Source organism: Acinetobacter sp. GQ146 (assembly GCF_059758585.1).
Map to the genome: position 1 here is coordinate 1 of NZ_JCAXDV010000002.1, position 230686 is coordinate 230686.

Consider the following 230686-nt stretch of genomic DNA (forward strand, 5'->3'; position numbering starts at 1 on the left):
CACGTTTGCTGCCATGGCCATGATTGGGCCAAAGTTACGTGCCGATTTACGATAGACCAGATTGCCCCAGCGGTCGCCTTGCTGCGCTTTAATCAAAGCAAAGTCGGCTTTGATTGGATATTCCAAGACATAATCTTTACCGTCGATGTGACGGGTTTCTTTGCCTTCGGCCAATAAGGTGCCGTAGCCAGTTGGCGTGAAGACTGCGCCGAGTCCCATGCCTGCGGCTTGAATACGACAGGCCAAATTGCCTTGAGGCACCAGTTCTAATTCGATTTTGCCTGCACGATAGAGTTCATCGAAGACCCAAGAGTCGGACTGACGTGGGAATGAACAGATGACTTTTTTGACGGCACCGGCTTTCAATAACTTGGCTAAGCCATAGTCGCCATTGCCAGCGTTGTTGCTGACAATGGTCAGGTCTTTACGTCCAAGCTTGATCAGCCCGTCAATGAGTTCAGCGGGTTGGCCTGCTGTGCCAAAACCACCGATCATGATGGTTGAACCGTCTTGTATCTGGGAGAGCGCTTCCGTTAAGGTCGCTGCACTTTTATCTATCATTAGATAACTCCATTGTGCATCATGCAAATTTGAAAAGGCGCGGAAAACTAACTTATACTGGAGAGTAATACTGCTAAAACCACATTCCCTAGTCTTTTAGTTCGATTTCCTTATGTGTTCATTTTTTATCTTTTATTCAGATTAAACTAGATGCTTACACTTGGTTTTGTTCGATGATCGAACATTTTTGCTTACTATCGAACAAAACCTGATTTTTTCAGTCAGATTTCACGCTATAGTAAAAATTAAAAGCACAACAGCGATAAGGAAATCACCAAGATGGATCCGGAATTGCAGAAACCTGAAAAACTGCTCCAAAATAAGGACAATAAAAAAACCATTCGCCATGAAGATTTTGTGGCGGGTATTAGTAAAGGTATGGCCATTCTGGATTGCTTTGGTGCAGACCGTCATCGCTTAAATATTTCTATGGCTGCCGAACGAACGGGGATGACCCGCGCGGCTGCACGGCGCCACTTACTCACTCTGGAATATCTGGGCTATTTGGAGTCGGATGGACATTATTATTATCTCACCCCCAAAATTCTCAAATTTTCAGGTGCCTACCTGGGCGGCGCACAACTTCCTAAAATTTCTCAGCCCTTGCTCAACCTGCTCACCAACCAAACATCACTGATTTATTCGGTCATGGTGCTCGACGGTTATGAAGCGATTACCATTGCCCGCAGTGCTGCGCATCAACAAACCGATCGGGTTAACCCTTATGGTCTACACTTAGGAAATCGCTTACCTGCTCATGCAACCTCGGCAGGGAAAATTTTACTGGCCCATCTGGAACCCAATGAACAACTCGAATGGCTAGAAAAATATCCATTACAACGACTCACCAAATACACGCATACCGATAATGAAACTTTTTTAAACTTACTCCATGAAATTAAAGAGCAAGACTGGTGTTATTCCTGTGAAGAACATGAATTAGGGGTACATGCACTGGCCGTGCCGATTTATGAGCAAAAATCCAAAGTGATTGCCGCACTGAATATCGTGTCGCCTACCACCCGAACCACCAAGGAATATCTGATTCAGCATATTTTACCCTTGTTACAAGAAACGGCACGTGAGTTACGTAATATTTTATAAAAAGAAATTAAGAATAAAAAATGAAGGTTTTTATTTTGCAGGTTGAACCCTCGATCCGCCATTGATGCATTTTAAAAATGAGAGACCGCTACAAAATAGCGGTCTCTCATATATGGTGTTGATCATTCAAATGCCACGGCTTTTTGGCTATATCGGCTATAGAAAAAGATCAATAAGCCGAATAAGTATAAGCAACCAGACAATAGAAGTAATGAAACACCTGCTGCATACAATAACCACGCTGCATAGATCACAGCAACCACCGCAATCGCAATATGCTTACCGCGCTTATGTTTCAGCGATTCTTTTAAATAGAAGGCAGAAACCAAAAAGTACGGCAAAAGAATCATCACTGATGAAATCAGCAACAATTGCGTGTAGTTCTTATCAAAGAAACACACGGCGATGAGAGAACCTTGTACCACAATTGACGTGAGCCACAACGATGCAATCGGTACACCATTAGCGTTGGTTTTTAAAAACACAGCTGGAAAAGCTTTATTCTTAGCTGCTAAGAATGGAATTTCCGTGGCAAACAAGGTCCAACTTAAATACGAAGAACTCACTGAAATAATCAAACCGAGAGTAATGATAATCGTGCCGGGTAGCCCAATCAGTTGTGCCAGTATGGTAGCCATAGAGGGATTATGCATATTGGCTATTTCTGCACGCCCTGCCACACCATAAGCCAGTACTGTGACCATGACATAGAAACTTAAGGCCAGCAGCACACCCAATACGGTGGCACGACCAATGTCACTTCTGTTCTTGGCACGGGAGGATAAAACTACGGCTCCTTCAATCCCTGTAAACACCCATAGGGTAATCAGCATCAGATTACGCACTTGCTCCCAAACAGGAACTTGTAAGGAAAAATCAACAAGATTGAGCTTGAATAGGTCCAGTTTGAACGCGACAAAGCTACAGGAAATAAAGACTACCAAAGGCACAATTTTGGCAATGGTGGCAATTAAATTCACCAAAGCGGCTTCTTTAATGCCCTGACTCACCAGCCAATGCACAATCCAGACAAAGATGGAGGAACCAATTAAAGCATAAAGGGTATTGCCTTCGCCAAAATAGACATGTTCGGGGCTATCGGTAAATAAACCCACCCCTGAAAATGCAATGACCACATAACCAACAATACCAATAGTGGTACAGAGCCAGTATCCCCATGCAGAACAGAAGCCAATCAACTCTCCAAATCCTTCGCGGGCATAGTTATAAATGCCACCATCAAGGTCTGGGCGTTGTCGTGTTAAAAAAAGCAAAGCAAAGGCCAGAAACAAAATGCCCACACCAGTGATGAGCCAAGCCATCAGCAATGCCTGACCATTTGCCACTGCAGCCATATTTTGCGGGAGACTAAATACCCCTGAACCCACCATTGAACTAAAGACCAAGGCGGTTAAGGAGAGTAAGCCAATTTTAGCTGTAGACATAAGAAAGTATTACTGTTTAAAAAATTGAGAAAGTTCTGCGATATGTTCAGGACCAATGCCACAACAGCCCCCAATCAGCGTTGCCCCTGCAGCCTGCCATTGCTTGGCAAAACTCAAATACAACGCAGGATTGAGGTCAGCACGGATTTCATCTAAACCATCATTAGCTGTGGCTTCACTGTTTTGTGGTGGAAAGGCATTGGCATAAGCCCCAATTTGCACCGATTCAGGCAGTAGCTTTTTAATTTCTCCAATGGCTTGTAAGACCACTTCAGGCTGACAACAATTAAACAGTACGGCATTGGCATTCAGTCGAGTAATTAATTCAGCCGCTTGTTCAAGGTTTTCGCCTGAACGCAATAAAGGCTGCTCAAGCTGAATTTCATCCTGCAAGGTAAATGACACCCAGAACTCTCGTCCATCCTGAGGCAATAAAGCATGTACAGTTTCGACTTCTTCAAGGCAAGATTGAGTTTCGGCAAGCCAGAAATCCACATCCGGTGCAAGCGCAGCAATAATCGGTTCGGCTAGGGTTTTAGCTTCCGCTGCTTGAAAGAGATCGGCACGGTAAGAACCAAATAATGGCGGTAAACACCCAGCAATACGTACTTCTTTTCCGCTCTCTGCAACCGCTTTTTTGGCTTGCGTCACGGCAACTTTCACCAAGCTCATGACTTCATTGGCAAAGCGCTGCTCCCCAATATGAAAAGGAACCACCGCATAATTATTGGTCGTAATGACTTCTGCACCCGCTTGAATAAAGTCTAAATGCACTTGCTTCACAATGTCTGGTGCTTCGGTTAAAGCCAATGCAGACCATTCAGGTTGTCTAAACGGCGCACCACGACGAGCCAATTCACGACCAAAACCACCATCTAAAATTTTCATAAAGTTAAGTATTATTAAACAAAGATGCTGATTATAGAGAATATCTAATAGGATTTAATGCTCGAATCCGCCAAACAATATCTTTATTTCAGCTAATCAAAATTTATTTTACTCATAAAGTAATGGATTCATCAGGCCAATTTTAAAGTCGTTTTCAAGTCTGCCATCAGTCATTGATCAGCCCAAAATGCGTCACCCTAAATAAGTGATCCCTATTTTTTCACTCGCACTTTTTTGTATGTGAATTTCTTCGCTTTGAAAGATTACTTCAGCATAATGACACCTATCAATACAGCCAGCACGTGAAGCTTGGCATGATGACCAATCCATAACCGCATGATTTAGGGTTAAGCCTGCATGAAGCAACCACACAATACACCAGTCGCTAATGAACAAAGCGCTGTACCTTTTAAGCAAGCACTTAAGTTCTGGCTAAAATTAGGCTGGATCAGTTTTGGTGGTCCCGCAGGTCAAATTGCACTGATGCATGAAGAGTTAGTACAAAAGCAAAAATGGATTTCAGAAAAGCGTTTTTTACACGCGCTCAACTACTGCATGCTGCTCCCGGGTCCTGAAGCACAGCAATTAGCCACGTATATGGGCTGGCTCATGCATCGTAGCCTAGGGGGAATCATCGCGGGATTATTATTTATTCTTCCCTCCTTATTCATCATCATTTTACTTGCATGGGCCTATCTTCAATATGGTGATGTGCCGCTTGTTGCAGGACTGTTTTATGGTATTAAGCCAGCGGTAACAGCGATTGTCTTTCATGCCACCTATCGGATTGCGCAGCGTACCCTCAAAAGTATAGCCCTGTGGATGATTGCCCTTCTAGCCTTTGTCGCACTCTTTGTGTTTCAACTGCCCTTCCCCTTGATTATTTTCAGCGCAGGATGCTTAGGCTATTTTCTGGGTCAATACGCTCCCACATGCCTAGACTCGGCCCACACGGCTGGGACTAGTTCATCTGATGAAGATATGCAAACGCTAATCAATGACTCCAATCCTGCTCCAGCACATACTCAGTTTAAATGGCATCGGTTCATCATCATTCTTTTCAGTGCAGCACTGTTATGGATGGTTCCCGTGCTGGGCCTCAGTCTGAGCTTAGGCTGGGAGCATAGCTATACGCAAATGGCTTGGTTCTTTACCAAAGCGGCATTACTGACCTTTGGTGGCGCATATGCCGTGTTGCCTTATGTTTTTCAAGGGGCTGTTCACCAATATGGCTGGCTTAGTGCCAGCCAAATGATAGATGGTCTGGCTTTAGGAGAAAGTACCCCCGGTCCCTTAATTATGATTGTTGCCTATGTCGGTTTCTTGGGAGGATATACGCAGGCACTTTTAGGCGGTGAGCAATTATTCTTGGCTGGGGTCATCGGAGCATGTATTGCCACATGGTTTACCTTTCTATTTTCTTTTGTTTTTATCTTGGTTGGTGCACCGCTTATTGAAACCACCCAGCAACACATACGACTGCATGCTCCCTTAACCGCAATTACCGCCGCAGTGGTTGGTGTAATTCTCAATCTGGGATTATTTTTTGCCTATCATGTGTTATGGCCGCAAGGCTTTAGTGCGCAGTTTGATTGGGTTGCCCTGCTTTTAACTGGGCTTGCTGCAACATTGCTGTTCTATTTTAAATTAAGCATCATACGCGTCATTGTCATGACTGCTCTGCTCGGTCTGCCCGCGTATTTCATATAAGACCATAAATTTTGATCAGCCGCGCGAACCTGTGAAGCTTACAGTTTCAAGACTTGAAGAAGTTAGGCGATATTTAAAGCGTTGGCATCTATTTTGCTTAATCGTATTACGTTTTTCAAAATTCGTAATACTAGGTAGGCAAGCAATATGGGCTATGTTGCAACAGAACTTAACCACAAAAACAAGCTGATTCTGGGCTTTTGCTCGTTTCTGATTCCACTCTTAATTTGGTGTGCAGTCAGCTACTTACCTTTTGTGTGGCATCCGCAAGTGCAAATTACCGATTCAGGCAGTGTGTCTTATTTTCAGGTCGATAGCCGAGTCGATAAAGCCTTGTTCTATAATGAAGCACAAAATGCCGTCAATCATGGTGATGCGCCACCGCAAGGCAAACTGGTCAACCCAATTTATTTGCCAGCACCTGACCAAGTCGCCACTGCTTTAGTGACTGCTTTTACTACTCCTCCTGTTCAGGCTGATGCTCCGTGGTTTCATCAAAGTCTATGGCACAGTATTAAACTGGTGTTTAGTGCCTTTTTCTTGTCTTCACTGATTGGCATACCTTTGGGTATTCTGTGTGGTTTCTCTTTAAAAATTTCCACCTTAACCGAACCCTTTGTTGAATTTTTCCGCTATTTGCCTGCACCTGCTTTTGGCGCTTTGGCCGTGGCTATTTTAGGCATTAATGATGCACCGAAAATTGCCATTATTGTGATTGGGACACTGTTTCAACAGATTTTGATTATTGCCAATACCACCCGCATGGTCGATCGAGGCTTAATTGAAGCTGGCTACACGCTTGGCACCAGCAAAATGAAAAGCTTGTTTCATGTGGTCATCCCTGCGGCATTGCCAGATATTTATCGTGATTTAAGAGTACTGCTCGGTTGGGCTTGGACTTATTTAATCGTGTCTGAACTGATCGGCACCACCTCAGGGATTACATGGTTTATTACCCAACAAGCCCGCTACCAAAACTTTGACAACGTTTATGCCGCCATTCTGATTATTGGGGTGATTGGCTTGGTCTGTGACGTGATTTTAATGAAATTGGGCGAACGCCTGTTTAAATGGAAAGCAGGAGCAAAATAATGAATCCGACAGAAAACTATAACGCACAGCACTATTTTGATCAGATTTATCAACGTCCTGTCATTCTGGAAGCTAAGAAACTCACTCAAGTGTTTCAACATGGTAAAACCCAGCGTACGATCTTAAATCAACTGGATTTAAAAATTCATAAACGTGAATTTATCTGCGTGATTGGGCCTTCAGGCTGTGGTAAATCAACCTTGAGCCGTGTCGTGGCTGGGCTCGATCCTTATCACAGCGGTGAACTTCTGGTGGATGGTCAGCCCATTACAGGCCCAAGCCCAGAACGAGGTATGGTATTTCAGGGCTACACCTTGTTCCCTTGGAAAACCGTCAAAGAAAATGTGATGTTTGGACCGCTCATGAAAGGTGCCAGCCATGCCTCGGCAGAAGCGCATGCGCGAGAGTGGATCAATATTATCGGCTTAGAAAAATATGAAAATCAGTATCCGCATCAACTTTCAGGCGGCATGAAACAGCGGGTTGCCATTGCACGAGCCTTGGTGAATCAACCTAAAATTTTACTGATGGATGAACCTTTTGGTGCACTCGACCCACATACGCGTCAAAAAATGCAAAAGCACCTCATGGATTTATGGCAGAACATCGACATCACTATTATTTTTGTCACGCATGATATGGATGAAGCCATTTTACTGGCAGACCGTATTGTCGCGCTGAAAGCCAATCCGGGGGAAATTAAAGAAATTATTGAAGTGGATTTACCCCGCCCACGCAATGCAGAGCTGATGTTAAGCCCTGAATTCAAACAATTAAGAGAACGCGTGGATGCCTTGGTTCATGCCCAAGAAGATGAACTCGACCCTGCTTTAGCAGAGTTGCCAAAAATTCCACGTATGACCCAAATTAGTACGCAAAAGTAAAATGACACCGCATAGCCTTTGGGACGACCCAAAGTGTTTTCTTATAGGTTGGACGACCAACGCTTGGTGATCAACATGCAACAGGATTATGTATTACCACTGGTAGAAATTTCACAACTCAATAGCCCCAATTTGGAAGATCGCCTTGCTGTGGCACAAGCCCTCGATCAAGCCTGTAAAGATGTGGGATTTTTATATCTGTGTGGCGATCAGTTCCGCCCTGAACTGTTTCAAAATCTGTGCCGTATAGCCGAGCAATATTTTGCTCAGGATGAAAGCGAAAAAATGCGGCATTATATTGGTCAGTCTGAAAACCACAGTGGCTATGTGCCGATTGGGGAAGAACAGTTTGTCAGTCAGAGCTATGACTTAAAAGAATCCTATGATGTGAACTATGACTATTTACTCCCCAAAGGTCGACGTCCCCTACTCGGTCCGACGCAATGGCCCGATTTTCCTGATTTTAAATTACATGTAGCCAAATACTATCAGCATCTCAAACAGATTGGACATCAACTGTTTCGCTGCTTTGCCCTTGCATTAGGTTTAGACGAGCATTTTTTTGATGCACACATTGCCCAAGCACCGAGTCAGCTTCGACTCATTCACTATCCCTTTAACCCTGCGGCACAGGATCGTGAAGGCATTGGCACTCATACCGACTATGAATGTTTTACCTTGCTGTTACCGACGGCTCCGGGATTACAAGTCCTGAATAAACAAGGCGAATGGATTGACATTCCCTTACTCGAAAATACCTTGGTCATGAACATTGGCGACATGATGGAAATTTTGTCTAATGGGCGTTATTTGGCGACTAAACATCGAGTCAAAAAAGTTCAACAAGAACGTTACTCCTTTCCCTTATTCTTCTCTTGCGATTATGACTATTTGATTCAACCCGTCATCGACACCGCACAACCACGTTATGCCCCACTGATAGGCGGTGAACACCTGTTTAATCAAACCGCGCAAACCTTCAATTACCTCAAACAAAAAGTTACATCAGGGGAAATTGCGCTGAATAATGCCCGCCCACTGTATTCCTTTGGGCTAAATGAACACAAGGAGCTCTTATGAATCTGCTCGAACTTTGTGACCATTTAGCCCCAACAGATTTAACCAGTGTCACGCTGCCACAGGCTGTGTTGGGAGCCTTTCGACGCAAAAGCATTAGTTTTTTTAACGGATCAACCGATGAAAAAACCATTGTTTACTGGTTCCAGTCTGCATCCTTCACCATTGATTTACGCCTGAAAGATTCTAAGAATACGCCAATTTTGCAACGTCAAGGCTGGATTGGGGAAACCTTATGGGATTCCGAACAGCAATTACTGTCTTGGAAGGTAGAAGCGCATGCCAATTATCAAAACCATATTCAATGGCCTGAACCTGCCAAATTGCACTGCATTAGCAACTGCATTTTGGAGTTTTCACCCAGTAATGCCTATGTAGAAGATTGGCGTCAGCAAGCCAGTCAAGGCATGTATTTGGGACTGCGTTTAGACCAAGCGATCCATCTTGGGTCGAATACCCCCGTTCAGCTCGATGCCGGACTGATTATTTGTGGCGATTGGGTGGCTTATGCCCAATCGCGTCTGCCACAAAATCAGCAAGCTTTAGCATCCTTCAGCCATTTAGATCAGGCAAATCAGGCTGGGATTGATTTGGAACACATCAATCAATTTGAGGTTTCAGTGGGTTCATTATCTACAGGGGTTCGATTCAGCACAAAAAACCAGCGCGTACAGCAGCCTTTTATACTAGATGATTTTGAGGTCTTAGACTGCCAAACCCTTCTGCAAATCAAAGAAATTGCAAGAGAAAACTACGCCTTATATTTCAAGGTTGATATGTATCAACCGCACTTTGAGTTCCAAACCCAAACCGCTACATCATTAGATAGCCAAACTTGGCTCACACAAGAAGCAGAGCATCTGTTACATCATGCTCAAGCCACATATTAAGCAGGTGAAACATTGATAGCTTTTTTCTATTTAAGCATTGCGATTATTGCAGAAGTCATCGCCACCTCAGCGCTAAAAGCATCACAAGGTTTTAGTGTGTTACTCCCCTCGTGCATTACTGTACTGGGTTATGCGATTGCCTTGTATTTCCTGTCTTTAACGCTCAAAACCATCCCCATGGGAATTGCTTATGCCATCTGGTCAGGCGCAGGGATTATCCTCATTTCTCTCGTCGGCTGGTTCGGTTTTAAGCAGCAACTGGATATCCCCGCGCTGATTGGTTTGGCACTCATGATTTCAGGCATTTTAGTGATTAATATTTTTTCTCAAAGCACTCAGCTCTAGTTTTTTTCTAAACAAAAAAAATGCCCAGATTAAAAGACTGGGCATTTTAATATTCTGCTTCTAGTTATTGTGCGGCTTGCACCAATTCTGGATAAATTAAACCATCTACATCCAATTTGGCTTTATAAATACCATTGCTCACATTAAATTCATTCACGTGGTAGGTTGAACCATAAATCGAATCGAAGCCTGAACCTTTGGTAAATACTTTTTTATTGGCAGCTACATCTAACAAATGCGTTCCCCCAATAAACTGTTCATACTGCTGCGGATCAACCCCAACACGATTCGACATAATTTTGACCGCATCGGCATGGGTTGCAGGGTCATTAATATATTTTACGGTTTTATCCCAAACCTGAATCAGCTTTGCCCACTGCGCTTTATTGGCAGCTAAATGACTCATGTTTACCGTTAAAGTGTCATAAATCAGCCCTGGTTTATCTTTAGAAGTATAAATAATCTTAGAGCCCGCAACCGATTTGATTGCCTGATTCGCCACAGGTTGCCAAACGGCAATGGCATCTATCTCTTTACTGGCGAACACCTGTGGTAATTCATTGGTCATTGAATTGACCAACTTCACATCGTTGGGTGGAATGTTGGCATCGCTCAAAGCGGTAGAAAGTAAGAGGTGATCGACCAGACCTTTTTCAGTCGCAATCGATTTACCTTTTAAGTCTGCTATGCTGTTGATGCCTTCTTTGGCAATAATCACATCATTCCCCGCAGAATAATCGGTTGCCATAATCATGATGCCTTTGGTTCCACCCGAAGCGGTCACCAAATTATCGCCATTGGTCACTAAAACCGCATCGAGTTGGTTCGCTGCAAATGCCGACAATGACGCTGAATAATCAAACCATTTAAATTCGACATTTAAGCCTGCTTCTTTTAACCAGCCTTTTTCAATCGCCACTTGCCAAGCCACAAAGCCCGGCCAGTCACTATAACCAATGGTCATGGGCTGTGTCGCTGCTGCTGTTTCAGTCTTCTTTTCAGCTTCAGGCACTTTGGCGGTATTATCACACCCCGAAAGTAAAATACCCGCAACGACTGACATTGATAATACGGCTTTTTTCATCATTTTCAGGTTCCCCTTAGATTATTCAATATTTTGTGGAATGGGTGGCATCACCGCATCCATCAGTTCAAGATGTCCGTTAATAACCCCTTTCAAGGCAATAAATTGCTGGCTGATGAGCTTCAATTCGGCACTTTTGCCCTGCAAAAGCATGACTTCCATAATCTTTTGTTCATCTAGCTGGATATGCAGCGAGCTAATTACTTGTTCTAAATATTGCTGTTGTAAATCCATCAACTGCACTCGTAAGGGCATGGAACTGGCGTCATACAGCAAGGTTAAAGTTCCCACCATGACCGCATTTTGCTGTTCCTCGACTGCAATTAAGTGCTTGTGAATCATGTCGACAATGGCTTGCGAGCGACTTTCATAACCTTGCTCGACAATTTTCTGATCTAAAGCACTTAAGGTGCTTTCAGGAACAGTCACGCTAATTCGCGCAAGTTTGGGTTTAGCCACGATTTACTTCCGCAATGATTCAGGATGATGAGGATTTTGTTTGATATAAAAACCTGCCCTCACGCTCAGCAATTCCAGTAAAAACTGTTTAAAGAGCTGTGATGTTTTCTTGGCTGGGTTATGCGGCTTTTGCATCTCTGGCTCCTTATTGGTATTACCAAATTCGAATTTTGTATTACTCGAATAAATGCAGAAAGCGTGCCAGTTTGATGAAGAATATTTAGGGAGATAATGGCTAAAAAAGCTTAATATTTGTGCAGAAAAATTGACCCTGCTCTGTGATGGGGCTTTAAATGAAAACCAATTAAAGTTAAATATTTAAAAAATGAAATTTTTCGTTATATTATTCATGAAACTTACTTTATTAGAAAAAAACTATGCCTGAACCTTTAATTACAACCCTCGCTTTAGTTGCTCTTAGACCAGCTTTTAATGAAATCGCTAAAAACATTAATTCTTTTCTTCGTGATGAGTTTTTAAAACATTATCAATTAAGAAAGTTTTCAATCAATAATGAACAGCTTGTAGACTCAATTGAAAAAATAGGTTTAGTTAAAACCCTTTATACAGGTGCAAAAAATCCAGTAGAAATTAGTAGTTTCTTTTACTCGCCAACGATTACCACTAAAGATGGTATTACCAAAATTCATTCTTTAGATGAAATTCACACTAAACATAGCATTCTGATTGAAGCAACTGTAGGGCAAGGAAAATCCATTTTAATGCGATATTTGGCGCTTCAAGAGGCTGCTAAAAATTCAAGAATTCCTATTTTTATTGAATTAAAGAACATATCAAAAGATAAAAGTTTAAATAATTTAATTAAAGAAAAGATATTTTCTTGGACAAACAACATTACAGATGAACAAATCAAATTCATATTACAGTCAGGTAAAGTTTCCTTATTTCTTGATGCTTTTGATGAAATAAGTAAAGACTATATAGCTGATACCTTAAGCTCAATTGAAAGTCTAGCTAACAATTTTAAAAGTTTAAAACTTATTGTAAGTAGTCGACCCGAACATGAAATAAAATTTTCAAATTTTTTTGAAACAGTTAATGTCAACCCATATAACACTGATGACCAAAAAAACTTAATTAATATTCTTGTCACAGATCAAGATGCACGAAATACTTTACTTAAATCTATAGAAAATAGTAACCCTGAAATTCAAAAATTATTAACTACTCCTTTAATGATTGGCCTGTATGTTAAAAAGTTTAATGTAGACTTCTCTCCTCCTGAAAATATTACCAGTTTTTATAAAAATATTTTTGAAGTTGTCGCAACAACTCATGATCGTACTAAAGGTGGGTATAGTAGAAAAAGCATCTCAAATTTGCCACAAGATAAATTAGAGAAAATTTTTGAGCGTTTCTGTTTTGAATGCTATAAGCAAGATAAAACTTCTTTTGAGAGACCCGAGATTGTTAAGATTCTTGAAGATACATTAAATAGATTGATGATCGACAAATGTTCAGGTATTCAGATTTTAGAAGATTTCTGTAGTTATTTATGCCTGATTGTACGTGATGGCTTGAATTTCACTTTCATACATCGGAGTATTTTTGAATACTATGTTGCTTTATTTTTCAGCAAATTAAATAATGAAAATGCTAAAAAAACAATACCCAGAATATCACAATACAATATCTTAATATTTCTTAAGAACTTAAATAACTATTACTTTAACCTTTACCACCTAAAGCCAGAGTTAGAGTTTTTTATTGAAAAATTTAACAAAAATAATATCATTTACAACACCAAACAAAATATACCAATTGATTTTATTAAATTATTTATTGTTAATGAATCCATTTCATTAAATTCTAAATTATTCTTTGAAATCAAAGATCATACTTATTTATTCTTAGAATACATAGATCCAATATTTTCACATATTTCTGAAATATATAAATCAGGAGAATCCGGCTACAAGATAGTCACAATAGATGAATCCATGCTAATGGATCGTAAAAATATAAATTTCCACAATAGATTAAACAATGATATTGAATATAAAAAATTATTTCAAAGGGCATTTACAGATTATCAAGAAATTCTATTAGAAATCAGCTCTAAGGAAAATGAAATTAATCAAGAGGATTTTGCAGATTTATAAACTTTATTTAAAAAACCGCCTGCCGGCGGTTTTTTTAAATCTTTCAATCAAGCCACTGGCGCCAATGTAAACAATACCTGTCCTGTTTTCACCGTTTGCCCTTTTTCAATGGTAATGGCTTCAACTTTCATGCGTTCAGGTGCCAAAATTGGTATCTCAATTTTCATCGCTTCAATTACGGCCAAAGTTGCCCCTTCTTCCACTACATCACCCATTTGGCATTCAATTTTCCAAATTGAACCGGGCATGTGCGATTCCACCGCACAACCACCATCGGGAATGGCAACCGCCTCACCATCATCCACCGCATCTAAACTTTCTGACACATATTCCGCCAAGCCGGCTTCATGCCAACGGCGGCGCTCTGCTTCAAAGTTGCTTTGTTGGGTTTGCTTGAAAGCCTGAATAGTTTCAGCATTGTCCTGTAAGAATTGATTATATTCTTTTAGGTTCAACACGCCTTCTTCAACACGAAGATTTAAGCGACCAGCTTTAAAATCTTCACGCATCTGCATTAATTCGGCTTCAGACACTTCATAAAATTTAATCTGATCAAAGAAGCGCAGTAACCACGGCTTACCCTGTTCAAAATTGGCATTTTTACGGTAGCGACTCCACATTTGTGTGGTACGTCCAACAAATTGATAACCGCCCGGACCTTCCATCCCGTATACGCACATATATGCACCGCCAATACCAACCGCATTTTCAGGGGTCCATGTCCGCGCAGGATTATATTTGGTGGTCACTAAACGTTGCCGTGGGTCGAGTGGTGTTGCCACTGGTGCGCCTAAATACACATCGCCCAGTCCCATCACCAAATAACGGGCGTTATACACTACATCTTTTACGGCTTGTTTCGAATCTAAACCATTAATACGGCGAATAAATTCAATGTTATCTGGACACCACGGTGCATCCGCACGCACAATTTGGCTATAGCGTTCTGTTGCCAATTGCGTTTGCGAATCCTCCCAAGCCAAAGGCAAATACACAGTACGTGAAGGTACCTGCATTTCAGCAATATTCGGGAGTTGTTCTTCTGCGACTTCCAGCAAACGCAGCAAGTCGGTTTGATCCAGCACCAAACAATCATAATGAATTTGCAGCGAGCGAATGCCTGGAGTTAAATCAATAATGCCCTTGATGTTTTGCGCTTTCATCCATTGCATTAAGGCATGAATACGGAAGCGTAGGTTTAAATCCAGCACCAATTCTCCGTATTCTACCAACAAGTAATGGTTCCCCGCAGGACGATAAACCACATCTGGACGTATAGAATCTCCTTTAAAGGTATCTAAAATTAAATGGCTTAATGTAATTGGTTCAGCTTGAATCACTTGTTCATAGTGAATGCTTTCAGGGGATGCTGCATCCAACATGCTTTGATAATCCAGATTGAGCTGCTTGGCTTGATGGTAACTGACAGGAATAAATTTGACCTTATCGCCCGCTTTGAGCTGCCCCAATTTCCAAAGCTCAGAATGAATCACCACCGCAGGACACACAAAACCGCCTAGGCTTGGACCATCAGGCCCTAAAATAATTGGCATATCGCCAGTAAAGTCGATCGCACCAATGGCATAGGCATTATCGTGAATATTGGATGGATGTAAGCCTGCCTCACCACCATCTTCGCGTGCCCATTCAGGTTTAGGGCCAATCAGGCGAATACCTGTACGGCTGGAGTTAAAATGAATTTCAAATTCATGCTCAAAGAAAGTTTCAATATCTTGATTGGTAAAAAAGTCAGGTGCGCCATGCGGACCATACATCACCGCAATTTCCCAGTATGAATTAAAAGCAGGAATTTGTTCTGGGCTTAACGCATTTATAGCTTGGTCACTACATGCCGTAATGGGCAGCATATCCCCGACCAATAAATTACGTCCTGCATGCCCCCCAAATTGACCCAAGGTAAAAGTCGCCTGTGAGCCTAAATATTCAGGGACCTTAAATCCGCCTTTGACCCCAATATAGCTACGGCAACCCGTGGTAATTTTGCCACATTTCAGTACCTGCCCTTTTTTTACCTGCACGGTTTGCCACATCGGCACAACCACCCCATCAAGGGTTGCAGGCATTTCACCGCCAGTCAGCGCAATTTGGCTATCACAATGAAATTTCAGACTCGGACCTTGTAGGGTGCATTCCAATCCCGCAGTATTTTTTGCGTTGCCTAATAATTGATTCGCAATATTTAAAGACAATGGGTCGATTGCACCAGAGGGCGGTACACCCACATCCCAATAACCCAATCGTCCAGTCACATCCTGAATCGAGGTTTGAATACCGGCCTGTAGCACCTCAATCTTTTGAGTTTTCCACTCAAAACTATTTAAGAAACGCGTAGTCTGCGTACCTGCTTGAAATACGTCTCCCGCCACAATATTTTGTAAATACTCAAGATTGGTTTCAATCCCTGCAACTTGGGTATTGTCTAAACCCTGAATCATGGCTTGTATCGCCGCATTGCGATCTGCTGCGGTCACAATTATTTTGGCAATCATCGGGTCATAATAGGATGAAACATTTGAACCTGTTTCCACCCAAGTTTCCACCCGGCAATCTGGATCAAATGTAACTTCAGTGAGTAGCCCTGCACTGGGTTGGAAGTTTTTAATCGGGTCTTCTGCATATAAACGCACTTGAATGGAATGCCCATGTGACTGTAGAGCTTCCTTTGGCGCAGTCCAATCACCACTCGCCAACGTTACCATCCATTCCACCAAGTCGACCCCATAGACTTGTTCGGTTACGCCATGCTCTACTTGTAAACGCGTATTCACTTCCAAGAAATAGAAGTCTTGCGTATCCGTGTCCATGACAAACTCAACCGTCCCTGCTGAACGGTAATGCACCGATTGCATCAGTTGTATCGCGACTTGTTGCAGATAATCACGTTGTTCATCGGACAAATGCGGTGCAGGTGTTTCTTCAATCACTTTCTGGTTACGGCGCTGTACCGAACAATCGCGTTCACCCAAGGCCAAGACCTGACCTTGCCCATCCCCAAAAATTTGCACCTCAATATGACGGGCATGCTGCACAAATTTTTCTAAATATAAACCTGCATCTTTAAAGTTGGCTTGTGCCAGATAGGAAACCGTTTGGTAGGCCTCTTTTAGTTCAGCGGTGTTCCAGACCAAACGCATGCCAATGCCCCCACCACCTGCGGTGCTTTTTAGCATCACAGGATAGCCAATGCGTTCAGCTTCAAGCAATGCCTCGGCTTCATCTGCCAATAAAGCACTTCCGGGTAAAAGCGGGACTTGGTTCTGAATCGCCAATTCACGTGCCGTATGCTTTAAACCAAAATCGCGCATTTGTGCAGAGGTTGGACCAATAAAGGCAATGCCCGCAGTCTCACATAAGTCACAAAATTCAGCATTTTCCGATAAAAAACCATAACCCGGATGGATCGCTTCTGCCCCCGTTTGCTGTGCCACTTGCAGAATTTTTTCGATATTTAAATAGCTTTGACTGGCGGGTGCAGCGCCAATACAAACTGCTTCATCTGCCATGGTCACATGCAAAGAATCACGGTCGGCTTCAGAATAGACCGCGACCGATTGAATCCCCAATTTTTTCAGGGTGCGGATCACACGGCAAGCAATGGCACCACGGTTGGCAATTAAAACTTTTTTAAACATGGTACTTACTCCGCAGCTTCACGAACAATCAGTTGGATAGGCGTCGGGTTATAGGCATTGCATGGATTATTTAATTGTGGGCAATTGGAAATCAGCACAATCAAATCCATCTCGGCCTGAATTTCCACATATTTTCCGGCGGCTGAAATGCCATCCTCAAATTTCAAATGACCCTCCGCAGTCACGGGTACATTCATAAAGAAATTAATATTCGGACCAATGTGGCGCACATTTAGCCCATGTTTTAACGCGACAGGGTGCTTGGCTAAGGCATACATGAAATTATTGCGGCAGCTATGCATCGGATAAGTGTCATGTGCATAACGCACGGTGTTGCTTTCACATGAACATGCACCACCCAAGGTATCGTGTCGACCACAGTTATCATCATGAATCACGGCCATCGGACGTGCCAAGTTACTGTATAACGTGGTGCCCTTTTCCAAATAAATCTGACGATTGATAGCCAAAGTATCGGTAGCGCTATAGCGTTCTTCTAGATTTTCCGCACTGATAAATAAGGTATCCACCGCCTGATTGCCTTCTAAATCAACAATGCGGAAGTATTGTCCCTGTTTCACTTCGCACATCCATGCCTCACCCGCAGGACACACTTCACTTAATACTGTTTTTTCAAAATGTTGTAATACTGTCATGACTGTTCTCCCGTGTGCTTAGCAAACATCAGATAAAGCGAAATAACGTGCATTGTTTTGAAACGCACGTTGGTTTTGGGCACATGAATCACGACAGAGATCATGCTCATCTAAAGGATTGGCTTTAAATAGAGAAAGCTGAATGTCCGCAGGTTGATAAGTCGAATTCTGATCTAAAGCATGCGGTGCAGCAGACAAGAACAACAAACAGTCCATTTCAAAGCGCAATTCAATCACCTGATCGGTATTGTCCGCGGTCACATAAGAGAGTTCACCAGCATCATTCGGCGCAACTTTGGAAAATAAATTCAGGGTGGCACTTAAGTCGGTTTGTCCTAATGAACACTTCGCCATTTCAACCAACAAACCATCTACCCCGCTTTGATACATACTATTCCGCACATCTTGAAAGCTTTTACGACCATACTGGGCTGCAATCTGTTCGGCACGACTGGCACCACAAAGCACATCATTCCAGCCATGTTCATCAGTGACAATCGAAGCCATGACACGCCCAAGGTCTGAATACAGTACATGACCTGCACTTAAGTAAGCCGTATGTTGACCTTTTAAACTGTCCGGCATGTTAAAGCGTTCTAATTTATCGGCAGCATTGACACAGAACAGCGAGACATTGGCATGTGCAGAACGTGCTTTAAAACGAAGGACTGCACCTTTTTGAATGCGTCCCGACCAGTGATGCCCGCCGGGCAACACCTCCGTCCAGAGAGTTTGGTTATTATGATATTGCTGTAAGCCCATTGCTGTTACCTCTTCGGTGGATTCACATGACCTCCCGGGCTTTTATCCCTCCGTGTAGTTCTTTCGAACCGTGAACTCTCGGTCTCGGACATACGCGTGCGTATCGGAACCCTAGATCACTTTTTTCTAGTCATGATTAAGCAAAGGCTGTGCCAATTTAGTATTACGATTTTATCCATCTGTAATACTATTTTTGAGCGAAGATGAGGCAAACCAAAAATAAAGGCGCATTAATGCACCAGAAACAAAACAATTTTAAAAATAGAAAAAAATAGATCTGGAAAATATTCGGGATTAGCTCATTTCACAAATATACTGAACGCCATCACGACCCTGACGTTTGACTTCGTACAAAGCCTGATCTGCCATCTTGAGCCAATCTGTCGTAGAACCAGCCGCAGCGGCAGAAGAAACCCCAATACTAATACTCATGCGAAAATTTGGATTACTGGGTAAGCGAAAATCTCTGACTCTGTTTAAAATGATGTGTGATAATTGCAGAATTTCTTGTGAACTGCTGTCCATCACGATCACCGCCAGTTCATCTCCCCCAAATCGGGCAGGAATATCTTTGCTTTGAATGGATTCTCTTAGAATATTCGACAATTCAATCAAGACATAATCGCCCATCTCATGACCATAGGTATCATTAATATCCTTAAAATGATCCACATCAATCAACATCAAAAAAGCTGTCGTATGGCCTCGTTGAGTTTGTAAAAAGGTACTGGCCAGACGCTGTTCAAACAAACGGCGGTTGGGAATATGTAAGCGCGGGTCCATCAGGGCAATCCGCTCAAATTGACGGTTTTTTTGACTTAAATTGGTGGATAATTTTCGAGACAAGACACTTATAGCAATCAGATATAAAGTTGCAAGCGGAATCGTCAGCCAAACCGTATGCGGACTAAAGGTTAAGGTGAATGGCATACCCACAGCCACCCATACACCCAGCAAAGACACCGTAAAACCCAATATTGACGGTGCTAACAGTTTCCAGCCGCCAGCGGCATAACGATCTGCAATAAACACAGCTACAATAATAAAAGAAGGCATGGGACTCAAACCCATTACCGCGATCCAAGCACCACCAAATATGGTGTCTAAAATTAAACTGGTTTGCTCGGTCTTAACAGGATCATTGGATTTTTTACTAATGAAATAAGCCAAACTTGGCCAAATAAAAGCATTTGCCATTAAAACAATAAAATAAGCGCTCTGATAATTCAGGTCAGATAAAACTGAATAGATTGGTAAAAAGCATAAAAATGTCCCCAGTTGCCGCATGATAAAAATACGTTTTAGGAATTTTTTCGTTCGCGTTTGTAATAATTCTTCATCTGGAACGATGTAAGACATATTTAACCCAATGCTAAATGAGAGTATTTTTATATAATGTAGCAAATTTTATTCCGTAATTTACTCATTTATTTAAAAAAAAGACGGTTTATTCTCATTTCCCGAAATTATTTCAGGCTTGGTCTCAGACATCTTTCTTCGGCTTTATTTTATGTAAACTAGCATCATGAACCCTAAAAAAAGCACAGTTGCGTATGATCACCCCCTGTGCTCTTTGGCGTTAGTTTTTACTTCATTCAGCGCATTCCACGATGGTTTGCTCTTTACGTGCTTTAAATCGAGACAATGCCGTCACAGCTATGGCAGAGACAATCACCCCGGGGGCACTGACCATTAAAATACCGCTTGTACCCAAGCCGAGTGCTAAAATTTTGCCTGTTAATAAAGGTCCTGTCATTGCGCCCAATCGTCCTAAGGAAATGGCACTACCAACGCCTGTGACTTTACCCGAACCTGAGTAAAAGATTGGGGAAATTCCATAGAGGATTGATTGCCCTCCTGTAGAGAAAATCCCGCCCAATACCCCAGCCATAATTAATACCGCAACCACTTTACTGGTAAACAGTAAACACAGTGCAATCAATAACCCTGAGTAAATAATCATGGCCATTTGCCATAATTGAAGACGGTCTAGCAAATAACCAAAACCCAAAGTGCCAATCACTGCGCCCACTTGAAACACCAGCATGACTAAAAATGCTTGTTGTTTTTCTAGCCCTTGCTCCATCAGTAAATTCGGCAACCAGCTAATTAAAATATAATTCACCATTAAGGTAAAAAAGAAACTGATCCAAAGCGGAAGAGTTTGCTTGAATTTCTGTTGCTGAAATAATACTTCTGTCATTGCAGGTACAGGAGCAGTTTCCGAAGTTTCTGAAAACTCAGGTAGTTTTCGCTTGTCTTTTAAAATGATTGCCATGAACGGAATAAGAATCAAAGGAGTGATTCCACCAATCAGAAATAGGGTTTGCCACGCAATATCTTTAAAATAAATCGCCAGCCCCGCCACAAAGATGGCACCGACGGGTAATCCACAATACATCAAACTGTTTAATTTACCGCGGTTGGCTTCTGTTGCCTCATCCCCCACCACTGAAATCATAGTTGGCATGGCTGCACCTAAACCTAAGCCCGTAAAAAAGCGAGCGAGATATAAAACTTCGATATTCGGTGCAATTGCTGTAATACTAAAAAATATGCCAAAAATGGCAATAGACAGCATCAGGACTTTCTTTTGCCCCCAATAATCTGCAATACGCCCTCCAAAGAATGCACCAAACAGCATGCCAAACACACCAAGGCTGAATACATAGCCCATTTGTACTTGATCTAAACCAAAGGTTGCTGCGATTCCTTTTGCGGCAATACCAGGCGCTTGTAGGTCAAAACCTTCAAAAAAAGCCACCCAGAAACACAAAAATACGGTGAGGAATTTTTGCATTTTTCCCATGTTTGTTTGAGCCATAATTGATCTCCATCAATAGTTTGCAAGTTGGCTAAAACTTGTGGGGCTATTTTGAAAGGGATCATTGACTAGAAATAGCACGACAATGGTCGGGTTTAATTTGTGTTCTATTACAAAACTCTAAAAATTAAGATGTAAAAGCTTATATCTCAATAGCTTTGAGCGATTACAATTTATTAAAATTATTAATTTTCATATAGATATAAATAATAAAGTTATTCTCTATCATGCCATCACCAATAATGATGATCCCCAAATTTACATAAAAAAAACCCGCTCTAAAGCGGGTTTTTTCAAATCAAATGGACTTAAGCAGATTTTTTAGTTTGTGCATTCTTACGAATCGTAATCATCACCAACTGCACTGCTGCAGGTGTCACACCCGGAATACGACCTGCTTGCGCTAAGGTATCTGGGCGTACATCTTTCAGCTTTAAAGTAATTTCACGTGATAAACCTGAAACCGCGTCATAGTCAAAATCTGCTGGAATTTTAGTTTCTTCCAAACGCTTCATTTGCGCAACATCTTCATGCTGACGGTTAATATAGCCTTCATATTTCACTGCAATTTCAATTTGGTCACCCACTTGTTGTGACACTTCAGAACCTGTCAGTTCTGCAATTTGCGCAAATGAAATATTTGGACGTTTGAGCAAGTCGATGGCGCTACACTCTTTAGACAAGTCAGCACCTGTCATTTCCACAAACTTTTTACCCATTGGATTGTTGGGTGCAGCCCAAAGATGTTGCAAACGACCAGTTTCTTTCTCAACAGCTTCCATTTTTTCACAGTAAGCTGCCCAGCGTTCATCATCCACCAAGCCCATTTCACGACCAATTGTCGTTAAACGCTGATCCGCATTATCTTCACGTAACATCAAACGGTATTCCGCACGTGAGGTAAACATACGGTACGGTTCTTTAGTGCCTAAAGTAATTAAGTCGTCAACCAATACACCAATATACGCTTCGTCACGTTTTGGCGTCCATTGTTCTTGATCCCATGCACGACGCGCAGCATTTAAGCCTGCAAGTAAGCCTTGTGCACCTGCTTCTTCATAGCCCGTTGTACCATTAATCTGACCTGCAAAGTACAGGTTGTTAATCGCTTTGGTTTCCAAAGTAAATTTGAGGGCTTGTGGGTTAAAGTAATCATATTCAATCGCATAACCCGGACGTAAAATATGCGCATTTTCCATACCACGAATCGAACGTACTAATTCAAACTGTACGTCAAATGGTAAAGAGGTCGAAATACCATTTGGATAAAGTTCGTGTGTATCTAAACCTTCTGGCTCTAAGAAGACTTGATGCGAATCTTTATCCGAAAAACGGTGAATTTTATCTTCAATCGATGGGCAGTAACGTGGTCCAACCCCTTCAATCACACCCGTGTACATTGGTGAACGGTCTAAGCCGCCACGAATAATGTCATGGGTTTTTTCATTGGTATGGGTGATGTAGCAGTTGACTTGTTCTGGGTGCATAGATGCATCACCCATAAATGACATCACCGGAGATGGAAAATCCCCTGGTTGAGGTGTCATGACGGAGAAGTCTACAGAACGTGCATCAATACGTGGTGGTGTACCTGTTTTTAAACGACCCACTGGAAGCTTTAATTCACGTAAACGCGCTGCAAGTGCAATCGAAGGTGGATCACCAGCACGACCGCCACTCGATTTTTCTAGACCCACGTGAATCACGCCGCCCAAGAAAGTCCCTGTAGTCAATACCACCGTTTTCGCATCAAAACGAATCCCCATTTGCGTCACAACACCTTTCACGGTATCGCCATCCACAATCAGGTCATCTGCCGCTTGTTGGAAAATATCCAAATTCGCTTGATTTTCTAGGGTCTCACGAATCGCAGCTTTATAACGCACGCGGTCAGCCTGTGCACGCGTCGCGCGGACTGCTGCACCTTTACGTGAGTTTAAAATACGGAACTGAATACCACCTTTATCGGCAGCCAGCGCCATAGCACCGCCCAATGCATCAATTTCACGAACCAAATGCGATTTACCAATACCACCAATCGCAGGGTTACAGCTCATCTGCCCTAAAGTCTCAATGTTATGAGTCAGGAGTAAAGTCTGTCGACCCATACGCGCCGCAGCAAGGGCTGCTTCCGTACCTGCGTGACCGCCACCGATAACAATGACATCGTAAACTTTAGGATAATGCATAGTGGTATAGAGAGAAATAAAAAGAATGACAGAGTATTATATCAAATATTGACGAATAAGTTGACAAATCAAGTCGATTTTATTTTAGAACACTTCACATTGGCAGTTGCATATCACTACATAAAAGCTATTGAATCGTCCAATAATTAAGCAATTACACACAATTTCTCTGCACTGTTTACCTGATTTAAACTGTTTTATTTTGTCTATTTTTTATCCTATTAATTAACAACATTAGAAACAAAGGAACAAGGTACGCATCATGAATAAGAATTTACTTCTCTCTGCTGTTTTAGGTGGTTTCTGTCTAGCTCCATTAGCAACTCAAGCAAATGATAAAGTTGAAACAATATATAACGTTCAAAAATACATGCAGGTGTGTAAAGGCAAATCTCAAGGAACACCTGTTAGTTTTGCTTATCGAGGCATTATTTGGAATGGAACCTGCGAGCCGCAGTTCTTCAGTACCAATAAAGCAGTAAAAGGAAATGAATCCGAATTGATGACTGCATGTCAAACCGATATGATGACCAAATCTGTCATGATCAATGGTATGGAAGTCAAAGGGAAATGTGCGCTCGGCTTTACCCCTCCATATCCTAAATAATCGCCACGTTCTAAAGAGTTATCCTCCACAAAGTGGTCAAAGCATTGCGGTTTTGACCACTTTATTCATTGTCTATTTTTAAAATTTAACCAAACCCTAATTCGAATAATGATGATTGTGCTGGCGAGCATTAACCTGTTGATTCATCATCGTTTTACAACACACGGCCCATATCTCAAAAGCCGTAGCACAGGCTTTCCGCCATTTTCTGATCCAGCTTATTTCTGTATACCTTAAATCGAAAAAACCATTTACCAGATTACTTTGCGAGTTCGAAGCTTGCCACCGCCTTGTTCTGTTTTAGTCGCTTATTGATCCGCTATTTAATTCCCATTTATGCGGCATCAATGATACTCAAGCCCGCGACTGTACCTTTGAAATGGGTATACCTAACACGGCTATTTCCCTAATCATGGCTCTTGCAGCCCTCTCCAATTCAACAAGCGCCATTCCATCGGCCCTCTATTCAGTTTTCATGTATCTGTTTGCCTTAATGATGGGCTATTTACTGACCCACAAAGATAATTTCTCCGAACTTGTATATGAACCCAATTAAGAACTTCTAGAACCCTAAATCAAATGTGTCCTGCACAGTCACGCTTTAAATGCTTTTTGATAACAAAATGCCCTTGTTAATTTTAAAATACATCGCAGACCTATTGTTTTGGCCTCATTCTACTCCAAAGATAAAACTAATAAATATCATAATAAAACAGTTACTTACCAAAGATTATTCCTAATTAACTTGCCTATTCATTATCTCTTAGCGTGCAATGCATCACTTTTATCTCAAAAGAATGCTGATTACATTCAAAACCATGCGCTGTAATGAAGTGCACATAAATGTCATTTTCAATTGATATGAATTGGTTAAGATCAAACAGGATTGTGAATCGCAGATGCGAATACCCCTACACAAAAATATTCATCGCAATCTGAATATGAAACTCAGGATCGAGTTTCTGTATAAAAAATCGAAAAATTAACAAGGAATTAAGAATGGATACAGGATTGATTACTGTCGTTTTACCCTTGGCATTAGGAATTGTGATGATGGGTTTAGGTTTGGAGCTAACCCCTAAAGACTTTGCCCGTGTCACGCAACAACCCAAAGCTGTCCTGATTGCGCTTTTTAGCCAACTGATTTTACTGGTCGGTGTTGCCTTCTTACTGTGTAAACTTTTTGCATTACCCCCCTTACTGGCTGTGGGCTTAATGTTACTCGCTGCCTCACCGGGTGGAAGTACAGCCAATTTATTTAGCTACTTGTTTAAAGGTGATGTTGCTTTAAATATTACCCTAACTGCGATTAACTCAGTGCTCGCCGCTGTGACCTTGCCATTTATTGTCAATTTCTCCATTGGACATTTCATGAATGATGGTCAACAAATTAATTTACAGTTCAGTAAAATTATTCAGGTTTTTAGCATCATTATTGTGCCTGTTGGAATTGGCATGCTCATTCGCCACTTTGCCCCGAATTTTACCCGTAAAATGAACAAGCCAGTTCGAATTTTTGCTGTCGTGTTCTTAATCCTCATTATTGTGGCGGCATTCATGAAAGAACGCGCTAATATTATGGAATACTTCGCGCAAATTGGAGCAGCAACCATTCTTTTTTGTATCATCAGTCTGTCTGTGGGTTATTTTGTACCACGCATGCTGGGGATCCACACCACCCAAGCCCGAGCCTGTGCTTTTGAAATTGGAATCCATAATGGCACCTTAGCCATAACGATTGCACTGACAGTGCTTCAAAACTCCACCATTTCTATGCCTGCTGCGGTCTATTCCTTATTTATGTATATCATTGCCGCAGGTTTTGGCATGTTGCTGAATAAATTTGACCGTCAAGCCGAACCTACGCAGAGTCGTAATCCTTCCCTCGAACTTGAGTCTTAAAATCCAAAACCCAAAAGGATGCTGATGCATCCTTTTTTACAGTTGTAGGAAAGTGTAGCTGTATGAGTGGCTCTGGGCTACAATGTGCGCTTTAGAAAAGCAAAGTTTGGGTTATATCCGTGAAGTGGTTACAAATTCATATTACTGTTGATCAAGCACAAGTCGATTTTACAGAAACCTTATTAAGTTCATTGGGCGCAGTGAGCGTGACTTTGGACGATGCTGAAAATCAAGACTTACTTGAGCCACTTCCAGGCGAAACTCCGCTTTGGAATAAAGTTATTGTGACAGGTATTTATGCGCAAGAAGACCATGAAGAAATTGATGTTGCGGCATTAGAAACCTTCATTCGTACTCAAATGCCTGATGCACCATTACGTAGTGAATTCCTCGAAGATCAAGTATGGGAAAGATCTTGGATGGACTACTATGAGCCAATTCAAATTGGTGAAAAATTCTGGATCGTACCTGAATGGTTAGAACCGCCTGAAGCAGATGCCGTCAATATTAAACTTGATCCAGGTTTGGCTTTTGGTACAGGTAACCATGCGAGCACCTTCTTGTGCTTACAATGGTTAGGCAAAACAGACCTCAAAGACAAAGTCGTCATCGATTACGGTTGTGGTTCTGGTATTTTAGGTGTCGCGGCATTACTTTTAGGTGCAAAAAAAGTCTATGCAACGGATATTGACCCTCAAGCAGTGTTAGCCACACAACAAAATGCTGAATTAAATGGTGTGCTCGAGAATATTTTTGTGGGTCTACCAGACGAGTTCAATGAAACTTTTTGTAGCCAAAAAGCAGATGTATTGGTGGCCAATATTTTAGCGGGCCCACTGATGGCACTTGCTCCAGAGTTTGCAACTTTAACCAAATCTGAGGCAGAGTTCGCACTTGCGGGCGTTATTGAAGAGCAAGTTGCTGATGTTTCTAGCATTTACTCTGAATTCTTTGATATATTAGAAGTTGAAAAACGTGAAGAAAACTGGTGCCGAATTTCAGGCAAACGCCACAAATCCTAATTATCTAATTTAAAAATCATGAGTGAAAAACAAACCAGCTGTCCTGAGTGTCTGACAATTTACCGAGTCTCTGTGGCTCAACTGACTGTTGCTCAGGGCATGGTTTGTTGCCCAAAGTGTTCAACCACGTTTAATGCTTTGACCCACCTACTCACTCAACCCTTCAGTTCGCCATTAACTAGTTCATCCTCTACAGATCAAGCATTTAATACCGCTGAGCAAGATGAAGAATACCGACCTCAAATGACAAACATTGTTTTTGAGCATTCTTTGTCTAATCGCCACCAGTTACTTGAAATTTTTGATCGTAAAATTGAACACTCTAATATTGACTTAAAAACCTACCTCAACAATCTTAACTATTTCAGTACTGATCCAATTGGTAATTTCCCTGCATTGAATCTGGCTGAAAAAGATGTAGAAAGAAAACCTCGTAGTCCTGCTTATTATGTTATGTGGGGCATCATCAACGTCACGTTAATTCTATTATTGTTATTCCAGTTCTTCTGGTTTAATCCTCAATATCTCAGAAATAACCCCACACTGGCTATGGGCTTTAATCAAGTCTGTGCTGCATTTAAATGTGAAAGGCTACAAGAAAACTATAATTTAATCACAGCAACAAAATTAAAAGCCAAACGTGTTGCTAAAAATCGTACCCTTTTTACTGGCGAGTTGGTCAACTCTCACGATAAAAGCCTTCCCTTACCTATTATTAAAGTCATCCTGACTAATCAAGGGGTACAAACGGGTACTTATACACTCCATCCCCGCGAATACTTAGCCGACAGTTTAGTCGGTATTCAGCGTATCCCTCAAAAAAGACCTTTTAAAATTAATTTTGAGCTTCCAGTGGAAAGAAAAAGCTTTGATGAGTACCGTTTAGAAATCATTGGTCCTTAAAAAAGGAAAAAACTACAAAAAAAGTAAAAAAAAAGTAAAAAAAATGCAGTTTTCTTGCTCACTTTTTCTAAGACAATGGTATCATACGCGCCACGAAAGCTTTGTGCTGCAAACTCCTCGCTAAATTTCACAACAACTACTAGTTTTGCCAATGCGCTTTATTTCAGATAATGCGTAGGGTATCTATTTTTTGTTTTGAATTTGATCAGTAACAAATATTAAACTATTGTTACGTATGTTTTTTGATCAAAATAGCTGAATTGTGGCAAGCTAAATGTACGAGTTTTAGAACTCCTCGTTTTAGGATCTAAAACGGAGTTCATTTATTTTTATAGACAACATTAATATACCGCTTTACCCAAGTGGTATCTGATTTTTCGGATTAATTCGCATGAATAGCAAATCTCCTATTTTTACTGCACAATCTGATGTTGCTCTACGTATTCACGTAGATCGCGCAGTTCGCCATTACTTTGCTCAATTGCAAGGCGAGCAACCTTCTCAGGTATATGACATGGTGCTGGCAGAAATGGAGAAACCTCTTTTATCTGTAGTTCTTGAGTATACACGTGGCAACCAAACACGTGCTGCTGAGATCCTAGGACTGAACCGTGGTACTTTACGTAAAAAGTTGAAAGCTCACGGTTTAATGAGTGAATAAATGATAAAATGCTTGCGGCTTCCGCGGGCATTTTTTTTACCTGCTATTTTAGCTTTTTTGTTTTAATTCTTGAAAACTGTGACGAAGATCATGACCATTAAACGCGCGTTAATCTCTGTTTCCGATAAAACTGGCATTGTTGAGTTCGCTCAAAACCTTTCTGCTCTAGGGGTAGAAATTTTATCAACTGGTGGTACATATAAGTTGCTTAAAGACAACAATATCGCAGTTGTTGAAGTTTCAGAGCACACTGGTTTCCCAGAAATGATGGATGGTCGTGTAAAAACTTTACATCCGAAAATTCATGGCGGCATCTTGGCTCGTCGTGGTTTAGACGAAGCTGTTATGGCAGAACACAACATCGACGCGATTGACTTGGTGGTTGTGAACCTTTATCCATTTGCTGCAACAGTCGCTAAACCAAACTGTTCACTTGCCGATGCGATTGAGAACATTGACATTGGTGGCCCGACCATGGTTCGTGCTGCTGCGAAAAACCATGCGTCTGTTGGTATTGTTGTCAATGCCTCTGACTATGACACTGTTGTTGCTGAGCTTAAAGCCAATGGCGCGTTGTCTTATGAAACTCGTTTTGATTTAGCTGTAAAAGCTTTTGAACACACAGCACAATACGATGGCATGATTGCTTCTTACCTCGGTGCTCGCGTAGGCAAAGCTGAAGGTGAAGCGGACAAATTTGCACGTACCTTCAACACACAATTAAATAAAGCTCAAGATTTGCGTTATGGCGAAAACCCGCATCAAGCGGCTGCGTTCTATGTTGACTCTGCAGCAACTGAAGCATCTGTTTCAACCGCAAAACAGCTTCAAGGCAAAGAGCTTTCTTATAACAACATCGCAGATACCGATGCGGCACTTGAATGTGTTAAATCTTTCGCAAAACCAGCGTGTGTAATCGTTAAACATGCAAACCCATGTGGTGTTGCAGTTTCATTAGACGGCATTCAAGCTGCTTATGATCTTGCTTATGCAACAGATCCTGAATCTGCATTCGGCGGTATTATTGCATTCAACCGTGAGCTTGATGTGGCAACTGCGCAAGCGATTGTTGACCGCCAATTTGTTGAAGTGATCATTGCACCAAGTATTGCTGAAGGCGTACTTGAAGTAACTGGCGCGAAGAAAAATGTTCGCGTATTGGTTTGCGGTGAATTACCAGCCATTGATGAACGTGCTCCACAACTCGACTACAAACGTGTGAATGGCGGTTTATTGGTTCAAGACCAAGACTTAGGCATGATCACTAAAGATGATCTTAAAGTTGTGACTAAGCGCGCTCCGACTGAACAAGAAATTGATGACATGATCTTTGCTTGGAAAGTTGCAAAATACGTGAAATCAAACGCAATTGTTTATGCGAAAAACCGTCAAACGATTGGTGTAGGCGCAGGTCAAATGAGCCGCGTTAACTCTGCACGTATTGCGGCGATCAAAGCTGAACATGCTGGTTTAGTGGTTGAAGGTGCGGTAATGGCATCAGATGCTTTCTTCCCATTCCGTGATGGTATTGATAATGCAGCGAAAGCAGGCATTAAATGCATTATCCAACCAGGTGGTTCTATGCGTGATGAAGAAACCATCGCTGCTGCGGATGAAGCAGGTATCGCCATGGTATTTACAGGTATGCGTCATTTCCGTCACTAATTGCGGATTTCGACTGTAATGACTTTGTCATTCGTATCAATTAAAACAGATTTCTAAATCTTGCATAAAGTCTTCGGCATTTCTGCAGAAGACTTTATGTCATTTCGATTCATGGAGTATGAACCGATGAACATTTTAGTTTTGGGTAGTGGCGGTCGTGAACATGCATTGTCATGGAAAATCGCTCAGGACGAAAAAGTAGCAAAAGTCTTCGTTGCACCTGGTAATGCAGGCACTGCAACAGAAAATAAATGTGAAAATGTTGCTTTAGATATTCAAAACAATCCTGCAATTATTGAATTTGCCAAAAACAATGCGGTGGATTTAATTGTTGTCGGCCCAGAAGCGCCTTTGGTGAATGGTGTGGTTGATGCATGCCGTGAAGCAGGACTAAAAATTTGGGGTCCAACTCAGTTTGCTGCACAGCTAGAAGGTTCAAAAGCTTTTGCTAAACACTTCTTAAAGCGTCACAACATCCCAACAGCATTTTATGATGTTTTCACCGATGTTGAAGCAGCTAAAGCTTATGTGACTGAACATGGCGCACCAATCGTGATTAAGGCTGATGGTTTAGCAGCAGGTAAAGGCGTAATCGTGGCAATGAGCAACGATGAAGCTTTTGCAGCGATTGATGACATGTTGGCTGGCAACAAATTTGGTGATGCTGGTTCACGTGTTGTGATTGAGCAATTCCTTGCGGGTGAAGAAGCATCTTTCATTTGTATGATTGATGGCGACAACATTTTACCAATGGCAACATCGCAAGATCACAAACGTATTTTTGAAGGTGACCAAGGTCCAAATACAGGCGGTATGGGTGCTTATTCCCCTGCTCCAGTTGTGACCAGCGAAGTCTTTGATCGCGTGATGGCTGAAGTGATGCGTCCTACTGTAGAAGGCATGAAGAAAGATGGTCATGTTTATACTGGCTTCTTATATGCTGGCTTAATGATTGATGAACAAGGTCAACCACGTGTAATCGAGTTCAACTGTCGTTTCGGTGATCCTGAAACCCAACCAATTATGATGCGTTTAAAATCTTCATTGGTTGATCTGGTTGAAGCAGGCATTGCAGGTAATCTTCCAGCCGAAGCAGAATGGGATACACGTAAAACCGTGGGTATCGTGCTTGCGTCTAAAGGCTACCCTGAAACTTCAAGCAATGGTGATGTAATTTCTGGTTTAGATACAGCAATGACCGATGCCAAAGTTTTCCATGCAGGGACAAAAGTCAATGAAAATGGCGACATCGTGACTGCTGGTGGTCGAGTCCTTTGCGTGACTGCATTAGGCAACACCATTGGTGAAGCACAAGCGAAAGCCCTAGAACTTTGCCAAAAAGTTACTTTTGATGGTATGCAATATCGTAAAGACATTGGTTACCGTGCTATTGCTCGTGAAAATGCATAATCAGCATTGAACATGGCATAAAAAAACCCGCAAGTTTGCGGGTTTTTTACATCACAATCACGCACACCAGCTAAGGTTCGCCCAAATTTAAATCGGCCCTAAGTACTTAAACAACAGAACCTGCCCCTTGGGTTGAAGTTGCTCGCGCTTTTAATTCCCTTGGTGTCACACCAAACCACTTTTTACAGGCCCGACTTAATGCGGACTGTTCAGAAAATCCTAAAACTGAAGCAATTTGGTTCATAGATACCTGCGTTTCCGCCAAATATTGCAACAGCAACTGTTGGCGTAATTGATCTTTAACCTCTTCAAAACTCACCCCTGCTTCATTGAGTTTGCGTTGTAAACTTCTAGGATGCATCGCCAACATTTTAGCGATATCAACCTTATTGGCTTTAGGACCAGATAAATTAATACGAAGCGCATGCCGTACACGATCAACAATAGAATCTTTATGGTTGCGGAAACTTCGCTCCAAATAGCTATCTACAATTTCTCGCAAGCCTTGATCGGTACTATCTAACTGAACATTAAGCATATTTTTATGCAAGTACAAGGCGGCATTTTTCTGATTTGGAATCACCTCAGCATTAAAAAAGCGTTTATAAATATTGAGTGGTGCAATCGGGCTATGTGGCAAAGTAACTTTTAATAATTGATAATTTTCTGCGCTTAAATACCGAAGCACACTGTGGCATACAGCCAGCCCTAAATCCATCGTCTGCCGTTTACTTAAAATATTGGATGCATCACTGAGCTGAATGTCATAAATAATTTCAACCATGTCCTGACTACGCCCAGATAAATCTATGGTCACATGCTCATTCATATACAGCCGAAGTGCAGTACCATGCAAAAACAACAAATCAGAACTGTATTTAATCACCTCACGCAAGGTCGTCGCACTTTGTAAGATGACCCCCAACACCCCAAGAATACTAATGTCTTGATAGGTAGAGAGACGTAAACCCAAATCGGCACAGTTCGCTTGTTGAGAACTATCTTCCAAAAGTTGTATCAATGCACATTGCGAAATCCATTTTTTATCATCTTGCAATTCAGACAACTGTAGCCCATATTTTTTTAATAATGGCACTGGATCTACACCGAACTGCTGCATAATTTCAGGATAACCCCGTAAGCCTGAACTATGAACTTTATCGCTAAATACATGTTTCTGTGCTATATAATTCACAGAATCCGAATACTTCATGCCAACAATCCTTGTCTCAACATGTCAAAAAATAGTCTCGATTTGTCAAGTTAGCATAAAAAAATATCAGCACAATTGCAAACATGGACATTTAACCACGCATTACCTCAACAACAATTAAAGATGTCGAGATAGATGCAGTTGGTCAAGGATGATGTCCATTTTCATAAATGTGAAAACAAGGAAAATAGAATGAATTTCAAAAATGTTACTGTCGCAGGAAGCGGTGTACTCGGCTATCAAATCGCGTTTCAAACAGCATTCCATGGTTTTAAAGTTACGGTTTACGACATTAACGATGAGATTTTAGCCAAAGCCAAAGCTAAATTTTTCGAATTAAGCGAATGCTATAAACGAGATTTGAATGCGACTCAAGAACAGCTCGACAATACATTCAATAATCTAAGCTATCAATCCAACCTAGCTGAAGCAGTGAAAGATGCTGATTTAGTGATTGAAGCTGCTCCTGAAGATGTTGCCATCAAAACTGAGTTTTATAAGCAACTGAGCCAAGTTGCTCCAGCAAAAACCGTATTTGCAACCAATACATCAACCCTATTACCAAGTCAATTTGCAGAAACGACGGGACGTCCTGAAAAATTCTTGGCGTTACATTTTGCCAATTTAATTTGGGTGAACAACATGGCAGAAATCATGGGCCATGCTGGAACAGATAAAAAAGTGTTCGATGATTTGGTTGAGTTTGCCAAAGCGATTGGCATGGTTGCTTTACCAATTTACAAAGAACAACCAGGTCATATCCTGAACTCCATGTTAGTCCCATATTGTATTTCTGCTTTAGAACTTTGGGTTAAAGAAGTTTCTGACCCTCACACGATTGATAAAACATGGATGAAATCTTTTGGTTCACCAAAAGGTCCTTTTGCAATTCTGGATATTATCGGGATTACTACGGTATATAATGTTGCAAAATTGAATGTTGAAACCAATCCACTGATGGCAAGCATTTTAGAAAAATTAGAAAAAGAATTTATTCACCCAGGTTATTTAGGCATGGCGACAGGCAAAGGATTCTACAACTATCCAAACCCAGCTTATGAGTCGGCTCAATTCTTAAAATAATCCATCAGTGATTGTGGAAAAACCTGCGTTAAGCAGGTTTTTCTATTTTAAACCCAAAGCACTGATACCCGTAAAAATTAATCCAACCCTCAATGCAGTACAGCAACTTATTGATCCACGCTATACACACAGCAAAATATCCTATTCCGCCTTATTCCCAAAAGTTTGCATTTACATGTTCAGCATCACTGCAACTTTAAACTTGATTACGCATCAACAAAAAACCTTAAAATAAAAGTAGATATGCCATTTTTAATGTACATCTTCAGTCCAGCATGATTTCATCAAAATCTCCAACCGTACTAGACTTTAGTCTAGAAAAAGATTCACGAATTTTCGATGTCCTATACCAATCTTGTTTCCACTCAAATGAACTTAACCTAAATATTTCAAATTTATCATTATGTTAAAAATAGTCGATCTAAAGCCTAAAGCAAGGTTTATTCATTTTTCATATGTCTATTGGATAAAATCTTATAAAGATTAATTTTTCAGCAAAATTAAAAAATTAGTCAAATTAAGTTAAAACAATATATTGTTTTTATTATTATTTTAATTAAATCGAATATTTTTCTTTGCGTCTAAACAGATAAGCATTGAATTCTTATTCACTATATTGAATATAGTTTTATTGTTATCATAACGTAACTTTTTAAGACATCAAAAACTGTTGCGATGCAATACGGCATGATTTCAATATCATAACGTGATTTTTTTGATAGGCTTAATACGAAAATTATTTTGGTCTTGTTGGGATGAAGCGAATTTTCTGGCTTGTTTAGAGCTGAAAATCGCAAAGTACCGAATTTTAATTCAGACACTACCATTCATCGTGATCCTGCATATTTATTTAGCGCGTCTTTATAATGCAATTACGATTGAGTTCGTCTGCACTAGGAATTATTCATGAAAAAGCTATTTAGCGTTTTATTGAGTGCATCTGTATTAACACTCAGTGCCTGCAGCAAACAGGAAGCTCCTGCAACTGAAGCAAAAACCGATACCATAACCACCACTGAACAAACTGTGGTTATGGCATCTACGGGTTCTGACGCTGACATCTGGCGTTTCATTGCTACGCTTCCAGAAACCAAAGAAGCGGGCATCAAACTCGAAGTTAAAAACTTTACTGACTATGTTGCGATGAACACCGCAGTAGCCAATAAAGAAATCGACATTAACGCATTCCAATCTTACGCTTACTTGGTTGCATTTAATGCCAATAACAAAGACAAGATTGCACCGATTTCGACCACTTACCTTGAGCCTATGGGCATTTACTCAAGCAAAGTGAAAAAGCTTGATGAATTCCAAAATGGCGCAACCATTGCAATTCCTAACGATGGTGCAAACGAATCACGCGCATTGTTATTACTGCAATCTGCTGGTTTAGTGAAATTAAAAACTGGTTTTGATGATGTAAAAGGCACACCTGCAGACATCGTTGAAAACAACAAAAAATTAGTAATCAAACCAATTCAAATGGCAACAGCTGTTCGTGTTAAAGACGAAGTGGATGCTATTGTATTAGGCAATACCCTTGCAATGGAAGGTGGCTTAAACGTATTAAAAGATGCGGTTTTCTATGAGCCAATTGACCAAAGCACAAAAATGAACGTGAACATTTTAGCTGTGGCTGAATCTCGTAAAGATGATCCTATCTTGAAAAAAGTGGGCGAGCTTTACCACACTAAAGCGGTAGAACAATATGTTCAAGAACACTTTGGTGGCACTAAAATTGATGTAAACAAACCTGTTAGCTATCTTACAGAAAGCAAATAGTAATATAATGCTGCAAACAAAACAGGCAAAGTGACTTTTGCCTGTTTTTTCATTTTGTACAGTTTTTGACGCTATGATTGAATTTAAAGACATTTCAAAACACTACGAGCTCAAGGGTCAAACCATACGTGCTCTGGATAACATTAACCTGACTATTCCAGATGGCAGTATTTTTGGCATTATTGGCTATAGTGGTGCAGGTAAAAGTACCTTAATCCGTCTGATTAATTTGCTTGAACGTCCGACGCAAGGTCAGGTCATTATTCGTGATACCGACTTTACGGCTTTGGATGCACGTTCATTACGTCAAGAACGTGCAAATATCGGCATGATTTTCCAACACTTCAATTTGCTACAAACCAAAACAGTAGCTGCTAACATTGAAATGCCGCTGAAGCTTTTGGGCTTTTCCAAAGCGGAAAGAGAAAAGCGTTTAAATGAATTGCTTGATTTTATCGATCTGAAGCATAAAAAAGATGCCTTTCCAGACGAACTCTCAGGTGGACAAAAACAACGGGTTGGTATTGCCCGCGCCTTAGCCAATCATCCTAAAATTTTACTCTGTGATGAAGCCACTTCAGCGCTAGATCCGCAAACCACCAAATCTGTTCTGGCATTATTAAAAAAAATTAATCAAGAACAAGGGATTACCATTGTCATGGTGACCCATGAAATGGATGTGATTGAATCGGTTTGTGATTATGTCGCGGTGATGGAACAAGGCAAAGTGATTGAAACAGGTCCTACACTGGATATCTTCAGTCAACCGCAGCATCCAACCACCAAGAACTTCATTCAAACGGTATTACAGCAACAATTGCCGATTAATATTCTCAAGAATTTAGAAAATCAAAATCAGCACAGTATTTATAGCTTGCAATTCTTGGGTACTTCAGCCCAAGAAACCGTGGTTCAGGCAGCTATTAAGCAATTCGATATCAGTCTGAATATTTTGTTCGCCAACATGACCGAAATTAATGGTTCGGTCATTGGACAGATGTTTATCCAGCTCTTGGGCGATCCACTAATCATTCAAGACACGATTGCATTCTTTGAACAAAATGGTGTGAAAGTGGAACAATCTGGAGTCTGCGAATGAGAGATTTAATCGTACAATGGCTGACAGACCTTACCGCACCCTTTTGGCATAGCTCACTGAGCATTGACCAATTTGTGACTGCGATGCAGGAAACTTTCCACATGGTGTTTTTCGCCATGCTGTTTGGTTCGATTTGGGGCTTTATTCAGGCCATTACCTTATTGGTAACACGCCCAGACGGGATTTTACCTAATCGTGTGGTCTATCACCTCCTCAACCCGATTGTGAATGCTTTACGTTCCCTGCCTTTTATTATTTTATTGATTGCCGTAATTCCGCTAACCAAAGTTATTGTAGGCACTTCCATTGGTACTTGGGCAGCCATTGTGCCCCTCACCATTTATGTGGGTCCGTATATTGGTCGTCTGATTGAAACTTCGCTATTAGAAGTCAATGAAGGAATTATTGAGTCTGCACAAGCGATGGGGGCTAACCCTTGGCAAATCATTTTCAAGTTTATTGTACCTGAAGCGCGCAGCTCGCTGATTCTCAATCTGACTACAGCGACCATTAGCCTGATTGGTGCAACGGCAATGGCGGGTGCTGTCGGTGCAGGTGGTATTGGTGATCTGGCAATTTCGTACGGCTATCAACGTTTTGATACCAGCGTGGTGATCCTGACCGTAATTGTCTTATTGATTCTGGTACAGTTGGTGCAAAGTCTCGGTGACTGGTTATCCCGCTTAAGATAAACCGAATATTTTAAAGCTCCCTAGATGGGAGCTTTTTTATGTGGATATTTTTCTATAATGTACCTTAGATCAGACAAACAAGAACATCTGTATGAAACTCCTGCCCCTCGTAATGAGCCTTTCTGTGCTTTCAACTATCAGCCATGCAAATACAATGGCTTATGACTATGTCACCAGTGTGAAGGTTAATCAGATTGAACTGAATGCTGCCATTGCTGCCGATCAAGTCGAAAAACTACTACAACCAAAACTGATGAAGACGACTAAAGTCTTTGTCGAATGTACTGGAAATTATGAATATAGCGCCAAGCCAGCCGCAGATAAAACGCTCGTATTCGAAATCTTCACTGAAGATAATCCCCAAATTAAAAATGCACATTTTTTTCAAAATAAAAATAATTTCAGACAACTTGGACAAACTAAAGGTCGGATTAGATTCAATTGGAACAACACTCAGAGCATGACCGAATCGATTGTTGTGCAAAACATTCCGATTACAGCACAATATACCTTGCAGCAATTTAAACACGATTTTAAACACAGCGCGCAGGTAATGAGCGCATCAGGTGAAGCACAAGTCCTTATTTTAGAAAGGAACCAAGTCACAGAATTTCTGAAACAGCCACAAGCGTTCACCCCGCCCTACACCGCTTATCTCAACTTTCACTTTAAAAATGGAAAATTAACGCAATTTGCCATTCAGCAAGCTCTGGCCTGTTGAGTTCATCGCGTTTACAACCGTACATCTGATCAGGTTCTACAGAGAATCACTCCAAAACAAGAGGATTGAAAACAAAATCAGCCCAGTCCATGCGTCAGGCTATTAAAACTTAACCAATTCATTTCAATTAAACTCAGAATCAGCATAGAGCATGCTAAACTATCGAGTGGTTTTAGCAGGGACTCATTTATGCACTTTGTTCATCTTGGTATTCATACCGAATTTTCAATTACTGAATCTATCGTTCGGATACCTGATCTGATTAAAGCTGCAGTCAATGATGAAATGCCCGCACTGGCTTTGACGGATCTGTCAAACCTGCATGCAGCGGTTAAATTTTATGGTGCTTGCCAATCTAAAGGCATTAAACCAATCTTAGGCTCCGTCATTCGACTGAATGATGCCGAACATCGTGTGACCTTATTGGCGATGACCAATACGGGTTGGCGTGGGCTGACCGAAATTGTTTCCCGCGGTTTTATTGAAGGGCAACAACTTGATATTCCCTGCGTACAAAAAGACTGGGTGCTAGAACAACATCACGACATTATTGCCTTACTGGGCATGCACAGTGATGTGGGTAAAATGCTCTGCTCCTCCAATCCGCAAAAGGCCGAACCTTTACTCGAACAATGGATCGAAAAGTTTGGCAATCGTGTGTATTTAGCCCTGACCCGAACTGATCGCCCCTTTGAAGATGATTACATTGTAGAAGCGGTTAAGCTGGCAAAAAAATATAATATTGGTGTGGTTGCGCATAATGATGTGCACTTCATTACCCGTGAAGATTTTGAAGCACACGAAGCGCGCGTCTGTATTGCCGATGGTTACGTACTCGGGGATAACCGTCGTCCAAAACCTTATAGCCCTGAGCAATATTTCAAAACAGCTGCCGAAATGACCGAGCTGTTTTCTGATTTGCCAACTGCGATTGAAAATAGCTTTCATATTGCCCGACGTTGTAATGTCACGCTGCAACTGGGCAAATATTTCTTGCCGGATTACCCAATTCCTGAAGGCCATACGATTAACTCCTTCTTTGAGCATTTGTCTAAAGAAGGTCTAGAAGAACGCCTCAACCATTTATACCCAGTTGAACAACGTGGCGATGATTGGGCTGAAATTCGTAAGCCGTATGATGATCGTATTAACTACGAAGTCAACATCATTAACTCGATGGGATTCCCCGGCTACTTCCTTATCGTTATGGACTTCATTCAATGGTCCAAAAACAATGGCGTACCCGTAGGGCCTGGACGGGGTTCTGGTGCCGGTTCTTTGGTGGCCTATAGTTTAAAAATTACCGATCTTGACCCTTTACGCTACGATCTACTGTTCGAACGCTTTCTAAATCCAGAACGTGTCTCCATGCCCGACTTTGACGTCGACTTCTGTATTGCTGGCCGTGATAAAGTCATCGACTACGTGGCTCGTAACTATGGACGTGATGCAGTTTCCCAGATTGCGACCTTCGGCACCATGGCGGCCAAAGGTGCGATTCGAGATGTGGCCCGAGTCTTGGGTAAATCCTACGGTTTAGCCGATCGTATTTCTAAAATGATTCCAACCAAACCTTTAGGTTTGTCTCTGGAAGAGTCTATTGAAGCTGAACCACAACTCAAAGATATTGTGACCAACCCTTCGAACCCAGACAACGATGATGCTTCCGAAATTTGGGAAATGGCACTGAAGTTAGAAGGCATTACCCGTAATACAGGTAAACATGCGGGTGGTGTTGTCATTGCACCGACCAAAATTACCGACTTCTCTGCGGTACTCTGCGATGCTGATGGCACGGGTCGTGTTGCACAATATGATAAAGATGATGTCGAAGCGGCGGGACTGGTCAAATTCGACTTCTTGGGTCTACGTAACTTAACCGTCATTGAAGATGCGGTGCAGAACATCAACAAGCATTATCCCTCAGAGATAGCACTGGATATTGCCAATATTCCGCTGGATGATAAAGACGCTTATTTAGTCTTCGCCAATGCCAATACCACTGCGGTATTCCAGTTTGAATCCGTCGGCATGAAAAAAATGCTCAAAGAAGCTCGTCCGAGCAAATTTGAGGAAATTATTGCCTTCGTATCGTTATACCGACCTGGCCCGATGGATCTGATCCCTGACTTTATTCACCGTATGCATGGCGGAGAATTTGAGTACTTACATCCTTTGCTGGAAGGCGTACTCGAACCAACCTACGGCATTATGGTGTATCAAGAACAGGTTATGCAGGCAGCACAATACTGTGCTGGTTATACTCTGGGTGGCGCGGACTTACTGCGTCGTGCGATGGGTAAAAAGAAACCTGAAGAAATGGTCAAACAGCGCCAGATCTTTATTGAAGGTGCTGCGAAAAAAGATATTGATGAAGCCACAGCTAACCATATCTTCGACTATATGGAAAAATTCGCAGGCTATGGTTTTAACAAATCTCACGCTGCAGCTTATGCATTGGTTGCTTACCAAACTGCATGGTTAAAAGCCCACTATCCTGCCGAGTTTTTATCTGCGGTTATGTCTTCGGAAATGCAGAATACCGATAATGTGGTATTCCTGATTGATGACTGCCGTAGCAATGGTTTAGACGTACTCCCACCTTCGGTGAATATGTCACTGTACCATTTCCATGCGACCGATGAGAAAACCATCGTTTACGGCTTAGGGGCCATTAAAGGCGTCGGTGAACAGGCCATGCAGTCTGTGATCGACTCTCGACTGCAAGATGGTCCATATAAAGACTTGTTTGATTTCTGCCATCGTATTGATTTAAAGAAAATCAACAAACGTACCCTTGAAGCCTTAATCCGCGCGGGTGCATTGGACTGTTTAGGTATTGAACGTTCTAGCTTGATGGCGCAATTGCCTGAGGCCGTGCAAGCAGCGGAACAGGCACGAAGTAACCGTGAAACAGGCATTATGGATTTGTTTGGTGAGGTTGAAGAAGTTCAGCGTAAACCAGCCAAACCTGTCAAACCTTGGTCCGATGAAGTTCGTCTCAAAGGTGAAAAAGATACACTGGGGCTATATCTCACGGGTCACCCAATTGATGTCTATCGCCCTGAATTAAAATCTTTTATTCCAGCCAAAATAAATGAACTCACACCGACACGTCGCGGTGTAACCACCGTCTTTGCTGGCTTGGTGGTTGATGTGGCTAACTTCCCGAACCGTGTCATGATTACTCTCGATGACGGAACATCCCGTATTGAAGTCTCTGCCAATCACGAACGTTTCCAGCGTTTTAAAGACATTATCGTGAATGAGCGTGTGGTGGTGATTGAAGGCGAAATTTATGAGCGTGAAGGTTTTGACCGTCCAATGGGCCGTCTGACCAAAGCCTTTAACCTGAATGAAATTCGCCAAAAACGTGCCAACAGCATTCAGATTAAATTACATGCTGAGCATCTGAGTAAAACCTTAAGCCAAGATTTACAAAAGCTCTTGCTGCCTTACTGTAATGTCGATATGTGTAATCATATTCCGGTGATCTTGCAACTGGATTATGCCTACGCTACCGCAGACTTACATTTAGGGATGCAGTGGAAAGTTGCCCCGCTTGATGAGCTTTTAAGTAAATTACGCGATTATTTTGGCAAAGAAGCCATCTATATTGAATATCAGGTGAAATCAAAAGCCGCCAAAGCCGTGAATTATGAACAGGCGAAACCTGTGCAAGTCCCACCGCCACCAGAAAACCTAAGTATGGATGAAGCGATGGACTTATATCAGGCAGATGTGAACCAATATTCTTAAAGATCAAGAAATTAAAACATTAATGGACGTGTCATGAATCAATTTGACAATACAGCCGTTGCTGACCATCTCTCGCATATCCGAATTGTGATGGTAAATACCACTTTACCAGCCAATATTGGCAGTGCATTACGCGCCATGAAAACCATGGGACTGAGTCAGTTGGTCTTGGTTGCACCCAAAACCTACCCGCATCCCGACATTGAAGCTCTGGCTGCAGGTGCAGTTGACCTAATTCCGCAAATTAAGATTGTGGAAACTTTAGAACAAGCCATTCAAGACTGTCATATTGTATTTGGCACCAGTGCGCGTAGCCGAACTATTCCTTGGCCATTGCTAGATGCGCGTCCCGCAGCAGAAATGTCGCTCAAAGCCGTAACCACCGAGCAACAAAATATTGCCGTGATTTTTGGACGCGAAGATCGGGGGTTGACCAACGAAGAGCTGGCTCTGGCCAATTATCACGTCACCATTCCTGTCAACACAGAATATGGCGTATTAAATGTGGCGCAAGCCATTCAAATCATCTGTTATGAAATGCGGATGGCGGCTCTTGCCTGTGTCGAACACACCGAAGCCTCTGAAGCGATGATGCCTGTGACCGAGACGACCCAAATGCATTGGGATGAGCCGCTGGTCACGCATGAACAGATGCAACAGTTCTATCCGCATTTAGAGAAAATGCTTGAAGACATTGAATTTTTAGATCCAAATAATCCAAGATTACTGCCTTTACGCTTGCGTCGCTTATTTGGGCGTATACAATTAGATAAAATGGAATATCATTTACTACGCGGAATTTTCAGTCGTGTACAAGCCTTAAATAAAGGCACATGGAAACCATCTGCACCTAAAACTATAGATAAAGAGGATTCGTCTGATGCTTAAACAGCTCAAAGAGGATATACAAGCTGTATTCGCGCGAGATCCAGCAGCCCGAAATACTTTAGAAGTTTTAACAACCTATCCAGGCATTCATGCCTTAATCATGCATCGCGTAGCGCATGAACTTTGGAAAAAAGAATGTAAAGGCTCTGCACGACTCCTTTCCTCTTTTAGCCGTTTTGCAACAGGCATTGAAATTCATCCTGGAGCCAAAATTGGTCGTCGTTTCTTTATCGACCACGGTATGGGTGTAGTGATTGGTGAAACCGCAGAAATTGGTGATGATGTCACGCTTTATCACGGTGTAACCTTAGGTGGAACCACATGGAATAAAGGCAAACGCCATCCCACTTTAGAAGATGGAGTGATTGTCGGTGCAGGTGCAAAAATTTTAGGACCTTTTACCGTTGGTAAAGGGGCAAAAGTAGGCTCCAATGCGGTAGTCACCAAGGCTGTTCCTGCGGGTACAACGGCCGTCGGTAACCCTGCACGCTACATTAGCAAAGACCGTCCAAAAGATGAGGATGAAGCACGCCGTCGTGATTATGCCGAAAGTATTGGCTTCCAACCTTATGCAGCAACACAGGATCAATCGGATCCGATGCTGGAAGGTATGCGAGTTTTACTTGACCGGATTCAAAGCAATGAAAAACGTATGAATACCTTATGTCAGCGGTTATCGTTGCTAGATCCGAGCTTTAAAAAACAACAGTTGAACGAACAACCTTATAGTGAAGAAGAATTAAAAATTCTGGAAGATGTCCGCCGTGAATGTGAAGCACAAAGTGGCTCTTCCAAAGCATAAATACATCATTAAAAACCAACTGTAACACGTACGATATTGCATGTTCGTCAGAGTTTTCTTAGACTGACGAACATGCCGATTTATATCACTTTTAAAAGAAAGAATGGATGAATACTATGACGTTAAAGCCTCTGGCAATTGCATTAATTGCCGCATCATTTCTAACGGCTTGTAGCACAACCCCAAATAAGAACTCTAAAGAACCGATTATTTTTACCGAACCTGATACTACACCTCCATTTTATGCCCTCAATCCATTTGACTATGCTGCACCACCGCCATTTGAATTAGAGTTAAAACAAGCTGCTGCTCAGCCTGTAACAAAAATGGTCGTTTCTAGCTCGGCAAATCCGAATGAGAAAATTACTTTAGACACCAATCGCTTGATTATTCCTACCGTCAATAGCAATCAACGCAGCATGAAATATGCCGTGTTGGCAGGTGAAAATGAAATTGATATCACTGATATTGATGACTTTTTACAACTGGTCGAAGGTAAAGCCCGTCACTATCCACCACGTTTTAGCGAGCGTAAAGAACGTAAAGGATTTGAGGCCAAGTTAAAACAGGTGACACAAGAGCTGGACACTTTAGCCGTCCGTGACGACGCATCTTTTGATGTGCTGATTCGTGCATTTAAAGCCAGCGTTATGGCACGTAATCTAGACTTGGGTTCAGTATACACCACCAAATCACTCACTTATGCACAACGTATTTTAAAGATTAACCAAGATGATGCTGAAGCCAACTTCTGGTTCGGTTTTGGTTTGTCTGAAGGTGGTGGTCAACGTGAAGCGATTCCATATTTAGATAAGGCCATGAAAGCTGGAGTTCAAGAAGCTTATTTGTCTGCGGCCAATAACTATATTGCAATGGAACAAAAGAAAAGTGCGATTCAAATCTTGAAAAACTACAAACTCAAGTACCCGCAAGAAGCCGCAGTGGCTGACCGCTTAATTAGCGAAATTGAAACGCAAGGGCGCTGGAATGTGTGGCAAGTGTTAAATCCACCTAAAGCATCTTAATTCATCTCAATACAAAAATAGATCGTCTTGTACGGTCTATTTTTTTGCAATGATTGAAAAAGCTGACAATTACCGTATGATTTAAAAAAAATCAACAAAATGTGATTGTCAGAACACGATATGCCAAAAAAAATCAGCCGTATTGCCTTATTTGCTGTATTGACCACGTCCCTGCTCACAGGTTGCCAAGTCGTTACGGTTAAAAATCAAGCAGTCAAAGTCACGATTACCAATGAACGTGAAAGTATTCTGACACGAGATAAATTAAGTGAAGCCAGCCTCAATGTTCTTTCTATGACAGGACGTGAAGCCAAAGTTTGTACACTACAACCCACACCATGTGTGCAAGAATTACAACAAATCCCGCAAATTCAGGATGAACAACTTTTATCGACCGCCAGTGAACTTTATCTGGCACGTGCATTGGCACTTGAAGAATCATCTGAATGCAAGATGGGGATATTGGCCAATCATAAATCGGAAGAAAAGCAAAAAATTCAGCAAGAAACTTATCATAAATGTCTTGATGAAGAATTAGATATGCTTGATAAAAGCATCCGTTATAGCTACGCCTATATGTTCAAAACACAGCGTGGACCAGAAGACCGTATTTTTGATAACCGACAGGTACAAATTCGAGATTTCTATAACTTGGCGATTGCTAAACTATCGAATGCCTATACCCTTCGCCATCCACAAAAAGAAGTGGAGCGCCAAATTCAGATTGGTAAAAGCATCTATCAAATTGACTTCAGCAATTATCCCTTACTCAAAGAGCAAAAAATTGAACAATTAAAATCGAGCTATAATCTCAACTTTTCGGGATTACGTTCGATTAACCGCCGTGATGGCTTTGGCTCAGAGTTTGTGGTGGTGTTACCCGATGCCAATGCCGCAGACAATGAATTGAATCAATATATTATTGACCCCTTACATTATTCTTATAAAAGCGGAATCAATCCCAATATTCATCAAGCCCGCTACTTAGCAGCCACCTTTACGGCACAACCCAAATCGGCCACGTCTGTGCAGGATATTTTAACCCAGCCTGAATTTGTGATTCGAGCCTATGACCCTTATAAGTATGAAACCATTGAACTTGCTGGGAAAAAATATCCTTTAGCAGCCAACTTTTCGACGCCTTATGGTCTCTGGTTAGCCGAAAATAATTTGGGAAAAGCCGCTTATCTCACCTTGATTGACCGTGATAACCGCTTAACCATGCCGCATTTGTATATGCTCGAACCTTATAATCCCAACAAAAAAATTATTGTGCTCGTGCATGGCCTAGCCAGTAGTCCTGAAGCTTGGATTCGTTTGACCAACGACATTATGGGAGATCAGGTTTTACGTGAAAACTTTCAGGTTTGGCAGGTTTTTTATTCAACCAATATGCCGATTATTGAAAGTCGTTTCCAAATTTATGCCTTACTCAAACAGGGCTTCGCAGAGGTGAATGCCAATGCTGCTGCCAAAAAAGAGGCCGTTTTAATTGGGCACAGTATGGGAGGCATCATCGCGAGATTGTTAGTCAGTGATGCAGATGTGACCAAAAAGGCCATGTCCATGATGAGTAATCGTCAACTCAATAAATACAAAAACCTATCGATTGTTTCTGACCGTATGCATATGCAAGATATCCCGAATTTTAGCCGTGCAATCTTTATTTCTGCACCGCATCGAGGCACAGCCTATGCAGACCTGTGGTTTACTCGTGCAGCACGTAAAGTCATCAAGCTGCCCGGGGCGTTTTTAACGGCGGTCAGTGATACGCTGCAAAGTCAGGATCTCGATTTTAGTGATTTAGCCAAGCAAATTGATCAAGGGCTGATTCAGAATGGTCCAAGCGATTTGAGTCATAAATCCAAATTTATGGCTCTAACTTCGGACATTATGCCGCGTAAAGGCTTGTTATTTCATTCCATTATGGGCAATAACACCAAAAGCGACGACCTTAATCTTATTACAGATGGTATTGTTCCCTATAAAAGTGCTCATCTCGATGGAGCTGTCTCAGAGAAAATTATTAAAGGTGGACATTCTATACAAGAAACCCCTGAGGCCGTGCTGGAGTTGAGACGTATCCTACGCTTACATCTGGTACAACTCGGACTCTATAAGCCATAACAACCTGCGCTAGCCCATGTTCTAAATACTTAAACATGGGCTAATTTATTTGATTCTTCTCCTGATTTTTCATCCTCCCCATTCATTAGAATGGTTTTGAATTACTATTCTTTTCATTTGATTATATTAGCGCTAAGGTAAATGCCATCGGCTTAGACTGAAAATATAAAAATGTTTGAAAACCAAGTTACCGTTGTAAAGAGTGGTACTTCAGGTATTGAACATGCTTTTGCCGAAAAGGTACAAAAGTTTGAGTATTAAGCCTACAAGCTGATCAAACCGTTGATCATGCTGGTTGAGTTATAGAAACTGTGGAAGTAGGAAATCATACGGATTTTAAATCTCTATTTTGACAGACAGCATTTTTGCAAGTTAAAACTGAATGTGAGAAATTTTAAATATATTCAGTTGCTTAAATTAATAAAACCGAATATATCAGTTCCCTATCTTGCCCATGTCTTAGCGTTTAGACATGGGCATTTTTTTAAGCTTCGTTGCAGGTTCGCATTTAAGGAATCAGACCTTGTTTTTTAGCTTCGGTAACAGCTTCCAGTCTAGAACGTACGCCTAGCTTGTTATAGATATTACGTAAATGCCATTTCACCGTATTCACGGACAAGAAAACCTTATCGGCTAGCTCTATGTCGGTACAGCCTTCACTCACTTTAAGTAAGATTTGCAGTTCACGTTTAGACAAGAGTTCCGAGTGTATAGCATTGCTATCTTCCTTCTCTTCCCCAGATTCAACCGTAGCACCCCTCCCCATGGACGTCAGCATGTCTACAAATGCCAAAAGCGATGAATCTTTTTTCTGTTTGCCTTTCAATATAAATTTTTCAAACTCTGCTAATAACTCAAATAACAGAGGATGTTCATCCAAGACAACACGTACGGCTTTGGTTGGCTCTAACAGCACTAAAGCCTGTTCCAAGCAAATATACGCAGCCTCAAGCTGATTCAAACGATAATCAGCCAAAGCCAACAGCAGTAAAATCCGTACTCGTCTTAATGGATAAGACAGAATTCGGGCAAGTTCCAACTCCAGAAATTGTTTTGCTTGTTGTTCTCGATCAGTAAAAATCAACTGACGATACAGTGCCAAGTCATCTCCGGTAATAACATTCGAGATATTTAATGCCTTGCTCACATGCTGTTGGCAGAGGTCTTCTAAATGCAATGCATCTGTTTCTTGTAATTTTTGATTTTTATCAAACCATTGATATTGGTCATAGATCGTCTGTACGGTCTGACTCAGCCGTGCCATAGACCAGTCATTGGTACAAATTTGGGATTGGGTTAAACAGGCTTGTTCCGCCTGCACATTGCCTTGAATATGTGCCACACGTAATAACAACTCAAACCCGACAATCGCAAGGTCAGGAATAATCAGTTGTTCACCATTATGAAAATGCTGCAAAGCCTTGTCAGCCAGTGAAATCTCATTGAGATCATAATACAAACTTGCTTTCACACTGCTGGTAATCATATTAACGATTGGTCGTAAAAACTCTTCTGAGCTTAATTTCAAATAATCTTCACTTTTCCCAATCAACTCAAGTTTTAGCAAAGCCTTGTCTAAATGACCTTCCAGATAATCACACAACGCTTCAATACAATCTGTGATAATCAGACCAAATACATTTTGCCCTTGTATATAGGCTGCCCGTGTTTGAATAATAATTTTTCTGGCTTCAGCAATTTTACCTAAACAAATATGATAAAGCGCACCAATGCCAATTAGAGGAGCACGAACAAAATACGAGCTTTCAGACAATTGAGCAACATTTTGTTGTGCCAATTCATAAGCTTGTTCTATTTCATCACCCATCAATGCAATCATTGGTGCAAGTGCCAATTGATCATCCCCAACCACACAATCCTTGCTCTCAATTTTCAGCCACAGCTGTAAATAATGATTGGCGAGCAAATGTTGATGGGTAATGGTTAATGACCAGATTGCATCATAGAGTAAAGGAATTTTTTGTAGTAACAACTCATCGGGAATTATTCGCACCAATTCCAATAAAGTATAAAAACGCCCTTCTAGGATGAGTTCACGACTCACGGCACTCAGCAACTCTAAAACCAGATGCTGATCTTGAGCATGTTGTGCGTGATAAATCGCTTCCATGAGATAATGTTGCTGTTGATACCAATGCGCAGCACGAATATGTGCTGCTTGGCAAGCAGCCAAGTTGATATTTTTAAAACGGTTTTCCAAAAATTCGCGGAATAAATGATGAATACGATACCATGTTCGCTGTTCATCTAAAGCCTGTAAAAACAACCCTTTATGATTCATCAGCTCGAGCAACTTAGCCGATGCTGGATTCTGTGCCACTTCAGAAATATTCGCTAAACAGATTTTCCTTAATACACTGATGTTTAATAAGAAATCCTGCATTTCGTCTGAAAGCTGAATAAAAACCTGCTCACTCAAATAATCTACAATTTGATTATGCGCACCACTTAAACTTTGAATGACCGCTCCCGCATCATGGTGATGCTTCAAATACAAATTGGTCAGTTGGATGCCTGTGAGCCAGCCTTCGGTTTTCTCGATTAATTGTTCTGCCAATTCAGGCGTTAAGCTCACCTGATCAAAATTTTGTTGTTGAAGAAAGTGTATTAACTCTGCGCTATCTTCCGCTTTTACGCTGAGATGCCCTTCTGTGACCAGCTGTAAGCGCCCTGAAAGATATTCTTTGGTAAAACTCCAATTCGGCTTCACTCTGGATGCAATGACCATATGACAGTTAGAAGGTAAATACTGATACAGCCACCAGAGAATATTTAAACATTCTTGATTTTCAATGGTCTCGAATTCATCAATAAAGAACACAATTTCCGTCTTCATTTCTGAGATTTTTTGGCACAGTTCTATAATATTGGGTTTGTGCACCTGACCATCAGGCACCGAATTGAGCTGATCCAGCCCTAAAAGGGCTAGCCATAAATATTGGTAAAGGCGGATAGGATCATTATCATCATGATCTAAAGTCAACCAACGGACACTTTTTCCTTGGGCAATCAACGCTTCGCTGAGTTGATACATCAGAGTAGTTTTACCATAACCCGCCGCAGCATGGATAAAAACCAGAGAAGATTGACAATATTGCAGCATATGTCCTAATAGCTTAGGACGCTGCATAGCCGTGTCTCCGATAATACTTGGACGGCTGAGTTTAGTTTTTAACACTTGCATTTCAATACATCCAATCTTTCTTATTCAGTTCCATCAGTAAATTTCGACTCCTTGAAATTTAACATCGCATTAACATCACGGTTCAAACAATGAGGTTAGTGCCTTTAACGAAAGTATGTACAAGTTAAAGCAAGGCATAGCCTGCCTACAATATGAAATTAAACCAAAATCATGATTTCTAATACATCTTTCACAGAATTAAAGTGTCTAATTATCGAACAATTGCAAATCCATTCTTTTGAATGGTTTGCTAATTCTGAAACATTGCTATGCTCAAGTACATGGAAATAACAGATAAACGTAAAGTTTGGCGTTCTGATATCTCATTATCAAATAAAGACATACATGGAGTTTGTCATGAGTATTGCACAATCAATTAAGCATCAAGATGTACTTTTAACAGTGAACCTAAAACGTGAAGGCGAAGTCGTTAACGCTTTACCCGGTGTTCACGTAAGCCCATGTTTTTTAGATGCAGACAAAGGTATCTGGGTACTTTATGCGCGCTTTGATGCGGGTACACTTTTACCACGCCACTTCCACACAGGCTCGGTGCATTTCTTAACAACTAAAGGCTCTTGGCATTATGTAGAATATCCTGAAGATGTTCAAACTGAAGGCAGCTATTTATATGAACCGGCCGGTTCTATTCATACCTTCTATACTCAAGAAGGTACTGAAGGTTTCATGTACGTTGAAGGTGCAAACATCAACTTAAACGATGATGACTCACTGATGTTCATTATGGATGCAGGTTGGATTGAGCGTACGATTCACGCAGTTGCTCAACAAACTGGTCAAAAAATGCCACGTTACATTAAACCAGGCAATGGCGCAGACTTCAGCCAAAAATAAGTGTATAAGAACCTTTAGCACCCGCTACGGGTTCTTTTTCATTATTAAAATAACAGCTACCAAGGATGAATGAAATGTTTGGCAAAATGATGCATCAATCTTTGTTGATTAGTAACTTACTAGAACATGCAGCAAAGTATCACTCTGACACCCCTATTATTTCACGCGAAGTGAATGGTCAAATTACAACAACCAACTGGTTGCAAGTACAACAAAACAGTAAACGCTTAGCCAATGCATTTACGACGTTTGACCTAGACGCTGGTGACCGTCTCGCAACCATCGCATGGAACAACCATCGCCATTTAGAAACTTGGTATGCTGTTTCGGGTAGTGGTTATGTTTGCCATACCATTAACCCTCGTTTATTCCCAGAGCAACTGGTCTTCATCATTAATGATGCTCAAGACAAAGCGATTTTCTTTGATTCAACATTCTTACCGCTGATTCTTGCAATTCAAGGCAAAGTTCCAACGGTTGAACGCTTCATCTGCTATGGTTCACGCGATGATAAAATCGTAGAAGCCTTACCCGATGTACTTTTCTATGATGAATTGATTCAACATCAATCGACCGAATTTGATTGGCCACAATTTAGCGAAGAAACCCCAAGTTCACTTTGTTATACATCTGGTACAACAGGTAACCCGAAAGGCGTGCTTTACAGCCACCGCTCAACCTTATTGCATACCATGGCCATTAGCCTACCAGACTCATTAAATCTGTCTGCTAAAGACATCACCATGCCTGTGGTTCCAATGTTCCATGTAAATGCATGGGGCGTACCTTATGCTGCGGCAATGGTGGGTTGTACCATTGTACTTCCAGGCCCTAATTTAGATGGTGACAGCTTAGTTAGCCTCATTGATGATTACAAAGTAACTGTAGCACTTGGTGTACCTACGATTTGGCAAGGTCTACTCGCTGCTGCGAAAAAACGCGGTACCAAATTAGAAAGTATGACCCGCAATGTGGTTGGCGGCGCAGCTTGCCCACCTTCAATTATTCGTGACTTCAAAAACAACTACGATTGCGACACGATTCACGCTTGGGGAATGTCTGAAACCAGCCCATTGGGTACAGCGAATCAGCCTAAAGCCAAACACTCCGCTTTAAGTGCTGAAGAATTTGAAAAATTACGCTTAACCCAAGGTCGTCCACCATTTGGTGTTGAATTACGCATTGTCGATGGTCATAGCACCACTGCTCTTCCAAATGATGGTCACACTCAAGGTAATTTACAAATTCGTGGTCCATGGATTGTCGATCATTACTTCAACCAAGAAAAAAGCGCATTAACTGCGGATGGTTGGTTCGATACAGGTGACATCGCAACAATTGATGCCGATGGTTATATGAGTATTTGTGACCGTGCCAAAGATTTAATTAAATCTGGCGGTGAATGGATTTCATCTGTTGAACTAGAAAATATTGCGGTTGGTCATCCAGAAGTTCGTATGGCTGCGGCGATTGCAGCCCGTCATCCAAAATGGGATGAACGTCCAATTCTGATTGCGGTGAAACAAGAAAATTCAGGTATCACTGAAGAAGAAGTGCGTGCCTATTTCGAAGACAAAATTGCACGTTGGCAGATTCCTGATGTGGTGATCTTTGTTGATTCACTGCCTGTCAATGGTACAGGTAAAATTGTAAAAGCTGAGTTACGTAATCAGTTCGGTGATGTGCTGCTAAAAGATGAAGTTGCTTCATAACAACTTTAGCTTACGAGGATTTTAAAATGACAAAAAATTCAATGAAAACAGCTTGGGTCACTGGCGGTAGTAGTGGTATTGGACTCGAGTTGACCAAACGTCTCCTCAAAGACAAATACCAAGTTTGTATCTTTGCCCATGCTGGTATTGAACAAGCCGTAACAGCGCTACAAAAAATCGCACCTGCTGTGGCTGGCTTTGAAGTTGATGTGCAAAACGAAACAACCATGGAAACCAAGTTTGCAGAAGCAACTGCGACCTTTGGCACCCCAGACCTTGTGATTAACTCAGCAGGGATTAGTATTGCCAAGAATTTCGATGAAATGACTTCGCAAGAATTCGAAAGACAAATCAATATTAACCTTGTGGGTAGCCGTAATGTCGCACATGCCGCACTACCACACCTCAAACAAGCAGTACAGCAAGGCAAGCGTCCTAAATTTGTCTTTATTGCTTCTGCTGCTGGTTTAGTGGGCTGCTATGGTTACACTGGATACTGCTCATCTAAATTTGGTGTGGTCGGTTTAGCTGAAGTCCTTCGCATGGAATTGCGTAGCCAAAAAATTGATGTTGCCGTGGTTTGTCCACCAGAAGTGGAGACCCCATTGGTGGCTGAAGAGCGTAAGAATGGCTCACCAGTCACAGCAGCATTAAAACAACTGGGTGGTAGCATGCCCGTAGAAAAAGCCTGTAAAGAAATTTATGAGGGAATTTTCTCTTCTGAATTTATGATTATCCCGGGTACACAAGCGCGTATTCTCGCAAAACTTTCACGAGTATTGCCTGATCTTTATCGCAATCAAATCGATAAAAAATTAGACAAAATCATACAAAGATTTGCATCTTAATTGATGTATTGGTTCAGCTATGAAATGTAGCTGAACCAATCCCCTAACAATAATGAACTCAGTACTCGTCATGGGTATAAAGTCTGCGAAAATCTGCTCATATAACAACAGATACGCAAAATTCAGATGCATGTTTGAACGATGTACCGCTATAAAATTGACGTGCCCTTCAATTTTAAATGCCGATTTTTATAAAAATGTCAGAATAATACAGATGCTCAAATGAGCAACAGAAAAAAATGTTCTGAAAAACTGAATTTAAAACAACACTCATAAGGATAATGAGATGACAATCAACACGTCTAAAACCGCATGGATCACTGGTGGTAGCAGTGGTATTGGTCTTGAACTCACTAAACGGTTACTGAAAGATCAATATAAAGTCTGTATTTTTGCCCACGCAGGCATAGAACAGGCGGTCAAAGAATTAACAAAAATCTCGCCTTCAATCTCTGGCTATGAAGTTGACATACAAAATGAAAACACGCTGGACGAAAAGTTTGCAGAAGCCGCTGCAACCTTTGGCACACCAGATCTTCTGATCAATTCAGCGGGTATTGTGGTGGCTAAATCATTTGAAGAGATGACTTCCGAAGAATATCTGCGTCAAATTCGAATTAACCTGATTGGTAGTCGTAATGTGGCTCATGCGGCGTTGCCTTATTTAAAACAAACTGTTCAAAAAGGCAGACGCCCTAAGTTAGTTTTTATTGCTTCGGCAGCAGGCTTGGTCGGCTGTTATGGCTATACTGGTTATTGTTCCTCAAAATTTGGGGTGGTCGGTTTAGCCGAAGTCCTTCGCATGGAATTGCGTAGCCAAAAAATTGATGTTGCCGTGGTTTGCCCACCAGAAGTGGAAACCCCAATGGTGGCCGAGGAACGCCAAAATGGCTCACCAATTACAACGGCTTTCAAACAAATTGGTGGCAGCATGCCTGTAGAAAAAGCCTGTAAAGAAATTTATCTTGGTATTCATTCAAATGATTTTGTCATTATTCCGGGTACGCAAGCGCGCATTTTGGCCAGAATTTCACAACTCCTTCCTGCAACTTATCGCAGCCAGATTGACAAAAAACTCGACCAGATCTTGCAAAAATTAGCCTCTTAAAAGACTACTTTAGCGTGTGAATGCATGCCCTAAAATAAAAAAACCGAACACTTAGGTTCGGTTTTTTATCACTCTGAGATGGTGAAACTACATTTCCGCCATCACTCCCATAATGCCAGTAATAATCATATCAATCGCAATGGTTCCGATCAGCAGTGCAGACAAACGCCCGACAATATCGACATAGCGGTCAATGTACTTGGCATGTTTATACCTGAGATGATCATGTGAGAACTTCATAAGAATCATTAAACTACACGTTAGTGCCAGCGTGAAAAAAATCACCAATGCTGCACCACCCATCGGTAAGGACATACCCGTAACCACAGCCGCACTAATTGTTCCCGGTCCAATCATAAAAGGCATGGCAATGGTGCCCGCCAGATGCTCTGGCGCACCGCGCATTTCACCAATGGTATCGGCCCCTTGAAACACGTAGCGATAGCCAATCACCAAGAAAATAAGACCACCGAATATTTGAAAGGCTTCAAAACGCACATTCAAATATTTACTGAAGATGGTCTCACCTCCCCATGCAAACAACATAAACACCACATAAGCAATCAGACAACCCTGAATTAAAGCCTTGTTAAAAACTTTCGCCTCAGAATTCCGAATCATGCCAATCATATAAATGCTCATCAAAAACGGATTGAGCAGGGAAAAGAACAACGCAAAAGCATGTAAATATGATGTATACATAATTTCCCCCGATTAGCCTTGAGGATCTGGGAACAAAGGACGGTTTCCTGGACTGATGCGATTAATATGCAGGAAGGTCATATGTCGTTCATATCGATCCAGAATATCATTAATCACCTGCTCTTTGGTGTACCCTACCAAATCATTTCCTTGTGAGCCTTCATACAAGTAGGTTTCCAAACGGAAATAAAAGCGTTTACCCAGTTTGCCACGTTCACTAAAGGTTGGTGCAATGTAACGTACAGGCCAGATTTGATAGACAAAGTTCTGCTCTTCTTCCAGATGAATCATGACATCTAAATGGTAAAGATTTGGATCTTGCTCCAGAGCCGTTTGCTGCACATCAATATTGATACCGCGCTTTCGCATTTCATCCGCAACGGCCATCACGGCTGGCTGACAAATCTCATCGAGCATGCGTCTGGTATCTGTTGTTCCGGGGTGATGCATGACTCGAGATAAGCGTTTTTTCCAATTCAGAATATCCACATTACCGACCACGGGTGCAGCATTCAAACTGCTACTGGCTTGACGATAATCTTCCAGTCTTAAAGACTTATACAGTCCCGCCATCACCAAGAACATGACAAAACTAAAAGGAAGTCCCATGATAATAGTGGCATTCTGCAATGCCGTGATGCCATTGGTCATTAACATGGCCAAGGTTAGCAAACCAATTGCCACCGCCCAGAATACACTGAGCCAGCGCGGTGCATCATGATCGACATTGGTAAATTGCGTGGTGAAATTCCCAAGCACTAAGGCGCCTGAATCAGCAGAAGTCACATAAAACAAGAGCCCTGTAATGGTAGCCACACCTGCAATAAAGGGGAACCATGGATATTGTGCGAGTAGGTCATAAAATCCATGGGCAGGATTGGCAATCACGGTTTGTGCTAATGCAAAATTTCCATCAAAAATTACATTATGTAATGCACTATTTCCGAAGATAGACAACCAAGTTAAAGTGAAAAATAAAGGAATGATTAAGGTTCCACTGACAAATTCCCGAATAGTCCGCCCGCGAGAAATACGTGCCAAGAACAAGCCCACAAAAGGTGACCAAGCGACCCACCATGCCCAGAAAAATAGCGTCCAACTGTTCATCCATTCTTTGGGTTGCTGAAAAGCAAAACTTTCGAGCGTCATACTTGGGAAACGGCTGATATAGTCGCCAATATTTTGTACAAAGGTATTCAATAAAAATTCGGTATTGCCGAGGAACAAAATAAACAGCATTAAGCCCACAGAGACATAAATATTGATTTCCGAGAGAATACGCAAACCTTTATTAACCCCCGAGGTCACTGAAATAATGGTCATCACCACGGCAACGCCAATCAGAGCCGCCTGCATCCATAAATTTTCAGGTAAATCAAACAGCACATGCAGACCATAATTCAGCTGTACCACACCAATCCCGCAGGTGGTGGCAATCCCGAAAATAGTACCAATCACGGCGGCGGTATCTACACTATGTCCAATCGGACCATGAATTTTTTTACCAAAAATCGGGTAAAGTGCTGAACGAATCGTGAGGGGTAAATTGTAGCGATAACTGAAATATCCGAGTGCCATACCAATTAAGGCATACATGCACCACCCAGTCAGACCATAATGAAATAAGGTCCACACCATACTCTGACGGGCTGCTTCGAAGGTCTGCCCCTCACCCACAGGTGGATGCATATAATGCGATAAAGGCTCCGCCACCGAGAAGAACATTAAGTCGATGCCAATCCCTGCGGAGAACAGCATCGCAGACCAACTGAGCAAGCTAAATTCAGGCTTGGAATGTTTCGGTCCGAGCTTAATATCACCATAACGTGAACAGGCAATAAAAATTACAAAGACCATATACAGTGTTGCAGCCAGCAGATAATACCAACTGAAAGTCGAACTGACCCAAGCCAATACAGCATTTAGCGTTTGGTTGGCAAAGTCATTAAATAAAATGGTTGTAATTGAAAAAATTAAAATAATGAGAGCTGAAATATAAAAGACCACACCATTTAAACGGTCTTTTGGCGCCAATGTTTGATCATCAACTGCTCTTGGATTATCTGTTGCCATACAATCCTCAAGATAGTAAATACAAAGTTGAGTACCAATTTTTAAACTTCTCGCGGTCGAGAGCTTAAAAATCGATAAGTGAAATACGACAGTAATTTTATCTGCAATAAAACTGCTATCTTCATCAAACCTAAAGGTTTGCTGTTTTGGTTAGCTTGAAAAATATGTGCCGCAGTGTAACAAACCACTGTTCATGACTTGGTATTGATAACATATGGCTACATTCTGACTACAGGAACAAACGATCAATCTCCTTATCTCAGCTTTAGAAGCCCTATTGAGCACGGTGACTTGCTTGTACATAGCTTGAGAAAAATAATCTCCGCCTTTTTACTGAAGTCATTCCAACCCAAGCTTCTAAATCTATCCTTATGATAAATAAGCATTAAAAATTAAAATACTATTTCTAATTCAACATAAAATGCATCGAATTTAAACAACATGATACTTTTAATTGATTGAACGTTCAATCAATTAAAAGTATCATAAAAAAATGCTATGATGTTTTCTATGTCAATAATTGAATCTAACACCTTTAAATTAAAGGTAAATTTTCTGGATCATCATGAATAAACGTAGAGTAAAACCTGAGCATGAACGCCGTGAAGAAATTATCCGCGCTGCGTTTGAAGTGATTTATGAAGTGGGATTGTCGAATACCACCATTGCTCAGATTGCGAAAAAAGCCCAGCTTTCTACAGGAATTGTCAGCCATTACTTTGGCGATAAACAAGGTCTGATTGAAAGCTGCATGCGACAAATGCTCTTTGTGTTAAGGGAAACAGCGGCAGACTATAAAGCCAAAGTAACTGAACCTACGCCAGAAAATTTACTCAAAGCAATTATTGATGCCAACTTTGACATCAGTCAGGTCAATCGCACTGCAATGCGCGTTTGGTTAGATTTTTGGTCTGCCAGTATGCACATGCCCGATTTAGGTCGCTTGCAACGGATAAATGACCAGCGTCTTTATTCCAATTTGAAATTTCATTTCCTGCAATTGATGCCTAAAGACCAAGCCAGCCATGTCGCCAAAGGGCTTGCAGCACTGATTGATGGACTGTGGTTACGCGGCAGTTTAAGTGGACATCAGGCATTTGATCGTGATTTGGCACGTTCAATTGCATACGACTATGTCGATATGCAACTTCGCTTAATTCAACAAATACGGCAGGAACAGCAAAATGAATGATGCGCAATTACATCAATTGTATATCCATGGACAGTATGTCAATGCCACGAGTGGCAAAACGTTTGACAGTATTAATCCTGCGACAGGTCAAATTCTTGCAACCGTACAGCAAGCATCTCAAACCGATGTCGATGCTGCGGTAAAAAGCGCCCAACAAGGCCAAAAAATATGGGCAGCCATGACCGCTGTCGAACGGGCACGCATTTTACGTCGTGCCGTCGATATTTTACGTGAACGAAATGATGAACTCGCTCAGCTCGAAACACTCGACACAGGTAAGGCATATAGCGAAACTTCAACGGTCGACATTGTCACAGGTGCTGATGTACTTGAATATTATGCGGGGTTGGCCACTGCGATTCAGGGGGAACAAGTGCCCCTACGTGAGAGTAGCTTTTTCTATACTCGTCGCGAGCCGTTAGGGATTGTAGCCGGTATTGGCGCGTGGAATTACCCGATTCAAATTGCCTTATGGAAATCTGCACCTGCACTGGCAGCAGGCAATGCCATGATTTTTAAACCGAGTGAAATTACCCCGCTCACGGCTTATAAACTCGCGGAAATTTATACCGAAGCGGGTGTTCCTGCAGGTGTATTTAATGTCGTGCAAGGTCTGGGGCATGAAGTCGGACAATGGATCACAGACCATCCCGATATTGCCAAAATTTCTTTTACGGGGGGTGTTGCAACCGGTAAGAAAGTGATGGCGAGTGCGGCTGCTTCTAGCCTGAAAGAAGTCACCATGGAACTCGGCGGCAAATCTCCGCTAATTATTTGTGCTGATGCCAACCTTGATCGCGCTGCGGATATTGCCGTTATGGCAAATTTCTTTAGTTCAGGGCAAGTGTGCACCAATGGAACACGTGTCTTTATTCCACGTAACCTAAAAACTGCATTTGAACAGGCTGTGATTGCCCGTGTAAAACGCATTCGTGTCGGTGACCCAATGCAGGCAGAAACCAATTTCGGCCCGCTCGCCAGCTTCGCACACATGGAAAAAGTTTTGTCTTATATCGAATTGGGTAAACAGCAAGGTGCAACACTTTTAATTGGCGGTGAACGTGCGACTTCTGCTGAATTGGCTCACGGTGCTTATGTCATGCCAACCGTTTTCACAGATTGTCATGACGATATGCGTATCGTACAAGATGAAATTTTTGGACCTGTGATGAGCATTTTGACTTATGACAGCCTTGAAGAAGTCATTCAGCGTGCCAACAACAGCCTATATGGTCTAGCCGCTGGGGTCGTGACACAAGATATTACTCAAGCACACCGCATCATTCATCAACTCGAAGCGGGCATTTGCTGGATTAACACATGGGGAGAGTCCCCTGCCGAAATGCCAGTGGGTGGCTATAAGCAGTCTGGTATCGGGCGTGAAAATGGTATGACCACCTTGGCACATTACACCCGCATTAAATCCGTTCAAGTCGAACTCGGCGATTATCACAGTATTTTTTAACGGCTCAATACTGACCTTTCTCCTATCTTTTTCTGTTTTTTACATCCTCAACTCAACATGTCGCCACGCTCTATTCGGGCGTGGTACTGCCATAGAACAAGGATCATTATGCATTCTCAACACTACGATTATATTATTATTGGCGCAGGCTCTGCCGGCAATGTCCTCGCAGCACGCTTAACCGAAGATGCCGATGTCTCCGTTTTATTATTAGAAGCTGGTGGACCAGATTATCGACTCGATTTTCGCACCCAAATGCCTGCGGCTTTAGCTTTTCCCCTGCAAGGACGACGTTATAACTGGGCGTATCTTACTGATCCCGAACCGCATATGAACAACCGCCGCATGGAATGTGGCCGTGGCAAAGGTTTGGGCGGATCTTCACTGATTAATGGTATGTGCTATATCCGTGGCAATGCCATGGACTTAGAACAATGGTCGACATTTAAAGGCTTAGAAAACTGGAGCTATGCCGACTGTTTGCCTTATTACCGTAAAGCAGAAAGTCGTGACATTGGTGCCAATGACTATCATGGCGATGATGGCCCGGTAAGTGTGGCAACCCCGAAAGCCGACAACAATGAACTGTTTCATGCCATGGTCGAAGCTGGCATACAAGCTGGTTATCCGCGTACTGACGATTTAAATGGTTATCAGCAAGAAGGTTTTGGCCCCATGGATCGAACCGTCACGCCCAATGGTCGACGTGCCAGTACTGCCCGCGGTTATCTGGATATGGCCAAACAGCGCCCTAATTTAACGATTTTAACTCATGCCACCACCAATAAAATTTTGTTTAGTGGCAAACAGGCGATTGGGGTGGAATATCTTCAAGGGGCAAATTCTCATGATTTACATCGGGTCTATGCCAATAACGAAGTGCTGCTCTGTGCAGGTGCAATTGCTTCACCGCAAATTCTGCAACGTTCCGGTGTGGGATCTAGCCGTTTACTGCGAGATTTAGATGTTGAAGTCGTACATGACCTCCCAGGGGTGGGTGAAAATTTACAAGACCATCTGGAAATGTACCTTCAATATAAATGCACCCAACCTGTTTCACTCTACCCAGCTTTAAAATGGTATAACCAGCCAGCTATTGGCGCAGAATGGTTATTTAATGGCACTGGAATTGGCGCCAGCAACCAATTTGAAGCGGGAGGCTTTATCCGTTCTTCCGATGAATTTGCTTGGCCGAATATTCAATATCATTTCTTACCGGTAGCCATTAACTACAATGGCAGCAATGCAGTTAAAGAACACGGCTTCCAAGCCCATGTCGGTTCCATGCGCTCGCCATCCCGCGGTCGCATTCAACTCAAATCTAAAGACCCATTTGCACATCCAAGTATCTTGTTCAACTACATGTCGACCGAACAAGACTGGCGTGAATTCCGCGATGCCATTCGTATTACCCGTGAAATTATGCAGCAACCTGCATTAGATCCTTATCGGGGTGAGGAAATCAGTCCAGGCAAACATTTAAACACAGATGCAGAGCTCGACGACTTTGTGCGCAATCATGCTGAAACCGCCTACCACCCTTCATGTAGTTGTAAAATGGGGGAAGATGATATGGCTGTCGTCGATGGGCAAGGACGCGTACATGGTCTGCAAAATTTGCGGGTGGTTGATGCTTCGATTATGCCGCTGATTATCACGGGTAATTTAAATGCCACCACTATTATGATGGCAGAAAAAATTGCCGATCATATTCGTGAACGTCCCGCATTACCTCGTTCCACCGCAGCATTTTATCGCGCCAAATGCTCTGTTTAACTTTTATAGAATCAATATGCCTAAGACCACATTATTTTGCATAATAATGTGGTCTTATTCTAATCCAGACTTTATAAAAAATGATCAATAGATATATTTTGAATGTATTTTCATTATTTTAAGCTGCGGACACTTCTCGATTATATCTAGACTAAAATGATACTGTAATAATACTTAAAAAGTTCTATTCAATGGGTGTATATTTGGGTAAACCTGATTTTTAGTAGAAAATATTTTCTCATAAATATATGAAATTAATAATAAAAAAACAAAACATCACTCAGATTTATACATATTCATTCCACATTCATAATAAAAATTACTTAGTCAATACTTATTTCGTCTAAAATCACACCCGATTGGAAATGTGTGGTTGGTCTAAAAGGTACATTTTTTCTTATGCATAAGAATTCATGTATTTCACTCCCTCTCTTCTGAACTTTTAGATCACCACCATTTCCGTCACCCTCTTTTATATATTTTTGCTGTTGCCCTCTATTCGCTTAGAAGCGATATAAAACACCTACTCCCAAGGTTAAAATTTCATGAAAACGTATTTAAAATACCTCACGGTATTTGTGGTACTGCTTTTGCTTGCAGTATTGATTTTTTTATTTAGACCTGTTGTGTCAAAAAAAATTGAAACCTCAAACAACGAACCTGTTGTGGATGCCGTATTGGTCGGTGGCGGTATTATGAGTGCAACTTTAGGTACTTATCTCACTGAACTTGAGCCAAACTGGCAAATCCGTATGTATGAGCGTCTAGATCAAGTTGCTCAAGAAAGCTCAAATGGCTTCAACAATGCTGGTACAGGCCATTCTGGCTTTATGGAAATGAACTATACCTCTGAAAAAGACGGGAAAATGGACATTACCAAAGCGGTTAAAGTGGCTGAACAGTTTGAAGTTGCCAAACAGTTCTGGTCATACCAAGTCAAACAAGGGGTTTTAGGCGAACCACGCAGCTTTATTAATCCTGTGCCACACATTGCCTTTGTATGGGGCGATAACGTGAATTTCCTTGAGAAACGTTATGCTGCCATGATTCAAAACCCAATGTTTTATGGCATGAAGTTTTCGGAAAATCCTGCTGAAATTAAACAATGGGCACCTTTGGTCATGAACGGACGTGATGCTACGCAAAAAGTTGCTGCAACACGTATGGATGTGGGTTCGGATGTCAACTACGGTGCTATTACCACGCAATTGGTTCAGCACCTAAATAAACAATCTAACTTCAAATTAGAAACATCTACTGAAGTCACAGGCATTAGCCAGAATGATGACAAAACGTGGACCGTGTCTTTCAAAAATGTAAAAACCGGCGCAACAAACCATGTCAAAACACGTTTCGTGTTTATTGGTGCGGGTGGTGCGGCCATTAAATTATTACAAATGACAGGTCTACCTGAAGCGAAGCAATATGCTGGCTTCCCTGTGGGTGGCGTATTCCTAATGACCGACAACCCTAAAATCACGGCTGGTCACACGGCAAAAGTTTATGGTCGTGCCGAGTTGGGTGCACCACCCATGTCTGTTCCACATATTGATACACGTTATATTGACGGTAAAAAATATGTCTTATTTGGCCCCTTTGCCACCTACTCCAACAAGTTCCTGAAGCAAGGTTCTCAACTTGATTTATTAAAATCAACCACCAAGCACAATGTGCTGCCTATGACTGCTGTGGGTCTAGATAATCTTGATTTGGTCAAATATTTGGTAAGCCAAGTCATGATGACCGATGCCGACCGTTTAAATGAGCTGAAGAAATACTACCCAGATGCAAAAGCAGAAGATTGGCTTTTAAATCAAGGTGGTCAGCGCGTACAAATCATTAAAAAAGAAGATGGTAAACCTGCCAAACTTCAATTTGGTACAGAAATTTTTGCTTCGCAAGATGGTGCTGTAACCGCTTTACTGGGTGCTTCTCCTGGTGCTTCTACTTCTCCTTATATTATGTTGAGTTTGCTTGAAAAAGCGTTCCCGCAACAGGTGCAAGGTGAATGGAATCCTAAACTGCATGAGATTGTGAAATCGTACCAACAAGAACTCAGTAGCAACCCTGTGCTGCTTGATCAGGTCCGTCAATACACCAGCCAAACATTAGGGCTAAATTACACTCCAATGGCGAAAGCCGCAAATGATGCGTCTGTAATCACAGCCAAAGCACAATAATTTTTCTCCAATCCAAAAGGATGAACTCAGGTTCGTCCTTTTGATTCATCTCGCATGCTGTTTTTATATTTATGTCTTTTTTTCATTCCAATGCTTTTCTAGCCCTGCGATCTCGCGATTTTGCCTTAATCAGCATTAATCAGTTTTGCCTTGTTTTTGCCATCGTTATACAAGAAGTCAGCCTGAGTTTTGCACTGTACCAAATGACTCAAGATCCCTTAAGTTTAGGCTTAATTGCAGTTGTAGAATTAATCCCTTTTTTATGTCTGTCATTATTTGCAGGACATTGGGCTGACCGTTATAACCGACAAAAAATATTACAGTGGAGTTTTATGTGGAGCAGCAGCATCCCACTGCTGTTGGCCTTACTTTTTTATATCGATGAGCAACACAAGATCCCTCAACACATGCTCCTCTTCGGTATTTATACCCTGATCTTTGTCTTGGGAATATTGCGCGGCATATATAGCCCAGCGTTTAATTCATTTCGGGTATTTTTAATTCCAACACATGCACAGAATAATGCCGCCACGTGGACCGCCCTTATCTGGCAAATTGGAGCCATTACCGCACCGCTCTGCGCAGGTCTGCTGATCAGTCAAATCGGCATCATACAGACCTTTATTGGGGTTTTTATTTGTTGCGCTGTGGGTAATCTTGCTTTACTAAATATTTCGAAGCATAGCTTTCCGCAACTCGCCAACCTCAACATCAGCCACAGTGTCACTCAAGCCTGTCATTTTATGTTCAAACAACGCTTATTATTTTGGGGCATGTTGTTAGATCTTTGCACAGCTTTATTTTGCAGCATTCTGGTATTGCTGCCGATGGTTGCCCAAGAGCTTTTGCATACAGGTGTAGAAGGATTAAGTTTGCTGAGGGCTGCACCTGCTTTCGGCACGTGTCTGATGATGTGCGTTTTGCTGCGTTGCTCGCCCATGCAACATGCTTGGCGAAATATGCTCTTGAGCAGCATTGGGATTGCTTTACTGACGCTGTGTTTTGTCCTTTCTTCAACCATTTGGCTTTCTGCCCTGCTGCTTGCCCTCATCGGTGCGCTCGACAGCATCAGCATCGTAATTCGTCAAACCTTGCTGCAACGCATTCCGCCCAAAAACTTGTTAGGTCGAGTGGCAGCCATTAATGGGGTATTGGTCACTTCAGGAAACCAGCTCGGCAGTTTACAAAGCAGCCTAACAACACGTTACTTATCCATTATTCCAGCCGTGTTTCTTGGTGCAGGGCTAAGTTTAAGCTTATGTTTATTCAGCTACTTGCGTACACGCGATTTACTAAAAACCTCATCAAGTCATGAGAAATATACAATACTTACAACAGGAAAATAGATGCTTACAGCAAAAATGCCTATGCTTAATTTGTGCGTAATAGATTTGGATAAGGATTGATTTTTATGGCAAAACCAACCGAATTAAGCCCTAAAGTTTATACGCTCTTTTATATGCTGATTATTTTTCTTATATTGGCATACTGCGTGCTTAATGCGACCTATACCGTCATTATTGGGGGCACAACCTTCTATTTCTTTGCCAGCATGATTCTGATCTTGCAATCGATCTTTGCCTTACGCACTTCACTCGACAGCCGTATTTATGCCAGTTTAGGTTTAGTGCTTTTGATCATTGGACTACTTTATACCCATGGCTTAGATTTCTTAAGCCATTTAAAAGCAATCGTTTTAATTCCTTCATTGATACTGACGCTATTTGGACTGGATAATCTCTATAAACACCCAACCCGCTTACTTTTACTCAAAGTTGCTCTCATCATCAGTTTGCTATTAGTGGCGTATAGCCAATACTACGATTTGGTTGAACTGCAAAACTACTATAACTCACTCCATAACGGGGAAACTTGGCAACAGTTTGGCGCATTGTAAAAGAGATACTACGCTCACTTTGGCTGAGTACAACTCAGTTTTAGTCCAGCAGTGAATTCACTTTGAACTGCTTAAGCTAAAGCCCTCCAAGACACTCATCCACTTAAGCAACATTGCATTTTCACTAACCAAAAAAGTAATCCATCAATTCTTGCCATGTACATAGAAACAGAAATGGAGATCATCTAATCATATTGGATGAAGCAGATTCTGACTCAAATCAAATGTGATTCTCAGCTCAATAAAAAACCGCCTGTGAGGGCGGTTTTTTACTAGTCTAAAATAGCAGACCAGAGTGAATAAAAAGCTTGAATTTCTGATTCTAGAAATTCATCACCTTCTGCATCATAAACAAAAGATTTTTCTTCTAATAAGTATTCGCCATCTTGTTCAATAAGATATTTTTTTAAGAAAGTTTTAAAGTTATTTGCGCGATCAGGAAAAACTTGCTCTCCATCAAAAAAGATCATAACAACCTCAAACTGACTAAATTAGCTTATATTTTAATCATATGCATGACTTATATCAACATGTTGTCAACTTAATGATAAATACGTCACTGTTTTAAAAAGAAAAATAAATTGTAACTCGCCAACGTTTAATCATGAAACTTCAATGTAAATGTAATGTATTGCTGGATGCACCATAAAAATACAAATGTATCACATTATTTTATTTGTGTGATTTATTTTGCATTATTAGCATAAAAACCTAAAATAGAATTAAAAATACGAAGAGGGTTCAAAATGATGAATTTCGATGTATTCTTTTCCGACCAAGATCGACTTTTAGCGATTGATACTGCAAAACAAATGGTCTTTTTGCCTGAAAATTGTTATTTCTTAGAAAATGCGGCGCCCAATATAAGTTTTTATCAAAATCATGCCCATGAAATTTTTGCTAAAGTTATTGTTTCATATCAAAATTGTGTGACTGAAGACATTACGGAAAAACCTTTTATCTTAAAATTTCATGATCATGGCGCTCACCCATCTTGGGAATACACTGATAATGGACTCAAAGATAGCTGGATAGTTTAACAGCTGCTTACAATCCAACAGTTTGATTGAATCTCCATATTTCCCCGCCTTGAATAGGCGGTTATTTTTCTCTGCACAGCTCAGTACAAAAAATCTATTATAAAAACTCACCTAGCTTTGCTGAAGCTAGCTAAAAATCACAGCCAGCTATACGTCATTTTGATGCTTGAAATATCAATAAATCCTTCTTTTTTTGCTTATTGCTGGATAATTTCATGTTCTAGCCCCTCACGCTTAGCTGCTCACGCAAATTATTATGCGAGTTGGTCAATAAATGTCTTTGTAAGCTTTACTCTTTTTAATGACATCGCTAAAATCGCTAACGTTATAAATATTTAGCGCGATCACAAGTGTTTTGATGTCAACTTAATGACAACGCCAAAATGACTTGCTTAATGATTTAAATATCGCTAGTATTGCTGACGCTGCAAGTTATTGATTTAATATTATTAACTTGTTATAGGGCCTATAGCTCAGTCGGTTAGAGCAGCGGACTCATAATCCGTTGGTCCCCAGTTCGAGTCTGGGTGGGCCCACCAAATTCAACCTCGTAGCTTTTTAAGTTATGGGGTTTTTTAATGCCTATGGTTTTAGCTCATCGGATTCTTAAAGAGCGCGTTGATTGATATTGGTGAGTCATTTAAACAAAAGTATATAGAAAACTAAAAAACTTGAGTTTTGAATTAAGCTCATAGGAATGAAGTGTTTGATTTTGCTATTGAAACTGGGCTTCAACACCGCATCATGGAATTATTGGGCATTTTTTATGATGATAACATCGAGTAGCACCGCTTAATCGCACAGTCTGCTATGACGATTTACTGCTATTTATATTTTTGCAAAATAGCAATTTATAGGGTAGTTAAATTTTAAGCCAATAAGGTAGTGTTAAAGATCAAGATTGGTCTCAAATACCCCCATGTATTATCAATATCATCACACCAAACCCTGCTTCGAGCATGTATTAAAAACAATCATTACACTCAACAGAGTTTGGTGACAATTTAAGCGCTTACCAACCTAACTGCTTATTCAAATTGGCAGCATCATAGTAGTCGCCTTGATAAACAATTTTATCGTCTTTCACACGAATAAAGCTGACACCTTCAAAACTGATCGGCTTGTTGGTTGCAGGTGTATCTTTGCCCCACGCACCAGTATTGTTACCCGTGAATTTCCACTGAAATGAAATGCCATCTTTACTCTCAATTGGTTTACTGGTCATTTCCCACTTCAAGTTAGGCACAGCTGTCACAAATACATTAATGACATTATCCCGCGCAGCAACACGCCCTTTTTGCTCTTCACCTACGGTCACATCATAGTACACCGCATCATTTGCTAAATAAGTCGCTGCTTTATTCGCGTTATGCTCATTCCATGCTTTCATGTAGGATTCTACAACCTGCTTTGGTGGAACAGCAGCGTGTGCAACGGAAACACCTGCCAATACAGGAACTAAAATCAGTGTTTGTAAAATATTTTTCATGTGTCTTCCCTTTTAGAAAAAATATATAAACGGCATGATGATCCTAGAGACATCATGCTAAAAAATTAATCTTCGTAAGCACTCATCACGTGTTTAACACGGGTGTATTCTTCAAATCCGTAGCTAGATAAATCTTTGCCATAACCTGACTTTTTAAAGCCACCATGTGGCATTTCAGCAGTCAAAGGAATGTGGGCATTAATCCATACTGTGCCAAAATCTAAATCACGGCTAAAACGAACACTACGCCCATGCTGCTTTGTCCACACACTAGAAGCCAAACCAAACTCGACATCATTGGCTTTTTCTAAAGCATCTGCTTCATCTGTGAAGGTTTGAATGGTAATAATTGGTCCAAAAATTTCATTTTGAATGGCTTCATCCTGTTGTTCCAAACCGCAAATAATGGTCGGCTCAAAATAATAACCATCATATTTTGTCACAGCTTTTCCGCCCGTCACGATTTTGGCATGCGCAGGTAAACGATCTAAGAAGCCTTGAATGTGAACCAGTTGTCTTTGGTTATTTAAAGCACCATACAAGGCTGTTTCATCATCGGGTAAACCACAGTGGATGCTTTTGGTTTTTTCCACCATTTTTTCCACAAATTCATCAAAAATGCTTTCTTGCACCAAAACACGTGCTGCAGCTGTACAGTCTTGCCCTGCATTAAAGAAACCCGCTAGCGTAATTGCATCCGTGGCTTTTTCCAGATCTGCATCGTCAAAAACCACGACTGGAGCTTTACCACCAAGTTCCAAATGTGCTTTTGCTAAATTGCTCGCAGCAGATGCCGCAACTTGCAGACCTGCACGCACCGATCCGGTAATTGAGACCATTGCTGGCACTGTATGCGAAACCACTTTTGAACCTGCATCAGCCAAACCTAAAATGACATTAATCGCGCCTTTAGGGAAAAATGGAGCCGCAATTTCAGCTAAGCGCAAGGTACTATTCGGTGTTGTGTCACTTGGCTTTAACACCACGGTATTGCCTGCGGCTAAAGCCGGTGCAATTTTCCAAACCGCCATCATCAATGGATAGTTCCATGGTGCAACTTGTCCAACCACGCCAATTGGCTCACGTCGAATACTGGATGTAAAACCATCTAAATATTCACCCGTCGCTTTTCCCTCTAAACAACGCGCTGCACCTGCAAAAAAACGAATATGATCGACTGAAGTTTTAATTTCTTCAGCTGCAATCATGTGTTTCAGCTGACCAGTTTCTAGACTCTGAATTTCGACCAACTCATCCGCATGTTGTTCTAATGCATTAGCAAAATCCAATAATGCTTTTTGACGTGCAGATGGTGTTGAACGTCTCCACAGTTTAAAAGCAGCCTTGGCACAGTCATAGGCATGATCCACATCCTGCTGTGTTGCATTCGGTGATTGCGCATAAATTTGACCATTGACCGGGCTAATTAAGTCAAAGAACTCGATCCCTGATGTTTGAACATATTCACCATTAATAAAATGTTTTAATTGTTTAACCTGCATTTGAACAGATTCAATCGCCTGCCCTAAATTTTCACCAATATGAAGGTCTGTCATGCAATTTCCTTATCTCGCAATTAACTAAATAGCTTTTTTTTCACCACAATTGCTTATGTAGTATTTCTATTTTTTCTTGTCAAGGAAAAATATTTTCACATTTAACTTGAAACACAACATATATTTCCTTTATTATATGTACATATTTTAAATATTACTCTCGCTTTTTTGACGATAAAAACATAATTAAAATACTGAAAAATATAAATTTAATAAAAATAAATCTCAAACATTACATCTATACAAATATGTACAGTTATTTTTTAAAATATTTACAAAAATAGATATTTTTTCCCTAATTGGCTCCTTGTTAAATTGCCAAATTGGCTCTCGTTTGTATTTCAGAAAAAAGACAAATTTGCCTGTGTAACAACATCGCTGTTGGGAAGTTTTTTGTAGAAGTCGTCGTAATTTACCCAATGTGCGAACAAAAAATATTTTTAAGAAATTAAAGTAAATTTAATTAACTCAATATTTTCAGTTTATTAAATTTACCAAAATTAAAAACTTTTACATCTGAGTAACTCATATTCCCTGAGCAGGATTAGGGTTGTGTTAAGCGTTCTGTCTGGAACTTAATTGCTGAATAAGGAAATTGCATGAAAGACCTTCCTATAGGTGAAAATTTAGGACAAGAGACCAATTCAGAGTCTGTCCAATCTTCACAATTCGAACGATCTATTGGATTAATCTCAAATTTTTCACTTGGTTTTACCTATTTATCACCCCTCACTGCTGTTTATTCATTATTTGCTCTCGCGATCACACTTGCAGGCCCACCATCCATTTGGTGGATCATGATTGCAGCATTCGGACAATTATTGGTCGCGATCGTCTTTGGTGAAACTGCTTCACAATATCCAATTACAGGGGGGCTATATCCTTGGGCTAGACGTCTTTGGGGCAGGAAATATGCATGGATGGCCGCTTGGATTTACCTTTGGGCATTGGTCGTCACCGTGACTTCAATTGCTGAATATAGTGCTGGATTTGTTGCCTCACTGTTCCAATACGAAGCAACCGCAATGAACAGCTTATTGACCAGCATCATCTTGTTAATCTTATGTATGGTTGTCAATATGTCGGGCACCAAGAACCTTGCACGCGTTGCTCGAATTGGTTTCTGGTGTGAAATCGTGAGCGTTATCGCGTTGGGGATCTACTTATTGATTTTCCACCGTGCACAACCCTTCTCAATTGTGTTCGATACCATGGGTGTATTAGCTCAAAATGGTTCATATACCACGGCATTCTTCTCAGCATCCCTACTTGGCTTATTCATGTTCTTCGGATTCGAAGCTTGCGGTAACGTCGCTGAAGAAGTCAAAAATCCAAGTCGCCAAATCCCTGTTGCTATGATTTTGAGTATCGTGTTTGGTTGCATTTCTGCAATGGTGTCTGTATTAGGTTATTTACTTGCATCACCAAACCTACAAGCAATTGTAAATGGTCAAGTGATTGATCCTATTCCATTTATTTTGCGTGATGCATTAGGAACTCATGGTGCGAATCTTTTCATTGTGATTGCGATTATTGCCATGTTGTCGTGTATCTTATCTTTACAAGCGGCACTGAGCCGTCTGCTGTTCTCTTTTGCACGTGACAAAATGCTGCCTGGTAATCAATGGATTGCGAAATTATCGAAACAAAACGTGCCTGATAACGCCATGATTTTGAGCTGCTTATTGCCTTTAATTTTCTGTGTTGTGGTTTATTTTTCTCCAGACAATTTAGCGCGTATCACTGCCTTTGCAGTCATTGGTATTTATGTGTCTTTCCAAATGGTGGTGTTTGCTGCACTCAAAAATCGCTTAAAAGGCTGGAAGCCTGCAGGTGAATGGAGTGTGGGCGCATGGGGCTTACCAATTAATGCGCTAGCGTTGATTTACGGACTCGGTGCAATTTTCCTGCTCGCACAACCCGCAGATGCCGCTTCATTCTTTGACAGTTGGATTGTATTAATCGGTTTAGCCGTGGTGATTGGTAGTGGTCTGCTTTATATGTTCATTGCAAAGCCGTATGGCAAATCCCAAGCACCTGAAAATGATGCACTGGCTTATGCGGCTGAACTTCGTCAAAAACGTCATTCTATCTAAACCATAGTTCAGAGCATCCAGTTCATCCAAGCGTTCACCCTTAAAACGATATGTTCATTCGGCAGCAGCGCTTGAATGTACATATCGTTAAGAAAGGCTTAGCTGCCGAGCGTCTGAAGCGACTCGATAACACCATATTTTTTGTCATAAAAACACAAATGATATTTATGGTTTATTCACAGCATTTTTATGTCATGGATGACTATATCTGAAAACTCGTAAATGATTTACAGGTGAAACTTTATGGACAATCACAACGATAACCTGCGCACCCTCACTTTACCTCAAGTAATTATTGTGGGCATTGCCTATATGACTCCCATGACGGTGTTTGACACGTTTGGCATAGTCTCAGACGTCACGAATGGTCGAGTTCCCCTCACCTATTTTATTGCGCTTTTTGCCATGTTGCTCACGGCATTTAGCTATGCACGATTAAGTCAGCAATCTGGACGCCCAGGCTCAGCGTATACCTATACGGCAGAAAGCTGTGGCGCTTCGGCAGGTTTCTTTGTCGGTTGGTGTTCATTATTAGATTATATCTTGCTCCCACTGATCAATGCCTTACTGGCTGGCATCTATCTCAATGCGTTAATGCCATCGATCCCTTATGCCGCATGGGTATTTGTTGCGGCAGGTCTGGTCACTTTGGTTAATTGTTTTAGAATTCATATTCTTGCCAACCTGTCTTTACTCTTTGTGTTCTTACCTTTGCTATTACTCTTGGTCTTCATTTATTTGGTGATCAGTGGCATTAGCACGAATGGCTCTGAACATTTACTGACTTTAACGCCATTATTTAATGGTGATACCAGCATCATCCCTTTGATTACAGGGGCGTCAATTCTCTGTTTTTCATTTTTAGGTTTTGATGCGGTAACCACATTATCCAATGAAACCAAGAACCCGAAAAAAACCATTCCTCAAGCCGTTATGCTGACCACTTTATTGGGTGGGGTAATCTTTATTTCAGCCTCTTGGTTTATCCAGTTGTATTTTCCAGATAATTCAAGATTTAAGAATCCTGAAGCTGCGCTTCCAGAAATTGCCTTATATGTCGGCGGTGCATTTTTTCAGGCCTTGTTTTTAGTTGGACAAATCATGAATACGGTCGCATCTGGATTGGCTTCACATGCTAGTGCAGCACGCTTAATCCATATTATGGGGCGTGATGGTATTTTCCATAAAGGTATTTTTGGCTCGATCAATCCAAAGTTAGGCACACCTTTATATTCAGTCATGACCATCGGCATGATTTCAATGACTGCGATGTTCTTGGACTTATCGACAGTGTTGAACTTAATTAGCTTTGGTGCATTGATTGCCTTTACAGCCGTAAACTTTTCAGTTTTTGTAAATTTTTATCTTCAAAAGAAACAACGTAGTGGCATAAAAAATATTTTCTTAAATCTATGCCTACCTATTGTATCTGTACTCACCATTGTAGCCATGTGGGTGAATTTAGAACCGAGTGCTTTGCATTTTGGTTGTATTTGGCTGGCTGTGGGTGCGGTCATGTTTATCTATAAAAAAATCCGCAAACAAAATATCGCACTTAGTAATGCGTAATTTTTTTAAACCTATTTAAAGAGAGTATTGAAATGTCAACCAATGTGACTCAACCCATATTACTCAATGATGTTGAATTTAAAGCCAGTCAATATCAACAAACTGGCAAAGAATGGAACTGGATTGCAGCGTCACGTGGTCAGTTCGAACATCCCGCAAATTATTATGAAAGTTCATTAGAAAATTGGCATACCTTTGATGCCCTAAATGCAGATCTAGAATGTGATGTACTCGTAATTGGCGGAGGACTTTTAGGCACCTCTACCGCACTGCATCTCGCTGAACAAGGGGTTGATACGGTACTGGTTGAGAAAAACCGTATAGGCAGTGCAGCTTCAGGACGCAATGGCGGACAGCTGACTCCAGGCTTAGCGCGCTGGGAAGCTGAAACCATGGCACAGCAGTTCAGCTTTGCAGATGCAAAAAAATTATGGCATTTCACTTCAACCGAAGCCATGTCCGTGATTGATGGCATTATTGAAAAATATGAACTGGATTTACAGCGCAAGCGAGGCCATATTACCGCTGCGGTTCATCCGGGACATTTAGAGGCTTTACGTGAAGGAATGCAGGCACGGCAGTATTTAAAAGAAAATAACACCGTCATGCTGAGCCAAGATGAATTGCGTACACATATTGATTCTGACAATTATTTTGGAGGTTTGTTCGATCATTTAGGTGGACATGTTCATCCCTTGGCGTTGACCCGCGGTTTGGCATATGGTTTTTGCCTAAATGGCGGCAAAATTTATGAGCAAACAGAAGTCAAATCTGTTCAAGAATATGCCGATGGCATTTATGTCACCACAGCCAACGGCATAATTAAAGCCCGAAAAAGTGTGGTGATGGCGGTACATCATGCGTCATTCAAACTGCTGGAAGATCGCACACAAACCACCATTCCGTTTTATACCTATGTGTGTACGACAGCTCCTTTAGAACTTGATTTAAAAGCATTGCTCCCCACTGATATGCCGGTGTATGACACACAGTTCCAAATAGATTATTACCGTGGCGTATCTCAGAATCGCTTATTATTTGGTGGTGAGGGAACAGGTTCATGCTGGGATGCACAGCAAACTCATGACTATTTGTTAGGGCGGATTAAACACGTTTTCCCGCAACTGAAACAGGTCGAAATTGACTTTGTATGGAGTGGAACAACCGATCTTACAGTCAATGGCGCCACTGATAGCCGTAAATTTGGCGAGAAATATCCAATTTATGCGGTACAAGGCTGGAGTGGTCATGGTGTGGCGCAAACCGTGCGTATCGGAAAGGCCATTGCCGATGATTTTTGTGGTCAAAAAGATGACTTCAATATGTTGACCCGTATTCAGCACATGAATATCCCGATGGGACGTGCACTTGCCCCAATCGTCATTCCGATTGCCAAAAGCATGTATGGCATTGGTGCGATGATTAACCCCGGGAAAATGGTTTCTTTCTAATTTTTCTGAATATTAAAACAGGCTGCATAATTGCGGCCTGTTAATTTTCAAAGCAGCTTAAAATTTATAACAACATCTATTTGCTGGATGCTATAGGAGCATCAAAAATGCTGTAAATACTGCTTGTGCCCTAACTGAAGTGTTTGAGGAATCTGTAGAAATTCGCTTGAGTCAACACGGATACGATTTCACAGGAAAATGCGAAATCATTTCATGAGTTTTTGATTTGGATTGACTAAATAAAGCGAAATAACAAGAAGAGAAATTGGAAAAATATACAGATCTATTTATTGTTTCAAGGATTTCTTTTTCCGAGACTCAAGATAGAATTCAATACAAGACCAGATAATCACGAGTAGAAATAAAAACAATACCAAAAGAAAAGCTGTCAAAATCATGCTGTTCAACCCTAAACTTGCTGGCACAAAAACCGATATTCGATGAAATTCCGTATCATCTACGACAAAAGTCTAATACGGTTTAGCCCACATGAATAGTGATATTTCAAATAAATTAAGACTTTTTTCCAATCAGTTGATAGTAAAAATCAATATATCTCGTGATTGCTTTCGATTCGTTGAACCCAATCTCAAAATCAAAAATTAAAAAATATACATTTGTACTTTATGGTTCTCATAAAATTCATTCTAGCCATTGACCTTGGTCACATTTCGGCAGAAATTAGCAGGCTTGATTAATCGCATAACATTAAGATTTGCTATGTTAAAAAAAATGCTTGGTGAGTCCGCATTCAAACTTGCGGGTTGGCAATATCACGTAGAACCAAATACGCTAGAAAACAAGCAGGTCATTGTGGGTTTTGAACACACCTCCATGATGGATGCTGTTTTATCGATTGCGTTATTTCAAATCTACGATATAAAAATCCATACGCTCATCAAAAAGGAATTGTTTAAAGGTCCGATGAAGCCCTTGCTGGAAGCGCTGGGTGGGATTGCTGTAGATCGAAAATCCAATCAAGACATTGTTGGACAAATGGTTGACTTGTTTGCTTCACATGAAAAATTTAATTTGGTGATTGCACCCGAAGCAACACGCGCAAAAAATGGGGAAACACGCAAACCGATTCGTACCGGTTTTTGGCATATTGCCAAAGCAGCGAATGTGCCAATTGTGCTGATGTACGCCAATTCAGAGACTAAACAAGGGGGGATTTTCGGCAAAATTTATCCAACCGAGCTGTATCATGATCTTGCGTTAATGAAAAAGCTGTATAAGGAAAATGTCGGTTTAGACATCATCATTCCTGAACCGCAATAAGTCCATTCAATTGTTTAAAAACTCAAACCTAAGCCCTTCCTCATAAAAAAGGGCTTATGGTAGAATCTGCTCAATTTGATTTGGCATAAAGCCAATCTACAAGGAGCATATTTCGCATGGCGGGTCATTCCAAGTGGGCTAATACTAAGCATCGTAAAGCAAAACAAGATGCGAGCCGCGCTAAAGTATTCACAAAATTCATTCGTGAAATCGTTACAGCTGCACGTTTAGGCGGTGGTGATGTTGCATCTAATCCACGTTTACGTGCTGTCGTTGAGAAAGCATTAGTCGCAAATATGACGCGTGATACCATCAACCGTGCCATCCAGCGCGGTGTGGGTGGTGAAGAAAATGCTGATTTAAAAGAGGTCACTTACGAAGGTTATGGCGTTGGCGGCGTTGCGGTTATTGTTGAAACCATGACTGACAACTTAAACCGTACTGTACCTGATGTTCGTCACTGTTTTTCTAAAACTGATGGCAACCTTGGTACCAATGGTTCAGTAGCATTCTTGTTTACTAAGCGTGGCGAAATTACTTTTGAAGATGTTTCTTTAGAAGATAAAATCATGGACGTGGCTTTAGAAGCAGGTGCGGAAGATATTGAAGTGACTGAAGATGAAATTCTGGTCATTACCACACCAGAATCATTTGGTGACGTTCAAGATGCGCTAACAGCAGCAGGTTTAAAATCTGACAATGCTGAAGTAGTGATGAACCCTTCAACCAAAGCATTGATTTCTGACATTGATCAAGCGAAAAAAATCATTAAAATGATTGATATGTTTGAAGATTTGGATGACGTTCAAAACGTTTATACCAATGTTGAATTCACAGATGAAGTTTTAGCACAACTGGATGCTTAAACCCATCTAAACAAAAAACGCGCATTTTGCGCGTTTTTTATTGCCAGAATCATTGTGCCTGAAACTGTGTACAAAATTAAATTTAAACTTTATTTAACAAACCTCGGCAGTTAAACACATCATATTCTTTAATCACAAAGCTCGAATGTAGCGCGACTACATGCTCGATTTTACCAATCCGATTCAGCAAAATCTGACTGTAATTTTCCATATCACGTGCAATCACTTCGACAATAAAATCGGCAGATTGTCCAGTGACCAAAAAAGCATTAATCACTTCAGGAATATTTTCTAATTCTTCTAAAAATTTAGAAAAAGTATCGCTATCATGTTTACTCAACGACACTTGCAGCAACACATGCAAACTAAACCCAAGTTTTTGATAGTTAATATCACGACGAATATGGGTCATGACATTGGTATCGATCAAATGTTTAATACGACGATGTACCGAACTCACTGATAAATTAATGCGCTCAGACAGTTCATTCAGATTCACATCTTCATGGGTTAATATTTCCAGAATCTGTTTATCAAAACGATCTAATTCCATCACAAGCTCCAAAATTTTAAACAGTTATAAAACACATATTCGTTATTAATTTTCTGCTGAATACGTGACTGACTTCAGGTTTGATTATTTCGCTAATTGTTTTAAAAATAAAGCTATAACTGAGATTTATTTTTAAAAATTTAAAGATTTATAGAATTTTAATAGAATAAAAATCGTATTTTATAAAGTCTATTGCACTTTTTAGCTCAAGTTGCGATTATCTTTTCAAACTCACATACCACGCCAATCTACCCGAGCATTCCGTTCGGTTAAATAAACACGCTGAACATATTGTCCCAACGGCAAGTCTAAAAATTGTTGCTTGAAGCTATAAAATTCTTCTGAACTACCAGAAGTATAATCATCTTCACGCTCCCAAGGTGTGCCTGCAATTTCTAATAAGGGAGCAAGCATCGAACAAACTGAAATGTCTGCCAAGCCTAAGCGCTCCCCCACAAAATAACGCCCGCCATTTTCCAACAATTTCTGATTCAAAATGGCGATGAGTTGTTCCATTTGATGTTTGGAATATTGAACTTTTTCAGCATCGAGTTGATAACTTTTCGAAACGAGTGTTTTTAAAATCGGTTTCGAAAATTTTTCAAATTGGCGTAAGTACCCTTTTTCACCAATCATGATATCCAAGGTTTCATCACTTTCTGACAAGCTCTGAGCCAAGCCCCAACGGCGTACATGTAGACCTAGTTCGGATGCCAAGGCATTAATTTCAAGAGCCATTTCCCTTAAATGCGGATCTGCTCTTAATAGTGCATGTTCAGGGTAAGTCTGATCCAGATACAACGCAATTTGCGTAGAGTCCGCCACCCAATAATCTTGATCACGCAAAATAGGCAGCTTGTTCTGCCCTGTTTTAAGTTGTGCAAAAGCACGATGTACACCCGGAATAAGGTTCTGTGCCACAAAGTCGAGTTGTTTATGATCGAGCAACCAGCGAGCTTTCTCACAATAATGAGATAAAGGGAACTGGTATAAAATTCGCATAAACACTCCATAAAAATGATTAGAACGTTGATTTCCTAAGAAAACCTACGCTTTCAGTCTGATACTTTAGTCAGTCATCGGCATAAACACAATGTACTTTTTATCCCAAAATAATCTGTGACTCACCTTGTAAAGTTATACATTTTTATGTCTTGCATATCTCTAAATACGATATTCCATTTGACTATATGTCTTAGTACTGACATAAAGATAACTTTTCCATTTAAAATCAAATATTTAATATATCATTTTTTTTAGTATCTTTTGCATTTTAAATTTTTAATAGGCTTTTTCATAACGACATAGAAATCCTTGATTTAATTTTTGACTCGAGCCGAATACAGCTCAAACAACAATTACAAGCACATTTTGCAAACATAGAGGTACTAGGCTAAGCACGAACAACTCATTGAATTATTACTCACGGGTACAGTGAATACTCTGATTATGGTCGGTGTATCCGCACTTTTGGCATTTTTAATTGGCTTACCGATGGCGGTGGTTTTGGTCAATACCAGTGAACATGGTATTTATCCTTCAAAGTCCATTAACCAAGCATTAGGATGGGTAGTCAATATCACACGCTCAGTACCTTTCCTTATTTTAATGGTGGCACTGATTCCTTTAACACGTTTGATTGTCGGCACCAGTTATGGCGTATGGGCAGCGGTTGTCCCGCTAACCCTCGCTGCAACCCCTTTCTTTGCCCGTATTGCAGAAGTCAGTCTGCGCGAGGTTGATCAAGGTTTAATTGAAGCCGCTCAAGCCATTGGCTGTAACCGTAAACAAATTATCTGGCATGTATTACTGCCTGAAGCCTTACCCGGCATTGTGGCAGGTTTTACCGTCACTATCGTGACCATGATCAACTCCTCAGCTATTGCAGGCGCGATTGGCGCCGGTGGATTAGGCGATATTGCCTATCGCTACGGATATCAACGTTTCGATATGCAAATCATGTTGGCGGTGATTGTGGTGCTGGTGGTTTTGGTTATGTTGGTACAAGCCACTGGCGATGCACTAGCGCAACAACTGGACAAACGAAAAGTCTAACAATCATGCACTTGAAGCTGCCCCAAAGAAAGATGCGAGCCATGACCTGACTTTGTCATGGCTTTCATGTAAAATCAGCGCCAATTTTTAAATAATACGTTGTGAGTCATTTCATGGGTTTTAATTGCGGTATTGTCGGCTTGCCGAACGTTGGTAAATCTACCCTTTTCAATGCGTTAACTAAAGCAGCAATTGCGGCAGAAAACTTCCCGTTCTGTACCATTGAACCAAACACAGGCATTGTTCCTGTACCAGATCCACGTTTAGACAAATTAACTGCAATCGTAAAACCACAACGTGTGATTCCAACTACGATGGAATTTGTAGACATCGCAGGTTTGGTTGCTGGTGCATCTAAAGGTGAAGGCCTAGGCAACCAGTTCCTTGCCAACATCCGTGAAACGGATGCGATTGCACACGTTGTGCGTTGTTTTGAAGATGAAAATGTGATTCACGTGAATGGTAAAATTGACCCATTAGATGATATTGCTACCATCAATACGGAACTTGCACTGGCTGACTTAGAAACTGTAACCAAAGCCGTTACACGTTTAGCAAAATCAGCGAAAAGTGGCGACAAAGAAGCCATTGCAACGAAAGCTGTTTTGGACAAAATTCTGCCATTATTAGATGAAGGCAAACCAGCACGTGCTGCTACGCTAGATGATGATGAACGTAAATTGGTGCGTGGTTTTGGTTTAATGACTTTAAAACCAACCATGTACATTGCCAACGTGGCTGAAGATGGTTTCGAAAACAACCCGCATTTAGAAGCAGTGCAAAAACTTGCTGCTGAAGAAAATGCGATTGTAGTGCCGCTTTGCAACCAAATCGAAGCAGAAATTTCATTACTTGAAGATGAAGACCGTGCAGAATTCCTAGAAGCTTTGGGTATGGAAGAACCAGGTCTTAACGTGGTAATCCGTGCCGGTTACGCATTGCTTGGTTTACAAACTTACTTCACTGCGGGTGTGCAAGAAGTTCGTGCTTGGACAGTTAAAGTCGGTGCAACTGCACCACAAGCCGCGGGTGTGATTCACACTGACTTTGAAAAAGGCTTCATTCGTGCTGAATGTATTGCTTATGATGATTTCATTCAATACAACGGCGAAGCGGGTGCAAAAGAAGCGGGCAAATGGCGTCTAGAAGGTAAAACTTATGTCGTTCAAGACGGCGACGTTTTACACTTCCGTTTCAATGTTTAATCACATTTAAATATTCAAGAAAGCCAGTGTCATCACTGGCTTTTTTATACCTCGAAAATGCCCCAGCTTACTCAAAAAAGGCTCAGTTAAGTCCTTTAAAAAATCAGATCAATCCCAAAAAATCTACTCAACTTCCCTTCTTACCTACACTCAGAATTTTCAAATCATTCAAAAAATAACTTCTTAAAAGCGTGCAGTTATTTTAACTTAAATATAATGATAATAATTATCATTATATTTACAGAGATCTAAACTTCCTCTAGACTTTATGTCATATAGATAAATACTGATTAAGGGATACTTTTATGGCTTACATTCTTCCTGCACTGCCTTATGCCTATGATGCACTCGAACCACATATCGATGCCAAAACCATGGAAATTCACCACAGCAAGCATCATCAAACCTATATCAATAATATTAATGCCGCGATTCAAGGCAGCGTCTGGGAAAAACTCAGTGTTGAACAATTGGTATCTCAAGTGAGTGACGTCCCCGCAGAACTGAAAAATAATGTCATCAACAATGCCGGGGGGCATGCCAACCATAGTCTGTTTTGGACAGTGATGAGTGCTCACGGCGGCGGAGAACCTGTAGGGGCTATCGCTCAAGCGATTAAAGCGGAATTAGGCGGCTTTAATGCCTTTCAGGAAGCTTTCACCAAAGCGGCTCTGACTCGATTTGGCAGTGGTTGGGCATGGCTAACTGTCACCCCTGATAAGAAATTATTGGTGGAAAGCACTGCCAATCAAGATTCCCCGCTGATGCATGGACACATCCCGATTCTGGCTTTAGATGTTTGGGAACATGCGTATTATTTGCATTATCAAAACCGCCGCCCTGAATATATTGCTGCATTTTTTAATGTGGTGAACTGGCAAGCAGTGAATCAGCGTTATGAACAGGCGCTTGAAGCACATACTGTCAGTATTTGAAATGCCTATGTCCTCATTTCATCGCCTGCGTGTTAAATTCGGCTGGCTGATCTTGAGTGGTGGACTGTTACTCTGTCTGGTAAAACTCAGCGCGTACTTTCTTTAACATGAGCATGCACCAACCACCCTGTCCAATATGTTTACACACAACACATTGGACTGGTATTTATTTTAGTTTGAGGAAATATGTCGTGGCTTGGCGTCCATGGCTGATCTTTGCTTTCTTGCCTGCTCGAGTATGCGCTGTTGTAGTCCTTGTCGAAAACCAAGCAAGAACACGGCTTCTGCCAAAACAAATAACGGACCGATTATTAATCCCACCAAATCATCTACAAATGCCGGTTTTTTCTTTTCATAAAAATGCCCGACAAACTGGAACACCCAACCCACCACAAACAGACCGATACTCCATATCAGCCATGCACTTAAATTCAATGCCGCAATCTTCAAGGCCAAAGGATACACGGCAGAAAAGATTAGCAGCATGATGCCACCAAACCAAATATCTAATTTCAAATAATAGCTACAGCTCAGCACAATCAGCAGCAAGGCTAAGGTCAGTTGAAGTCCTGAAATATTCAATCCTGCACGTGCAGTCAAACACAGGATGGAAAATACAATCAGCGGAATACCAATAAAATGGGTAAAAATATTTTTATGATCAAGATGATAAGCTGCATATTGGCTTAGCAACTGTTCTAATTTGCTCATTCGGGTCATCCTTGCTAAATTCATGCCTTCACTATATAAAAAATTCATTTTTCCAGTTGTCAGCTACACGACATTTGTGCCTAGAAGGATGCAACAGATGCTCCACCCCAATGATATTCAGCATCTTGCCAATAACCGCTGGTATTCAGCCCTGCCCCCCATCTTTCAAGATTTTATATTGCAGCAGGCCCAAATTCAGCACTATGACAAAGAGCAAGCCATTTTTTATTCTGGTGAAGCATTTAATGGGATATATGCTGTTTTAGACGGTGCTGTACGCTTGGGCTATGTTGATATAGAGGGTACGGAATCAATCGCTGCGATTGTCGAGCCAATTATGTGGTTTGGGGAAATCTCGTTAATTGACCAACAGCCACGCTCACATGATGCGATTGCGGTTCAGAAAGTTCGCATCTTACATATTCCCAGTGCGGCCATATATCGCTTATTACAACAACAACCACAGTTTTGGTTTCATATTGCGCAACTCACCAGCCAAAAACTGCGCATGGCATTCTTAGAATTAATTTCCATTCAGACACAAACCATTCGTCAAAGGTTAGCATTACGTTTAATGCTGATTCTGCAAGGCTATGGAAATCATGTGCTGATTGAAAATAACGTCATTCAACTGAGTCAGGAACAGTTGGCGCTAATGTTGACCTGTTCAAGACAGACCGTAAATCAGGAATTACAAGCTTTAGAAAAACAAGGCATCTTAAAACTTGCCTTTAGAAAAATTGAAATTATTGATCAAGCACTGCTGCATCAACTGGCATATACAGCACAAAGCAGCACCCAATAATTTGAGTTTGTTCTTTTTGGTGCATTACTCTTCACTTAATTGGTGCATAGAAGTTCAGATGCACTAAAACATATCAGCTTAAGAATTTAGCTTGCACACATTTACGTCATCAAAACCATTGCTACATGGGGCCACTTCATGTGCAACAGCATAATGTAAAGCAAGATGTGATTTTGGCTGCATCATTCCAGCATTCACTGTAAGACTCAAGAGACATAACAGACTAAAACCGAGGAGTGATAATTGACGCATTGTACGATAACCTTGTAGCAATAAAATGTGATATTTCACATAAATTATACTCTTTTTGTCGCAATGGGATAATGCTTTAATTTTATCTTGTAATTCTTATTTTCTATTAATCATGCAGCGCATAAAAGTTGTATGGTAAGCCTTAGGCAGACCATACAACGGTTTACGGTTACTCCGTTAAGAGCCCGAGCTAAAGGCTTTTTTCTTTGGGTCGGTATTGCCGAGTTCTGGATGCTCAAGGGCATCTTTACACTGAGCCTTGTCTCGCTCGTAATCTGCTTTTTTCTGCGAAACTGTTGCCGAATTATCCATCGTTTCACGCGCCCAAACATCTAGGCTCGTCAGTGCTTTACGGCATAAGGCATATTTGCCTTCCGTTACAGAATCCGTCATTTTGACGTTAATGCGCCAGTCTGTACTCAGTTTACGCGCAGGTTTCCGGACATTATCTTCAATCAAATTGCGCTGCTTACGGTAAACATAAGGGTCTGCTTCATTCATAAAACGCCATGCTTCATGAGCATAACTGGTTGCATCATTGCTTAACTTTGGCGCAGCTTTAATTTCGGCTTTCTTTTCAGCATGATCTGAGGACTGACCACAGGCTTGTAATAGCAAACTGCTACACAATACTGAAACTACAAGAACAGGCGCGCTAAGTATTCGCATTTGGGCATCACCACAACAATCTATTAGGTACTATGCTAGTAAATTCAGATACAATACACAATCTTATTTGACCTATCGTTTAACTCTAACAAGGTGTGTCGTGTCACAACACAAATTAACACCCACGCATCAGGCAGGTTTTTGGCAAGGCGTCAAAGATAGCCAAGCGATTATTTTTACTTATCTTCCTGTTTCTTTTGCTTTTGGGGTATCTGCCACCCAGTTCGGTTTTAGTGCTTGGGAAGCGTTATTTCTGTCGTGTACCATGTATGCCGGTGCCAGCCAGTTTTTAGTGGTTGCCCTGCTGGGTAGTGGAACTTCCATTTGGATGACGGCTTTAACCGTAATTGCTTTAGATATTCGACATTTGCTCTATGGTCCCGCCCTGCAAAATTTAATTCAAGACCGCTTAAACCTGAAAAAAACAGCCATCTGGGCTTGGGGACTGACGGATGAAGTGTTTGCTTCAGGCATGATTAAACTGTCGCAGCGGCGTCAGGAATGGTCCGAATCTTGGATGCTGGGACTGAGCTTGTTTAGCTGGTTGTCGTGGGCAGCAGGGTCGTTCTTAGGTGGCCTATTTGCCGATCAAGTCAGCAATCTACCGCAATTTTTACAAGCAGCACTGGATTTCTTATTACCCGCGTTATTCCTCAGTTTCTTGCTCGCCGCCTTCGAGAAAAAACATACTTTTGTGGTCAGTGTGACCATTTTAGTATCCGCGGTCGCCTGTTATTTCATTGATTTATCTGCGGCAATTTTTATTGGGATTTCGTCTGGAATTTTTGCAGGTTTGTTCAAACATTATGTGTTAAAGCAACCAGATGCTGAACATGCAGGAGACATTCATGAATCTTGAAATTATTCTGGTTGGTATTGTGGTTGGAATTGCCAACTTTGCCTCACGTTTTGGGCCTTTTTTTGTCATTCAAAAATTCCAGCAAGGTTCACAGAAGCGCGGTGCGCTCTGGTTAAAAATTGCTTTGGGGTCAATCGGGATTTCAGCCATCAGTTCCATGCTGGTAGTCGCCACTCTGCCACCATTACTGGAAACACCGAATAAGAGTTTGGCAATGCTAATTGGCTTCTTGGTACTGACTGGCTTATATTTTAAATTTAAAAGAATTGTAGCAGCGACCTTAACGGCGGCATTGGTCTATGGCTTGATTTATACCTACGTCCCCGTTCATTTTTAATTAATTTTGAACGGACAATTCACAACCAAATTGATCACTGGCGGTCTCGCACCACAGTGATCAACTTTCAATATGAAATAAACTTACTTTATGAAAGTAAAGATTTTTTCCTTTCAATCACAGCCCCCTGCCAAACACTAGACTTAACAAAAATTGTTCGACAATCGTAGGATTTTGTGTGAATCCGACCTGAACACAACTCTGAGTTCTGCTATGCTTAAAGCCCATTTACGCAAGGATGAATCACATGAGCGTGACTATTGGTACTCCCCTTCAATCTTCTGCATTTAAAGTTCTACTTTTAGGGTCAGGTGAACTAGGAAAAGAAGTGGTGATTTCACTGCAACGTTTGGGTGTTGAAGTACACGCAGCTGACCGATATGACCATGCTCCTGCCATGCAAGTTGCTCATTATCAACATACTATCAACATGGCAAATCCTGAAGAATTAAAACAATTAATCGCACAAGTACAACCCCATCTGATTGTTCCTGAAATTGAAGCCATTGCAACTGAAGTTCTGGTCGAAATTGAAGTACAAAACACCGCCACTGTTATTCCTTCTGCAAAAGCCGTAAACCTCACCATGAACCGTGAAGGCATTCGTCGTCTAGCCGCGGAAGAACTCGGCTTGCCAACTTCGGCTTATCGCTTTGCTGATTCATTGGAATCGTTCCGCGCAGCGTGTGATGACATCGGTTATCCAAACTTTGTTAAACCAGTTATGTCTTCTTCAGGTAAGGGACAATCTCGTGTCAAAAGTTTCGCGGAAGTGGATGCGGCATGGGAATATGCGCAAACTGGCGGTCGTGTGAATCAGGGTAAAGTGATTGTTGAATCACAAATTGATTTTGATTTTGAAATTACGCTTTTAACTGTCCGTGCGAAAAATGCAGAAACGGGTGAAATTGAAACGCAATACTGCGACCCAATTGGTCACCGTCAAGACTCAGGCGATTATGTAGAAAGCTGGCAGCCACAAGCCATGACTGCCGTGGCTTTAGAAGAAGCAAAACGCATTTCGCACAAAGTCACCACAGCCTTGGGCGGATGCGGTATTTTTGGTGTGGAATTGTTTGTCAAAGGCGATAAAGTGTGGTTTAGTGAAGTTTCACCACGTCCACATGATACTGGCCTAGTGACTTTAGCCTCTCAATATCAAAGCGAATTCGAACTGCATGCCCGTGCAATTTTAGGCTTGCCGGTAAATACGGCGCGTCACAGTGTTGCTGCGAGTGCTGTCATTTATGCAGGCGTTGATGACACCAATCTTTCCTTCTCTGGCTTAAATCTTGCTTTGGCAAACCCGAACACTGATTTACGTCTGTTTGGAAAACCTGAAGGGTTTAAACGCCGCCGCATGGGTGTTGCAACAGCACGTGCTGAAACGACTGATCAAGCACGTGAACTGGCACAACAAGCCGCAGATCAAGTCACTGTGAACCAGAACTAACTTATACCTATTACGGACCACTGTTCATGATCAATACTTCTCCTTTGTTGAATTACGTCAAAAGTAACCATGATATCCAAGCGATTAACCAATGGCGTACCGATGTAGAAAAACAACTACAGGAAAGTTTTGAACATGGACAGCCAATTCGTGAAGTGATTTCAGCACGTTCAAATCTTATTGACGAAGCACTGCAGTTTCTTTGGCAACATGCTGAACTCGACCAAACCGGTCTCGGTCTATTTGCTGTCGGGGGGTATGGTCGCCGTGAGATGCTGCCTTATTCCGATGTCGATATTATGATCTTGTCGGAAGATGAGATTACTGAAGATCAAGAAAAACTGATTTCGACCTTTATTTCATCGTTATGGGATGTTGGTAATTTTAAACCAGGGATTAGTGTCCGCAGCATTCGCCAATGTGTCGAAGAAGCCACCAATGATTTAACCGTTGCGACCACCCTGATTGAAGCTCGCCTGATTATCGGCAATGAACATTTGGCTCGTTGGCCACGCCGTATTGTGTCGCAAACTTGGACCGATAAAACCTTCTATGATGCCAAAATGGAAGAACAACATCGACGCTACGCGCAACATAACAATACTGAAAGTAATTTAGAACCCGATATTAAAAATGCCCCAGGTGGCATCCGTGACATCAACCAAATTGGCTGGATAGCCAAACGTCATTTCCGTGTAAATCGTATTTATGACTTGGTACATTTAGGCTTTATTTCTGAATTTGAGTTGGGCGTACTTGAAGAAGCCGAAAGCTTCCTGTGGGAAATTCGCCATCATTTACACCGCCTCACCAAACGGGATGAAAACCGCCTGCTGTTTGACTATCAACGTGACATTGCGGCCATGTTTGGCTACGTTCGAGAAGAAGATAAATCCCCAAATTATCCAATTGAACAATTCATGAAGCGGTACTACCGCACTGCACAACAGGTGTCTACCCTAAATGAAATGTTACTGGCCTATTTTAATGAGTCAGTGATTACGCCTCGACTGCCGCAGTATGAGCGCCAAATTGTCGAAATTAACGACAACTTTAAATTGGTAGATGGCAAATTAGCCGTTCAACACCATAAGATTTTTTCAGAAAACCCGAGTGCGATTTTAGAATTATTTTATTTACTCGCAAATCGACCAGACATTGAAGGTATTCGTGCGCGAACTTTACGCTTACTGATTTTAGCGGCTAAACGTATTGACCAAGCCTATCGCGAAAATCCTGAGCATCAAGCGCTATTTATGGCAATTATTCGCTCGCCTTATCGCTTATATGACACAATGGTTGCCATGAAGCGTTATGGTGTTTTAGGCAACTACATTCCTGCATTCGGGCAAATTATGGGACTGATGCAATATGACTTGTTCCATATTTATACCGTCGATGCACACACCCTGTTATTGTTACGCAACTTAAACCGCTTTAAAGAGCCTGAATTTGCTAAAGACTTCCCTGTCGTCAGTTCAGTCTTCCAGCGTCTAGCACGACGTGACATCGTATTTTTAGCTGCATTATTCCATGACATTGCCAAAGGTCGTGGTGGTGACCACAGTGAACTCGGTGCGGAAGATGCGATTGAATTCTGTCGAGTACATGGCTTTACCGAACGTGAATGTAAACTGGTGGCATGGCTCATCCACAATCACTTACTCATGTCGCTCACCGCACAGAAAAAAGATATTTCTGATCCTGATGTGGTCAAAGATTTTGCGGAAAAACTCGGAGATATGGAGCATTTAGATTATCTCTATACCCTCACTGTTGCCGATATTAATGCCACCAATCCAAAACTCTGGAACTCTTGGCGCGCATCACTCATGCGCCAGCTCTACACCCACGCCCGCGACATTATTCGTACAGGTTTGGGACGTCCAGTCGATTATCAAATGCTGATTGAAGATACCAAATTTGCCGCCAGTGAAATGCTGGTGAATGACTTTGCTTTGGCTGAAGTGGAAAAAGTCTGGCAAGAGCTTGGTGATGAATACTTTATTAAAGAATCTGCCGATGAAATTGCTTGGCATACCCGTGCCATTTTAGAACATGGCGATAATCCTGATCCATTGGTGTTAATGCGTGCGCACCGTAAGTCCGCACAAGATGCCGTTCAAATCTTTATCTATACACGTGACCAGCCAAACTTATTTGCAACTACGGTGGCGATTTTAGACCGCATGAATCTGGATGTTCAGGATGCGCGCATTATCACTGCCAGTACGGCCTTTAGCTTAGACACCTATGTGGTCTTAGATCGCTTTGGAACATTGCTCACAGACCCTGAGCGTGAAGCCACAGTAATTCACGCATTAACGTCTGCCTTGCGTCAATCGGATAAATACCCAGGCTTAATGCAGCGCCGTATTCCGCGCCAACTGCGCCATTTTGATATTGAAAATACCGTTGATGTCACCCTAAACGAAGCTTTACAGCAGAATATGGTGGAAATTTCTACACTTGACCACCCCGGATTACTTGCCAAAATTGGTGGGCTGTTTATGATGCAGGGCTTAGACATTCATTCTGCTAAAATTGCGACCTTGGGTGAGCGTGCAGAAGATATTTTCTTTGTGACCAAAAAAGATGGGTCACCTATGACAGAAACCGAAGCAGCGCTTTTCTCCAACCAATTAAAACTGGCTTTGGATGAAGCATCGAATCAAGTGTGTAGTCATCATTAATTTTTAACGTTCGGGTATTTGTTTCATGAACTCTAGTTTGTCTTTATTACATCCTTATCCATTTGAAAAGTTAAATAAACTTTTTCAGGATGTACAACCAGCAGATTTACCTTTGATTCCCCTTTCAATTGGTGAGCCAAAACACCCTGCACCTGAGTTTGTGAAACAAGCCATCATTGATAATTTTCATCACTTATCAACTTATCCAAACAGCAAAGGTCTGCCAGAATTACGCCTCAGTATTGCTCACTGGCTCACGCGTCGTTTTCATCTCAATCAAATTAATCCTGAACAAGAAATTCTGCCTGTTTCAGGTACGCGTGAAGCGATTTTCTCATTCGTACAAGCCTTGATTAATCGTGAAGAAAAACCTTATGTGGTGATGCCAAACCCGTTCTATCAAATTTATGAAGGTGCGACCTTATTGGCGGGTGCAGAACCTTATTTCATTAACTGTACTGAAGAAAATAATTACCTCGGTGACTTTGATGCTGTACCTGCTGAAGTCTGGGAAAAAACGGCATTACTCTTTGTTTGCACACCGGGCAACCCAACAGGCGCAGTCCTATCGAAAGAACAATTTAAAAAACTAATTGCACTTTCTGACCAATATGGTTTCGTGATTGCATCAGATGAATGCTATTCAGAACTCTGGTTTGATGAAGCACCGACAGGTCTATTAGAAGTCTGTGCCGAGATTGGGCGTCATGATTATAAAAACTGTGTGGTGTTCCACTCTTTATCCAAACGCTCGAATTTACCAGGCATGCGCTCGGGTTTTGTCGCGGGTGATGCCGCTTTGTTAAAGCCATATTTGCAGTATCGCACCTATCACGGCGCAGCAATGCCTGTACAGCATCAACTAGCCTCTATCGCAGCATGGGATGATGAAGCCCATGTCGAAGAAAACCGTAAACAGTACCGTGCGAAATTTGACTTATTCCAGTCGGAATTGGGTCACCTATTGCCGCTTAAAAAACCAGATGCAGGCTTTTATTATTGGCTCAAAGTCGACAATGATGAAACTTTTGCCAAAATGCTGATGGAAAAAGCACATGTCAAAGTGCTTCCGGGACGTTATTTATCACGTGATACCGCAACAGGCAATCCGGGTGAAAACCATGTGCGTCTGGCATTGGTTGCAGACATTGCCCAATGTGAGCAAGTGATTGCACGTTTAAAAGCGATCTTATAAGTCTTCGACCGTTAGCGAGGGTGATTTTTCACCTTCGTTAACCCTCAAAGGGTTGCGCAAAAATAATCACCATTAAGCACAGCACAGCCACAATCAAAGAAAAAATAAACTTGAACCAGTGCTACTTCTATTGCACTAGCATTGAGCTGATACACTGTAAAAAATAATAAATTGCAAATCCCTTGGATGCCGAGTGCTATCAAGATCAAGGTAAAAAATGGCATTCGGACTCTCGTTAAAATCTTCTCTGTAATTTTTTTGTTATGAATCACACAAAATTTGAGCATTAGAATTTTAGTCGAGGAGTTCTAAATTTCAGTCACCCCTCCTCGCTTCACTTAAGCTGCAATACGCTAGGCTGTAATGACAATAATAATTAAGGCGTGAATAGCATTAACATTAAAGCAAATGCAATGAAGCAACAACCTGTGGCTCGATATAAAAGCCGAGAGCGTGTCTTTAAGAAGGAATGCCAGCCATTCCAAGCCAGAAGCTTGAGTAAAGCTAAATTCCAGAGTAAAACAACACTCACCATCCACAGACTAATCAAAGCCAACTGCTGCGGATTAAATTGAGCGTACACCAATAAAATCAGGCTGCTATAAAACATCACATTTTTGGGATTCAGCACACTGGACTGCAAGCCTTGAGCAAAACATAAAGTCCGTGACACTTTTATTCGCATCTCATGCTGAGCCGAAATCAGGCTATTTTCAGCATGCTCACGAAAACATTGCACCGCCAGATATAACAAGTAGAGGATGCCTAACCAGCGCAACAATTGTAAAATCAGGACATCGATTTGCCCCAACCACCACAACAAAATATAGATCAGTATTAAAATCAGTGCATTCCCAACTGCAATTCCATACACGGTATAGCGAGTCGATAGCGTTCCGTATTTCATTGAGTTGATGAATATGAGGAAGAAGTCCGGTCCGGGAGCAAGCAGAGCAATAAAATGGGTCAATGCGATAAATAAAAATAATTCCATAACTCATCTCAAATAAATCGTGAGACAAGCCTAGAGCGCGCTTAAATTAAATTCTTGTATAAAATTGCGCGACGGTGCTGCTTTTGATAAAGCTTTGGCGTCGTACCCGATAACTGTTTAAAAACACGCTGAAAATGACTCTGGTCGCTAAAACCCAACTGATAACTGAGTTCAGCAATATCAGCACCCTGCCTTAACAGGCTACGAGCCAGATTAATTTTTAAGTTAAGTTGATAGGCATGCGGTGTTAAGCCTAGCTTCGTCTTAAATAAGCGAATAATCGCATAGCGACTCAAGCCACACTGTTCCGACAACTGCTGTAAAGACAGCAATTCCTCACTAGTATTCACCCATGCGAGTAACTGTTGAAACTCCTGTTGTGCATAGCTATTTTCGTCAAGTAACTCTAAGTGCAGCTGTGGAAACAACAATGTGGTTAAGGTTTGAATCAGCAACTGTTCTTTGTGCCAATAAGATAAATCTGTATTGAATAAACTTTCATTTAAATTACAAAAACTGAGATAAAGCTGCTTATTTTTATAAAGTTGAGGCTTGTATTGGGGAATAGCATCACAACGAAAATCGTGTTGTGTTTCTTTTAACAATTGCGCCAACCAGCGCTGATCCAGATGCATCATCTGGTAACTCCAAGTCTGATTAGATTCAGGGTTACAAGCATGCTCAACATGGGCAGGAATTAAAACTAATGTTCCCGACTCAATAAGCTGAGTCCCCACAAAAGAACTGGAGAAAACACTTTGACCAATGTCTACCGCACCAATAGAAAATGTTGGATGACTGTGTGCTCGATAGCAGGCTCGGCTATGACATGCCTTACGTGTTTCCACATAAGGCATATTTGAATCACTCCAAAACTCAAGCTGAGCTTTGCAGACGTCTTGGGAATGCTGCAATCTATTCGACATTACCTTTACTGCTGTAAAGCCTTTTCGATTTCTTCTTCTAAGGCTTCTGGTTTTGTGGTGGGTGCAAAACGGTTTAAAACCGTTCCATCTTTACCCACTAAAAACTTGGTAAAGTTCCATTTAATACCGCTGCCTAAAATGCCTTTGCTGTTATTGGTTAAATAGCGAAAAATGGCGTGTGCTTCGGGGCCTTTCACATCCACCTTGGCAAACATTGGAAAAGTCACCCCATAATTTTTCTGGCAGAAAGCGCCAATTTGGTCGTTTGAACCTGGGTCCTGCCCACCAAATTGATTACATGGAAAGCCAAGCACCTCTAAACCCTGTGACTTATACTTCTCATATAGTTTTTCCAAACCAGCAAACTGCGGGGTAAAACCACACTTACTCGCTGTGTTTACGATTAATAAAACCTTCCCCTCATAATCGGCAAAAGATTTAGGTCTTCCATCTAACAACTCAGCTTCAAGCTGATATATGCTGGTCATGGATAGGTTTCCTCGTCATTTTTTTCTTGTGATTGTAATTCTAATGAAGCCGAATTCACGCAATAGCGTAATCCTGTCGGCTGTGGACCATCCTCAAAAACATGCCCTAAATGTGCGTCACAATGATGACAAACGATTTCCGTTCTTTCCATACCATGTGAGCTATCTGGCATTTCATCAATTGCCCCTCCAACAATGGGTTTAAAAAAGCTCGGCCAGCCGCAACCACTGTCATATTTCGTCGTCGACGAAAATAACGGTGTTCCGCAGCAACGACATACATACGTTCCTTCTTGCTTGGTATTCCAGTATTTCCCCGTAAAAGCTGGTTCTGTTCCTTTTTGTCGAGTTATACGAAATTCTTCTGGAGATAACTCTCTTTGCCATTCACGGTCTGTTTTATTGAGTTTTCCCATGATTACTTCCCTTTCTATCTTGCTGTTTAAAAATAGGATAATCTTATATTTACGTGATTCACTCTAAAATTTCTAGTCTTTACTTAACAATTTACAAAAGACTTATACTTTCATTAAAAGCAAAAAGTAAGCAAAGTAAAAATAAAAGTGAGCATTTTTATTTTAGAAATGCTTTTTTGTGAGCAACAGTGGTGCTATTCTTATGGACATTCTTGCTCAGGATTAAAGAATGTCGCAAAAAAAGAGCGTTATGTTTAAACATCTATTGCCTGTGATTAAACAATATCAACAGGCGGGATATACGCATGAAAAAATTGTTGCATTACTCAGAGATGAACATCATCTCGACCTTGTAACAACTGAAACATTCAAAAGCTATTTATATCGTTATGCAAAAGTGACCCCCACTCTTTCCGAGAACATCAAAATGCCAAACACTATTCAAACTCCACGCGAAATAAAAAAATCGTCTAAGCTCGAGCATGTATGCTACGACATTCGCGGACCAGTGTTACGAGCGGCCATCGAGATGGAAGAAGCAGGTCACAAGATTATCAAGCTGAATATTGGTAACCCCGCGCCCTTCGGCTTTGAAGCGCCACAAGAAATTATTAATGACGTTGCTTTAAACCTGCCAAATGCGGTCGGTTATACCGACTCAAAAGGGATTTTCCCTGCACGTAAAGCCATTTGCCAGTATTACCAGCAAAAAGGCATCTTTGATATGCATGTGAATGATGTGTATATCGGTAATGGTGTTTCTGAACTCATCGTGATGGCGATGCAAGGCTTATTGGATGATGGCGATGAAATGCTGGTGCCAATGCCTGACTACCCACTATGGACTGCGGCAGTCAACTTATCGGGTGGTACAGCAATTCATTACAAATGTGATGAAGAAAATTTCTGGTATCCAGATATTGCCGACATGGAAAGCAAAATCACGTCAAATACGCGTGGTATTGTAATTATTAACCCCAATAACCCAACTGGTGCAGTATATCCACGTCATGTACTCGAACAAATTGTTGCCTTAGCGAAAAAACATGATCTGATTTTATTCGCAGACGAAATTTACGACAAAATTGTTTATGACGGCATTGAACATGTTTCAGTTGCTGCTTTGGCTGGCGATCAGCTCTGTATCTCGTTCAATGGTTTGTCTAAAGCTTACCGTATTGCAGGCTATCGTTCAGGCTGGATGGCAATTACGGGCGATAAATCACGTGCACTCGACTATATCGAAGGTTTAGACATGCTGGCGTCTATGCGTTTGTGTGCCAACCATCAAGCACAGTACGCAATTCAGACCGCATTAGGGGGCTATCAATCGATTAACGATTTAATCCGCCCAGGTGGTCGTTTATATGAACAACGCAATATTGCGTGGGAAATGCTGAATGAAATTCCTGGTGTGTCTTGTGTTAAACCTGAAGGTGCAATGTACTGCTTCCCTAAACTTGATCCAGAAGTTTATCCAATTCAGGATGATGAAAAGCTCATGCTAGATTTACTGCGTGCTGAAAAAGTTTTGTTGGTTCAAGGCACAGGCTTTAACTGGCCAACTCCTGATCATTTCCGTGTGGTGTTCTTACCTGCCGAAAATGAATTGCGTGAAGCCTTAACCCGCGTCAGCCGTTTCTTGGCGAAATTACGAGCTTAAATCCAGCTTGTCATCTTTATCATAAAAGCCGTATCAAATGATGCGGCTTTTTTTATTAGCATTTCCAGTAAAGCCGTCAATTACCCTATACGCATAGAGAAAGCAGCATGAGCAATGCTACACTGCAACAAAAGATAGCAAGAGCGCAGAACATGTCGTATCAAGTCCATATCATTGATGTCAAAAACCAATTACAAAACTATATTTGGTTACTCGAACATAAAGATACACATGAGGTCATTGCGGTTGACCCGACCGAAGCTCAATTGGTGGAGGACTACTGCAAAGACCATCAACTTCATCTCACGCAAATCTGGCTCACCCATTGGCATAAAGATCATATTGGTGGGGTACAAGAACTTTTGGCCAATCGTAACATTGCCGTTTATGGACCACGCGAAGAACTCAGTAAAATTCCTTTTATTACTCATCCACTTAGCGATGGTGATCATTTCAATTTTCATCATTTAAAAATTGATGTGATTGCGGTACCGGGACACACCTTGGGTCATATTGTGTATTTTAGTGATGAACTGGATCTGGTCTTTTGCGGAGATACGCTGTTTGCGATGGGGTGTGGTCGAGTGTTTGAAGGCACTTATGAACAGATGTATCACTCGCTTAATCGCTTGGCTGCCCTACCACCCCGAACTCAAGTGTATTGCACCCATGAATATACCCTTTCAAACGCAAAGTTTGCGCTGCATGTTGAACCCGATAATCTTGAAATTCAGCAACGCTTTGAACATGTGGAAGCATTACGCATGCTGGGTCAGCCTACACTGCCGAGTACAATTGCACTGGAACTAGAAACCAATCCTTTTTTAAGAGCAGACAGTGTGGCGGAATTTCAACGCTTACGTGAGCTTAAGGATAATTTTTAATGTACGGCATAACAAAAATCACCATTTCTGGGGATAGAGCAAGATCCAAATTCACGGTTTAATACAGTCATAAAAGCAATAAAATACAACGATAAACCGAAAGATTTTGTTTATTTTCAATAAGAATAACAAAAACAGAAAATAAACATGACTCTCTAATTTTTTGCGCTAACCACAAGGGCAATGTGGGCAAAAAATTAGAGAGTCTTTCAATTCAAGCATCCCTATTTTTAAGCAACCAACACCACAACAATGACTTCAATTGATGTTTATAACGCAATAAAAAAAGCCCAGAGAAAGGTCACTCTAGGCATTGGAAACTTGTTGTATCTAAAGCAGAACAAGACACGATAAAATCCGAGAGTCATACTACAGTAGAAGTTTCGGATCGGCTAGTTACTTTTTAAAATTAACATGAAAAATAAACCTTCATGACCAAATAAAGTTCAAAAATAACATCATCTTATATCCACATGATCTAATTAATATTAATAGACAAATGTACTTTAATAAAATGAGCGATTAGCTTGGAATTTTATCTAGGGAACGAGACTTTAAGCTCAGGTTACCTCGCGCAATATCAGTTAGCATACGCCAGTCAGAAATAAAGCTGTATAAAGGCTGCTTAAATGACGCGGGTTTATTCTTTTCAAATAGAAAATGCCCCACCCAAGCACATGCATAGCCTGGAACTAAACCGTATAGCACATACTTCGGTTTACGCTGACGAATCGCTTTGGCAATCCAATATGCTCCAATGCTACTGCCCAAGACATGCAAACGACGACTGGTGATATTACGATGTTCAGTTAAATAAAAACGATAAAACTCCTGATAGTTTCGAATCGGTAATTGCGGCGTCTGCACCTGTTCTATACTGTGCTGTGGCTCTACGATGGCATTCATCTTTGTATCTTCCTGATAGTTATTCATTCTTAAATCGTATTTCGCTCAATTATCATTGGTTTTTCAGTGGAATTGATCAATTACATTTCTGCTCATGTTCAAGCATTTAAATTGGCAAAAAATGACTTTTCAAGATTGAGTTTTGGTCGGACTAAGCAACCAAAACATCCCTTTATGATTTTAATCACACATCTGAAGATTTTTTGTGAGCGCTGCACATTACCCTGTATTTGACGTAAAAATGTGTTAACTGCCGATAAAATCACTTCTGGCAGCGTACAGCTCAGGCTTTTTCCGCTAGAATTTACGCTTTAGGTTGTTCTACTGCTGCATCATCACAGACAACCCTTTTTCTCCATAACTGTCTAAGGCAAAATTATGATTGAAGTTGAATTAAAATTTCAAATTCCAGCACCAAGAAGAACAGCACTACTTAAAGCCTTAGACCCAAAGAAATCTAGTCAAATCCACCTTCAAGCCAAGTATTTTGATACGCCTGATAAATTATTGTCACAACATGGGGCTGCTTTGCGCCTTAGACGTGAAGGTGAGCAATGGGTTCAAACCTTAAAAGCGGCAGGTAAAAGCCATCTGCATCGCTTTGAACATAACCATGAATTTGCTGTAACAGATCCAGCCCCAGAGTTGGATTTGAGTATTTATCAAAACTCCCCTGAGGCGTTGGCAATCTTGCAACAAGCATTGGGTGATCAGCTTGATGGATTAAAATTACAATTTGAATCCGATATTCAGCGCACCTATCGCGTGATTAGTTTTGAAGATGCCGAAATTGAAGTCAGTCTAGATATTGGTCGTCTCGCAACAACAACTGAAGAACGTGAGGTACACGAAGTTGAATTTGAGCTAAAGCAAGGTTCAATTCAATCCTTACTCGCTTTTAGTTTCGAATGGGTAAAAAAATATCACTTGTGGTTAGATGTGCGCAGCAAAGCGGAAATGGGACATTTGCTCTCAACGCAACAGCTGGTCAGCCCTGCCCAATATGCCAAAGCATTCCAGTTGCAAAAGAAAGACAGCGCAGACTGTAATATTCGTTTACTGGTCGCTCAAGAGCTACAACATTTACTACCCAATATTGCTGCAATTTCAGCAGGCGTTGCAGAAGCAGAACATCAACAGCAAGCCTATATCGCACTCGATCATTTGTATTTAACTGTTGCACTGTTTAAAGACTGGAGCAAGGATGTTTCGGATAAATGGGCACATCAACTTGCTGCGTTCAAACATCACTTTGAGAACTTACAACAACTTGAGCACATGCAATCCACCTTGGGCGCATTACTCCAAAATCCGACCACGGCAGCCAGTCTGACCAAAGACATTTTGTATGCTCAAGAAAAGCTGAATAATTTGGTTCGCTCGACACAAAATGTACATCATTTTCTGGAATTGTTGATGTTTAGCCTAGCAACGGCAAAAGAAGGTCAGGAGCTGGATTTAAAAGCTTATGCACAAAATACCTTACAGCAACAATACAAACAGATTCATGAGCAGCTTGCACTGGCTGATGTCACGCAATTTGAAACGTTGGAACAGCTTTCGCAGCGTATTCGCGAATTAAAATTTAGCTTTCCGATTCTGACCTCAATCTATGATGTGAAAAACCTTCAAAAATACAGTAAGGCACTGAATGAAGCGCATCTCGCTGCTGAAGAGTACCTAACGCTCAGCTCATCTGCGGCCTATATTCAACAAACTGAACTCGAAGCCAGTGACTGGTTTGTCTTAGGTTGGCTCACCGCCAAGCAGGAAGTATATGCCCAAGCCTTGCTAGATGCGACCGAACAGTTTATGGTCAGCCGAAAATTCCTAAAATTTTAAATCCTGTAATCCATTACATGACTCCCCCACAAGATCATTTTAACAACTGGCTTGATGGGGGAAGAATTCTCAAAAAATAAGCTTAAAAAAGACACCATAATTTTTGCTGGACTTATAGCCCAACTTTAGCCAAGATAGAATTTTAGCGACCTTAAAATAATTTTAAAAATCAGCACGAGGGCTAGAGCATGTCAGAAATTGAACTTAAATTTCAGATCCCGACAGCATTTCAGGACATGATTTATCAAGACTTTTGCGCATCCAAAGTCTATAAGCAACGCTTACTCGCCCATTATTACGACACACCTGAATTTTTACTGGCACAAAAATCTATTGCCTTAAGACTACGTTTAGAACAAGGGCATTGGATTCAAACCCTGAAATGCAAAACCGAACAGCATATTGAGCGTTTTGAGTTCGAAACCGATTTAGGTAAAAAGAAACGCCCTCAACTTGATTTAACCGTCTATCAAGATCACATTGACGAACTTCCTGAATTTCTCACTTCTGCAGATGCGGCACAAAATTTTAAAATTAAGTTTTCTACCGATGTCAAACGCATGTCCAAAATTCTGCTGTTTAATCAGTCTGAAATTGAAGTCTGTCTAGACATTGGCCATCTCATTTTTGAGCAGGAAAAACTCCCCATATTCGAGATTGAATTTGAATTGGTACAAGGCTCCATCCACGATTTAATTCGCTGTATAGAACCTTGGATGAAAAAGTATCAGCTTTGGTTAGACACTCGCAGCAAATCGCAACGTGCAGATTTACATGTTCAACAGCAAGATCTATTGCCGCCACAAAATGCTGAGCCTATAGTGCTGGATAGCGCCATGTCTGCCAATGAAGCAATCCAGCAGATTGTGAATAACACCTTTAAGCAGCTGTTACCCAATGCCACCGCTTTAGCATGTGGGACATTCAGCAGTGAACATATTCATCAGGCACGTGTTGCAATACGACGCATGCGTAGTGCCTTAAAAAGCTATAGCGCGTTGACGCATGAAATTTCACCGCATTGGGCTGCGCAGTTACGCGTGATCTTTCAAGCCTTGGGTTATGCCCGTGATGCCGATGCAATCCGAGAAAGCCTGCTGCCGCAATTACAACAAGTGGGCTGCTCACATCTTAACTTTCCAGATGAAAGCGCCTATCACACTCAGGTCACGCAAATTTTTCAGTCAACCGAAACCAATTTGCTGATTTTAGATTTAATGAATTACGTCACGTCTCCGGTCAACCCGAAAAACAAGAAGAAAAAAACCTTTAAACATTATGCTGAAAAGCAATTAAAGAAAACCCATCAGCGCATTGCAGATGAAATCGGACATTTTTCTCAATTGGAGGATGAGGACAAGCATCAACTACGTAAACGCTTTAAACATTTACGCTATAACATTGAGTTTGTCCGTAGCTTATATAAGCCCAAAGCCGTTAAACACTATTTAAAAGCCATCAAACCAATTCAGGAACTGTTAGGTCAATATAACGATTTGCTGGTGGCTGAACAATTTATGCAGGAAATTCCACAAAATGAAGATGTGGCTTGTGCTATGCAGTGGCTCAACCAACAAGAAAAGCAACAACTCAAACATATAGACAAACAACTGAAAGCCTTTCGGAAAATTAAACCGTTCTGGAAATAGCCAGTCTTCAGCGATATTTGCCAAAAACTTTCCACACTTGGTTATCTGCCAAAGGATCACTATAGCTATCGCTCCGCTGTTTGCGTGGTTTTTCACGTGCATCGACCAATTTAAAATGTGCTTCGGTGCTTAACACAATGCCATTCACATAAAATCGAGTCCGCGTATATTCAGTTTGCCCGTGCTGGAATACATAAGTTCTTAAATCAATAAATTCACGATGCGCAACCAATGCGGCCTGTTCGTCACTATTCAGCCAAGCTTGCATCGCGGCGAGTTGCTCCGCAGGAAATTGTCCGCATTTGTCTAACAAACTGGCTATACCTCTAAAGGTTTTCGATTCTTTGGCGCGCGTTTTATTAATCCGAATCCGGTCCACATGAAAATAGAACAGCGGCAAATTTAAATGACTGGGTAAGTGAATGGCATCCACTGGCTCGTCCGTTAAAAACGGTTGGCTTAAAAGTTGTGCCCGCTCAATTAAATCTTGCCATTGTTGATAATAGTGCGCGACCTCTTGCTCCGACCCATAATAAATGGGTAAACCTTCAACATTGGCTAAATCTTGTGGTGGCCAAATTTGTTGACGCAACAGTGATATATCATGCTTAAGGTTTTGAATTGCAATAGCATCTGACATAAAGTGTTTCCGTTATTATAATGCTTAGGCTATTTTTAGATTAAGTCAAAGGTTTTGTTTCTGCAAGGCTTTGCCTATAATGCGGAATGAAATTTTTTGCTAGGAACAGTCATGGTTCAAAAGATTGACGCTACCGATGTCACCGAAGAAGAAGCTTTGAATGCTGCTTTTTTTGAACGTGCCGATGAGTTTATTAAACAAGCCAATGAATTTTGCCGTCCAGTCAAAGGACAACAAGTCAAGCCAAATGAAATTCGCGGGCAAGTGAGTGCATCGATGCTTTTTGCAACGGCTCGTTTTAATACTTGGGTCGCAGCAAATAATTTTAAAGATGGCAATGAAATGCGTGAGGCTAAAGACCAAGTCATGTCTTATGTCATGCAGCAATTTCAAATGATGCTCGAAGACAACTATGAAGAATACTGTGAACAGTTCGAGAACTATTTACGCTTCCGTCATAATGAAGAATTCCACGCCAATAAGCATGATCACGATCATTAATTGAGTCGTAACTAAAAACCCTTAGTCTTCACTAAGGGTTTTTTTATGCCTTAAATTTTACGATCCCAGACAATTTTCTTTACGGCATTGTCCACTACCGTCACGGTGTAATAGGTATTTTCCAGTAAATAAACATAGTCAGATGCGGTGAATTTCTTGTCCCCTTCTTCCCATTCATAATGACGAACCGAAACTGGTTGCTGCGCCATGTTTTGCAGCAACTGAATATAGCTATCTCCTAGATGAACCAACTGACCATTATCTGTACGGATGACACGGGTTTCGGTTGCTGCCACAGCATGAGAGATAGCACACCCAGAGAGAAGAAAAAGAACACTATAGGTTTTTAAAATTTGATTCATATTTAAATGCTGTCCGCTTCAGAATTGTATTATTTATAAAGTGTGATTTTGCTTATTTTTTACCATTTGTTCATTTTAACTTCAAGTTATAAAAAGAAAAGTCACATAAATGTGACTTTTCTTAAAGAGCTCAATACAGTAGTTTGTTCGGCAGATTTATTGTGATTGTCCATATTGATCGGCCATGACTTCCACCAATTGATCCAAATGGATGTACTTTTGAATCACACGATCAACATCGGCTTTGGTCAATTGCGCAATCGCCTGATCACGTTTTTTACGGAACAGGAGGTCACGACTGCGTTCCAACTGTGGGGTGAGCATTTGATGAATATTGCGCTCATCCTCCAAAGCGGTGACACGATTTTTCATAATGTCAGCTTTGGCAGCTTCCACCTCTTGCTCGGTGACCCCTTGTGTCAGTAATTGCTGCAAAACTTTATGAACTGACTGGGATACTTGATCGGCCTTGCCCGCAGTATAATTTGCGCTAATACTTAAAGCCCCCGAATCAATCCAGTCATCCAACTGAATTTCACTGCCAAAGCCATACACTAAAGCATTTTTCTCACGTAATTCTTGTGCCAAACGTGAAGACAATTGTGAGTCACCTAAAATATAGCTAAACACCCGCATGGCTGCGGCATCTGGATGTTCTTCACCCAATGGGAAAGTCAAAAGTGCCTGATAGCTTCCAAACTCACGCTGTTCAGATAAAACATGCTTTTTTTGAGCTTTATAAGCTGTATAAGTCGACGTTAATTGCTCATAAGGTTGCGTGCTATTCCAAGTACCGAATTGCTTTTTCACGTTTCGCAGCATTTTTTTCGTGTCAAACTCACCAGTAATAGCCAGTTGGGCATGATTCATGGCAAAGAACTGTTGATATAACTGCTTCACCTGTAGATTGCTGGCAGCTTGATATTGTTTTTTCGCAAACTCAGGCTCGAAATGATAACGTAAATCTCCCGGTGGATAGATCTCAATTAATCGTGCAATGTTGAGTGCCGCTACGGTTTCAGGTTCGGTATATGGTCGGTTTAAACTGGATAATGTTTGCGATTTAATTAAATCAAATTGTGATTGCTCGAATTTCGGATTTTTCATGACCTCAATAATGTAGTTGAAGAAATCTTCAAATTTTTCCTTTTTCGCCACAATCTGAACAGTCATGCCGTTGGCATTAGCACTCACCGATGCCGAGCCACCAGCATCAATTGATTTGTCTGCAATATCTTGCAAACTGTACTGATCCGATGCACGTAATAACAAATAGGCGGTGAAATCGATAATTTCACTTTTATTCATTAAAGCTTGCGCGGTACCAAAATCTACATTAATTGTGGCATAGGTTTTATTGTCTTTGGTTGCCACAGGGAAAAAGGCATATTTCAAGCCGTTCTTTAATGCACCGCGCTGAATTTTTTGCTCAGTTTTCTCTAAATTCTGCGCTGAAGTCGCCACATATTGGGCCACTTCCTGTTGATAGACACTGACATCTTTTAAAGGCTCAACAGCTTGTGTTTGCTGGTCCAACGTTTTGGTCGGTGCTTTGCTTTGTTGCTGCTGTAGGGCTTTTTTCTGGTCTTCAGGCGTCGGCTGAATATCGCCTGAAATACGATGATCTTTCACCAAAAACTGTTTCAAGGTTTGATTGACATCATTCACACTCAACTTTTGAATATTTTCTAGATCAACATAATACTGATCCCAACGTCCTTGGCTTGCGACAAAATAATCGGCAATACGGGAACCTAAAGCCGCAGAATTACTTTGAATACTGTCTGCCTGATTTTGAATCAGGCTTTTCACCCGTTTCAACTCGGTTTCGTTAAATGCCTTACTCTGCTCAATACCTTGATCCAGTGCCTGTTCAACTTGCTGTGCATCATGGTTCGGTGCATAAATTGCCCCCATAAACACCAAGTTGAAATCTCGATCTAACCAAGTTGTTGCCTGCACCATGGTGCTGGTTCCAGTTTCCACCATGTCTTGATATAAATGCCCGCTAGGCTGCATCGTATAGAGTAAAGGCGATAATGCTAAAGCCGGTTTAATCGGGTCATTTTTCCCATTTAAATAGATATTGAATTTGGCTAAATCACTGCCTTTTTGCACTTTAAACTGGCGCTGCTGAATTTTAGTTGCATCCAGTAAGGGTACTTTTACTTGCGTCGGAATTTGGCGTGCTGCAATCGGGCTAAATTTTTGCTCAATTTGATTTAATACTTGTGCTTTATCAAACTTACCCGCAATCACCATCGCTGCATTATTTGGCGCGTACCAAGCACGATAAAACTGATTGAGTTCGCTCATCTTGATCGACTGCAACTCTTTTAAATCGCCAATTGGTAAACGTCCCAAGTATTGATTACCGTAGGCTGATTTCCACATTTGATCCATCAACACCGAAAATGGCTGATCTAAACGGACTTCACGTTCACGTTTTACAATAGCAATTTCAGAAGGCACAAACTTTTCTTGCAACACCAATTTGTCCATGCGCTCGGCTTCTAAATGAATAATTTCATTTAAAGCCGTTTGATCGGGTCGCAAAACATTAATATAACGGGTGGAATAATAATCCGTACTGGCATTGGTCATTAAGGTATATTGATCGAGCCGACGCTGAAACTCTTCCCCCTTCACATTCTGAGTGCCTTTAAAGGCCAGATGTTCCAGTAAATGCGCCAGCCCGCCTTTGCCCTGCGGATCATTCAAAGAACCCGTCAGGTAAATGGTACTCATATAGACTTTGTTTTCTTTATCATTCGGTGCCAAGATGACCCGAAAACCATTATCTAATTTATATTCTTCAATCTGATGTTCAGATTTGACTAAAACAGGCTGTGCCCAAGCAGCCGAACTTAAACCAACAAAAAATAGAGAGAAAGTAAGTTTTTTCAACCGCATTAACATGTTAATTCCAATATATTCAGTCATATAAATATTGTATAAGCTGACTATCTTACGGAATCAAAATTGGGATTTATAGTGAAGTTTTGCAAAGCAACCCTCGGTTTTGAGTGTTGCTTTGTTCAAATATAATTAATCTAAGAATAACTCCGCCTGCATATAGAGTTTGCCATAACCTGAAATTTCTATACGGTCTTGCTCCAAAATACGACAGTACAAAGCCCCACCTCGTGCTGAAGCTTGATAAGCCGTGAGCTCATTTTTACCCAAACGTTCTGCCCACAACGGTGCTATTGCAGTGTGAATAGAACCTGTAACAGGGTCTTCATTGATGCCTATTGCAGGGGCAAAATAACGTGACACACAATCATACTCTGCATTTGAAGCAGTAATGGCAACATCGACACTTGAACACTGTGCCGTAATAGCGGTACGTAAAGAACCCAACTGCTTTAACAGTTCTAAGTTTGGTTGCTCATCCAGCACATCCTGAACATTTTCATATTCAACAATGTACGCCTGCTGGTTCAAATAGACATTTTTAAAAGGTTTGCTGAGGGCCTGAGTTAAAAGTTCAGGATAATCTTCTACTTTTTCTGCACGGCGAATCGGAAAATTCATACAAATTTTGCCATCATCCGCCTGACTTACAACAAAAACACCTAATTTTTTCACATGGAAATGGATCGTTTTGGCTGGAGTAAAATCTTTAAATAGCACAAAACTGCTAGCTAAAGTTGCATGCCCACAAAAATCAACTTCAGCCGTGGGGGCAAACCAGCGAATTTCATAATTTTCTGCATCAAGCATGCGCACAAATGCCGTTTCCGACAGGTTATTTTCCAAAGCAATATTTTGCATCAGAGTTTCATCTAGCCATTGTTCAGTCACAATTACTGCCGCAGGATTTCCCTTAAATAATGCCTGTGTAAAAGCATCGACTTGATACATCTTCATGTGGATTCTCCTTTGTTTGATTGCTATTTTGCCCGTTCAGCTCAAAAATAACAGATACAAATATATTTCAATTATGGGTACAGTTTGAGTCTTTTCGATATCGCATAAAAAGAAAGCCAATATTCAACATATTGGCTTTCAAGTTAAAAATAGCGAATTTAGTTCTCGGTTAAATCGACATTTTCTTGTTCAAACACAGCTTTATTGGTTTGTCCCAACACCTGACTGGTGACCATGCCTGCGGTCATTGAACCATTGACATTCAGTGCTGTACGTCCCATATCAATTAAAGGCTCAATTGAAATAAGCAAAGCAACCAGGGTTACCGGTAAACCCAACATCGGCAACACAATTAACGCAGCGAAGGTTGCTCCACCACCCACACCCGCAACACCCACAGAACTGAGCGTAACCACACAAACCAAAGTCAAAATCCAAATCGGATCCAGTGGATTAATACCCACGGTTGGTGCCACCATCACTGCCAACATGGCAGGATATAAGCCTGCACAACCATTTTGACCTATCGTGGTACCAAAAGATGCCGAAAAACTGGCAATTGATTCTGGTACACCAAGTCGACGGGTTTGCGCTTCAATATTTAAAGGAATACTGGCCGCACTAGAACGACTGGTAAATGCAAAGGTCAGCACTGGCCAAACCTTTTTAAAGAATTGAATTGGGTTAACACCCGTAAAGAGCAAAATCAAGGCATGCACGGCAAACATAATGCCGAGACCAATATAGGAAGCCACCAAGAATCCGCCTAAATTGAGAATATCTGCCAATTTAGAATTCGCGACAATATTGGTCATTAACGCAAACACACCATACGGTGTTAAGGTCATAATTAAACGAACCAACTTCATGACCCATGCTTGCAGAAGTTCAATGGCTGCAAGGAGTTTCTGCCCTTTTTCTGCATCTGCTTTAATCAGATTCAGTCCTGCAATTCCCAAGAATACCGCAAAAATCACCACGCTAATGATTGATGTCGGATGAGCCCCCGTCAGTTCTGCAAAAGGATTGGTTGGAATGAAGGTTAAAAATAAATCAGGCACTTTTAGGTCAGTCACTTGCCCGACATAATCGGTCTGAATGGCATTTAAGCGTTCCGTTTCCTGTGTCCCTTGTACCAACCCTGCTGCTGTTAAGCCAAACAGATTGGTCACCACAATACCCACAAATGCAGCAATCGCAGTGGTCGCCAGCAAAGTTCCAATGCTGATAAAACTAATTTTACCGAGCGAACCTGCATCATGCAGTTTAATAACCGCCCCTAAAATAGAGACAAAGACCAGTGGCATAACCACCATTTGCAACAGTTTGACGTAGCCTTTACCAACCAAGTTAAACCATTGCACTGACTGCTGAAGAATAGCGGAGCCTGAACCGTATACAAGGTGTAACAGCAAACCAAATACAACACCTAGACACAAGCCAGCAAGCACTTTTTTGGCAAGACTCCAGTTGGTATGCCGTGTCCGACTTAATAAGAACAGCAATGCGACAAAAATGATGACATTGATGATTAAGGGCATATTCATGTCTTTTCCCTAAATGATATAACCCTTATTATAAAACAAAATACTATTCGACTTTTGGCTTTACCTTTTCTTCTCTACCAAGTGTTCAAATTTAAACTACTCGGGCTGTGTTCAGCGTTATTATATTTACCTTGTCCACCAAGGATTCTGCACAACCATGCCCACAGCAATTTCTCCACATATTCAACCTGTAGAACTTTCTAAAGCCTATCGCCTGCTCAATCATGGTCCAACCGTACTGGTATCGGCGCGCCATCAAGATGAGATCAATGTCATGACGGCAGCTTGGGCGTGCGCCTTAGAGTTGGTTCCCGCCAAAGTTTCCGTTGTTTTAGACAAGAGTACCAAAACCCGCAAACTCATCGAACATTCCGGTTATTTCGCCCTGCAAGTCCCGACCTTAAAGCAACTTGAACTGGTACAAGCACTGGGTTCTATCAGCCAGTTCGATGACCCGAACAAGCTTGAGCATTGCAAAACACCACTGTTCACACTTGAGCCATTCGAGCTCCCGCTTGTGCAAGGTTGTGCCGCTTGGCTTATTTGTGAATTAATTCCCGAACCACACAATCAGCAAACGCATGATTTATTTATTGCTCACGTGGTTGCAGCTTATGCCGATGACCGTGTGTTCCACGATGGACATTGGTATTACCATGAAGCCGACCCATCATGGAAAAGTATTCATCATGTCGCTGGTGGTCATTACTACAGTATTGGCGATGCGGTTGTGGCTCAATCAGCACAACCCAAACCCTAATACTGAAGTGTTTGCTGACTTGAACTAAAGATGAAAAGTACAGCATTGTCTTTCTATATTTTTCACCTTATAGTTCAAGTATATTTTTTAAACAATAAGTCAAATAATATGAACAGGACGTTCTCTACCACACTACGACTGAGCATCTTTCTTTGTCTATGCATGTGTCTAGGCATTGGTCTGCTTCGTTTTTCCTATACAGCATTATTACCTTCCACGCGCGAAGCCTACGCATGGAGTCATAATTTTGCCAGCATTCTAGGCAGTGCCAACCTCCTCGGCTATTTGGTCGGAGCATTTTGGGCCATGAAAGTGCCACAAAATTCCCAAATGCCGTTTTACATTCTTGGGGCAGCCCTGTGCGGTTCAGCAAGTCTGTTGGCCTGTGCCTTTACGCATTTTTCTGAAACATGGTACTTGGTCTGGCGTTTTATTTCGGGCATAAGTGGTGGACTGTTGATGATTCTGTCCCCAAGTGTGGTGGCGCAGTGCAGCGAATTACAGCACCGTTTCAAAATTAACTTTATTGGTTTTAGTGGCATTGGCCTAGGGGTGTTGTGTGCCACACTGTTTATGCCTTATCTCGATCAAATTGAGACATCAACTGCTTGGCTGATCTTATGTGCTTTTGCTTTTAGCATGAGTGCTGTGTTGTGGATTCTGGTCCGCCCTTTTCAGGCACAGTTGCAGTCTATTGCTACCACCCAAAGCCATTCCAGTCAGGTCAATCCAATCTATTACAGTCTACTGATTGCATACGCTTGTAGTGCCTTTGCCTATATTCCGCACTCCTTATTTTGGATTGATTATTTAAGCCAAGTCTTGGAGTTGAATTTATTCTGGATTAATTTCAACTGGATACTCTATGGTTTAGGCAGTGCGCTCGGGGCATATAGTGCCTATATATTAGCGCGTAAATTCGGTAATTTTGCCGCACTGAAAGTCTTGTATAGCCTTTATATCGTTGCAGTGTTAATGGCGGTCTTGAGCTTTTCAGCTGTTTTTACCTTCTTATCATCATTCCTCACAGGTTTGCTCAATCCTGCTGTAGTTTTCCTGACGTCTTACACCATTTTGCAATTGTACGGTTTGGCTTATAAAAAACTCTGGAGTATGGCAACTTTAAGTTTTGCCGCCATTCAGTTGATTGGAGGGATTAGCTTTAGTAGCTTGCAGCATTTTGGAGTGTCCTACCCACAGCAGTTTATGATTGCATCAAGTGTACTGTTACTGGGTACGCTGCAATTATTTTGGTTTACCCGCCCACAGGCCAGTACTAAGCTCCACGGTAACCACATGACCGAGTAACACGGCACGCTCATTTAAATTTGATTGCGTGTTTGTTCCGGTGCAATACAATATCTCACTGTGATTCTTGCGCATGTAAAAAAGGATAAGGATTCACCGCCCCTTGCCCACTCCGATAAATACCATAATGCAAATGTGGCGGAGTATTTTGAGCATTACCGGTATTGCCCACATAACCCAGCACGGTGCCCTGCTCCACCCAGTCCCCAACTTCTATTTGCTGGGCATAAGCATCTAGGTGCGCATAATAATGTCGACTTAAATCTGGACCAACCACCCAAACAACTTTTCCACCTAAACTGTCTAACCCCACTTTTGCCACGATCCCTTGTGTTGTACTCAGTACCGCTGTTCCGCGTTGAGCAAAAATATCAATACCTTCATGTTTTCGCCCTTGGCCTCTGGCCGCACCCCAAGTATCACTGATTTGCTGAGGCGTCACGCCTTCTACAGGCATGGGAAGTTGCTGCGGCAAATCTTGACGAGCCAATTGCAACTGTAAAACAGGATATCGCCAACTGGTCGATTGCCCCGAGGCAGGTGGTTTACAGGCAGAGAGTAAAACACTGAGTACGAAGAACGCAGTTACACATTTTATTATTCGAGATTTGGAGGTCATTCTTATGATGCTAGTCTTTTCAAATTGGCTTCATTGTAACGATGTCCAGCACCGCTCCATAGGGTGTTTTGGTTATCTTATATTTGTGCCAGACCCACGATGAGCACTGAAAAATGCCTGTTTTAGTATTGGGTAAAAGATGGGTAGAATGCCGCAATCAATTTGAACATGAACTTTTTAAAAGCAAAAAAAAAGCCTACAAATGAGTCAAGTAGGCTTTAAAAAATTTAAAACAAGTCAGGGAACTATCAGCTTTAAATCTTGTGCTAATACTGCCAAAGACGAAGCTTATTTACAATACTTTGGTTAAAGATATATTTAAAATATTTGTTAAAAACACCTTTTTTTTGTAATACACGCAGAAAAATGCCGATAGATTCTGATGCATGTCCCCATCAACTGCTCAAACTATCTTTTTGCTTATTTAAATAGTGACGGTATTCCTTCAGATATTGTTGAGCCAAGGCTGTCTTTTGCGACTCGGCTAAAATTTTTCCCGCTTGCTGAAAAAAACCATGCTCCTCTTCTTTCAAGTGATGGTGCACTGTTTCAGATAATTTCTTGGCAATTGATAACCAACTCGGATGGCTAAAATCCATATCTGTCAGCTGCTCTAATAGCTCATCCATCGCGTGATGTTCTGCTAAAGCATGACGCGTAATATTCAGTCCTGAATCAGTCATCATGAGTGGAATATAAAAATATCGATCTTCTGCAACGGCATGTGCAAACAATTCATTCTTTAATGCATAAAACAATTCATGCCGTTCTTCACTATCCCCTGAGGTTTGAATTAACTGTTGCGACAAGATTCTCTGCTTATCATGACTTTGTCTTAATGCTTCAAAAATTGTGGTACTTGTCATTGCGATCAACCCTCTTGAACGTATGTATGCGTCTACTATGGACATACTCCATAAAATGATCAGTTTCCAAACTGTTTTATTTTTAAGCGTAATGCATTACCATTTTTTTCAAATTGTGTTTTTACTGCCGTTCATTGTTAATGTAAAAAAATCCAATAATCACAGCTGCAACCCCAGCTCAATTGGCGAAATGTTTAGGCGCTATTGAATAGAAAAAAGTAAAAAAGAATAACTCGCTCACCCTGTATTTAAAGCGATTGCACAAGAAGATTTCATCTTTGCTCAAAAAGGAACTGCATGATCTATCCCTAAAACTACAGTTTATAAAATGCCAGTTCTCTTAAACTCAATCAAAAAATGCCCATGACTCTAGAGCCAGCGCTTTAGATGAGTACAATAATCTTCACAGCCAAATGGAATGAATATCACCCAATTTTTAAGTGCATAATATTGAGATTTTCAAAAAAGAAGCGATAAATAAAAACCACAGATATTCTGATTATTCTATATATTGAATAAATCTAAATCATTTTTCATCATCAGACTAAAAATCTAAGAATTAAAAATAACAGCTTGAAGCAAGGAGGCAATCAATGCCTAATTTCAAAAGACCTGAGCTCTTAGGTTTACTTTTTCCCACAGTATTGCTCATAAGTGTTTCCACTATCGTATCTGCAAACACTGCACCAGTAGTGCCGAATACCACCAAAGCGCTTGTTTATCCAGATATAGATCCCAGTTTAAGTGAAAGTCTTTATCCAAATGAGGCTGCCACGGCTAAACAAATTGCAAACAGCATTGAAATGTCCATTCGTAAACAATATGCCACAGATCTCGCACTACGTGATGCACACCCTAAAGCTCATGGTTGCGTACGCGCAGAATTTCAAATAAATGACACATTACCTCCCACCCTAGCGCAAGGTGTTTTCATTCCAGGCAAAACCTATCCAGCATGGATTCGTTTTTCCAATGCATCGAGTAATGCTAAACAGGCGGATATTAAAAAAGATGCACGCGGCATGGCAATCAAGCTTTTAGGAGTATCTGGTAAAAATCTTTCAGATGAACCGTCTTCTACCCAAGATTTCATCATGATCAACCACCCAGTCTTTTTTGCTAATGACCCCGCTCGCTATTTATCATTCATACAAGATATCAATAGTGACAAATTTCTAAAAAAACTACATATTCCTTTTGCATTAGGGGCAAAAGGCACTTGGATTGCCTTAAATACTAGAAATAAAATTTCAAATCCATTACAAGCCAGATACTGGTCTATGGTGCCCTATCAATTGGGATTAGGTAAGCAACGTCAGGCGGTAAAATATTCTGTTCGAGCTTGTTCGACCGTGGTCAGCCCTTTGCCTGCTAGGCCTAATAAGGATTTCTTAAGGGAGGCACTCCGCACGAGTTTTCAGGAAAGCGATGCGTGCATGGAATTTTTAGTACAACCTCGAACATCCAGCGCCATGTCCGTCGAAGACTCTATGACTGAATGGAAAGAAGACCAAGCCCCTTTCTACAAGGTGGCAACGATTCGCATTCCTAAGCAAGTATTTGATACCCCGGAGCAAAATAATTTTTGTGAAAACCTCTCTTTTACACCATGGCATGCATTAGCTGAACACAAACCCCTTAGTGCGATAAACCGAATGCGTAAAGTTATCTATGAGCAGATTAGTCGCGTCCGACATGAAATGAATTCGACTGAAAGATTGGAGCCCTCATCCTAATAAAAATAAATTAAGAAAATATGGCTAAACCGTATGGTCAGTTCATAATTCAATGTCTAAAGAAGAAGTCCTTATCGGTATGGAACTTTCTCAACAATATATTGCCTTAAAGCATTAAGACAAAATGGATCAATGATGTGTTCAACTTAAGCATCTGCTGTAGGGCAACTGAAATCAAATATTTACTAAACATGTCCAAGCTTTGGAACAAAGAGGATTACCTATCCGATGTAAAGAATAAAATTGAGGAGCATCAGCCGAAATCTGATATAGTAGCCTACATCTCATGGGCTTTTTCCTTACCCTTCCCGACCTACTCCCACTTATACGGGTAACCAAACGGGTAACACAAGCAAGTCCAAACAAATTTTTTAAATTTTTTAGTAGGTTAAAGTGAAAATAGTCATTCTTAACAAGCCTTATGACGTTCTCTCTCAGTTTCGTAAAGACGAAGCGCATATGACAATGTCTGACTTTGTAGACGATTCAACTTTGCGTTTAGCAGGTCGTCTCGATATGGACTCTGAAGGCTTAGTTTTTTTAACTGACCACGGTGGTCTAAATCAATACATTACCAATCCTGCAAACAAAAAGTACAAAACCTATTTAGTTCAAGTTGATGGTGATGTGACTGAAGAAGCTTTAGAGCAACTTCGCAAGGGTATTGAATTAAAAGATGGCATGACCTTGCCAGCTAAAGCCATCAAAGTTCAACAGCCAGAATGGTTATGGGAGCGTGATCCTCCTGTACGTTTCCGCGCTTCTGTTCCGACTTCTTGGGTTGAAATTTCAATTTGTGAAGGTCGTAACCGCCAAGTACGTCGTATGACTGCTGCTGTCGGCTTCCCGACTTTACGTTTAATTCGTACTAAAATTGGCTCAATAGACTTGGTGCAATTAGGTTTACAACCGGGTGAAACTAAAGAAATTGAACCTTTACTGTACCCTGACTTTAAAGATGTACCAGCAGAAGAACCTTACCGTTCGCGTTCGTATGTGAAAAAACCAGGTGGTACGGGTGGTAAGCCAATCGTTCGTAAAAACAAAGATGGTTCTACCAAAAAATCGGGTACTAAGCGTATTTGGCAAATGGACGAAAGCGAGAAGCCAAAACGTAAAACCAATGGTACTACACGTCCGAATACCAAAGCTCCGCGTGGTCGTGGACGCGGTCGTTAAAAATTGATTGTTTTAAAGCCCACGTAAGTGGGCTTTTTATTTTATTGAACTCATCTATTACTCTACCTTCTAACACAATCTATTTTTACACTTATAGAAAATTCTAAAATATCTTCCAATTCTTTCCTTGTATTCAGCAATCGAACTATTTTATGTGATTTGGAATAGTTGACTTCAACATCAAATGATTCAAAATCAACTTATTTAACACTTGTTTCACAACTTACATGGCTATGAAATCGCAAATAAAAGCGACACCTAAAACTAAACCACAGGTTACTGATGCTACTCCTAAAAAGCCATCCTCTCGAGATAACTTCACTAAAGATACCATAGATAAGTTACGCCGTAGAGCAGGTAATCTATGCTCAAATCCTGACTGCCACAAACAGACATTAGAACCGCAAATTGCAAATGACGAGAAAACTACGGATACAGGTATTGCAGCACATATTTGTGCTGCAGCTTCAAATGGTCCCCGTTATGATGGTTCAATGACAGAAAAAGATAGGAAGCATATTAGCAATGCAATTTGGCTATGCTCTCATTGCGCTACAAAAATCGATCGAGAAGCTGCTGCATACCCTGTGCCCGTTCTTAAGCAATGGAAAAAAATTGCAGAAACCCGCCTTAGAGAAAATTCTAACAAAAAGCTTTACACCGAAGGTGAGGTAAATGCAAAAGTCACACAATCCATGTTTCAGAGCATGGGACTCAGCATTCCAGAGAAATTTAAAGGCTCTTTAACAGAAGTTGCAAAAGCAGTTAATGAATACATACAAAAACTTGACCCCCGTGTTGACGTAAAATATTCATACATCAATGGCTGTAATCACTTTGAGATACGAACAACAGAGTTAAGTAAAGATGATCCTATTTCTTTTAAAATTATTCCAAGCAATCCAGAGGAACATCGCCTAAAACTAGAGGATCTATTTAGACATGGGAAAACCGTAACTTTCGGTGTAAATGAGTTTACTTCTAATTCAGATGGGCTAAATCTTATACTTCCTCAAAAAGTCGCAAATGGTATGGTCACGCTTGACCCTTCAACAAAAATGGAAGCCATAGTAGAGATTCAGGACTCTAATGAGAATACACTCGTTTCGCTTGAAGATGATTTCTTTATTGGAGATTCCACCTTTTCTTTTGAATCACAAAAATATGATGGTTTAGTTAAATTCAAAATTGATAAAGCACCAATTCTTGTAAAAGATGATAGACGAGAAACCACCATGACGTTGGACTTCCAAGTCTGGCAGAATAAGGATTTATTAATGCTTAAATACTTTGATCAAGCATATAAATTATATAAAAATCTATCTGAATCTGACGGGTTCTTTGTCAAAATTTATGTGAATGGACATGAGATTTTTAAGTCAAAAAATAAAGTGAACGATGAACTATTTGAAGGGATTTTAACTATCTTGCACTACACACACCACTGTAGACAGTTATGTAAAATTTTAAGACTAAATATTTGTTTTGACAGCACAGTTTATTTCTCTGCGGAAGAACACCAACAAATTTATGAAACTATTCAAAAGTATGAGGATGTCATTTTAACTGATGGGTTCACTAGTGAGATTACTCTTCAAGCTGAAAAACTACAACCAATTGAAATTTTTAATGGAGAAGTATTCACGATTGAACGTGGTGAAGAAATTAAAATTGATAATATCTTTAATCAAAAAATATCAAAGACCGTCTTCGTACAACATATTTTTTCGAAAGTTAAAACTACTACTACGTATGAAGGAAAAGACATCTACTATTCATACAACTTAAAACTAGATAACTCTGATCAATCGGGAACCTATTCCCGAACAACCTCCCTTACACCTAAACACAAAATGTTGAATCAAGTATAAAAAAGCGTATATAAATGAAAAAGCCGACGCATTCGTTATTACTAGTACTTGTAAATATATAAAACATATCAAATAGGCTCTCAAGGGAGTCTATTTTTACTCAACTGTAGTGTTTTAAATTTGGTTATCTCTAGTTGGAATTATATAAGACATATAAATCTTTTTATGTTTCTTAACGCACCTTGAAATTCAAGATTCCCAACATAATCAATTGTGGGTGACAGACATTTCGTACTTCCGTACTCATGAAGGTTGGTTATATCTGGCTGTAGTTATCGACCTGTTTTCTCATTTGGTTGTAGGATGGTCGATGAAATCTAGAATCACTACAGATTTAGTTCTTGATGCATTATTGATGGTGTTATGGCGCAGAAAACTACAGAAGCAAGGTTTTAATTCATTCAGACCAAGGTAGCCAATATACTAGTCATGAATGGCAGACCTTTCTGAAGCATCATAATTTTGAAAGTAGTTCATGTTCATCATGATTGTTGCGTAAAGGCTATACGGACTTTAGCCATTTATAAATACTGTGCTGTGATACACCTAAACGTTCTGCAACATCACTGACAGAATATCCTCTTTCACTAATCAATTTTACAGCTTCATCTTTAAATTCTGGGGTATAACGTTGTCCACTCATAATGTTTTCTCCTATGCAAAAAGAATAGACCATATTTGTCTAGGAGAGTGGTGGCAGTCGATAATCGGGCTATGTGTGTCTAAATTTTCGGTGGCTATTCACCCAAGTTGTAACTTAAATTTGAGTTGCTTAGGAGAACTCTATCTTTAAGGACTTTATGCAACAAAGCCGTTTAAAGTTAAGCAATATAGACTTTATATTAAACTGCTTAATAGATATTAAAATTAAGAAGTTAATTTTTTTTAAAAATATAAATAGATTAAATTGTCATTTAGTAGAGTGTAAACTGTCTTTAACTTGAAACATAAATTAGCAATGATGTATATTAGCTAAAAATAAATACTTGAATTAAGATTTAAACGAGGAATTAAGTGAGTCAAGAAATAAATATTTTTGTTAGCTACTGCCATACAAACGATGAAGATAAAAAATTTTTAGATGATTTATTAATGTTTATCAAACCTGCGATTAACAATTTGAGTAACGCCAATCTGTGGGTTGATAAAAATATAAAGACAGGTCAAGACTTAAGACCCACTATTGAAGCGGCTCTTACTGAAATGAACCTCATGATTTGTATGGTTAGCCCAGAATATTTGAATTCAGACTACTGTATCAATAAAGAGCTGCAAGATGCACTGGAAAAGAGAAAAATTGGCACAGCTAATATTTTCCCTATTATCCTAAGAAAATGTCCATGGAAGCATACTTTTTTTGGAAAGGTTTTATGTCAACCCAAAGATGGTAAGCCTTTAAAAGATTGGGATGATCGGGACGAGGTATTCTCAGATATTACGGATGAATTGATGGATGTCATTCACCACATACGAAGTAATGCTATGGACGAAAAAAAAAAGTAATAATTAGTGAAAGTATTAGCCACGAACAAATGGTTCCTGAGACTAACCAATTATCTAATTACCTGAACAATTTAGGCATACATATCACCCATGCCAAGAAAGACTTTATTACACTAGAAGAATTATTCGTATACCCTGATATACGAATAATTAATGATATTTCCACTATTCAGAAACCTTCTTGGACACCACAAGAGGTCCTCGATAAGTTCAAGCTAGTTTATTTTCGTGGTACAGAAGAAACAGGGAAAACATCCCTTTTCAAAAAATTGGCACAGGATTCGATTAATACTAATGAAAAAGTAATAATTCTGAATGGTACAGATATTAACAATACTAATATTGTTGAGTTGGTTAAAAAGTACACTGATAAATATAATTTGAATCCAATAGCTGACTTTAGTCAGTACACTATCTTTATTGATGATTTCGAGAAGCAAAAGTTAAAGCCTCAATACTTAGACAATCTACTAAAGGTATTGTCGGAAGATTTCAAACAAGTCGTACTTTTCATTGATAAAAAATCTATCATCCATGAGCAAAATAAATATTTAAAACATGGCTTCTATGAGGTTGAAATTCAGCCGTTTGGATATAAAAAGCGATATGAACTAATTAAGAAATGGGTCCTTTTAGAATCTGAAAATGATGAAAATTTAATCAGCGATGAGGTGTATAATCGTATTGATATTTTTTCACGTCAGTTCGACTCCATAATGAAAAAGAATATTATGGATTCAAGACCCATTTATATTCTTAGTATTATGCAGACCTTAGAGAATCTGTCGCATACAAATGGCAACTATTCTCTAACATCTTATGGTCAATGCTATCACGTCTTGATAACAGCAATGCTCAGTAAAGCAAAAGTAGGAATGCAAGAATTAGATGGTGTTTTAAACTTCCTTTCCTACTTAGCTTACTATTTCTATAAATTGAAGATTGATAGTATATCTGATGAAGAATTCTCTGAGGTTTTAGCTGAATATAGTAAATTATATGTTCCACCTAGTAACCTGAAAGATGTATTAATAAAATCTGGGATTTTAGTTTCCCCAGATAAAGACTCTTTGAAGTTTTCTCAGAAGTATCTGTATTACTTCTCATGTGCGAAACACTTATCGGATAATTCAAAAACATTACAGGCAGATATAACTTATCTCTGTGAAAATATTCATAACGAACAGAATGCTAATATTTTAATTTTTCTAGTACATCATTTACGTGGTACAGATTTATTGGATGAAATTTTGCAACATGCGACAAAGTTATTATCACATGTGACGACATTTGATATGTCCTTAAATGCTACCTTAGGATATAAGCAAATTATTGGTGATCGACTCTTAAAAATAGCTCTGGACAATGATAAAAGTCCAGAAGAACAGCGTGCAGATTTATTAGAACGTAAGGATAAAATGGAGGAAGAACTTGGTGAGTTCTCCCCTATTGAATACTCATTAAACTCGAATGATATTAATGAAAGAACGCTTGATACCTCTCAAGAATTTGAGCTTATTCAACAAGCCACATCTGCTTTGAGAAGCATTGATGTATTAGGTCAAATTGCAAAGAACCGTCATTCTTCTATTCAAATTCAAGGTTTACAGCATATCCTCAGTTCTTCTTATGACACTGGTTTAAAGGTATTGAATTTCTATCTAAGTATTTTTAATGATAAAGAAGATGATTTAGAGGAACTTTTACTTAATGTCGTTCTGGAGAACAATGAAGATATAACAGAAAGTGAAGCTAAAGAATTAACCAAAGAAATGATTAACAATTTTATTTTTGGTATTTGTTTCTATATGATTCAGCTAATTTCACAGTCTACTGCTCATAGCAAGCTAATACATATTAGTAGTTCTATGTGTGCAACTGATGGCGATAAAAAGCCATCAGCAGCTTATCTTTTAATTAATTTGTACTCGCAGTTACTTGTTAGCCATAAACTACCAAAGCCATCAATTAAATTAATCAAAAAGGAACACTCCAATAATATTCTTGTTATGTCACTGCTTAAATCTATTGTAGCAAATCATGCATACCTACATAATTTGGACTTCCAAGATAAACAGTGGATTCAGGATTTTCTTGAAATTCCTGTAGCCAATCAAATTAAATCCAATACACATACTTTATTACCTATGCCCGAATAATTTATAAGGAGAAAACATGTCAATTCAAGAACAAGATGTACAACGAGGATCGTTATTTAGAACCCCAAATAATCAAGAGCGTATTGTTTTAGGCTTCAATAGTGAAAACAAAGTGGTTTATGCAAGTCGTGGTGGTAATGTTGGCGGACCATTTTCGGTTCGTGAAGCATCATCAATCGAGCGTTTTGTTGACAAATGTTCTGAACGATTAGAACAGTATTCAGATGAACAAATGGAACAGGTCAAGGCGCAATGTAATGCCCAAAACCTCACTTTGATCGACGCCCTGTAACGGATAAATAAGAACAGATGTCTAAGACATCTGTTCTTTGCATAGTATTACTGAGTAAACTGGAGTTGGAAATGAATTTTTATGAACGGCTCAAATGTATGATCTTTGATAGCTATGTCTGAACAATATAGTTGTTATCCTTGGGGTAACGGATTATCCCCTTAACCTTGATGAAAAATGTGACCAACACTATAGCTAAATTAGTAAGCCTTTATTTTTAAAGGTTTATATTTTATTTCCAATTAGTCATAAAATACAAAAAAATAGAGTAGAAGATGATCAAATAAGTCACTAAAAAAAGTGATTCCATTTTTCATATTGTTAAATCAATCGTTCAAATTAATAAAGCATTTAGTCCATTTCAATTATTAGATTGAAACAAGACTCATAGCGAACACCAAACTTTTAGGTCAGCTCTTGTCGTTTTCTTTATGTACGATTCAGTACATGCCAATAACTTTGATATCTCATCGGTAACAACTGATTTACTTAAGCCAGGCTGAACAATTGTTACCTCCAACTTAATTGGCATCGTATTTGCCATATTTCTATATTTTTCTAAGTCAGCTAATTCACCTTTTACAAATCTACTAAAACCTTCAGATAGCCATTTATTATTACGACCATTGATATGTTTAAATAAGTGTTTTAGACCAGCATGTTTCCAACGTATAGAGCGCTGGGCTTGTCCACAAACTTCATACAGATCGGCTAATCTGCGGCCAGCTTCAGGTGAACTTGAATATTTACAATGATATAAACTTAAAATTATTTCGTTATTCTCTTGCTTCAAAGCGACAAGATCAGCAATTTCACCACTGCCATCGTCATTAATTATTATTTCAAATTGATCTTTAATCATACTCAAAGTTTGATATTGGACAGTATCTCTAGTTTGAGCTTTCCCCATTGATTCTTTAGTTATATCTACAGTCCAGTTAATTTGATTCAAACCATCTACATCAAATGTATTGTCTATTAAATTTATTTGAATCAAATAACAGTTGTAACTCATTGAACCATCAACATAGTGGATCCTAACAGGATCTTTCACCATTTTTTCTTCAAAAGGAATAGTTGAACTATGAGTCTTAATAGATATTACACTTCCTTCAACATGCTCATACATGTAGCCTGAGGTAAATTGATCTGAGATATTTAAGCGATATATACCAAAGAGATCTTCTGTATAGACTTTTATATAAAGTTGCTTTGAGTCATCCTTAATAACTTCTAGATCAGCTAAAAATAAAGGAATTTCTGTCTGATCAAACAAAATATCTACTTTATCTTCGAATACATTCTGTAGGTTTTCACCCCATTCCGCAAATAAAGGGTAATATTCATATGCTTTGTTAATTCGTATAGGTTTTAGAAAGTCTTTAACTAGATTATTTACATCTAATTGATCTTCAGAATGAATTTTATCCCAAGCATTTTGGCTCCATTCCTGCCAATCAATAAGATTCCCTGCTTTAGGAGACCAAATCTTTCCTTTCTTTTGCGAGCATCCCCAAACCACTCTATCTCCATTCTCATAACCTAAAACAGCGATGTTATTAAGTTCAGAACTGCTTTTTTCAATTTGCGATAAACCATCCGTAACATTTGGGCCAAAAAACTGTGTAAAACTAATTGCTCCAACTTGTGATGATCCTAGATTTTTAACTAAAGGAAGCTGAACATTATCTAATACTTTAAAAATAGTCTCACCAGTAATTTGAATAGTATTCTCACCACAAATAACTTTGACTAGTTCTTCCGTTTTGAATGCATCATGATCATTCGAATAAACAAAAACTGCTTCTCTTGCCTCATCCCAATTTAGAATAAAAATATAGTGATTGGTGTCATCAATATCTTCAAACTTTCCCCAATTCACTGGAGTATTTCTAACTCCTAAAATAATTAAGATTTTGTCTTCATCCGATATGGCATGCCATGTTTGAGCAAATCTTAAATTCAAGTTTTCAAGCGAACTAACATTCCATTCCTGACATTCTGTTTTAAATAGCATAGCTGAACAAGATGGTCGTAAATTCCATAAAGAGATTTGTTTATCTAGCCCACCATTACCTCTTAAGGAATCAATAACATCTTGAAGTTTAATTTCATTATTAATTCTTTCTTCTGACAATCTTTTAAGAATTAAATCCCAATTTGCATCTTGTGCATATAGCTTTTGTAAACCTCCCTGAATCTCAACATCTGCAATGTTAGCAATCGCAGAAGCATCTCCAATTGGAGTATTACTTGAAGATCGTGTAAATCGACCAATAAATTGTAATGTAATAGCTAAACTTTTGTGTTGATCATGCAATGCCGCGATTTTTAAATTTGGAAGGTCATATCCTTCACCCAACATATCTACACAAATTACTATCCGTGACTGCCTACTTTTAAGCTGTTCTAACTTCTGATTGTTTTGTGATGATGTTAGACCTGAATGGACAACAATAGGGTTCAACTCAGGCGCTAGATATTCATAAATCGCTAATAATTCCTCAGCTCTAGATTTTTCATTAACTCTTGCCATAACCAAATGATCATAACTTTGTGAAATATCAAATCTAAGTTGTTCTATAGCTTTATTAGCTATAGAGATATCTGACTGTTTTAAATCATATTCTTTAATTGGATTTAAACTTATTTTTTTAAAATACCCATCTTCCTGTGCCTCGCCAAGACTGTAATTAAAAATTATTTTTCCACCTAAGTCTTTACCATCATTTCTGAAAGGAGTCGCAGTAAACTGTACAACTCTCTTTTCTTTAAAATTCTGCCGAATATTATTCCAAGTTGAAGCAGCAACATGATGTGCTTCATCAATAAATAAATGTGTACAAAGCTCAAATAATTTTAACTTAGCTGCTTGAGATGAATGGTTTAAAATTGAAGCTGTAGCAATAATGATGTTTGATGATTCAATAATTTCAATTGCTTCACTCTCAGTTTTTAAACCATGCTTAACCAAAAAAACAGCAGGATAATTTATAGTTTTGGGTATAACACCTAAATCAGTTAAACATCCAAAAGTAGCAAACTTTTTATAAATTTGTTGGCGTAGTGAATCTGACGGTACAACAATAAGCACTTTTGAACATTGTTGGGAAACAACTGTTGCTAACATGGTTTCCGTTTTACCTGTTCCTGTCGGAAGAATAACAGTTAGTGGGGTAAAATCTTTTTTAGAAGTAAATTTTGAAGCTATTGCATGTAAAGCCCCAATTTGAGGAGGCCTAAGACCTTTTAACCCTGAAGTTGGATCATCTTGCTTATACTGAAATAGGTTACCCCAGCTTGCTACTATTTCTGCTGGTGATAACGGGGAAAGAGGAACTTGTATCCATGAAAGCTTAGTATGCTCATTGATCGACTCTAAATTAATATCTGTCGATAATTTTAATATTGGAACATCATTAATTGGTTCGGTTCGTTTATTCCATTGTTTGATATAAATAATATCAAAAGGTTTATCTAGCTCAGTTAAAATTTTCCAGTAATTTCTGTTTTCAGTGTCAAGCTCTATAGAAGCATTTATAATCGTTTCAGGAAATCCTATTTGTTGCATATAATTTGATGCAATTTTTTTTCTTGCTAATTCATACTGAGGCAGTTTTAGGATTATTCTTGTCATGTGACTAATTTCACAAAATTTAAGTAATAAAATATTTATATAGTAAAATTATTAAGTTAACAACTATTAATTGGATGTAGACTTCTCTAAAACTAGGTTTTGAATACAATCCATTTATATCTAAGAAAGTTTTATTAAATAATGAAAAAAGCAACAAAAATAAAATTAAACTACTATAGATGCTAGCATTTACGTGAAATTTAAAACAAAATCATAATCAACTTACTTTTTTCATTTTTTATTGTGGTCGCTTAATACTATGAATCAAACGCCTAAAGTGATAATTTTCGATGCATTTGGAACACTTGTAAAAATTGGTGAAAGTCGACATCCGTATCGTAGACTTATGAATTGGTTGAAAGACAATGGAAGAAAACCCACTACAAATGATGCCAGTATCATCATGTCGAATAACTTGGATTTTGAGGAACTGGCAGTGCTCTTTGGAAAAGCTCTTCCTACAGAATTATTAAAAGAAATAAATCATGATCTTCAATTTGAATTGAATACGATTATGTTGTTTGAAGATGTAATTCCAACTCTTCAAATACTTAAGGATCTTGGTTTTAAGATTGCCTTATGTTCAAACTTAGCAAAACCTTATGGTGATAAGCTTAAAACTATTCTTCCAAAGAATTTATTTGATGTACTTGTATTAAGCTACGAGGTTGATGCAATAAAACCAGAAATAAATATTTATGAAACGTTACGAACTAAATTAGATTGCCAAATGTGTGAGGCTTTATTCATAGGTGATAATCCTATTTTAGATGTGGAAGTTCCCATTTCTTTAGGTATGTCAGCGAGATTAATTGAACGGAATAAAATGCAAAACCTTGCAGATGTACTGCGTGATTTGTTATTAAAACAACAGTAATCGATAGCTCTCTAAAAAGTTAGATATGATTAATCAATGCTCTGAAACACATTAATTTCACGGGAGTAAGTCTTTTGCTGATATTTCTAGAGCATTTGAAATCTCATAAAGCTTTTCAACAGTTAAGTTAACTTCACCACGTTCTATACGCCCCATATAGCTACGATCAATCCCGCATTGAAGTGCAAGAGATTCTTGAGTGATTTTTTTTCGTGTTCGTCTGGTGCGGATTAATTGACCAATCACCACTGATAATTCTGACATTTGAAACTAATTGCTCAAAAAACAGAAATATCACCAATTGAGGACTATATATCCACGGACTATAATCCTCTTTTGTGATTGGGCAGTTAAGTTGTGAAGAAAAACGTTAAATTACCATTATATGATGAATTCTTAGAAATTTTTGATAACCATCAAATTAATAATTGGCGAGCAAGACATTTTTGGGAAAAAATAAAACTTGGGGAATGTTATAAGACTACATGGTACAAAGGTCAGATGTATGCTGGTCTGAAAGTACTATTGGAGTGTAAGTATCTGGAAATTGATGAAGAAAAATCAACCAAAACCTCATTTAGTTATAAGGAAACTCCCCGCTTGAATGAACTCAGAGATCGAAATAAAAAACAAAAACTTGAAAGACTTTTTAATACTAAAAAGCTAGAGTTATCAGTTCAAATAAAAGATAAAGAAAATAATATTAATTTTATAAAATCACTATTAAAAGATGATAAAACATTAGAGAAATATTTTATTAGTCATAAGGAAAAACTAGAGAGTGATATTAAATATATTAATTCAAATATTAATTTAATGGATAATATTTTAAATTAAAAACTTTATAACAATAAAAATAATCCAGTAAAAACATAATATTAAATTAATGTTTTTCAGCTTGACTCTGTAGAAATGTTTATATAACTTTCATCTAATTTCCTTTAAATTGATCTAATATGGTTAAGTCTGTTCAGCAAATAAAAAATGAATTTCATTCAAAAGGAATTACATTTTCAGATTGGGCTAAAGAGAATAATTTTTCACCTGAACTTGTTTATAGAGTTTTAAAAATGAATCGTGTTCCACTTCGTGGAGAAAGCCATAAAATTGCGGTTCGGTTGGGACTTAAGGAAGAGTAAAATGAATTAATCTAATTTTTTATTTTCCAGAAAGCATAAAGACCCATACATAGGATGGGTCTTTATGAAAATGTCTATTACTTGGTCGTTCAAGACATTTTCATTCTAAAAGACATTGCTTAATTAAGCAATGTCTAAGGTGCTTTCTGCCTTTTTATTTTATATAAAGCTAGAGAGTGTCATATGCGAACTGTCAAAGTAACAGCAAAAATAATACAAAATGACACAGGGTTTTTTATACAAACTCCTGTTTTAATCGATGAAAATAATGAAATTATCCAGCCATTTTTAGATTTTGTTTTAAAATTAAAACGTGACGGAAAGAGCCTATCAACCATTAATAATTCTATTAGAGCTACCCAGCGGCTCTTAGAGTATATGGCCGCAAATCTGAATGGATTTTCTACACCTCAAATCATGTTTGAAAATTTTAGTAGTTGTTTATATTCAGGTACGATCAGTGCAGAGGGATTAGATCCATCAGGCCTATACTGGTTACCTAACAGTAAGCAAGTTGCTCAAATATATATTTATGCTCTAACTCAATTAACGGATTGGATGGCTGAGAATCATAAATCCACTTTAATGAATCCATTCATTAAAGCAGATAGTCATACTCAGCGGTTAAATTATGCAGCATGGTTTCGTAAAAACCAAAATGATTTTTTAGGACATATTAAAGATAAACATATAAATTCAACTGCTCGCTATGCACGTAGCATACAACGTAGAAAACCTTTAGGTAAACAAATTCATGATGCAATAGAATTTCCTGAAAATATTTTTGAAGAATTCTATTTTAAAGGTCTTGGTGGAGCACTAGACTGCCGTGTTGCTCTACGTGATCAACTTATTCTGTTGCTAATGCATGGAGGTGGATTACGTGAGTCAGAGGCACTCCATCTCTGGATTGAAGATGTATTAATTGATCCTTTTAACAATAATAGTGTAAAAGTCCGCATCTATCATCCTGAAGAGGGTCGAGCTCCAAATAATTGGCGTGGACGATCTAATCAAACAAAAAGAGCTGCTTACCTATTAGAAAAGTATGCTTTGACTCCACGAAATCACTTAAGTGGAAAAAAGAATGTTGGGTGGAAAAATCGATTAACAGATAATAAAGATTCATATTTGGAAATACATTGGTTTCCAATTCAATTTGGAGAAATCTTTGCTAAAGCTTGGAATAAATATACGCGATACATTGTCTGTATTGAGCGTAATCATCCATACGCTTTTATTAGTTTCCATAATCAACATATAGGTAAAGCATACACGCTTAATGCATTCCATGATAATTATCGACGCGCTCTAAAGCGTATTGGTCTAGACGTTTCCAAATCTGATGGACTATCTCCTCATTCTCACCGGCATGCTTATGGTCGGCGTTTAAGTCGGGCAGGCGTAGAGGCCATAATTATCAAAAAATGCTTACATCATTCTTCAATAGAATCTCAATTGGTCTATACGACTCCTTCGCTGAAAGAAGTCACAAAAGCTCTCACTGTGGCAACAGAACAGCTTTTGAATCCATCAAACGCTAATGAGGAAACATGTACTCCCAGTTGGCAAGTTTTATTACAGCATGGGTTCGATGATATTGATCCATATAACTTATTCGCTGGCAAGAATCCTAAATTTGGAAAACACAAATGAGAATGAAAATATCCAAACCTGAAGGTCGAAAAAGCGATCTAACTTTTCAATGGTTAACTAAAAAATATGGCAGAAAACTAAATGTATGGCGAGAGTTAGCTGAAGAATGGATGAAAATACAAGATATATCTACAGCAGGCAGGCTAAATGCACTATGTGTTTTTTTTGATAAATACCTCATGCAGACTGTTCCGTGGTGTACTGATATCGTTATATTTTTAGCTGGAGACCAAAGTGGTTGGAAAGCTTCTAGTCATGAATTTAAATCAGCAATCATGAAAAATACCAATCGTTTAGATAATAGAAGTACTATAGAAATAATTAACTTTACATCTGAATTTATAGACTGGATATTGGATAATCATTTTTTGGAGAATAGGAATGAAGGTGGCAAGATCTATCTTTATACAAATCCTCTTGAAAAACTAAAAATAAAACAATCACTAACTGAAACAGTTCATAGTCCTTTACCGTATCGCTATATTCAAAGTCTCAGTGAAATTTTATGTCCTAAACCATCTGGAAGTTTTTCAAACTGGAATTGGGCACAAAGTCTGAGTGGAATTAGATCGACTGCGGCAATAGGTTGGTTTGAAGTTGATGAAAATCTTATAGATAAGAATGATGAAGACTGTGTTTGGCGGTGTGAAACAGTAGTGCGTAACAAAAAACCTGTAACCATTTACAAAATATGGTCGCCAGTAGCAGCAATGGTTCTCTTTGTTAAATTACAACTTCCTCTTCGAACATATCAAGTGCGCATGTTGGATAGTGGTGAAGCAGATAGTATGCGCTATCAAAAAGGAAAATGGGTTAAAAATACAAAGTGTAAATATGTATTTAATAGTTATTCAAAAGGCATATTTCGACGGTTCAAAGACAATATTACAGGATTGGAAGCAACAGGTTTATATATCAATACAAATAAAACAGCAGATCAAAACAAAGATGAATTTCAACGAGGCTACGAAATTCCATGGCAACATGAAGTTCTAATATACTGGCTTGAAAAGCTAAGAAATTGGCAAGAAAAATATAATCCTATTCTAGCCCCTACTGATTGCACGACTTTAGGAATAAAACACACAAAAGATTTAAGATCAAAGGCTTACTTAGCAAGTATGGGACATTGTTGCTTTTTAATGCGTGATGCAACAGCAAATTCTAATGAGGATAGAACCAAACCGATTCCAGACGCTAGCATTCCTTTGATTTGGTATAAATTATTAGAGAAATTAGAAAATAATCTCTCAAATAGTGGCGATACACTTCCCAATGATATACCACTTCAACTAGTACATCATTATGATAAAAACCATAAATATACAAAAGTTAGAACTCACTTTCCGTTGCATAGTTTGCGAGTATCACTTATTACAAGTTACTTAATAGAAGCTAAATTACCACTTCCTATCGTTTCTAAACTTTTGGCAGGTCATTCAAGAATGCTAATGACCATTTATTATACGAAATTAACACCTGTAGTCATGCAGGAGAAAATGGCAGAAGCAACAAAAGTATTGGAAAATAAATCTGAAGAAAGTATCCGTACATTTTTAAAAGATGCTGAACTACGCCAAATTGAATCCAAAATGGCCTTTCATCATGAACCATCAATTAGGTCAATATTAGCGAATCGTAATCCAATCGGGTGGGAATTGAGACACCATGGACTTTGCTTGGCTGGAGGTAATAATGTAATGACTGATGAGGTAAAATCTATCGCAGGCTGTTGGAATGGTGGAGAATTAATTCAAGATTCCACAAATTTTTCCAAAAATATTCATCGTAATGTTGGTCACAGTAATGAAAATTGCGTGAGATGTAGATGGTTTATTACCGATGCTAGTTATCTTCCAGCACTCAATGCTCATCTCAATTTTATGAGTTATAAAGCTTATAATGCAGCCAATTTAGCAGCAAAAATAGAGGCAGATATAGAGAGTCTCGAGGAGCTAAAATATGAAGCTGAGTTGCAGAATAAACCATTTGTAAAACATCATGAATTACAGTCTCTTACTAGACGCCATCAGAAACAGTTAGTTGAATCTGATGAGTACACAAAAGATTGGATAGCAACATTCAACCTCATTCGGCGTTTAGTTGAAATAGAACAAAACAGAAATGAAGATGAACATCAAATAAAGTTGGTAGCCGTTGGTTCGCAAGAAGATATAAAAATTGGATTTATTGAAACAACATCAGAGCTATTACATCTTTCTTTACTTTGTGAAGATGCTGAAATATATCCTGATTTGTTAGATGACTTGAAAAAAACTTCTGCAATTCAGGAAAGAACTCGGAGTTTGAGTCAGATAATGATTCGAAATGGTTATTTACCCCATTTATTATTACTTGATCAGGACCAACAATTAATTGCAGCTAACGCTATGATTCGCGCTATGACGAAACAAATTGAATCTACCAATAAACTTGAAAGTTTTCAAAAAACTGTATCCTATTTAGAATTTGATCAATTATTACAAAATCATCAACTACTTCAGTTTGGAATAAAAACTTTAGAGAAGCATTTAAATATGCCTATAAATAGTTTTTCACTAAATTCTTTAGTTAGCAGTAATCATCGTGGAGAACCTTCGAATGAATTCTGATATGAAGCTATTTCTGGACATTCTTAAAAAGGATAAAAGCAAACGTACTCAAGAATCATTAGAGAAATTAAACAATTTACTCGAAAAGCATTTTAATAACGGTGGGCAAGATTATTCGATAGCTACAATTGGACGGATATCTAAAATGCAAGGTGGGGTTGGTGACGTTAGTATTCGTAATAAAACAGGCGTACATTTCCGTACTTTAATAAACCAATGGGCAATTAAGGCAGATACCTCACTGAAAAAGCCTCCCGTACGCCATTCGCGAAAGAATGAAGTCTCATCAGACATGGAGTTATTGAAGAAACTAGATGATCCAGCCATGAGAGCAGTCTTCGGTCAAATCATTGCTGAAAAGAAAAAGCTCAAAGCTGAGAACCATATTCTAAAACAACAAACAGAAGTGATTGTTGATATGAGACCAAATCGCGCTTTTTCAGCAGGCCAAGTACAGCAACAAGTCGAAATAATACCTGCGTTAACTGGCATATTGGTCAACAGTGAAATCGAAGCGCTTCGCGATGCTATTGACGTAAATAATCTTCTAAACAAAGGTTGGGTGGTTTCTAAATTGGGTTCGATTAAGGACGAAAATGGACGATCATTATTTAAGTCAGGATTTGTATCTGCTATACAAAAAATATTAGCTGAAATATAAAAAGGCTGGCAATATGCCAGCCTTTTTTATATATAGAGTTTTTATATACATATAAAACCCGATACAACCTAACTAACTGTAAAATAATATAAAATTTTAAATTAACCTAATTTTATATAAATTTAACTAGATAGAAGGTGATCATCGGCTTTTTCACATCATCGACTAATAGCCGATTTTGCTAAACTTAAACAGTTTCAAGCGCAGCGTTAAGTGTAGCACTTGGACGCATTACAGCATTTACTTTCGCTGGATCTACAGCGTAGTAACCACCGATATCTGCCGCTTGACCTTGAACAGCTGCAAGCTCAGCAACGATTTTGTCTTCGTTGTCAGCAAGTACTTTTGCAAGTGGGGCAAACTTCGCTTTTAACTCAGCATCTTCGTCCTGAGCAGCCAAAGCTTCAGCCCAGTACTTCGCTAAGTAGTAATGGCTGCCACGGTTGTCTAACTCACCCGTACGGCGTGATGGAGACTTGTCGTTATCAAGTAACTTGCCAGTCGCTTGGTCTAAAGTTTTCGCAAGAAGTTTCGCTTGAGCGTTGTCTTCTTTAATGCCTAACTCTTCCAAAGAAACTGCTAATGCAAGGAACTCACCTAAAGAATCCCAACGTAAGTGGTTTTCTTCAACAAGCTGTTGTACGTGTTTAGGCGCAGAACCACCAGCACCAGTTTCGTACATACCGCCACCTGCCATTAACGGCACGATAGACAACATTTTCGCAGAAGTACCTAATTCCATAATTGGGAACAAGTCAGTGAGGTAATCACGTAAAATGTTACCAGTTACAGAAATCGTGTCTAAACCACGAGCTACACGCTCAAGCGTATAACGCATTGCACGTACTTGTGACATGATTTGAATATCAAGACCAGTTGTATCGTAGTCTTTCAAGTACTTTTGTACTTTCTTGATAAGTTCATTTTCATGTGGACGGTACGGGTCAAGCCAGAAGATTGCAGGCATACCAGAGTTACGTGCACGAGTTACAGCAAGTTTCACCCAGTCACGAATCGGTGCATCTTTCACCTGACACATACGCCAGATATCGCCTTGCTCTACATTTTGACTCATCAACACTTCGCCAGTGTCAAGGTCAGTTATGTTGGCAATACCCGCTTCTGAAATTTCGAAAGTCTTGTCGTGTGAACCGTATTCTTCAGCTTTTTGTGCCATTAAGCCTACGTTTGGCACTGTACCCATCGTTTTAGGGTCAAAGTTACCATTCCACTTACAGAAATTGATCATTTCTTGGTAAATACGCGCGAATGTAGATTCTGGCATTACGGCTTTACAGTCGTACTGCTTACCATCTGCACCCCACATTTTACCGCCACTACGAATCATTGCAGGCATAGATGCATCAACAATAATGTCGTTTGGAGAATGGAAGTTGGTGATGCCTTTTGCAGAGTCTACCATCGCCAAAGCAGGACGGTGTTCTTGGCATGCATGTAAGTCTTCAATGATTTCTTCACGTAAAGAAGTCGGTAAAGTTTCGATCTTTTCATAAAGACCTGCCATACCGTTGTTTACGTTAATGCCTAGCTCATCAAATAATTTGCCGTGCTTTTCAAATGCATCTTTATAATAAATTTTAACGCAGTGACCAAATACGATTGGATGCGATACTTTCATCATTGTTGCCTTAACGTGCAACGAGAACAAAATACCCGCTTCGCGACAGTCTTCGAGTTGTTTCTCGTAGAAGTCACAAAGTGCTTTTTTGCTCATGAACATTGAATCGATAATTTCGCCATCTTGAAGCGCAACTTTTGGCTTAAGAACGATCGTTTCACCAGAGTTGGTGATCAATTCCATTTTCACGTTACGCGCGCGGTCAAGCGTCATCGATTTTTCGCCATGGTAGAAGTCACCTTCTTCCATGTGTGAAACGTGAGTTTGAGACCATTGCTTCCACTCGCTCATTGAGTGCGGGTGTTTTTTCGCGTAATTCTTTACTGCAGCAGGCGCACGGCGGTCAGAGTTACCTTCACGTAATACTGGGTTTACAGCAGAACCAAGGCATTTACCATAACGTGCTTTAATCGCTTTTTCTTCTTCAGTCGTAGGATTTTCTGGATAGTCAGGAATCGCAAAACCTTTAGATTGAAGTTCCTTAATGCATGCAATTAACTGAGCAACAGAAGCACTAATGTTAGGAAGTTTGATGATATTCGTGTCAGGATCTTGTGTAAGACGACCTAATTCTGCGAGGTTGTTTGGAACCTTCTGCTCGTCGCTTAAATAGTCAGCGAATTCTGCAAGCACGCGTGATGCTACAGAAATATCACTTTTGGTGATCTCGATGCCAGCTGGCTTAGTAAAGGTTTCAATGATCGGCAGTAGCGAATAAGTCGCCAACAATGGCGCCTCATCAGTCAGTGTGTAAATGATGTTTGACTTTCCACCAGCCATATATAGCCCCTTGTGTTAAATTGAGTTTTAGAGAACCAGACTTTTGATCCAGTCCTACGAACCGATTGCTTAAATAAACCCTGAGAGTATCGGCCTTCAACGCTTCCCAGTCAACGATATATCTTGTGATAACGACATTTCGTAAGAAAATACCACCTAATCTGTGTGGTATTTTTAAACAGTTTTGAAAGTCAACCACTTAGATTCTGATCAGCAGATGTAATTAGATTGCTCAAGGATTAAGCTTCGCCTTGGCGGCTCATGCTTATATTAAATCCAATATATGACAATCAAATAAATTCATCTGTTCTAAAACTGTTCAATTCCGTATTCAGTTTGAATATTGGTTGAACTTTCAAATTTCCAATTTTTATCAAAACAACTTGATCAGGCTGCATGATGATGCTAATTATGATTCATCTTACATATTTTAAATAATTAAAACGTATCATAAAGGACAGAATAATGGAAACCGCAAAAGGACTGGCTTTATTTCACAATGATCAAGTCATGCAAGAACTTGGCATCCGTTTAGTTGAACACCATACCTGCTATGCCAAAGTCGAGTTAACCATCGAAAAACGGCATACCCAAGCACATGGGACTTGTCATGGCGGGATTATCTTTACTTTAGCCGATGGTGCTTTTGCCATTGCTTGCAATACCGGTGATTACCCTGCTGTCGGGCAGCACTGTAATATTAGCTATATTAAACCCGGGCACATTGGCGACACACTCACCGCAACCGCCGAACTGCGTTCACAAGCTGGACGTTCTGAATTTTATGATATTCAAGTAGTCAATCAAAAACAGGAAACAATTGCTGAGTTTCGTGGTATTTCTCGCATACTCATTCCCTCAAAAAAGTAACCGCTCAATAAAGGGTTTAATCAGAGCAGCCACTTAGCGCATAAATTCGGATGAGTTATGTCCTTGAATGATGGTTACATATTGAAATGTTGAATTTCACCTGATTGTTTAAACTAAAACCCTTTTAAGCTTGAGGATCAATCAGATGGTTAAATTTTTACTGCCACTTGTTGGACTGGGTTTCTCTTCTTTGTGCTTGGCACAGAACCCATTAAGTGTGCATGTACTCAACTTAGAAAATGGCTTGCCTTCTGCAAACGTCAAAGTTGTGTTGGAAGCACAGCAAAATAATCAATGGACTGAAATTAGTTCGGGCACCACAGATGAACAAGGACGGATTAGCGATCTTTATCCCAAAGATAGCGCTTTACAGAAAGGCATTTATAAAGTCACTTTTAAAACAGGTGACTGGTTTCGCCAAAAGAATCAACGTTCATTTTTTCCAGAAGTTCCTGTGGTCTTCGTGATTGATGGTTCACTGGAGCATTACCATATTCCCCTACTCATCAGCCCTTATGGTTATTCCACTTATCGAGGCAACTAATGGCTCTTTAGCACATCCAGTTTAGTCACAAATGAAAAAGCCAATGCGTTAACGCATTGGCTTTTTATTGATTTATGGTATTTGCGTTAAGCTTTTAACCAAGCCTCGACTTTCGCCTGATCTTCCACTTTAAGCTCTACAGTTGTTAAGTCCGTTTCGCCACCTTGAACTTCAAACTGCATTAACTCGTCACGACGGAAAGCAAAAATGCTAAAGCTGTCGTTACGTTTTGCATATTGAGCTAACAGCTTTTCGCTAGCTTTCAAGCCATCAATCGCAAGAATCACATCATTCGCAGAAAGCCCCGCTTTAGCAGCAGCACCGTCACGACGGGTTTGCTGAATCAGTACGCCTTCCGGTTTATCGACGACTTTCATACCAAATGGCAATGATTTGTCATTCTTCAAACTATAACTTAAACCAAACTCAGGGAATAATTGATCCAGCGGCAACTCATCAACGGTATTAATTAAATGGTTGATCTGCTCAACCCAACTGTCACCCGTCAGCTCTTGGCAGATTTCAAAAATCGTCCGCTCATTCACTGCAATGCCTTTTTGTGCATTTTCATATAATTTACGCATTAAGGCATCTAAGCTTGAACCACGTAAACGCAATCCTAAGTCCAGACAAAGAGCCACTAAGCACCCTTTATTGTAGTAGCTGGTGCCTGCATTATTTGAGTTTTCATCCTGACGATAAAACTTCACCCAAGCATCAAAACTAGATTCCGCCACGGTTTGCACATGACGACCCGGATTTTGCAAGTAACGGTCAATCTGGGTCTTAAGCAGTTTTAAATAAGACTCTTGCGATACCACACCACTCCGCAACAGAATCAAATCATCATAATAGGAGGTGAAGCCTTCAAAGATCCAAAGCAGCGTAGTGTAGCTTTCTTTATTCAAGTCATAATTAACTAAGTTTTCAGGGCGAATAAATTTCACCAACCATGAATGGAAATATTCATGGCTGCACAAGCCTAAGAAGCGTTGATAATCTTCAGACGGTTCTTGCGGTTCATCTACCTTCGGTAAATCATTGCGCGGAATAATTAAACTGGTACTGTTTGGATGCTCTAAACCGCCATAGCTATTGCCGGTTGCCATGGTCATAAAGGTATAGTTGGCAAACGGTGCCGATCCGAACATTTTAATTTCAGTGGCACAAATTTTTTCAATGTCTTGCTGCATACGTTCCGCATTCATGGCATGTTGTCCAGACACCACAAATTCATGTGCAATGCCTTCTGCCTCAAAGCTAAAACGGGTTTGCTCTGCCAATTCGAATGGCGCATCAATTAATTCGGCATAGTTTGTCGCTTTTAAGGTATAGCGACCTTTGACCAAACTTTTAGATGCCAAGCCTGTAGCCAACTGAAAATGCTTTAATTCATCTGGCAGAAACAGTTCGACTTCAACTTCTTTATCTTCTTGACCTTCTAAACCCAAACACGCACAGGCAGGATTGACATATAAACGGTTCTGATCGACATAGGCACCACGCACAGACAGATCATAGGCATAAACATCATATTCAACCGTAATAAATTCATGATCCGTGTTAAATAAACGCCATTTATTCTTTTCAAATTTCTGAATTTTTAAAACGCGCCCTGCTTCATCATAGGCACGTACTGATTCAATATGTTTCGAGAATTCACGAATCAGATAGCTACCAGGAATCCATGTTGGGAGAGAAAGGACTTGAGTTGGGTTCGCCAAAAAACGCAGTGTGACATGCACAAGATGCTGACGATAATCGTCAAACTCGATTTGATAATGCAACATAATAGGCAGTTCAAAATAAAATAATTGATCTTGCCAGTTAGCTTAGCATTTTTTTTAAAGCCGATGCAGAACTGTGTTATTTGTCTGCAAATCAGACTAGCCATCTGCGCAAAAAAGGCATAGCATGCCCCCTAGTTTTGTCAGTTTATTGCTGATGGATTAGCTTGATAGGAATACCTTTGAAACGTTTCACTTACCTCTTCGCATTATTTGCTTTGCTGTGTACTTCTTTCGCACATGCAGCTCTTCTTAATCTGGTTCCCGAGAGTGTCCAAGCCGAATCATGGACGATTTTAGACACACAATCTGGACAAGTAATTGCTGAACATAATAGCCACGTGCAACGTGCGCCGGCATCATTAACCAAAATGATGGTGGGATATATTGCGCTAAAAGAAATTCAAGCAGGTCATTTGCGTAAAGATGAAGTCCTCACAGCGACTCCCGTCGTTAAAACGGTAATGTGGGACGAATCGCAAATGTATTTGAAAGAGGGTGAACAAATTTCGGTAGACCAATTACTGGCTGGATTAATTGTAATGTCTGCCAATGATGCTGCGGTTACACTGGCCGAACGTATTTCGGGCAGCATTCCTAAGTTTGTTGAGCGCATGAATCAAGAAGCGAAAGCATTAGGTATGAAAGACACGCACTTTCAAAACCCAGCAGGGATTACCATGCCCGAGCATTATTCATCTGCCAATGACTTAGCACAGTTGGCTCAAGCCATTACCAAACAAACGCCTAATTATTTGTACTACTCCAAACAACAAAGCTTTTCTTATAATCAACGCTATCATCACGCCACCAACTTGTTACTCAAACAAGACCCTAGCGTAGATGGTTTAAAAACAGGTTATACCAAAGCTGCGGGCTATAATCTTGCTTTAACCGCAAACCGTCCAACCATGAATGTAGATGCACCGAATCGTCGTCTGGTCGTGGTGGTGATGGGTACCAAAAGTGCTGCCAAGCGCGCGGAAGTTGCCCATGACCTCATGAATTTGGCTTACACTTACACCCGTAATGAAGTGGCCATTAAAGACAAGCAACTGATTGCTGAGCTACCTGTGGTCAAATCCACACTAAAAATGTTTAAAGTGCACACCCAAGCCCCTGAACTAATTACAACCTCCCTTTATGATCAGCCTTATGCGATTGACTTAAGCACCTATGACCGCACCAATCAACGCATTATGCTCAATACTGGGGATGGCAGTATTCGTCCAATTGAGCCTGTGCTGGAAACACGCACACATTTAAATGTCGAAATGAATGAACAAACCCTGACTGCGCCGCTAGCAAAAGTCATGCAGCTGGCAACCGTTCAGGTTTATCAAAACAATCAACTGTTACGTACCATCGCGATTGAAGATGACGTGCAAATTGATGAAGCCAATATTTTCCAGCGCTTCTTTATTTGGCTAAAGCATATCCTGCCTTTTTTCAGCACTGAAGAACTCAAACTAAAAATTTATCCACTGAATTAAATAGCAATGCTTTGGTCTGGTTTATGTAAGTTGTTGTAACTTGTAAAACAATTCCAACACATCCCCGATAAGAAGATGGCATGTTAAGCCATCTTCTTTTTTTATAATAAATAGGTCCGTCTAAGAATGAACGAACTACATCATATTGTGATTGTGGGTGGTGGTGCTGGAGGATTAGAACTTGCCACCTTATTGGGAGAAAAATTTGGCAAACATGCCAAAGCTAAAATTACTTTGGTCGATCAAAATCTTACTCACATCTGGAAACCACTGCTGCATGAAATTGCAGTAGGTGCCCTGAATGCGCAAACCGAAGAAATCAATTATTTTGCCCATGCTGCCCAGCACCATTATGAGTTTGTATTGGGGCGCTTTAAGGCTTTAGATCGCTCAGAAAAAAGTATTGTGCTAGAACACTCTTTTACAGCGAACAATGAAACACAGCGAAATTTTTCCCTCAGCTATGACACTTTAATTTTGGCGTTGGGGTCTACATCAAATGACTTCAATACCGAAGGCGTGCGTGAGTACTGCCACTTTCTCGATAATCGCGCCCAAGCCGAGCAATTTCAGCAACAACTTTTAGCCCTGTATCTGAATGCACAAACACAGGCTGCTCTACCCGACTTGAATATTGCCATTATTGGAGCAGGTGCAACTGGCGTAGAGCTGGCGGCAGAACTGGTACAAAGCACACGTACTTTTCAGCAATATGGCTTGAATAAGATTGACCCGAAACGGGTAAAAATTTCCTTGATTGAAGCAGCTGACCGTATTTTACCAGCCCTTTCCGAAAGCATGGCTCATCATACTCAGCATGAATTACAACGTGCCAATATTCAGGTGTTAACCCACAAGCGCGTCAACAAAATAGATGCGCAGCAGATTTATTTTAGCCATGGTGCCTCAATTCCCGCAGATTTAAAAATCTGGTGTGCTGGCATTCAAGCCCCAAAGGTTTTCCAGCAATTGACCGAATTTGAAAAAGACCATTTAAACCGTCTCAAAGTCTATGCCACGCTACAAACCAAAACTGACCCCAATGTTTTTGCTTTTGGGGATTGTGCGCATTGCCAACCGATTGCCAATGAACCGGTGCTGGGGCCACGGGCTCAGGTTGCCAGCCAACAAGCGCACTTTCTGGTTGATGCCATGTCGGCCCGCCTCAAGCAAAAACCGCAGCCAATGTTTAAGTTTGCCGATAAAGGGGCTTTGGTGTCATTAAGTCATCATAAAGCTGTAGGAGAATTGCTGGGGCAAGTCAATGTACAGGGTTGGTTGGCTAAGTCGCTATATATTTCTTTATATCGAATGCATCAAGCGACTTTACATGGCTATACTCGAACAGCATATTTCATAGCAAAAGACGCGATGAACAAAAAAATCGCACCTAAAATAAAATTGCATTGAAATTTTTTAAACTGCCCCGATAATCTTAAAAATGTCGTAAAAAAGTACAAAATGCAGTTTTTTGATGAAATTTAGTCAACAAAATTTGCATTTCACTTTATGATGTACCCTTAAAAATTGAATGGATCAATAACATGACTGCAATTGCAAATAACCACGTGGTTTCTTTCCACTACACATTGACTAACGCAGAGGGTGAAACTCTCGACCAATCTCAAGGTGAACCACTTGCATATTTGCATGGTGCGGGCAACATCATCCCTGGTTTAGAAAAAGCGCTTGAAGGTAAATCCGTTGGCGAAAAATTCACTGTAAATGTACCTGCAGCTGAAGGTTATGGCGAATACAACCCAGACCTAGTTCAAGAAGTTCCAGCGCAAATGTTCCAAGGCGTTGACAACATTCAAGCAGGCATGCAATTCCAAGCTCAAACTGATGACGGTGTTCAAATCGTTACTGTTAAAGCAGTTGAAGGCGACAACGTAATCGTTGATGCAAACTTCCCACTTGCTGGCCAAGACTTAACTTTTGAAGTTGAAATCGTTGAAATTCGTGAAGCTTCTCAAGAAGAATTAGATCACGGTCACGTACACGGTGCGGGTGGTCATCACCACTAAGATCGACCGATCGAAAAAGGCAAAGTTTAACTTTGCCTTTTTTTATGCCTATTTTTTCAAATTTAGTACATTGCCGACTGAACATTTGATTTAATTCAATTTAGAATGCTTTATCTTGATTATTCAGTGATTTGGCTCATGCAACTTATTTGGTTCCGACAAGATTTACGTATTCAAGACCATGCCGCGCTTTGGTATGCTGCACAAACGGGTCCCTGTCTCGCGATTGTCATTTTGTCGCCTGAACAGTGGGCATTACATCAAGATGCACCCGTCAAAATTGATTTTTATCTCCGCCAATTGCATACGCTAAAACAACAACTCGCTCAGCTAAACATTCCTCTAATGGTTCGTAAAGTTGCATTATGGAAAGATATTCCGCAAATGCTGCTCGACGTAACAACTGAATATGCCATTGAGAAAATACATGCCAATATTGAATTTGGAATTAATGAATTAAAACGCGATCACGAAGTGCAAACGCGACTACAACAAAATAATAAAACACTAGAGCTATACCAAGACCGAACCCTGTTTCCGATTGGTTCAATACGCAATAAATCTCAACAGCCTTATCAAGTGTTCGGTGCGTTTAAAAAGTACTGCTATGAAGCTTTAAGTCTCAGCCTACCACAATGTTACCCTGCGCCCGCTGCACAGAAAGCACTGTCTATAACAATCGAAGACGAGATTCCTGAACTTGCTGAGTTATATACGCAGCTCATTGATCCGCACGTCCAAAAGCTTTGGCCTGTGGGTGAAGAGCATGCTTTAGCTCATCTCGATGACTTTATCGAACAACAAGTAAGCCACTATCATAATGAAAGGGACTTTCCTAACTTAAGTGGTACAAGTCAGCTGTCCCCTTATTTGAATATCGGCATTCTGTCCATTCGCCAGTGTCTACAAGCCTTATTCAGAACCCAGCAAGGTCATTTTATTCTCGAAAATGAAGGGCAGCAAACTTGGTTAGATGAACTGCTTTGGCGAGAGTTTTATCAACATATTCTGTATGACTATCCCCGCGTATCACAACATCAACCCTTTAAAATCAGCACCCAATATATTGAATGGCGCAGTGCACCTGAAGATTTAGCCGCATGGCAACAAGGTCAAACTGGTATTCCGATTGTCGATGCTGGCATGCGACAACTGCTTGCTACAGGGTGGATGCATAACCGTGTACGGATGATTACCGCCATGTTTCTCTGTAAAAACTTGCTGATTGATTGGCGCTTGGGAGAGCAATGGTTTATGCAGCATTTGATTGATGGTGATTTGGCGGCCAATAATGGTGGTTGGCAATGGTGTGCATCAACAGGTACCGATGCCGTCCCCTATTTCCGAATTTTTAACCCTGTGAGTCAATCGCAAAAATTTGATGCCGATGGTGACTATATTCGCCAATGGGTTCCTGAATTAGCTCATTTAGACAGCAAAAGCATTCATGAACCTTATGCCAAAAACCCAAATTTAAAGCTCGCATACCCGCGTCCTATCGTGGATTTAAAATCGAGCCGTCTCCGCGCAATTGCCGCATTTAAAGGAATTTAATCGGTTCGAGTCAAGCAGTGTCAATATGCTGCTTGACCTTCGCGTAATACCAACAACATGAAACCGGGCCTACAGATCGTAGAAATAAACAACAAATACAGTATATTTCATGTTATAGTTCACTTATTCATCGACCTAACGGTATTCTTGTTGAGATTGGGCTTACTTATACCAATTTCACACGGAATTCATCGCCATGTTGGATAACTCCCGATCCAAATGCACTGCACTCCCCAACTCAGATTGCCCTTCAGGCAATTGGGTCATTTTGAGCTGATGTTGTTGAGGTTTTCCAAATTTCTTTGGGAAATATTGCATCCGAGCTTGAAATTTTAAATTGCAGTCCGCGTTGAGTGTCACATCATGTCTCAGCTTCCTGATTGAGCATCGAAAAGCAGCTTGTTCGCTTATGTATGTTGTGAATAACACGTCCATTTCATTCATGGTGTGTCCTTTCATACATGGCATCGAACCGCGGCTTTTCATCAAAAGCCTGTGTAAGACACCAGCCGAGCATGATGGGTTGTCTCTGCAGCTCAACTGTAGCTGAAAGTTGAGCTCATCTGGTTTCGAAACAATTCAGGTCTCGCGATGACTTGATGTCATGCTATTGGCGATTGAAGCCCTAAATACCCAAGATGAAGTCATTATGTTTCTTTTAAAGAGGTAATTATGCGTACACTACTTGTTGTATTACTCATGACTTATTGCTTAGCTGGGTGCCAAGGTGCTGTAACCCCACCGCCACCAGCAACACAACCCCTCATTCAAGATACACCAAGTGGATGGGTCGGATAAATGAAAAAGCCCCGAATGGGGCTTTCATTTTTAGTTCAATCGAGTGATATCAGTGCTTATCCAAATAATTTCAAGTTAGGCGTTGCATGAAGCAAATACCAATCTTCAACTTGATCCGATATTCCCGTTAAGCCGCTTGCTCATCACGCTTGAACACCAGTTCGGCTTTGCTTGAACTCGCTGCATCAAAATAATATCCATCGGTGTTAAATGACTTTAGGTCTTCTGCATGCTGCAATTGATTTTGAATCATATAACGTGCCATTAAACCACGTGCCTTCTTGGCATAAAAACTGATGACTTTGTATTTGCCATTCTTCTGATCTAAGAACACTGGCTTAATAATTTCAGCCTGAATTTTGCTTTCTTTCACTGCCTTGTAATATTCATCCGAAGCCAGATTCACCAGTAATTCAGAATTTGCCTGAGCCAAGTCTTGATTGACCAATTGCGTAATTTGATCCCCCCAAAACTCGTATAAGTTATGCCCCCGTGCATTCGCTAACTTTGTGCCCATTTCTAAACGATACGGCATCATTAAGTCTAAAGGACGTAATAAACCATACAATCCAGACAACATACGCAAATGATTTTGTGCAAATTCAATATCTTGCTCGCTTAGAGCATAAGCATCTAGACCTGTATAAACATCCCCTTTAAAAGCAAAAATGGCCTGACGTGCATTCGAAAAATTAAACTCAGGCTGCCAATCACGGAAGCGTGCGACGTTCAATTGGGCAATTTTTTCACTCACACTCATTAAACTGGCGATTTCTGAAGCAGACAGTTTACGACTTACGTCTATAAGTTGTTGTGAATGCTCTAACAGTCTTGGTAAAGTGTGCTGGTCAGTTGGAAGTGCAGATTCATAATCTAAAGTCTTAGCAGGAGAAATTAAGGCGAGCATATACAATCTGATTAAAAAATAATTAAACAAACTATAGCAGTAGAGTTATTTTTTTTCCAATCTGTGTTTTTACTAAGCATAATCGGTAAAATAGCGGATTCTCCTGCTATTTATCCATTTATCTTATGTCCGAGCAAATTTTCATTCCCGGTCCTGTGGGTCAAATTGAAGTTTTCGTTGATTACCCACAAGGCGAAGTGAAAGGATTCGCGGTTATTAGCCACCCCCATCCATTGCAAGGCGGCACACCTCAACATAAAGTTCCGGCATTACTTGCTCAAATTTTAGTTGAAAATGGCTGTGTGGTGTATCGTCCAAGCTTCCGTGGTTCTGGTCAAAGTGATGGGGTTCACGATGAAGGTCATGGTGAAACTGATGATGTGCTAAAAGTCATCCATCATGCGCGTTTACAACATCCTAGTTTGCCATTTTATGCGGGTGGCTTTAGCTTTGGTGCACACGTTATGGCAAAATGCTATCACGCTCTACCAAGTGAACTTAGACCTATTCAAACTATTCTTTGTGGTCTTCCAACTGCGACTGTGGCTGGAGTTCGCCACTATCAAACTCCTGAAATTAAAGGTGATATCCTGTTTATTCACGGTGAAGCCGATGAGGTCACCACACTGTCTGATATGATCGCTTGGGCAAAGCCACAGCGTCATTTAGTAACGGTATTACCTGGTGCGAACCATTTCTTCACAGGTTATTTAAAACAGTTACGTATCGCGATTGCACGCTTCTTATTGATTTAAGCGGCAAGCAAAACAAGAAAGAGATCATGCTTTTCACTACTAGCCTGATCTCTTTTTTTACGTTTGGCATCTGAGTGATTGTATTTTTTATCAGTCGCAAGCATCAGACTTAAGCTAAGTACTATTTTATTGCTTTTACTGCCCACTCCACCAAGAGCATTTTCATTCCTCCGATGACCACAGTACTAGTTTTTTATCGTTCATTTTGAGCATTTTTATAGCTACGCTTGTTTCACCATTAATTTAAATCCAGTGTCTGTTAGCCTTGAGCTCATTTTAATCTATCAAGATTTACGCATCTGTCTAAAGCTTCAATTCTGCCATTTTTTGGCACATTATGTACATTCGTATTTTAATTATAAACTGTACAATCAATACCTTAGCTCATTCGAGTTAGCCTTATATCATTTATACAATATTCAGGGATTATATGAGATCACTTTTCGGCGCAATTGTTATTGCTCTGGCTGCCAGCTCTACTTTTGCTCAAGACATTACTGGAACTTGGCGCTATATTGATGACAAAACAGGTGAACCTAAAGGCTTGGTTAAAATCGAAAAACAAAGCAATGGAACGTATGCTGGCACTGTGCTGAAACTTACCCCGCGTGCGGGTTATACACCCAAAGAGTTCTGTACGCACTGCCCACCACCTTATACCAATAAACCGATTGTTGGAATGCAGGTCATTACAGGGTTAAAATCTGAAGATCATATCAATTACTCCAACGGTAAAATTATTGATCCCGTATCTGGAAAAATTTATAGCCTCAAAGGCAAAATCAGCGCAAATAGTAAAAAACTATTTTTACGTGGCTATTTCGGTGTTTCCGCGGTTGGACGTAGCCAGACTTGGTTACGCGTGGAATAAAGCTTTTATAACCTCAGAAGATAAGATGAAATCTAAATCTTCAGGTAAATAGCATTCAATTGATGGATGTATTTGAATGATGCTGAATTATCTAGTAATAATTCAGCATCTATAAAGCATATTAAGCCTTCCATTCAAAACCACTAAATGCCTCATCCTCTTTTAGGCTATTTTCAACTGCCTGCGCCAACTGATTGAGTAAACTACGCTCACTGATACGCTCCAACCAGTCTTGATCCTCAGCAGGATAAGAGGAAATCTCGCAAACGAGATGCCCCTCCTGATCTGTGCCTTGGCAGGTAATTGCTAAAGGCAATGCATGCTCATCTACACTGACCGCGACTTGATCACCACTTTGTGACAAAGTTTGAAACCCATATTGATTGAGTTTACCTGCAAGTAAATCCACTACATATCCCTGTGTGATATGACATTGATTCTGTTGATCTGCCGCATGATGATGATGTTCACAATTGGCAGTAAATTGTAGTTTTCGCATAGCTCAACCCTAAGGCATTTTTATTATATGGGTTTAGCATAAGCAATAAAAACAAAACAGCCAAGCTTTCGCTTGGCTGTTTTTAGATGAATTTATGACATCAAGAGTCACTGGTTTTACTCAGTGACTTGAATCGCTAAACCCGCTTGATTGGCTAATTCGGTAAACGTTGGGAAACTGGTTGCCACTGTTTCAGTTCCCACAATGTTGATTTCACCCGAACTACGTAAACCCGCCATACTAAAGCTCATGGCAATACGGTGGTCATGATGCGACTCAATCACACCACCAGTGAAGATTGCAGACCAATCCCCTGATTTACCCTGACCTTCAATAATAATGCCATCTTCGGTTGGCGTGCAGTCAATGCCCATGGTTTTTAAACCATCAGCCATGACTTGAATACGGTCTGATTCTTTGACACGTAATTCAGCAGCACCCGTCAGCACAGTTTGCCCTTCAGCACATGCAGCTGCAATAAACAATGCTGGAAATTCGTCAATCGCTAAAGGCACTTGGTCTTCCGGCATGTGAATCCCTTTTAGGGTACGACTACCCCGAATACGAATATCCGCAATCGGCTCACCACCTGCAATGCGCTCGTTTTCTACGCTTAAATCTGCGCCCATTTGCTTCAGAATCTCGATGACACCTGTACGCGTTGGGTTAATCCCCACCGCTTCAAGCGTAACATCTGAACCTTCGGTAATAGCAGCACCCACCATAAAGAACGCGGCAGAAGAAATATCGGATGGAACCTGAATTTCAGTTGCTACTAGCTTGCCACCACCTTGCAGTGAAATACGGTTGCCTTCGGTTTTCACATCATAACCAAAAGCACGCAACATACGCTCAGTATGATCACGAGTCGGTTCAGGCTCGGTTACAGAAGTCTCACCTGCTGCCCAAAGACCTGCCAACAAAATCCCTGATTTTACTTGCGCTGAAGCCATTGGCAAATCGTAGTGAATACCTTTTAAAGCTTGGCCACCAGTAATAGACACTGGAGGTGTTCCACGTTCACCCGTGGTTTGAATCTGTGCACCCATTTCACGCAAAGGTTTTGCAATACGCTCCATTGGACGTTTAGACAGTGACGCATCGCCTGTCATGACCGAATCAAATTTTTGTGCAGAAAGCATACCCGATAAAAGACGCATCGACGTCCCAGAGTTGCCCATATAGAGCGCACTTGCTGGCGCTTTTAAGCCGTGCATGCCCACACCATGAATGGTGACTTCACCATTTTTTGGACCTTCAATGCTGACGCCCATATCACGGAAAGCTTGCAAAGTAGCTAAAGCATCTTCGCCTTCAAGGAAACCTGTTACATGCGTTGTACCTTCCGCAATCGCACCAAACATGATAGAGCGGTGAGACACAGACTTGTCCCCAGGCACGGTAAATTTACCTTGGAACGTCTTAGGGCCTGGCAAAATGGTAAATTGTTGTGTCACCTTATTTTTCTCCATCAAGGGTTTCTTGGCTAACATGTGATTAAAATGTTGTCGTGCAGCCTGAGCATTACCGAGTAAGCCCATTAAGGCTGGCGAATCTTCATTTTCAATCAGTTTTCTAAGTACAGCGAGTTGTTGTTCAAAACCATCTACAGCATTCAAAATGGCTTTTTTATTGGCAAAGAAGATGTCATGCCACATTTGCGGATCACTGGCAGCAATGCGCGAAAAGTCTCGGAATCCCCCTGCTGCATAGCGGAAAATATCCAGATTATCAGCGCGATTGGCCAGTTGCTCCACCAGATTAAATGCCATTAAATGCGGGAGATGACTGGTATGGGCCAAGACTTCATCGTGCTTTTCCACATCCATGCAAATCACTTCCGCTTTTGCGGCTTGCCACAGTGTAATCAGCTTTTCTACTGCCCAAGGTGCGCTACTTGGCAGCGGTGTAAGAATGACTTTGTGATGGGCAAATAAATCGACCTTACCCGCATGAACGCCAGTATGTTCAGCACCTGCAATTGGATGACCTGGTACAAAACCAGCCGGCAGTGCATCACCATAGACCGCTTTCGCTGCATCAACCACATTGCCTTTGGTACTGCCCACATCAGTAATGATGCAGTTTTCTGACAAATACGGCTTAATGGTTGCTAGGACTTTTTCTGTCGCACGGACTGGCAAAGCAAGCACAACCAGATCAGCACCTTGTACAGCATCGACTGGATTGCTAAAGCCTTGCTCAATTAAACCTAATGTTTTCGCATCTTCCAGCGTTTTCGCTGAACGTGTCGATGCAACAATTTGGTTTGCCAATTTTTCAGCAATTATTACACGAGCCAAACTCGAACCAATCAGTCCCAGTCCAATAAATGCAACTTTTTCAAACAACGGCTGTGTCATCTTTTATGCTTTCGCCTCTAAACCCCACACTTTGGCAAGTGCTTTTCAACAGTATCTTTTTGCTTCAGTTTGTTCAAAACTCGAACTCTTTGGCTGCTGTCTCAACCTCACCATCATTAATCCAAATTCAGACTAAACTCACACAGTGAAACAGCAGCGCCACCTTCCGATGGCTCATGTCATTTATAGCACAGCGATTGGATAAGAACCCAATACACGGACTTCTTTAACCAAAGGACGAATTTCTTCAATCGCAGCTTTCACATTGTCTTGTTCAATATGCCCTTCAAGGTCAATAAAGAACACATAGGCCCATTTTTCTGGGAGTGCTGGACGAGTTTCAATACTGGTTAAACTGATTTGATGTTTGGCAAATGGTGCCAAGATTTCTAATAAAGCACCTGCACGATCATGAGCAGAAATTAGCAATGAGGTTTTATCATTACCACTTTGCGGCACTTTTTCACGACCAATCACCAAGAAACGCGTGGTATTTTCTGGGTTATCTTCAATATTGCTATGCAAAATTTCTAAATCATAAATGCTAGCCGCGACATCGGAAGCAATCGCAGCGGAATGCCACTCGTTACGAATACGGCGGGCTGCTTCAGCATTGGAGTTTAAAGCCACGCGCTCTACCCCAGGATAATGCGCATCTAACCATTTACGGCATTGTGCCAAGGTTTGCTGATGAGCATAAATCTGCTTAATACTGTCTTTTCGCGTATTTTCTGAAATTAAGAATTGATGATGAATACGCAATTCGACTTCACCAATCACATTCAAGGTCGATGATTTAAAACAATCTAAGGTGTGGTTCACGACACCTTCAGATGAGTTTTCAACAGGCACTAAACCATAATGCGCACTGCCTGCTTCAACTTCACGAAACACTTCATCAATGGTTGGTAAAGGACGAACCACTGCATCCTGACCAAAATGTTTTAATACCGCTGAATGGGTAAATGTGCCGACAGGGCCCAAGAAAGCAATGCTTTGTGGTGCTTCTAAAGCCAAACATGCAGACATAATCTCGCGGAACAACCGTGCCATTGTCACATCTGACAAAGGACCTTCATTACGTTCCATAACATTACGCAAGACTTGTGCTTCACGTTCAGGACGGTAAAACATTGGATTCTCTTCAGAAGCAAATTTTGCTTTTGCTACTGCTTCTGCCAAGCGTGCGCGACGGTTAATTAATTGCTGAATTTGTTGGTCTACAGAATCAATATCTTCGCGAATCTTAGTCAAGTCTAGAGAAGTCGTAGTGTTTTGATCGTCGTTGATCATTGTTATTTCGCCCTGCAAAAACGTGAATGCCGACAGTATATCAAGAGTTCAATTAAATGGTAGGCAATAAAATCTGGATTCACCCTATTTTCAAGCCACTAGCCCGAATTATTGCAACAATTTGGACTAAAGTTTTTGTATCGGCTGGCGGTTTGGACAATAGATTCTGGTTTTCTAATCAGCGCATTAATTTCAATCGTGAACAATTCAACCTAATTATCCCGAGTGTCATGACCGCCTATAGACAGTCCATTTGTCCAACAGGATTAAATATCACTTGAATGATCAACTTCAAGTATAGCGGCCAGATTTTTATCAATATGACATTATCAAGGCAGCTTACTTTTGATCACAAATTAACCACAATTTAATATGACGTATTTCACAATTTGTCTGTTATTTTAATTTTAAAAATGCTATTCGGAGAATAACAATGCCAAAAAGAATTGCAGTTTTAGTCACGCATGATTTTGAAGACATGGAGTATGTCGAACCTGTAGAAGCCTTCCGTGCAGCAAGCCATAGTGTCGTCAATATTGAAAATAAAGCCGGTAATATTGTCTATGGGAAAAAGCGTAAATATTCGGTCACCATTGATCTAAGTATTGATGATGTCTGTGTACATGAATTTGATGCGCTACTAATTCCCGGTGGATATTCCCCCGATTATTTAAGAGCGGATGAGCGCTATGTAGATTTTGTGCGTCGTTTTGCCAATGCGCAAAAACCGATTATGAGTATTTGCCATGGTCCGCAATTGCTAATTAATGCAGGTGTGGTTAAAGGACGGCGCATGACCACCATGAAATCCGTCATTATTGATTTAGTCAATGCTGGAGCTGTGGTTTATGATCAGGCGGTCGTAAATGACAATAATCTTTATATTTCTTCCCGTGCGCCCGAAGATTTACCCGCATTTATTCGTGAAAGTTTGAATGTCTTAAGATTATAAAAAAGAGCCTGTCGGCTCTTTTTATTTCACTAACGACCGAGCAAACCCCGCGCCACAATTTCTTTCATAATTTCATTGGTACCGCCATAAATTCGTTGAATCCGAGCATCCACAAAGAAACGTGAAATTGGGTATTCGCTCATATAGCCATAACCACCAAACAATTGCAGCAGTTGATCTGCGACTTTCATTTGCATGTCGGTGGAAAAACTTTTTAATGCAGCTGCTGTTTCCACATTGAGTTTGCCTTGCATGTACAACTCGACATTTTGATCATAAAAAGCCGCGGTGGCCAGTTCATCAATTTTTGCCTGCGCCAAGACAAAACGAGTATTTTGAAATTGTCCGATTTTTTGGCCAAAGGCTTGTCGTTCTTGTACATATTGCGTAGTGACATCAATCGCACCGCGAATCGCCCCTAATGCTGTCGCTGCAATTGCGGTCCGTTCACGCGGTAGCTCTTGCATTAAATAATTAAAACCCTGTCCAGCTTGTCCGAGTAATTGATTTTTCGGTACTTTGACATTGTCAAAAAACATTTCCGAAGTATCTTGTGAATGCAAGCCAATTTTCTCAAGATTAGTCCCATTTTTGAAGCCATCTAAATGGGTGTCTAATAAAAGTAGAGACACCCCTTTAGCACGCGCTTGTGGATCTGTTTTGACCGCCAACACCACGAGATCTGCATGTTGACCATTTGAAATAAAAGTTTTAGAACCATTTAGCAGATAATAATCTTCTTGCAAAATGGCTGTGGTGCGGATGGCTTGCAAGTCTGAACCTGCTCCCGGTTCTGTCATTCCAATCGCCCCGACAACTTCCCCAGTGACCATTCTTGGCAGCCAGTATTGCTTTTGTTCTTCGGTGCCAATATGCAGAATATAGGGTGCTGCAATTTCCGAGTGGCATGAGATCGCTGTCGATAAGGCACCATATCCCGCACGAGCTGATTCTTCGACTAACATTAAGGAATAATAGGTTGGAACCGCATAACCACCATACTCTTCTGGTACATCCACACATAAAAAGCCATTTTCACCCAACTGATTCCAGACTGAGCGTGGCATAATTCCTTGCCGTTCCCACTCATAATAATGTGGCGCAACATGCTCTTGCATAAAGCGTTTGAAATTATCTCTAAAAAGCTCGAGATCCGCATCATAAGCCAGCATATGTCTTCCTTTTTTGTTTTTAAATTTTGAACTGACATGCTAGGTAATTTCCAAGCATCTGTCATGTGCAGTTTTATTCTTATTTCAAATCTATCCAGCCAGTTTGCTCAGCAGAAATCTTGCCCAATAAAAAAGGAAGCCGAAGCTTCCTCTTAAAACCAACACGCATTATGCGTGGGTTTGATTTCCTTCATCCATCATTCGCTTATCAACCTCTTCAGGGTTTGCTAATGCAAAATCAAGTTTTTCTTTGTCTAACTGACCTACCCATTTCGCAACCACAATCGTTGCCAAAGAGTTACCCACCAAGTTAGTTAAAGCACGGGCTTCCGACATGAAACGGTCAATACCCAGAATCAACGCTAAACCTGCTACTGGAATATGTCCTACCGCAGACAATGTTGCCGCCATCACAATGAAACCAGAACCTGTTACGCCTGCAGCACCCTTAGATGAAATTAAAAGTACCAATAACAAGGTAATTTGGTGTGAGATATCTAAATGGGTATTGGTTGCTTGTGCAATAAATACTGCTGCCATGGTGAGATAAATAGACGTACCATCAAGGTTAAATGAATAACCTGTCGGAATAACCAGACCCACCACCGATTTTTCACAACCTGCAATTTCCAGTTTCTTCAACATACGCGGCAATACCGATTCTGATGATGAGGTCCCTAAAACAATCAATAATTCTTCGCGAATCATACGGATCATTTTGAGGATGCTGAAACCACAGATACGGCTAATTGAACCTAATACAATAAAGATAAACAATAAGCAGGTGATGTAGAAGCAGATAATTAACTGAGCCAATTGTGCCAAGCTGCCAATACCGTATTTACCAATGGTAAATGCCATCGCACCAAATGCACCAATCGGCGCAAGCTTCATAATCATATTGACGATATTGAAGAAGACATGCGAAATTTGGTCAATCAGCTTGAGTACAGGCTTACCAGAATCACCTAACTTATGCAGGGCGAAACCAAATAAAAGCGCAAAGAGTAAGACTTGAAGAATTTCACCTTCCGCAAATGCACCAACAACTGTATGCGGAATAATATTCATCAAGAAATCAATTGTGCTTTGCGAATGACCTGACTCAACATATTTTGAAATACCCGATACATCTAAAGATGCTGGGTCAATGTTCATGCCTACACCTGGTTTTGCAATGTTAATCACAAGCAAACCAATCAATAAGGCAATCGTCGAAACAATTTCAAAATAGAGTAAGGCGATACCACCAGTTTTACCCACCGATTTCATGCTTTCCATGCCAGCGATACCGCTAACAACTGTACAGAAAATCACTGGGGCGATGATCATTTTAATCAATCGGATAAATGCATCACCTAAAGGTTTAAGCTGCTCACCTAAACCTGGGACATATTGTTCAGCACCATTTACAATCTGGGTTCCACTTGGGGAGAAATGACCAACCAGAATACCTGCAATGATGGCAACAATCACTTGAAAATACAGTGATTTATAGATGGGTTTTTTAGCCATAGCGTTACTTCTTCACATGTTTCTAGTACTAGAAACATCCAATATTCGTCTATTCCTAGGAATACACAGCCCTTAAAAATTCCTTTTATAATCACTACAAAAGGCTATAGGCATTAAGTTAGTCTTAATACCTTTGAATTAAACTTAATAATATTTTCTGCAATTCCATCGCAGCTCGATTACCGAAAATGAATATTTTCAATAAGTTAGGAAAGTCAACTAGTAAGAAAAACTTAACATTCATCTTAAGTCGGTTGAATTTTACAGAATTTTTGGATAGCAAATCTACATTTATTTTTTAATTTGACTAAGCAATAATCAATTTTTATTAGACATTAGTCTTATGCCCACACAAGCAATTTTCTTCCCTTTCTACCAAAATCTTTCTATTATCAGAATCGATACTCTCTCCCCAAACCTTTAAGTTACGCAGTGATCAGATCTAATGACGACCAAAAGAAATTTATATAAAGATTTTGAGCATCCATTTGCCCAATTTGTCCGTATCGTCGGTAAAGGAAAAAATGGAGCACGTTCGTTAACTTATGATGAAGCTTATCAAGCCTTCAAAATGATTTTGAACAATGAAGTACTCGATGTGCAATTGGGGGCTTTTTTAATGTTATTACGTGTCAAAGAAGAATCTGTGGATGAGTTAGCAGGTTTTGTTCAAGCCACACGTGACGCGTTAAACTTTGAACCGATTGAGGTCGATTTAGATTGGTCATCTTATGCAGGAAAACGTAAACATTATCCTTGGTTCTTACTGGCAGCTTTAACGCTGGCGCATCATGGCTACCGGATTGTTATGCATGGTGCTGCAGGTCATACCCTCAATCGCGTCTACACCGAACAAGTCTTGGAATATCTTGGCTTCCCGATTTGCCAAAATCAGCAAGACGTTGTGCAACAATTAAATCAACGTAATTTTGCCTATCTTCCTTTAGCAGTTATTTCCCCAGTTTTAAGTGAGCTGATTTCACTGCGCAATGTCATGGGCTTACGTTCCCCTATTCATACCTTAGCGCGTTTAATTAATCCCTTTAATGCCAAAGCCACCTTACAAGCCATTTTCCATCCTGCGTATCGTAGTTCTCACCAACATGCAGCTTTGCGTTTAGGCTATCAAAATAGTGCCGTGATTAAAGGTGAAGGTGGCGAGTTTGAACGCAACCCAGATGCAAAAACTCTCATCTGCGGAATTAAACAGGGTGAACTGTATGAACATGAATTACCGAAACTGACTGATAACCGCAGTCCAGTCGAAGAAGAGCTTGACTTGGCTGTGTTTAAATCAGTTTGGGAAGGTCAACAAAAACATGAATATGGTGAAATTGCGGTCATTGAAACCATGGGCATTGCCTTATACACCATGGGAGTTTGTGACTCTTACCCAGCTGCCATGCAAAAAGCCCAAGAGCTCTGGCTCAATCGTTTTTGAGCTTAAATAGCCATTACAATGTAATGACAAACTAAATCAATCCTCAAAAAAAGGACTCTTTGTGAGTCCTTTAATCTATATAGCAGGGTGTTTCGAGTTCAACCGCTGTAATGCATTAAACAAAACGAATCGGTTTAAACTCAGGTTCATTTTTGTGATGGTCGTCATCACATTGTTCGCCTTCCTCTTTGGTACCGCGGTCAATATACCCACTACGCTCTGTTTCAGGTAAATTTTTCATTTCCCATGCATACACGGCTTGCATGCAAATTTCACGCTGTTCTTTGGTTAATGCAACACCATTCGGCCACTTACCAATTTCAACCGCAGTCTTTAAACGAGCCACAATATCAGGATCGAGTACAGCCAGCATTTGTTCAATATTCATAAATTAATCCTGTTGTTGCAGTGAATCAAAATCTCGGTTCCAGCCCAGTTTGGTTCGGCATGACATATAGAAGTCATAACCAGGCGGATGTAATAGATTTAATTTAAAGGGATGCTTACGGATATGCAAACTATCCCCGACATTGAGTGAAACACTATGTTGCCCATCAGCACTGACCATTGGCAATACGCGGTTTTCACGAATCAAAATTTTGATTTCACTGTGTCCACCCACCACAATTGGACGCGAAGATAATGTATGTGGATGCATAGGTACCAGTGAAATCGCATCCATGCTCGGATGCACAATCGGCCCACCACCAGATAAAGCATAAGCTGTCGAGCCTGTCGGGGTAGAAACAATCAAACCATCACTGTGTTGGCGATACACATATTGACCATCAATGTTCAGCTCAAAGTCAATCATATGCACCGATTTACCCGAATGCAGGACCACATCATTTAAAGCGATGGCATCATGAATCGTCTCACCTTTAGAGCGTATTTCCATTTCCAGCAAAAAACGTCGGTCTTGCTGGAACTCACCTTGTAAAACCTGATCAAGCTTAAAGATCACTTCAGTCGGTTTAATATCGGTCAGAAAGCCTAAACGACCACGGTTCACCCCAATCACGGGCGTGTTATATTTCACCAAAGAGCGCGCGGCATGTAATAAAGAACCATCACCACCCACCACAATCACCAAATCGACAACCTCACCCAGTAAAGCTCGACTCACCGTTTGCGTATTTTTATAAGGAACAAGCTGGGCTGTTTCTGCATCAAAAACAGGATGTAAACCTATGCTCATTAGATGATCGTGAATCAGGCTTAACGTTTCAACAACAGAAAATTTGTCTGGTCGACCAATTAATCCAATATTCCGAAAAGACTTGTGTGAAAGTTGCACCTATGTGATCGCTCCGCTTGGATTCGGACATATCATAGCATTAACCCGAATGAAATAAAAAACCTTAAAAATAACCTTGTTAGCCTATTCATTTATATGGCTTTTCGCTTCTGTGACAGATTTATTATTGCAAATTCACAAAAAGCTTCGCATGATTAGCAAAATTTATCAGGATCTTATCACCTTTTATGAAGTTTGAACGTGGCATAGGATTATTCGCACTTATTTTCTCCATATTGGTTATTGGTATTTTTCTAGCATTTAGTTTTTACCTCATCCGTCTAGACAATATCGTGAGAGAAAAGTTTGAAGGGAAGCGTTGGGATATTCCTGCGAAAGTTTTCGCTCGCCCACTAGAAATTTATACCAATGCACCGATCAGCCAGACCGACTTTAATCAAGAATTAAAGCTGCTCGGCTATAAAAGTGCAGACAGTTATGCGAAATCTGGGAGTTACGTCAGCTCAGGTGATACTTTATATGTGCATACCCGCGGTTTTGACTTTGGTGATAGTGCTGAACCTGAACAGGTGCTTAAAGTCAGTTTTGCAAATGACCAAATTAGCGAAGTCAGTGCCACTAAACCTTCCTCTACAGGAATTGCCCGTCTAGAACCGTTATTGATTGGTGGCATTTACCCGCAGCACAATGAAGACCGCGTCCTGATTAAATTATCCAATGTACCGAAACCATTAATTGAAGCCTTAATTGCAACGGAAGACCGTAACTTCTATAAGCATCATGGTATTTCGGTACGTGGTACAGCGCGTGCTGTGGTCAGTAATATCACTGGTGGTAAACGTCAAGGTGGTTCAACCTTGACTCAACAGTTAGTCAAAAACTTCTATTTAAGCCCAGAACGGACATTAAAGCGTAAGGTCAATGAGGCCTTAATGGCATTGTTGGTCGAACTTCACTACGACAAAGATGAAATTCTTGAAGCCTATTTAAATGAAGTGAATTTAGGACAAAACGGTAACTATTCAATTAATGGTTATGGCCTAGCTTCACAGTTCTATTTTGGCTTGCCTTTACGCGAACTTAATATTTCACAACAAGCCTATTTAGTCGGCTTGGTTCAGGGGCCATCTTTATTCAATCCGTGGCGCAATCCTGAAGGTGCAAAAAAGCGCCGCGATATTGTGTTAAATAATATGTTGGTGATGGGTTATTTAACTCAAGAACAATATGATCGTGAAATTGCACGCCCATTAAATGTTTTAGCCAAGCCAACCTTAGGCCCTGCCCGCTTCCCAGATTTTCTGGATATTGTGCGTCGTCAGTTACGCACAGAATACCAAGAGTCTGATTTAACCAATCAAGGTCTGAAGATTTTCACCACACTTGATCCTGTGGCGCAAACCAATATTCAAACTGCCTTTAAAGATTCAGTTGCACGCTTGGCCAATAACAATCCTAAGCGCCTTAAAGACTTACAAGGCGCTGTACTGGTTTCACATCCAGAAAATGGTGAACTGGTTGCCGCTGTCGGCTCAACTCAAGACTTTACCGGCTTTAACCGTGCCTTAGATGCCAAACGTCAAGTCGGCTCTCTGTTAAAACCTGTCATTTATTTAAGTGCCATTGAATCAGGTCGCTATAACTGGGCAAGCCCAGTAGAAGATAGCTACATTAGCGTACCGAGTGACGGAAAATCTTGGACACCTAAAAACTATAGTGGTGGTGAACATGGGGTTGTACCGATGGTACAAGCGCTGTCGAACTCTTATAACTTGGCGGCTGTTCGCTTAGGACAAGAATTTGGCGTGTCTTCATTTAGCAATCATCTGAAAAAGTTTGGTGTAACCTCGAATATTCCATCTTACCCCTCCATTTTCTTAGGTGCGGTAGACATGTCGCCAATGGAAGTCATGAGTATTTACGGTAACTTTGCCACGGGTGGTTTTAAGTATCCGATTAAATCGATTCGCTCGGTGGTAGATTCAAACGGTCGAGTATTAGAACGCTATAGCTTAACCGTGCAACAAACCATTGATCCTGCCGCGGCCTATATTGTGAATTACGGTTTGCAACAAGTCATGAATTCCGGAACGGGGCGTTCTGCCTATCAGACTCTGCCAAGCTCTTTGAAGCTCGCAGGCAAATCTGGTACAACCAACGACACGCGTGACTCATGGTTTGCGGGCTATTCAGGCAATTATCTTAGTGTGGTATGGCTCGGGCTTGATGACAATAAAGTCACAGGACTGACTGGTTCGTCGGGTGCTTTACCTGTGTGGACCAACGTCATGAGTCAATTACGTCAAAAACCAGTCAATTTACGTCAAACCGACAATGTGCAATGGCAATGGATCGATAGTGGCTCAGGCAACTTATCGGCTCAGGGGTGTGAAGGTGCATTGTATATACCATTATTAAGGAGTGCTGTACCACGTCGTGCTACAGCATGCGGCTTTCCTCACTACCAAGTGGAACCAGTTTACACACCTGATACGGAAATGAATCAGAACCAACCGAATCAACCCGATAGTATGGACAACTATATCCGCGAGAGTGAAGATGACATGCAGCAAGACCTGAATGAGAATTCTGGGCGTGTGATTTCGAGCGGTAGTTTTGCCAACTAAGGACGCCTCATTTGTTATGCTAAGACCCTTATTTTTTTCTCTTTCCGTGATGACTTTGGCGGCTTGCCAAAGTCTTCCGACCCCTTCTACCTCGGCCCCTGAACCAGAAAAGAACACAGCAGAAAAAAGTGCTTCATCAGGGGTGGTGATTACCCCTTATGAACAGCCTGAAATAAAGCGGCAAAGCATGCAGGTGGTCATCCCTGAGCAAAAGTCAAAGCAGAAATTTGAAGATGGCCGACAGTTACCAGCCTTTAAAAGTCTGATGCAACAAACCCAAGAAGCCTATAAACAAGGTCGATGGAACGATGCAGAAGCCGCAGCTATACGTGCACAACGTTTAGCACCACAGTCGGCGGAGACTTTCTTATTTCTCGCTTTGGTGGCTAATCAGAAAAATCAGCCTGCAAATGCAGAAGCCTTAGCTCGACGTGGACTAAGCTATGCGCAAACCCAACCGATGAAAAAACAACTCTGGTTGGCAATTGCCAAAGCAGGACAAAAACAAAACAACAGTAAAACCGTACAACAAGCGCAACAGGCACTGAAATCACTTTAGTGCACGCGCCTGATTGAATCGGGTTTAACAGATGTTGTCTAAATAAAGCGAATCCCTGCAATACCATAGGCATGATGCGATTGTGCCTCCTGTAAGGCTTCTGCTCGCATTCCTCCCAACGCAAATACAGGAATATCCACCTGCTGAGCGTATTCTTCAAAGCGAGTCCATCCTAATGGACTGACCTCAGGATGCGTCGCTGTTGCTAAAACAGGGCTAAGTAAAATGGCATCGCAACCAATCTTCTGTGCATGCTGCATCGCAACCAAATCATGGCAAGCCGCAATAAAACGCACCCCGACTGGTAGTTCGCCCAATTTTAATGCCATCAACTGATGTTGCTTTAAATGTACTGCAGCCAGCCTTTTTTGCAGGGGCTGCGTTAATTGCTGCCAAGCCTGCCAATTAATAATCAAATTCGCTGCCAGCTCTGCGGGTAATTGTTCTAATTCTTCCAAGTCTGCCGCTTGATGCTCAACACGCCAATACATGAGTTGCTGAGGCTTCAACTGTTGCAATTCGGCTAAATGCTCTGAAATTTTAATCTGATTAGGCCAATACAGGCGTTGTAGGATCGCAAAATTTGCTTTGGGAAAATTCAAATTTAACAACTCAGATCTGCTGTACCAAGTCCAAGGCTGCTGTATTTCATTTAATAAGGCTTCAGGCACGGCTGCATGGAATAAATGTAAATTAACCACCACATCATCATACTCATGACAAATCACATCGAATGCATGCCAATCATTTAACCCCACTCCCACCTCTTCAAATACTTCACGGCGACAAGCCTCTAAGGGTGTTTCATTCTGTTCCACCTTACCGCCTGGGAATTCATGTTTATTGCCCTGATGTTGAGTTGCACTCCGCCAACCCACTAACACTTTAGCTTGATGAAATAGCAAAGCAATTGCGACATGAATATTGGGCTTAGACATAGCGAGTTCCGTTACTTGAAAGTGTTATAAGTGTAAGTAAATTTAGTTTTTTTATAAATCCTTAAAAATCCCGTTGACAGATCTATTCGATAATGATTATCATTTAAATCACTCAAGAATACACCACGGAGTCAACAACAATGAATGCCCCATTTAGCTTATTTACCCGTAATACCGAATCAGCACATGCACTACCGATGTTGCACTCCAATAACCTTTTTGCGCTTGGGCGTGAAATTCGCATCATGCATGCAGGTGAAGAATATCGCCTTCGTTTAACTCGAAATAATCGACTTATTCTCACGAAATAAAAATCAAAATAAACCAATAACAATAAACGTGGGAACCAGCAGTATGTCAGCGCGTACTGCTTTTTTAACTGGCTAATAAAACAAATAATCTAATTAAGCGACAGCAGCAGCCTGAAACACCAATTCAACTTTTAATCCACCATGCTCGGAAGGTGAAAAATGCAGTTCAGCCTGATGCAATTGCATAATTTTTTTGCAAATAGATAAACCCAGACCTGACCCCGTGGTTTTCGTGCCCAATACGCGATAAAAGCGCTCCCCTAAATGGGCCATCATACTTTCCGTCAAACCTTCTCCTTCATTTTCTATTGTGCAAAACACCTTTTGCGCTGTCGCATATATTTTCAGGTCAATCCTGCCCTGCGGCGGACTATAACGGATGGCATTATCTAAAAGATTACGTAAACAGGTTGCCAGTAATTCTGGGTTTGCCTTAATCCAACTCGCTTGTAACTGAGTATGCAGCTGTACCTGCTTTTCAAGGCTAAATATCTCAAGACTCTGCCATACTTCAGCCAGCAACGCACTCAGATCAATATACGAAGATTGCAACTCGGCTGTTTCCGTCGGATCCAAACGTGCCAAAAGCAACAAATTTTCTACCATTTGGGTTCCTCGACTGACATCTTGCTGAATGTGCTGCAGCTCTTGGGTAAATTGTGGCTGATCCCGATATTTACGCTGTAAGAGTTGTAGACGTAACTGAATGGCTGACAATGGTGAACGTAATTCATGTGAAGCATCCGCAGTGAAGCGTTGTTCGGCTTCTAAAGATTGTTGCAGATGCTGGAGTAAATGATTCAGTTGCAAAATAATGGGTTGCAATTCGGTCAGGCCCGGCTCGGGTTGGAATATTGGAGATAAATCTTGAGCACTTTTGGCTGAGATGTTTTGCGAGAGTGTTTGAATGACTTGGAATTGCCGCTTAATCGCCAAAGATGCAAACAGCCACTGTAAAAGCCACAACCCCAATAACAGCGCGGCATAGAGCACAAAACTGGCCAAGACTTCTTCAAATCGGACTTTCAACGGCTGATAAACCATCACCTGCATACCAGTATCTGGATGAATACTTTGATAACTCCGCCAAGGCTGCTGATGCGACCACACATAGCCAAAATGTTCATCTCCTGCAGCGAATGCAAGCTGGTGATCGTCTATCTCAAAATGTTCAGACTGCAGGATAATATGTTGCTGCTGCCTCAGTTGATATTGTAAATCAAACTCCTCACTGAGCTGGCTAATCTGCGACTTGAGATCAGGTTGATGCTCGGGCGCAATCAGAGCATCAGCAATTTCATCCATAATGTCATCTTGTACCTGCATATTTTGATAGATGGAGATACCGACCAGTAAAATAAAAGCAATAATCCCTGCTGCAACCGAACTCAGTACAGCAATTTTAACCAAGGTCTTTTGCAAGGAAATTTGCTTGCTCACGATTTAATTTTCCTGATTCATACGATAGCCCAACCCGCGCACAGTTTTAATCAAGCCTGAGCCAATTTTCTTACGTAATTGATAGATAAACACTTCGATGGCATTACTCTCAATTTCTTCCCCCCAAGCATACAGTGACTCTTCCAACTGTTCTCGGGTGACTAAATGCTCGGGCTTTTGCATCAATTTATATAAAATCTGAAATTCTTTTGCAGTGAGATGAATCACTTGCCCATTTTGATGTAGCACTTTGGCTTGCGGATCCAATTGTAAATTGGCAAAGGACAAATACTGTCCGGCAGCTGGTTGCTGCTGAAGTCGAAACTGTGCCCGCACGCGTGCAGAGAGTTCCTCCAAGCTAAACGGCTTGACCAAATAATCATTGGCACCCAAGTCTAGCCCTTCAACGCGATCCCGAATACTGTCTCGTGCGGTAATAAAAATCACAGGCGTACCTTGCTGCAAAGTTCTGATATTTTTAAGAATGTCATCACCAGTGGCTTGCGGTAAGCCGCGATCGAGCAATATACAATCATAATGTTGCTGTGAAGCGGCATGAATGGCATAGTCGCCCCGATCGACCCAATCTACGCTATAGCCATCCATTTCTAGCCATGCTTTAATGCTTTCGGCTTGAGAACAATCATCTTCTGCTAATAATATACGCATGAGCGCTTCGCCTCGAATACACATTCAGCTTATGTCAGTGTTGCTAAAAGACAAAGGCCACATGCAAAGCATGTGGCACTTAATAGACAATCGATTAAAAACTTACCTGATCAACATCAATTTCAACACGTTTCGCTGGACGATAATCAATATCCACCTCACCGGTGAGCGTGACAGGTGTAGTGGCTGAAACTGGCTGACCACGCCATAATTCGTCATCAATCTCGACGGTCATCGTACCAGTCGCATCACGGAACTGATACTTCTCTTGCCCCAATGCCTTCACCACATAGCCTTTAAGTTGAACTGGAGTTTCATCTTTTAAGGTCATGGCTTGTTTAACCGTGGTCGCCGCTGGACGGATTGCCTGCTGATTCACTGCCACATTATTGGCAACCGCCATTGTGGTTAAGCCACCAAGTAATACCGTTAACATGGTCATTTTAGAAAATTGTTTCATGACTTTGCCCTCATTAATATGACTGAATTTGGTTAAAGCAATTAAAACAAATCAACATGAGTGGAATCTTAAGATGATCAACAACAGCTTCTTTCAACTAAAATAAGATGACCACTCCTACATGTCTTTCAAATGGGGGGAAAGCTGTTAAATCCAACCCCGTAATACCCGCATATTAATTTAATGGCACGACTCTAAGCACTTCTTCTAATGTCGTTAGCCCAGCAATCACTTTACGTGCACCTGCGATGCGGAGGGGCTCAATGCCTTCTTTTTTCGCCTGTTGTCGTAATTCAGTCAAGTTGGCATTAGCGCCAATCAATTGCTTGGTTTCCAAACTCAAGGGCATAAACTCATAAATCCCGACACGTCCTTTATAACCGGTATGTCGACAAGCTTCGCAGCCCACTGCACTATAGACTTTTGCCGGCATTTCCATAATGTAATCAAAGGTCAGATGCTGCCATTCATTTTCATTAATATGGTTTTCTTGCTTACAATGTGGGCAAAGCTTCCGCACCAGACGCTGCGCCAATACACCTAAAATTGTGGCTGCCGTTAAAAATGGCTGGACACCTAAATCATGCAAACGAGTTAGACTTGAAGGTGCATCATTGGTATGTAGGGTCGAAAGAACCAAGTGACCTGTTAATGCCGCCTGAATGGCCATGTTTGCAGTATCATGGTCACGGATTTCCCCCACCATAATAATATCGGGGTCTTGACGCATTAAAGCCCGCACCCCATCGGCAAAACCTAAATCAATCGCGGCATTCACCTGCATTTGGTTAAAACTTGGCTCTAACATTTCAATCGGGTCTTCAATGGTACAGACATTGACCTGATCGGTCGCCAGTTGCTTCATGGAAGAATATAAGGTCGTGGTTTTACCCGAACCCGTGGGTCCCGTGACTAAAATAATGCCATGACTATGCGCAGTCAGGGTTTGCCAGTCACTTTGCAAACTGCCTTCGAAGCCCAATTGCTCAAAACTACGCACCAATACTTCCGGGTCAAAAATACGCATCACCAACTTTTCACCAAAAGCTGTTGGTAGCGTCGATAAGCGTAATTCTGTTTCTTGCCCTTTTGGCGTACGGGTTTTCAGTCGCCCATCCTGAGGTTTACGCTTTTCGGCTACATTCATCCGCCCTAAAATCTTAATCCGAGAAATGACAGCCGTGAGGGTGTTGGCAGGCATGTTATAAATGGTGTGCAGTACGCCATCAATACGGAACCGTACTTTGCCAGTATCTTTACGCGGCTCCATATGAATGTCACTGGCACTTTGTTCAAATGCAAACTGCAAAATCCAGTCCACCAGTTTCACAATATGCTGATCATTCGCATCTGGATTCTGGGTATCTCCCAGTTGTAATAAGGCTTCTACCCCTTTATTTTCACGATCATAAGCGCTTGACTTCAGCGAGTTTGAAACTGCTCGACTGACCTGATAATACTCAATCAGATAACGCTGGAGCTGATCTGGACTGAGCAATACCCGCTGGATTTTCTTCGGCAATAAACTGCGTTCTAAATTTCCGACCCATTCGGTTTTGTAGGGCTGATCCGTCGCAATTAAAATTTCATCGGCTTTCACTTCAACAGCAAGAATTCGGTTACGAAAAGCAAACTCCTGCGACATGACATTGGTCAGTGCTGCAACATCGGCTTTTAGTGGATCAATGACATATAAAGTCAGATTAGATTTATCTGCAAGCCACTGCATTAAACGATTGAGTGAGAGTGTAGTCTGAGGATAGAGTTGATCTTTTAAATTAAAATTGGCAATCCACTGCAAAGGATGCCACTTTAGCTGCTCGCGTTGTCGATGTGTGGTTTGGACTAATAACTTTTCCCGCTCATCAATACGCCCATCTTTTAATAACTGCTCTAAACACCAAGTGGTATCAATTTCAAAATTAAAATTCATTGTTCTAAGCCTCAATTTCTAGCGACACTATAACAGACTTTATTTTGTTGGTGTTTATAGGCTTAAAAGGGAAATATAGGGTTTCAGTGCTTGATCATTCAATTGATAAATAAGCAATATTCAGTTTTATATTTCACAGTTTTTAAAACGCGATGTAATATAAATATCATCCCGAAGTTAAATATGTATCATCAGAAAAACTAAACAGGGTTTAGATATAAAAAATAGCGGATTAATTGATAAGGTTTTTAAAATATGCTGCCAAATCCAATTTTTAACCTCACTGTACAACAAGCGTCCTTCCAAGAGTTGCTCACCATTATGGCAGCAGCTTTAGGCTGCGGGTTATTAGTGGGATTAGAGCGAGAACGCAGCAAACACCGGGATAATCCCAATAGTTTTGCAGGCGTGCGTTCATTTGCAATTTGCGCATTAATGGGGGCGCTGTGTTTTTCATTCGGAATTGCAATCGGGCTGATTGGTGCCGTCATTATTGGTGGGATTACTATTTTTTCACTCCGTTACCAAGTGGATGATTTTGGGATCACCACAGAATTGGCTTTTGTCATGACTTATTTTATTGGCGCATTATGTTTATGGCACCCGCCTTTTGCCGCAGGTTTATCAGTCATTCTGACCATTATTCTCATGATGAAACATTCGATCCATGGCATAGCCAGTCAGTGGATTACCGAAAATGAATTTCGTGATGGCTTATTTTTACTGGCCTTAATCTTAGTGGCCTTACCCCTAACCCCCAATATCCCGCTCTGGGGAACGGTACTTAATCCTCATATTATTCTTAAGCTATTGGCATTAATTCTTGCAGTTCAAGCACTTGCCCATATTGCCAAACGGCTGCTTTCATCAAGAAATGCCCTAATTTTATCCGCACTTGCTTCTGGTTTTGTGTCCAGTACCGCCACCATTGCCAGTTTGGGCATGGAAGTACGAGCAGGACGTGCCGAGCCTATACCGAATGCCGGTGCAGCATTATTGTCTTGTGTAGCCACCTTGCTACAAATCTTACTGATTGTTGCGGGTATTAGCCTCAGCTGGTTCAAAATCATTATCCTGCCTGCTTGTGCCGCCATGACAGTATTGGTCCTTTGGGCGCTCTGGCTGATGCGTAAAACAAAACCTTCTGCCCCGATTGAAAAACCGGATGGACGAATGTTCAGCCTCAAAGAAGCCGCGATTATTGCAATGACCTTAACGCTGATACAGGCGGCCATATATGGGCTGAGTTTACTTTTGGGCAAAGCGGGTTTGATTATGGGCACCCTATTGGCATCCCTGTTTGAAATTCATGCTGCGATGGCGGCAATTGTGGTGCAAGGTGGTCCTGAAAATAAAACTTTAATTTTTGCACTCATTTTAGGTATGGCAGCACATGCCATCGCGAAATCAGTCAATGCTGCACTCACAGGTGGCTATCAATATGCTTTAGCTTTTGCACCTGCGCAAATCTTACACATGTTGGTTTTTATCGGTTTATTATGGTGGATGATCTATTAATAACGGTGTATATACGCAATAACAGATATCTAGACAATCATTATATAACTCATAATGTGAATGATTTTAATCTAGATTAAAAAATAATGTGTACATTCACCGCATAATCTAGTAAACCTCATTAATATTTATAAGCATGACATTAATCACACTAAACAGAAAATTATTTGTGATTAATTTCGCTCTACATAAAATTAAGAATTAAGAATCATTTAAAATGATGCTTGAACTCAATCTCTATATAAGTGCAAAAGGTTCGTAGAATGAACGACATTGGTTTTAAAAGTTTTCATGATGCAGGACAAGCCGTATTACAATTTTTATATCAGCGGTTTGGTTTTGGTCTGTGGATGATTACCCGTGTCGAAGGTGATGACTGGATCATCTTGCAAACTGAAAATCATGGCTATGACATACAAGTGGGACAAGTCTTTCACTGGACAGACTCTTTTTGTTCGCAAATGGTGCTTGGTAAAGGCCCTAAAATTGCTCCGATTGCAGAAGACATCCCCGCTTATAGCCAAGCCCCGATTGCCCAGCAACTCAATATCAAAGCCTATATTGGCCAAGCGCTAACCAAAGAAGATGGCAGCCTGTTTGGAACTTTATGCGCCATAGACCCTGAGCCAAAATCTGAAAGTCTTAAAGCAGAACAAAGCTTAATCGAATTACTCGGTGATTTACTTAGCCAAATTTTACAAACTGAACTGCGTGAAATTGAACAAACCCGAAAAAATGAAAGGCTGCAAGCGGAAGCTTTACGTGACCCCTTGACAGGCTTATATAACCGTCGTGCCTGGGACCAGTTTGTGCTTGCAGAAGAAGAGCGTTGCCAACTTTATGGACACCATGCCACGGTATTTATGCTCGATTTAAATGATTTGAAATTTATGAATGATGTACACGGGCATGCAGCAGGCGATAAATTAATTTGTAATACTGCCAAGGTATTGGCTGATAGTTGTCGAAGTACCGATATTATCGCCCGCCTTGGTGGAGATGAGTTTGCCATTTTAACCGTAGAAAATGACTTAGAAGCCTCTGAAACTCATCTACAACGCATTATTGCAAATTTAAAGGCCAAACAAATTAGTGCTGCAATTGGTTTTGCGCTACGTGATCCAAGTGATGGCATTATTGCCGCCTGTCTCGAAGCCGATAAAAATATGTATCAGGACAAACTCATGCGCATCTGAACGCGATTACACCGCTGCTAAAGCAATCACCTCTAGCGTGTGTGCCTGAATCACAAAGCTGACATCCAATTCTGCAAACTTCATTTTATAAATCCGCTTACTGTCTTCTTGATAGGCAGGACGCGGATCTAAGGACAACACCTGCTCCAACTCATGCAAATGCTCTGGTGTGAGCTGACCACACTGCAACATTGTTTGTTTCTCACGATCCGCCTGCACTGACCAAAGCACCTGCATGCGCTGCGGCTCTTGCTGAGCATAACCACTCTGGGCAGTTTGCAGAGCATCAGAATACTGGATATAGGGCTTGATATCTAGAATCGGCGTTCCGTTTAAAAGGTCGCTTCCAGTCACATACACCCTTACCGACTTGCCCTCTTTTTTTACTGCACTTAATTGAACCACCGACAAACCTATGGGCGCAGGTCGATACATGCTCCGTGTCGCAAAGACCCCAATTTTCTTATTACCACCTAAACGTGGTGGTCTAACTTGAGCACGGAATTTTCCATGATTTTGCGCATTTTTATTGTCATGGAACTGCCAAATTAACCAGAGATGACTAAATTCCTCAATTCCTTCAAATGCAGCAAGATCATTATAGGGGGCTTGCATTTCAATATAAGATTGAACCTGAACCAAGTTGGGTTGCCGCGGAATTCCAAACTTTTCCTGATACGGCGAGTGCATAATTCCAATAATGGGTAGGTGAATTTCAGACATAATCACTTTTTCTGATAAGTTCAATTAAATATATTCAGTTTATCGAGAATGATTTTAGATTAGAATAGCAAGCTGTTCTAATTTGATAATTTATTGAGACCTTTCATGGCTGCTTTTAACGTCGAAAAGATTACTCACGTACACCACTGGAATGACACACTGTTCAGTTTTAAGACGACGCGTGATACCGCATTACGTTTTAAAAATGGTCAATTTGTGATGATTGGTCTTGAAGTCAATGGTAAGCCACTGATGCGTGCTTACTCTATTGCAAGTGCAAATTATGAAGAAGAACTTGAGTTTTTCTCAATTAAAGTTCCAGACGGCCCATTAACGTCTATTTTACAAAAAGTTAAAGTGGGTGATGAACTTCTTGTTTCTAGAAAACCGACAGGTACTTTAGTCCTAGACGACCTAAACCCTGGCAAAAACTTGTACTTGCTTTCTTCAGGTACCGGCCTTGCTCCATTTTTGGCAACAATTCGTGACCCTGAAACTTACGAACGCTTTGAAAAAGTTATTGTGGTTCATGGTACTCGTTTCATTTCAGAATTGGCTTACCAAGATCTTATTCTCAATGAATTACCAAACAATGAATTCTTTGAAGAGTTGGGTATTAAAGACAAGTTGGTGTACTACCCAACTGTGACGCGTGAAGAATATCCAAACCAAGGTCGCGTAACTACAGCGATTGAATCTGGTGAGATTTTTGAAAAAATCGGCTTACCACGCTTCAACCCTGAAACAGACCGCGCAATGCTTTGTGGTAGCCCTGCATTCTTGAAAGATGTAGCTGATCTACTTGACCAACATGGTTTGAAAGAATCTCCACGTATGGGCGAGTTAGGCGATTACGTGATTGAACGTGCTTTTGTTGAAAAATAATCAACAATGCCATTTAAAACCGAGGAATTTTCTCGGTTTTTTTTATTTTTCAGTTATTTAATTTTTATTAAATTTGATCAAATAATAAACACAAGAACAACTTTTTGTCATAAAATACGACGAAGCGTCTTAAAAGTGTTGTTTCAATCAACAAAAATACTTATAATCCCACTCACAAACAGACAGGTCTGTCTAGTTTGAAAGTGCGTTTTTTTAAGCTGATGTTATTTATAATCAATCCAGAGGGTACTTTATAATAATTATAATAAATAACATAAGAGGGAGAATCAAAGCTCCTCAAAACATTAATATTTTAGACAGCTTCTGCTCGGTGCTGGCTAAAATATTAATATCAGGGAACTATCAGCGAAGCGTGAATATCTTATGGTATTCACGCTTTTTTATTTCTCGATCCTATGCACCCAATCTGCATATTTATTTTGCACAGAACGCTTAAACCGCCATCAACTCCAATTGAATCAATTGATTGACACGTTTCCAGTATTCATCAATTTTGACTGAATTTTTGTCCATCTGTGCCTGAATGGTCATACCATCTAAAATACTTGCTAGCAATGTTGCCAACTGTAGTGATTGCTGAATACCCAGCTTTTCCAAAGCAAAACGAATACGCTCGGTTAACCACTCTTTATATTCCATTGCAGGCTGCATGGTGGAAGGATAAACCTTAGAAACTTCTTCGACTGCTTTTTGAAACATACAACCATTAAAATCCTCCATATGAAACCATGCGTGGTACCAATAAAAGATTGTTTTAATATGATCTAAATATTCCTCAGCTGGACACTGAGCTATTGCTGCATCTAAAGATTCTTGTAAATTCATATTTCTACGGTGTAAGCACTCTTCAATGAGTTTCGCCTTGGACGGAAAATATTTGTAGAATGTCATTTTAGCGACACCCGACTCGCTGATAATTCGATCAATTCCAATCGAGTTATAACTATAAGAATTGAAAAGATGAAGTGCAGTACTAATAATGTCGTCTTTTTTTGACATGCTATTTACCTACCAAACTTATCTTTAAACAGAAATGGACCACAATGGAATAAAAAAGGGGCATCTTTTTTAAGTAATGAAACTGATGAGCAACATTATATCATTATTTGAATCTGATGCTTAAACTCATGCGTAAAGTTTCGTATGTCACTATTATATAATAATAATTCCTTAAATGTGAAGCAGCGCTTCTAAATCTTTATAGCGTATTTATTCTTTTTTTAATATGATTAAATTTATTGAAAATCTGACTTCTCACTCATGAGTACACTTGCTTTTACCCAATCAGAAAATGCACGATTGGAAGCTTTAAATTTTTTACAGCAGTCGGTTAATCAAGCACGATGGTGTCATCACGTTCAGCAAGTCAGTATGTTGAAACAGCAGAGTCTTCAACACCCCCTATTTTCCCAACCCATCTTAAAACGATTACAACAACAGTCCCTCTCTCTCGAGCAACTTAAATTAATTCATGTCAATTATTTTGCCGCGATTGTTAAAGTGTTTACTGATGCATTGAGCATGCTGATTTATCTGGCTTGTCAACTTGAGCAGCATCCCAATATACATGCACACCAGCGTGTACAGGCCAAAGCTTATGCACGCTATCTCTTGTCACTCAACTTAATTGATGAATTGGGCTTTAACACCTATCAGTTACATTTAAGCTCACCCAGTAAATCGCACTTGGTCTATTTCATCGACTTACTACAAGCACTCGAGCTCAATCCCCATGCTGAACACATCGTGTGTCCAGAGGCGATTGAACTCAATCAATTTATTCAGTCACATCTCGATTCTTATAATCATCTGCTGATTTTGCTGGCCTGTGCAGAATTACAAGTCATTACCTACAGTGAAGCCCTGAAAATTAATCTTGAGAAATATGATCCGCGCTTTGCACAAGGGTATTATGCTTGTCATGGTGTTGTCGATCATTCTGACCGATTGGCAAATGACGATAACCACGAAGATGACATCTGGGCGCTGTTGATGCAAAGCTTTCAACCAGAGCAACAGGCGGAGTACCAAGCTTTGGCGCAGACTTATCTTGATCTCTGGGCCAAGTTCTGGAGCAAAATGAACACAATGACCCGCTCAATGGAATAGGAATAAATTTACGTATTAGGCTACTTTTTATAATATTTTCCGTCATTACAATAAATATTTAATCAATGCCATGACCTATCCAAACTTAAAATTTGCAGATTTCCTCCAGCCTCGCCCCAAACCTACGGGACTCGATGTGCAATGTAAATTACAACATTTCGCACTCATTACCTATGCCCTAGACCCTGAGCGATTCAACGCTATTATTCCTGAACGCTTTAAGCTAGATACCATTCAGTATCAGGGTAAAGAACAGGCCTTAATGTCTGTCGTTCCGTTCATTGATGTTGATTTTACTTCTGCGGTTTACCCCTTTCCAAAATTTCGCATGGGACAAACCAACTACCGTGTCTATGTGATTGATCGGCAAACCCAACAACGTTGTGTCTGGTTTTTAGGAACCAGTTTGGATTCTTGGACTCTAATCGTGCCGCGTTATTTATGGCAACTGCCTTGGCATGCTGCGACATTTCATTTTGATTGCCAGCAAGATTCTCAAGGTTTGTACACGCAATACCACATGACCACCCACGCCGCTTGGGCCAGCGCTGAACTACAACTGACACAGTCTGCTTCAGAAGCTTGGCAGTATGCAGGCTTCCCTGATTTAGAAAGCTATTTGGTCTATTTAACTCACCCTTTAATCGGATTTTATCACCGTCGAGATGGACAGTTAGGTACCTATCGGGTTTGGCATGATCGACTACTGCCTCAACCTGCGCAACTGTTACATGCGAAATTTGATCTGTTGCAACGTTTAAATCTGGTGTCGTATGAAGATCAGTTAAACCCTTATAGTGTACTGATTGAACCGATGAATGAGTTTACGATTTATCTTCCTCCTCAAGTGATTCGTGCATAAAAAAGAGAGCCTATTGGCTCCCTTTTTTATTATAATTCTTCGAGACGATTCATCAGTCGATCCCTTTGCCTTTCTCGTAAAGCCTGTTTCACAACACGATATCCGCCTGTTAATCCTAACAACGCCATAATCAAGGCCACAATTAAATCGGGGAATAAGCTCCCTGTTCCAAAGACGCCAATCGCTGCAAAAATCACGGCAATATTACCAATCGCATCATTACGGCTGCATAACCAGACCGACTGCATATTGGCATCCCCATCTCTGAAGGCATACAGGATCACCGCTGCAATCACATTTGCAACCAAGGCCAATACCCCAATTGCCCCCATGGTGATTGCTTCAGGTGGAATTCCCTGCAAATAACCATAGCCTGCTTTTACAATCACCACGATACCAAAAATCGCCATGGTCAAACCTTTAAGTAAGGCAACGGTGGCACGCCAGTATAAACTCGCCCCCAATACCGCCAAGGAAATTGCGTAATTGACTGCATCGCCAAAAAAATCCAGTGAATCTGCCCAAAGTGCCGATGAATGCGCATAGGCACCGCCGATTAATTCAACCAGAAACATGATGAGATTAATGACCAAAGCAATCCATAAGGCGGTTCTAAATTTACTATTCTGTTTAACTGGTGCGGGTTCATGACTACAGCTACAAGCCATTTCCATACTCCTCATTCTGTATTATGCTTATTTAAAACTATGGACTCGCTCTAAGGTCAAGCCATGCAGCATTATTTAATCCATCAGCTCGCCAAAAAAACTCAGTTGCCGGTAGATACCGTGCGCTTTTATGAAAAAAAACAGCTCATCACAGCGAGCTTTCGTGCCGAAAATAATTATAAATATTATGATGAAGCAACCTTAAAACGCCTGCAATTTATTAAACAGTGTCGCGCCTTAGATATGTCTTTGGCAGAGATTCAACAACTGATCGAATTGATTAAACACCCGCAACAAGGTTGCCAAATTGTTGATCAAATGATCGAACAGCACATCCAGCAGGTTGAAAAGCAGATTGCTGAATTGATCTCATTTCAAAGCCAGTTACAGGAACTACGTCAATCCTGTTCCAGCAATACCACCATTGATCACTGTCAAATTCTAAAAAATCTTGGATTATCAGAATAAAACCGACCAATTTACTAGGTTGAAACCTTTTTTTATATCCATACAATAAAGCCATATTACTTGTATGCCTTTATTCTGTCATGAGCATTCACCACGTTACCGAACTTCTTTCTCCTGCTGGTTCTTTAAAAAACATGCGTTACGCCTTTGCCTATGGTGCAGATGCGGTCTATGCGGGGCAACCGCGTTATAGCTTACGTGTCCGTAACAATGAGTTTGATCATGACAATCTCGCCATTGGCATTCAAGAAGCACATGCTTTAGGTAAAAAGTTCTATGTGGTGGTGAATATTCAACCACACAACAGCAAGCTGAAAAACTTTATTCGTGACTTAGAGCCGGTCATTGCCATGCAACCCGATGCCTTGATTATGTCTGATCCTGGCTTAATTATGATGGTGCGTGAGCAATTCCCTGACATGCCAGTGCACCTTTCCGTACAAGCCAATGCCGTCAACTGGGCAACGGTAAAATTCTGGAAAAATATGGGACTGACACGCGTGATTTTATCGCGTGAACTGTCACTTGAAGAAATTGAAGAAATTAAAAACAACGTGCCTGACATGGAAATTGAAGTCTTTGTGCATGGCGCATTATGTATGGCGTATTCGGGTCGTTGCTTGCTTTCAGGCTATATGAATAAACGTGATGCCAACCAAGGCGCCTGCACCAATGCCTGTCGCTGGGATTATAAACTGCATCCAGCACAAGAAAATGAAACGGGTGATGTAATTCCCGTCCATCAAGTACAGGAAACGCCATGCTGCAACAGCGATGCTGATGAACAGCATGCTATCGCCCAAAATCAATGTTCTGAACCTGTTTTATTACAGCGTAACGAAGAAGATATGTTCGCGGCTGAAGAAGATGAACATGGTACCTATTTCATGAACTCGAAAGATTTGCGCGCGGTTCAGCACGTCGAGCGATTAACGCAAATGGGCATTCATTCCCTCAAGATTGAAGGTCGCACCAAATCTTATTTCTATTGTGCGCGTACTGCGCAAATTTATCGCAAGGCGATTGATGATGCTATTGCAGGCAAACCGTTTGATCCATCTCTGATGCTACAACTGGAAGGACTGGCCAACCGCGGTTATACCGAAGGTTTTTTACGTCGCCATGTACATAGTGAATACCAAAACTATGAAACAGGTTCTTCTCGCTTTGACCATCAACAGTTCTGTGGTGAAGTGTTAGAACGTCATGGTGACTACATCAAAATTGATGTGAAAAACCATTTTGTGGTCGGTGATACACTGGAACTGATGACCCCAAAAGGCAATATTCAGTTTGTCCTGAGCGAAATTTTAGATAAAAAAGGCAACGCTATTCCTGATGCCAAAGGTTCAGGACATATTGTCGATATTCCTGTTCCAGCAGATCTTGATATGCAATATGCCCTACTGATTCGTAATTTGCCGAATTCGGAAGTGGATATTACTGCTTCATCTCTGGCGTATGTCGCAGGTTAAGCTATGGCATTAAGAATTACCGATGCCTGCATCAATTGTGATATGTGCTTACCTGAATGTCCGAATGATGCAATTTTTGAAGGTCAGAAAATCTATGAAATCGATGTCATGCGCTGTACGGAATGTGTCGGATTTTATGACCATCAAACCTGTATGGCCGTGTGTCCGATCGATTGTATTGAAGTGCATCCAGAACACATTGAGAGCCAAGCTGAATTAGTGGAGAAATTTAAAGCTTTAAATATTATTTAAAAACAAAAATGTTTTAATCGCCTGATTTTTGGGAAAAACAATAAACAATAAAAAAAGGAACATCGGTGTTAGCGTCCTCAGTTCCTATAAAAATTAAACCGTTTAATAGCAAGCCAACATAACTCAGTGTATGTTGGCTCTTTTTATTACTGACCTGAACGGATCATGTAGTCAAACGCAGAGAGTGATGCTTTTGCACCCTCACCAGTCGCAATAATAATTTGCTTGTATGGCACAGTGGTACAGTCACCTGCAGCAAATACCCCTTTCACATTGGTTTCATTGCGTTCATTAATTACAACTTCACCTCGGTTCGTTAATTCTACTGCACTTTCTTTTAAGAAGTCCGTATTTGGCAATAAACCAATTTGTACGAAGATCCCTGCCAATTCAACCGTATGTTCAGCATCTGTTGCACGGTCTTTATACTTCAAACCAGTTACTTGCGCACCATCACCGATTACTTCTGTGGTTAATGCATTCATGATCACTGAAGCGTTTGGCAGACTGTTTAGCTTGTCCTGTAACACTTGGTCAGCACGAAGTTTCGTATCAAACTCTACCAAAGTCACATGTTCCACAATACCAGCCAAGTCAATCGCTGCTTCTACACCAGAGTTACCCCCACCAATCACGGCTACACGCTTGCCTTTAAATAAAGGACCATCACAGTGTGGGCAGTACGCTACACCACGGGTACGGTATTCTTTCTCACCTGGCACATTCATTTCTCTCCAACGCGCACCTGTAGAAAGGATCACGGTTTTCGATTCCAGTTTTGCACCATTTTCCAGTTCTACCGCAACCAAGCCATTGGCTGTTTGATCCGCGCCAGTAATTTTGTTGACACGTTGCAGATTCATGATGTCTACGCCATATTCACGGACATGGACTTCCATATCTTGCGCAAACTTTGGACCCACTGTTTTTTGCACTGTGGTAAAGTTTTCAATATCCATGGTGTCCATGACCTGACCACCAAACCGTTCAGCTACGATACCGGTTTTAATGCCTTTACGTGCGGCATAGATTGCCGCTGTACCGCCCGCAGGTCCACCACCAATCACCAAGACATCAAATGCTTCTTTCGCATTCAATTTTGCCGCTTCTTTTTCAGCAGAATTGCTATCCAATTTGGCAATAATTTCTTCCAAGGTCATACGACCTTGACCAATGTGCAAGTCGTCTTGGAACACCATTGGCACTGCCATGATTTTGCGTTGCTCGACTTCGTCTTGGAAGAATGCCCCATCAATCATCGTTGCGGTTGAACCTGGGTTATAAATGGCAATCAGGTTCAATGCTTGCACAACGTCAGGACAGTTGTGACAGCTTAATGATACAAACACATCGAAGTTTGATTTGATGTTCAAACCTTTAATTTGGTTTAAAACCTCTTCAGAAACTTTCGGTGCATAGCCAGAAACTTGTAACAATGCCAAAATCAGTGAGGTAAACTCATGTCCCATTGGCAACCCAGCGAAGTGTACACGTGGTTGCTCTCCTGCTTTAGCAATGGCAAAACTTGGACGACGACTATGTTCACCATCAAAGCGTGCGGTCACTTGGTCAGATAACACTGCAATTTCAGTGACCAGTTCTTTAATTTTTTCAGACTTCTCTGAAGCATCTAAAGACGCAATAATTTCGATTGGGCTTTCAAGACGTTCTAAAAGTGTTTTTAATTGAGCAGAAGTATTTTGATCTAACATTGCTAACGACTCCAGTGGAGAGATAATTAAGTTGATGAATGCATCATAGTAAAAAATACAAAATAGGTAAAACAGTTTGTATTTATAAATACAATCGAATAATTAGATTAATAGAAAAAATATTACATCACTTGAATGACTTACCTGACATTTTTTAAATTCTGTTCAATTCTACGTGTTCGTGCCAGAAAATACCTTGATAATAAGAACAATATGCAACTCGCAACCACACTTAAAATAAATATCGAAAGAATAATAACTTGCAAAATCGCTCGCCATTTTTGTGCTTGCTCAACCTGAGGGGCAATCGACTGTGTGCTTGGGGTAATCGCTTTGCCATACAGCTGTTGTTGCATGGCCCATAATTGGGAAGGATTAAAACCATATTGCACAAATTTAGGATCATTTTGCTCGGCTTCAGCCAAAGTCAGCACATACGGAATCGCGGCATTTTCATCTACAGGAGCATGTAATAAGGCGATCTGCGCCAAAATATAGGCTTTGACAGGTTTTGCCAGCTCGGTTTGCTCTAACTGCTGGGCAAGCGCACTCTCTTGCAAGCTGTTTTTATAAACAATCGCTTCGCTATACGGATCATCATGTTCGTTCCAATCATATTGCACATAAGTTAGGCCAGACCAAATACAGATAAAGGCAATGAGCCAAGCAACAAACTTCAGCACAAAAGATCGAAAGCGAATGGCAAAAAAGCGGATTTTCTTGAGAAAATGAACGACAAAAAATGCACCCACAAAGGCACAGAATATTTTAATAAATAACCAGCCAAACCAAGATAGTAAATTAAAAAAATAGTCAGGCGCAGTCGCTGACTGCGCCAATTCTGTTTTGGCAGAAATCGGGATATGGAGTTGCATGACTTCGGTACTGATACCAAACAGACTGTAAATCAACTCCTGTTGTAAAAAGAAGCTCAGCAAGGCAACCAATGCCACGCTTGACGTCAATATACCGAGCCACATTAGCTTTTTCTGCCGCTGTTGAAGGGTCAGCATACCGCGCTGTAGATGGGAAGATTGAAGCGCATATTCATCTTCGAGTTTGGACAAGCGACCTCCTACTAAATCAGAAAACAGATCGGAGATAAAAGAATGCTTTTACCGTTTATTCGACTCTAATACCAATTGGCTAAGATTACTTTGTAAATTGCGTAAACGCACAGCGGCTTCTTCACGTTTTTGCATGCCTTCTTTTTGCACTTGCAGCACATCATTCACGGTTTGAATCAAGGTGTTTTGTACATGCTCTAAGGTATCGATATCAATCACCGAACGCTGATTGGCACGTGCAGTATCCACCGAGTTCTGATGCAGTAAGTCGGCATTACGGCGCAATAAATCATTGGTGGTGTCATCAATGGTTTGCGCCAGTTGTACACTATTTTTTTGCTCTTGCAATGAAATGGCAAGGCTAATCTGGTTTTTCCATGCCGGTAAGGTAATGTTTTTAATGGCATAAAATTTATCGACCAACATTAAGTTATTCGACTGAATAATGCGGATCATGGGTAAGGTTTGCATGGCCGATTGTTGTAAAACCTGCAAATCACTGACCCGCTTTTCCAAATTGTTGGCTAAATGGTTTAAGTCATAAATTTGCTGTGTCGTGGTTTGATCTTGTTCTTGATAAGTTAAAGCGGCTATCTGCTGTTGAATCTCATGCTGTTTGATTTTACCCGCAGCAACATAAATCCCCAATTGTTTATATTCATCCTGCACCGCAGTAAACATGTTTTCGAGGGTATTCACCCGTGTTTTCAATCCTGACTGCGATGCTTCAATTTCCTTAACCAGCGCATCAATCTGTTCTTTGGTGCTATTAAAATGCTGATCAAAACTCTGTTTCGCACCTTTGAACTTACTTAAGATGCTGCCGAAAAAGCCTGAACTCTTAGACGGGTTTAAAATACTCGTACCGTTTAACTGCTGCGCCACTTGCACCACCTGATTCAACTTTTGTCCAGTTACATCTAAATCTTTGTTTTGAACCAAATCCAGCAATTCATCGGTATAGGTCGAAGTTTGCGTTGCAATATGCTTACCATACTCAGCAACAGCTTGATGATTCATATCCGCCAACTCTTTCGCGGCAGACAGCACTTCATCTAAATCGGATGCCTGTAAACCCAATTCTTTTAAATTGAGCAGTTGAAATTGTTGTTCTGCTAATTCTTGATTGATCGAAGGAGTTAAATCGTGCTGTGTCGCCTTGGTCATAATTCACCTAATATTGTTAGGAGTTACCCGAAGGTTTCTCTAATGATTTTCTTAAAGTTTTAATCAATTTATCGCGGCTATTATCCAGCTTTATCAACTCAGATGTCGAGTCTGTCTGCTGACTTTGTTTGACATGATATTGCCAAGCAGGAATCAGGACTTGCTGTGCCTCGGTAAAACGGTCTAACAACCCCAAAGACAATTGCTCCGCAAGTTGCATTTGCTGCATGGCAATATCATTGCTGGCTTGCACAGTTTGCAATGTCTGAATTTTCTTCGCTAGCCGTTCTGAAAATTGATCTAAGGGGTGCGTGGATCGCATCATTTTGGGATATTCCAGCAAAAAATCCTCTGCTGCCCTAACATAATGCGCCATACGATTTCTTAAACCGAGCAATTGCTGAAGACGTGACTGCGATTTTTGAATCTCAATCCGCAGCTTTTGACTAAGATGACTGGCGGTGTCTAACCGTTGATCAAGATTCTTATAATATTCAATTTGCCCAGAATCATGTTCAATATCAATACCTAGCCATTTCTGTAAAGCATTAAATTTGCGTTTTTTTAGATACTTATTCGATTGCGTTAACGCTTGAATTAATGCCGCTATACTTTCGCGAAAGTGTTGGGTCAGTTGAGGATCAACACCCTGTAAGAGTACCGATTGCGCTTGAATAATGGGTTCAGCATAATGCTGAAGTAAAGCTGCATTTTCAAAAATAGGCACCAATTCATTGCGCTGAATAACCAAAACTTCCTGTTGATTCACCTCTATGTCATATAAAGGCATCAGTTCTGTAACTTGCATAGCAATTTAAATCGTGACCAGTACTCATTTGTTTTAACATAGTCATTGAAATAAGCAACTCCGAAATTTTACTGTTTTTGTTGTTTGAAACTGCCCACCATCAACTTATTCAGATTTTTAAATTCAAGGGTTTAGCCTAGTAACCCGAAAAAACTTGCAGCGAACTGTCAATAGATTGCACCTCCTCCACTTTTTACTCAAACCCCGATCCATTCTTGAATTCCTCAATATTTCTACATAATTTTAGTTTAATCTTACGCGCGATTACATTTGGATACATAGTTCATGGATGCGATACCACCCATCTGGAAATACCGTGCGCTCACTTTTGCCCTACTCAGCCTCTCTTCACACAGTTGGGCTGTAGACCCCGCAAGCAATGTCGTAGAAGAACCTGTTCAAACCTTAAAGACCTTGAAGCTACAAGCAAATAGCACCGTGCCCAAAGACAATGATATGAGTGCGATTGCGAAAACCATTATTGGTCGTGAGGAAATGCTGAAGTTTGGTGATCAATCCGTCAGTGATGCTTTAAGACGTGCATCAGGTTTTCAAATGCCAGGACAAGGACCGCGTGGTCCGGGTGGTGCATCGGGTATGCGTTTCCGCGGTGGTGCTGCACCAATATTCATGATTAATGGTGAACCTGTGCAAGGTGGACCACGTGGCGGTATGTCGATTATTGATACCCTGACACCTGACATGATTGAACGCATTGAAATCACCAAACAACCGAGTGTGACTCAAGCCTCAGTCGCCAGCTCTGCGGTGATTAATATTATTTTAAAAGAACCTTTACAGAGTACTCGCCTAAGTGGAACAGCACGCATCGGTTATGGACAGTACAGTTCAGGAGCTTCTGAAGAAGAACGTAAAAACTTAACTTTGCAAATGGATGGTCGTGACAGTCCATGGCTATATAGCCTATCGGCCAATCAAAGTTGGGATGACACGACATCCATCACAGAAACTCAAACGGCAAACCAAACTCGGGTTCAGAAAAATATCTCTGAACGCAAAGCCACGATGGTCAGCCCACGCCTAGAATATGCAATTGATGATGAAAAGAAAGTTGTGGCAGAACTGTTTTATCGTAAGCATGAACGTGAAGGCACGCGTTCAGATCTAACTCAACAGGACAAAAATGACAGCCTACGCCTGAACACGCGATTTGAACGACAAGTTGAAAAAGATAGCGATAAAGTTCGTTTATCTTATGAAAAACAAGATGAATCCGAACTCACACGCTCAAGTGCGAATTCGCTCTATATCAGCCAACAGATTGAAGAATTGGGGCTGGCCTATGATGGGGTGCGAAAGCTCGATGATCATCGTCAAATTAAATTTGGCTTAGATACACGCTCCAATACCTTAGACAGCAATAGCGCAGATAGCTTGGATGAACAACGCTATGTGCTTTACAGTGAAGGCAGTTGGCGGGTTAGCGATCAGCAAACGCTTACCTTGGGCTTACGGCAAGAATGGATTCAGCGCTCAGGCTTGGTCGACTACTCTGATCAGCATCTGAGTCCTGTACTGGCGCATCGCTATAACTTTAATGATGTATGGTCATTACAAACCAACATCAGCCAAGCCTTTCGCAACCCGAAAGCCGATGACTTATTGCCAACGGTCTCGATTTCTACCGATAGTGATGCGGGCAGCCTAAACAACCCAGACCGTGGTGGTAATCCATTTTTACGTCCCGAAAAAATTCAAGCCTATGAGTCTACGTTGGGTTATAACACGGCTGCGGGTGGTGCAAATTTAACGGGTTTTTACCGCCAGATTAATGACTATATTGAATCCGTAATTGCGCTGGAAAATGGTCGTTATGTCAAACGACCACAAAACCAAGCGCATGCCACCACTTACGGTATCGAACTTTCCGGTCGTTATGCCCTGAAACAGACTGCACAAGGTCATTCATGGATGGTCAACAGTCAGCTGTCGACCATTCGTGCCAAAGTCGAAGAAGATAATGGACAACAACGGTTGGCCAGTGATGTCGCACCATATAGCGCGAGTCTGGGTCTGTCTTATAACTATCAGCCATGGCAGCTTTCGACCAGTGCCAACCTGAGTTACACCCCAGAATTTACCCGAGCTTTAGAAAATCAGCCTTATACTCGAACGTCAAATGAACGCGTAAATTTAGACCTTAGCGTGACCAAACGCTTTAAACAAGGTTGGTCAACCAGTTTAAGTGCTAGAAATCTGCTCAGCACAGATTATAAAGAACGACTGAATGATCAAACTGATGGCAGCTTATATCAAGCTCGAATCAGCCAAGCCATTCCCAGCATTCTTTGGAATGTAGAAAAGAAATTTTAAGCCTGAGGGCTTAAATCAGTCACAGCAGTTCATCCTTGTCAATTAATAGGACTGATGGACTGCCGAGTGTAAGTCATCATTTTATCCAGCACTCGTAATAAAAAAGCACCACTCACTGTATTCCAAATGAGTGGTGCTTTTATTTCACGGTAATCAATCAGCTTGGAAACAGCATTTCAATGCTTGGCATATTAAGCCACGTGCTTTTGTACCAAGATTGATCCAACTGAATAACCCGCACCGAATGAACACAATACACCGTATTCACCATCATTCACTTCATGTGCAGAACGATGTAATGCAATAATTACGCCTGCAGATGACGTATTGGCAAACTCATCCAAAATGATTGGCACCAAGCTTGGATCAGCTTCAGCCGCTTCTTTACCTACCACCAATTTCAAAATCAGTTCATTCATATTCTGATTGGCTTGGTGTAACCAGAAACGCTTAACCTGTTCAGGTTTAATCTGATTCTTCTCGAGCTGATTGGAAATCATTTTCGCCACAAGCGGACAAACTTCTTTAAACACTTTGCGACCATCTTGACGGAATTGCTTGTCGTCACGTGAAGTGAGCTCAGAACCGTTTAAGAAGCCAAAGTTATTACGAATATTATTCGAGAATTGCGTGAACAAATCTGTATCTAAAATCTCAAAACCTGTTTTAGTTTCAGTATTCTCAATAATTGATGCCGTTGCCACATCACCAAAAATGAAGTGACAGTCACGTGAACGGTAGTCAGTATGACCCGAAGTTAACTCAACATTCACCAATAGCACACGACGCGCACCAGTTTTAATTGCATCATAAGCTTGCTTTAAACCAAACGTCGCTGCTGAACATGCCACATTCATATCATACGCATAACCTTGAATACCAAGTGCAGTTTGAATTTCAATCGCTACCGCTGGATAAGCGCGTTGCAAGTTTGAACATGCCAAAATTACCACATCGATATCTTCTGCGGTTACCCCCGCATTTTCCATCGCTTGCTTTGCAGCAATGACGCCCCACTCAGCTTGAATCGATAATTCATCATCGCTACGCTCTGCTAAACGCGGACGTAAACGGTTTGGATCAAGTACACCGGTTTTTTCGACAACATATCGACGCTTCACACCCGATGCTTTTTCAATAAACTCTGCGCTAGAGCCACGACGTGCTTCTAACTCACCAGCTGCAATTGCATCAGCATGGTCTTGGTTATACTGTTCCACATAAGCATTTAGGCTTTCAACTAGCTCTTCATTGGTAATGACATGCTCAGGATGGAACAAGCCAGTACCTGTAATACGTATGCCCATGTAAAACTCCTTCTCTGAATTCGCTCTATATTAACTAATGCCAAGACGTTCCCATGATTTTTGTAGTCGGGTCTCAGAAATAGGCATCTTGGTTTTCATCGGTTGAGAAAATAGAGAAATGCGCAACTCTTCGATCATGAAATACAATTCTTTCAAACGAACGTCATTTTTATATTTAAATAATTTATCCATCCACGGATCAATTTGTCCAATGGCAGCAATATCTCGTTGGAGATTATTGGGCAAGCGGTCCAAACGCAATAGCAAAGCCGCTAAATATCGTGAATACTCAGTCCACACATCTACAGGTTTGCCATAGACAAAATCCGACAATTGCATTAGATCTAATTGATCTTCTATATCATCCATACTGCGCCCAAATATCTCGCCATCGAGCATCAGGAGTTTCTGGCGAATACTTTGCCACTGGATAAAAATATCACTCATCATTTTTAACGCGTGTTGTCCATGCGTTAAAAAGTTTTGTTTTACTTTCTGCAATAACTGCTGAAATTCGATCTGGTTGATCGGCAGTTCGGTAATCGCCAATTGTAGTGTGGCATAAACCAACATGTGTTCCAGCTGAGCCTTATCCCCTAAAGGTGAATAGGCCAATGCCATCGGCTTGGAGATCTGCTTTTTCAACTGACGGACTAAATCACCCAATTGCAAATGAATCAGACGAATAACCCCTTCACGATGTTGCTTGATGGCTTCATCCTGATCGTTAAAAGTCTGAATCACCACACCTGAATCGTCTTTAGCGTCCAGTTTGGCAAATACTTTGACGGGTACTAAAGCTTGATATTGCTTGACCACCACGCCCGTGACTTTATGCGAAGCTTCAAACACAAAATCTTCAGGGAAAGTCTGGAACTGCCCTTTGGCTTGCTTGACTGGGCTATGCGTTTCAGTCCGGCAACGCGCTTTTAACTCTGCTAAGTTACGCCCTTTTTCAATCACGCGCCCTTTTTCATCGATGACTTTGATAAACGGCAGCAAATATTGATCAATTTTTTCAAAAGAAAAATCTTTTTCAGTAATTTGCTCACCGCGTAACTGAAACGCCAAGAAGCTGAATAAATGCTCGCGCAAATGTACTGCATCAACGCGCTGCATTAATTTTTTCGCAGTATCTGGAATCGGTACCAAGTTACGGCGTTTATCTTTCGGTAGCGCTTTTAATAAGGCTTCAATCAAATCTTGACGCCAACCCGGAATTCCCCAAGACCAGATATTTTCATCCACTTGTGGCAAAGCCTGTACAGGTATTTTAACTGTCGCACCATCTTCATCATGACTTGGATCAAAACGATAACTTGCCGCCAGACGCAGCTCACCATTATGCAAATAGTCAGGGAACTGTTGGGTGGTCGGACGATCATTTAGCCACAGTGCATCATCTTCAACATACAAAAAACGTGGCTGTTTCGGTTCAATGGTCGCGCGCCAGTCTTCAAAGCTGCGACGACTGGCAATTTCAGCAGGTACCTTCGCTGCATAGAACTGGTAAATGGTTTCTTCATCGACCACCAAATCGCGACGACGGAGTTTATCTTCGACCCGCTCGACTTCTTCCAATTTGAGTAAGTTATGCTTCAAGAATGGCGGCATAATGCCCAAATTACCTGTGGTTAAAGCATCTCGAAGGAAGATTTCATGGGCCGCTGCTTGATCCACTTTTTCATAGTTGATCATACGCTTCGGTTCAATAATCAGGCCGAACAGTGAAATCTGGGCATAAGCATTTACAATGCCTGCTTTTTTCGACCAGTGCGGTTCAAAGTAATGATATTTCAGTAAGTCGCGCGCAGCCAATAGAATCCATTCAGGTTCAATTTTTGCCAACGTCCGCAAATAAACCTGTGAGGTTTCCACCATTTCAAATGCCATAATCCATGAGGTATTGGTCTTATGTAGAGTCGAAGCTGGAAACACGCGTGCTTTTTGCTGGCGTACCGCCATAAACACGTTCCGTTCATCGGTTTTATTGGCAATAAATGACAATAATCCTGTTAACAGCGCACGATGCAAGTTTTCATAACTGGCTTTTTTATCATTAAAAGAAAGATGCAGGCCTTTGGCTAAATCCAGCAATTGCTCATGGGTCTTTTTCCACTCACGTAAACGTAGCCAGCTCAAGAAATGCTGACGAGCAAATGTGCGGCGTTTATTTTCACTCATGGATTCGACTGGATCATGAATTGCTTCCCACAACTTCAAATAAAATAAGAAGTCGGAATCTGCTTCACGGAACAAGGCATGTTTCTGATCCGCCTGCATTTGTTTATCGGCAGGACGTTCACGCGGATCTTGCACCGCCAAAGCCGCCACAATAATCAGTACTTCATTTAAAACACCAAAATGCGCCCCGCCCACAATCATACGGGCCAAACGTGGGTCAATCGGCATTTTTGCCATCATTTGCCCAATTTTGGTCAGCCCATTACTTTGATGGGCTTTTTTGCCACGCCCAGTTTCGGAAGCTGGTTCTGCTTTGCTCTCAACAGACTGTGCTGCACTCTTTTCCGTTAAAGCGCCGAGTTCCACCAACAATTTACGCCCATCATTCACCAAACGATGATCGGGCGGCTCAATAAAATCAAATTGCTCAAGTGAACCCAAGCCCAGACTTTGCATTTGCAAAATGACCGATGCCAAATTGGTTCGCTTAATTTCAGGCTCGGTAAACTCAGGACGGCTCTGGAAATCTTCTTCGCTATACAGACGAATACACACCCCAGGGGCGATACGTCCGCAGCGTCCTTTACGCTGATTGGCTGCCGCCTGCGAAATAGCTTCAATCGGTAAACGCTGTACGCGTGAACGATAGTTATAACGCGAGATACGGGCAAAACCGCTATCAATCACATAACGAATATTGGGAACGGTCAACGCTGTTTCTGCAACGTTGGTGGCAATAATAATGCGTCGCCCACCACCCGTCGCATTAAAAATCTTTTGCTGATCTGCTAATGCCAAACGGGCATAGAGCGGTAAAATTTCGGTATGGCGGGGACCATACTTATGCAAGGTTTCTTGTAATTCTCGAATTTCCTGCTCAGTGCTGGCAAAAATCAAGATATCGGCATGTTCAGGATGTCCTTTTTCCTGTGCATCCTGAAAACACTCTTCGACCGCTTGCACCACAGCACGCGGTAAATTCTCTTCAAAATCATCAAATTCATCATCATCACTGCCCCCAATACTCAATTCAGAGATCGGGCGATAGCGGACTTCTACAGGGAAGCTACGTCCTTCAACTTCAAAAATAGGCGCGCCATTAAAATATTGGCTAAAACGCTGCACATCTAAAGTCGCAGACGTCACAATCACTTTTAGATCAGGCCGTTTTGGCAATAATTGCTTTAAATACCCCATAATGAAGTCAATATTTAATGAGCGTTCATGCGCCTCATCAATAATGATCGTATCGTATTTACTCAGATAACGGTCATGCGACAACTCTGCCAGCAAAATACCATCTGTCATTAAGCGTACAATCGAGTCTTGTGAGCCTTGCTCATTGAAGCGGACTTTAAAACTGATGGACTCGCCCAGTTTTTCACCCACTTCTTCAGCAATACGCTGAGAAACACTGCGTGCGGCCAAACGACGTGGCTGAGTATGACCGATCATGCCAGTCAAACCCCGCCCCGCCAGCATGGCGATTTGTGGCAACTGGGTAGTTTTGCCAGAGCCCGTTTCCCCTGCCACAATAATGACTTGATGCTGTTGAATCGCAGCCATCAATTGTTCAGCCGACTGCGTAACAGGCAGGTCTTGATTCAATTTAATCTGAGGAAGACGGGCAAAACGGGCACGCACTTTAAGATTGGACTGTTCAAACAGTTCCTGATATTGCTGTGGATCACCATCTTTAGTGCGGCGCAGTCGATTTAAACGATGACGGTCGCGGGCCATAACCCATTGATCGATATTTAAATGACTTTGCACAGATGATTTATCCCAAGAAAAAAATTTTAATCATGCATTTTACGCCTTAAGCTGCCATAGAGAAAGCCTCTAACACGCGATACTGAAATACGCCAAGAGTTCTGCTTATTTTTCAAGCCAATTTCAGCATGGAAATCACACGGTGAGATGTCGCGGATAAAATTAAAGGACAGCTTGGTGCAGAGACACAGCCATTCAGTTGTCAGAAAAATAAACAAAGACAACATACAAAAAAATCTTTTTTCAATTTTACCCTTGAAATTCAAGAGCAATGACTGCATGTTGAATAACGATTTAAATACGACAATTTGATTGTGACGTATTGTCATTTTTTCATCATCTGTTTCATTTGTAATAGCGGATGATGCTATTGGATGAAAGGGTGTTTAAATTGCTCATTCGGTTTTTCCGATGCTTGTGATGTAAAAATACCATTTCAGCAATCATAAAAATTTCGATATTCTACTTCCAAATTCAAAGACTAACCTCAATCATGGAGACAATGATGAGCTTAATTAATACTGAAGTTAAACCATTTAAAGCACAAGCATACCTTAACGGTAAGTTTATTGAAGTAACTGAAGCTGACCTTAAAGGTAAATGGTCTGTAGTTTTCTTCTATCCAGCAGACTTCACTTTCGTTTGCCCAACTGAGCTTGGTGACCTTGCTGACAACTACGCTGAATTCAAAAAATTAGGCGTTGAAATCTATGCAGTTTCTACTGACACTCACTTCACGCACAAAGCTTGGCACGATTCTTCTGCTGAAATTAAGAAAATTGAATACCCAATGGTTGGCGACCCGACTTGGACGCTTGCTAAAAACTTCGAAGTATTAATTGAATCTGCTGGTCTTGCTGACCGTGGTACTTTTGTTATCGATCCAGAAGGCAAAATCCAAATCGTTGAAATCAACGCTGGTGGTATTGGCCGTGACGCTCAAGAACTTCTTCGTAAAGTTAAAGCAGCTCAATACGTTCACGCTCACCCAGGTGAAGTATGCCCTGCTAAATGGAAAGAAGGCGACGCAACTCTTGCTCCGTCTATCGACCTAGTAGGTAAAATCTAATTTCTGATTAGATTGCATCAAAAACCACGCTTTATGCGTGGTTTTTTTATAATAAAAATCTGAGTTTTTTTATCAAGAATATATTTGAAGTCCTTACAAATTCTGTTATACATCTAAGTAAGTCTTTAACTTTATTGCAATGCACTAGAGCTTAGGCTTTTTGAATTATTATATAAATTCAAGGAGGTATGTATGGGGATAATGCTAGCCGTGACTTCTTGGAAATACAATGCGACTTCAAGATACTTAAAGATTTTTTATAATAATGGTTCCGGAGAACTCTACCACCCAGTGCCTAAATTTGTTTATGCGAATATGTTACGATGTAGTGATAAAGCCGCTTTTGTACATAAATACCTAGAATACGACTTGCACTTCACTCGCATTACCATCCAATAATACCAATAAAAAATCAGGGCTTACCCTGATTTTTTACGATTAGTGTGGTGTTCTGCAACAACTCAATAATCTTTTGCTGTAATCAGCAATAATCCAGCCCCTAAAGATAAGGTCGACAATAAGTATTGCCCTTCCTCTTTCACCAGATTAGTGAATGCTTTGACTTCTTCTGCATGCGAAATCACATTATCCACAATCAGCACACCGCCTTGTTGGGATAGAATCCGCTTTAAATCAGGCCAATAGCTGACATAGGCATCACGTTCCACATCTAACAGAATCAAATCAAAGGTAGAAGTGCAATCGGCCAAATAATCTTTGGCATCTCCCACCCAAAATTGGATACGTTGCTCCAGACCAAATTCTTGGGAAAATTGCTGCGCCTGAGCACTTCTTGCCGCATCTAATTCTAAAGTCGTGAGTTCACCTTGAGTGACCTGCAAAGCATCTGCCAGCCACAAGGTGGAATATCCCGTCGAAGTCCCAATTTCCAAAACACGCTGTGACTTTTGAATGCGGATTTGCATCGCCAAAAACTGAGCAGAATCCGGTTCGATATTGCGGTAACGTTGTAGGCGATCTTTTTGGGTGGCATCATGCTTTTTAAATGATTCATAGAGATCATTTAGTCGGTTTTTAAATTGTTGACTCAAGCTCATCGAGACGTCCCAGCTTTATCATTCAATATGTTTTAAATTTCAATTTTTATTTCATTCAATTTATAGTTATATATCAGTTTTTTGAATCAGGCGAAAACGAGGCACCACTTCGCCACTCTCTAAGGTCACTTGTTCACGAAACATAGTTAATGGTCGTACCCAAAGCGAGTAATCTCCATATAAACACTGATAAACCACAAGTTTCTCTTCTGTTTCACTATGTGTCGCAACAGAAAACACCTGATACAGCTGCCCTTTATAGTGTTGATAAATCCCACGGTCTAGCATGTTTTTACTCACATCAATCTCTAAAGCGCTTATGCTAAATCATTCAATTGTTTTTGCAAATTGACCTAGCTTTAATTGATGTATTTTCATAATAATCTAGGCAATACATCATGCTTGAAAGTAAAAATTATTCTATATTAGATAAAAAAACCACTTCCGAAGAAGTGGTTTTTTTATTCCCTTATTTCTTGAATGGGAATGCATATTTCACAATACGTTTAATCACGCTGCCATACTGCTTCACCAAACTCGCATTACTATAGTTCAAGCCATATTTCTCACACACCGCTTGCACTTTAGGTGCCATTTTACGATAGCGTCGTGCAGGAATATCTGGATATAAGTGATGTTCAATTTGATGACTCAAATGTCCTGTCAAAATATGGAAAGCTTCAGAACCTGTTAAGTTTGAAGAACCACGAATCTGACGCATATACCAGTGACCACGGCTTTCGTTTTGTAAAACTGTTTTCGGGAACACTTCGACATCTTTGGTAAAGTGACCACAGAAAATTACGCTGAAGGTCCAGATATTACGAATACCATTCGCAACCAAATTACCTGTAAAGACTGGCAATGCCGCAGGACCTGCGATCAATGGGAAAAACACATAATCTTTAAACAATTGTTTAGTAATTTTGCGTTGTAACGGTTTCCACTCTTCTTTCAGCTCTTGTTTGCTTTTACGACCAAACCAAACTTTACCCACTTCCAAGTTCTGAATTGCTACGCCCCATTGAAATAACAAGCAGAATGGAATGCTATACAAGGGTTGTAGTAAAAAGCCAGGTTTCCAACGCTGTTCTGGGAACAAACGCAATAAACCATAACCAATATCATCATCCATACCTTTAATGTTGGTGTAGGTATGATGCTTATAGTTGTGGGTTTGACGCCAGTTATCAGACGTTCCGACAATATCCCACTCGTAGTTTTGACCACTGAATTTAGGATCATTCATCCAGTCATACTGACCGTGCATGACATTATGTCCTAATTCCATATTTTCCATGATTTTGGCAAAGCCCAATAGGCCTGTACCTAAAATCCATGCTGGCGGGAACCAACCTGCAAATAAGCAAGCACGTCCTGCAATCGAAGCATACTGGACTGTTGAATAGACACGACGGATATATTTGGCATCTTTCTCGCCAATATCATCCAAAACTTCTTGTTTAATGGCATCTAATTCACGCGCCAATTCATCTAACTCAAACTGAGTAAGTTCACGATTTTTTGGATTTTTAAAATATTGAGCTTTTACAGGCATATTCATGATGTTGAACTCTCTTATAAATCAATCACAAGATCTGTTTTGGCAGAACTTACACATAGTTTTAATGGATTACTTGGCTCATGATTCTGTTGACCATTCAACATATCTTGAGTCGAACCTTGTACTTTATTACACACACATTTATGACAAACGCCCATACGACAACCATAAGTTGGCTTGACGTTGGCATGTTCCAAGCCCACCAAAATTGATTGACCACGCGGGATCGCCACCACTTTGTTGGATTTGCTTAACGTCACATTCACAAAGCCTGTGTCATCATTCGCTACAGGAGACATGCTAAATGCTTCGCTCTTAAATAATTGAGCCTGAGCAAAGAGCTGTTCTGCTTGCTGAACAAAACCCGAAGGTCCACAGGCATACACAACAGACTGTTCAATATCAGTCAATACGTCCACCTGAGCCGCATTTAAACGTGCATCAGCATGATCTTCCTGTGTGTAAAATACTTGATAGGAAAATTGCGGATACTGCTTGGCCCATTGTTCAAAATAAGATTTGAAAGCAAAGTCGGCATAATGTTTTACCCAGTACATCACATGCACTTTACGCTGTGATAATTGCTCTGCCTGCGCTAAGGCCGTAAGCAAGCTATACATTGGGGTAATACCACTACCTGCTGCTAGCAAAATTAGAGGTTGTGCTGGTTCAGGTAAAAGCATGTCACCATAAGGTTGACCAAATTCAAGAATGTCACCCACGTTGGCTTGATTAACTAACCAGTTACTGACTTTACCTTGTTCTACTTTTTTTACTGTCAGCAGAACATGTTGTGCATCAACTTGGGTCAAGCTATACGTACGCTCATAACGCGCACCTTGCACATTGACTATGACAGGATGATGCTGCCCTGCTTGGCCCATTTTAAAATGGCGGTTGACTTCAAGCGTCAAGCTTACCATTCCATCAGCCGTATTGTCTTTTTGTACAATCTTGCCTAATGGCTGATTTACAGACCAAAGTGGATTGAGCTTTTGCAACCAAAAGTTTAAAGAGTGTTGATCAACAACACTGTCGACTAAAAAATTAAGGGGAGAATTAGATTTCTTTAGCATGAACATCGTTTGGACCACGCAATTGATTTTTAATTATTATACACATGTATATATATTTGTATATATATTCGTCCTTTTTTTATTCATTCACATCACAGGCAGTAAAGGCTATAATGCCAAAAAGCCTTTAATCTATTGAAAAATATGAACCAGCCTTCGATCAAAACAAAACACGATACTACGACTCATGACCTAAATGTGGCACATGAACCTGTTGTGGTACGTTCTGTCGGTCGTAAAGCTACCATTACGAAAGATGAATTATTCCAAGCAGCACTCAAACTGATTGGACCAGAAAAAAGCATTGCCTCATTAAGCCTGCGAGAGGTTGCACGCGAAGCAGGCATTGCACCGAATAGTTTTTATCGACATTTCAAAGACATTGATGAACTTGCTATTGAACTGATTGACCGTTCAGGTATTGTACTGCGTCAAATTTTGCATGAAGCCCGTTTAAAAGCGATCAAGCAAAGCAGCATTATTCGCAGTTCTGTGGAAGTTTTTATTGAACAATTGAATACTGATGAAGGCAACTTAAGCTTATTGTTACGTGAAGGCTATACCGGCTCTGCGTCTTATAAACAGGCTGTAGATCGTCAATTAAATTTCTTCCAGCAAGAACTAAAGGATGACTTAATCCGATTAGAACGTCTCAATCACAGCAAAATGGCACATCCTGAGCTTGCTGCCAAAGCCATTACCCAACTGGTGTTCCACATGGGTGCCAAAGTCATTGATTTACCAAATGATGAACGTAAGGCGGTTGCAGAACAAACCATGATCATGATTCGTATGATTTTAGAAGGCGCACGCCATCTGGATGAGTCGCAAATCCGTTAAATTGATCATTAGTTAAAATATCCAATAAAAAAAGCACCTTACGGTGCTTTTTTAACTTGGAGCCAGTTAAACCTTAAGGTTTAACCACCACCAAGACCTGAATCGCTTCTGGGGTTACGGATAAGCCATCTAGTAATCCGATGCCTTCTTTTTGCAATTTTTGTAAGCGCGTGATTTCATCTTCACGAATACTCGGATTGAATTGCTTCAAATAGCTTAAACGATCAATTTCATATTGCCATTTGCTACCGTAGATTTCTTTGGCTTGCTGTTTCATTTCTGGTAAAGCAGCTTTAGCAATGTTCAGGGCTTGTTGATAACGCTCTTCAATTACATCACGACGTGCTTTTACCACCTGACGGCAGCTGTTGCTGTCTAAATGATGCAAATACGGTTTCAAAATGCTTGGCTCAATTTTCATTGACAAATCTTGCCCATTTTCACTGAGTAATACGCGAATCAATTGTTGCGGCAAACTTGATGGCAAGTTCAAGGCTTTTGGCGCAATCACATCGACCTTAAACCAGACTTCAAGTAGAACCGAACCTTGCTTTAATGCATTCGACTTTAAAATCGCAACGTTGGTACTGCCAAAGGCCTGCGTATTGATCATTTCCATCACGCTTTCAGTGAATGGATGCTCTAAAGTCAAATACTGTGCATCTTCACGCACTTGCGCTTGATCGCGATAGAAGGTCGCAGTCATGCCTTCTTCATCCAAAGTTAAACCTTGAACTTGCATCTGATCCGTCGGTTTAATAATAACTGTACCATTGCTTTGCTCATCAAAATCAATGTTGGTTGAAGCCATAAAACGCTTCATAAACATCGGCAAAGTGGTGTTGTCATCATAATCTTCTAGCGCTTGGACAATTTCTTGCGCCACGATAGGACGGCACGAATTGTATTCTAGTAAACGGTCACGCCCTGCTTGCAATTCCGCTTCTAGCGCTTCGCGTTGTACGCTGACTTCTTCTAGTAAGTCTTCAAACTTTTGCCCCATATCTGCAAGCAAGCAGTCTTTTAAGTCGACAATGAAGTTTTCTTGCAAGGTTTGTGCTGTCGGTGAAATATTACTGAAAATATTCAACGCTTCGTTATACCAACGGAACATCCGCTCTTGCGCTGTACCCTCTAGATATGGCACATGAATTTGAATGCGGTTTTCTTGACCAATACGGTCTAAACGACCAATACGCTGCTCTAAAACATCTGGGTTCGCTGGCAAGTCAAATAACACCAAGTCTGAAGCAAACTGGAAGTTACGCCCTTCCGAACCGATTTCAGAGCAGAGTAAAATCTGCGCACCATAAGAATCTTCTGCAAAATAGGCCGCTGCTTGGTCACGTTCCAATAAGCTCATGCCTTCATGGAACATGGCAGTACGAATCCCTGCATGCAGGCGTAACGCATTTTCTAAGGCTTCCACCACAGGACCGCTACGCGCAATCAATAACACTTTTTTGTGTTTTAACTGAGTACGCAGCATTTCCATGAGCCAGCCCACACGTGGGTCAGATTCCATCCAAGCCCCGTCAAGCTGTGCTTCTTCAGGCCACATCTGTTCACGCAGTTTGCCATCTTTAGACCAGTTTGCTGGTGCTGGCAGTGGTGCCGGTTGACAATCACGCCCAGGGAAACCTTGAATCGCTTCACGGGTATTACGGAATAAAATACGACCTGTACCATGGCGGTCCAGCAATTCATGAATTGCACGGAAACGTTGTTCAGGTTCATCTTGAATAGGATGACCCAACAATTGTTGAATTGCCGCTAAATGACTTTCATCAAGCGGTAAATCAGACATCAACACTTCAGCAATTTTAGCGGTATGCAGATACTTTTCTTCTTCATCCAAGAAGCGGTCTAAGGAACTAAAACGCTGTGGATCAAGCAAACGTAAGCGTGCGAAATGACTCTCTACACCCAACTGTTCAGGCGTTGCCGTCAACAGTAAAACACCCGGTGTTTGCTCTGCCAATTCTTCGACTAAATCGTAGCGGTCGTTACCACCTTCTTCTTCATTCCACATCAAATGATGGGCTTCATCCACCACCAAGAGATCGAAACCAGCTTCTAAGGCTTGCTCACGTAAGTCATCATGGTCAATCATCAAGTCTACACTGGCAATAATACATTGCTCAGTCAAGAACGGATTCAGTTCAGGGTCATGTTCTTTAATAGACGCTGTACGGGTTAAATCGAAAATAGAGAATGCCAAATTGAAACGACGGCGCATTTCAATCATCCACTGATACTGTAGTGAATCGGGCACTAAAATCAGAATACGTTCAGAACGTCCTGTTTTTAATTGTTGATGGATAATCAAGCCAGCTTCAATGGTTTTACCTAGCCCCACTTCATCGGCCAATAAAACTCGTGGTGCAAAACGCTTACCCACTTCATGCGCGATATACAATTGATGTGGAATCAGACCAACACGCGCACCCACTAGACCACGGAGTGGACTGCTTTGCATATTGGCTTGCATCAACAAGGCTTCAATACGCAGGTCGTACCATTCTTTATAATCAATTTGGCTGGCCAATAAGCGGTCAAGCGGCTTAGATAATTGAATCTGCGCGCCAATACGGGTTTCGTTTAAGGTTTTACGTTCTTGAGAACCATCTTCTAAAGTACGCACCACTGCATAACGCACCACGCCATGATTATGCTCTAAGGACTCGACCAGCCATTGCGTTCCTTCCTGATCATGAACTTCATCATTCGCATTAAATACGATACGAGATAAAGGGGCATTGTTTCGGGCATATACACGCGTTTCATCGCTTTTTGGAAATAAGATACTAATTGACCGTTCATCTACGTCAATTAATACCCCCAAGCCAAGCTCTGTTTCTGTGTCAGATAACCAACGTTGACCAATAGCGAACTGCTGCAATTTTTCCACCTTTATCTCAAATGTAGACCAAGAAATAATTGCTCAAAAGCGAATAACATTTGAACAAAATTTCATGTCTTTAAGCAATATATTTTGACATAAAGCGCACTAAAAAAGTGGGCTTATTTCGAATCTGAAGCGTTTTTTTGCCTTAAAAAGGCACGGGACAATAGAACTCCACCATCGCTTCTGTCTTCGGATGCAAAAAGCTGAGGCGTTCAGCATGTAGACATAAACGATCCAAAAGTAGCTGCTCGGGTGCGGCATACAGCGTATCCCCCACGATTGGATGTCCTAAGTACTGCATGTGTACACGTAGCTGATGTGAACGACCAGTAATGGGCGTAAGTTCTACACGAGTGACAGGTTGACCTTGCATTTCAAAATGCTCGGTCGCCTTCCAATGTGTTAATGCTGGCTTGTTATGGCTCGGGTCGGCAATATGTAAAGGTGGACGCGTCGGATCATACACCACAGGAACATCCACCGTTCCCTCACCCACCAGATGTCCTGCCACAACAGCTTGATATGTTTTTGAAGTTTGACGTTCTTGAAACTGACGAGAAATTCGGTTTTGCCCGAATTTGGACAATGCAAAAACCAAGATGCCTGAAGTATCACGATCCAGACGATGAATCAGCAAGGTTCTCGGTTCTTCTTTTAGCAACCGATTAATCACACAATCTTGCAAGTCAGCCGTTTTCCCTGGCACTGTAAGAATCCCCGCGGGTTTATGGATTACCATAAAATCCTCATCACGGTGGATCAGATGTTCATTCAGAAATTGACTCAAGAGATTTTCCAAGCTGACTGTGCAAACAAGCGGGCAATAATAAAAAGCTCACTCAGAAATTACAATGCAGAAACGGAGAAAAGTCAGCGTTTTTTACGATTTTACCCAAAAAAAGTGCTGATTGTATGCATATCATGAATTATGCCTCAGCAACTGTATCAATTTTTTTAAATTTCGACTGTGCATGACATCTTCGTAGCGAATCTCGGCACCGTTTGCACGCCATAATCCCACCAAACTGACCACTGCAACTGAGTCTAAATTGTACTCGGCCCAATCTCGAAATAAATCAAGCTCTAAGGGATCGAGCACTAATTGCTCTGCAACCGCGTAGATAATCCCTTTTTCTGACAAGACAAAATCCTTGGGTGCGCTCAACGCCCATAGCCGCAATAGACTGTGTGTATTCATATGATGAAATTGTTGCTGACACAACTTTTCAATCCACTGCACATGATGTTCACTATTCGCCAATAACACAGCATCATTCACCACACAAATCTGCTCACTCACAGAATGAATATGCGCTATGAACTGCTTCACCAGCGGATTAATTAAACCAATGGCCAGCAACTGTTGCCGATCAGACAAATATTCACCTAAGCGCTGCATGGCATCCATTGGATTGGCGAGATCCAAATCTAAAATAGGAATATCAAGTGCTTGTGCTTTTTGAATACAACGTTGCATATTTGCAGCCAGTTCACTACTGATCCAGTCAGGTTCGGCTCTCAACTGCTGCAAACCCATCACCAGTAATACACCCTGTGCAGAATTCAGTGACCATTTGGCTTGTGAAGCAGCCAGCTGAATTTTCTTTGGTAAAGGATAAAACATTAGCCCTAAACCTGTGCCAGAAACTGTTGAATCGCGAATTGTGCAATTTCTGCATCTTGGAATGACTTGACGCCAGAAATACCAACTGCCCCTACAAGTTGCCCTTGAAACAGGATTGGCTCACCACCCTCTAACATGCCCGACAAACTGCTCACCGTCAGGAAACCCTGTTGTCCATTGCGGATTAAATCTTCAAACAATTTACTTGGGCGCCGACTTATGGCAGAGCATTCAGCTTTTTCAAGACACAGCCGAGCAGTCATGGGTGATGCTCCATCCATACGCTTCATGCTTAACAAGCATCCTGTTTCATCTACCACGGCGATACTGACCGCAAAGCTGTTTTGCAATGCATATTCATAGGCGGCATTTAAGATCCATTCAGCATCGGCCAAGTCTAAACAATGTTTGGTTTTCATCTGTTTTCCTTACATAAAAAAGCCTGCAACATAGTCACAGGCATTTTTGAACAATCACTACAACTTATGCTTTCATTTCAGCAAAGGTTTCTTTGGCTGCCTGAACAGTAAACGCAATATCTTCATCACTGTGTGCACTTGAAATAAAGCCGGCTTCAAATGCCGATGGCGCCAAGTTCACACCACGTTTTAACATGCCATGGAAGAATTTACGGAATGCAGCCACATCACACTTCAACATTGAATCAAAACTGGTGATGTCTTCTTGATCGGTGAAATACAGACCAAACATTGCACCCGCTTGTTGAGTTTTGAAAGGAACACCCGCAGCATCTGCTTCTTGTTGCAAACCAGCCAGTAATTTTTCTAATTGTGCAATTAAGTTTTCATAGAAACCCGGTTGGCGCAAATGCTTGAACATTTCAATCCCTGCACGCATGGCCAATGGATTACCAGATAAGGTGCCCGCTTGGTAAACTTTACCTAAAGGTGCAATACATTCCATCACTTCGCGTTTACCACCAAAAGCACCCACTGGTAAACCTGCACCAATAATTTTACCCAAAGTGGTAAGGTCTGGTGTTACGCCATAATGGGCTTGCGCGCCACCGAGTCCAACACGGAATCCCGTCATGACTTCATCAATAATGAATACCGCGCCATGCTCATCACACACATCACGAATCGCCTGCAAGAATCCTTCTACCGGTTTCACCAAGTTCATGTTGCCTGCAACAGGCTCAACAATCACCCCTGCAATTTCAGCACCAAATTTGGCAAAGCATTCTTTTAGGGTTGCAATGTCGTTATACGGCAGGGTTAAAGTATGTTTGGCAAAATCGGCTGGGACGCCTGCTGAAGTTGCTTCCCCTTCACCCGTAGTCAGCAAACCCGAACCGGCTTTAACCAACAAGGAATCAGAATGACCGTGGTAACAGCCTTCAAATTTCACAATTTTGTCACGCCCTGTATAACCACGTGCTAGGCGAATTGCCGTCATGGTTGCTTCAGTACCCGAGTTAGTCATACGCACCATTTCAATTGATGGCATGATCTCACAAATCACATCGGCTAAAGTTGTTTCATGAACAGTCGGAGCCCCAAAACTCAAACCATCAACCGCAGCTTCTTGTACGGCTTTAATAATGTCAGGATGAGCATGTCCCAGAATCATTGGCCCCCAAGAGCCAACATAATCCACATAACGCTTACCATCCACATCAAACAAATATGCACCCTGCGCTTTTTCAATAAAAACGGGGGTTCCACCTACACCATTAAATGCACGTACCGGTGAATTGACACCACCTGGAATGTGTTTACTGGCTTGTTTAAATAGTTGTTCTTGCTTTGGAGATAAACTCATGAATTCACTCAACCTAAAAAGAAAATAATCGGTTTAAAACATTATGCAGTTTCAGCAAATAACTGTGCCCATGCATGCACACGGGATGGGATGTCCGCTACATTCAGCGCTAATATATCACTAATTACCGCGCAAAGGTCTGCACCCGCTGCAATCACAGCTGCTGAATTTTCAACAGTTAATCCCCCAATTGCACAAATGGGTACAGCATATTTTTGCTTCGCCTGAGCAATCACCTCAATGCCCACATTGCCTGCTTCTGGCTTGGTTGCTGTGGCATACACCGCACCAAAAGCAACATAATTCGCCCCATCAGCAATAGCTTTTTCAGCCAGTGGCAAGGAGTTCAAACAGGTGCGCCCAATAATCACACCTTGAGGTAAACGGGCAGCAGCATCGGCAATTTCACCATCATCCTGCCCCAAATGCACACCCAATCCGTATTGTTCTGCAAGAGCCAAATCATCATTGATCACAAATGGCACATCGTACTGTTCACATAAAGCTTTAATTTGCTCTACTTCAGCAGCTTGATCAGGTTTAGCAATTTTTTTACGACGATACTGTAGAATCGCCACCTGACCTGTAGCCAATGCAGCATGTAATTTTTCGAGCAAAATCGTTAAAGGATCATCATTGGTAATCAGATATAAGCCGCGCATAAAAAGCCTTTTAATACCGAATGCATCATTCAATACTCGATCATGAGCCTTGAACAACAACACTTTATAAAAAAAGCCATCATAGCATTATGATGGCTGTGAAACCGCTCAGATTCAGCAAATAATCACTGTCCTGATGGTTAATTACAGATAATGGCCTTCACGTTCTGGTTGATAAAGCACACGCTCAATCTTCACTTTCATTAAATGCCCATCGGGTTGTGGCCATTCAATTTCCTGCCCTTCCGCCAAACCCAAAATAGCAGCGCCAACAGGGGCTAGCACATTCACCTGACCTTTATCACCCCGAAAATCATGCGGATACACCAAGGTAATTTCCGTAGCGGTGGTATCTGGAGCAATTTTGATGAGCACACGCGCATTCATCGTGACAACATTGGCAGGAACATCTTGCGGAGCAACCACATTGGCACGTGCTAACTCTTCTTCTAAGTGCTCCATGGTTGGCGTTAATTTTGATTGATGTTCTAACATGGTTTCTAAACGGTTTAGATCCTGTTCAGAAACAATAATGGTAGGTCTATCCATAAAAACCGTCCTTTTAAAAAATCATGTTGAAGTGATGATTTATATCTTCTTTATTTTCAGTTGCTGATTTATTTATAACAGAAAATGAAACCAGGTGAAGCGCTACATTTTGTATAGCTATAAAAAAAGCCCCCCTTGAGGGAGGCTTCTCAAGTAGAGTGCAAATTATTTTGCATATACTGGGAATTTAGCACATACCGCTGCAACTTTTGCTTTTACGATTTCGATAACAGTTTCACTGCCTTTCGAGTCAAGAATGTCAGCAATCCAGCCTGCCAATTCGCGAACTTCTGCTTCACCAAAACCACGAGTCGTTACTGCTGGTGTACCAATACGGATACCTGAAGTAACAAACGGAGAGCGTGGGTCATTTGGTACAGAGTTTTTGTTCACTGTAATGTGAGCAGCGCCTAACCAAGCATCCGCATCTTTACCCGTAATGTCTTGCTTGATTAAAGATAACAAGAACAAGTGGTTTTTAGTACCGCCAGAAACAACATCATAACCACGCGCGATTAATACTTCAGCCATTGCTTGAGCATTTTTAACCACTTGTTGTTGATATGCTTTGTATTCAGGCGCCATCGCTTCTTTAAAGCAGATTGCTTTCGCTGCGATTGCGTGAACTAATGGACCACCTTGGTTACCTGGGAATACCGCTGATTGAAGTTTTTTCTCAATTTCTTCATTCGCTTTCGCAAGGATTAAACCAGAACGTGGACCACGTAAAGTTTTATGCGTCGTTGTCGTTGTAACGTCAGCAATTTGCACTGGGCTTGGGTAAACACCCGCAGCAACTAAACCAGCAACGTGAGCCATATCAACAAAAAGGTATGCGCCTACTTTGTCTGCGATGTCACGGAAACGCTGCCAATCAACGATTTGGCTATAAGCAGAGAAACCAGCAACGATCATACGTGGCTTGTGCTCAACCGCTAAACGCTCAACTTCTTCATAATCGATCTCGCCAGTTTCTGGGTTTAGACCGTATTGAATCGCATTATATGTTTTACCAGAGAAGCTTACTTTCGCACCGTGAGTCAAGTGACCACCGTGAGCCAAGCTCATACCTAAAACTGTGTCGCCTGGGTTAAGTAAAGCTAAATAAACTGCTGAGTTTGCTTGTGAACCTGCATGCGGTTGAACGTTAGCGTAATCAGCACCAAATAATTCTTTAGCACGGTCAATTGCCAATTGTTCAATGATGTCTACATATTCACAACCGCCATAATAGCGTTTGCCTGGGTAGCCTTCTGCATATTTGTTAGTGAGTTTTGATCCTTGAGCTTCCATTACTGCTGGTGAGCAATAGTTTTCTGATGCGATTAACTCAATATGAGCTTCCTGACGAGCGTCTTCGTTAGAAATTGCTTGAGCTAATTCTGGATCAAATTCAGCAATAGAGATATTGGCAAACATTAGCGAGGTCCTATGTATTTAGGGCTTTTAAGCCGTGCTAAGATTGGCGCGTATTGTAGCATGAAGTTTATAAATATTGAGAATGAAGTTTACTCAGTTTTAAATAAAAAAAGCCCATGTCGATAAAAAACATAAGCTGATTTATTCAAAGCAACTTATTGAATTGGCATTAATGTTTGCACATCCGTAATAATATTCGGAATATTCAATACATAGGCCGTTCCATGATCCCAAGTTAGACCTGTTCGATAAGAAATAGATGAGTTTTTCGCAGCGTCTCCACTTAACAGCGTATCGGTCGCAATTTTTGGCACTGTCGTATCTAGCGCACCCTGATAAATAATTATTGGCGTACCAATTTTAACTTGAAGGGGTTGCGAATCACTATCTAGGAATTTCTTAACTGGGGACAACGTCATAAAGTTACTTTGTGTTCGCGGATAATTACTAATATCCCCTCCGTGGGTTTGAGCATAAGACAGCATACCTAAACCAAACTCCTGCCCTAAAGAGGTATAACAATCTGTTTCAGCATTATCTGCAATTTGGTCGGTTGGGGATTTAAATACCTGACTATACTGTAAGGTCGGATTAGGATTACGTAATCCCGCAGTAATTAAAGCCGTAAAGGTATCTAACGATGCTAGTGTGGTAATTTTTTCACTTAAATCTGTTTGCTGTGCGGCAAGACCCTCTCCGACTGTTAAGATCAACTCAAGATTCGAGGCAGGTGCAACAGCAACTGTGCCTTTATAGTCTAGCTGCGCCCGAGATTGGTATTGGGCTGCAGCTAATGCCGCATGACCGCCTTGTGAATGCCCAACCGTCATCCATCGACTGGCTGCTTTTGTCCCCAAATAATTACGTGCCGCAACCACGGCATCGGTAATCGAAAAGGCTTCACTTTTTACATTCAAGAAAGGATGTAATTCATCATTTTTTGGCTCACCTAGACCCTCATAATCAGGTGCAACCACGGCATAGCCAGCCAACAGCAAACCATTAATCATGGCCTGGATATAACTATTTAACTGATTCCGACTTGGGGCACAAATATCTGCCACCCCTGTAGTACCATGCGCCCAAACTACAATAGGCCAACCTTTTGCTGGTGGCGCAGTTTTAGGGGTAAACAGTAAAGCGGTTGCTTGTACCTCTGTATTATCAATACCTAACATTTTATAGGTCATGACCACACTTTCACCCGCAGTCGCGGACATGTCAGTTAAGGTATATGCTGTTGGGGTAGACACCACAGGATTCACAATATTATTTTTCGGAATATTGTCACTCGATACATAAGAATCATGGTCATCATCGTGACACGCTGTCAGTAACATGGCGGTACTGGTCAACACGGCAATCAGCAGTTTTTGATGCATATTTATATCCTTATTCAATTTTTATTGTTTTTTGCTTCACTTTCAGCAACGCTTTATTTTTACGCTTTTTTATCCACTTGTTCAATTTTATTTTGATTCGCTCTAAATTTTGCACTTTATCAACAAGATTTAACCCTTTTTCTTTCTTTTCAAGCGCGTCAGGCTTAACCAGCATTTGTCTCTTGATCTTTGAAAATGTTAAATTGCAGCATTGCGCTGTACTTTAGGATCATCATATGCAAGCCATTATTCTGGATACCGAAACACATACCTTAAATGGTCAACCCATCGAAATTGCATATGCACCGATTCACGTCGAACAGGGCAAACTCACCTTAGATAAATCCAAATTATTTGACCAGCTCTATAGTGTCGATGAACCGATTTCTTTTGCCGCTATGGCGGTGCACCACATTTTAGAGTCGGATTTAATTAATCAGCCACATTATAGTAATTTTAGTCTTCCCTCTGATACGCAGTACATTATTGGTCATAATGTCGATTACGATATTCGAGCGATTGAAAAATGTGGCGTTGACACCAGTGCCATCAAAGCGATTTGTACTTTGGCACTGGCACGTCGTGTCTGGCCTGACGCAGAAGCCCACAATATTTCTGCTTTAATTTATATGATCAGCAAAGGCAGCGAAAAAGCCCGAGAAATGATTAAAAAAGCACACCGTGCTGATATGGACATTATTTTAACGGCCAATATCTTAATGCACATTGTGCACCAGCTAAATATTAATAGTATTGAAGAACTCTATATTGCTTCAGAAGATGCTCGCATTCCACGCAGTATTAACTTTGGCAAACATCGTGGCACCAATATCAGCGAGCTCCCTGCTGACTATATCCAATGGTTATTACGCCAAGATGAGCTCGACCCTTACCTTCGCAAAGCTTTAGAAAATGTGAATTTAGTCACATTATAAATCCATGATTTGTAATTAAATTTTAACAGTAGTGTAATTTTCACGCAGTATAGTCTGCTTAATTTATCTCATGGAATAAATTAAGACATGATTCACTATTCTAAGACACAACTAGGACATGACGCACTAAAACACCGCTCTATGCAATTAAATGCGCGACAACGCCGCTTATTGGTACTGATTGGCACAGAAGATTTTGACTCCATGAACGAAATCTTCAAGCAGCGTCTTGCCCCGCCAGAATTGATTGAGCAATTGAGTGAAATGGGGCTGATCATGGCTTCAAGTGCCCCATCCTTGACTCAACATGAATTGATTGAGCAACCCGTACATACGGGAATCAACAAAACTCAATCTGAGCAACACACAGCCCACGTTGCCGCTCAACAACAAGAAACCGTTCAAAGTTCAGAACCCGCAGCACAGCCCGTTTTACTCTCTCAAGAGCAAATCATTCATTCTCCCCAAGCCGTGACTGAACCTGTCTTTGAAGATATCGTTGCGCTCGATTTTGATGATGTGAAGTACCTAATGGCGCAGCTTTTACAAAAATACTGCGGACTCATGGCAAAACAACTCATCTTACGAATTCAAGGCTCAGAGGATATTCGCGCATTAAAACTATGCCAAATGCAGTGGATTACCCAGCTCCAAGAAACGCGTATTCCTCCTAAAGAGCTCAATCGAATTTTGCATCAAATTAATTTCTCTTTACAGAAGTTAAATCCTGCTTAGGCTGTTTAGATGTTTTTTCTTTTATATAAGGCAAAATACCGCTTAAGCCTGCCCATGGGTTCCATGAATTTATTTTTAAATCATCAGCTTGGTATGCCTTATTCCTTTCAATCTAATGATTGATCTCCCGTGTACACCAAGCTTTCGACTTTCGCGTTATAGATCATTTTTTTAAATCAGTTGAAATAGTCAGATTTAGGTACGACTATAATGCCGCAATATTTGTTTTTTCATCCCGATGATCATCCTGCTTATCTTAAAAAGGTCGGCAATTGGGTGATTACTTTCGCATCTCAGCAGCCTTATACAGCGCATACTCAATTAATGCTTCGTTATGTGATTCCACAACAAATGGACAATACGCTACAGCTTCGTAGCATATGCATTGAGCAGTCTAAACAAGAAAATTACTGGGAAATTCAGTTACTGCAATGTTATGACGCACAGCTTAACACTGAAATGCTTCTTGCCGTTCAAGAGCAGCGCGCACAAGAGATGCTGCATACACTCATTCAAGAATTTCAGAAATACGATGTCGATGTGCAATTGAAAAAAGAGATTGCAGAAAACTGAGAGTAGATTAACAAAGTAGAATTTTGTACCCTATAAATAGCAAGAACTCGCATTTCTGCGAGTTCTTTTATGTTGAATGGCTAGTGCTGATTTTTTATTTGAACTTAACGTTACAAATTCAATTAGCTGTCAATGATCCGTCCAACTACTTCGTAGCTCTTAGTGTTGCTAGCTACTGTAGTTTTAATATAAGACGATGCAATAAAATGAGCAAGTAGTAATGACATTTCAGAACAAAAAATATTCAAAAAATAAATTGATTTTAGAATAATTTAATGTCATTACACTATCCAAACAACAACTTAAGTATTTATATTATAGTAATAATTTTTAAAAACCTCCTATAATCTGAACAAAGAACTGTAAAACTTAATTCGCTTTTATCCTTAACTAAATACATGCTGATTTTGCTGGCATTCTTCTTTCATTGGGGAGGATAGACCAAACCGTTTAAAGCTGATCCTAGATAAGTTTTCTGTGCCATCCATTGGCACAGAAGCATCCATAAAAAAGTCATGAGCAGTGTTTTAATTTAAATGAATGACGACTTGAGGCTGATCTTTCTTTAAATACTTAATTAAAATTAATGAGAAAGCAGCACAAAAAGCAGGTAGTGCCAATACACTCATAATTTCAAAACTTGAAAGGTTTAATGACATTAACCAGCCGCCGACTATTGAACCTACGACTGAACCTGATCGGCCCACGGCATTCGCCCAACTCACACCTGTTGCCCTACAGTGTGTTGGATAAAAACCTGAAGCAAAAGCATTTACACCTACTTGTGATCCGCTGATTCCTATTCCAACCCCAAACATACCAATCATTAGTAAAATGGTATTTCCATATTCAATGCCAAGCCCAAGGCAGATTAGGAAAATGGCACCTAAGACATAAGCAATGCTCAGAATTATGATGGTTATTCATACTTCCAAATTTTGAGAGGCGGTTATCGAATCAATCGGGAAACTCTCCAATAGCAGCGTAAAGCTTATCCCAAACAAATTGATTCCTTCGCTGAGTACTTAGCTCGAGCTCTTCTGTCTTTCGAAATTCATCTGCAACCAATTTAAAAGTATTCTTTTGGAATCGTGTTAATTCATCTTCACTTTGCTTCTGAATTGCAGGGTCAATATTTTGTGCAAGTAACTCTCTAAACTGACTTCGTTTGGTACGAGCTTTGGATAATGTACAACTCGGATATATACCAATAGCAATCGTGGCTCTTTTCTTCGAAATTGGGCGGACATCATCAAAACGCCAATATGCCCCACCGTTCTGATCCAATAACAGATAAAGACCACCACCATCTGAAAGCTTCATATTTTTTCAAATGATTTCTTTTGCATTGAGATTGAAGATTTAATTTTTGAGTCAGTTAGACTAAGCACTAATTTAGGCATCTTTTTACGGTATCCTAAAACGCTCTTGGAGCGTATCGGACAAACCTATAGCGTAAGTGATTTATTTTAAATAGTTTTCAGATAACATCGGAAGGGATAAAACAAGAAAATGGTGCGCTCAGCGGGAATCGAACCCACGACCCCAAGCTTCGGAAACTTGTACTCTATCCAACTGAGCTATGAGCGCGCGAGTCACATGATAGCAAAAAAATAAAGAAGTGAAAGCAACTATATATAAATCCTTCATTTTTATGATTAGAGTTTAATCAATGTTCTAACTGTGCAACGCAGTATTCCCTGTATTTCACTTGGTTTATTGTGCAAGATCGCTCACAATAGCTGCACTCTATATGCTGTGAGAACTTTATGACCGATGCATTACTGATCAGAGATTTGTCGAAAACATATCGTAATGGCTTTCAAGCCCTCAAAGGAATTAATCTCACTGTCCCTGAAGGTGAGTTTTATGCCCTACTTGGACCAAATGGTGCAGGCAAATCAACGACCATCGGTATTATCAGCTCGCTGACCAAAAAGACCTCGGGCACTGTCGAAATTTTTGGTCACAATCTGGACACGCACCCATCTCAAGCAAAACAATGTTTAGGTGTTGTTCCCCAAGAATTTAACTTTGGTCAATTTGAAAAGACCTTCGATATTTTAGTCACCCAAGCAGGCTATTACGGTATTCCACGCAAAATTGCAGAGCAACGTGCCGAACATTATTTAGAAAAACTTGGCCTCTGGGAAAAACGTAATACGCAAGGTCGTATGCTTTCAGGTGGTATGAAACGTCGCCTGATGATTGCGCGTGCCATGATGCATGAACCTAAACTGCTTATTCTGGATGAGCCAACCGCAGGGGTCGACATTGAACTGCGTCGTTCGATGTGGGATTTTCTGACCGAAATGAATGAAAATGGCACATCCATTATTTTAACGACCCATTATTTAGAAGAAGCAGAAATGCTCTGTCGTCGTATTGCGATTATTGACCGTGGTGTAATTAAAGAAGACACCACCATGAAAGCCTTCCTCAATCAATTACATGAAGAATCTTTTATCTTTGATTTGGCTGAACCAATTCAGGCACCGCAACTCGATATTATTGGGGTCCGCTTTAATTTAATTGATCCCGTCACACTCGAAGTGACGATGGACAAAGCACATACCTTGAATCAGCTCTTTCAGTTACTTGAAGCCCAAGGTATTCAAGTTCGTAGTATGCGGAACAAGTCTAATCGTTTGGAAGAACTGTTCGTTAAACTCGTGGAGAAAAATCTGGAAGGAGCTGCACCATGAATCTCACTCAAATGCGTGTTGCACTCTTCACCCTCGTCCATAAAGAAGTGCGCCGCTTTATGCGCATTTGGCCGCAAACTTTGTTGCCGCCTGCCATTACCATGAGCCTTTATTTTGTGATTTTTGGAAATTTGGTCGGCTCACGTATCGGACAAATGGGCGGATTTAGCTATATGCAGTTTATCGTGCCCGGCTTGATTATGATGGCAGTGATTACCAACAGTTATGCCAATGTCTCATCAAGTTTCTTTAGTGCTAAATTTCAAAAAAGCATTGAAGAGCTGATCATGAGTCCAGTACCTCTACACCTAGTGCTGTGGGGTTATGTGCTGGGTGGACTCTGTCGTGGGGTATTGGTCGGAATTATCGTGACAGCCATGAGTCTGTTTTTCACTGACTTATATATTACCAATTGGTTTGTGACTATATATACCGTCATTGTGACTTCATTACTGTTTTCATTGGGTGGCTTTATTAATGCCGTTTACGCCAAATCTTTTGACGACATTTCCATTATTCCAACGTTCGTACTGACTCCGCTGACTTATTTGGGCGGTGTTTTCTACGCGATTAGCGCATTAAGTCCATTTTGGCAAAATTTGTCTTTAATTAACCCGATTGTCTATATGGTGAATGCTTTCCGATTTGGAATTCTCGGTCACAGTGATGTGAATGTTTCGATTTCACTCACCGTGGTGACTTTATGCTGTGCAGTCCTTTACGCTATAGCGTATTATTTACTTTCTCGTGGCTCAGGAATGCGTGAATAATGAGTGTAGAACATTCTTTACTCGGTAAAGATACCCAATATCCATCAACATATCAACCAGACATTCTTTTTCCTATTGAACGTGCCCAAGCACGTTCAAGTTATGCCCATATTGAAGGCATCCAGCAAGGAAAAGACTGGTGGCATGTATTTGAAATTTCTTGGCTCAATGCTCAGGGTATTCCACAAGTGGCCATTGGGCGTTTGACCCTGCCCGCGACATCGCCAAATTTGATTGAGTCCAAATCCCTCAAACTGTACTTTAATAGTCTAAATTTCACTCCATTTGAATCTGAAGCGGCATTTATCGCAACGGTCGAAAAAGATTTATCTGCGGCTGCCGGTGCCAGTGTCAGCATTCAACTATTTCAGGTCGATGCGCTTGAAGTCCATCAGCCTGAGGGGCTCTGTATTGACGACCTGATTCCTGAACGCTTAGAGAATCATCCTGATGCCTCACTACTTGGTTTCGACAATGAAAATGCTGAGCATATAGAAGTACAGCTTTATTCACATTTATTAAGAAGTAATTGCCCAGTTACCGGTCAACCTGACTGGGGAACAGTATTTATCCGTTATCAGGGTAAAAAGCCTTGTTATCGTTCACTTTTAGCCTATATTATTTCCTACCGTCAGCATAATGGCTTTCATGAGCAATGCGTTGAACAGATGTACGCTGATATCTGGCAACATCTGCAACCTGAAAAACTCATGGTTTATGCGGCTTATACTCGCCGAGGTGGTTTAGATATCAATCCTTGTCGTGTATCGGACTTAACATGGATGCCTCGCCCAATTCGTTTGGCGCGACAATAAAATGAAGAATACTGAGGTTAAATAACAATGCCTTTTTTTGGTTTTGTCCCTTCTGAAACACTATTAAATAGTATTCAAACAGGTCAGCAAAAGAAAAACTCGAGTGAACCGCTCTACCCTTTACGTGACCAGACCGCTTTATTAATCAATGATGAAATTATTGATGCCATTTTAACGGAATTGGTGCGTCGTTTCCCACCGAGTGAGAAACGCGACACTGCCGAGAAATTAGCCGGCTATGTCAAATCAACCGTGGCGGTCTTGTTAAAACAACTTTTGAGCAAAGCCTCAAATGATGTGGTGAAACAATCCATCGAATTTTCTGAAAAAAGCTTATTTAAAGATGCTCAAGGACAGTATCATGTCGGTGAAAACCTAGATGCGAGCTTGGTCACCAATTTAAAGAGCACATTTGCAGATATTCGTGCAGGTGGCGATGCCAATAAAGCCGTTTTAATCGAATTGTACAAACAGTTCGCAGAAGCCACTGTACGCCATTTTATGAATGATTTTAACAAAACCCTCGATTTGGGCATGATTAAGCGTAAAGCCGCGGATATCGGCTCTGCGGCAGTGATTAAAGCTGTGCATATTGCCATTGATAAAATTTTCCCGCATCTGACCAAGCAAGAACTCTCTATTCTGGCAGAGTATCACGATACTTTATTCCATCATTGATAGAAATTTAAGCTATCGGAAACCTAGCTTTTGCTAGGTTTTTTTATTGCTAAATATTGATATACATCATCATGATGCAGGTATAAGGTAACAGGCGAAAAAAATGCCAAATACTTTATATTAATCACTCCCATGTCTGTACAACCGCAATACAAATTTCTACGCCAGCCCCCTCGAGATGGGTTAAGCCCCGCTACGACATCTAAATGGCAAAAGCTTCACCTTGATCCATGGCTATGCTTATATTTGTGTTTGACCGCTGTCTTAGGTCTCACCGTTCTTTATAGCGCCTCCGAACAGAATTGGGGACTGGTTTCCAAACAAGCGCTCAGTTTTACTCTAGGCTTCTTGGTCATGTTAGGGCTCGCCCAGATTCCGCCTAAGGTCTATCAGGCATTTGCCCCTTTTTTCTATATTTTTGCTTTCCTCTCCCTCATAGCCGTTAAATTGTTTGGGGAGGTCAGATTGGGCGCTCAGCGTTGGATTGATATTCCCGGTTTCGGCAGCGTACAGCCCAGTGAATTTATGAAAATCGGCATGCCATTAATGATTGCATGGTATTTATCCCGTCAGCCTTTACCACCAAAATTCAAACATATTGCCTGTAGCTTAATTCTGATTGGATTCCCCTTCTTATTAATAGCAGAACAACCTGATTTGGGTACTTCGTTACTCATTTTATCCAGTGGTTTGTTTACGCTATTTTTAAGTGGCTTATCTTGGCAGATGATTGCACTGGCAATCGTCACCATCAGTGCCATTATTCCCCTCGCATGGCAATTTCTATTACATGATTATCAACGTCAACGCGTATTGACCCTGATTCATCCCGAAGCTGACGCTTTGGGCACAGGTTGGAACATTATTCAATCTGAAACGGCAATCGGTTCAGGTGGTCTTTCAGGTAAAGGGTACTTGCTTGGCACACAATCTCATCTTCACTTTCTACCCGAAGGCCATACCGATTTTATTATTGCTGCATTTTCTGAGGAATTTGGGCTCATTGGTATTATCATATTGATTATACTGTACTTTGCGATTATCAGCCGTACCTTTCAAATTGGGTTAAACAGTTTTCACAATTTTGGACGTTTGGTGGCCAGCACCTTTGCTTTGTCATTTTTTGTATATGTATTTGTCAATGCGGGTATGGTCAGTGGTATTTTACCCGTAGTGGGTGTGCCTTTACCTTTTATGAGTTATGGCGGTACTGCAATTATTACTTTAATGGCCACTTTTGGCGTTGTGATGTCGATTCATACACATCGATAATTTTTGGGATTTAACCAATATGACGAATTTGTCTATTTATAAAAAACTGAAACGTTTATCTTTGCTTGTTGGTGCTTTTTCAATTACCAGTTTTTGCCAAGCCAACGATTTTGCCAGTGATCCTCAATATTCCAGCTTTAAGCAAAAAACCATGCAAACCTATGGTTTAAGTGCCGAACAAGTTGACTGGGCAATGAGTGGTGCACAAAACCTCCCGAATATTATCAATATCATGAATCGCCCTGGCGAAAGTAAGCCATGGTATGAATATAAAACCAACTTTATGTCCGAAAGCACCATTCAACGTGGTGTGCGTTTTAAAATGCAATATGCCGACACCTTAAACCGTGCCGAGCAACAATTTGGCGTTCCGCAGTCTGTCATTTTGGGCATTTTGGGGGTCGAAACTGGTTTTGGTGCCAATAAAGGCAATTTCATTACCAGAAATGCGCTTGCAACACTTGCATTTGGTTATGAACGACGTGCGGCATATTTCCAAGACGAACTTTCCGCATTGATCGCTTGGAGCTATAAAGATGGCATTCCAACCAACTCCGTCGTCGGATCATATGCAGGAGCGATTGGCTATCCGCAATTTATGCCAAGCAACATTCCTAAATATGGCGTGGATTACGATGGTAATGGCCATATCGACTTGCGCAACTCTGCTGTCGATGCGATTGGTTCGATTGCCAATTATTTGGCACAACATGGTTGGCAGCGTAACCAACCGATTGGGTTTGCAGCACGCTATACCGGCACAACACCTGAAAATATTATTGCCAAAAATTTAGAGCAACCTACACCTTATGGTGCCTTAAAGACACGCGGTGTTTCACCCATTAATCCCGTCGTAAAAATTGATGATCTAGATATGGTGAATGTGATTCAACTCGAAGAAAATTATGGCTCAACTTACTACATCACTTACCCAAATTTTCAAGTCATAACCACCTACAACAAGAGCCGCATGTATGCGACCGCAGTGTGGCAATTAGGTACAGAAATCGCTAGCCGATGAGGCTAGCTTTTACATCAAATACTAAAAGTCAATAATTTTTTTAATTAAAAAGTATAAAAAATCAGCTTTTTTAATATTATGTTACAATATTGATTATTTTTTAATCAAAAAATAAATTAATTACCTACTTTTTGTAATTATTTCGAATAAACACTAGACACTTTTACCACGCCATGAATATTATCCATCTCGTCAAATGTAGTTGCACAAGTGAATAAATTGACTAGTTTGCTTGTTTTTCAAGGTTTTTTGCCGAATAACAGTTTATGCAAATTGGTCTTTAGGAGATTTTATGCATTCTTCAATGAAATATATTCTTGCCATAGCGACCACGTTCGCCCTGAGTCAGTCTCAGGCTGAATTGGTTCAATCATCGTCGTTAAATAATGACAGTGATAACTCACGTTTAGCAGCACGTGTATTAAACAAAGATGCTCAAAGTTTTAATTCTCACTTTTCTAACTTGAATAGCCTTTCAATTACTGAGAGTTCTGGTGATAAAATCCGCCGCGAAACAATTGCAGCGAAAATCGAAATCCCAGCAGATGAGCCTTCAGTCATTGACAAGTTAAACAACGTTGCTTCGAATACAGTTCGCCAGTTTAGCCAAACAGGTGTAGCATCGTGGTACGGTCGTCAATTTCACGGTCGTAAAACTGCCAACGGTGAAACATTCGATATGAATGCACTTACCGCTGCACATCGTAGCTTGCCACTGAACTGTTACATTCGTGTCACCAACAAAAACAATGGTAAAAGTGTTGTTGTTAAAGTGAATGACCGCGGTCCTTTCCATGGCAACCGTGTACTCGACCTTTCTTATGGTGCTGCAAAACAACTTGGCATCACCAACGCAGGGACAGCAAAAGTAAGCATTGAACGCGTAGCAGGTCCAAACTCTTAATTTGCTTTAGCCCGCTATATTTGACAATCGAAGCCACATTTATGTGGCTTTTTTATTTTCTATTTTAATTAATATGTTATTTTAAAAAAGATAAACACAAGAAGTCGATCACCTTAGGGGAATACGATCCAATGATGAAATATGTCCAACATTCTTCTACTACTTCAACTTTAAAAGTTTTGACGGTACTCAGTACAGCACTCCTAACCGCATGCTCCTATTCAATTTCCAATCACATTCAACGCGACGCTAAAGTCGATCCACAACAAGAAACCACGTTTATCTTACATGGCGGCCCAATTTTAACCATGCAAGGTGACACCCCGACTTATGTAGAAGCGATGCTGGTCGAAAATGGCGTGATTAAATTTACAGGCTCACTCAATGAAGCCAAACAGCTCAATCAGCGTGCTCAGCGTTTCAATCTGCAAAACCATACGGTTATCCCCGGGCTGATTGATGCACACAGTCATGCCAACAGTGTCGGCTTACAACAAAGTGTCGCTAACCTATATGCCCCACCCGATGGCCAAGTGACCGATATCGCAACATTAGTTGAGGCTATGCAGGAATGGAAAAAGAATAATCCCAAATTTATTCAGGATGCTTCCGGCTGGATCATTGGCAATGGTTATGATGATGCACAACTAAAAGAAAAGCGTCACCCGACTGCAACTGAACTGGATGCCATTTCTACGGATCAACCCGTCATTATTCTGCATCAGTCTGGACATTTAGCAACAGTCAACCACAAGGCATTAGAACTGCTCAACATTAATGCCAAGACACCCAATCCACCCGGTGGCTACATCCGTCGTGAAGCCAATTCAAAAGTTCCGAATGGCGTACTCGAAGAAAGTGTGGTTTTTAGTGCCATGATGCAGATCTTTCAGCATATGCCTGCCGAAACCATGGAAAAAATGGCTCTCACGGCTGTGCAGACTTATATTAAAAATGGCTACACGACCATTCAAGAAGGCCGCGCAGATGCAGGTACATCCGAGCTATGGAGAAATATTGCCCAAAATGGCAAATTACCTGTAGATTTGGTGGTGTACCCTGACATCAGTACTGAAAAAGAATACATGTTGCAGCATGGTACTAGCCAAGAATACAAACATCATTATCGAATTGGTGGAGTCAAAATTAGCTTGGATGGTTCACCTCAAGGCAAAACAGCTTGGTTAACCAAACCCTACCGGATCCCACCTGAAGGACAAAAAAAATCATATCGTGGATATGCAGCATTCCCACAACAAAGTACGGTGCAAAATTTAATTAATCTTGCCTACCAAAATAATTGGCAAATACTTGCACATGCCAATGGCGATGCAGCAATTGATCAATATTTGGCAACCATTGAGCAAGCGACCGCAAATTATCCTGCACAAGACCGACGTAATGTGATTATTCACTCGCAGGTGATGCGCGAAGACCAACTTGAGAAAGCAAAAGCTCTTAAGCTCATTCCTTCTTTCTTTTCCCTGCACACCTACTATTGGGGTGACTGGCATATTCAGCAGACTTTAGGGCTGCAACGCGCACAAAATATTTCACCGACCGGTTCTGCACTACGTAAAGGGATTTTATTTACGGAACATCATGATGCCCCTGTGATTCCACCAAACAGCATGATGACTTTAGATACTACGGTAAATCGTGTCACACGTAGCGGTGTCGTGTTAGGAAGTGATCAACGTATTAGTCCCTACCATGCCCTCAAGAGCATGACCAGTTGGGCTGCCTATCAATATTTTGAAGAGAATCAAAAAGGCACGCTCAGTCCGGGTAAATTGGCTGACTTTGTGATTCTGAACCAAAATCCAATGACTGTCCCAACAGATCAAATCAAGAACATCAAGATTTTGGCAACATTCAAAGAAGGTAAAGAAGTTTATCATGCAGCTAAATAAATAAAATTTAGCTTTTGCAGTTCCTGAGGTAGTTCGGCATATGATGTGGAACTACCTCCCCCCACTTCATGCTGCCCCCCAATCTATCTAATCAACCTAAAGTCCATGATATCCAGAAATGCAGCAACCATTTTGACCTACGCTTTTTTCTGTTTTATATTTTATGCAGTTCCACAATAAATAAAAAAATCATCCTGCAGGAGCAATTGATGAAAACGATAAATGAATGGTTTGATGAATATAGTCAAAGCCACCAAAATAAAACCAATAAACTGATTCACTGGTTTTGTGTACCAACTATTCTTTTTTCCATTCTTGGGATTTTGGCACACTTTAGCGCCTTACTCACCGCGCTGATTATTGTGCTTTGTCTTATTTTTTATGGCCGACTTGATCTAGTTTTGGCTGTCGCGATGGCGGCACTCATGCTTACGATGGCGTGGTTAATTTTCGTTTTACCCGTGGGTACGGGTTTTTATATTACGTTATTTATTTTTGCTTGGATTGGTCAGTTTTACGGGCATAAAATTGAAGGAAAGAAACCTTCTTTCTTTAAAGACCTCCAATTCCTTCTGATTGGCCCAATTTGGTGTATGGATGCATATCTAGCTAAACTAGTACCTAAATTTAAAAGCCACTCTAGAGCGCAAATGAACGCAATTTAGCGCATATACCCAATTTTCACTGTGGAGTTCAGCTTGTAACAGCTTTTCTACAGTGAATCTTTTCAAAATAACAGCATTTCTAAGACATAAAAAAACAGCAAACTTAGAGCCAAACTCAATAAAACTCGACGAAATAAAAAGGACACCAATACACAAAAAATCGTCGCATAAAAATAACTATTCGTTGGCAATGAACGCCACTCACCCGCATCATAAAAAATAATTGGGATACAAATAGCGGTGAGTAAACAAGGTGCTGAATACTTCAACATCCGTTCAAAGAAAACTGGAAATTGAATAGCAACTTTTGGCTCTAAGAAGAGATATCGATTAAAAAATACAATGCCAGCCAACAAGAAAATAAATGTCCAACTCATACTTTTTTCTCCCAACGTTCTATATAGACCGCCACGCCCATTCCCATCATTCCTGAAATTAAGATAGCAGCCTCAATATGTAAGGCCGTTAAACAAAGCGAACTCATAATCGTCGTCAACACACCCACCAAACTGACGCAATTCTTAATAAAAGGCACTATGATTGCTACCAGTACCGCAACAATTGAAAAATCCAGATGTAGACTCGATAAGTTAGGAATAGTCGAAGCCAAATAAATGCCCAACAAACTAAACAGCACCCACGCCAAATAAAAGCATAGCCCTGCACCGAGCAGATAATAAGTTCGACGTTGTGGTTTTCTCACAGCTACCGCAAACAACTCATCCGTTAATAAAAATCCCAAGGGAATACGGTAATAACTTGCCAAAACCGAAATATCTTTGCGGAGTGTAAGTGCGTAAATGAAATGCTGACTGGTTAAGAAAAAGACCGTCATTGCAATGGTGAATGCTGTGGCATCCGCCGACCACATGCCCAAACTGACCAGTTGCGCTGCACCTGCAAAAACCACCGCCGACATTGCCACCGCTTGAGGAATTGTCAGTCCTGCATCAATCGCGATAGAACCCGCCAAGATGCCCCATGGCAGCACCGCAATCGACAAGGGTAAAATATCTAAAGCTCCTGGAATAAAATCCTGAGATTTTTGATGAGCTATAGCACTACATTGCTGCTGAGAGAGATCCATAAATTTGTACGCCATCCAGAACACTAAGGTACGATAAATGCTCTGACACTGGGTTTTCTTGTATGAAATTGCGCTTTGCTTTAAATTAATTGTTTTCAATAATAAAAATAAAATTATAAATATTGATCACTTAGCTATGATGTATAGATGGTTCTGGTGGATAAATTAACGTAAGCTCATCACATATTGCAAAGGCGTTACACCCACTGCCTTTTTAAAATGGCGATTAAAATGACTTTGATCTGAAAATCCACATAAATCCGCAACCAAAGCAATATGCTCGCCTTGCTTCAACAATTGCTTAGCTTTTAATAAACGGAACTGAACCAACCAAGCATGTGGAGGTAATCCGGTATATTTTTTAAATTGTCTTAAAAAATGCCAAGGACTCAACCCCACTGTTTCAGCCAATTCATTCAGGGAATATTCTTTTTCAGGTGCACTCGCCAATAAATCTTTAATCATCAAAATACGGCTATGAACTTCGGGAAGGCGGGTATCTATGACTGGCTTACGGCTATGCCGTGACATTAAATACGCCAAAGTTGAAATATATAAGCTTTGTTTAAACAATAAGTTATCTGCTTGTTCCAACAAGTCAAATAAGACCCGCAGTTGTTGCGCCAAGCCCTCATCGTGCAGAACGGCTTGAGGAAACCAAGGTACTGTACCTGAATGCTGAAAAAAATCCTGACTGACTTCTTTTAGCATTTCCGGGGTTGGATAAATCGCACGATAACGCCACCCAGTTTCCACGGCAGATGAACCCGTATGCACCTCATCCGCATTGACCAAAATAATATCGCCTTTGGGTGCCACATGCAGTGCGCCCGTTCGATAGAAAGATTGCGCACCTTCCTCAATGACCCCGATGCAATAACCTTCGTGCACATGTTTTGAAAATTGCTTTTCTACGTAGGAAGCATTCAGTAACTCCAGACCTCCCAACTCTTGTACGTGTTGAAATTTTACACATTCATGCTGCACATTACTCTCGTTACTGCTCATTTACACCCGCCAGTTTGGCCTTCAACAGCAAAATAGCATGTTTAAATTTACTGTATAGAACAAAATTGCTCAGTGTCATCACTACTGATAAGTTCTCCCCTGATATTTTAACCATCCATCAAGATGCTGCCGCTGTGGATCATGATGCGTCCAATGAATCACCCCTCCCTTCGGGTTGTATTCATATTCGCCATAAAACTCCACCACATCCCCTTTTTGCAAATGATCTATTCTCGGTGCCAAATCAATATTATGAGCCACCAAAACAGTTAAACCATTACCCAGTGCAAGAATAAATTTTTGATGACGCGAGCCTTCCTGATCATCAGCCAAAATAGCTTTCACCCTGCCACTAGCTTGCACTTGCGCATTACTTTGTTGTTGCTGAAATGCCTGAAGTATTTTTTGACTATCATCTGTGCTTAATTGTGTTTCAGACTGAACAACGCTTGATGGCTCATTGTTCGATTGGATGCCATGATCTCGATCAAATCCTAAATATGCAGCAATCAAAACCAGAATCACAACGCCAATTCTTAGATTTGTTTTATTCATCATTTTTTATCCTTTTTATTCGATATAAAAAAAGCCCCAAACGGGGCTTCTTTTTGCAAAATAAAATTATTTTGCAGCAGCTTGAGCAGCAGCAACTTCTTCAGCAAAAGAAAGTTCAGCTTTTTTCTCAATACCTTCACCCACTTCGAAACGAACGAATTGAGCTACAGTTGTACCAGTCGCTTTTAATACGTCAGCAACTTTCTTGTCGTTGTCGATTACGTACATTTGACGCTCAAGAACAACTTCGTTCAAGTATTTCTCAACTGAACCAGTGACCATTTTTTCAACGATGTTTGCTGGCTTACCAGATTCGATCGCTTTCGCTTCAGCAATTTCTTTCTCTTTCGCAATAAGATCAGCAGAAACGCCTTCAGCTGTTACAGCTACTGGGTTGAATGCAGCAACGTGCATTGCAACGCCTTTACCAGTTTCAGCTTGGCCTGTGTAAGATACAACAACACCAATTTTTAAACCGTGTTTGTAAACTGCAAGGTTTTCACCTTCAACAATTGACGCACGACGTACTTGGATGTTTTCACCGATTTTTTGAACAAGAGCGATACGCGCTTCTTCAACAGTAGCACCATCTTCAAGTTTAAGTTCAGCGATTTTAGCAGCATCAGTTTCGCCAGCAGCAAGTGCAGCAGCAGCAACTTTAGCAGAGAAACCAGCAAAGTTTTCGTCTTTAGCAACGAAGTCAGTTTGGCAGTTTACTTCTAAAAGAATTGCTTTGTTGCCGTCTTGAGCGATAGTGATCGCACCGTCAGCAGCAATGTTACCAGCTTTTTTAGCTGCTTTAGCTTGACCAGATTTACGAAGGTTATCAATCGCTAATTCGATGTCACCGTTCGCTTCTGTTAATGCTTTTTTACATTCCATCATTGCTAAACCAGTACGGTCACGCAATTCTTTAACCATGCTTGCAGTAATAGCAGTCATGTGTATCTCCTAAAAATCGGTAGAAAATGAATTCTGTTTAGAACAGAAACGGCCCAGAGGGGTTCTCATGGGCCGTCTGCATACATGACGCTTACTTTGCCACCATCACATGTCGCAAAAATGACAAGCTTGCGTCAAAACGCATTAAGCCTCAGGAGCTTCTTTAGCAGCTTCGTCGCCTTTTGCTTGTGCATTTGCTTGAGTTTGAGCGTACTCTTTACCAGCAAGGATCGCATCAGCCATAGCAGAAGCGTAAAGTGTTACTGCACGGATCGCATCGTCGTTACCAGGAATAACGAAATCAACGTTATCTGGGTTAGAGTTTGTATCAACGATACCGATTACAGGAATACCAAGGTTTTTAGCTTCTTTAATCGCGATTGATTCGTGGTCAACGTCGATTACGAATAATGCGTCAGGTAAACCACCCATGTTTTTCACGCCGCCTAAAGCACGCTCAAGTTTTTCCATCTCACGAGTACGCTCTAAAGCTTCACGTTTAGTAAGCTTAGCGAAAGTACCGTCTTGAGATTGAGTTTGAAGGTCTTTTAAACGGTTGATAGATTGGCGAAGTGTTTTCCAGTTCGTCAACATACCACCTAACCAACGGTGATCTACATATGGTTGACCAGCGCGTTGAGCTTGTTCACGGATGATGTTAGAAGCAGCACGTTTAGTACCAACGAACAATACTTTGTTCTTTTTGCTTGCAAGATTGTTAACAAAGTTCAATGCATCATTTAACGCAGGAACAGTGTGCTCAAGGTTGATGATGTGAATTTTGTTACGCGCACCAAAAATGTATTGACGCATTTTTGGGTTCCAGAAACGAGTTTGGTGACCGAAGTGAGCGCCTGCTTGAAGAAGGTCGCGCATGCTTACGTTGTAATCTGCCATTTTCTTTACCTTAAAGTTTGGGTTAGGCCTCCATATATCCGCATTCTCCACCTATTGCTAGGCACCCAGAGTAATGTGTCGATATATGTGCGGATTTTATTGCCCCATCGCACAAAGCCCGCGAAATTTATTCACGAAAAAGCATTTGATAAAATGGGCGGCTATTTATACCATAGTCACATACAAATTTCCAAAAGTTTTTAGAGATCATGAACACAACTTATCAAGCTCCACGTCGACTCATTAAAACCCCAGATGAAATTGAAAAAATGCGTGTGGCGGGACGACTGGCGGCAGAAGTGTTGGATATGATCAAACCGCATATCAAGCCAGGGGTGACTACCCTCGAATTAGACACGATTTGTCACGATTATATTGTCAATGTACAAAATGCCGTTCCAGCTTGTTTAGGCTATGGTGCAGCACCAGGTCGTCCAGCGTTTCAGCACACCATCTGTACTTCAGTTAACCATGTGGTGTGCCACGGTATTCCATCTGAGAGTAAAATCTTGAAGAAAGGCGATATCTTAAATATTGACGTTACCGTAATTAAAGATGGCTACCATGGCGATACCAATATGATGTATGTCGTGGGTGGTGAAACATCTATTCTTGCAGACCGTTTATGCAAAGTCGCACAAGAAGCCATGTATCGCGGTATTGCGACTGTAAAACCAGGTTCAACCATTGGTGATATTGGTTTGGCAATTCAAAAATATGTTGAGTCTGAACGTTTTAGCGTTGTGCGTGAATACTGCGGTCATGGTATTGGTACGGTATTCCATGATGAACCTCAAGTGTTACATTATGGTCAAGGCAATAGCGGCATGATTTTGGAAGAAGGCATGACCTTTACCATTGAACCGATGGTAAATGCAGGCGTATGGCAAACCAAATTGCTGGGTGATAAATGGACCGTTGTAACCAAAGATCATAAGCTTTCAGCACAGTATGAACACACCATTTTGGTCACTAAAGATGGCGTTGAAATTTTAACAGCTCGTCCAGAAGAAGATTTATCTCGCTTCCAAGCTGAAGCTGCGTCATTGGCTTAATTTTGCAAACAGATGTCAAAAAGGTCACCTTCGGGTGATCTTTTTTTATCGCTTTAGATTGTTATTTCTACTGATTTTTTATTGATTAATAAATACTTAAATAAGATTAAACACCCCATGTTTAATTTGTAGTTCTTGCCAACTGGATAACAAAGAACCTAGATAACTCACATAACCACCCCAAAATTACGGTAATTTTCACAAACTTTTAAAATTTTCCCTGTTTGAAAACAACAGTTTTCTATTATGCCCTTATTGAATAATGCCCCCTGAATAAAAATGATGAAAATGGACATGGAGTCCCGATATGCATAAAACAGGATTGGCATTATCAATTGCTATAGCCCTCATTCCGACATACAGCCAAGCGAAATCCCCCTATTTCAGCCTGCAAGATGGGGATGGTTTTAAACGCTTTTCAATTTCGTTTGGTGCATTACACGTCATGCCACAAGGACAAGCGCAACCGTTTCGAGTCAATACCGCAGTTAAAGAAGCTGAAAAAGCCAAGGTCGGCAGTATTCAGGCACAGACCATCTTGGACAATCTTCGCCCTAAAAGTGATGTGAATCCCCTGCTCAAAGCGACACTGGAAGGTCTAGCCGCAATTGATGCGCCTGTTCCGGCGAGTCTAAGCGGCACAGCTGAGCTACACGGTTTAAGCCAATGGAATAATGCGGGGACTGGACTTGAAGCAGATGAGGTCAGCACTTTAGGTATCATGAGCAATTATTATTTTACAGATCATGTTTCCTTAGAGATTAAAGCAGGCATCCCCCCCAAAGTGGATTTACAAGGTCAGGGTAAAATCTACGCCCCATTTTCAGCGATAGCCACGCCTATAGGTGCTGCCTTAGGTCAATTGGAACTGGAAAATAATATTCTGATTACCGATTTAGGGGCTCAAGGTGCTGCTGCTTCCGCTCGAGCGTGGACGCCTGCATTTGAATTGCAATATCACTTTGGCAAAACTGGGGTCAATAAATTTCGACCTTATGTGGGTTTGGGCGTGATGTATGCCTATTTTAATGAATTAGAAATGAACCCACGAATAGAACAGGACTTAATTGCCGCAGGACACATGATTGCCAATATTAAACAAGGCCATGCGGGTGCTTCCCTAGAAGGCAAAACCAGTTCAGCCAATCCTCAGGTTGAGCTAGAAGCCTCAGAGGCGTTTGCCCCGATTGCCACAATTGGATTTAGCTACGACTTTAATGAGAGATGGTTTGCAGTGGGTTCGCTCAGTTATGCTCAGCTCAGGAATGACACCAGCATTACCGTGACTGATACCAAACTAGGGGAACTGATCCGCTCCAAAGCAGATATTGAGATCAATCCTATTCTTGCATATGCAGGCATGGGTTATCGATTTTAAAGTGTCAAAGGAGCTTTTTCTGTATCTTAATGAAATTCTTAAAAATATGATGAAGATACTGAACTGGCTATAGCGTTTTATCGCTGCAGTTGCTCATCTAAAGTGCATTGTAATGATGCACTTACACTCCCGACTTGAAACAATGAATTATTTTTGATCAAAAAACCTTCATTGTTATGCAAGCACATTCGCTTAGATTTTGGCGATCATGGCACATCGTTTCACCCAAAGACTCAAGTATTTAAGCACTTTATCCATTCAATATACGACTCGCCCTCGCTTTTGGCATATTGCTTGCATTTCAATCAACAAGATGAATCAACGCAGATTCACACAGTATATAGACGGCCAACGATGTCCGTTCTGATCGGATTACAAGCCAGTTAAACAGCTTGTAAACAAAATAACGCTCAGTTCAGGGGATGGTTATGTCTTCAACAATAAACAGCGATGCTAAAAAAGCGACGCAAATTAAACTTTTCAGTTTCTCTACACCCGCAATGCGCGCGTTCCATATGTCATGGTTAGCATTCTTTGTCTGCTTCTTTGCATGGTTTGCCTGTGCACCCCTAATGCCTGTGATTAAGGGCGAATTCAACTTAACTAAAGATCAAATTGCCAATATCAACATTGCCGCAGTCGCAATCACCATTTTAATTCGACTGATTGTTGGGCCTTTATGCGACAAATACGGACCGCGCAAAACTTATACGGCACTCTTACTCTTGGGCAGTATTCCAGTTTTTGGGGTTGCCGCAGCCAATACCTATGAATCATTCCTGTTCTTCCGTTTGCTCATTGGGGCAATTGGAGCCAGTTTTGTCATTACCCAATATCACACGAGTGTCATGTTTGCCCCAAATGTAGTGGGTACAGCCAATGCGGCAGCTGCGGGTTGGGGGAATGCAGGTGGTGGTGCAACCCAAGCCCTGATGCCTTTAATTCTGGGGGCAATCGTGATGTTTGGGGTTGAACAAAGTATGGGCTGGCGTATTGCCCTACTGGTGCCAGGCGTCATGATGGTCATTGTAGGTGTACTTTACTGGAAATTCACTCAAGACTGCCCGCAAGGCGATTTTAAAGAGCTGCGTGCACAAGGCATTGAAATCGGCTGCGGTAAAAAAGGCGGAACTGCAATTCTTTTACAAGCTGCGCGTAATTATCGTGTGTGGATTTTATTTATCTCCTATGCAGCATGCTTTGGGATTGAAATTTTTATTCATAACATTGCTGCCATGTACTATACCGAACACTTCAATATGGGCTTAAAAGAAGCTGGACTGGCTGCGGGGATCTTTGGCTTGTTGGCCCTATTTGCCCGCGCACTCGGTGGTATCGTTTCCGATAAAGTAGCGATTTCGAAAGGCTTAGATGGTCGTACCAAAGTCCTTTTTGCCTTGGTTTTACTTGAAGGTGTGTTCTTAATCTTATTTTCCCAAATGAATACCGCTGTATTAGCGATTATTAGCATGACCGTATTTGCACTATTTACTCATATGGCTTGTGGGGCAACTTACGCACTGGTGCCTTTTATTGACCGTGATGCCTTGGGCGGTGTGGCAGGGATTATTGGTGCTGGCGGCAATGTCGGTGCGGTAGCAGCAGGCTTCCTATTAAAAGGCGTCTTAGATGTACAAACCTGCCTATTTATGCTCGGTGGTTTAGTGACTTTGGCTGCCTTTAGTGTCATCTTGATTCGTTTTACAGTCGAACATAAAGCAAAAGAAAAACAACTATTTGAACAAGCCGTTTTAGAACGTAACAGCATGGCTTAAATCTTCCAAATTTGGGGAATGGTAGCGTACTCATCTCCTTCCCCATCTTCCTCGCTAAAAATCTTTGACCTTTATACCTCAGGGAATTTCAATGAAATTACATACCCTCTCCGTGCTTTCGCTCACCCTCATTTCCTTAAATTCTGCTTTCGCTGCTGATGATGTGCTTTCTCAAACCAAATTTGGATTGGACAGCCGTTTACGTTATGAAATGGTGAATCAGGCTAATCATTTAGAAACTGCGGATGCCTTTACTCTCCGTATTCGCCCTTCAATTCAAACAGGCAGTTGGCATGGTTTGAGTGGCTTTGTGCAAGGCGAAAGTACCATTGAATTGAATGAACATTTCAACAGCACACGGAATGCCGAAACAAACTATAGCAGTGTACCTGACCCTGAAAATTTGCAACTGAATCAACTGTATTTAAAATATGCCAGCAATCCAAAATTTGATGTCACCCTAGGGCGTCAACTGATTAATCTGGACAATCAGCGTTTTGTCGGTTCAGTTGCATGGCGCCAGAATGACCAGACTTTTGATGCAGTGACGCTGAATCTAAAACCTCTGGCAAATGTTGGGCTGTATTATGCTTATATCAATCAGGTCAATACCATCTTTGGGCGTGAGAATCCTGAACCCAAATATGTGCAAGCACAAGATGGTGAACAAGATAGCGATATTCATCTGATTCAAGCTAAGTTTAATTACAATCCCGCATTGAATATGACTGCCTATGCTTATCTCATGGATTTTAATGATTTAGCAGCATGGTCAAATCAGACCTATGGTTTACGCCTAACGGGAAAAATGAACCAGCTACGTTATATGGCTGAGTATGCCAAGCAAACTGACTATGCGGATCAGCCGCTTGCCTATGATGCAGACTATTACACGGTTGAACTTGGCTACAACCTTACGGCTGCAAAGCCTCTGGGGGAAATCGCATTTGGCTATGAAGTGCTGGGCAGTGATCATGGACGAATCGGCTTTCAAACGCCCCTAGCGACCAAACACAAATTCAATGGCTGGACAGATATCTTCCTCAATACCCCTGCCAATGGTTTAACGGATTTATACCTCAGTTCAAATCTGAACATTCTAGATCAGGGTAAATTGGGCACTGAATATCACCATTATCGTAGTGATGAACACAGCCTGGATTATGGGCAAGAATATGCCGTATCATTTTCACATCCCTTACCGCTAAAAGGCTTAGCGGCACTGGCCAAATTCTCGAGCTATCAGGCTGAAGATTACGGAGTGAATACCGATAAATTCTGGTTGCAACTGGATTATAAATACTAAAGATTCTCTCGGTTAGGGAATGCAGCTCCCTAACCCCTCAATTATTTTACTTTTCAAATATTTTATTCTCATATCGAATTTACACGATCTATTGCGTACAATATCGAGCTGCCCCTATTCTTGTCGTGAAAATCTACCATGTCTGAAAGTCAATTTTCCAAACCATTGATTTATATGCTGATTGGAAGTGCTGCTATTTTGGCGCTATCGTTGGGTGTCAGGCATGCTTTTGGCTTGTATTTGGTCCCAATGAGTCATGAATTTGGCTGGGGACATAATGTATTTAGTTTAGCGATTGCCCTGCAAAACCTGATTTGGGGTGCCGTACAACCTGTCACGGGCGCGATTGCTGACAAATATGGCAGTAAAATTGTCGTGACGGTGGGGGGCGTGCTCTATGCCATCGGGCTGTTATTGATGTCGATTAGTTCAACAGGCTGGATGCTGAATCTCAGTGTGGGGCTATTTTTAGGTTTGGCTTTATCCGCCACCTCTTTTCCAGTGTTACTTTCTGCGGTTGGACGTGCTGCACCGCCAGAAAAACGTAGCCTTGCCATGGGGATTGCCAGTGCCGCAGGCTCATTTGGTCAATTTATTATGCTGCCTTCGACTTTGTTATTGCTGCAAAGTATAGGTTGGTCCGCAGCCTTAATCGTCAGTGCGATCTTAATTGCCTTGATTGTACCGCTGGCATGGATGCTGAAAGCACCGATGTATGTGGCTCCAAATACAGCGACCACGGCTACTCCTGCACTAACGTTTAAACAAATTCTTAATATCGCCAAAGCTCATAAACCTTTTTGGTTCTTGGCATTAGGTTTCTTGGTTTGTGGCTTTCAGGTGGTGTTTATTGGCATCCACCTGCCGGGATATTTGATTGATCACGGTTTTGATGCCTCGACAGGTACAGTATTCCTCGCCTTGGTGGGTTTGTTCAATATCTTTGGTACTTACGGCGCTGGTTGGTTAGGTGGTCGCTACTCCAAACCCAAACTGCTCATGGGCTTATATGCGTTGCGTGGAATCGCTATGATTGCCTTTTTAGTCTTGCCCTTAAGCACTTGGACAGTATATAGCTTTGGCGTGATTATGGGACTATTATGGTTATCTACCGTACCGCTCACCAATGGTATTGTCGCCAATATGTTTGGTATTCGTTACCTATCCATGCTAAGTGGTATTGTATTTTTTACCCATCAGGTTGGTTCATTTTTTGGTGGCTGGCTCGGTGGTGTCAGCCATGATCTGACCGGAAATTATCAGGCGGTCTGGATGATCTCGATTGCACTCAGTGTATTGGGTGTCGTGGTGCATTTCTTTGTGACAGAAAAGGCGGTGGTGCATGAATAATTCATCTCTGTTTTGGCTTAAAACCTCAATTGCGCTGGTTGTACTGGGTTTATTGAGTGCTGCCATTTTATTATGGATTCAAACGCCGCAATTATTTGAATATTTTAATCAGGCATTCTGTCCGCATTAATCATTAAAGAAATAGTCTCTATTTTTCATAAACTCAGCATTTATTGTTAGTTCAAAAAATGCTGGGGTTTTCTTAATTTAGAACAACAAGAAATTTAGAGAAAAATAATGAGCAGCCTGACCCAACTCTCTCAAGCCATTCATGATGCCCCGAAATGGCATGTACCAGATGCTTTTCAACACCCTAATGAAATTCAAATCACGCCTTTAGATCAACAGGCATTAGGTGCTGTGGTCACAGGTTTAGATGCGCGTAAAGCGCAGTCAGGTGAAACCATTTTTCGACTGAAACAAGCATTGGCGGAACATTTAGTTCTAATTTTTAAACAGCAAAGTTTGGATGACTTACAGTTTCTCGCTTTTGCCAGTTATTTTGGTTCGATTTTCCGTCCCAGCGCTGACAATCCGGTATTGGCGAGCCAAACAGATACGGGCACCCCACCCGATGTTGTGCCTGTTTCTAATGCAGTTGGTCAAGGCGACTACACGGGGCACGGTGAACTCAGCCCGCATGCCGATCATCAATGGACACCTTTGCCTTCATTTGGCTCCTTACTTTACGCAATTGAATTACCAAACACTGGCGGTCAAACCAGCTGGTATAACACCATTAAAGCTTATGATGCCTTAGCTCCTGATCTACAAGCCCATCTGGATCAATTGCAGTTAATTACCTACAATCCTTTTGTCCGAGCCAACAATAATAAAGGTTCAGACAACTATGCCAACAATAGCCCCTACTATCGCTTTAAAGACCAAGCCATTCTGGGGCATGCCTATCCACACCCTTTGGTGCGGATACACCCCGAAACAGGACGCAAAGCATTGTGGTTAAATACACGTTCCGAAGTTGAACTGGTCAATTATGATGATATAGCAGGCAGTGAACTGATTGCACAACTGCGCCAACATATACTTAAGCCTGAGTTTCGCTATGATCACGCTTGGGAAACAGGCGACATCGTGTTTTGGGATAATCAAGTGACCTTGCATTCCAGAACGCCATTTCGTGCTGAGCAACGTCGCTTATTAAAACGAATTAGTGTGGCAGGATCGCGACCTTTTTAATCTCAAATATCTTCATAAAAAAAGCCCATCGCAATGGATGGGCTTTTCAGAGAGATGCTTACATATTTTAGAATAAACGATTCATACCATTTAAGGTTGCAACGCGATACGCTTCGGCCATGGTCGGATAGTTAAATGTCGTTTCCACAAAATACTTGATGGTATTTTTAGGACTGTTCATTACCGCTTGACCAATGTGAATAATTTCCGCTGCGTTGTTACCAAAGCAATGCACACCCAAAATTTCCAAAGTATCGCGGTGGAATAAAATTTTTAATTCACCCACGGTGTCCCCTGTAATTTGCGCACGTGCCAAATGACGGAAAGAGGCTTGCCCCACTTCGTACGGGATCTTTTCTTCGGTTAGCTGCTGTTCGTTCTTACCAATTGAAGAAATTTCTGGAATGGTGTAAATCCCTGTTGGAATATCCACCACAGGTTGAATACCCTCTTCACCACTCATGTTGGCACCCGCGCAACGACCTTGGTCATACGCCGCAGAAGCCAATGAAGGCCAACCGATCACATCACCCGCGGCATAGATATTTTCCACTTCGGTTTGGTATTGATCATTGACCATGATTTGACCACGGCTGTTTGGGGTAATGCCGACATTTTCCAGTCCAAGACCATCGGTATTACCTGAACGGCCGTTACACCACAAAATCGCATCGGCTTTAATTTTCTTGCCACTGAGCAAATGCAATACAACATGGTCATCAAAAGTTTCGAGATGATCGATTTGTTCATTGTGGCGAATCAATACCCCCTGCTCACGCAAGTGATAAGACAAGGCATCGGAAATTTCATCATCTAAATAGCTGAGCAATTTCATTTGGGTGTTGATGAGATCAACTTTGTGATCCAGACCAATGAAGATCGATGCATATTCACAGCCAATTACACCCGCGCCATAAATGATGATTTTCTGAATCGAGAAATCCAAATCTAGAATCTTGTCAGAATCAAATACACGTGGGTGATTAAAATCAAGCATGGCAGGACGGTATGGACGACTACCTGTCGCAATCACCAATTGCTTGAACATAATGGTTTCTTTCACCCCTTCAGAGGTAAAAACCAAAACGGTATTTTGATCTTGGATATAAGCACGACCATGAAAAATATCAATTTTGTTACGGTCATAAAAACGTGAGTGGGTATCTACCTGCTGTTGAATCACCTTGTGGGCATTACGCAGCACTTGTTTCATGGTGAAATGTTTCCAATCACCGACTTTTTGAAACATTGGATCACGTTGATAACGAATAATGCTTGAAACTGTTTGACGTAAAGCTTTACTTGGAATGGTTCCAACGTGGGTACAGTTCCCCCCCAATTGCTCACGCATATCAATAATTGCAACACGCTTGCCCGATTTAGCAAGTTTCATTGCCGCGCCTTCACCAGCAGGGCCCGAACCGAGAACAACCGCATCGTATTTTACGAAAGTTCCACTAACGACCTCTTTCTTACGTGGCATTCAACGCTCCTTTCTCTATAAATCTGTGTCTATTTTCGCTCTATTATGACTGAAAATAGCTGACTTTGCTGTATTTCATAGTCATATATTGAGTGATAACGACATTTAGAAAATGAATAGTGTTTTCGCCCTATCAATGTGCAATTCCGTTATAATGTACCCATATCTCTCCGTCTAAACAGTGGAAAAGTTGAATATGTCTGAAAGCCGTAAACCTGAACAGGGTGTTAAACTTCGTGGTGCAGAAAAAGTTTCACGTATTCCTGTCAAAGTTGTACCTACGGTTGAAGTGCCTCGCAAGCCAGACTGGATTCGTGTCAAGATGACAGCGCCAGAGGAAGTTCAACGCATTAAGACAACTTTACGTGCGCAAAAATTACATACCGTATGTGAAGAAGCTGCCTGCCCAAATTTACCTGAATGTTTTGGTGGTGGTACTGCTACTTTTATGATTATGGGTGACATCTGTACACGTCGTTGCCCGTTCTGTGATGTAGCACATGGTCGTCCAAATGCGTTAGATCCTGATGAACCGCGCCATATGGCAGAGACGATTGCCAATTTAGGTTTGAAATATGCCGTAATTACCTCAGTAGACCGTGATGATCTATTGGATGGTGGTGCACAACACTTTGTAGATTGTATTAAAGAAGCACGTAGCTTAAGTCCAAAAACACTTTTGGAAATTTTGGTTCCTGACTTCCGTGGTCGTATGGATATTGCTTTACGCATTATGACCGAATGTCCGCCCGATGTGTTTAACCACAATATTGAAACTGTGCCACGTTTGTATAAAGCGATGCGTCCAGGTTCGGACTACCAGCACTCTTTGAACTTGCTCAAAATGTTTAAAGAATACTGCCCTGATGTGCCAACCAAATGTGGTCTGATGGTCGGTATTGGTGAAACTGAAGAAGAAGTCATTGCATTATTAGATGACCTTCGTGCTCATGATGTTGATTATGTAACCATTGGTCAATATTTACAGCCT

At 40.9% G+C, this 230686-nt stretch carries 199 protein-coding genes, 2 tRNA genes, 3 pseudogenes and 1 riboswitch (1 of these 205 cut by a window edge); of the genes and pseudogenes, 117 read left to right on the forward strand and 87 right to left on the reverse strand.

Annotated features, from left to right (window positions below; genetic code table 11):
* Positions 1-561, reverse strand: a 561-nt coding sequence (locus AC6CHI_RS03255) for a 3-oxoacid CoA-transferase subunit A (protein WP_498119416.1), incomplete at its 3' end; no start/stop codon positions are given.
* 279 nt (positions 562-840) lie between these two features.
* On the opposite strand from AC6CHI_RS03255, the gene pcaU reads away from it, so the two are divergent.
* Complete coding sequence (gene pcaU / locus AC6CHI_RS03260; RefSeq protein WP_498119417.1) at positions 841-1665, forward strand: IclR family transcriptional regulator PcaU; 825 nt, start codon at positions 841-843, stop codon at positions 1663-1665.
* A gap of 122 nt (positions 1666-1787) precedes the next feature.
* On the opposite strand, the gene AC6CHI_RS03265 is transcribed toward pcaU, so the two are convergent.
* Positions 1788-3110, reverse strand: a complete 1323-nt coding sequence (locus AC6CHI_RS03265) for a basic amino acid/polyamine antiporter (RefSeq protein WP_498119418.1) — start codon at positions 3108-3110, stop codon at positions 1788-1790.
* Between the two features lie 9 nt (positions 3111-3119).
* Entirely contained in the window at positions 3120-3998 is an 879-nt protein-coding gene (locus AC6CHI_RS03270; protein ID WP_498119419.1) for a homocysteine S-methyltransferase family protein, read from the reverse strand.
* A 357-nt stretch (positions 3999-4355) separates the two neighbouring features.
* Between AC6CHI_RS03270 and chrA the strand changes: the two genes are divergently transcribed.
* From chrA to AC6CHI_RS03300, 6 genes are all read left to right on the forward strand, one after another.
* Positions 4356-5708 carry a chromate efflux transporter gene (gene chrA, locus AC6CHI_RS03275; protein ID WP_498119420.1) on the forward strand — a complete coding sequence of 451 codons (1353 nt, stop codon included), beginning with the start codon at positions 4356-4358 and terminating at the stop codon, positions 5706-5708.
* Between the two features lie 147 nt (positions 5709-5855).
* The gene (locus tag AC6CHI_RS03280; RefSeq protein ID WP_498119421.1) at positions 5856-6800 is read left to right on the forward strand and encodes an ABC transporter permease; all 945 of its coding nucleotides are present in this window, start codon (positions 5856-5858) and stop codon (positions 6798-6800) included.
* The gene (locus tag AC6CHI_RS03285) at positions 6800-7684 is read left to right on the forward strand and encodes an ABC transporter ATP-binding protein (RefSeq protein ID WP_498119422.1); all 885 of its coding nucleotides are present in this window, start codon (positions 6800-6802) and stop codon (positions 7682-7684) included. The genes AC6CHI_RS03280 and AC6CHI_RS03285 overlap by 1 nt, the downstream gene beginning before the upstream one ends.
* A gap of 75 nt (positions 7685-7759) precedes the next feature.
* Positions 7760-8764 carry an isopenicillin N synthase family dioxygenase gene (locus AC6CHI_RS03290; RefSeq protein ID WP_498119423.1) on the forward strand — a complete coding sequence of 335 codons (1005 nt, stop codon included), beginning with the start codon at positions 7760-7762 and terminating at the stop codon, positions 8762-8764.
* Entirely contained in the window at positions 8761-9651 is an 891-nt protein-coding gene (locus tag AC6CHI_RS03295; protein WP_498119424.1) for a hypothetical protein, read from the forward strand. Before AC6CHI_RS03290 ends, AC6CHI_RS03295 begins: the two co-directional genes overlap by 4 nt.
* 12 nt (positions 9652-9663) lie before the next feature.
* Positions 9664-9996, forward strand: coding sequence for a DMT family transporter (locus AC6CHI_RS03300; protein WP_458891587.1), 333 nt, complete (start codon positions 9664-9666; stop codon positions 9994-9996).
* A 64-nt stretch (positions 9997-10060) separates the two neighbouring features.
* Here AC6CHI_RS03300 and AC6CHI_RS03305 read toward each other — a convergent pair whose 3' ends face one another.
* From AC6CHI_RS03305 to AC6CHI_RS03315, 3 genes are read right to left on the reverse strand one after another with little or no spacing between them, the layout of a single operon-like run.
* The gene (locus tag AC6CHI_RS03305) at positions 10061-11083 is read right to left on the reverse strand and encodes an ABC transporter substrate-binding protein (protein ID WP_498119425.1); all 1023 of its coding nucleotides are present in this window, start codon (positions 11081-11083) and stop codon (positions 10061-10063) included.
* A gap of 18 nt (positions 11084-11101) precedes the next feature.
* Positions 11102-11539: a CopG family ribbon-helix-helix protein gene (locus tag AC6CHI_RS03310; RefSeq protein WP_498119426.1), complete on the reverse strand. Its 438-nt coding sequence runs from the start codon at positions 11537-11539 to the stop codon at positions 11102-11104.
* A 3-nt stretch (positions 11540-11542) separates the two neighbouring features.
* Positions 11543-11674 carry a hypothetical protein gene (locus tag AC6CHI_RS03315; protein ID WP_498119427.1) on the reverse strand — a complete coding sequence of 44 codons (132 nt, stop codon included), beginning with the start codon at positions 11672-11674 and terminating at the stop codon, positions 11543-11545.
* A 242-nt stretch (positions 11675-11916) separates the two neighbouring features.
* On the opposite strand from AC6CHI_RS03315, the gene AC6CHI_RS03320 reads away from it, so the two are divergent.
* A complete protein-coding gene (locus AC6CHI_RS03320; protein ID WP_498119428.1) occupies positions 11917-13662 on the forward strand; it encodes an NACHT domain-containing protein in 1746 nt (581 codons plus the stop codon).
* Between the two features lie 47 nt (positions 13663-13709).
* Here AC6CHI_RS03320 and uca read toward each other — a convergent pair whose 3' ends face one another.
* The 6 genes from uca to mnmG form a co-directional block, all read right to left on the reverse strand.
* Positions 13710-17315, reverse strand: a complete 3606-nt coding sequence (uca, locus tag AC6CHI_RS03325; RefSeq protein WP_498119429.1) for an urea carboxylase — start codon at positions 17313-17315, stop codon at positions 13710-13712.
* Between the two features lie 5 nt (positions 17316-17320).
* Positions 17321-17971, reverse strand: a complete 651-nt coding sequence (locus tag AC6CHI_RS03330) for an urea amidolyase associated protein UAAP2 (RefSeq protein WP_498119430.1) — start codon at positions 17969-17971, stop codon at positions 17321-17323.
* An 18-nt stretch (positions 17972-17989) separates the two neighbouring features.
* Positions 17990-18733 (reverse strand): urea amidolyase associated protein UAAP1, encoded by a 744-nt coding sequence (locus tag AC6CHI_RS03335; RefSeq protein ID WP_498119431.1) that lies wholly within the window; start codon positions 18731-18733, stop codon positions 17990-17992.
* A 29-nt stretch (positions 18734-18762) separates the two neighbouring features.
* Positions 18763-18859: riboswitch (guanidine-I (ykkC/yxkD leader) on the reverse strand.
* Between the two features lie 168 nt (positions 18860-19027).
* Positions 19028-20092 carry a diguanylate cyclase gene (locus AC6CHI_RS03340; protein ID WP_458891580.1) on the reverse strand — a complete coding sequence of 355 codons (1065 nt, stop codon included), beginning with the start codon at positions 20090-20092 and terminating at the stop codon, positions 19028-19030.
* 232 nt (positions 20093-20324) lie between these two features.
* Positions 20325-21557: a 3-(3-hydroxy-phenyl)propionate transporter MhpT gene (gene mhpT, locus AC6CHI_RS03345; protein ID WP_498119432.1), complete on the reverse strand. Its 1233-nt coding sequence runs from the start codon at positions 21555-21557 to the stop codon at positions 20325-20327.
* Positions 21558-21865: 308 nt separating this feature from the next.
* Positions 21866-23746, reverse strand: a complete 1881-nt coding sequence (mnmG, locus tag AC6CHI_RS03350; protein WP_498119433.1) for a tRNA uridine-5-carboxymethylaminomethyl(34) synthesis enzyme MnmG — start codon at positions 23744-23746, stop codon at positions 21866-21868.
* Positions 23747-24008: 262 nt separating this feature from the next.
* Here mnmG and AC6CHI_RS03355 point away from each other — a divergent pair, with 262 nt between their 5' ends.
* The 7 genes from AC6CHI_RS03355 to purD all read left to right on the forward strand — a co-directional run bounded on the left by AC6CHI_RS03355 (position 24009) and on the right by purD (position 31916).
* Positions 24009-24353, forward strand: coding sequence for a hypothetical protein (locus tag AC6CHI_RS03355; RefSeq protein ID WP_458891577.1), 345 nt, complete (start codon positions 24009-24011; stop codon positions 24351-24353).
* Positions 24354-25352: 999 nt separating this feature from the next.
* On the forward strand, positions 25353-26255 hold the full coding sequence (locus AC6CHI_RS03360) for a bile acid:sodium symporter family protein (RefSeq protein WP_498119434.1): 903 nt from the start codon (positions 25353-25355) through the stop codon (positions 26253-26255).
* A gap of 119 nt (positions 26256-26374) precedes the next feature.
* Positions 26375-27277, forward strand: coding sequence for a 50S ribosomal protein L11 methyltransferase (gene prmA, locus AC6CHI_RS03365; RefSeq protein WP_498119435.1), 903 nt, complete (start codon positions 26375-26377; stop codon positions 27275-27277).
* 18 nt (positions 27278-27295) lie between these two features.
* On the forward strand, positions 27296-28180 hold the full coding sequence (locus tag AC6CHI_RS03370; RefSeq protein ID WP_498119436.1) for a DUF3426 domain-containing protein: 885 nt from the start codon (positions 27296-27298) through the stop codon (positions 28178-28180).
* Positions 28181-28571: 391 nt separating this feature from the next.
* Complete coding sequence (gene fis / locus AC6CHI_RS03375) at positions 28572-28841, forward strand: DNA-binding transcriptional regulator Fis (RefSeq protein WP_001086304.1); 270 nt, start codon at positions 28572-28574, stop codon at positions 28839-28841.
* A gap of 90 nt (positions 28842-28931) precedes the next feature.
* Positions 28932-30506 carry a bifunctional phosphoribosylaminoimidazolecarboxamide formyltransferase/IMP cyclohydrolase gene (gene purH, locus AC6CHI_RS03380; RefSeq protein WP_498119437.1) on the forward strand — a complete coding sequence of 525 codons (1575 nt, stop codon included), beginning with the start codon at positions 28932-28934 and terminating at the stop codon, positions 30504-30506.
* Between the two features lie 126 nt (positions 30507-30632).
* Positions 30633-31916 (forward strand): phosphoribosylamine--glycine ligase, encoded by a 1284-nt coding sequence (purD, locus tag AC6CHI_RS03385; RefSeq protein ID WP_498119438.1) that lies wholly within the window; start codon positions 30633-30635, stop codon positions 31914-31916.
* Positions 31917-32022: 106 nt separating this feature from the next.
* On the opposite strand, the gene AC6CHI_RS03390 is transcribed toward purD, so the two are convergent.
* On the reverse strand, positions 32023-33129 hold the full coding sequence (locus AC6CHI_RS03390; protein WP_498119439.1) for an AraC family transcriptional regulator: 1107 nt from the start codon (positions 33127-33129) through the stop codon (positions 32023-32025).
* Between the two features lie 192 nt (positions 33130-33321).
* Between AC6CHI_RS03390 and AC6CHI_RS03395 the strand changes: the two genes are divergently transcribed.
* The 10 genes from AC6CHI_RS03395 to AC6CHI_RS03440 all read left to right on the forward strand — a co-directional run bounded on the left by AC6CHI_RS03395 (position 33322) and on the right by AC6CHI_RS03440 (position 47107).
* Entirely contained in the window at positions 33322-34212 is an 891-nt protein-coding gene (locus AC6CHI_RS03395) for a 3-hydroxyacyl-CoA dehydrogenase (protein WP_498119440.1), read from the forward strand.
* Positions 34213-35118: 906 nt separating this feature from the next.
* Positions 35119-35994: a MetQ/NlpA family ABC transporter substrate-binding protein gene (locus AC6CHI_RS03400; RefSeq protein WP_498119441.1), complete on the forward strand. Its 876-nt coding sequence runs from the start codon at positions 35119-35121 to the stop codon at positions 35992-35994.
* Between the two features lie 73 nt (positions 35995-36067).
* Positions 36068-37093 carry a methionine ABC transporter ATP-binding protein gene (locus AC6CHI_RS03405; protein ID WP_498119442.1) on the forward strand — a complete coding sequence of 342 codons (1026 nt, stop codon included), beginning with the start codon at positions 36068-36070 and terminating at the stop codon, positions 37091-37093.
* Positions 37090-37785 carry a methionine ABC transporter permease gene (locus AC6CHI_RS03410; RefSeq protein ID WP_498119443.1) on the forward strand — a complete coding sequence of 232 codons (696 nt, stop codon included), beginning with the start codon at positions 37090-37092 and terminating at the stop codon, positions 37783-37785. The genes AC6CHI_RS03405 and AC6CHI_RS03410 overlap by 4 nt, the downstream gene beginning before the upstream one ends.
* Before the next feature lie 124 nt (positions 37786-37909).
* Positions 37910-38506: a hypothetical protein gene (locus tag AC6CHI_RS03415; protein WP_498119444.1), complete on the forward strand. Its 597-nt coding sequence runs from the start codon at positions 37910-37912 to the stop codon at positions 38504-38506.
* Positions 38507-38695: 189 nt separating this feature from the next.
* On the forward strand, positions 38696-42265 hold the full coding sequence (dnaE, locus tag AC6CHI_RS03420) for a DNA polymerase III subunit alpha (RefSeq protein ID WP_458891565.1): 3570 nt from the start codon (positions 38696-38698) through the stop codon (positions 42263-42265).
* A gap of 33 nt (positions 42266-42298) precedes the next feature.
* Positions 42299-43153, forward strand: a complete 855-nt coding sequence (locus AC6CHI_RS03425; protein ID WP_498119445.1) for an RNA methyltransferase — start codon at positions 42299-42301, stop codon at positions 43151-43153.
* Complete coding sequence (cysE, locus tag AC6CHI_RS03430) at positions 43146-43955, forward strand: serine O-acetyltransferase (RefSeq protein ID WP_458891563.1); 810 nt, start codon at positions 43146-43148, stop codon at positions 43953-43955. Before AC6CHI_RS03425 ends, cysE begins: the two co-directional genes overlap by 8 nt.
* 116 nt (positions 43956-44071) lie before the next feature.
* Positions 44072-44980: an ABUW_2363 family tetratricopeptide repeat lipoprotein gene (locus tag AC6CHI_RS03435; RefSeq protein WP_458891562.1), complete on the forward strand. Its 909-nt coding sequence runs from the start codon at positions 44072-44074 to the stop codon at positions 44978-44980.
* 120 nt (positions 44981-45100) lie between these two features.
* Positions 45101-47107: an esterase/lipase family protein gene (locus AC6CHI_RS03440; protein WP_498119446.1), complete on the forward strand. Its 2007-nt coding sequence runs from the start codon at positions 45101-45103 to the stop codon at positions 47105-47107.
* A gap of 508 nt (positions 47108-47615) precedes the next feature.
* On the opposite strand, the gene AC6CHI_RS03445 is transcribed toward AC6CHI_RS03440, so the two are convergent.
* Positions 47616-50312: a winged helix-turn-helix domain-containing protein gene (locus AC6CHI_RS03445; RefSeq protein ID WP_498119447.1), complete on the reverse strand. Its 2697-nt coding sequence runs from the start codon at positions 50310-50312 to the stop codon at positions 47616-47618.
* A gap of 357 nt (positions 50313-50669) precedes the next feature.
* Between AC6CHI_RS03445 and AC6CHI_RS03450 the strand changes: the two genes are divergently transcribed.
* From AC6CHI_RS03450 to AC6CHI_RS03465, 4 genes are all read left to right on the forward strand, one after another.
* Positions 50670-51167: a 2,4'-dihydroxyacetophenone dioxygenase family protein gene (locus AC6CHI_RS03450; protein ID WP_498119448.1), complete on the forward strand. Its 498-nt coding sequence runs from the start codon at positions 50670-50672 to the stop codon at positions 51165-51167.
* A gap of 74 nt (positions 51168-51241) precedes the next feature.
* A complete protein-coding gene (locus tag AC6CHI_RS03455) occupies positions 51242-52879 on the forward strand; it encodes a long-chain fatty acid--CoA ligase (RefSeq protein WP_498119449.1) in 1638 nt (545 codons plus the stop codon).
* 26 nt (positions 52880-52905) lie between these two features.
* Positions 52906-53727, forward strand: a complete 822-nt coding sequence (locus tag AC6CHI_RS03460) for an SDR family NAD(P)-dependent oxidoreductase (protein ID WP_458891557.1) — start codon at positions 52906-52908, stop codon at positions 53725-53727.
* A 286-nt stretch (positions 53728-54013) separates the two neighbouring features.
* A complete protein-coding gene (locus tag AC6CHI_RS03465) occupies positions 54014-54835 on the forward strand; it encodes an SDR family NAD(P)-dependent oxidoreductase (protein WP_458891556.1) in 822 nt (273 codons plus the stop codon).
* Between the two features lie 87 nt (positions 54836-54922).
* Here the strand turns inward: AC6CHI_RS03465 and AC6CHI_RS03470 are convergent, their stop codons facing one another.
* The gene (locus tag AC6CHI_RS03470; protein ID WP_498119450.1) at positions 54923-55537 is read right to left on the reverse strand and encodes a MarC family protein; all 615 of its coding nucleotides are present in this window, start codon (positions 55535-55537) and stop codon (positions 54923-54925) included.
* 12 nt (positions 55538-55549) lie between these two features.
* Positions 55550-57610, reverse strand: coding sequence for a choline transporter (locus AC6CHI_RS03475; RefSeq protein WP_498119451.1), 2061 nt, complete (start codon positions 57608-57610; stop codon positions 55550-55552).
* A 565-nt stretch (positions 57611-58175) separates the two neighbouring features.
* Here AC6CHI_RS03475 and betI point away from each other — a divergent pair.
* The 6 genes from betI to AC6CHI_RS03505 all read left to right on the forward strand — a co-directional run bounded on the left by betI (position 58176) and on the right by AC6CHI_RS03505 (position 66120).
* On the forward strand, positions 58176-58802 hold the full coding sequence (betI, locus tag AC6CHI_RS03480) for a transcriptional regulator BetI (protein WP_498119452.1): 627 nt from the start codon (positions 58176-58178) through the stop codon (positions 58800-58802).
* Positions 58795-60267 (forward strand): betaine-aldehyde dehydrogenase, encoded by a 1473-nt coding sequence (gene betB / locus AC6CHI_RS03485; protein ID WP_498119453.1) that lies wholly within the window; start codon positions 58795-58797, stop codon positions 60265-60267. The genes betI and betB overlap by 8 nt, the downstream gene beginning before the upstream one ends.
* 108 nt (positions 60268-60375) lie before the next feature.
* Complete coding sequence (gene betA, locus AC6CHI_RS03490) at positions 60376-62043, forward strand: choline dehydrogenase (protein ID WP_498119454.1); 1668 nt, start codon at positions 60376-60378, stop codon at positions 62041-62043.
* 545 nt (positions 62044-62588) lie between these two features.
* A complete protein-coding gene (mqo, locus tag AC6CHI_RS03495) occupies positions 62589-64223 on the forward strand; it encodes a malate dehydrogenase (quinone) (protein ID WP_498119455.1) in 1635 nt (544 codons plus the stop codon).
* A 71-nt stretch (positions 64224-64294) separates the two neighbouring features.
* A complete protein-coding gene (locus AC6CHI_RS03500; RefSeq protein WP_498119456.1) occupies positions 64295-65569 on the forward strand; it encodes an MFS transporter in 1275 nt (424 codons plus the stop codon).
* A 65-nt stretch (positions 65570-65634) separates the two neighbouring features.
* Positions 65635-66120, forward strand: a complete 486-nt coding sequence (locus tag AC6CHI_RS03505; protein ID WP_458891548.1) for a hypothetical protein — start codon at positions 65635-65637, stop codon at positions 66118-66120.
* Between the two features lie 272 nt (positions 66121-66392).
* Here the strand turns inward: AC6CHI_RS03505 and AC6CHI_RS03510 are convergent, their stop codons facing one another.
* The gene (locus tag AC6CHI_RS03510; RefSeq protein WP_458891547.1) at positions 66393-66590 is read right to left on the reverse strand and encodes a hypothetical protein; all 198 of its coding nucleotides are present in this window, start codon (positions 66588-66590) and stop codon (positions 66393-66395) included.
* A gap of 276 nt (positions 66591-66866) precedes the next feature.
* On the opposite strand from AC6CHI_RS03510, the gene AC6CHI_RS03515 reads away from it, so the two are divergent.
* The gene (locus AC6CHI_RS03515) at positions 66867-67160 is read left to right on the forward strand and encodes a hypothetical protein (RefSeq protein ID WP_498119457.1); all 294 of its coding nucleotides are present in this window, start codon (positions 66867-66869) and stop codon (positions 67158-67160) included.
* A gap of 462 nt (positions 67161-67622) precedes the next feature.
* Positions 67623-67699 (forward strand) — tRNA-Ile (locus AC6CHI_RS03520).
* A 473-nt stretch (positions 67700-68172) separates the two neighbouring features.
* Here AC6CHI_RS03520 and AC6CHI_RS03525 read toward each other — a convergent pair.
* A complete protein-coding gene (locus AC6CHI_RS03525) occupies positions 68173-68649 on the reverse strand; it encodes an ester cyclase (RefSeq protein WP_458891545.1) in 477 nt (158 codons plus the stop codon).
* Between the two features lie 65 nt (positions 68650-68714).
* Positions 68715-70151: a gamma-aminobutyraldehyde dehydrogenase gene (locus tag AC6CHI_RS03530; protein ID WP_498120033.1), complete on the reverse strand. Its 1437-nt coding sequence runs from the start codon at positions 70149-70151 to the stop codon at positions 68715-68717.
* Positions 70152-70804: 653 nt separating this feature from the next.
* On the opposite strand from AC6CHI_RS03530, the gene AC6CHI_RS03535 reads away from it, so the two are divergent.
* The 5 genes from AC6CHI_RS03535 (at position 70805) to AC6CHI_RS03555 (ending at position 77468) form a co-directional block, all read left to right on the forward strand.
* Entirely contained in the window at positions 70805-72301 is a 1497-nt protein-coding gene (locus AC6CHI_RS03535; RefSeq protein WP_498119458.1) for an APC family permease, read from the forward strand.
* Positions 72302-72544: 243 nt separating this feature from the next.
* On the forward strand, positions 72545-73870 hold the full coding sequence (locus AC6CHI_RS03540; RefSeq protein ID WP_498119459.1) for an APC family permease: 1326 nt from the start codon (positions 72545-72547) through the stop codon (positions 73868-73870).
* Between the two features lie 32 nt (positions 73871-73902).
* Complete coding sequence (locus AC6CHI_RS03545; RefSeq protein WP_498119460.1) at positions 73903-75321, forward strand: NAD(P)/FAD-dependent oxidoreductase; 1419 nt, start codon at positions 73903-73905, stop codon at positions 75319-75321.
* A 720-nt stretch (positions 75322-76041) separates the two neighbouring features.
* Positions 76042-76602: a 1-acyl-sn-glycerol-3-phosphate acyltransferase gene (locus AC6CHI_RS03550; protein ID WP_458891541.1), complete on the forward strand. Its 561-nt coding sequence runs from the start codon at positions 76042-76044 to the stop codon at positions 76600-76602.
* 116 nt (positions 76603-76718) lie between these two features.
* Positions 76719-77468, forward strand: a complete 750-nt coding sequence (locus AC6CHI_RS03555; protein WP_458891540.1) for a YebC/PmpR family DNA-binding transcriptional regulator — start codon at positions 76719-76721, stop codon at positions 77466-77468.
* Positions 77469-77550: 82 nt separating this feature from the next.
* On the opposite strand, the gene AC6CHI_RS03560 is transcribed toward AC6CHI_RS03555, so the two are convergent.
* Both AC6CHI_RS03560 and AC6CHI_RS03565 read right to left on the reverse strand, forming a co-directional pair.
* Positions 77551-78021 carry an Lrp/AsnC family transcriptional regulator gene (locus tag AC6CHI_RS03560; protein WP_458891539.1) on the reverse strand — a complete coding sequence of 157 codons (471 nt, stop codon included), beginning with the start codon at positions 78019-78021 and terminating at the stop codon, positions 77551-77553.
* A gap of 231 nt (positions 78022-78252) precedes the next feature.
* Complete coding sequence (locus AC6CHI_RS03565) at positions 78253-79023, reverse strand: glutathione S-transferase family protein (RefSeq protein ID WP_498119461.1); 771 nt, start codon at positions 79021-79023, stop codon at positions 78253-78255.
* 408 nt (positions 79024-79431) lie between these two features.
* Here AC6CHI_RS03565 and AC6CHI_RS03570 point away from each other — a divergent pair, with 408 nt between their 5' ends.
* From AC6CHI_RS03570 to AC6CHI_RS03580, 3 genes are all read left to right on the forward strand, one after another.
* Positions 79432-80076, forward strand: a complete 645-nt coding sequence (locus AC6CHI_RS03570; protein ID WP_498120035.1) for a methionine ABC transporter permease — start codon at positions 79432-79434, stop codon at positions 80074-80076.
* A 113-nt stretch (positions 80077-80189) separates the two neighbouring features.
* Positions 80190-81281: a redox-regulated ATPase YchF gene (gene ychF / locus AC6CHI_RS03575; RefSeq protein ID WP_458891530.1), complete on the forward strand. Its 1092-nt coding sequence runs from the start codon at positions 80190-80192 to the stop codon at positions 81279-81281.
* A gap of 305 nt (positions 81282-81586) precedes the next feature.
* The gene (locus tag AC6CHI_RS03580; RefSeq protein ID WP_498119462.1) at positions 81587-82216 is read left to right on the forward strand and encodes a superoxide dismutase; all 630 of its coding nucleotides are present in this window, start codon (positions 81587-81589) and stop codon (positions 82214-82216) included.
* 171 nt (positions 82217-82387) lie between these two features.
* Here AC6CHI_RS03580 and AC6CHI_RS03585 read toward each other — a convergent pair whose 3' ends face one another.
* On the reverse strand, positions 82388-82927 hold the full coding sequence (locus AC6CHI_RS03585; protein WP_498119463.1) for an Mpo1 family 2-hydroxy fatty acid dioxygenase: 540 nt from the start codon (positions 82925-82927) through the stop codon (positions 82388-82390).
* Positions 82928-83024: 97 nt separating this feature from the next.
* Between AC6CHI_RS03585 and AC6CHI_RS03590 the strand changes: the two genes are divergently transcribed.
* Positions 83025-83732, forward strand: a complete 708-nt coding sequence (locus tag AC6CHI_RS03590; RefSeq protein ID WP_498119464.1) for a Crp/Fnr family transcriptional regulator — start codon at positions 83025-83027, stop codon at positions 83730-83732.
* A 78-nt stretch (positions 83733-83810) separates the two neighbouring features.
* Here the strand turns inward: AC6CHI_RS03590 and AC6CHI_RS03595 are convergent, their stop codons facing one another.
* Positions 83811-84023: a hypothetical protein gene (locus AC6CHI_RS03595; RefSeq protein ID WP_498119465.1), complete on the reverse strand. Its 213-nt coding sequence runs from the start codon at positions 84021-84023 to the stop codon at positions 83811-83813.
* 138 nt (positions 84024-84161) lie between these two features.
* On the reverse strand, positions 84162-84653 hold the full coding sequence (locus AC6CHI_RS03600; RefSeq protein ID WP_498119466.1) for a hypothetical protein: 492 nt from the start codon (positions 84651-84653) through the stop codon (positions 84162-84164).
* Between the two features lie 100 nt (positions 84654-84753).
* Here AC6CHI_RS03600 and AC6CHI_RS03605 point away from each other — a divergent pair, with 100 nt between their 5' ends.
* From AC6CHI_RS03605 to dapC, 5 genes are all read left to right on the forward strand, one after another.
* Positions 84754-85512 carry an AzlC family ABC transporter permease gene (locus tag AC6CHI_RS03605; protein WP_498119467.1) on the forward strand — a complete coding sequence of 253 codons (759 nt, stop codon included), beginning with the start codon at positions 84754-84756 and terminating at the stop codon, positions 85510-85512.
* A complete protein-coding gene (gene ygaH / locus AC6CHI_RS03610) occupies positions 85502-85849 on the forward strand; it encodes an L-valine transporter subunit YgaH (RefSeq protein ID WP_498119468.1) in 348 nt (115 codons plus the stop codon). The genes AC6CHI_RS03605 and ygaH overlap by 11 nt, the downstream gene beginning before the upstream one ends.
* A 238-nt stretch (positions 85850-86087) precedes the next feature.
* Positions 86088-87302 carry a formate-dependent phosphoribosylglycinamide formyltransferase gene (gene purT, locus AC6CHI_RS03615; RefSeq protein ID WP_498119469.1) on the forward strand — a complete coding sequence of 405 codons (1215 nt, stop codon included), beginning with the start codon at positions 86088-86090 and terminating at the stop codon, positions 87300-87302.
* A 26-nt stretch (positions 87303-87328) separates the two neighbouring features.
* Entirely contained in the window at positions 87329-89995 is a 2667-nt protein-coding gene (gene glnD / locus AC6CHI_RS03620) for a [protein-PII] uridylyltransferase (protein ID WP_498119470.1), read from the forward strand.
* A gap of 25 nt (positions 89996-90020) precedes the next feature.
* A complete protein-coding gene (dapC, locus tag AC6CHI_RS03625) occupies positions 90021-91190 on the forward strand; it encodes a succinyldiaminopimelate transaminase (protein ID WP_458891520.1) in 1170 nt (389 codons plus the stop codon).
* A 376-nt stretch (positions 91191-91566) separates the two neighbouring features.
* Here the strand turns inward: dapC and AC6CHI_RS03630 are convergent, their stop codons facing one another.
* Genes AC6CHI_RS03630 through msrB form a run of 4 tightly spaced genes read right to left on the reverse strand, consistent with a single transcriptional unit; the run spans position 91567 to position 94014 of the window.
* The gene (locus AC6CHI_RS03630; RefSeq protein ID WP_498119471.1) at positions 91567-92184 is read right to left on the reverse strand and encodes a LysE family translocator; all 618 of its coding nucleotides are present in this window, start codon (positions 92182-92184) and stop codon (positions 91567-91569) included.
* Positions 92185-92225: 41 nt separating this feature from the next.
* The gene (locus AC6CHI_RS03635) at positions 92226-93110 is read right to left on the reverse strand and encodes an AraC family transcriptional regulator (protein WP_498119472.1); all 885 of its coding nucleotides are present in this window, start codon (positions 93108-93110) and stop codon (positions 92226-92228) included.
* 5 nt (positions 93111-93115) lie between these two features.
* Positions 93116-93598 carry a glutathione peroxidase gene (locus AC6CHI_RS03640; protein ID WP_458891517.1) on the reverse strand — a complete coding sequence of 161 codons (483 nt, stop codon included), beginning with the start codon at positions 93596-93598 and terminating at the stop codon, positions 93116-93118.
* Positions 93595-94014 carry a peptide-methionine (R)-S-oxide reductase MsrB gene (msrB, locus tag AC6CHI_RS03645; RefSeq protein ID WP_458891516.1) on the reverse strand — a complete coding sequence of 140 codons (420 nt, stop codon included), beginning with the start codon at positions 94012-94014 and terminating at the stop codon, positions 93595-93597. The genes AC6CHI_RS03640 and msrB overlap by 4 nt, the downstream gene beginning before the upstream one ends.
* Before the next feature lie 229 nt (positions 94015-94243).
* On the opposite strand from msrB, the gene AC6CHI_RS03650 reads away from it, so the two are divergent.
* Positions 94244-95677, forward strand: coding sequence for a pyridoxal phosphate-dependent aminotransferase (locus AC6CHI_RS03650; RefSeq protein ID WP_498119473.1), 1434 nt, complete (start codon positions 94244-94246; stop codon positions 95675-95677).
* 152 nt (positions 95678-95829) lie between these two features.
* Positions 95830-96561 carry a hydroxyacylglutathione hydrolase gene (gene gloB, locus AC6CHI_RS03655; protein WP_458891514.1) on the forward strand — a complete coding sequence of 244 codons (732 nt, stop codon included), beginning with the start codon at positions 95830-95832 and terminating at the stop codon, positions 96559-96561.
* Between the two features lie 522 nt (positions 96562-97083).
* Here the strand turns inward: gloB and AC6CHI_RS03660 are convergent.
* Positions 97084-97467, reverse strand: a complete 384-nt coding sequence (locus AC6CHI_RS03660) for an Mpo1-like protein (protein WP_458891618.1) — start codon at positions 97465-97467, stop codon at positions 97084-97086.
* 378 nt (positions 97468-97845) lie between these two features.
* On the opposite strand from AC6CHI_RS03660, the gene AC6CHI_RS03665 reads away from it, so the two are divergent.
* Positions 97846-99309: a CYTH domain-containing protein gene (locus tag AC6CHI_RS03665; RefSeq protein WP_498119474.1), complete on the forward strand. Its 1464-nt coding sequence runs from the start codon at positions 97846-97848 to the stop codon at positions 99307-99309.
* A 188-nt stretch (positions 99310-99497) separates the two neighbouring features.
* Positions 99498-100958 (forward strand): CYTH and CHAD domain-containing protein, encoded by a 1461-nt coding sequence (locus AC6CHI_RS03670; RefSeq protein WP_498119475.1) that lies wholly within the window; start codon positions 99498-99500, stop codon positions 100956-100958.
* Positions 100959-100965: 7 nt separating this feature from the next.
* On the opposite strand, the gene AC6CHI_RS03675 is transcribed toward AC6CHI_RS03670, so the two are convergent.
* Entirely contained in the window at positions 100966-101598 is a 633-nt protein-coding gene (locus AC6CHI_RS03675) for a hypothetical protein (protein ID WP_498119476.1), read from the reverse strand.
* A 111-nt stretch (positions 101599-101709) separates the two neighbouring features.
* Between AC6CHI_RS03675 and AC6CHI_RS03680 the strand changes: the two genes are divergently transcribed.
* The gene (locus AC6CHI_RS03680) at positions 101710-102099 is read left to right on the forward strand and encodes a DUF3144 domain-containing protein (RefSeq protein WP_458891510.1); all 390 of its coding nucleotides are present in this window, start codon (positions 101710-101712) and stop codon (positions 102097-102099) included.
* Positions 102100-102149: 50 nt separating this feature from the next.
* Here AC6CHI_RS03680 and AC6CHI_RS03685 read toward each other — a convergent pair whose 3' ends face one another.
* The 4 genes from AC6CHI_RS03685 to AC6CHI_RS03700 all read right to left on the reverse strand — a co-directional run bounded on the left by AC6CHI_RS03685 (position 102150) and on the right by AC6CHI_RS03700 (position 107881).
* Positions 102150-102461: a hypothetical protein gene (locus AC6CHI_RS03685; protein WP_498119477.1), complete on the reverse strand. Its 312-nt coding sequence runs from the start codon at positions 102459-102461 to the stop codon at positions 102150-102152.
* A gap of 156 nt (positions 102462-102617) precedes the next feature.
* Positions 102618-105380, reverse strand: coding sequence for a M16 family metallopeptidase (locus AC6CHI_RS03690; RefSeq protein ID WP_498119478.1), 2763 nt, complete (start codon positions 105378-105380; stop codon positions 102618-102620).
* 129 nt (positions 105381-105509) lie between these two features.
* On the reverse strand, positions 105510-106334 hold the full coding sequence (locus AC6CHI_RS03695) for a PhzF family phenazine biosynthesis protein (protein ID WP_498119479.1): 825 nt from the start codon (positions 106332-106334) through the stop codon (positions 105510-105512).
* A gap of 158 nt (positions 106335-106492) precedes the next feature.
* Positions 106493-107881: an L-cystine transporter gene (locus AC6CHI_RS03700; protein ID WP_458891506.1), complete on the reverse strand. Its 1389-nt coding sequence runs from the start codon at positions 107879-107881 to the stop codon at positions 106493-106495.
* A gap of 157 nt (positions 107882-108038) precedes the next feature.
* Between AC6CHI_RS03700 and AC6CHI_RS03705 the strand changes: the two genes are divergently transcribed.
* Positions 108039-108641 (forward strand): flavin reductase family protein, encoded by a 603-nt coding sequence (locus AC6CHI_RS03705; protein ID WP_498119480.1) that lies wholly within the window; start codon positions 108039-108041, stop codon positions 108639-108641.
* Positions 108642-108749: 108 nt separating this feature from the next.
* Positions 108750-109949, forward strand: a complete 1200-nt coding sequence (locus AC6CHI_RS03710; RefSeq protein ID WP_498119481.1) for a YbfB/YjiJ family MFS transporter — start codon at positions 108750-108752, stop codon at positions 109947-109949.
* A 55-nt stretch (positions 109950-110004) separates the two neighbouring features.
* On the opposite strand, the gene AC6CHI_RS03715 is transcribed toward AC6CHI_RS03710, so the two are convergent.
* Positions 110005-110568 (reverse strand): M23 family metallopeptidase, encoded by a 564-nt coding sequence (locus AC6CHI_RS03715; RefSeq protein WP_498119482.1) that lies wholly within the window; start codon positions 110566-110568, stop codon positions 110005-110007.
* A gap of 395 nt (positions 110569-110963) precedes the next feature.
* The gene (locus AC6CHI_RS03720; protein WP_498119483.1) at positions 110964-111434 is read right to left on the reverse strand and encodes a hemerythrin domain-containing protein; all 471 of its coding nucleotides are present in this window, start codon (positions 111432-111434) and stop codon (positions 110964-110966) included.
* A gap of 593 nt (positions 111435-112027) precedes the next feature.
* Between AC6CHI_RS03720 and AC6CHI_RS03725 the strand changes: the two genes are divergently transcribed.
* The 4 genes and pseudogenes from AC6CHI_RS03725 to AC6CHI_RS03740 form a co-directional block, all read left to right on the forward strand.
* A complete protein-coding gene (locus AC6CHI_RS03725) occupies positions 112028-113170 on the forward strand; it encodes a catalase family protein (protein WP_498119484.1) in 1143 nt (380 codons plus the stop codon).
* Between the two features lie 393 nt (positions 113171-113563).
* The gene (locus AC6CHI_RS03730) at positions 113564-114349 is read left to right on the forward strand and encodes a pseudouridine synthase (RefSeq protein WP_498119485.1); all 786 of its coding nucleotides are present in this window, start codon (positions 113564-113566) and stop codon (positions 114347-114349) included.
* Between the two features lie 227 nt (positions 114350-114576).
* Positions 114577-116220 (forward strand): hypothetical protein, encoded by a 1644-nt coding sequence (locus AC6CHI_RS03735; protein WP_498119486.1) that lies wholly within the window; start codon positions 114577-114579, stop codon positions 116218-116220.
* Positions 116221-116425: 205 nt separating this feature from the next.
* Positions 116426-116693: pseudogene (locus AC6CHI_RS03740) on the forward strand (DDE-type integrase/transposase/recombinase); the annotation flags it as partial.
* Positions 116694-116728: 35 nt separating this feature from the next.
* On the opposite strand, the pseudogene AC6CHI_RS03745 reads toward AC6CHI_RS03740, so the two are convergent.
* A pseudogene (locus tag AC6CHI_RS03745) lies at positions 116729-116863 on the reverse strand (transposase); the annotation flags it as partial.
* 371 nt (positions 116864-117234) lie between these two features.
* Between AC6CHI_RS03745 and AC6CHI_RS03750 the strand changes: the two are divergent.
* The 3 genes from AC6CHI_RS03750 to AC6CHI_RS03760 are packed head-to-tail and all read left to right on the forward strand — an operon-like array spanning position 117235 to position 120174.
* Complete coding sequence (locus AC6CHI_RS03750) at positions 117235-117723, forward strand: toll/interleukin-1 receptor domain-containing protein (RefSeq protein WP_498119487.1); 489 nt, start codon at positions 117235-117237, stop codon at positions 117721-117723.
* A 29-nt stretch (positions 117724-117752) separates the two neighbouring features.
* Complete coding sequence (locus tag AC6CHI_RS03755) at positions 117753-119882, forward strand: STAND family AAA ATPase (RefSeq protein ID WP_498119488.1); 2130 nt, start codon at positions 117753-117755, stop codon at positions 119880-119882.
* A gap of 16 nt (positions 119883-119898) precedes the next feature.
* Entirely contained in the window at positions 119899-120174 is a 276-nt protein-coding gene (locus AC6CHI_RS03760) for a hypothetical protein (protein WP_498119489.1), read from the forward strand.
* 385 nt (positions 120175-120559) lie between these two features.
* Here the strand turns inward: AC6CHI_RS03760 and AC6CHI_RS03765 are convergent, their stop codons facing one another.
* A complete protein-coding gene (locus tag AC6CHI_RS03765; protein ID WP_498119490.1) occupies positions 120560-123811 on the reverse strand; it encodes a DEAD/DEAH box helicase in 3252 nt (1083 codons plus the stop codon).
* A gap of 259 nt (positions 123812-124070) precedes the next feature.
* On the opposite strand from AC6CHI_RS03765, the gene AC6CHI_RS03770 reads away from it, so the two are divergent.
* The gene (locus AC6CHI_RS03770) at positions 124071-124688 is read left to right on the forward strand and encodes an HAD family hydrolase (RefSeq protein ID WP_498119491.1); all 618 of its coding nucleotides are present in this window, start codon (positions 124071-124073) and stop codon (positions 124686-124688) included.
* A gap of 57 nt (positions 124689-124745) precedes the next feature.
* Here the strand turns inward: AC6CHI_RS03770 and AC6CHI_RS03775 are convergent, their stop codons facing one another.
* Complete coding sequence (locus AC6CHI_RS03775) at positions 124746-124952, reverse strand: helix-turn-helix domain-containing protein (protein WP_498119492.1); 207 nt, start codon at positions 124950-124952, stop codon at positions 124746-124748.
* 93 nt (positions 124953-125045) lie between these two features.
* Between AC6CHI_RS03775 and AC6CHI_RS03780 the strand changes: the two genes are divergently transcribed.
* From AC6CHI_RS03780 to gmtX, 5 genes are all read left to right on the forward strand, one after another.
* Positions 125046-125525 (forward strand): hypothetical protein, encoded by a 480-nt coding sequence (locus AC6CHI_RS03780; protein ID WP_498119493.1) that lies wholly within the window; start codon positions 125046-125048, stop codon positions 125523-125525.
* Between the two features lie 119 nt (positions 125526-125644).
* Positions 125645-125827: a DNA-binding protein gene (locus AC6CHI_RS03785; protein WP_104440833.1), complete on the forward strand. Its 183-nt coding sequence runs from the start codon at positions 125645-125647 to the stop codon at positions 125825-125827.
* Positions 125828-126010: 183 nt separating this feature from the next.
* Positions 126011-127483 carry a gamma-mobile-trio recombinase GmtY gene (gene gmtY, locus AC6CHI_RS03790; RefSeq protein ID WP_498119494.1) on the forward strand — a complete coding sequence of 491 codons (1473 nt, stop codon included), beginning with the start codon at positions 126011-126013 and terminating at the stop codon, positions 127481-127483.
* Positions 127480-130095, forward strand: coding sequence for a gamma-mobile-trio integrase GmtZ (gene gmtZ / locus AC6CHI_RS03795; protein WP_498119495.1), 2616 nt, complete (start codon positions 127480-127482; stop codon positions 130093-130095). The genes gmtY and gmtZ overlap by 4 nt, the downstream gene beginning before the upstream one ends.
* Positions 130085-130756, forward strand: coding sequence for a gamma-mobile-trio protein GmtX (gene gmtX / locus AC6CHI_RS03800; RefSeq protein WP_498119496.1), 672 nt, complete (start codon positions 130085-130087; stop codon positions 130754-130756). Before gmtZ ends, gmtX begins: the two co-directional genes overlap by 11 nt.
* Positions 130757-130943: 187 nt before the next feature.
* Here gmtX and AC6CHI_RS03805 read toward each other — a convergent pair whose 3' ends face one another.
* Positions 130944-133175 (reverse strand): NADP-dependent isocitrate dehydrogenase, encoded by a 2232-nt coding sequence (locus AC6CHI_RS03805; protein WP_498119497.1) that lies wholly within the window; start codon positions 133173-133175, stop codon positions 130944-130946.
* 465 nt (positions 133176-133640) lie between these two features.
* On the opposite strand from AC6CHI_RS03805, the gene paaI reads away from it, so the two are divergent.
* The gene (gene paaI / locus AC6CHI_RS03810) at positions 133641-134045 is read left to right on the forward strand and encodes a hydroxyphenylacetyl-CoA thioesterase PaaI (protein ID WP_498119498.1); all 405 of its coding nucleotides are present in this window, start codon (positions 133641-133643) and stop codon (positions 134043-134045) included.
* Between the two features lie 145 nt (positions 134046-134190).
* The gene (gene uraH, locus AC6CHI_RS03815; RefSeq protein WP_498119499.1) at positions 134191-134589 is read left to right on the forward strand and encodes a hydroxyisourate hydrolase; all 399 of its coding nucleotides are present in this window, start codon (positions 134191-134193) and stop codon (positions 134587-134589) included.
* Between the two features lie 86 nt (positions 134590-134675).
* On the opposite strand, the gene AC6CHI_RS03820 is transcribed toward uraH, so the two are convergent.
* Positions 134676-136379 carry a M61 family metallopeptidase gene (locus tag AC6CHI_RS03820; protein WP_458891495.1) on the reverse strand — a complete coding sequence of 568 codons (1704 nt, stop codon included), beginning with the start codon at positions 136377-136379 and terminating at the stop codon, positions 134676-134678.
* A gap of 179 nt (positions 136380-136558) precedes the next feature.
* Here AC6CHI_RS03820 and AC6CHI_RS03825 point away from each other — a divergent pair, with 179 nt between their 5' ends.
* From AC6CHI_RS03825 to AC6CHI_RS03845, 5 genes are all read left to right on the forward strand, one after another.
* Entirely contained in the window at positions 136559-137869 is a 1311-nt protein-coding gene (locus AC6CHI_RS03825) for a D-alanyl-D-alanine carboxypeptidase PBP6B (RefSeq protein ID WP_458891494.1), read from the forward strand.
* A gap of 126 nt (positions 137870-137995) precedes the next feature.
* Positions 137996-139279, forward strand: coding sequence for an NAD(P)/FAD-dependent oxidoreductase (locus AC6CHI_RS03830; RefSeq protein WP_498119500.1), 1284 nt, complete (start codon positions 137996-137998; stop codon positions 139277-139279).
* 134 nt (positions 139280-139413) lie between these two features.
* On the forward strand, positions 139414-139896 hold the full coding sequence (slyD, locus tag AC6CHI_RS03835; protein ID WP_458891492.1) for a peptidylprolyl isomerase: 483 nt from the start codon (positions 139414-139416) through the stop codon (positions 139894-139896).
* Positions 139897-140034: 138 nt separating this feature from the next.
* On the forward strand, positions 140035-141450 hold the full coding sequence (phrB, locus tag AC6CHI_RS03840; RefSeq protein WP_498119501.1) for a deoxyribodipyrimidine photo-lyase: 1416 nt from the start codon (positions 140035-140037) through the stop codon (positions 141448-141450).
* A gap of 672 nt (positions 141451-142122) precedes the next feature.
* Entirely contained in the window at positions 142123-142248 is a 126-nt protein-coding gene (locus tag AC6CHI_RS03845) for a putative periplasmic lipoprotein (protein ID WP_458891490.1), read from the forward strand.
* 127 nt (positions 142249-142375) lie between these two features.
* Here the strand turns inward: AC6CHI_RS03845 and yaaA are convergent, their stop codons facing one another.
* Positions 142376-143155 carry a peroxide stress protein YaaA gene (yaaA, locus tag AC6CHI_RS03850; RefSeq protein WP_498119502.1) on the reverse strand — a complete coding sequence of 260 codons (780 nt, stop codon included), beginning with the start codon at positions 143153-143155 and terminating at the stop codon, positions 142376-142378.
* 125 nt (positions 143156-143280) lie between these two features.
* Between yaaA and AC6CHI_RS03855 the strand changes: the two genes are divergently transcribed.
* Both AC6CHI_RS03855 and AC6CHI_RS03860 read left to right on the forward strand, forming a co-directional pair.
* On the forward strand, positions 143281-143910 hold the full coding sequence (locus AC6CHI_RS03855; protein WP_498119503.1) for an alpha/beta hydrolase: 630 nt from the start codon (positions 143281-143283) through the stop codon (positions 143908-143910).
* A 430-nt stretch (positions 143911-144340) separates the two neighbouring features.
* Positions 144341-144781 carry a DUF2147 domain-containing protein gene (locus tag AC6CHI_RS03860; RefSeq protein ID WP_458891487.1) on the forward strand — a complete coding sequence of 147 codons (441 nt, stop codon included), beginning with the start codon at positions 144341-144343 and terminating at the stop codon, positions 144779-144781.
* A gap of 121 nt (positions 144782-144902) precedes the next feature.
* Here AC6CHI_RS03860 and AC6CHI_RS03865 read toward each other — a convergent pair whose 3' ends face one another.
* The 3 genes from AC6CHI_RS03865 to pheA all read right to left on the reverse strand — a co-directional run bounded on the left by AC6CHI_RS03865 (position 144903) and on the right by pheA (position 148936).
* A complete protein-coding gene (locus AC6CHI_RS03865; RefSeq protein WP_458891486.1) occupies positions 144903-145280 on the reverse strand; it encodes a hypothetical protein in 378 nt (125 codons plus the stop codon).
* A gap of 116 nt (positions 145281-145396) precedes the next feature.
* Positions 145397-147643, reverse strand: a complete 2247-nt coding sequence (locus AC6CHI_RS03870) for a bifunctional prephenate dehydrogenase/3-phosphoshikimate 1-carboxyvinyltransferase (RefSeq protein WP_458891485.1) — start codon at positions 147641-147643, stop codon at positions 145397-145399.
* Between the two features lie 183 nt (positions 147644-147826).
* Entirely contained in the window at positions 147827-148936 is a 1110-nt protein-coding gene (gene pheA / locus AC6CHI_RS03875) for a prephenate dehydratase (protein ID WP_458891484.1), read from the reverse strand.
* A 433-nt stretch (positions 148937-149369) separates the two neighbouring features.
* Here pheA and AC6CHI_RS03880 point away from each other — a divergent pair, with 433 nt between their 5' ends.
* The gene (locus AC6CHI_RS03880) at positions 149370-149888 is read left to right on the forward strand and encodes a type 1 glutamine amidotransferase domain-containing protein (protein ID WP_498119506.1); all 519 of its coding nucleotides are present in this window, start codon (positions 149370-149372) and stop codon (positions 149886-149888) included.
* Positions 149889-149917: 29 nt separating this feature from the next.
* On the opposite strand, the gene AC6CHI_RS03885 is transcribed toward AC6CHI_RS03880, so the two are convergent.
* Positions 149918-151060 carry an acyl-CoA dehydrogenase family protein gene (locus tag AC6CHI_RS03885; RefSeq protein WP_458891482.1) on the reverse strand — a complete coding sequence of 381 codons (1143 nt, stop codon included), beginning with the start codon at positions 151058-151060 and terminating at the stop codon, positions 149918-149920.
* Positions 151061-151228: 168 nt separating this feature from the next.
* A complete protein-coding gene (locus tag AC6CHI_RS03890; RefSeq protein ID WP_458891481.1) occupies positions 151229-152575 on the reverse strand; it encodes a dicarboxylate/amino acid:cation symporter in 1347 nt (448 codons plus the stop codon).
* Between the two features lie 445 nt (positions 152576-153020).
* Between AC6CHI_RS03890 and AC6CHI_RS03895 the strand changes: the two genes are divergently transcribed.
* A complete protein-coding gene (locus AC6CHI_RS03895) occupies positions 153021-154016 on the forward strand; it encodes a glycosyl transferase family protein (protein WP_498119508.1) in 996 nt (331 codons plus the stop codon).
* 115 nt (positions 154017-154131) lie between these two features.
* Here the strand turns inward: AC6CHI_RS03895 and AC6CHI_RS03900 are convergent, their stop codons facing one another.
* Both AC6CHI_RS03900 and AC6CHI_RS03905 read right to left on the reverse strand, forming a co-directional pair.
* Positions 154132-154404 carry a YeaC family protein gene (locus AC6CHI_RS03900; RefSeq protein WP_498119510.1) on the reverse strand — a complete coding sequence of 91 codons (273 nt, stop codon included), beginning with the start codon at positions 154402-154404 and terminating at the stop codon, positions 154132-154134.
* 3 nt (positions 154405-154407) lie between these two features.
* Positions 154408-155313: an NAD(+) kinase gene (locus AC6CHI_RS03905; RefSeq protein WP_458891478.1), complete on the reverse strand. Its 906-nt coding sequence runs from the start codon at positions 155311-155313 to the stop codon at positions 154408-154410.
* 188 nt (positions 155314-155501) lie between these two features.
* Here AC6CHI_RS03905 and mrcB point away from each other — a divergent pair, with 188 nt between their 5' ends.
* Entirely contained in the window at positions 155502-157901 is a 2400-nt protein-coding gene (gene mrcB, locus AC6CHI_RS03910) for a penicillin-binding protein 1B (protein ID WP_458891477.1), read from the forward strand.
* Between the two features lie 16 nt (positions 157902-157917).
* On the forward strand, positions 157918-158460 hold the full coding sequence (locus tag AC6CHI_RS03915; protein WP_498119512.1) for a tetratricopeptide repeat protein: 543 nt from the start codon (positions 157918-157920) through the stop codon (positions 158458-158460).
* Positions 158461-158498: 38 nt separating this feature from the next.
* Here the strand turns inward: AC6CHI_RS03915 and AC6CHI_RS03920 are convergent, their stop codons facing one another.
* Positions 158499-159398, reverse strand: a complete 900-nt coding sequence (locus tag AC6CHI_RS03920; RefSeq protein WP_498119514.1) for a thiamine phosphate synthase — start codon at positions 159396-159398, stop codon at positions 158499-158501.
* Positions 159399-159538: 140 nt separating this feature from the next.
* Between AC6CHI_RS03920 and hemP the strand changes: the two genes are divergently transcribed.
* Complete coding sequence (hemP, locus tag AC6CHI_RS03925) at positions 159539-159709, forward strand: hemin uptake protein HemP (protein WP_100241596.1); 171 nt, start codon at positions 159539-159541, stop codon at positions 159707-159709.
* A gap of 93 nt (positions 159710-159802) precedes the next feature.
* Here hemP and AC6CHI_RS03930 read toward each other — a convergent pair whose 3' ends face one another.
* The 4 genes from AC6CHI_RS03930 to tfpB form a co-directional block, all read right to left on the reverse strand.
* Positions 159803-161149, reverse strand: a complete 1347-nt coding sequence (locus AC6CHI_RS03930) for a sensor histidine kinase (RefSeq protein WP_498119516.1) — start codon at positions 161147-161149, stop codon at positions 159803-159805.
* 3 nt (positions 161150-161152) lie between these two features.
* A complete protein-coding gene (locus AC6CHI_RS03935) occupies positions 161153-161818 on the reverse strand; it encodes a response regulator transcription factor (RefSeq protein WP_498119518.1) in 666 nt (221 codons plus the stop codon).
* A gap of 94 nt (positions 161819-161912) precedes the next feature.
* Positions 161913-162278: a NirD/YgiW/YdeI family stress tolerance protein gene (locus AC6CHI_RS03940; protein ID WP_498119520.1), complete on the reverse strand. Its 366-nt coding sequence runs from the start codon at positions 162276-162278 to the stop codon at positions 161913-161915.
* 175 nt (positions 162279-162453) lie between these two features.
* Complete coding sequence (gene tfpB / locus AC6CHI_RS03945) at positions 162454-164211, reverse strand: type IV pilus assembly ATPase TfpB (RefSeq protein WP_498119522.1); 1758 nt, start codon at positions 164209-164211, stop codon at positions 162454-162456.
* 255 nt (positions 164212-164466) lie between these two features.
* Between tfpB and AC6CHI_RS03950 the strand changes: the two genes are divergently transcribed.
* Both AC6CHI_RS03950 and AC6CHI_RS03955 read left to right on the forward strand, forming a co-directional pair.
* Positions 164467-165729, forward strand: a complete 1263-nt coding sequence (locus tag AC6CHI_RS03950; protein WP_498119524.1) for an MgtC/SapB family protein — start codon at positions 164467-164469, stop codon at positions 165727-165729.
* A gap of 263 nt (positions 165730-165992) precedes the next feature.
* Positions 165993-166925, forward strand: coding sequence for a sensor domain-containing diguanylate cyclase (locus AC6CHI_RS03955; protein WP_498119526.1), 933 nt, complete (start codon positions 165993-165995; stop codon positions 166923-166925).
* Between the two features lie 6 nt (positions 166926-166931).
* On the opposite strand, the gene tsaA is transcribed toward AC6CHI_RS03955, so the two are convergent.
* The gene (gene tsaA / locus AC6CHI_RS03960) at positions 166932-167648 is read right to left on the reverse strand and encodes a tRNA (N6-threonylcarbamoyladenosine(37)-N6)-methyltransferase TrmO (RefSeq protein ID WP_498119527.1); all 717 of its coding nucleotides are present in this window, start codon (positions 167646-167648) and stop codon (positions 166932-166934) included.
* 105 nt (positions 167649-167753) lie between these two features.
* Between tsaA and AC6CHI_RS03965 the strand changes: the two genes are divergently transcribed.
* Positions 167754-168533, forward strand: coding sequence for a ferredoxin--NADP reductase (locus tag AC6CHI_RS03965; protein ID WP_458891467.1), 780 nt, complete (start codon positions 167754-167756; stop codon positions 168531-168533).
* Positions 168534-168986: 453 nt separating this feature from the next.
* Here the strand turns inward: AC6CHI_RS03965 and AC6CHI_RS03970 are convergent, their stop codons facing one another.
* Positions 168987-169553, reverse strand: a complete 567-nt coding sequence (locus AC6CHI_RS03970) for a TetR/AcrR family transcriptional regulator (RefSeq protein ID WP_458891466.1) — start codon at positions 169551-169553, stop codon at positions 168987-168989.
* Between the two features lie 261 nt (positions 169554-169814).
* Here AC6CHI_RS03970 and AC6CHI_RS03975 point away from each other — a divergent pair, with 261 nt between their 5' ends.
* Both AC6CHI_RS03975 and AC6CHI_RS03980 read left to right on the forward strand, forming a co-directional pair.
* Positions 169815-170663, forward strand: a complete 849-nt coding sequence (locus AC6CHI_RS03975; RefSeq protein ID WP_498119529.1) for a hypothetical protein — start codon at positions 169815-169817, stop codon at positions 170661-170663.
* Positions 170664-170733: 70 nt separating this feature from the next.
* The gene (locus tag AC6CHI_RS03980; RefSeq protein ID WP_498119531.1) at positions 170734-171525 is read left to right on the forward strand and encodes a DUF2071 domain-containing protein; all 792 of its coding nucleotides are present in this window, start codon (positions 170734-170736) and stop codon (positions 171523-171525) included.
* A 29-nt stretch (positions 171526-171554) separates the two neighbouring features.
* On the opposite strand, the gene AC6CHI_RS03985 is transcribed toward AC6CHI_RS03980, so the two are convergent.
* Entirely contained in the window at positions 171555-172193 is a 639-nt protein-coding gene (locus tag AC6CHI_RS03985) for a cation efflux transmembrane domain-containing protein (protein ID WP_498119533.1), read from the reverse strand.
* 63 nt (positions 172194-172256) lie between these two features.
* Between AC6CHI_RS03985 and AC6CHI_RS03990 the strand changes: the two genes are divergently transcribed.
* From AC6CHI_RS03990 to AC6CHI_RS04000, 3 genes are all read left to right on the forward strand, one after another.
* Complete coding sequence (locus AC6CHI_RS03990; RefSeq protein ID WP_458891462.1) at positions 172257-172661, forward strand: MerR family DNA-binding protein; 405 nt, start codon at positions 172257-172259, stop codon at positions 172659-172661.
* 80 nt (positions 172662-172741) lie between these two features.
* Positions 172742-174136, forward strand: coding sequence for a prephenate-dependent tRNA uridine(34) hydroxylase TrhP (trhP, locus tag AC6CHI_RS03995; RefSeq protein WP_498119535.1), 1395 nt, complete (start codon positions 172742-172744; stop codon positions 174134-174136).
* Positions 174137-174139: 3 nt separating this feature from the next.
* On the forward strand, positions 174140-174388 hold the full coding sequence (locus AC6CHI_RS04000) for a YfhL family 4Fe-4S dicluster ferredoxin (protein WP_498119537.1): 249 nt from the start codon (positions 174140-174142) through the stop codon (positions 174386-174388).
* A gap of 146 nt (positions 174389-174534) precedes the next feature.
* Here the strand turns inward: AC6CHI_RS04000 and ahpF are convergent, their stop codons facing one another.
* From ahpF to AC6CHI_RS04020, 4 genes are all read right to left on the reverse strand, one after another.
* Entirely contained in the window at positions 174535-176100 is a 1566-nt protein-coding gene (gene ahpF, locus AC6CHI_RS04005; protein WP_498119538.1) for an alkyl hydroperoxide reductase subunit F, read from the reverse strand.
* Between the two features lie 140 nt (positions 176101-176240).
* A complete protein-coding gene (locus AC6CHI_RS04010) occupies positions 176241-177113 on the reverse strand; it encodes a hypothetical protein (protein ID WP_498120037.1) in 873 nt (290 codons plus the stop codon).
* Positions 177114-177215: 102 nt separating this feature from the next.
* Positions 177216-178334, reverse strand: coding sequence for a toxic anion resistance protein (locus tag AC6CHI_RS04015; protein WP_498119540.1), 1119 nt, complete (start codon positions 178332-178334; stop codon positions 177216-177218).
* A gap of 16 nt (positions 178335-178350) precedes the next feature.
* Positions 178351-179142 carry a tellurium resistance protein gene (locus tag AC6CHI_RS04020; protein WP_498119542.1) on the reverse strand — a complete coding sequence of 264 codons (792 nt, stop codon included), beginning with the start codon at positions 179140-179142 and terminating at the stop codon, positions 178351-178353.
* A 285-nt stretch (positions 179143-179427) separates the two neighbouring features.
* Between AC6CHI_RS04020 and AC6CHI_RS04025 the strand changes: the two genes are divergently transcribed.
* Complete coding sequence (locus tag AC6CHI_RS04025; RefSeq protein WP_498119544.1) at positions 179428-181476, forward strand: TonB-dependent receptor plug domain-containing protein; 2049 nt, start codon at positions 179428-179430, stop codon at positions 181474-181476.
* A gap of 191 nt (positions 181477-181667) precedes the next feature.
* On the opposite strand, the gene AC6CHI_RS04030 is transcribed toward AC6CHI_RS04025, so the two are convergent.
* Together AC6CHI_RS04030 and hrpA are read right to left on the reverse strand one after the other, a co-directional pair.
* Positions 181668-182783, reverse strand: coding sequence for a beta-ketoacyl-ACP synthase III (locus AC6CHI_RS04030; protein WP_458891455.1), 1116 nt, complete (start codon positions 182781-182783; stop codon positions 181668-181670).
* A 30-nt stretch (positions 182784-182813) separates the two neighbouring features.
* On the reverse strand, positions 182814-186740 hold the full coding sequence (gene hrpA / locus AC6CHI_RS04035) for an ATP-dependent RNA helicase HrpA (protein ID WP_498119546.1): 3927 nt from the start codon (positions 186738-186740) through the stop codon (positions 182814-182816).
* A 505-nt stretch (positions 186741-187245) separates the two neighbouring features.
* On the opposite strand from hrpA, the gene ahpC reads away from it, so the two are divergent.
* Complete coding sequence (gene ahpC / locus AC6CHI_RS04040) at positions 187246-187809, forward strand: alkyl hydroperoxide reductase subunit C (protein WP_458891453.1); 564 nt, start codon at positions 187246-187248, stop codon at positions 187807-187809.
* A 192-nt stretch (positions 187810-188001) separates the two neighbouring features.
* Positions 188002-188208: a KTSC domain-containing protein gene (locus AC6CHI_RS04045; RefSeq protein WP_100241644.1), complete on the forward strand. Its 207-nt coding sequence runs from the start codon at positions 188002-188004 to the stop codon at positions 188206-188208.
* A 62-nt stretch (positions 188209-188270) separates the two neighbouring features.
* On the opposite strand, the gene AC6CHI_RS04050 is transcribed toward AC6CHI_RS04045, so the two are convergent.
* The 4 genes from AC6CHI_RS04050 to AC6CHI_RS04065 form a co-directional block, all read right to left on the reverse strand.
* A complete protein-coding gene (locus AC6CHI_RS04050; RefSeq protein WP_498119548.1) occupies positions 188271-188867 on the reverse strand; it encodes an O-methyltransferase in 597 nt (198 codons plus the stop codon).
* Positions 188868-188933: 66 nt separating this feature from the next.
* Complete coding sequence (locus AC6CHI_RS04055) at positions 188934-189155, reverse strand: DUF1653 domain-containing protein (protein ID WP_498120039.1); 222 nt, start codon at positions 189153-189155, stop codon at positions 188934-188936.
* A 181-nt stretch (positions 189156-189336) separates the two neighbouring features.
* Entirely contained in the window at positions 189337-190431 is a 1095-nt protein-coding gene (locus tag AC6CHI_RS04060; RefSeq protein WP_498119550.1) for a fatty acid desaturase family protein, read from the reverse strand.
* A 14-nt stretch (positions 190432-190445) separates the two neighbouring features.
* On the reverse strand, positions 190446-191513 hold the full coding sequence (locus AC6CHI_RS04065; protein ID WP_498119552.1) for a ferredoxin reductase: 1068 nt from the start codon (positions 191511-191513) through the stop codon (positions 190446-190448).
* Between the two features lie 138 nt (positions 191514-191651).
* On the opposite strand from AC6CHI_RS04065, the gene fabR reads away from it, so the two are divergent.
* Entirely contained in the window at positions 191652-192347 is a 696-nt protein-coding gene (fabR, locus tag AC6CHI_RS04070; protein ID WP_458891449.1) for an HTH-type transcriptional repressor FabR, read from the forward strand.
* 73 nt (positions 192348-192420) lie between these two features.
* Here the strand turns inward: fabR and rapA are convergent, their stop codons facing one another.
* The 10 genes from rapA to AC6CHI_RS04120 form a co-directional block, all read right to left on the reverse strand.
* Positions 192421-195258, reverse strand: coding sequence for an RNA polymerase-associated protein RapA (rapA, locus tag AC6CHI_RS04075; RefSeq protein WP_498119554.1), 2838 nt, complete (start codon positions 195256-195258; stop codon positions 192421-192423).
* A 142-nt stretch (positions 195259-195400) separates the two neighbouring features.
* Positions 195401-196042 (reverse strand): RluA family pseudouridine synthase, encoded by a 642-nt coding sequence (locus AC6CHI_RS04080; protein WP_458891447.1) that lies wholly within the window; start codon positions 196040-196042, stop codon positions 195401-195403.
* Positions 196043-196174: 132 nt separating this feature from the next.
* Positions 196175-196879, reverse strand: coding sequence for an acyl carrier protein (locus AC6CHI_RS04085; RefSeq protein WP_498119556.1), 705 nt, complete (start codon positions 196877-196879; stop codon positions 196175-196177).
* A gap of 5 nt (positions 196880-196884) precedes the next feature.
* Positions 196885-197298, reverse strand: a complete 414-nt coding sequence (locus AC6CHI_RS04090) for a GlcG/HbpS family heme-binding protein (RefSeq protein ID WP_498119558.1) — start codon at positions 197296-197298, stop codon at positions 196885-196887.
* Between the two features lie 64 nt (positions 197299-197362).
* Positions 197363-198664, reverse strand: coding sequence for a glutamate-1-semialdehyde 2,1-aminomutase (gene hemL / locus AC6CHI_RS04095; RefSeq protein WP_498119560.1), 1302 nt, complete (start codon positions 198662-198664; stop codon positions 197363-197365).
* Positions 198665-198705: 41 nt separating this feature from the next.
* Positions 198706-199326 (reverse strand): thiamine phosphate synthase, encoded by a 621-nt coding sequence (gene thiE, locus AC6CHI_RS04100; protein ID WP_498119562.1) that lies wholly within the window; start codon positions 199324-199326, stop codon positions 198706-198708.
* 144 nt (positions 199327-199470) lie between these two features.
* Positions 199471-199875 (reverse strand): nucleoside diphosphate kinase regulator, encoded by a 405-nt coding sequence (gene rnk, locus AC6CHI_RS04105; protein WP_458891441.1) that lies wholly within the window; start codon positions 199873-199875, stop codon positions 199471-199473.
* Positions 199876-200040: 165 nt separating this feature from the next.
* Positions 200041-201294 carry a serine hydroxymethyltransferase gene (gene glyA / locus AC6CHI_RS04110; protein WP_498119564.1) on the reverse strand — a complete coding sequence of 418 codons (1254 nt, stop codon included), beginning with the start codon at positions 201292-201294 and terminating at the stop codon, positions 200041-200043.
* Positions 201295-201449: 155 nt separating this feature from the next.
* A complete protein-coding gene (locus AC6CHI_RS04115; RefSeq protein ID WP_498119566.1) occupies positions 201450-202676 on the reverse strand; it encodes an alpha/beta hydrolase in 1227 nt (408 codons plus the stop codon).
* Between the two features lie 10 nt (positions 202677-202686).
* Positions 202687-202851, reverse strand: coding sequence for a hypothetical protein (locus tag AC6CHI_RS04120; protein ID WP_498119568.1), 165 nt, complete (start codon positions 202849-202851; stop codon positions 202687-202689).
* Between the two features lie 61 nt (positions 202852-202912).
* Between AC6CHI_RS04120 and AC6CHI_RS04125 the strand changes: the two genes are divergently transcribed.
* From AC6CHI_RS04125 to AC6CHI_RS04135, 3 genes are all read left to right on the forward strand, one after another.
* A complete protein-coding gene (locus tag AC6CHI_RS04125; RefSeq protein ID WP_458891437.1) occupies positions 202913-203611 on the forward strand; it encodes an exonuclease domain-containing protein in 699 nt (232 codons plus the stop codon).
* An 87-nt stretch (positions 203612-203698) separates the two neighbouring features.
* Positions 203699-204346 carry a hypothetical protein gene (locus tag AC6CHI_RS04130; RefSeq protein ID WP_498119570.1) on the forward strand — a complete coding sequence of 216 codons (648 nt, stop codon included), beginning with the start codon at positions 203699-203701 and terminating at the stop codon, positions 204344-204346.
* Between the two features lie 210 nt (positions 204347-204556).
* Positions 204557-204919 (forward strand): hypothetical protein, encoded by a 363-nt coding sequence (locus tag AC6CHI_RS04135; protein ID WP_498119572.1) that lies wholly within the window; start codon positions 204557-204559, stop codon positions 204917-204919.
* A gap of 527 nt (positions 204920-205446) precedes the next feature.
* On the opposite strand, the pseudogene AC6CHI_RS04140 reads toward AC6CHI_RS04135, so the two are convergent.
* The 3 genes and pseudogenes from AC6CHI_RS04140 to AC6CHI_RS04150 form a co-directional block, all read right to left on the reverse strand.
* Positions 205447-205830, reverse strand: a pseudogene (locus AC6CHI_RS04140) (aromatic acid/H+ symport family MFS transporter); the annotation flags it as partial.
* Between the two features lie 46 nt (positions 205831-205876).
* Positions 205877-206242, reverse strand: coding sequence for an integrase arm-type DNA-binding domain-containing protein (locus tag AC6CHI_RS04145; protein WP_498119573.1), 366 nt, complete (start codon positions 206240-206242; stop codon positions 205877-205879).
* 190 nt (positions 206243-206432) lie between these two features.
* A tRNA-Arg gene (locus AC6CHI_RS04150) sits at positions 206433-206509 on the reverse strand.
* Between the two features lie 179 nt (positions 206510-206688).
* Between AC6CHI_RS04150 and AC6CHI_RS04155 the strand changes: the two genes are divergently transcribed.
* From AC6CHI_RS04155 to AC6CHI_RS04195, 9 genes are all read left to right on the forward strand, one after another.
* Positions 206689-207624, forward strand: a complete 936-nt coding sequence (locus AC6CHI_RS04155; protein WP_458891427.1) for an ABC transporter ATP-binding protein — start codon at positions 206689-206691, stop codon at positions 207622-207624.
* The gene (locus AC6CHI_RS04160) at positions 207621-208394 is read left to right on the forward strand and encodes an ABC transporter permease (RefSeq protein ID WP_498119575.1); all 774 of its coding nucleotides are present in this window, start codon (positions 207621-207623) and stop codon (positions 208392-208394) included. Before AC6CHI_RS04155 ends, AC6CHI_RS04160 begins: the two co-directional genes overlap by 4 nt.
* Positions 208394-209209, forward strand: coding sequence for an NADPH-dependent 7-cyano-7-deazaguanine reductase QueF (queF, locus tag AC6CHI_RS04165; RefSeq protein ID WP_458891425.1), 816 nt, complete (start codon positions 208394-208396; stop codon positions 209207-209209). Before AC6CHI_RS04160 ends, queF begins: the two co-directional genes overlap by 1 nt.
* A 27-nt stretch (positions 209210-209236) precedes the next feature.
* Entirely contained in the window at positions 209237-209887 is a 651-nt protein-coding gene (locus AC6CHI_RS04170) for a hypothetical protein (protein WP_498119577.1), read from the forward strand.
* A gap of 132 nt (positions 209888-210019) precedes the next feature.
* The gene (gene rodA, locus AC6CHI_RS04175) at positions 210020-211159 is read left to right on the forward strand and encodes a rod shape-determining protein RodA (RefSeq protein ID WP_498119579.1); all 1140 of its coding nucleotides are present in this window, start codon (positions 210020-210022) and stop codon (positions 211157-211159) included.
* Positions 211160-211178: 19 nt separating this feature from the next.
* Positions 211179-212180 (forward strand): lytic murein transglycosylase B, encoded by a 1002-nt coding sequence (gene mltB, locus AC6CHI_RS04180; protein ID WP_498119581.1) that lies wholly within the window; start codon positions 211179-211181, stop codon positions 212178-212180.
* Between the two features lie 292 nt (positions 212181-212472).
* Positions 212473-213084: a septal ring lytic transglycosylase RlpA family protein gene (locus AC6CHI_RS04185; RefSeq protein ID WP_498119583.1), complete on the forward strand. Its 612-nt coding sequence runs from the start codon at positions 212473-212475 to the stop codon at positions 213082-213084.
* Between the two features lie 134 nt (positions 213085-213218).
* A complete protein-coding gene (locus tag AC6CHI_RS04190) occupies positions 213219-214997 on the forward strand; it encodes an amidohydrolase (protein WP_498120041.1) in 1779 nt (592 codons plus the stop codon).
* Between the two features lie 209 nt (positions 214998-215206).
* The gene (locus tag AC6CHI_RS04195) at positions 215207-215662 is read left to right on the forward strand and encodes an Mpo1 family 2-hydroxy fatty acid dioxygenase (RefSeq protein ID WP_498119585.1); all 456 of its coding nucleotides are present in this window, start codon (positions 215207-215209) and stop codon (positions 215660-215662) included.
* A 62-nt stretch (positions 215663-215724) separates the two neighbouring features.
* On the opposite strand, the gene AC6CHI_RS04200 is transcribed toward AC6CHI_RS04195, so the two are convergent.
* The 6 genes from AC6CHI_RS04200 to rpsB all read right to left on the reverse strand — a co-directional run bounded on the left by AC6CHI_RS04200 (position 215725) and on the right by rpsB (position 220151).
* The gene (locus tag AC6CHI_RS04200; protein ID WP_498119586.1) at positions 215725-216039 is read right to left on the reverse strand and encodes an AzlD domain-containing protein; all 315 of its coding nucleotides are present in this window, start codon (positions 216037-216039) and stop codon (positions 215725-215727) included.
* A complete protein-coding gene (locus AC6CHI_RS04205) occupies positions 216036-216749 on the reverse strand; it encodes an AzlC family ABC transporter permease (RefSeq protein WP_498119588.1) in 714 nt (237 codons plus the stop codon). The genes AC6CHI_RS04200 and AC6CHI_RS04205 overlap by 4 nt, the downstream gene beginning before the upstream one ends.
* 165 nt (positions 216750-216914) lie before the next feature.
* Positions 216915-217757 carry a helix-turn-helix domain-containing protein gene (locus tag AC6CHI_RS04210; RefSeq protein WP_498119589.1) on the reverse strand — a complete coding sequence of 281 codons (843 nt, stop codon included), beginning with the start codon at positions 217755-217757 and terminating at the stop codon, positions 216915-216917.
* A gap of 81 nt (positions 217758-217838) precedes the next feature.
* Positions 217839-218315, reverse strand: coding sequence for a DUF3465 domain-containing protein (locus tag AC6CHI_RS04215; protein ID WP_498119591.1), 477 nt, complete (start codon positions 218313-218315; stop codon positions 217839-217841).
* Between the two features lie 63 nt (positions 218316-218378).
* Positions 218379-219254: a translation elongation factor Ts gene (tsf, locus tag AC6CHI_RS04220; protein WP_498119592.1), complete on the reverse strand. Its 876-nt coding sequence runs from the start codon at positions 219252-219254 to the stop codon at positions 218379-218381.
* Between the two features lie 144 nt (positions 219255-219398).
* Entirely contained in the window at positions 219399-220151 is a 753-nt protein-coding gene (gene rpsB / locus AC6CHI_RS04225; RefSeq protein ID WP_016167395.1) for a 30S ribosomal protein S2, read from the reverse strand.
* Between the two features lie 209 nt (positions 220152-220360).
* On the opposite strand from rpsB, the gene map reads away from it, so the two are divergent.
* The 7 genes from map (at position 220361) to AC6CHI_RS04260 (ending at position 228212) form a co-directional block, all read left to right on the forward strand.
* Positions 220361-221206, forward strand: coding sequence for a type I methionyl aminopeptidase (gene map / locus AC6CHI_RS04230; RefSeq protein ID WP_498119594.1), 846 nt, complete (start codon positions 220361-220363; stop codon positions 221204-221206).
* Between the two features lie 307 nt (positions 221207-221513).
* A complete protein-coding gene (locus AC6CHI_RS04235; protein WP_498119596.1) occupies positions 221514-222584 on the forward strand; it encodes an OmpW/AlkL family protein in 1071 nt (356 codons plus the stop codon).
* Positions 222585-223012: 428 nt separating this feature from the next.
* Complete coding sequence (locus AC6CHI_RS04240; RefSeq protein WP_498119598.1) at positions 223013-224359, forward strand: MFS transporter; 1347 nt, start codon at positions 223013-223015, stop codon at positions 224357-224359.
* A 91-nt stretch (positions 224360-224450) separates the two neighbouring features.
* Positions 224451-225665 carry an alginate export family protein gene (locus AC6CHI_RS04245; RefSeq protein ID WP_498119600.1) on the forward strand — a complete coding sequence of 405 codons (1215 nt, stop codon included), beginning with the start codon at positions 224451-224453 and terminating at the stop codon, positions 225663-225665.
* 138 nt (positions 225666-225803) lie between these two features.
* On the forward strand, positions 225804-227015 hold the full coding sequence (locus AC6CHI_RS04250) for an MFS transporter (protein ID WP_498119602.1): 1212 nt from the start codon (positions 225804-225806) through the stop codon (positions 227013-227015).
* A complete protein-coding gene (locus AC6CHI_RS04255) occupies positions 227008-227145 on the forward strand; it encodes a hypothetical protein (RefSeq protein WP_458891410.1) in 138 nt (45 codons plus the stop codon). Before AC6CHI_RS04250 ends, AC6CHI_RS04255 begins: the two co-directional genes overlap by 8 nt.
* 107 nt (positions 227146-227252) lie before the next feature.
* Positions 227253-228212, forward strand: a complete 960-nt coding sequence (locus AC6CHI_RS04260) for a TauD/TfdA dioxygenase family protein (RefSeq protein WP_498119603.1) — start codon at positions 227253-227255, stop codon at positions 228210-228212.
* Positions 228213-228279: 67 nt separating this feature from the next.
* Here AC6CHI_RS04260 and sthA read toward each other — a convergent pair whose 3' ends face one another.
* Positions 228280-229695 (reverse strand): Si-specific NAD(P)(+) transhydrogenase, encoded by a 1416-nt coding sequence (gene sthA / locus AC6CHI_RS04265; protein WP_458891407.1) that lies wholly within the window; start codon positions 229693-229695, stop codon positions 228280-228282.
* Positions 229696-229891: 196 nt separating this feature from the next.
* On the opposite strand from sthA, the gene lipA reads away from it, so the two are divergent.
* Positions 229892-230686: the 5' portion of a lipoyl synthase gene (lipA, locus tag AC6CHI_RS04270; RefSeq protein ID WP_498119605.1), read on the forward strand. Its footprint extends 219 nt past the window's final position; only the first 795 of its 1014 coding nucleotides appear in the window; it begins with the start codon at positions 229892-229894; the stop codon falls past the right edge of the window.

Coding starts and splice junctions, on each gene's coding strand:
- AC6CHI_RS03435 (WP_458891562.1), top strand. CDS start 44,072: ATGACGTTAAAGCCTCTGGCAATTGCATTAATTGCCGCATCATTTCTA.
- AC6CHI_RS04010 (WP_498120037.1), bottom strand. CDS start 177,113: ATGCTGACCCTTCAACAGCGGCAGAAAAAGCTAATGTGGCTCGGTATA.
- hemP (WP_100241596.1), top strand. CDS start 159,539: ATGAATGCCCCATTTAGCTTATTTACCCGTAATACCGAATCAGCACAT.
- AC6CHI_RS03305 (WP_498119425.1), bottom strand. CDS start 11,083: ATGATGAAAAAAGCCGTATTATCAATGTCAGTCGTTGCGGGTATTTTA.
- AC6CHI_RS03735 (WP_498119486.1), top strand. CDS start 114,577: ATGGCTATGAAATCGCAAATAAAAGCGACACCTAAAACTAAACCACAG.
- AC6CHI_RS03940 (WP_498119520.1), bottom strand. CDS start 162,278: ATGAAACAATTTTCTAAAATGACCATGTTAACGGTATTACTTGGTGGC.
- AC6CHI_RS03510 (WP_458891547.1), bottom strand. CDS start 66,590: ATGATCTTTTTTGATGGAGAGCAAGTTTTTCCTGATCGCGCAAATAAC.
- AC6CHI_RS03580 (WP_498119462.1), top strand. CDS start 81,587: ATGGCTTACATTCTTCCTGCACTGCCTTATGCCTATGATGCACTCGAA.
- AC6CHI_RS04190 (WP_498120041.1), top strand. CDS start 213,219: ATGAAATATGTCCAACATTCTTCTACTACTTCAACTTTAAAAGTTTTG.
- AC6CHI_RS03760 (WP_498119489.1), top strand. CDS start 119,899: ATGTCAATTCAAGAACAAGATGTACAACGAGGATCGTTATTTAGAACC.
- AC6CHI_RS03405 (WP_498119442.1), top strand. CDS start 36,068: ATGATTGAATTTAAAGACATTTCAAAACACTACGAGCTCAAGGGTCAA.
- AC6CHI_RS03540 (WP_498119459.1), top strand. CDS start 72,545: ATGGACAATCACAACGATAACCTGCGCACCCTCACTTTACCTCAAGTA.
- fabR (WP_458891449.1), top strand. CDS start 191,652: ATGAACCAGCCTTCGATCAAAACAAAACACGATACTACGACTCATGAC.
- AC6CHI_RS03290 (WP_498119423.1), top strand. CDS start 7,760: ATGCAACAGGATTATGTATTACCACTGGTAGAAATTTCACAACTCAAT.
- AC6CHI_RS04015 (WP_498119540.1), bottom strand. CDS start 178,334: ATGACCAAGGCGACACAGCACGATTTAACTCCTTCGATCAATCAAGAA.
- AC6CHI_RS04045 (WP_100241644.1), top strand. CDS start 188,002: ATGGGGATAATGCTAGCCGTGACTTCTTGGAAATACAATGCGACTTCA.
- AC6CHI_RS04260 (WP_498119603.1), top strand. CDS start 227,253: ATGAGCAGCCTGACCCAACTCTCTCAAGCCATTCATGATGCCCCGAAA.
- AC6CHI_RS04090 (WP_498119558.1), bottom strand. CDS start 197,298: ATGAAAACCAAACATTGTTTAGACTTGGCCGATGCTGAATGGATCTTA.
- AC6CHI_RS04170 (WP_498119577.1), top strand. CDS start 209,237: ATGCCTTTTTTTGGTTTTGTCCCTTCTGAAACACTATTAAATAGTATT.
- AC6CHI_RS03505 (WP_458891548.1), top strand. CDS start 65,635: ATGGCAAAACCAACCGAATTAAGCCCTAAAGTTTATACGCTCTTTTAT.
- AC6CHI_RS04245 (WP_498119600.1), top strand. CDS start 224,451: ATGAAATTACATACCCTCTCCGTGCTTTCGCTCACCCTCATTTCCTTA.
- AC6CHI_RS04065 (WP_498119552.1), bottom strand. CDS start 191,513: ATGTTCATGCTAAAGAAATCTAATTCTCCCCTTAATTTTTTAGTCGAC.
- AC6CHI_RS03465 (WP_458891556.1), top strand. CDS start 54,014: ATGACAATCAACACGTCTAAAACCGCATGGATCACTGGTGGTAGCAGT.
- AC6CHI_RS04020 (WP_498119542.1), bottom strand. CDS start 179,142: ATGCAAGTTACAGAACTGATGCCTTTATATGACATAGAGGTGAATCAA.
- AC6CHI_RS04055 (WP_498120039.1), bottom strand. CDS start 189,155: ATGCTAGACCGTGGGATTTATCAACACTATAAAGGGCAGCTGTATCAG.
- tsf (WP_498119592.1), bottom strand. CDS start 219,254: ATGACTGCTATTACTGCAAGCATGGTTAAAGAATTGCGTGACCGTACT.
- AC6CHI_RS03335 (WP_498119431.1), bottom strand. CDS start 18,733: ATGGGCTTACAGCAATATCATAATAACCAAACTCTCTGGACGGAGGTG.
- AC6CHI_RS03530 (WP_498120033.1), bottom strand. CDS start 70,151: ATGCAGGTTAAACAATTAAAACATTTTATTAATGGTGAATATGTTCAA.
- AC6CHI_RS04155 (WP_458891427.1), top strand. CDS start 206,689: ATGACCGATGCATTACTGATCAGAGATTTGTCGAAAACATATCGTAAT.
- AC6CHI_RS03390 (WP_498119439.1), bottom strand. CDS start 33,129: ATGAAGTATTCGGATTCTGTGAATTATATAGCACAGAAACATGTATTT.
- AC6CHI_RS03515 (WP_498119457.1), top strand. CDS start 66,867: ATGATGAATTTCGATGTATTCTTTTCCGACCAAGATCGACTTTTAGCG.
- AC6CHI_RS04205 (WP_498119588.1), bottom strand. CDS start 216,749: ATGGATCTCTCTCAGCAGCAATGTAGTGCTATAGCTCATCAAAAATCT.
- AC6CHI_RS04050 (WP_498119548.1), bottom strand. CDS start 188,867: ATGAGCTTGAGTCAACAATTTAAAAACCGACTAAATGATCTCTATGAA.
- AC6CHI_RS03855 (WP_498119503.1), top strand. CDS start 143,281: ATGTCCGAGCAAATTTTCATTCCCGGTCCTGTGGGTCAAATTGAAGTT.
- purT (WP_498119469.1), top strand. CDS start 86,088: ATGAATCACATGAGCGTGACTATTGGTACTCCCCTTCAATCTTCTGCA.
- AC6CHI_RS04240 (WP_498119598.1), top strand. CDS start 223,013: ATGTCTTCAACAATAAACAGCGATGCTAAAAAAGCGACGCAAATTAAA.
- AC6CHI_RS03715 (WP_498119482.1), bottom strand. CDS start 110,568: ATGACCTCCAAATCTCGAATAATAAAATGTGTAACTGCGTTCTTCGTA.
- dnaE (WP_458891565.1), top strand. CDS start 38,696: ATGCACTTTGTTCATCTTGGTATTCATACCGAATTTTCAATTACTGAA.
- queF (WP_458891425.1), top strand. CDS start 208,394: ATGAGTGTAGAACATTCTTTACTCGGTAAAGATACCCAATATCCATCA.
- AC6CHI_RS03660 (WP_458891618.1), bottom strand. CDS start 97,467: ATGAATGCCATCGTAGAGCCACAGCACAGTATAGAACAGGTGCAGACG.
- hemL (WP_498119560.1), bottom strand. CDS start 198,664: ATGAGTTTATCTCCAAAGCAAGAACAACTATTTAAACAAGCCAGTAAA.
- AC6CHI_RS03860 (WP_458891487.1), top strand. CDS start 144,341: ATGAGATCACTTTTCGGCGCAATTGTTATTGCTCTGGCTGCCAGCTCT.
- AC6CHI_RS03990 (WP_458891462.1), top strand. CDS start 172,257: ATGCAGCATTATTTAATCCATCAGCTCGCCAAAAAAACTCAGTTGCCG.
- AC6CHI_RS03355 (WP_458891577.1), top strand. CDS start 24,009: ATGAATAAGAATTTACTTCTCTCTGCTGTTTTAGGTGGTTTCTGTCTA.
- AC6CHI_RS03670 (WP_498119475.1), top strand. CDS start 99,498: ATGTCAGAAATTGAACTTAAATTTCAGATCCCGACAGCATTTCAGGAC.
- AC6CHI_RS03650 (WP_498119473.1), top strand. CDS start 94,244: ATGTCGCAAAAAAAGAGCGTTATGTTTAAACATCTATTGCCTGTGATT.
- AC6CHI_RS03830 (WP_498119500.1), top strand. CDS start 137,996: ATGAACGAACTACATCATATTGTGATTGTGGGTGGTGGTGCTGGAGGA.
- AC6CHI_RS04030 (WP_458891455.1), bottom strand. CDS start 182,783: ATGGGCATACGTATTACAGGTACTGGCTTGTTCCATCCTGAGCATGTC.
- AC6CHI_RS03675 (WP_498119476.1), bottom strand. CDS start 101,598: ATGTCAGATGCTATTGCAATTCAAAACCTTAAGCATGATATATCACTG.
- AC6CHI_RS03765 (WP_498119490.1), bottom strand. CDS start 123,811: ATGACAAGAATAATCCTAAAACTGCCTCAGTATGAATTAGCAAGAAAA.
- AC6CHI_RS03955 (WP_498119526.1), top strand. CDS start 165,993: ATGAACGACATTGGTTTTAAAAGTTTTCATGATGCAGGACAAGCCGTA.
- AC6CHI_RS04115 (WP_498119566.1), bottom strand. CDS start 202,676: ATGCATCAAAAACTGCTGATTGCCGTGTTGACCAGTACCGCCATGTTA.
- AC6CHI_RS03665 (WP_498119474.1), top strand. CDS start 97,846: ATGATTGAAGTTGAATTAAAATTTCAAATTCCAGCACCAAGAAGAACA.
- AC6CHI_RS03755 (WP_498119488.1), top strand. CDS start 117,753: ATGGTTCCTGAGACTAACCAATTATCTAATTACCTGAACAATTTAGGC.
- purD (WP_498119438.1), top strand. CDS start 30,633: ATGAACATTTTAGTTTTGGGTAGTGGCGGTCGTGAACATGCATTGTCA.
- AC6CHI_RS03845 (WP_458891490.1), top strand. CDS start 142,123: ATGCGTACACTACTTGTTGTATTACTCATGACTTATTGCTTAGCTGGG.
- AC6CHI_RS03710 (WP_498119481.1), top strand. CDS start 108,750: ATGAACAGGACGTTCTCTACCACACTACGACTGAGCATCTTTCTTTGT.
- AC6CHI_RS04085 (WP_498119556.1), bottom strand. CDS start 196,879: ATGTTTTATCCTTTACCAAAGAAAATTCAGCTGGCTGCTTCACAAGCC.
- AC6CHI_RS03410 (WP_498119443.1), top strand. CDS start 37,090: ATGAGAGATTTAATCGTACAATGGCTGACAGACCTTACCGCACCCTTT.
- gmtZ (WP_498119495.1), top strand. CDS start 127,480: ATGAGAATGAAAATATCCAAACCTGAAGGTCGAAAAAGCGATCTAACT.
- AC6CHI_RS04025 (WP_498119544.1), top strand. CDS start 179,428: ATGGATGCGATACCACCCATCTGGAAATACCGTGCGCTCACTTTTGCC.
- slyD (WP_458891492.1), top strand. CDS start 139,414: ATGACTGCAATTGCAAATAACCACGTGGTTTCTTTCCACTACACATTG.
- AC6CHI_RS03315 (WP_498119427.1), bottom strand. CDS start 11,674: ATGCAAAAGCCGCATAACCCAGCCAAGAAAACATCACAGCTCTTTAAA.
- tfpB (WP_498119522.1), bottom strand. CDS start 164,211: ATGAATTTTAATTTTGAAATTGATACCACTTGGTGTTTAGAGCAGTTA.
- mltB (WP_498119581.1), top strand. CDS start 211,179: ATGACGAATTTGTCTATTTATAAAAAACTGAAACGTTTATCTTTGCTT.
- pcaU (WP_498119417.1), top strand. CDS start 841: ATGGATCCGGAATTGCAGAAACCTGAAAAACTGCTCCAAAATAAGGAC.
- AC6CHI_RS04060 (WP_498119550.1), bottom strand. CDS start 190,431: ATGAATATGCCTGTAAAAGCTCAATATTTTAAAAATCCAAAAAATCGT.
- gmtY (WP_498119494.1), top strand. CDS start 126,011: ATGCGAACTGTCAAAGTAACAGCAAAAATAATACAAAATGACACAGGG.
- AC6CHI_RS03680 (WP_458891510.1), top strand. CDS start 101,710: ATGGTTCAAAAGATTGACGCTACCGATGTCACCGAAGAAGAAGCTTTG.
- AC6CHI_RS03330 (WP_498119430.1), bottom strand. CDS start 17,971: ATGACAGTATTACAACATTTTGAAAAAACAGTATTAAGTGAAGTGTGT.
- AC6CHI_RS03725 (WP_498119484.1), top strand. CDS start 112,028: ATGCCTAATTTCAAAAGACCTGAGCTCTTAGGTTTACTTTTTCCCACA.
- AC6CHI_RS03270 (WP_498119419.1), bottom strand. CDS start 3,998: ATGAAAATTTTAGATGGTGGTTTTGGTCGTGAATTGGCTCGTCGTGGT.
- glnD (WP_498119470.1), top strand. CDS start 87,329: ATGATCAATACTTCTCCTTTGTTGAATTACGTCAAAAGTAACCATGAT.
- AC6CHI_RS03450 (WP_498119448.1), top strand. CDS start 50,670: ATGAGTATTGCACAATCAATTAAGCATCAAGATGTACTTTTAACAGTG.
- ygaH (WP_498119468.1), top strand. CDS start 85,502: ATGAATCTTGAAATTATTCTGGTTGGTATTGTGGTTGGAATTGCCAAC.
- fis (WP_001086304.1), top strand. CDS start 28,572: ATGAATAGCAAATCTCCTATTTTTACTGCACAATCTGATGTTGCTCTA.
- AC6CHI_RS04195 (WP_498119585.1), top strand. CDS start 215,207: ATGAAAACGATAAATGAATGGTTTGATGAATATAGTCAAAGCCACCAA.
- betI (WP_498119452.1), top strand. CDS start 58,176: ATGAATAAACGTAGAGTAAAACCTGAGCATGAACGCCGTGAAGAAATT.
- AC6CHI_RS03340 (WP_458891580.1), bottom strand. CDS start 20,092: ATGTCTTACATCGTTCCAGATGAAGAATTATTACAAACGCGAACGAAA.
- AC6CHI_RS03550 (WP_458891541.1), top strand. CDS start 76,042: ATGTTAAAAAAAATGCTTGGTGAGTCCGCATTCAAACTTGCGGGTTGG.
- AC6CHI_RS03885 (WP_458891482.1), bottom strand. CDS start 151,060: ATGCTGGCTTATGATGCGGATCTCGAGCTTTTTAGAGATAATTTCAAA.
- AC6CHI_RS03470 (WP_498119450.1), bottom strand. CDS start 55,537: ATGTATACATCATATTTACATGCTTTTGCGTTGTTCTTTTCCCTGCTC.
- AC6CHI_RS03975 (WP_498119529.1), top strand. CDS start 169,815: ATGAGTACACTTGCTTTTACCCAATCAGAAAATGCACGATTGGAAGCT.
- rodA (WP_498119579.1), top strand. CDS start 210,020: ATGTCTGTACAACCGCAATACAAATTTCTACGCCAGCCCCCTCGAGAT.
- thiE (WP_498119562.1), bottom strand. CDS start 199,326: ATGCGCGGCTTATATCTGATTACCAATGATGATCCTTTAACGATTTTG.
- ahpF (WP_498119538.1), bottom strand. CDS start 176,100: ATGTTAGATCAAAATACTTCTGCTCAATTAAAAACACTTTTAGAACGT.
- AC6CHI_RS03770 (WP_498119491.1), top strand. CDS start 124,071: ATGAATCAAACGCCTAAAGTGATAATTTTCGATGCATTTGGAACACTT.
- AC6CHI_RS04235 (WP_498119596.1), top strand. CDS start 221,514: ATGCATAAAACAGGATTGGCATTATCAATTGCTATAGCCCTCATTCCG.
- AC6CHI_RS04120 (WP_498119568.1), bottom strand. CDS start 202,851: ATGCTGGTTAAGCCTGACGCGCTTGAAAAGAAAGAAAAAGGGTTAAAT.
- mrcB (WP_458891477.1), top strand. CDS start 155,502: ATGAAGTTTGAACGTGGCATAGGATTATTCGCACTTATTTTCTCCATA.
- AC6CHI_RS03705 (WP_498119480.1), top strand. CDS start 108,039: ATGCCCACAGCAATTTCTCCACATATTCAACCTGTAGAACTTTCTAAA.
- AC6CHI_RS03400 (WP_498119441.1), top strand. CDS start 35,119: ATGAAAAAGCTATTTAGCGTTTTATTGAGTGCATCTGTATTAACACTC.
- AC6CHI_RS03370 (WP_498119436.1), top strand. CDS start 27,296: ATGAGTGAAAAACAAACCAGCTGTCCTGAGTGTCTGACAATTTACCGA.
- ahpC (WP_458891453.1), top strand. CDS start 187,246: ATGAGCTTAATTAATACTGAAGTTAAACCATTTAAAGCACAAGCATAC.
- phrB (WP_498119501.1), top strand. CDS start 140,035: ATGCAACTTATTTGGTTCCGACAAGATTTACGTATTCAAGACCATGCC.
- AC6CHI_RS03555 (WP_458891540.1), top strand. CDS start 76,719: ATGGCGGGTCATTCCAAGTGGGCTAATACTAAGCATCGTAAAGCAAAA.
- AC6CHI_RS03985 (WP_498119533.1), bottom strand. CDS start 172,193: ATGGCTTGTAGCTGTAGTCATGAACCCGCACCAGTTAAACAGAATAGT.
- tsaA (WP_498119527.1), bottom strand. CDS start 167,648: ATGTCTGAAATTCACCTACCCATTATTGGAATTATGCACTCGCCGTAT.
- ychF (WP_458891530.1), top strand. CDS start 80,190: ATGGGTTTTAATTGCGGTATTGTCGGCTTGCCGAACGTTGGTAAATCT.
- mnmG (WP_498119433.1), bottom strand. CDS start 23,746: ATGCATTATCCTAAAGTTTACGATGTCATTGTTATCGGTGGCGGTCAC.
- AC6CHI_RS03900 (WP_498119510.1), bottom strand. CDS start 154,404: ATGAATATTGAACAAATGCTGGCTGTACTCGATCCTGATATTGTGGCT.
- AC6CHI_RS03425 (WP_498119445.1), top strand. CDS start 42,299: ATGAATCAATTTGACAATACAGCCGTTGCTGACCATCTCTCGCATATC.
- AC6CHI_RS03500 (WP_498119456.1), top strand. CDS start 64,295: ATGTCTTTTTTTCATTCCAATGCTTTTCTAGCCCTGCGATCTCGCGAT.
- AC6CHI_RS03785 (WP_104440833.1), top strand. CDS start 125,645: ATGGTTAAGTCTGTTCAGCAAATAAAAAATGAATTTCATTCAAAAGGA.
- AC6CHI_RS03685 (WP_498119477.1), bottom strand. CDS start 102,461: ATGAATCAAATTTTAAAAACCTATAGTGTTCTTTTTCTTCTCTCTGGG.
- paaI (WP_498119498.1), top strand. CDS start 133,641: ATGGAAACCGCAAAAGGACTGGCTTTATTTCACAATGATCAAGTCATG.
- chrA (WP_498119420.1), top strand. CDS start 4,356: ATGAAGCAACCACACAATACACCAGTCGCTAATGAACAAAGCGCTGTA.
- AC6CHI_RS03935 (WP_498119518.1), bottom strand. CDS start 161,818: ATGCGTATATTATTAGCAGAAGATGATTGTTCTCAAGCCGAAAGCATT.
- AC6CHI_RS03890 (WP_458891481.1), bottom strand. CDS start 152,575: ATGGCTAAAAAACCCATCTATAAATCACTGTATTTTCAAGTGATTGTT.
- AC6CHI_RS03865 (WP_458891486.1), bottom strand. CDS start 145,280: ATGCGAAAACTACAATTTACTGCCAATTGTGAACATCATCATCATGCG.
- AC6CHI_RS03970 (WP_458891466.1), bottom strand. CDS start 169,553: ATGTCAAAAAAAGACGACATTATTAGTACTGCACTTCATCTTTTCAAT.
- msrB (WP_458891516.1), bottom strand. CDS start 94,014: ATGGGAAAACTCAATAAAACAGACCGTGAATGGCAAAGAGAGTTATCT.
- AC6CHI_RS03265 (WP_498119418.1), bottom strand. CDS start 3,110: ATGTCTACAGCTAAAATTGGCTTACTCTCCTTAACCGCCTTGGTCTTT.
- AC6CHI_RS03585 (WP_498119463.1), bottom strand. CDS start 82,927: ATGAGCAAATTAGAACAGTTGCTAAGCCAATATGCAGCTTATCATCTT.
- sthA (WP_458891407.1), bottom strand. CDS start 229,695: ATGCCACGTAAGAAAGAGGTCGTTAGTGGAACTTTCGTAAAATACGAT.
- betA (WP_498119454.1), top strand. CDS start 60,376: ATGCATTCTCAACACTACGATTATATTATTATTGGCGCAGGCTCTGCC.
- cysE (WP_458891563.1), top strand. CDS start 43,146: ATGCTTAAACAGCTCAAAGAGGATATACAAGCTGTATTCGCGCGAGAT.
- AC6CHI_RS04215 (WP_498119591.1), bottom strand. CDS start 218,315: ATGATGAATAAAACAAATCTAAGAATTGGCGTTGTGATTCTGGTTTTG.
- AC6CHI_RS03805 (WP_498119497.1), bottom strand. CDS start 133,175: ATGGCTGGTGGAAAGTCAAACATCATTTACACACTGACTGATGAGGCG.
- AC6CHI_RS03870 (WP_458891485.1), bottom strand. CDS start 147,643: ATGACACAGCCGTTGTTTGAAAAAGTTGCATTTATTGGACTGGGACTG.
- AC6CHI_RS03700 (WP_458891506.1), bottom strand. CDS start 107,881: ATGAATATGCCCTTAATCATCAATGTCATCATTTTTGTCGCATTGCTG.
- gloB (WP_458891514.1), top strand. CDS start 95,830: ATGTCGTATCAAGTCCATATCATTGATGTCAAAAACCAATTACAAAAC.
- dapC (WP_458891520.1), top strand. CDS start 90,021: ATGAACTCTAGTTTGTCTTTATTACATCCTTATCCATTTGAAAAGTTA.
- AC6CHI_RS04210 (WP_498119589.1), bottom strand. CDS start 217,757: ATGAGCAGTAACGAGAGTAATGTGCAGCATGAATGTGTAAAATTTCAA.
- AC6CHI_RS03360 (WP_498119434.1), top strand. CDS start 25,353: ATGGATACAGGATTGATTACTGTCGTTTTACCCTTGGCATTAGGAATT.
- AC6CHI_RS04000 (WP_498119537.1), top strand. CDS start 174,140: ATGGCATTAAGAATTACCGATGCCTGCATCAATTGTGATATGTGCTTA.
- gmtX (WP_498119496.1), top strand. CDS start 130,085: ATGAATTCTGATATGAAGCTATTTCTGGACATTCTTAAAAAGGATAAA.
- AC6CHI_RS04130 (WP_498119570.1), top strand. CDS start 203,699: ATGATTCACTATTCTAAGACACAACTAGGACATGACGCACTAAAACAC.
- AC6CHI_RS03535 (WP_498119458.1), top strand. CDS start 70,805: ATGAAAGACCTTCCTATAGGTGAAAATTTAGGACAAGAGACCAATTCA.
- AC6CHI_RS03475 (WP_498119451.1), bottom strand. CDS start 57,610: ATGGCAACAGATAATCCAAGAGCAGTTGATGATCAAACATTGGCGCCA.
- mqo (WP_498119455.1), top strand. CDS start 62,589: ATGAAAACGTATTTAAAATACCTCACGGTATTTGTGGTACTGCTTTTG.
- AC6CHI_RS04255 (WP_458891410.1), top strand. CDS start 227,008: ATGAATAATTCATCTCTGTTTTGGCTTAAAACCTCAATTGCGCTGGTT.
- AC6CHI_RS03295 (WP_498119424.1), top strand. CDS start 8,761: ATGAATCTGCTCGAACTTTGTGACCATTTAGCCCCAACAGATTTAACC.
- rpsB (WP_016167395.1), bottom strand. CDS start 220,151: ATGGCAGATTACAACGTAAGCATGCGCGACCTTCTTCAAGCAGGCGCT.
- glyA (WP_498119564.1), bottom strand. CDS start 201,294: ATGTTTGCCAATATCTCTATTGCTGAATTTGATCCAGAATTAGCTCAA.
- AC6CHI_RS03775 (WP_498119492.1), bottom strand. CDS start 124,952: ATGTCAGAATTATCAGTGGTGATTGGTCAATTAATCCGCACCAGACGA.
- AC6CHI_RS03920 (WP_498119514.1), bottom strand. CDS start 159,398: ATGTCTAAGCCCAATATTCATGTCGCAATTGCTTTGCTATTTCATCAA.
- AC6CHI_RS03600 (WP_498119466.1), bottom strand. CDS start 84,653: ATGCGAATACTTAGCGCGCCTGTTCTTGTAGTTTCAGTATTGTGTAGC.
- AC6CHI_RS03545 (WP_498119460.1), top strand. CDS start 73,903: ATGTCAACCAATGTGACTCAACCCATATTACTCAATGATGTTGAATTT.
- AC6CHI_RS03640 (WP_458891517.1), bottom strand. CDS start 93,598: ATGACCAGCATATATCAGCTTGAAGCTGAGTTGTTAGATGGAAGACCT.
- pheA (WP_458891484.1), bottom strand. CDS start 148,936: ATGATCAACGACGATCAAAACACTACGACTTCTCTAGACTTGACTAAG.
- AC6CHI_RS03950 (WP_498119524.1), top strand. CDS start 164,467: ATGCTGCCAAATCCAATTTTTAACCTCACTGTACAACAAGCGTCCTTC.
- AC6CHI_RS03460 (WP_458891557.1), top strand. CDS start 52,906: ATGACAAAAAATTCAATGAAAACAGCTTGGGTCACTGGCGGTAGTAGT.
- AC6CHI_RS03695 (WP_498119479.1), bottom strand. CDS start 106,334: ATGAAGATGTATCAAGTCGATGCTTTTACACAGGCATTATTTAAGGGA.
- AC6CHI_RS03280 (WP_498119421.1), top strand. CDS start 5,856: ATGGGCTATGTTGCAACAGAACTTAACCACAAAAACAAGCTGATTCTG.
- map (WP_498119594.1), top strand. CDS start 220,361: ATGAACACAACTTATCAAGCTCCACGTCGACTCATTAAAACCCCAGAT.
- AC6CHI_RS03565 (WP_498119461.1), bottom strand. CDS start 79,023: ATGCGAATTTTATACCAGTTCCCTTTATCTCATTATTGTGAGAAAGCT.
- AC6CHI_RS03980 (WP_498119531.1), top strand. CDS start 170,734: ATGACCTATCCAAACTTAAAATTTGCAGATTTCCTCCAGCCTCGCCCC.
- AC6CHI_RS04185 (WP_498119583.1), top strand. CDS start 212,473: ATGCATTCTTCAATGAAATATATTCTTGCCATAGCGACCACGTTCGCC.
- AC6CHI_RS04125 (WP_458891437.1), top strand. CDS start 202,913: ATGCAAGCCATTATTCTGGATACCGAAACACATACCTTAAATGGTCAA.
- uca (WP_498119429.1), bottom strand. CDS start 17,315: ATGTTTAAAAAAGTTTTAATTGCCAACCGTGGTGCCATTGCTTGCCGT.
- AC6CHI_RS03395 (WP_498119440.1), top strand. CDS start 33,322: ATGAATTTCAAAAATGTTACTGTCGCAGGAAGCGGTGTACTCGGCTAT.
- betB (WP_498119453.1), top strand. CDS start 58,795: ATGAATGATGCGCAATTACATCAATTGTATATCCATGGACAGTATGTC.
- mhpT (WP_498119432.1), bottom strand. CDS start 21,557: ATGGCTCAAACAAACATGGGAAAAATGCAAAAATTCCTCACCGTATTT.
- AC6CHI_RS04250 (WP_498119602.1), top strand. CDS start 225,804: ATGTCTGAAAGTCAATTTTCCAAACCATTGATTTATATGCTGATTGGA.
- AC6CHI_RS03590 (WP_498119464.1), top strand. CDS start 83,025: ATGCTCCACCCCAATGATATTCAGCATCTTGCCAATAACCGCTGGTAT.
- rnk (WP_458891441.1), bottom strand. CDS start 199,875: ATGGATAGACCTACCATTATTGTTTCTGAACAGGATCTAAACCGTTTA.
- AC6CHI_RS03915 (WP_498119512.1), top strand. CDS start 157,918: ATGCTAAGACCCTTATTTTTTTCTCTTTCCGTGATGACTTTGGCGGCT.
- AC6CHI_RS03965 (WP_458891467.1), top strand. CDS start 167,754: ATGGCTGCTTTTAACGTCGAAAAGATTACTCACGTACACCACTGGAAT.
- yaaA (WP_498119502.1), bottom strand. CDS start 143,155: ATGCTCGCCTTAATTTCTCCTGCTAAGACTTTAGATTATGAATCTGCA.
- AC6CHI_RS03285 (WP_498119422.1), top strand. CDS start 6,800: ATGAATCCGACAGAAAACTATAACGCACAGCACTATTTTGATCAGATT.
- AC6CHI_RS04200 (WP_498119586.1), bottom strand. CDS start 216,039: ATGAGTTGGACATTTATTTTCTTGTTGGCTGGCATTGTATTTTTTAAT.
- uraH (WP_498119499.1), top strand. CDS start 134,191: ATGGTTAAATTTTTACTGCCACTTGTTGGACTGGGTTTCTCTTCTTTG.
- AC6CHI_RS04135 (WP_498119572.1), top strand. CDS start 204,557: ATGCCGCAATATTTGTTTTTTCATCCCGATGATCATCCTGCTTATCTT.
- AC6CHI_RS03690 (WP_498119478.1), bottom strand. CDS start 105,380: ATGTTAATGCGGTTGAAAAAACTTACTTTCTCTCTATTTTTTGTTGGT.
- trhP (WP_498119535.1), top strand. CDS start 172,742: ATGAGCATTCACCACGTTACCGAACTTCTTTCTCCTGCTGGTTCTTTA.
- AC6CHI_RS04160 (WP_498119575.1), top strand. CDS start 207,621: ATGAATCTCACTCAAATGCGTGTTGCACTCTTCACCCTCGTCCATAAA.
- AC6CHI_RS03895 (WP_498119508.1), top strand. CDS start 153,021: ATGACGACCAAAAGAAATTTATATAAAGATTTTGAGCATCCATTTGCC.
- AC6CHI_RS03720 (WP_498119483.1), bottom strand. CDS start 111,434: ATGACAAGTACCACAATTTTTGAAGCATTAAGACAAAGTCATGATAAG.
- AC6CHI_RS03630 (WP_498119471.1), bottom strand. CDS start 92,184: ATGGAATTATTTTTATTTATCGCATTGACCCATTTTATTGCTCTGCTT.
- AC6CHI_RS03440 (WP_498119446.1), top strand. CDS start 45,101: ATGCCAAAAAAAATCAGCCGTATTGCCTTATTTGCTGTATTGACCACG.
- AC6CHI_RS03820 (WP_458891495.1), bottom strand. CDS start 136,379: ATGTTGCATTATCAAATCGAGTTTGACGATTATCGTCAGCATCTTGTG.
- AC6CHI_RS03525 (WP_458891545.1), bottom strand. CDS start 68,649: ATGAAAAATATTTTACAAACACTGATTTTAGTTCCTGTATTGGCAGGT.
- purH (WP_498119437.1), top strand. CDS start 28,932: ATGACCATTAAACGCGCGTTAATCTCTGTTTCCGATAAAACTGGCATT.
- AC6CHI_RS03320 (WP_498119428.1), top strand. CDS start 11,917: ATGCCTGAACCTTTAATTACAACCCTCGCTTTAGTTGCTCTTAGACCA.
- AC6CHI_RS03880 (WP_498119506.1), top strand. CDS start 149,370: ATGCCAAAAAGAATTGCAGTTTTAGTCACGCATGATTTTGAAGACATG.
- AC6CHI_RS03445 (WP_498119447.1), bottom strand. CDS start 50,312: ATGCAAGTGTTAAAAACTAAACTCAGCCGTCCAAGTATTATCGGAGAC.
- AC6CHI_RS03455 (WP_498119449.1), top strand. CDS start 51,242: ATGTTTGGCAAAATGATGCATCAATCTTTGTTGATTAGTAACTTACTA.
- AC6CHI_RS03560 (WP_458891539.1), bottom strand. CDS start 78,021: ATGGAATTAGATCGTTTTGATAAACAGATTCTGGAAATATTAACCCAT.
- AC6CHI_RS04145 (WP_498119573.1), bottom strand. CDS start 206,242: ATGAAGCTTTCAGATGGTGGTGGTCTTTATCTGTTATTGGATCAGAAC.
- AC6CHI_RS03635 (WP_498119472.1), bottom strand. CDS start 93,110: ATGTCGAATAGATTGCAGCATTCCCAAGACGTCTGCAAAGCTCAGCTT.